Here is a 230,686-nt window from a genome sequence, read left to right as displayed (position 1 = left end):
GAACGGGTCGTCGACTTCGTCGCCCCCGAGGGTCGTCCCGGCAGCTGCATGACGTCCACGATCACCGACGGGCTCGACGAGGAGTCCTTCTCGGTCGACGCGGACTCCCTGTCGGTCCTCGTGGTCGACGGTATGGTGCGCGTCCTCGGCTGCGGCGTGGACTCGCTGCTCTCGTCCGCCGGAGCCCGGCTCCGGGCCCCTGGTGCCGATGACTGGCGTCTGTTCCCCGCCGGGTCGGGCGGGTTCGTCTCGGTCTCCGACACCCCCGAGACCACGCACGCGCTCGACGGCGACGGCGCGGTGCGCTGGGAGACCGGTGGGCACTACCTCTTCCCGCAGGCCGTGGACGGCTCCGAGCAGGACGCGTGGTACCTCGCGAACGCTGGCCGGCTGATCGCGGTCGACGCCCACGACGGCAGCCGTCGGTGGGCCGCGGACATTCCCGCCGAGCAGGTGCTCGTGCAGACCGACGAACGGGTCGTCGTCACAAGCTCCCTGTATCGCCGGGCGCTCGACCCCGATACCGGGCAGACCCTCTGGGAGACCGAGGTGACGGACGGCGACCGCCCCTCGGTCAGCACCTTCACGGACGGTCGGCGATTCTTCGAGGTCAGCATGGTCGGCGACCAGGCCACGGACGCCCGGCTCACCGCCTACGACCTCGCGACGGGCGAGAGGCTGTGGGTCCTGGACGACGTGCCGGTGTCCGAGACGGTCCTCGCGTTCGGCGGGGCGCTGCTGCGAGTCGGCGAGACGTCGCTCTCACGCTGGGGGTGACGGGACGGCGGTGGGGCCTTGTCGCCCCACCGCCGCGGGTCTCGCTCGTCGGTCAGGCACCGTCCGCCGCAGCGAGCGCCGGGTCGTGGCGCGCCGCGGCCGTCGCGCGGGGCCGGCTCGCTGCCGCCCGGAGCACAGCGCGCACGCTCGCCCCCAGCACCGACTCGTCCCGCCCCACCGCCCACGCGACCGAGCCGTCTGCGGCACGGTGCTCCAGGTAGGTCACGGCCCCCGCGTCGGCGCCCGAGGTGACCGACTGCTGCGTGAGCCCCAGCACCTCGACCGGCACGCCCAGCCCGGCGAGGACCCGGGTGAGCGCGTCGACCGGCCCGGCCCCGGTGGCGGACCGCTCGACCCGCTCACCGTCCAGGGACAGCACGACGTCGAGGCGCTCGCCGCCGTCGTCCGTCTCGCCCGGCCGCGCGACCGACCAGGCGAGCGGCAGGACCTGGCGTGCTCCGTCGTCGGGCAGGACGTACGCCGCCTCGAAGAGGCGCCACAGCCCCTCGGCCGTGACCTCTCCCCCGCTGCGGTCCGCGTGCGCCTGGACCCGGCGGGCGAAGTCGATCTGGAGCCGCCGCGGCAGCTCCAGGCCGTACGCGGACTCGAGCAGGTACGCGATGCCACCCTTGCCGGACTGGCTGTTGACGCGCACCACCGCGTCGTACGAGCGCCCGACGTCGGCGGGGTCCACGGGCAGGTACGGCACCGTCCAGGGAGCGTCCGCAGGATCGAGGCCCGCTGCTCGCGCGTCCGCGCGGTGACGCGCGAACCCCTTGCGGATCGCGTCCTGGTGCGTCCCGGAGTAGGCCGTGTGCACGAGGTCGCCCGCGTACGGGTGGCGCTCGTGCACACCGATGCCGTTGCAGTCCACGACCGTGCGGCGGATCTCGTCGATGTCGGAGAAGTCGATCATGGGGTCCACGCCCTGCGCGTGCAGGTTGAGGCCCAGGGTCACCAGGTCGACGTTGCCCGTGCGCTCGCCGTTGCCGAACAGGCAGCCCTCGACGCGCTGCGCGCCCGCGAGGACCGCGAGCTCGGCGCACGCCACGCCCGTGCCGCGGTCGTTGTGCGGGTGGACGGACAGGATCACGGCCTCGCGCCGGTCGAGGTTCTGGTGCATGTACTCGATCTGGTCGGCGTAGACGTTGGGCGTCGCGACCTCGACCGTCGCCGGGAGGTTGAGGATCACGGGCCGCTCTGCGGTGGCGTCCCACAGGGTCGTCATGCGCGCGCAGACCTCGAGCATGTAGTCGGGCTCGGTGAGGTTGAAGACCTCGGGCGAGAACTCGAAGCGGACGCGAGGGTCGTCCCCCGCGTGCCGCAGGACCTCGTTGCCCGCGGCGGCGATCAGGTCCGAGAGCTCGGCACGTCTCTTGCCCAGCACGACGTCGCGCCAGGTCGGCGCGGTCGCGGTGTACAGGTGCACGACGACGGGGTTGCGCAGGCCACGGACCGACTCGAACGTCCGGGCGATCAGGTCCGCCCGGGCGGCGGTGAAGACCACGATCGTGACGTGCTCGGGGGCCAGGTCCGTCTCGGCGAGCAGGCGGACGAAGTCGAAGTCGGTCTGCGAGGCGGACGGGTAGCCGACCTCGATCTCGGTGTATCCCATCGCGACGAGCAGCTCGAAGAACCGCCGCTTGCGGGCGGGGTCCATGGGCTCGGTCAGTGCCTGGTTGCCGTCGCGCAGGTCGACGGGCACCCACAGCGGTGCCGCGGTGAGGCGGTTGCCGGGCCACCGGCGGTCCGTGAGCGGGACGTCGACGCGCGAGAACACGTCCTGGTAGCGGTGCGAGGGCATGCGCGAAGCGCGCTGGCGGTTCCACGCGGGCTGGCCTGGCGCCTGCGCACCGTCAGGGGTACGCAGCGTGGGGAAGGGGCTGATGGTCATGGTCGTCTGGCTCCGGGGGGCGGGCCGCGCGGTGCACGGCAGGCGGGTCCGACCGGCGCACGGCAGACCCCCACGGCGGGGAGCCGGTCGGCTCAGGCCCCGCCGCGGCGACCAAGAAGGAGTGCGCTCCACGACATGAGGGGTACGCTAGCCGCGATCAAGTCCTCAGACAACCTGAGAGGTTGGCCCCCATGCCCACGCTCCGCCGGCTCCCCCTCGCCGACCAGGCGGCCGAGCTCATGCTCGACCGCGTCCGCACCGGCACCTGGCCGCTCGACCACCGGCTCCCCGGTGAGCAGGCGCTCGCGGCCGAGCTCGGCGTCGGGCGCTCGACCGTGCGCGAGGCCATCCGCCAGCTCGCGGGCAAGGGCGTGCTCGAGAGCCGCCAGGGCTCGGGCGTCTACGTCGTCCGCGCCGAGGCGAGCGAGGACTGGGAGGAAGTCCTGCGGCGCGGTGAGGTCGTCGACGTGCTCGAGGTCCGCGGTGCCCTGGAGACCGAGGCCGCCCGGCTCGCCGCGACCCGCCGCACCCCGGCCGACCTCCGCGCCCTCGCCACGGCGCTCGCGGGTCGCGGCGAGGTACCGGCGACCGCGAGCGCCCAGGAGTACGTCGACGCCGACCTGGTCTTCCACCGCGCGGTCGTCGACGCCGCGCACAACGCGGTCCTGACCGACCTGTTCGCCACGTTCGTCCCCCGCCTGCGTCGGGCGATGGTCGACATGATCGAGCTCGACGGCGCGGGCGAGCGCCACCGGCACGACCAGGACGCCCACGAGGCGATCCTCGACGCCGTCCGGGACCGTGACGCCGACCGAGCCGCCGCGTCGAGCCGCCGGCACCTCGACGCCGTCCACGCGAAAGCCACCCATGAGCCCCTCGATGCGCGGGGTCGTCGAGCGTGAGAGCCGGGAGTACCCCTGGGGCGCCCAGGACCACCCCCGCCACCTAGGCTGACCCCATGCGCGCGATCCAGGCACTCCAGGCAGGTGGCCCCGACGTCCTCGAGCTCGTCGAGCTCCCGACCCCAGCACCCGGACCCGGCGAGCTCCTCGTCGACGTCGCGGCGGCCGGCGTCAACTTCATCGACACCTACCGTCGGGCGGGGGTGTACGCGATGGAGTACCCGCACGTGGTCGGCACCGAGGGCGCGGGAGTCGTCGCGGCGGTCGGCCCGGGCGTCACGGACTTCGAGCCCGGCGACCACGTCGCGTGGACCAACGCGTTCGGCTCGTACGCCGAGCAGGTGGTCGTCCCCGCGGACGTCGCGATCCCGGTACCCGCGTCGGTCGACCTGCACGTCGCGGCGGCCGTCGGCCTGCAGGGGCTCACGGCCCACTACCTCGTGACCTCGACGTACCCGGTCCAGCCCGGCGACGACGTGCTGCTGCACGCGGGGGCCGGGGGCGTCGGCCTGCTCGCGACCCAGCTCGCGGTGCGCCGCGGTGCGCGCGTCATCACGACCGTCTCGACCGAGGCCAAGGCCGAGCTGTCGCGCGCGGCCGGTGCGTCCGACGTCGTGAACTACGCCGAGCTCGACGACCTGACGACCGAGCTGCCCGCGATCGTGCGCGACCTCACGGGCGGGCGCGGCGTCGCCGTCGTCTACGACTCGGTCGGCAAGGACACGTTCGAGGCGTCCCTCGCCTCGCTGCGCCGCCGCGGCATGCTCGTGCTGTTCGGCGGGTCCTCGGGCCAGGTGCCGCCGTTCGACCTGCAGCGTCTCAACAAGGGCGGTTCGCTGTTCACGACGCGCCCCAAGCTCGACGACTACACCGCGACGCGCGCCGAGCTCCTCGATCGGGCGAGCGAGGTCTTCGCGCTCGTCGCCTCGGGTGACCTCGACGTCCGCGTGGGGGCGACGTTCCCGCTGGCACGCGCGGCCGACGCGCACCGCGCCCTGGAGGGGCGCGCGACGACCGGCAAGGTGCTGCTCGTCCCCGGCCTCGACGCCGGCACCGGCACGACGCCCGGGCCGGCCACGGACCCCGCCTCGTGAGCTGGGACTGGGTCCCGCCACGACCCGGCGAGGACGAACCCACCCGCCGCTCCGACCGGCGCCTGCGCCTGGCGCTGACGGTCCTCCTGGTCGTCTTCACGGGCGTGCTCGCGGTGTACTACCTGACCGTCGGGCTCGACCAGATGCGCACGCAGTGCCTGGCCGACCGCCCCGCGGGCGTCTCGACCAGCGAGGTCACCACGACGTGGCGCTGGTGGCCGCCGGGGTACGACTGCGGGTACCCGGCGGACGGCGCGCAGAGCGCGTAGCGATTACCGCGCCGAGAAGTGAGCAGATGCCCCGGTTCGAGCCCGATCCGGGGCATCTGCTCACTTCTCGGCGGGAGCTCAGTGCGCAGCGAGGGGCGGCGCCGGCCAGGTCGGTCGCGTCAGCCCCTGCTCGAAGAACAGGTACTCGTGCATCGAGGACAGCTCGAACGCGCGCAGCATCCGCTCGCGCTCGGCGGGCGAGGCCCAGCGCGCGGCCTCGTCGGCGAACGAGCACGCGGCGCGCGTCGCCTCGGCGAAGGCCGGGTCGCCGTAGAGCGCGATCCACCGTGCGTAAGGATGCCCGTCGAGGTCCCCCGCCCGGCGCACCAGGACGTCGCCGATGTGCGAGTACAGCCAGTAGCACGGCAGCAGGGCCGCGACCGTCTCCGCGTAGGACCCGTTCGAGGCCGCGTGGAGGTGGTTCGTGTAGGCGGCCGTCACGGGAGACGGGTCGACGCTCTCGACCGCCCCACGGTCCATCCCGGCGTGCTCGCCCAACCAGTCGCGGTGCAGCGCCTGCTCGACCTCGAGCGACTCGACCGCGGCCCCCGCGAAGAACTGCCGCGCCTCGGGCGTGGGCGCGAGCCGGCTCGCCCGCGACAGCACGCGCGAGTACTCGGCGAGGTACGCGGCATCCTGCGCGAGGTAGAACCCGAAGTCCCCCGCTGAGAGGCTCCCGTCCGCGAGCGCCCGCACGAAGCCCATGCGCTCGACGGCCTCGCGCCACCCCGAGATGCGCTCCCAGGCCTCCTCGGAGAACGTCCGCTGCCCGAGCGTGGGCAGGTGCGCCAGGTGGTCGACGGGTCCGCGCCCCGTGCCCACGGCCAGCGCTCCCCCGGCTCGCAGCGCGCCGCTCAGCCAGGCCTTGGCGTCGCGCGTCGCGCTCTCCCAGCCGTCGCGCCGGGGACGCAGCGCGGCGACCGCCGCCGACAGCGAGCACCCCGTCCCGTGGGTGTGCACGGTGTCGACGCGGGGCGCCGAGAAGGTCGTGACGTCGTCGGGCCCGCGAGCGCCCACCAGGGCGTCGGGCGACTCCTCCCCGGTGAGATGACCACCCTTCAGGAGCACGACGGCGCCGCTCGCCACGTGCAGCCGCCTCGCCTGGGCGAGGGCGTCGGGCCAGGTGGTCGCAACCTGCTCGCCCACGAGGACGGCGAGCTCGGGGAGGTTGGGGGTCACGAGGTCCGCGAGAGCGACCAGCTCGCACACGGCCTGCTCGGCCCCCTCGTCGAGGAGCCGGTGGCCGCTCGTGGCGACCATGACGGGGTCGAGCACCACGAACGGCGGCTGCACGCGCCCGAGCCACGCGGCGATGGCGCGCGCGTTGGGCTCGTCGGCGACCATGCCGATCTTCACGGCGTCGATCACCACGTCGTCCGAGACCGCGTCGAGCTGTTCGGCGAGGAACTCCGCGCCAGGGACGTGGACCGTGCGGACGCCGTGCGTGTTCTGGGCGACCAGGGCCGTCGTGACGGCCATGCCGTACGCGCCGTGGGCCGCGAACGCCTTGAGGTCGGCCTGGATCCCGGCGCCCCCCGTCGGGTCGGTGCCCGCGATCGACAGGACGCGGGGGCGGGAAGGCTCGGGCCCCCGCGACGCGCCGTGCTCGTCCGCGACCACGGCGTCCGCCGCAGGCGTGCGGGCAGGTGCGGGCAGGACAGGTGTAGTGGCAGCAAGCGACATTGCCGACATCCCTTCGCTAGTGCTAGCTAGATCAGGTTCGACGGGTGTGATCTCAGCCCGGCTCGTGGGAGCGGGCACCCCGTGTCTTCGCAGGGAACTCTAGCGGGCGGACGGCCCGCCCGCGGGCAGGAGCTCGCCAGGTGGCACCAGCACGGTCGGCTCGTCCGTCGCCCCGGTCAGGGGGACGTCGGGGTACCGGTCGCGACGACAGTGATCCGCGACGTCGACACGTACTTCTCGAGGCACGACACGACACGCTCCAGGTCGGCGCGGGTGGCGTCGGGGACCAGTCCGAACGACGTCCCGACCGGCGGCATGATCGCCGGGGTCAGGGCGTAGTCGACGGCCGGATCCGCCGCGCACTCCCCGTCGCCCTCCGACGGACCCTCGACCTGGACGACCCACGGCCCCTCGGCGGGTGCGGCCACAGGGCCGGCCGCGCCGAGCGCGGCCCCGAGCGCGAGCGAGCCGCACGACACGGCCAGGACTCCGACGAGCAGTGCCGTACGGCGGGACATGGCGGTCACCTCGGTGGTCGTCGTCGACAGAGGGGGCAGGTGGGTCAGGTCAGGCAGGTGGGGCCACCACCGTAGCGGACCTGCCGAGAAGAGGCCGCGCGGCGAGCACCCCTATGCTCGCCGCATGGTCCGCTGCTCCCACTCCCCCGCGCGTCGGTCGCTCGGCTCGGCCGCGCGATGACCGCCGACCTGGTCCCCCGGCTTCTCGACCCGGACCCCGAGGTCCACGAGGACGCGGTCGACGACGCCGCCGCGCTGGCCATGGACGACGACCAGGGCGCCGTCGACGCCCTGCGTGACGTCGTGCTGCACTTCGAGCAGTTCCCGATCGGCACGTTCGAGCGGACTCTCAACCGCCTCTACGCCTTCGCCGACGCCTCGCTCGAACCGTCGATGATGCGGGCCGTCGATGCAGGCGTGTCAGCCACCTGGTACCTCGTGGCGGCCTGCGGGCGCGCCGGGTTCCGGGGAGCCGTACCCAGCGCCGTCGCGCTCCTGGGCTCGCCTGTCACCTCCGAGCGGGTCGTCGCGTGCGAGACGCTCGGCGCGCTCGACGCTCACGAGGCAGTACCGCACCTCATCGCCCGGCTCGGCGACCCGGAGCACGTCGTGCGGGAGGCCGCGGCCCGCGCACTGGCCGGCATCGGAGGCCCGGACGCCGTCGACGCGTTGCGGCGCGAGCTCGTCGAGCACCGGTTCCCGCTCCTCGGGTACGTCGCGAGCGCCCTGGGGACGATCGAGCCCGACCAGACGGTCTGGCTCCTCGCCCACGCGTCCGTACCGGACGTCGACGCCCGGTACTGGGCGGTCCGTGCCCTCGGGAGCACCGGGAGCGACCTCGCCCACGAGCGGCTGCTCCTGGTGGCCGCAGACCCCACGGAGGAGACGGCGGCCATCGCGAACCGCAGCACGGTCGCGAGCGCGGCCCGCAAGGCCCTCAAGACCTGGCAGCGCGTGCGCCGCGTCCGCGCAGGCACACCGAGCGCACACGACGACCCCCTGTGATGCTGAGGGCACGATCAGCACCCGTGGGAGGCAGCATGCGCGTCACGACGGCCGACATCCAGCGGATGACCACGGCGTTGTTCATCTCCGAGGGGCCGACGGCGAGGTCCCGGCAGGCCACCTTCTGGACCCTGCTGATCCTCGCGGCCGTCATCGCGTCGGCGGGTGTCGCGGCCGACAGCACGGCCACCGTGATCGGCGCCATGATCGTCGCTCCCCTCATGACGCCCATCGTCGGGACGGCGCTCGCGATCGTCCTCAACGACCACCGGAACCTGACCTCGTCGGCGCTCCTGGTCGTCGCGGGCGCCGCCGGGGTGGTCGCGACCGGCTACCTCGTCGGCCTGTTCGTCCCGATCGAGATCGTCGCGGCGACCAACAGCCAGGTCGCGGGCCGCGTGACGCCCCAGCTCATCGACCTGCTCGCGGCGCTCGCGACCGGAGCCGTCGGGGCCTTCGCCCTGGTGCGGGCCGACGTGTCGGACGCGCTGCCCGGCGTCGCGATCGCGATCTCGCTCGTCCCGCCACTCGCGGTCGTCGGCCTCACGCTCGAGTCGGGCGCCCCGGACCAGGCCCTGGGGGCTCTCCTGCTGTTCGCGACCAACGTCGCCGCGATCATCGCGACCGGCACGCTCGTCTTCCTGCTGTTCCAGGTCCGCACGGCCGCGGGCGAGGCCGAGAGGTTCGTGGGGCCGCTGCGCGGCGCGAGCCTCGTCACGGTCGCGGCGGCGCTGCTCGTCGTGGCGGTGCCCCTCAGTGCGATCAGCCAGCACGTCCTGCGGCAGAACGCCGACAAGATCGCCGCCGCCCCCGTCGCCGCGGCGTGGGCCGAGCAGGAGCAGTGGACGGTCACCGGGATCTCCTTCAGCGGGTCCGTCCTGAGGATCGAGGCGATCGGCCCGGCCCCCGAGGCCGACCCCGCCACCCTGCGCACGGCCCTCGACGAGGCCGGGCTCGCGGACGTCGACGTCGACGTCACGCTCGTCATCGGCGGGACCCGGCGGCTGCCCGCGTCCGAGTGACCGAGCGCTCGACGCGAGCCTCCGGTTGAGCCGGAGCGCGCGGCGGCGGATGCTGGGGGCGACCGTCCGGTCCAGCCACGAGGAGGTCGGCCATGCACCCGACGCACAACGTCTCGCCCCACGAGAGCGCACGTACCGCTCGCACCACGCTCACGTCACCACGAGCCCGGCGCATCGCCCTCGCCGCCGCGCTGGTCGTCGGGGCGCTCGCGCTCGCGGCCTGCGCTCCCGGTCCCAACCCCGACGTCGGCACGCCCACCGCGGACGGCAGCCCGGCCGGGTTCTGGCTCGGCCTGTGGCAGGGCGTCATCGTCCCCGTCACGTTCGTGGTCTCGCTGTTCACCGACACGGTGAACATCTACGAGGTCCACAACAACGGCAACTGGTACGACTTCGGCTTCGTGCTCGGGCTGGGGCTGTTCGTGGGCGGGCCGTTCGGCGCCTCGCGGGGTCGCCGCCACCACTGACGATGAGTTCCGGCCCGGTCCCGAGTCTGCCCTCGTGACCGCAGGAGCGCGCCGTGCGTCCCTGCCCGAGCCCGCACGGAGGACACCATGACGACCCCGCCCGACGACTCGACCACACCGAGGTCCGCCCGACCGCCCGTCGTCGACCTGGCTACCTGGGAGGCCGCTCGGGACGAGCTCCTGGACCGCGAGAAGGCCCACACGCACGAGGGAGACGCCATCGCGGCTGCCCGACGGCGACTGCCCATGGCGAGGATCGACGGCACCGTGAAGGTCGTCGGCCCCGACGGGCCGGTCCCGTTCGTGGACCTGTTCCAGGGGCGCGACGAGCTCGTGATCTACCAGCACATGTGGCACGACGGCGCACCGCACCAGGGCCAGTGCGAGGGCTGCACCTGGACGGCCTGGAACCTGAAGGACGCCGTCTACCTCAACGCGCGCGGCGTCTCGTTCGCCATCGTCACGACCGGGGCGTGGGACGAGGTCGCCCCGTTCGTCGAGTTCATGGGCTACACCCAGCCCTGGTTCTCGGTGCGCGACCTGGACGCGCCCGTGGGCGGCGAGATGGGGTACCTCTCGTGCTTCCTGCGCGACGGCGACGACGTGTTCCTCACCTACCGGACGACGGGTCGCGGCACCGAGCCGACCAACCCGGCGTTCGCCCTGCTCGACATGACGCCCCACGGCCGTAGCGAGGCCTGGGAGGCGCAGCCGGACGGGTGGCCCGAGGGGCGCGACCCGGGCTGGTTCTGGCGCTCGGACGCGGACGGCGTCGCCGGCTGGAGCGAGACCACGCGTCCCGTGCCGCAGTGGACCCGGCCGGGGGCCACCGCCGTGGAGACCCTCGGCCGGCACGGTCACCACCACTGACCGTCGGACGGCGCGAGATCAGCGCGCGGGAAGCGCTCCCGGCATGGGGTCGTCGTCGCCGAAGCGCGTCACGCGCAACCGACGCGCCTCGGGTCCGGGCACGGCCTCCACGTCGCGGGAGCCGGCAGCGGCAGCCGCTCGCAGCGACGCGGGCGAGTCGTGCGTGACCCGCACGAAGGTCCCCGACCACGCGTCGAGCTCGCCGGCCGCGATCGCGACGATCATCTCGACCGTGCGCTCCACGGGCGTCCACTCGGTGCGCCCCACGTGCATGTCCATCGACGCGGTCAGGTCGGTCTGCACCACGCCTGGCGAGACCTCGAACGTCCGCAGCCCGCGGGCATGGCCCGACAGGTGCAGGTTCGACCCGATGCGCAGCAGCGCCGTCTTGCTCGCGTTGTAGGCGGTCGCGCCGTCCATGTCGTGCGAGCCGGCACCAGAGCTGAGGTCGACGACGCGTCCCCCACCCCGCGCGAGCATCCCGGGGACGAGCGCCCGTGCGAGCAGGAAGGGCCCGCGCACGTTGGTCTCCATGACGGACCACCACTCGTCCGGGTCGGCCTCCCACAGCGGCACCTCGGCGTCGATGCGCCCGGCGTTGTTGACCAGGAGGTCGATCCCGCCCAGCTCCGCCTCGGCCCGCGCGACGGCCGCGTCCACGGCGGTGGGGTCGCCCACGTCCGCGACCAGACCCACGGAGCGGCGACCCAGGGCGCGGACCTGGGCGGCGACGTCGTCCACGCGGGACGCGTCCCGGCCCAGGACCGCGACGTCGAGGCCCGCACGGGCGAGACCCAGCACGACCGCGCGGCCGATCCCGCGCGCACCACCCGTGACGAGGGCGGTGCGCGCGGGGGCCACGGTGGTGACGTCAGCCACGGAGCTCGGCCCCGACCTTCTCGTGCGCCGCAGCGACCGCCGCGGCACGCACGGCCGCGGAGTCCTCCGCGGTGAGCGTGCGGTCGGTGCCGCGCAGGCGCAGCGAGAACGCGAGCGACTTCTTGCCCTCGCCCACCTGGGGGCCGGTGTAGACGTCGAACAGGGCGAGGTCCTCGAGCAGGTCCCCCGCCCCCTCCTCGATCGCGGCGCGCACGGCTGCGGCCGGCACGGAGGCGTCGACGACGAGCGCCAGGTCCTCCTTCGCGAGCGGGAACGACGAGACGGGCTCGGCCTGGACGGGCTGCTGGGGTGCGGCGGCGATCAGCGCGTCGAGGTCGACCTCGAACGCGACGGTCCGCGCGGGCAGACCGAGCGTCTCGAGCACCTTGGGGTGCAGCTCGCCCGCGTGCCCGACGACGGCCCCGTCCGACAGCTCGAGCCTCGCGGTCCGGCCCGGGTGCCAGGGCGCGTGGTCGTGGTCGGCGACCACGCTCACGCGGGCCCCGACGCGCTCGGCCACGAGCCGGGCGGCGGCCAGCGCGTCGGTCCAGTCGGCCGCACGACCCGCGCCCCACCAGCCCGAGGCCACACGCTGGCCGGTCAGGACGCCCGCGACACGGCGCGGCTGCGGCGGCACAGCGGCCTGCAGCGTCTCGAGGTCCTGCTCGCTCGGGCGGACGCCGCCCGGGAGCTGCGGGGCTGCCGGTGCACCGGGCACGGGGCGCGTCACGAGGCCGATCTCGAAGATCGCGAGGTCCGTGTTGCCGCGTCCCACGTTGCGCTTGAGCGTGCCGAGCAGCGTCGTCAGCAGGTTCGTGCGCATCTCGGGGTGGTCGTCCGCGAGCGGGTTGACGAGCCGCAGCGCTCGGCGACGGTCGTCGTCCGCGGGCAGGCGCAGGTCGTCGTGCGACTGCGGGTTCACGAACGGGTAGCTGAGCGTCTCGACGAACCCGGCCTCCGCGAGGGCGCGCGCGACCGAACGACGCAGCTGCTGCGAGGTCGTGAGCCCGCGACCCGCCGGGGCGGGCGGCAGGGTCGACGGGATCTTGTCGTAGCCGACGAGTCGGGCGATCTCCTCGACGAGCTCTGCGGCACCGGTCAGGTCGGGACGCCACGTCGGCGGCGTGACCTCGAGGGTGGTGCCGCCGTCGAGGTCACGGACCGTGCAGCCGATCTCCGCGAGCACGCCACGCACCTGCTCCGAGGTGTAGGGAACGCCCACGAGACGCTCGGCCTCGTGGATCGGGAACACGATCGGGGCGACGGGCGGGACCGTGTTGAGGTCGCTCACGGCGTCGTCCACCGTGCCGCCGCCGAGCTCGACGAGCAGGTCGACGACGCGCTGGGCGGCGACGGGCGGCAGTGCCGGGTCCGCACCGCGCTCGAAGCGCTTGGCCGCCTCGGAGGGCAGCTTGTGACGGCGTGCGGAGCGGGCCACGGTGATCGGGTCGAAGTGTGCTGCCTCGACCAGGACGTCGGTCGTGGTCTCGCCGACCTCGCTCGACGCCCCGCCCATGACGCCCGCGATCCCGAGCACGCGCGAGCCGCGCACCCCCTCGGGCGAGTCGGTGATGAGCAGGTCCTCGACGTCGAGGCGGCGTTCGACGGCGTCGAGCGTCGTGAGCCGCTCCCCCGGCGCCGCGCGGCGCACGACGATCGGCCCTGCGACCTTGGCGAGGTCGTAGGCGTGCAGGGGCTGACCGAGGTCGAGCATGACGTAGTTCGTGATGTCGACCGCGAGTGAGATGGGGCGCATGCCCGCCTGGGTCAGACGGCGCTGCATCCATGCCGGGGTCGGCGCCTGCGGGTCGATGCCACGCACGATCCGCGTGACGAAGCGGTCACAACCGGTCACGCCGTGTATCGGGGCGTCGTCCGCGACCTCGACGGGGAAGCCGTCGGGCGTCACGCGGGGCAGGTCGCCCGTCGGGAGCCCGCGGTCCGTGAAGGCCGCGCCCGTCGAGTGCGAGAACTCGCGGGCCACGCCGCGGTAGGAGAAGCAGTACCCGCGGTCCGGGGTCACGTTGATCTCGAGGACCTCGTCGCCCAGGCCCAGGAGCTCGAGCGCGTCCGTGCCGGGCGTCGTGTCGTAGCCCGTCTCCGGGGAGTACCCGTAGCGGTCCAGCACGATGATGCCGTCGTGGTCCTGCCCCAGCCCCAGCTCCTTGGCCGAGCAGATCATGCCGTCCGAGACGTGGCCGTACGTCTTGCGGCTCGCGATGGGGAACGGTCCGGGCAGCACGGCGCCGGGCAGCGCGACGACGACCCGGTCGCCCGGGCCGAAGTTGTGCGCGCCGCAGATGATGCCGCGCGGGGTCCCGCCCTCGGCGACGGGGACGCCGTCGACGTTGTGCGCCCCGACGTCGACCTGGCACCAGTTAATGACCTTGCCGTTCTTCTGCTCCTCGGGCTGGACCGAGACGACCTGGCCCACGACGAGCGGACCGGTGACGGACGACCCGTGGATCGCCTCCTCCTCCAGGCCGACCTTCACGAGCGCGGCGGCCAGCGTCTCGGCCGTCAGGTCGGTCGGCAGCTCGACGTGCTCGCCGAGCCAGTCGATGACGATGTTCGGCATCAGATCCCCATTCCGAACTGGGTCGAGAAGCGGACGTCGCCCTCCACCATGTCGTGCATGTCAGCAATTGCGTGGCGCAGCATGAGCGTGCGCTCGATGCCCATGCCGAACGCGAAGCCCGAGTACACCTCGGGGTCGATCCCCGCGGAGCGCAGGACGTTCGGGTTGACCATGCCGCAGCCTCCCCACTCGATCCAGCCTGCTCCGCCCTTCTTCTGGGGGAACCACAGGTCCATCTCGGCGCTGGGCTCGGTGAAGGGGAAGAACGACGGGCGCAGGCGCGTGCGAGCCTCGGGACCGAACATCGCCTTGGCGAAGTGGTCGAGCGTGCCGAGCAGGTGCGCCATGGTCAGGCCCTTGTCGACCGCGAGACCCTCGACCTGGTGGAAGACGGGAGTGTGCGTCGCGTCGAGCTCGTCGGTGCGGAACACCTTGCCGGGGCACGCGATGTACACGGGCAGCTCGCGCTCGAGGAGCGTGCGGGCCTGCACGGGCGACGTGTGCGTGCGCAGCACGAGGTTCGACGGCTCGCCGGGCTCGCCGTCGGGTCCCGTGGGGGCCTGGAGGAAGAACGTGTCCTGCATCTGACGGGCCGGGTGGTCCGGTCCGAAGTTGAGGGCGTCGAAGTTGAACCACTCGGCCTCGATCTCCGGGCCCTCCGCGATCTCCCAGCCCATGGCCGTGAAGAAGTCGGCGGCGCGCTCCTGGAGCGTCTCGAGCGGGTGGCGGGCACCGGCGGGAGCCCGGTCGACGGGGAGCGTCACGTCGGCGGACTCCTCGACCAGGACACGCTCGTCGCGCTCGGCCTCGAGGACCTGGGCACGTGCGGCGAGCGCCTGGTTGAGGCGGCCGCGGATCGGGCCGAGGAGCTTGCCCGCGGCAGCCTTGTCGGCGGGCGCGAGCTGGCCGATCTGGCGGTTCGCGAGCGCGAGGGCGCTGCGGTCGCCGGTGTGCTCGAGGCGCACCGTCTTGAGCTCGTCGAGGTCGCGGGCGGCCTCGACGGCGGCGAGGGCCTCGAAGAGGACGGCCTCGAGCGCGGGGCCGTCGAGCGGCGACGGCGCGGCGGGCTGGACCGGATCAGGGGTGGACATGCGTGCCTTCCTGGCGGGATCGGGATCGGACGCGCAGAGGTCACCTCGCGCGTCCAACTGAAGATTCTAGAGCGCCCGCCGGGGCACGACCGGCCGATCCGAGGCCACCGCACGGTGTCCTGTGGTCGGCGTGCGCAGCGTCAGCCGCGCGGCCCTCGAGCGGGCCACGTAAATCGGCGATCATCGCGCTGCATGCCCTCATGGTCCCACATCGCTGCCTCGCGGGCGTGGGAGGTGCCGGGGCGGACCGCCCGGTCCGGCGGCGGGACGCGCGGTCGCACCGAGGGTCGAGCCGTCGGTCAGCGACGCTCGCCGAGACCGAACGACCGCACGACCTCGTAGAGCGGGCCCCCGCTGCGCCCCGCCCCCGGGGTCGACTCGACGAGGCAGAGCTCGGCCGCGGTGAACTGCGGCCCCTCGTAGACGGCCAGGGCGTGCGCGAGCTCGGCCGGCCCGGGTCCCGTGGGCCGGGGGTCCGTCTTCCGGCGGGACGTCCTGCGGGGCCCGGAGGCCCGCGCCACCGTCAGGTGTGCGCGCTGGCGTGGCCTGCGATCGAGCCGCAGCCCGACGTCGGATGCCGCCTCCGCGGACGCGGCGCTCAGCCGTCGCAGGGCCTGCGCGTCGCCGCCCACTCCCGCGAACAGGATGCGGTCCTCGAAGGTGCCGCCACCGCGCAGGTGCAACGACAAGGGTTCCGTGTCGCGTGCGACCTCGTCGAGGGCTCCGGCCAGGTCGTCCGCGGCACCCTCGGCGACCTCGCCGAAGAACGCGACCGTGAGGTGCATGAGGTCGCGCGGGGTCCAGCGCAGCGAGGGACGTCCGTCGTCGAGAGCGACCGCACCGAGAGCGGCGAGCGCGAGCCCCAGGTGGTCGAGGGCCTCGTCCGAGGGATACAGGGCAGCGAACAGTCGCGCCGACCTTCCCCTCACACGGCTCCGTCCGCGCCGTCGGCAGGGGCGGTGGCCGGGGCCGACACGCCTGCGCGACGGGGGCGGTGCGCCCGGCTCGACGCGTACAGGCACACCGTGGCGGCCGTCGCGAGGTTGAGCGACTCGGCCTGCCCGCGGATCGGGACGCTCACGACGGCGTCGGCGAGCTCACGATCCTCGGGTGGCAGGCCCCAGGCCTCGTTGCCGAAGACCCACGCGGTCGGCCGCGAGAGGTCGGGAGTCTCGCCAGGGGCGCTACCGGCGACGTCGAGCAGGTCGTCGAGGTCGTGGTCCCCGGCGCCGTCGGCGGCGAGGACCACCAGCCCGGCGGAGCGCAGCGCGTCGACCGTCTCGGCGAGGCTCACGCCCGTCACGACGGGGACGTGGAACAGCGAGCCCGCCGTGGAGCGCACGACCTTGGGGTTGTGCACGTCGACGCTCTCGCCCGCGAGGACGACCAGGTCGGCGCCGGCAGCATCAGCGGCACGGATCACCGTGCCCGCGTTGCCGGGGTCGCGGACGGTCGCGAGGACCGCGACGAGCCGCGGCGAGGCGGAGACCGCGTCGTCGAGCGTGAGGTCCTGGGTCCGGACGATCGCGAGGATGCCCTGGGCGTCGGAGCTCATGGCCTCGAACGCGTCGGGCGTCGTGAGGTGCACGTGCAGGCTCTCGGCGAGCGCGTCGTCGACGATCTCCGCGTAGCGGTCTGCGGCCGACGACGTCACGTACACGTCGCGGACGAGGCGCGCGCCGTGCCGGACGGCCTCACGCACCCCCTGCGGTCCCTCGACGAGGAACTGCTGGTGGCGCGAACGCGCCGAACGCCCGGACAGTGCCCGGACCGCCTTGACCCGGTCGCTCCGAGGGTTCGAGACCTCGGGAACGCGACGGAAGAACGGTACGGGGCGACCTGAGGACAGATCGTTCACTGTGCGGGCGTCCGGTGAGAAGAGTCGCTGCTCGATGATCAGGCAGCAGCCTTCGGGGCGTTCACGTCGGCAGGCAGAGCGTCCTTCGCAGCCTGGACGAGCGCGTTGAAGACCGTGACGTCGTTGACCGCGAGGTCAGCGAGGACGCGACGGTCGACCTCGATGCCAGCGGCCTTGAGGCCCTGGATGAGGCGGTTGTACGTCAGGCCCTGCGCGCGGGACGCAGCGTTGATGCGCTGGATCCACAGGCGACGGAAGTCGCCCTTGCGCGCCTTGCGGTCGCGGTAGGAGTAGACGAGGGAGTGGGTGACCTGCTCCTTCGCCTTCCGGTAGAGACGCGAACGCTGGCCGCGGTAACCCGCAGCGCGCTCGAGAGTTGTACGGCGCTTCTTCTGGGCGTTGACCGCCCGCTTCACGCGTGCCACGTGATGCTCCTTGCAGTTCGGGGCTCAGGTAGGGACTCAGCGGTGGTCAGCACCAGGGGCGCGACCACCAGGCAGATCACTTACCGAGCAGCTTCTTGATCTTCTTGACGTCAGCGGGGGCGACGACCTGGTCAGCAGACAGGCGACGCGTGCGGGTGCTCGACTTGTGCTCGAGCAGGTGGCGCTTGTTGGCCTGCTCGCGCATGACCTTGCCGCTGCCGGTGATGCGGAACCGCTTCTTGGCGCCGGAGTGCGTCTTGTTCTTCGGCATGGCTGCCGTTTCTCCTTTGTCTGGTCGAGATCCCGGGAGGGACCCGACGTGTTCGGGCCGTGGCCGGTGGGCCTGGCTCGGTGTCAGTTGGTCAGCTGGGCTTGCCGCCGGGCTTCGGCTTGGAGGCCGAGCTCGGCTTGGGCGCCGGGCGCGGGGCCGGAGGCTTCGGCATGGCAGCCGGCTTCGGCACCGCGACGGGCTTGGGCGCCGTCGCAGGCTTGGGCGTGGCGGCCGGGGCAGCGGCCTTGGGCGCTGCGGCCTTGGGCGCTGCTGCACGGGGGGCAGCCTTGGGTGCGGCCACCGGCGCGGCGGCAGGTGCGGGAGCCGGCTCAGGAGCGGCAGCAGCCTTGGCCGCGGCAGCGGCCTCGGCCGACGCGACGAGCTCGGCGGCCTCGGCGACCTGCACCTCGAAGGGTACGTCGTCGCCGTCCGCGGGCTCCTCGGAGACCTCGACCGGAGCGGGCTTGGCGGCCGACTTCGTCGGGCGGGGCTCGGCCTCCTGAGCACGCTTGCGCTGCTCGCTCTTGGCCTCGGCCTTCTTCTTGACCGGGCCGAGCACCATGACCATGTTGCGCCCGTCCTGCTTGGGCATGCTCTCGATGAAACCGAGCTCGGCGACGTCGTCGGCGAGGCGCTGCAGGAGGCGGACACCCATCTCCGGGCGCGACTGCTCACGGCCGCGGAACATGATCATGACCTTGACCTTGTCGCCCGCAGCGAGGAAGCGCTCGACGTGGCCCTTCTTGGTGCCGTAGTCGTGCGGGTCGATCTTCAGACGGAAACGGATCTCCTTGAGGACCGTGTTCGCCTGGTTCCGGCGAGCCTCACGGGCCTTCATGTCCGACTCGTACTTGAACTTGCCGTAGTCCATGAGCTTGCACACCGGCGGGCGTGCGTCGGGGGCGACCTCCACCAGGTCGAGGTCAGCGTCCTGGGCAAGGCTCAGGGCGACCTCAATGCGGACGACGCCGACCTGCTCCCCACCTGGGCCGACGAGTCGGACCTCGGGGACACGGATCCGATCGTTGATGCGAGGCTCGCTGATGTGATGCTCCTAGGAAGTCGTCGGTAGACCACCAGGAACGGGAAAGGCCCCCGTCCCAGAGCGCAGGAGGAGGCCATCGATCGGGTCGTCGCGGGTGCGACGAACACACCGTCGCGCCACCGTGAAGAACGGCGACGCTCCGGACCGAGACCCGGCCTCTGTCGTGACGATCGTCAGCAGTTGAAGCTCAGGTGGGATGGAATCCACTTTGCGCACCCGTACTCGACTCTTCGAAGCACCAGCTGGAGCCTCGACGAGAACGTACGGGTCGGTCAGCCACCAAGACTAGCACGCATGTCCGGGGACTCCACGCCGCCCCGCTCGACCCCGCGCCGCCCACCGGCGGACGTGGCGAAGCACCCCGCCGGGCCGCCTCGTCCACCGACACGCCACGCACTGGACATCCTCCATCAATGGAACTCTTCCAGAAAATGGGGGTAGAGTGGCGGCGTGCCCACCGACAAGACGATCCGCCCCGCGGACCACGAGACCGAGCTCCGCGACAGCGGGCTCCGGGTGACCGCTGCCCGTCTCGCGGTCCTCGACGTGGTCACCCGGCAGCAGCACGCCGACGCGGACGACGTCCTGCGGGCGACGCGCGAGGTGCTCGGGTCGGTGTCCGTCCAGGCCGTCTACGACGTCCTGAACGCGCTCACCGAGCACGGCCTCCTGCGGCGCATCGAACCTGCGGGCCACCCGGCCCGCTACGAGCGGCGCCTGGGCGACAACCACCACCACGTGGTGTGCCGCTCGTGCGGGGCCGTCGCGGACATCGACTGCGCCGTCGGTCATGCACCGTGCCTCACCCCGAGCGGGAAGAACGGCTTCACGATCGACACCGCCGAGGTCACGTACTGGGGCCTGTGTCCGGACTGCGCCGACTGACCACCCGCCGGCACCGCCACGCGGCCCCCTGACCGGCCCCGTACCTGCGGGGCACAGCCACGACCCCTCACCGCTCCCCCGGAGCACCTGTCCCTACCGCCCCCTACCCACGCACAGGTCCTGGGCCCATGACGGCCTCACCTGAAGGAGAAGACGATGACGAACACCCCCTTCACCACGACCCAGACGGGCACCCCCGTCCCGAGCGACGCCCACTCGCTGACCGCGGGCGCTGACGGCGCGACGGCGCTGCACGACCGCTACCTGGTCGAGAAGCTCGCGCAGTTCAACCGCGAGCGCATCCCGGAGCGCATCGTGCACGCCAAGGGCGGTGGCGCGTTCGGCGAGTTCGTCGTCACGGAGGACGTCTCGGCGTACACCCGCGCGGCAGTCTTCCAGCCGGGCGCGCGCACCGAGACGCTGCAGCGCTTCTCGAGCGTCGCGGGCGAGCAGGGCTCCCCCGACACCTGGCGCGACGTGCGCGGGTTCTCGGTGAAGTTCTACACGACCGAGGGCAACTACGACATCGTCGGCAACAACACCCCGGTCTTCTTCATCCGCGACGGCATCAAGTTCCCCGACTTCATCCACTCGCAGAAGCGCCTGCCGGGCTCGGGCCTGCGCGACGCCGACATGCAGTGGGACTTCTGGACCCTGTCCCCCGAGTCGGCGCACCAGGTCACGTACCTCATGGGCGACCGCGGCCTGCCGCGCTCGTGGCGCGAGATGCCGGGCTTCGGCTCGCACACCTACCAGTGGATCAACGCCGCCGGCGAGCGCTTCTGGGTCAAGTACCACTTCACCTCGAACCAGGGCAACGTCGAGATGGAGGGCTCGGAGGCCGAGCTCATCGCAGGCGCCGACGCGGACTACTACCGCCGCGACCTGTACGAGGCGATCGAGGCCGGCAACTTCCCCTCCTGGGACGTGCACGTCCAGGTCATGCCGTACGAGGACGCCAAGACGTACCGCTTCAACCCGTTCGACCTGACGAAGGTCTGGCCGCACGCGGACTACCCGCTCATCAAGGTCGGGACGCACACGCTCAACCGCAACCCGCAGAACTTCTTCGCGGAGATCGAGCAGGCGGCGTTCTCCCCCGCGAACACGGTCCCGGGCATCGACATCAGCCCCGACAAGATGCTCATGGCCCGCGTGTTCTCCTACCCGGACGCGCAGCGCTACCGCGTGGGCACCAACTACAACCAGATCCCGGTCAACGCGCCGCACGCCGCGCCGGTGCACAACTACTCGCAGGACGGTGCCCAGCGTCACGGGTTCAACGCGCCCACGACGCCGGTCTACGCCCCCAACAGCCTGGGCGGCCCCGTGGCCGACGAGGCGCGTGCGGGCGTCGGGTCCTGGGAGTCGGACGGTGAGCTGACGCGTTCCGCGGCGACGCTGCACGCGCAGGACGACGACTTCGGCCAGGCCGGCACGCTCTACCGCGAGGTCTTCGACGACGCGGCCAAGGCGCGCTTCCTCGAGACCATCACGAACGCCGTCGGCGGGGTGCAGAGCATCGCGATCCGCGAGCGCGCGATCCAGTACTGGACCAACGTGGACGCAGCCCTGGGCGCTGCTCTGCGCAGCGCTCTCGAGGTCGCCCCGCTCGCGGCGGACGAGCCCGGCGTCACGTCGGAGCCCGCGCACTCCTGACGCCGCGCCGCTGCCCGGCGCTCCGTCGTCGGGCAGGGCGCGCGTCACGCCCGGAGGCCGGGTCCGCTCCCCGCGGGCCCGGCCTCCGGGCTCTTCGCCGCCTCCGCGCGGCTGCCGGGCGAGGCGGAGCCGGACTCGGTCGCTTGGCACACTATTTGGACTGAGCGAGGTGCCCGACGGCGCCGCGCACCTCTGCCGTCCACCGCGCCCCGCGGTCGGGCCCGCTCGGGCACCCCGGACGGGTCCCGAGCGCTCGTTCCCTCTGGAAGGATGAGCACATGACTACCGAGAACGACCCCATCGCCCAGGACGCCACCCGGGACATCGCCGACGTCGCAGCCGTCGAGGTCATCACCTCCGCCGCCGTCCACCTCATGAGCGCCGCCGCCGTCAAGTGCGGCCTCGCCGAGGACGCCGCCGAGAAGGAGCACCTGGACCTCGACGAGGCGCGCAAGCTCATCAACGCCCTCGCCGCGCTCGTGACGGCCGCGGCCCCCGACATCGGCAACCAGCACGCCCGGTCGCTCCGCGACGGCCTGCGCTCGCTCCAGCTCGCGTTCCGCGAGGCCTCGGTCTACCCCGACGCCCTGGGCGAGGGCCCCGGCGAGAAGTACACGGGCGCGGTCAGTTGAGCACCCCGCCGGGCGGGCAGCCGACGCCTCCCCCGCCGTCCAGCGCGCACGGGGGCGACGGCGTCGTGCCCCCGCCCGGTGGGACCCCTGGTCCGCCGCCCGCTCCCCCGGCGTTCGTCCCGGGCAGCTCGACCCCGCTCCCGGGGGCCGCCCCGCAGACCCAGGCCTACCTGTCCGCCGCGGACCGGACGGGACCGGAGACCGGACCCGCGCGTGGCCGGTCGGGGCGCGGGAAGACCGTCGCGATCCTCGTGCTCTCCGCAGCGCTCGTCGTCGCGCTGGGGCTCGCGGCGTACCTCCTGGTCACGACGCTGAGCTGGCAGGACCGCAGCGCGCAGTGGGAGAAGGAGTCCCGCGAGCTCGGTCGCCAGGTCGCCCAGCTCGACGCCGACCTCGACGGCGCGAACGCCGAGCTCGAGTCCGCGCGCTCCCAGCTCACGACGGCCCAGGAGCGCATCACCGCGCTCGCGAACGAGAAGGCCCAGCTCGGCGACGAGAACGTGGCCTCGCAGCAGTACCTCGACTACCAGGCCCGCATCTCCGAGGCCGCCGGCACCGTCGCCGCGGCCCTCGGCCAGTGCACCACCGCCCAGGACGAGCTCATCGGCTACCTCAACAACCGCGACGCCTACAACCCCGACGACCTCGCGCGCTTCGCGACCCAGGTCGACGACCTGTGCAACGCCGCGACGGCCGCCAACACCGAGCTCCAGAAGGAGCTCGAGAAGTGAGTCGGGCACGGCGCTCCGGTCCCCGGTCGCCCGCCCGCCCGGTGACCGCCGCCGTCACCGCGACGCTCCTCGCGGCCCTGGCCGCGGGGTGCGGGGTCCTGCCCGGGCTCCCCGAGCCCATGCCCACCTCGGTCGTGCCCAGCGTGGCGCCCCAGGCCGATCCCGTCGGCTCGGAGAACCTCTCCCCGGACGGCTTCGACGCGGTCAAGCGCATGGCGGTCCGCATCCGCAACGTCGGGTGCTCGTCGCTCTCGACGGGCTCGGGCTTCGCGCTCGACGACCGCACGCTCATCACCAACAAGCACGTGGTCGAGGGGTCGAAGTCCCTCCAGGTCCTGACCTACGACGGCCGCGACATCCAGGTCGAGACAGCGAGCGCGGCGGGGCTCGCGGACCTCGCGATCGTGCGCACGAGCGACGACCTCCCCTCGGCCCCGACGCTCGCGGCCGCCGACCCGGCCCAGGGCGACACCGTGACGGTCGTCGGCTACCCCGAGGGCGGCCAGCTCACGGTCACGCAGGGCAAGGTCGTGGGCACCGCCACGGACCCCCTGCACGAGAACCTGGGCCAGGTGCTCGTGACCGACGCGCAGGTCGAACCCGGCAGCTCGGGGTCGGCCGCGCTCAACGAGGCCGGCGAGGTGATCGGCGTGGTCTACGCGAAGTCGACCGACGCGTCGCTCCTCGTGCCCGTCTCGACGCTGCGCGCGATGCTCGACGACTCGTCAGCCTTCGCGACCCTGCCGCCCTGCTCGTAGGCTGCCAAGCATGAGCAGCGACAGCAGCAAGGACGCGACGGGCCGACCGGACCCCTCCTTCATCACACGCGCCGCGAGCGACGCCTTCTCGGTGCGCAAGGTCTTCGGCGAGGCCTACGAGCGCGACGGGACCCTGGTGATTCCCGTCGCCAAGGTGTGGGGCGGCAGCGGGACGGGCTACGGGTACGGCGTCGGCGCGCTCGACGGGTCGACGGCCTCCTCGGCGGACGACACCGGGCAGGGCGAGGGTCCGGGCGAGGGAGCCGGGGGCGGCGGGGGTTTCGGCGTGCACGTGCGTCCCGTCGGCGTCTACGCCGTGGGCCCCGACGGCACCCGGTGGCACCCCGCTCTCGACCTCAACCGGGTCATCCTGGGAGGCCAGGTCGTGGCCATGGTGGTCGCGCTCGTGGGCGGCTGGGTCCTGGGGCGCCGTCGCCGCTGAACCCCTGCGTTCGCCTACCGCGCAGCGCGAGCCGGGTGGCGTCGTCGGGCATCCTCCGGGCACCGCACGGTCCCCGCCAGGCGCCCGACGACGTCGCGTCCGCAGGTCAGTCGGCGCGCCCGATGCGCAGCTCGAGCGAGTCGACCCGCTCCGAGACCACGTCGCTGCCCGCGAGGGCCGCGTTGACCTGCGCCAGCACCGCGTCCAGGCCGCGCCGGTCGAGCCCCGAGTCGATCGAGAGCACGACCGCGACCTCGGCGCTCCGACCGGTCTCGGCGCGGACCGCCGCGACGTGCTCGATCCCCGAGACCGCGCCCGCGATCTCCGCAGAGACGTCTGCCGCGACCACGCCGTCCGCGACCGCGGGCGCCCACTGCTTGCCCTGCGCGAGCGCCCACACCGCAGGGCGCGGGACCAGGACCGTGACCGGTCCTGAGGGGTCGAGGACCAGGAGCGACCAGTCCTCGCTCACGGCGGACAGGGCGGCGCGCGGGGCGTCGACCGGGACCGGGCGCGCGTCGGGACGCCAGGCGGCCATGCTCGCGACGCTCGAGAACACCGGGAGCGCACGGCGTCCGTCGGGCGCCTCGAGCGCGACGACGCCCGCCGAGGCCTCCTTGTCGACCTTCTGCCCGTGCTCCCCGACGCCCGACTTCTCGAGCTCGGCCAGGATGGGGATCAGCAGTCGCGTGCGGCCGAGCTGCGCGACGACCTCCGTGAGGCTCGCCGTCCCCGCCGAGAAGTCCGCGAGGACGCTCGTGAGCGCCGGGTCGGCCGAGCCGTCGTCGTCCGCGAAGCCCGAGGACGGAGGCAGCGCCTTGCCCGTCCCCTCGCCCGCCGGGCCCTTCGAGAACGGCGACGCGCCGTGCGCGTGCCCCGCGTGCGGATCACCGATGACCGGAGGAGCCGAGGCGGCCGAAGGGTCGGAACCGGCGGAGCGGTCGGAGAAGGGCGAGGTCACGGACGGCCTGCCACGTCGAGGGCCTGGGGCAGCGTGAAGGCGCCCGCGTACAGGGCCTTGCCGACGATGGCCCCCTCGACGCCCTCGCCCACGAGCGCGCGCAGCGCCTCGAGGTCCGCGAGGCTCGAGATGCCGCCCGACGCGACGACCGGGGCGTCGGTGCGCGAGGCGACCTCGCGCAGCAGGTCGATGTTGGGGCCGCGCAGCGTCCCGTCCTTGGTCACGTCGGTCACGACGTAGCGCGAGCAGCCTGCCGCGTCGAGGCGCTCGAGGACCTCCCACAGGTCCCCGCCCTCCTGCGTCCAGCCGCGGGCCGCGAGGGTCGTGCCACGCACGTCGAGCCCGACCGCGATCGCGTCGCCGTGCTCGGCGATGACCTTGGCCGTCCACTCGGGGTTCTCGAGGGCCGCGGTGCCGAGGTTGACCCGCGAGCAGCCCGTCGCGAGCGCACGGGCCAGGGACTCGTCGTCCCGGATGCCACCGGAGAGCTCGACCTTGACGTCGAGGCGCGCGACGACGTCGGCCAGGAGCTCGGCGTTGGAGCCGCGACCGAAGGCCGCGTCGAGGTCGACGAGGTGCACCCACTCGGCGCCGCCGGCCTGCCAGTCGAGGGCCGCCGACAGCGGGTCGCCGTACGAGGTCTCCGAGCCCGCCTCCCCCTGGACGAGGCGCACCGCCTGCCCGGCGGCGACGTCGACGGCGGGCAGCAGGACGAGACGATCGGTCATGAGGTGGTCCTTCCGAGGATTCACGAGGGGGTGGGCGCGAGCGCGGGGCGCAGGCGCCGGGTGACACGATGAACGGTCGAGCGAGGGGCGGGGCCTGAGCCCCTCCCGGACGGGTATCAGAGCGAACGGACCCAGTTCTCCAGGAGCCGGGCACCGGCGTCGCCGGACTTCTCCGGGTGGAACTGCGTCGCGGAGAGCGGACCGTTCTCGACGGCCGCGACGAACCGGCCGCCGTGGTCGGACCACGTGACGAGCGGGGCGCGGAACGCCGCACCCACGGGCTCGTCGACGCCCAGCGAGAAGTGGCGCGCCGCGTAGGAGTGCACGAAGTAGAACCGCTCGTCGGCGATCCCGTCGAACAGCACCGAGCCCTCGGGCACCTCGACGGTGTCCCAGCCCATGTGCGGGACGACGGGCGCCTCGAGGCGGTCGACGATGCCGGGCCACTCGCCGAGCCCCTCGGTGAGGGTGCCGTGCTCGTCGCCCTCGTCGAACATGACCTGCATGCCGACGCAGATCCCGAGCACGGGACGACCGCCCGCGAGGCGGCGCTCGACGATCTGGTCGCCGCGCACGGCCTTGAGCCCCGCCATGACCGCGGCGAACGCGCCGACGCCGGGCACGACCAGGCCCTCTGCCTCCGACGCGCGCGCCCGGTCCGCGGTCAGCTCGACGCGCGCGCCGACCCGCTCGAGCGCGCGGACCGCGGAGCGGACGTTGCCGAAGCCGTAGTCGAGGACGACGACCGAGGGGCCCTCGCTCACTTCTTGCGCGCCTTGCGGGCGGAGGCGGTGAGCAGACGCATGGCCTTCCAGCGTGAGATGCCCGAGCTGGGGACGACGCCCGGGAGGTCCGTGACGGTCGCGTGCCCCGTCACGAGGTCCTCGAGCTCCTCGGGGGCGCCGCCGAGCACGAGGCCGGGGGCGAGGGTGTCGCCCTCGACCCCGTCCTCCCAGCGGGTCGCCGTGAGCTGCTCGCCACGACGCGTGAGGAGGATCAGGGGCACGCCCTTGACGAGCGTCGAGATCGCGGCCGCCGCCCGCTGCGGGGCGTCGCCCGACAGGTCGCGCAGGACGGCGAGCGCACCGATGCCGGTGGGCACGGCGTCGACCTCGATCTGCGCGATGGAGCACGCCGCCGCGAGCGGCTCGGCGCCCGCGATCTGCGTCACGAGGACAGCGACGTCGGGGTCGGCGGACGGGGTGAGCAGGCTCGAGATGTCGTCCGGGATCTCCAGGTCCAGCTCGGGCTCGTCGGCGGGGTTCTGCGGGGTGGTCATGTCGTCCGTCTCGGTCGTCCGCGGGTCGCGGGGGTGATCGCCGTGCTCAGGCCCGTCGGGCTGAGCGGGGGTGGTCGGCTCGGAGGTCACAGGGCGCCCTTGGTCGACGGGATGCCGTCGACCCGGGCGTCGGGCGCCACGGCGAACCGCAGCGCGCGGGCGAGCGCCTTGAACTGCGCCTCCACGATGTGGTGGGGGTCGCGGCCCGAGAGCACGCGCACGTGGATGCAGATGGCCGCGTGGTGCGCGATCGACTCGAGCACGTGGCGGGTGAGCGACCCCGTGAAGTGGCCACCGATCAGGTGGTACTCCTGCCCCGCGGGCTCACCCTCGTGCACGAGGTACGGGCGACCCGACACGTCCACGACCGCGAGCGCGAGCGCCTCGTCGAGCGGGACCATGGCGTCGCCGAACCGTGAGATCCCGGCCTTGTCGCCCAGCGCGATCCGCAGCGCCTCGCCGATCGTGATCGCGACGTCCTCGACCGTGTGGTGCGCGTCGATGTGCGTGTCACCCGTGGCCTTGACCGTGAGGTCGATGAGCGAGTGCTTGCCGAGGGCCGTCAGCATGTGGTCGTAGAACGGGACGGTCGTCGAGATGTCCGTCTTCCCGGTCCCGTCGAGGTCCAGCTCGACGAGCACGCTCGACTCCGACGTCGCCCGCTCGATGCGCGCGGTGCGCTTCACAGTCCTGCCACCTCCACCAGGGCGTCCTTGAACGCCGTCATCTCCTGCGGCGTGCCGATCGACACCCGCAGCCATCCGTCCGGTCCAGTCTCCCGGATGAGGACGCCTCGATCCAACAGGCCCTGCCAGATCGCGTGGCGGTCCGGGAACGTGCCGAACAGGACGAAGTTCGCGTCGGAGTCGGCGACCTGCAAGGGCTCGCCGTCCAGGACGGCCGGACGCTGCGCGCGCAGCCAGGCGACGGTGGCGTCGCGCTCGGCCCGCAGGTCGTCGACCTGGGCCAGGAGGGACGCCGAGTGCTTGAGCGCCGCGCGGGCGACGGCCTGCGTCACGGCCGACAGGTGGTACGGCAGGCGGACCACGCGCAGCGCGTCCACGAGCGGGCGCGCCGCAGCGAGGTAGCCCACACGGGCCCCGGCCAGCGCGAACGCCTTGGACATGGTGCGGGTGACCGCGAGGTTCGGGTAGCGCTCGAGGAGCTCGAGGGCCGAGGGGACCCCGGCGCGACGGAACTCGCCGTACGCCTCGTCGACCACGACGACCGCGGACGTGCCCGGCTCGGCGCCGCGCGGCGTGACCGCGAGCGCCGCCTCGCACACGGCCTCGACGACCTCGCGCGACAGGGCCGTGCCCGTCGGGTTGTTGGGGCTCGCCAGGAGGATCACGGACGGCGCGTGCTCGGCGATCGCCGCACGAGCGGCGTCGGCGTCGAGCGTGAAGTCCTCCTCGCGGCGGCCGGTGACCCAGGCCGTGGAGGTGTCGCGCGCGTACTCGGGGTACATCGAGTAGGTGGGCGCGAAGGACAGCGCGGTGCGCCCCGGGCCGCCGAAGGCCTGGAGCAGGTGCAGCATGATCTCGTTCGACCCGTTGGCCGCCCACACCTGCTCGGGGGCCACGCGCACGCCCGACTCCCCCGCGAGGTAGTCCGCGAGGTCCTGGCGCAGTCCCAGGAAGTCGCGGTCCGGGTAGCGGTTGAGGGTCGCGGCGGCAGCGGCGACGTCGGCGGCGATGGTCGCGACGACCTCGGCCGAGGGCGCGTAGGGGTTCTCGTTGACGTTGAGCAGGACGGGGACGTCGAGCTGCGGCGCCCCGTACGGCTCGATCCCCGCGTGCTCGGTCCGCACCGGCAGGTGCACCTCGGACGCGGCGTGCGCGCGGGGCTGCGAGAGGGAGGCACCCGCCTGGGGTGCGCCGTCCGGGGACTCGAGGAGTGGAGTGGTCACCAGGACAGTCTACGAAGCCGTTCGTGCGGGAGCGGTGGACGTCCGGCAGGCGGTCGGTGAGCCTGCGTGCGACGCGCGTCCCGCTGGCCGTCCGTCGCCCGTCGCCCGTGCGTCAGGTCGTGACGACGTCCGTCCCGCTGACCGTGACGGCGAGCCGTGGGAGCGGCGAGGGCGCCGGGCCGGCGAGCACGTCGCCCGTGCTCAGGTCGAAGCGGGACCCGTGGCACGGGCAGTCGAGCTCGCCGTCGCCCGGCGCGACCGTGCAGCCCTGGTGCGTGCAGATCGCACTGAAGGCCTCGAACGTCCCCTCCTCGGGCTGGGTCACGAGGTAGGGCGCGCCGTCGACCTGGACGGACACCGCGCCGCCCACGGGCACGTCGCCCGTGGCGGTGACCACGGTGCCCGACGGCGCCGCGGCAGTCCCGCTCGTCCCCCCGCCCTCGCCCGTGGTCCCGGTGGCACTGCTCCCGCCACCGCCGCCCGAGCAGGCAGCGAGGACCAACGCCCCCGCGCCCGTACCTGCGGACACGAGGAGCGAGCGTCGGGTGAGGAGGTCGTGCGAGTGCGCAGGCTCCTGCACGGGCGCCACCGCCTGTCCGTGGGGCATCGGCTGCGCCGAGGTCACCTGCGTGGTCGAGGTCCTCATGGTCACCCTCCGCCGTGCGTCGCGGGTCGATCGGTCCTTCAATTGAAGCATCGGGTCCCGTGCCGCGCGCGAGCGCGGAGCGGCCCGCCCGGGGCGCGCATCCTGCGCGCGCCGGAGCGCTCAGCGCACCTGCACCAGAGCACTCGGAGCACCCCATGGACGCGTCCGGCCCACCTCCCACCGACGGCTCGACGCCCGGGCGCTCACCGGCGTCGGGCACGCCTCCCACGCCCCCGCCGCTCCCGCGCGGCGCGTGGCTGCTGCGCGGCGTGACGGCCGCGGGGCTGCTGCTGTCGGCCGACGTCCACCTGTTCCTGTACGTCCAGGGCTACCAGGACATCGAGGTCGTCGGGCCGCTGTTCCTGCTCAACGCGGTCGCCGGGTTCGCGCTCGGGCTCGCGGTCCTGGTGTGGCGCCACTGGTTGCCGCTGCTGGGGGCGATCGGGTTCTCCGTCGCGACGCTGGGCGCGTTCTACCTGTCGACGACCGTCGGCTTCTTCAGCGTGAACGAGACGGTCGGCGGGGTCCAGCAGGTCACGGCCGCGGTGGCCGAGTGGGTCGCGCTCGTCGGTGCGCTGCTGGCGCTCGTGGTCGAACGTCGCCGGGCGTCGGGGCGGTCGCGGAGGGGCCCCTGAACTGCACGAACATCGCTTGTGATGATCTTCACAAGCCTCCGGTCCGTGCTCACCGGCACTCACCGCGCACCCGCCGACCCGCTCGGATACGGTCGAGGAGCCGGACATCATGGGACGCGCAGCGCGTCCCGTCGCGCCTGACGCGCCAGTCGACGGCTCGACCCCCCGGTGTCCGCTCCTGGAGGAGAGCCATGAGCACCATGAAGGCAGCCGTCGTCCACACGTTCGCCGCACCCCTGACGATCGACGACGTCGAGGTCCCCACCCCCGGACCCCTCGAAGCGCTCGTCAAGGTCGACTACACCGGCGTGTGTCACACCGACCTGCACGCCGCCCACGGCGACTGGCCGGTCAAGCCGTCCCCGCCGTTCGTCCCCGGCCACGAGGGCGTCGGCACGGTCGTGGCCGTCGGCGACCAGGTCACACGTGTGAAGGTCGGCGACAAGGTCGGCAACGCCTGGCTCTGGAGCGCGTGCGGCGAGTGCGAGTACTGCGAGACCGGCTGGGAGACCCTCTGCCCGAACCAGAAGAACGGCGGCTACTCGGTCGACGGCTCGTTCGGTCAGTACATGCTCGTGGACTCCCGCTACGCCCCGATCATCCCCGACGGCGTCGACGACTCCGCAGTGGGCCCCATCCTGTGCGCGGGCGTCACGGTCTACAAGGGCCTCAAGCAGACCGACACCCAGCCCGGCGAGTGGGTCCTGGTCTCCGGCATCGGCGGCCTGGGCCACATCGCCGTCCAGTACGCGGTCGCGATGGGCCGCCGCGTCGCCGCGGTCGACGTCGACGACGACAAGCTCGCCCTGGCCCGCAAGCACGGCGCCGAGGTCACGGTCAACGCCGCCACGTCGGCCGACGCCGCGGCCGAGATCCAGGAGAAGACCGGGGGCGGCGTGCACGGGGCGCTCGTGACGGCTGTCAACGCGCACGCGTTCCCCCAGGCCGTCGGAGCGCTGCGCCGCGGCGGCACCGTGTCCCTCGTGGGGCTGCCCCCGGAGAAGTTCCCGCTCGACATCTTCACGACCGTGCTGTTCGGTCTCACGGTCCGCGGCTCGATCGTCGGGACCCGCAAGGACATGGCCGAGGCCCTGGACTTCTTCGCCCGCGGCAAGGTCACCCCGACCTACACCGTCCGGCCGCTGAGCGACGTCAACGACATCTTCAGCGAGATGGAGCAGGGCAAGATCGACGGGCGCGTCGTCATGGACATGCGCTCCTGAGCACCCGGTGAGCGGCTCGTGCCCGCCCCTGGGCGGGCGACGGCGCCGACCACACGGGCCCGGTGCGTCCGACGGACTCCCGTCGGACGCACCGGGCCCGACCTGTGCACGACCGCGCGCTGTCCCACCCAGCGCCTACGATCGCTGGGTGACCTCGTTCCCCCGTGACCCGCACGACCCGTACGCCGACCTCCCGCCCGACTTCGCGTCGGAGCCACCCGCCGACCTCTACGACGAGCCCCCGGTCCCCGACGACGCGGGACCCGCGGTGCGTCGCGCCGCCGCCCCCGGCGGGGCACCGGCCCCGGCGCCTGCCCAGGCCGACACGGCGACCGACACCCCGGCCGACGCTGCCTCGGCCGCCGACGCCGCGCGGCTCGCCAAGGTCGCCATGCTGCGCGGGCTCCTCGAGGGCAAGGACCTGCGCGAGGAGGCCGAGGCCGCGCTCCGCAAGCTCGTGGGCCGCGACGACGCCGCGCTGCGCGACGACCAGTGGCTCGCGATCGAGGCCCTGGTCGCGTTCCGCCGTCGGGCGCTCGTGGTCCAGCGCACCGGCTGGGGAAAGTCCGCGGTCTACTTCGTCGCGACCTCGCTGCTGCGCTCGCGCGGCGCGGGTCCCACGGTCATCGTCTCGCCGCTGCTCGCCCTGATGCGCGACCAGATCTCGGCCGCGGCCCGCGCCGGGATCCGTGCCGTGACCATCAACTCCTCGAACATGACCGAGTGGGACGAGGTGCACGCCGCGATCGCCGCGGGCGAGGTCGACGTGCTGCTCTGCTCGCCCGAGCGGCTCAACAACCCCGGCTTCCGCGACGAGGTGCTCCCCCGGCTCGCGGCCGACGCGGGCCTCGTCGTGATCGACGAGGCGCACTGCATCTCCGACTGGGGCCACGACTTCCGGCCCGACTACCGCCGCATCCGCACCCTGCTCGCGGACCTGCCCCCGGGCATCCCCGTGCTGGCGACGACCGCGACCGCGAACGAGCGCGTGACCGCCGACGTCGCGGAGCAGCTCGGGGTCACGGGGGCGTCGGTCGGGGCGGGAGCCCCGGGCGCCGTCGCCGGTGCGCCCGGAGCCCCGCGCGAGGACGTGCTCGTGCTGCGCGGCGGCCTCGACCGCGAGTCGCTGCACCTGGCCGTGCTGAACCTGCCCGACCAGCCGAGCCGCATCGCGTGGCTCGCCGAGACGCTCCAGGACGTCGACGGCTCGGGGATCGTCTACTGCCTGACGGTCTCGGCCGCCGAGCAGGTCGCGAGCCAGCTCCGCGCGACGGGGCTGGCCGTGGCCGCGTACACGGGCCAGACGGACACGACCGAGCGCGAGCAGCTCGAGGCCGACCTCAAGGAGAACCGGGTCAAGGCGCTCATCGCGACCTCGGCGCTCGGCATGGGCTTCGACAAGCCGGACCTCGCGTTCGTCGTGCACCTCGGGGCACCCTCGTCGCCCATCGCGTACTACCAGCAGGTCGGTCGTGCGGGGCGTGGCGTCGACAGCGCGGTCGTCGTGCTCCTGCCCGGCGAGGAGGACCGGCGCATCTGGGAGTACTTCGGCTCGCTCGCCTTCCCCGCCGAGCGACAGGTCCGCGAGACGCTCGCGGCCCTCGAGGCCGGGGGCGGCACGCAGTCGGTCGCGGCCCTCGAGACGCAGGTCGACCTCAAGCGCTCACGCCTCGAGACCATGCTCAAGGTGCTCGACGTCGACGGCGCGGTGCGCCGGGTCAAGGGCGGCTGGGTCTCGACCGGGCAGCCGTGGGTCTACGACGCCGACCGGTACGCGCGCGTCGAGCAGACCCGGCTCGCCGAGCAGCGGTCCATGATCGACTACGAGGCCACGACCGGCTGCCGCATGGCCTTCCTGCGCGCGACGCTCGACGACCCCGAGCTCGAGCCCGGCTGGCGGTGCGGACGGTGCGACCGGTGCGGCGGCGTCGACCTGCCCGCGGCCCCCGACGCCGAGGCCGTGTCCGCCGCGCGTGCAGACATGGACCGCCCGGGAGTCGAGGTCGTCGCGCGCCGCCAGTGGCCCACAGGCCTCGACCGGCTGGGGCTCGACCTCAAGGGCCGGCTGTCGCCCGAGGAGCTCGCGTCCCCGGGACGCGCCATCGCGCGCCTCGACGGGCTGGGCTGGTCGGGTCCGCTGCGTGAGCTCTTCGCGCCCGGCGTACCCGACGGCGAGACCCCCGTCGCGCTGCGCCGTGCGGCCGCGCGCGTGCTCGACGAGTGGGACGCGCTCTACGCCGCACCCAGCGGCGACGGCCTCGATGCCGCCGGGGCGGCCGACGCCGCGTCGGCGGCGGACGGGGCGAGCGACGAGCCGGCTCCCGCGCGCCGGCTCCTGCTCGACGGCGTCGTGTCGGTCCGGTCGGCCACGCGACCTCACCTCGTCCAGCACCTCGCGGGCGGGCTCGCGCGCTACCTCGACCGCCCGCTCGTCGGGTCTGTCGGTCCCGTGCCGGGCCGCGAGCAGCCCGGGCGCCACGACGTGAACTCGGCCATGCGCCTGGCGGGGGTCGTCGAACGCCTCCGGCTCGAGCTGTCCGGGCCCGCGCTGGCCGGTCTCGCGGGACGCCGGATCCTCCTGGTCGACGACTACACCGACTCGGGCTGGACCCTCACGGTCGCCGCCCGCCTGCTGCGCCAGGCAGGCGCTGCGGCGGTCTACCCGTTCGTGCTCGGGGTGCGATAGGCCCTGACAGCTCGGACGACGCTGACGACGCTGGCCATGACGCACGAGAGCGGGGCGGGGACCGGAGAGCAGCTCTCCGGTCCCCGCCCCGCTCTTTCGGGACGTGCCGCGCCTACTGGAAGCGCGCCCTGATCGCCTCGCCGTGCGCGGGCAGGTCCTCGTCGTTGGCCACGGCCACGATGCGGTCCGCCAGCTCCTGGAGCGCGTCGGCCGAGTACTCGACGACCTGGACCGCGCGCAGGAAGCTGTGCACCCCGAGCCCGCTGGAGTAGTGCGCGCAGCCACCGGTCGGCAGGACGTGGTTGGAGCCCGCCATGTAGTCGCCCAGCGGGACGGGCGAGTACGGGCCGACGAAGATCGCGCCCGCGCTCTGCACCCGCTCGGCCACGGCGGCGGCGTCGGCCGTCTGGACCTCGAGGTGCTCGGCGCCGTACGAGTCGACGACGTCGAGACCCTGCTCCAGGTCGTCGACCACGATGATCGCGGACTGCGGCCCGGACAGCGCCTGCGCCACGCGCGCCGCGTGCTTGGTCTCGGGGACGAGGTCCACGAGGCGGGCATCGACGGCCGCTGCCAGCTCGACCGACGGTGTCACGAGCACGGCCGCGGCGTCAGGCGTGTGCTCGCCCTGGCTGATGAGGTCGAGCGCGACGTGCGTGGGGTCCGCGCCGCCGTCCGCGAGGATCGCGATCTCGGTGGGACCTGCCTCGGAGTCGATCCCGACGACACCGCGCACGAGCCGCTTGGCGGCCGCGACGTAGATGTTCCCCGGACCCGTGATGACGTCGACGGGCTCGCACAGGTAGTCGCCGTCCTGCGGCTCGCTGCCCGCGGCGCCGTACGCGAACATCCCGATCGCCTGGGCCCCGCCGACGGCGTACACCTCCTCGACGCCCAGCAGCGCGCACGCCGCGAGGATCGTGGGGTGCGGCAGGCCGTCGTTCTCGCGCTGCGGCGGAGAGGCCACCGCGAGCTCGCGCACGCCGGCCTCCTGCGCCGCGACGACGCTCATGATGACCGACGACGGGTAGACGGCGATCCCACCGGGCACGTAGAGCCCGACGCGACGCACCGGGATCCAGCGCTGGCGGACCTGGGCTCCCGGCGCCAGGTCGACCGAGAACGGCTGGGGGCGCTGGGCGGCGTGCACCGTGCGGACGCGGCGGATCGCCTCCTCGAGACCGTCGCGCACGAGCGGGTCGAGCGTCTCGAGGGCCTGGGCCATGCGCTCCGCCGGGACCCGCAGGTGGACCGGTCGCACGCCGTCGAACCGCTCCGAGAGGTCCCGCAGCGCCGAGGCACCGTGCAGGCGGACGTCATGCAGGATCGGGGCGACCTTCTCCGCGGCGTCCTCGACGCCGATCTCCGGACGAGGCAGGATCTCCGTGAGCTCACGGGGAGACAGGGAACGACCACGCAGGTCGATGCGATTGATCACCGACCCATCGTAGGCCGGGCCGCGAGCCGACCTCCAGGCCATTCAGCAGGTGGGCAGGTCCCCGGCACGTCCCGGACGCGAGAGAATGGTCCTCATGACCACGACACCCACGGTGGAGATCACCGACGACGTCATCCGCCTCGGCCAGTTCCTCAAGCTCGCGAGCCTCGTCGACTCCGGCGCCCACGCCCGCGACCTCATCTCGGAGGGAGAGGTCCAGGTCAACGGCGAGGTCGACACGCGCCGCGGCCGCCAGCTACGCAAGGGCGACGTCGTCACGGTCGACGTACCGACCGGCCAGATCGGCGCGATCGTCGGCTAGCCGCCGGGGGGTACCGGGCGCCCCGGCTGCCCAGCAGCCGCCCCCGTACCCCTCAGAAGGCCATGTAGCTCGAGCTCATGACCTTGTCCGCGACGATCCGCAGGACCACGCGGCGCGGGTTGACGCGCGGCTCCTTGTAGCGCCGCGTGTACCGGCGCACGGCCTCGGCGACCTCGTCGGGGTCGCGCGAGACCGAGATGGTGCCCTCGAGGGTGATCCACCGCCCGCCCTCGACCTGGCAGACGGCCGCCCGGGGGTGAGCCCCCTCGGGCGTGAGGCGCTCGGCGTTGAGCGCCTTGACCGACGTGTCGTTCGTGGTGATCCGCACGACCCCGGTCTCGGGGTCCCAGGTGAAGCCCACGGGCACGACGTGCGGGCTGCCGTCCTCCCGCAGGGTGGTCAGGGTCGCCAGGTGGCGCTCGGTCACGAAGACGCGCTGCTCGGGGGTCAGGTGGATCACGACCGCGAGTCTACGTGTCCTGGCCGGGCCCGAAGCCGTAGGTCGTGACGGGCGGGACGGTGCCCTGTGCGAGCGCGGTGAGCACCGCGGCCTCGTGCGGCACGACGGGGGTGGGCAGGGCGGAGAGCGCGAACCAGCGCAGGTCGGCGGCCTTGTCCCGCTCGACGACGACCGGCTCGCCGGCCCATGTGCGGCTCGCGAAGAAGAAGTCGACCCGTTGCTCGATCGGCCCACCGCCGGGACGCGTGCGGTGCATCACGGTGAGCGGTTCGAGGTCCGCCGTCGCGACGTCGATCCCCAGCTCCTCGCGCGCCTCCCGCCGCGCGGCGGCCAGCACGCTCTCGCCCTCCTCGACGTGACCGGCCGCGGCCGCGGCCCAGTGGCCGTCCATGTACCCGGTGTTCCGCCGGAGCTGGAGCAGGACCTCGTCGCCGCGACGCAGCAGCACGTAGGCAGCCGGGATCACCTGGAAGCGCCCCGGGGAGCCGTCCGGCGCCGGGAGGTACCCGCCCCCGGGCCCTGGGCCCTCGGTTCCGGTCACACCGTGAGGCACGTCGGCCCGAGCAGCGCCTTGAGGTCCCCGTACAGCGCAGGGCTCTTCTCGACGCGCAGGGTGTCCTCGAGCCGCATGACCTTGGTCCGGCCAGGGCTCGTGAGCTTGAGGTGGACCTCGGTCACCCCCGGGTGCGTCGAGAGGATCTCGCGCAGCCGCTCGACCACGGGCTGGGTGCAGCGCGACTCGGGCAGGCTCACCAGCACCGGCGTCTCGGCGACCGTCGAGATGTCCGGGAGCGAGACCTCCATGGCCTGGAGCTGCATGGTCTCGTCACGGCGTCGCACGCGACCCCTCAGGACCACGACCTGGTCCTCGGCGAGGATCGTCGAGTACGCGAGGTACGTCTCGCCGAAGAACATGACCTCGACCCCGCCCTCGAGGTCCTCGATCGTGACCGCGGCCCAGGGGTTGCCGTTCTTGCTCATCTTGCGCTGGAGCGAGGTGATGAGGCCGGCGATGACGACCGTCGAGCCGTCGGGGCGTGCCTCGTCCGCCATGAGCGCGGCGATCGACGTGTCGGCCGCGCGTGTCAGGACGTGCTCGAGCCCCGACAGCGGGTGGTCGGACACGTACAGGCCGAGCATCTCGCGCTCGAACGCGAGGCGCTGCTTCTTGTCCCAGTCGGGGATGTCGGGCACGTCGACACTGAACGACATGGCGGGATCCTCGGCGCCCAGGTCGGCGAAGAGGTCGAACTGCCCCTTGGCCTCCTCGCGCTTGACGCTGATGACCGAGTCCACCGCCTGCTCGTGCACCACGAGCAGCGCGCGCCGCGCGTGGTCGAGCGAGTCGAACGCCCCCGCCTTGATGAGCGACTCGATGGTCCGCTTGTTGCACACCACGGCGGGGACCTTGTCGAGGAAGTCGGTGAAGGACCCGAAGGTCCCCTTCTCCTCGCGGGTCGCGACGATCGCGTCCACCACGTTGGCGCCGACGTTGCGGACCGCGGTCAGGCCGAAGCGGATGTCCTTCCCGACGGCGGTGAAGTTGGCCGACGACGAGTTCACGTCCGGCGGCAGGACCGTGATCCCCATGCGGCGGCACTCGTTGAGGTAGAGGGCCGACTTGTCCTTGTCGTCGCGCACGCTCGTGAGCAGCGCGGCCATGTACTCGGTCGGGTAGTTGGCCTTGAGGTAGGCGGTCCAGTAGGAGACGACACCGTACGCCGCGGAGTGCGCCTTGTTGAACGCGTAGTCCGAGAACGGCAGCAGGATGTCCCACAGCGTCTTGACCGCGGCCATGGAGAAGCCGCGCTCCTTCATGCCGTTCGAGAAGCCCTCGAACTGCTTGTCCAGCTCGGACTTCTTCTTCTTGCCCATGGCACGGCGCAGGATGTCGGCCTGGCCGAGCGAGTACCCGGCGACCTTCTGCGCGATGGCCATGACCTGCTCCTGGTACACGATCAGGCCGTAGGTGGTCCCCAGGATGTCCTCGAGGGCTTCCTCGAGCTCGGGGTGGATCGGAGTGACCTCCTGCATCCCGTTCTTGCGCAGCGCGTAGTTGGTGTGGGAGTTGGCTCCCATGGGGCCCGGGCGGTAGAGAGCGCCCACGGCCGAGATGTCCTCGAAGTTGTCGGGGCGCATGAGCTTGAGCAGCGTCCGCATGCCGCCGCCGTCGAGCTGGAACACGCCCAGGGTGTCGCCGCGCCCCAGGAGCTCGTACGTCTTGGGGTCGTCGAGCGTGAGCGCCTCGAGCTCGACCGGGTCCTTGCCGTTCATCACGATGTTCTCGAGCGCGTCGTCGAGGATCGTGAGGTTGCGCAACCCCAGGAAGTCCATCTTGATCAGGCCGAGGCCCTCACAGGTGGGGTAGTCGAACTGCGTGATGACCGCGCCGTCCTGCAGGCGGCGCATGATCGGGATGATGTCGATGAGCGGCTCGCTCGACATGATGACGCCGGCCGCGTGCACGCCCCACTGGCGCTTCAGTCCCTCGATGCCCTTGGCGAGCTCGACGACGCGCTGCGCGTCGGGGTCCGCCGAGTGGATCTGGCGGAACTCGTCGGCCTCGTTGTACCGCTTGTCGTCGGGGTTGAAGATCCCCGTGAGCGAGATGTCCTTGCCCATGATCGCGGGCGGCATGGCCTTGGTGAGCTTCTCCCCCATCGCGAAGGGGAAGCCCAGGAGACGCGAGGAGTCCTTGAGGGCCTGCTTGGCCTTGATGGTGCCGTACGTGACGATCTGGGCGACGCGGTCCTCGCCGTACTTCTCCGTCACGTAGCGGATGACCTCACCACGACGACGCTCGTCGAAGTCGACGTCGAAGTCGGGCATGGACACACGGTCGGGGTTGAGGAACCGCTCGAAGATCAGGCCGTGCTGGAGCGGGTCGAGGTCCGTGATGCGCATCGCGTACGCGGCCATGGAGCCCGCACCCGAGCCACGCCCCGGCCCCACGCGGATGCCGTTGTCCTTGGCCCAGTTGATGAAGTCGGCGACGACGAGGAAGTAGCCCGGGAAGCCCATCTGCACGATGACCTGGGTCTCGTACTCGGCCTGCTTGCGCACGGCGTCCGAGATGCCGTCCGGGTAGCGGTAGTGCAGGCCCTTCTCGACCTCCTTGATGAACCAGGAGGTCTCGTCCTCGCCCGGGGGGCAGGGGTAGTTGGGCATGTAGTTCGCGGACGTGTCGAAGCTGACCTCGCACTGCTCGGCGATGAGCAGGGTGTTGTCGCAGGCCTCGGGCAGCTCCTTCCAGATGTGCCGCATCTCGGCTGCCGACTTCACGTAGTACCCGTCGCCGTCGAACTTGAAGCGGTCCGGGTCGGCGAGCGTGGAGCCGGAGTTGATGCACAGCAGCGCCTCCTGGGAGTGGCTGTCCTCCTTCTTCACGTAGTGCAGGTCGTTGGTCGCGACGAGCGGTGCCCCGATCGTCTCGGAGAGCCGCAGCAGGTCCTTGATGACACGTCGTTCGATGTCGAGCCCGTGGTCCATGAGCTCGACGTAGAAGTTCTCCTTGCCGAACACGTCCTGGAGCTCGCCGGCGGCCTGCACGGCCGCGTCCCACTGGCCGAGCCGCAGCTTGGTCTGGATCTCGCCCGAGGGGCAGCCCGAGGACGCGATCATGCCCTTGCCGTAGCGCTCGAGCAGGTCGCGGTCCATGCGGGGCCACTTGCCCATCTGGCCGTCGAGCGAGGCGAGCGAGCTCGCGCGGAAGAGGTTGTGCAAGCCCTCGTTGTTGCGGGCCCACATCGTCAGGTGCGTGTACGCGCCACGGGCCGAGACGTCGTCGGACTCCTGGCCCTTCTCGCCGAAGCGCACGCGCGTCTGGTCGAAGCGGCTCGTGCCGGGCGTGACGTACGCCTCGACGCCGATGATGGGCTTGATGCCCGCCTGGGTCGCCTTGGACCAGAAGTCGAACGCCCCGAAGATGTAGCCGTGGTCCGTGGTCGCGATGGCCTTCTGCCCCAGGCGCGCGGTCTCCTCGAAGAGGTCTCCGAGCCGCGCGGCGCCGTCCAGCATCGAGTACTCGGTGTGGACGTGCAGGTGGACGAAGTCGTCGGACTTCTGGGTGCTTCCGGGGGCGACGGCAGACGGCATGCGACGAGTCTAGATCGACCCACCGACGCCTCCCGGCGTGTCGCCCGACGACACCGGCGTGTGCCTTCTCTCATGCCCGCCCGACGGCGCCACGAGCCTCACGGGCTCGGCACCCCGGGGCACGGGTCGCCCCACGAGGGACGGCGGCTGGAACCGTTCGCGGCCCGTGACAGCCCGCGTCTGCGCGTCAGCCGCGCAGGCGCAAGGTCTTCGCGGCGTCCCGGTGGTCGATCCCCGCGTCGAGGTACACCGGCCCGTACACCTCGTACCCGAGGCGTTCGTAGAAGCCTGTGGCCTGCGTCTGCGCGCTGAGCTCGATCCGGACCCTGCCGTCCGCCACGTGCTCGGCGAGCGCGATCTCCTCGAGCGCGCGCATGACCGTCGCGCCCGCGCCCGTGCCTCGGGCGGCGCGGGCGACCGCGACCCGTCCGACGTGCACCTCGCCCGGGTGGGCAGGGTCGGAGAGCAGGCGGCCGGTCCCCACGACGAGCCCCGTCGCGTCCCGGACCACGACATGGGTGGTGGTCGGCGCGAAGTCGGCGTCGTCGATCTCCTCGGCGAGCGGGACCTGCTGCTCGTCCACGAAGACCGCCAGCCGCAGCGCGTGCGCCTCGGTGAGCTGTTCGGGCGTCCGGACCCGTTCGGTCGTCAGCATCGTCGTCCTTCCGTCGGCGGACCCGCGAGCCCGCCGAGCCGGGTCAGGAGTACGCCCCGCGCACGACCTCGAGCGCACGCGCCAGGTCGTCGGGGTACTCGCTCGTGACCTGCGTCCACCGCCCGGTCGCCGGGTGCTCGAAACCGAGCTGCACCGCGTGCAGCCACTGCCGCGTGAGCCCGACCTTCTTGGCCAGCACCGGGTCGGCCCCGTACGTCAGGTCACCCACGCAGGGGTGGCGCAGCGCCGAGAAGTGCACGCGGATCTGGTGCGTGCGACCGGTCTCGAGGTGCACCTCGACGAGCGAGGCCGCCGGGAGCATCTCGAGGACCTCGTAGTGCGTGACCGAGGGCTTGCCCTCGGCCGTCACCGCGAACTTGTAGTCGGCCGACGGGTGGCGCCCGATGGGCGCGTCGATCGTGCCCGTCGTCGGCTCGGGGTGTCCCTGGACGAGCGCGTGGTAGACCTTCTCGACCGTGCGCTCCTTGAACGCCCGCTTGAGCACCGAGTACGCGAGCTCGCTCTTGGCGACCACCATGAGACCCGAGGTGCCGACGTCGAGCCGGTGCACGATGCCCTGGCGCTCCGCGGCCCCCGACGTCGAGATGCGGTACCCCGCGGCGACCAGGGCACCGACGACCGTCGGCCCCGTCCAGCCGGGCGAGGGGTGCGCCGCGACGCCGACGGGCTTGTCGATGACCACCACGTCGTCGTCGTCGTACACGATCTTCATCCCCGGCACGGGCTCGGCGACGACCTGCGGCGTGGACGCCTCCGGCTCGTCGGGGATCTCGACCTCGAGCCAGGCCCCGGCGACCAGGCGGTCGGACTTGCCGAGCTCCCGACCGTCGACGCGCACCCCGCCCGCGGCGGCGACCTCGGCCGCACGCGTGCGCGACAGGCCCAGCAGGCGTGCGAGGGCCGCGTCGACCCTCTCGCCGGCCAGCCCGTCGGGCACAGGGAGCGAGCGCACCTGGCCCATCAGGACTCCGTCCCGGTCGTCGACCCGGTCGTGCCGGAGGCCTGGGGACCTGCGCCCGGCGCGGTCCTCGTCCCGGCACCCGGCGCGGGGGCGTCTGGTCCGTGCTCCACGACGGGGGACGCGTCGTCCCCGGCCTCTGCGGTCGCCGCCGTCTCCTCCACGTGCCGCTGGCCGTCGATGCCGATGCCCTGGACCGAGAGGATCGCGATCATCACCGCGGCCGCCACGACCGCGATGTCCGCGACGTTCCCGATGAACAGGTCCCCGTACCCGATGAAGTCCACCACGTGCCCCTGCGCGAAGCCCGGCTCGCGGAAGATCCGGTCGATGAGGTTGCCCAGGGCTCCACCGAGCAGCAGCCCGAGGGCGACCGCCCAGCCGCGCGACCCGATCTTGCGCATGCTGCGCACGATGAACACGATCACGACCGTGACGACGATCGTCAGGATCCAGGTGTAGCCCGATCCGATCCCGAGCGCCGCCCCCTCGTTGCGGATGAACGTCAGGTGGAGCCACTCGCCGAGGAGCTCGATGGTCTCGTGACCCTCGAGCTCGGCGACGGCCCAGATCTTGGTGACCTGGTCGACCAGGATCACGAGGGCCGCGAGCACCACGACCCACAGGACGAGGCGCCGCGGGGCGACGGTCACGCGCGGGGGGACGTCCGTGGCGGGGGCCGCGGACACGGCCCCGGTGCCACCCTCGGACGGGTCGGCGGGCGCGGGCTGCTGGGGAGAGGGAGTCGATGGCATCGGCGGCAAGTCTGCCATGTCCGGCCGCTGGTCCACGATCCGGGACGGCGAAGGCCGCCGTCCCCGTGGGGACGGCGGCCTTCTCGCGTACGCAGGGCGGTCGCGTCAGCGACGTTCCTCGCGCTGCTTCGCCTCGACGGACAGGTTCGCCCGCGGGTAGGCCTGCAGACGCGCCTTGCCGATCGGGAGCCCGGTCGCCTCGCACGTCGCGTAGGTCCCGGCCGCGATGCGGTCGAGCGCGTGCTTGGTCTGCTCGAGCAGGTCCCTCATGTTGTTGACGAGGGTGAGCTCCTGCTCACGTTCGAGCGCGCTGGACCCGGAGTCCGCCTGGTCGTCACCCGCACCGTCCCCCGAGTTGCGCAGGAGCTCCGAGAGCTCCTGGTCGGCCTCGGTGAGCTCTCGCTCGAGGCGCTCGCGCTCCTCCAGCAGGGTCGCTGCCTGCTCCTCCGCCTCCTTCACCGTCCACGGCTCCTCGCCGTCACGCACGGGGAAGGACTTGACGTCGCGAGCTAGGTTCGGGAACTGCTGTCGTACGACCGCGCGCGTCGCGGTGCTGAGCTTGGTCATGTCGCCCCTCCGGTTCGAGTTGCGGTGAGAGTAGACGCCGCCTGCCGGTACGCACAACGCACCACGCCGGATGGACCGGTGTGGTGCGTCGTCACGGACCGACCGACGGCGAACCCTGTGGTCCGCACGCCTGGTGTGATCGTCTGCCAGGTGGCAGGTGGACTAGATGCCCGCGCTGAGGTCGCTCGAGCGACCCGCGCCGGAACCGCTGCGGGGCGGGAGAGCGCTGCCGCGGTTGTCGAGGTCCCCCATGAGGTTCTGCAGGTAGCTCTTGAGACGCGTGCGGTAGTCCCGCTCGAAGAGGCGGAGCTCGTCGATCTTGCGCTCCAGGAGCGAGCGCTCCTGCTCGAGCTGCGAGAGCGTGCGGTGCGAGGTCTCCTCGGCCTCCTGCACGATCCGGGTGCCCTCCTCCTTCGCTTCTGCGATGAGGCGGTCCCCCTCCTGCTGGCCCGAGCGCACGTAGTCGTCGTGCAGCTTCTGGGCGAGCTGGAGCATGCCGGTGGCCGACTCGGGCTCCGCGGCCGGCTTGCCCAGGACGGGAGCCGAGCTCGCGACGACGGGTGCGGGCTCCGGAGCGGACGGGGTCTCGACCACGGCCGGCTTGGACGGCGCCGAGGCGTCGGCGCGGCTGAGCTCGGCGACGCGTCGCTCCGCTGCGGCCAGCTTGGTCTTGAGGTCGTCGTTCTCCTCCTGCACGGAGTTGAGCGTCCTCACCACCTCGTCCAGGAAGTCATCGACCTCTTCGACGTCGTAGCCCTCGCGGAACTTCGTCGCGGAGAACTTCTTGTTCAGGATGTCCTCTGCTGTCAGCAGTGCCATCGTCTCACCTCAATGCGTTTGCGCCGTCAGTCCGGGCGATCTCGAGATCGCCACAGTCCAAAGTAGCGGAGATTGTCAGCGGAGGCGGACTCCGACCGAGGCCCCGTCGGGACCACCGGTCGCAAGAACGCCGTGATGTCAGATTTCTACGTGTTTACAGAGACCTCAGGATCTGTGCAGCGAACGACACTGCGAGAAAGAGCACGATGAACCCGAGGTCGATCCGCACCTGACCGAGGGTCAGGGGCGGGATGACCTTGCGCAGTGCGCGCAGCGGCGGGTCGGTCAGGGAGTAGATGGCCTCCGCCAGGACGAGCATGACACCGCGGGGGCGCCAGTCGCGCGCGAAGACCTGCACCCAGTCGAACACCACACGTCCGATGAGCACCACGAGGTAGAGGCCGAGGACGAATGCCAGCAGATCGAAGACGAAATTCACAGGGTCAACTGTGCCAGAGTCCGCGGTCAGCTCTGGTTGAAGAAGCCGGCGCGGCTCACCGGAGGCTCGGGCGCCTGCTCCTCGCCCGTGATCTCGACGTGCTCGGGCGAGAGCAGGAAGACCTTGTTGGTCACGCGCTCGATGGCCCCGTGCAGACCGAAGATGAGCCCCGCGGAGAAGTCGACGAGACGCTTGGCGTCCGCGTCGTCCATGTCGGAGAGGTTCATGATGACCGGTGTGCCACCACGGAACGCCTCCCCGATGACGCGGGCGTCGTTGTAGGAACGCGGGTGCACGGTGGTGATCCGGCGGAGCTCTGCTGCTGACATGCTCGTCTGGGGTACCTCTCGTGGGGCGACCGTCCTGTGCAGGGGGGTCACCTGAGCCTGGTAGTCGGTCGGCACGTCGGCCCCCAAGTCGTCGTACTCGTCGATGAACTCTTCCTGGTCGCCCTCGCCTCGATCATCAGCGAGGCCCAGGTAAAGCATGGTCTTGCGAAGTGCTCCGGCCATCGCCCTCTCTCCGTCCTCATGTCGACTGCTGGTTCCGTGCTTTGCACGCTAACCCAGCCCCGGACACGCGCGTGATGCGACACGCCCAGGAAGCGACAACGGGCCGTGGGGTGAGAATCACGCACGGCGCGAGGCGGGCACCGGCTCATCCCAGGGCGACGACTCCCGCGAACCGCCCCGTGGTGGCGCCGCGGCGCGTCGCGAGACGGTGCGAGTAGAAGCGCTCGTCCTCGAGGGTGCAGATCCCGGTCTCGACGATCTCCGCCACCCCGGCGGCACGCAGCTCGGCGACGACTCCCGCCGGCAGGTCGAGCGCGGGCGTGCCCCAGCTCGTGGTCGACTCGGTGCCCGGACGGAGGGCGGCCACCTCGTCGCGCATCTCCTCGGGGACCTCATAGCACCGCCCGCACGCGGCGGGCCCGACGACGGCACGCACCCGGCCCGCTCGCGCCCCCTGCGCGAGCAGCGCGTCGAGGGCCGTACCGACGACCCCTGCGAGCAGGCCCTGCCGACCCGTGTGGGCCACGCCGACGACCCGGGCCTCGGGGTCGGCGAGCAGGACCGGGACGCAGTCGGCGACGAGGACGCCGAGCCCGAGGCCGGGCTGGGCCGTGACGAGGGCGTCGTGCTCGCCGCACGTCGCAGCCCCCGCGTCACGCTCGACCCGCGCTGCCCGGTCGTCCGCCGTGAGCACACGGACCCCGGCACCGTGCACCTGGGTGCCGAAGACGAGGGGCGCACCGAGGAGTCGGCCGACCGCGGCCCGGTGGCCGAGGACGCGCTGGGCGTCGTCCCCGACGCCCAGCCCGAGGTTGAGCCCCGACCAGGGCGCGGGCGACGTGCCTCCCGCACGACCGGTGAACGCAGCACGCACCCCCGGCCCGAGGTCGACCTCGAGAACCGGGGGTGCGGGGAGTGCAGGATCGAGCACGGGCTACTTCAGGAAGTCGGGGACGTCGAGGTCCTCGACCTTGCGCCGGACGGGCTCCTCGTCGTACAGGCGGGGCACCTCGACCTGGGCGGAACGGTCGGCCGCGGCCTGCTCGGCGTTCACGTTCTCGTCGGTGGGGACGACGCTGAACGTCGGGATCGGCGCGTAGCCGGCCGAGACCGTGGCCGCCCCTCCCCCGAAGGTCACGGGGACGTCGTCGGGCTCCGAGGTGATCGGGACCACCGGGCGCGGCAGCGTGTGGCTGCCCGTGGCCGTGGGCACCGCCGCCGGGACCGGCGCCGGAGCGGGCGGCGTCGCGGGCGTGCCGGCGACCTGACCCAGCGCACGGGCGTCCTTGCGGATCTGGGGCGTGCCACCGTCGAACCCGGCCGCGATGACCGTCACGCGGACCTCGTCACCCAGGGCGTCGTCGATCACGGCACCGAAGATGATGTTCGCCTCGGTGTGCGCGGCCTCGTGGACCAGTCGCGCGGCCTCGTTGATCTCGAAGAGACCGAGGTCCGAGCCGCCCTGGATCGAGAGCAGCACGCCGTGCGCACCGTCGATGCTCGCCTCGAGCAGGGGCGAGGAGATGGCGAGCTCGGCCGCCTGGACCGCGCGGTCCTCGCCTCGTGCCGAGCCGATCCCCATGAGGGCGCTGCCCGCACCCTGCATGACGGACTTCACGTCGGCGAAGTCGAGGTTGATCAGGCCCGGGGTCGTGATGAGGTCCGTGATCCCCTGGACGCCCGAGAGCAGGACCTGGTCGGCCGAGTGGAACGCGTCGAGCGCCGAGACGTTGCGGTCCGACATCGACAGGAGCCGGTCGTTGGGGATGACGATGAGGGTGTCGACCTCGTTGCGCAGGGCCTCGATCCCCTGGTCGGCCTGGACCGAACGACGGCGCCCCTCGAACGTGAAGGGTCGCGTGACGACACCGACGGTCAGGGCGCCCAGCGAACGCGCGATGCGCGCGACCACCGGGGCGCCACCGGTCCCGGTGCCACCGCCCTCGCCCGCCGTGACGAAGACCATGTCGGCGCCCCGCAGGACGTCCTCGATCTCCTCGGCGTGGTCCTCGGCCGCCTTCTTGCCCACCTCGGGGTCGGCACCCGCTCCGAGGCCACGCGTGAGCTCGCGCCCGACGTCGAGCTTGACGTCCGCGTCGGACATCAGCAACGCCTGCGCGTCGGTGTTGATGGCGATGAACTCGACGCCCTTGAGACCGACCTCGATCATCCGGTTGACGGCGTTCACGCCACCACCGCCGATGCCGACCACCTTGATCACTGCTAGGTAGTTCTGCGGAGTTGCCACGTCAATGCCTCTCGATCCTGTAGCCCTCAACCTTCACCCTCAACTAGAGGGTTATAGTTATGTCAGGTTGTGCTGTGTCGACGGTAGGTGCCCGCCCCTGCCGTATCAACGACCCGCCCGCGCGTGTCGGCGAAAACCTCTGCGATGGTTCACGTCACACCTCTCCCCGGCCCTCACCGGGTGATCGGCATCGTCGGGGCCGAGACGTCGTAGAGCTTGGCTCCCTGGTTCTCCGGCAGCCCGCGGAGTGCCTGGAGCACCCTGACCTTGAGCGCCGCGTCCTCGTCGTTCCCCCACTCGACGACCGCGCCGTCACGCAGCGTCATGGTGACCGCGTCCTGCGTCGGTGCCGTGACCTCGGCGACCTCGGCCTGCAGCTCGGGCGGCAGCGCGTTGAGCACGATGCGCGCGGCCCGCAGCGAGCGCGCACCCCCCTCGTCGAGCGTCACGCCGATGGCCGGCAGCCCCTCCGGCACCGCCTCGACCGTCGCGACCTGGACCCCGTCACGATCCAGCAGCGCGAAGGCCCCTTCGTGCGGCACCGCGGCCACCGGCTCCCTCGACTCCAGGGTCACGCTCAGCCCGTCGGGCCACTCCCGCAGGATCCGCACGTCGCGCACACCGTTGAGCTCGAGGATCTCGTCGCGCAGGCCGATGGTGTCGACCCGGGGCAACGGGACCCCCGCCACGCCCCCGATCACCTGCTGGACCTCGGCGATGTCGATCACGGTCCCCTCCCCCGAGATCTCGACCTTGGCGGGATCGGCCCCGAGCAGCGGCGAGAAGAGCGCGACCCAGACCGCGGTCACGAGCACGAGCACCCCACCGGCCCAGCCGAGGACCCGGTTCCGGAGACGGTGCCGACGCATCGCGGACTTCTCGGCGAGCCGGTCCGCCATCCCGGTCGAGACCACGCGGTCGACGGGGCGACCCCCACCACCCACCGGCCCCCGGACGAAGGGGACCGGTCCGGTCGCGGGCCGCTCGCGCGTCGAGGTCCCCGCCGCGGGCGCCGAGCCGGTCCGAGCGAGCTCGCTCCCCCGCAGCACGAGCGGCTGCGTCGCGATGTCGTCGTCCGGGTGCCCCGGGGTCCCGACGTCGTCCCGCGTCCCCGCGGGACGGGCCCGCCCGGGCGTCGCCGGACGAGAGCGGGCCGGCTGCTCCTCGCGAGGCGGCGCCGGGGTCGGGCGAGGAGCAGCGGGACGCGGACGGGACGGCGGACGCATCAGTCCTCGACCTCCCCCGCAGGGGCGGCGGGCTCGGACCCGGAGAGCGCGTCGAGGACGACGGCACCGAGCTCCGTGACGTCCCCGGCCCCCACCGTGAGCAGGAGGTCTCCGGGCCGCGCCGACGCGGCCAGCGCACGAGCCGCCTCGACGCGGTCCTCGACGCCTCGTGCCGAACCGCCCGGCATCAGGTCGGTGATGGTCCACGAGCCCGTGGCCGGGTCGGGGTCCTCGCGCGCCGCGTAGACGCCCGTGACGACGACCTCGTCGGCGAGGGACAGGGCGTCGGCGAACTCGCGCGCGAACGTGCGCGTACGGGAGAACAGGTGCGGCTGGAAGAGCACGAGCACCCGCCCACCCGCGGCCACGGGGCGAGCCGCGGTCAGGAGCGCCGCGACCTCGGTCGGGTGGTGCGCGTAGTCGTCGACCACCCGGACCCCGCCCGCCTCGCCCCGCGCCTCGAAGCGTCGGCCCGTGCCCAGGAACTCGCCGACCCCCGCCACGGCCCGCTCGGCGCTCACGCCCAGCAGGACGGCGGTCGCGACCGCTGCCGCTGCGTTGAGAGCGTTGTGCGCGCCGGGCACCTGCAGGCGCAGGTCGAGGCCCACGTCGAGGCCCAGGCTCTCGCCCGCACCGAGCGCACCGAGCGCACCGGCGAGAGGTCGGGCCTCTCCACCCTCCGCACCACCGACGACGGTGAGCCGAGCGGCCACCCCCGCGGCGCCGTCGGGCCGGACGTCCGCCAGCAGCACGTCGCTGCCCGGCGACGTGCCGTACGTGACGACCCGGCCGCCCGCCGCGCGGTGCGCGTCCGCCAGGGCGCGCGCCCCAGGGTCGTCGGCGCACGCGACGAGGAACCCGCCGGGCACGACCCGCTGCGCGAAGTCGACGAACGCCTGCTCGAACGCCTCGCGCGACCCGTAGTGGTCCAGGTGGTCGGGCTCGACGTTCAGCACGACCGCGATCGTCGGTGCGTAGTTGAGGAACGAGCCGTCCGACTCGTCGGCCTCGGCGACCACGACGTCACCGGAACCCAGGTGACCCCCCGGGATCGCACCGTCGCTCGTGATGACCGAGCCTCCGATCGCGAACGACGGGTCGAGGCCCGCGGCGCGCAGGGTCGTCGCGACCATGGCGGACGTCGTCGTCTTGCCGTGCGCCCCCGCGACGGCGACCGACCGCCCCTGGGCCATGAGGACGGCGAGCGCCTCCGAGCGGTGCAGCACGCGCAGGCCTGCTGCCCGCGCGGCGACCAGCTCCGGGTTGTCGGGGCGCACCGCGCTCGAGAGCACGAGCGTGTCGGCCCCCTCGACGTTGCTCGCCGCATGACCCACGAGCACCCGGATCCCGTCCGCACGCAGGGCCCCGACCACGGCGCCGTCCTTCGCGTCCGAGCCCTGGACGCGCACCCCGCGCGCGGCGAGCAGACGCGCCACCACGGACATGCCCGCGCCGCCGATGCCGACGAGGTGGACCGTGCCGAGGTCCGCGAGCGCCGGGGCCGTCGCCGCCGCCCCGCCGTCGTCCCGGCCCGTCGTCCCCGTCACCGCGAGCCCCCGGCCGCCTGCGCGACCAGGTCGGCGACCCGAGCCGCCGCGTCCTGGATGCCCGCGCGCGAGGCGAGCGAGGCCATCGTGCGCAACCGGTCGCCGTCGGCCACGAGCGCCGGCACGTTCTGCGCGACCCACGCGGCCGTGAACGCGTCGTCGTCGACGAGGATGCCGCCGCCGGCCCGCACGACCGGCGCGGCGTTGAGCCGCTGCTCGCCGTTCCCGATGGGCAGCGGCACGTAGACCGCCGGGATGCCCAGCGCCGCGAGCTCGCTCACCGTGCCCGCGCCCGACCGGCACACCACGAGGTCGGCGACCGCGTATGCGAGGTGCATCTCCGACAGGTACTCCCGCACGTCGTAGCCCGGCAGGCCCGCCACGACGGCGCGCACCGCGTCGGCCTTGCCCCGGCCGGTCAGGTGCAGGACCTGCGCCCCGGTCGCGAGGACCTCGCGCGCCGCACCCGACACGGCCTCGTTGAGGCTCTGCGCGCCGAGCGACCCGCCCGTGACGACCACCGTGGGGCGCGCCGGGTCCAGGCCCAGCGACGCCGCCGCGTTGGCCCGGACCGTCGGGGCGTCGACCCCGCGGTCGCGGATCAGGTCCGCGATCTCCCAGCGCAGGGGCAGCCCCGTGACCACGCCGCCCTTGAGCGGCGTCCCCTCGAACGTGAGCGCGACCGACGTCGCCCACCGGGCCCCTGCCCGGTTCGCGAGGCCCGGTCGCGCGTTCTGCTCGTGGATCACGATCGGCACCCCGCGACGGTGCGCCGCGATGTAGGCCGGGGTCGAGACGTAGCCGCCGAAGCCCACCACGACCTCGGCCCGCGTCTCGTCGATCACGGCCCCGGCAGCCTCGACCGCGGCCTTGAGCCGGCCCGGCAGCGCTACCCACTCGCCGCTCGGGCGGCGAGGCATCGGCACCTTGGGCACGAGACGCAACGGGTAGCCCCGCGCGGGCACCAGGTCCGCCTCCAGACCGCTCTCCGTCCCGAGCACCGTGACGACCGCCTCGGGGTTGCGCGCACGCAGCTCGTCCGCGACCGCGAGCAGCGGGTTGACGTGCCCCGCCGTCCCGCCGCCTGCGAGCACCACCGAGCCGACTGAAGAGCTCACCACGTACCTGTCACCTGTCCTTGCTGTCGCTGGTTGTCCGTCCCGGAACGGTCCGGGACCCTGAGAGTAGCCGTGCGCGTCGTCCGGGAGGCCCGGGTCGGCATCGCCGCCCCGTGCACCCGTCCGGCGTCATCGCTTCTGGGGACGTCTGCGCGGGACGGCCCGCCGCCCGGCGTGCCCGACGACGGCGAGCGACCTGCGCACCACGCTCCCCCGGGCGCTGAGCGCCTCGCGCGCCCCCGGCTCGTCGCGCGCGAACGAGATGACGACGCCGAGCGCGGCCATGGTCGTGATGAGCGCCGACCCGCCCGAGGAGACGAGGGGCAGGGGCACGCCGATCACGGGGACGATGCCGATCACCACCCCGATGTTGATGAACGCCTGCCCGACGATCCAGCAGGCGATGCCCGCGGTCGTGATCTTGACGAACGGGTCCGGGTGCCGACGGATGACGCGGCTCATCGCCAGGCCGAGCACCGCGAAGAGCGCGAGGACGAGGAGCGTGCCGAGCAGGCCCAGCTCCTCGCCGATCACGCCGAAGATGAAGTCGTTGTGCGCCTCGGGCAGGTAGCTCCACTTCTCACGGCTCGCCCCCAGGCCCACGCCGCCGAGCCCGCCCGTCCCGAGGGCCCACAGGCCGTGGACGGACTGGTAGCACCCCGTGCCCACGTTCGCGTCGGTCGTGTCGCAGACGCCGGCGTAGGTCGCGAGGAACCGGCTCATGCGGTTCGAGCTCTCCTGCATGGCCACGAACCCGACGCCGACCACGACCGCGGAGATGCCGCCCGCCGTCGCGAGGAGCTTCCAGTCGACACCGGCGACGAAGAAGGCCCCCGCCACGAGCAGGAGGATCACGAGCATGGTGCCCAGGTCGTGGCCCGCCAGGACGAGCCCCATGACCAGGAGCGCGCCGGGGACCGCCGGGACGATCGCGTGCTTCCACGACCCCAGCAACCGCTGCTTGCGGCCGAGGACCACCCCGAGCCAGACCGCGAGCGCGAGCTTGGCCGGCTCCGAGGGCTGGACGTAGAACGAGCCGAAGTTCAGCCAGTTGAGGTTGCCGTTGACCTCCTTGCCGAGCGGGCTGAAGATCAGGAGCTGGAGCAGCAGGCTGACGCCGAGGAGCGGCCACGCCGCGTGCCGGTAGAAGCTCGTGGGCAGCCGCGTCGCGACGAGCAGCACGGGCAGGCCCATGAGGGCGAACCGGGCCTGGGTGAAGAACGCCTCGTACGGCGAGCGGCCTGCGGCGATCTCCGTGACCGCCGAGCTCGACAGCACCATGACCAGACCGATGATCGCGAGCAGGGTCGTCGCACCGACCAGCAGGTAGTAGCTCGTCACCGCGCTGTCCCACTGACCCAGCCAGGCGCGCTCGTCGACGGCCGGGCGCCTGGTCGCGCGCGGTCGCCTGCGGGGGGTGCCCGCCTTCGCCGTCGCGCCGTCCTTGCGCCGACCGAGCAGTCCCGAGGCGGCCGTGCTGGTCGCGCGCGCCGCAGGCCTTGCCCTGCCGGGGGCCTTGGTGGCGCCCGTCTGCTTCCCGGTGCCGGTGGCCCGAGGAGCACGGGGGCCGTCGGCGCCCGCCTGCGTGCGGGGTCGAGCGGCTCCCCCGGCCTCGCTCCCCTTCGTCCGGACGGGGTTCGACGGCGCCGCCCTCCCGGCCTGGCGAGCGGTCGTGGGCCGGGCGTCGCCCGGGGCCGGAGGCTTCGGCGTGGTGCGGCCCGCGGCCGAGCGGGACGCAGGCCCGCGCCCACTCGTCGTCTGGGCCACTGGGCTACCCCTCCAGCTCGGTCTCGGAACCCGGCAGGTCGTGGACCGCGCGCACGAACGCGTCGCCGCGGGTCGCGTAGGACGCGAACTGGTCCATCGACGCGCACGCGGGGGCGAGCAGCACCGTGTCCCCGGGGACCGCCAGTCCACGGGCGCTCGAGACCGCGCGCTGCATCACCGTCCCAGTGTCGCCGGGATCGACTCGGACCACGGGGACATCGGGTGCGTGTCGGGCCAGTGCGCCCTCGAGAGGCTCGGGGTCCACGCCGATCAGCACCACGGCGCGCAGCCTCGACACGCGGGAGCGCACCAGGTCGTCGAACGTCGCTCCCTTGGCCAGTCCGCCCGCGACCCACACGACCGACCTGGGCGCGAAGGCGCCGAGCGACGCGGCCGCGGCGTGCGCGTTCGTCGCCTTCGAGTCGTCGACGTACGCGACGCCGTCGACCGTCGCCACGTGCGCGATCCGGTGAGCGCCGGGGCTGAAGGAACGCAGCCCCTCCCGGACGGCGCGCGCGTCCACCCCGTGCGCCCGGGCGAGCGCCGCGGCCGCGAGGGCGTTGGCGACCACGTGGACGGGCACCACGCCGTCGGGACCCGCGAGGTGCGCGAGGTCCGCGAACGTCGCGAGCTCCTGGGCGCTGCGGTGCCGCGCGGGGTCGTCGGGGGCCGTGTGGAACGCACGGTCCACCAGGACGTCCTCGATCACGCCGAGCTGCGCCCGCGCGGGTGCCCCGACGGTGAAGCCGATCGCCCGAGCCCCCTCCTCGACGTCGGCCTCCCGGACGAGGTGCTCCGTCCGGGCGTCCGCCACGTTGTACACGCAGGCCACCTGGGCACGCTCGTAGACGCGTCCCTTGTCGCCCGCGTAGGCGTCGAGCGAGCCGTGCCAGTCGAGGTGGTCGGGCGCGACGTTGAGCACCGCCGCGGCCTGGGCCGACATGCTGTGCGTGAAGTGGAGCTGAAAGCTCGAGAGCTCGACCGCGAGCACGTCGAGGGAGGGGTCGAGCGCAGCGGTCACGACGGGCGTGCCCACGTTGCCCACGGCCGCGGTGCGCAGCCCGGCGGCGGTCAGGATCGAGGTGAGCATCTCGACCGTGGTCGTCTTGCCGTTCGTCCCCGTGACCGCGAGCCACGGGGCGTAGGACCCGTCGGCACGCGCCGTGCGCAGCTGCCAGGCGAGCTCGACCTCGCTCCAGACGGGGACGCCCGCCTCCCGGGCGGCCACCAGCAGGTCCGACGACGGCGCCCACCCGGGCGAGGCGACCACGAGGTCGACCGTGGACAGGTCGACCTGCGCGGCGTCTGCCGTGTCGGCGTCGGGGGCCGCACGGTCCACCGTGACGACCGAGGCCACCCGGGTCGTCAGCGCGGAGACCGCGGCGCGACCGGAGACCCCGAGCCCGGCGACCAGGACGCGTGCCCGGTCCCACGGGACACGCAGCGCATGGTCGGTCGCGTCGGACACTAGCTGACCACCCACTCCGCGTAGAAGATCCCCAGCCCGAGACCCGCGAACAGGCCGGCGATCAACCAGAACCGGATGACGATCGTCACCTCTCCCCACCCGGACAGCTCGAAGTGGTGGTGCAAGGGCGCCATCTTGAAGACCCGCTTGCCCGTCATCTTGAAGTACCCGATCTGGATGACGTCCGAGAGCACGATGATGACGAACAGGCCGCCGATGATCACCGCGAGGACCTCGGTGCGCGACAGGATCGTGAGGCCGGCCAGCGCGCCGCCCAGGGCGAGCGAACCCGTGTCACCCATGAAGATCTTCGCGGGGCTCGCGTTCCACCACAGGAAGCCGACGCACGCGCCCATGATGGCCGCGGCGACGATCGCCAGGTCCTGCGGGTCGCGGACCTCGTAGCAGCGCGGCCCGGCGGCGTCGAGGATCTGGCAGCTCTGGTTGAGCTGCCAGATGCTCACGAGGATGTAGCTGCCGAAGACGATCACGGACACGCCCGTGGCCAGCCCGTCGAGGCCGTCCGTCAGGTTCACCGCGTTCGACCACGCCGTGATGAGGAAGTTCGCCCACAGGACGAAGAGGATCAGGCCGACCGTCGCCCCCGCGAACGCGAGATCGAGGTTCGTGTCCCGCAGGAACGAGATGTGCGTCGAGGCCGGTGTGCGGAAGTTCTCGTTGGGGAACTGGAGCGCGAGGACCGCGAACGTGACGCCCACGACCCCCTGGCCGACGATCTTGGCCCGCGGGGACAGGCCCAGGCTGCGCTGCTTGCGGATCTTCGTGAAGTCGTCGAAGAAGCCGACCAGGCCGAGGCCCGTCATGAGGAACAGCACGAGGAGCGAGGACACGCTCGGCGTCCTCGGCGTGTCCGAGACGATCGACGCCACGACGTAGGACATCGCCCAGCCGATCAGGGTCGCCCCGATGATGACGACCCCACCCATGGTGGGGGTGCCGCGCTTGGTGAAGTGCGCCGTCGGGCCGTCCTGGCGGACGAACTGGCCGTAGTTGCGGTGGACCAGGAACTTGATGAACAGCGGGGTCCCCAGCAGGGCCACGAGCAGCGCGACGCACGCGGAGACGAGGATCGCGATCACGGGCGCACCTCACCCGCGAGCTCGTCGCCCAGGCGCCACAGGCCCGAGCCGTTCGACGACTTCACCAGGACCACGTCGCCCGGCAGGAGCTCGTCGCGCAGCAGCGCGGAGGCCGCCTCGACGTCAGGCACGAAACGAGTCTCATCGCCCCAGGACCCCTCTTGGGTGGCGCCGTCGTGGATGCCGCCGGCACCGTCACCGACCACCACGAGCAGCTTGATGTTCAATCGCACCACGAGACGGCCGATCTCGTCGTGAGCGGCGCGCGAGTCGGGCCCGAGTTCTCGCATCTCGCCCAGGACCGCGACCGACCTGCGCTCACGCCCTGCCATGACCGCGAGGGCCTTGAGCGCGGCGCGCATCGAGTCGGGGTTCGCGTTGTAGGAGTCGTCGATCACCGTGATGCCGTCGGGACGCTCCGTGACCGCCATGCGGTGCGGGCTGATCGCGGTCGCCTCGTTCAGACCGGCCGCGACGGAGCGCGGGTCGAGCCCCAGCCGGATCGCCGCCGCCGCCGCCGCGAGCGCGTTGGTGACGTGGTGCTCGCCCACGAGCCGGAGCTGGACCGGGAGGTTCTCGACCTCGGACCCGCGCACGCGCAGGTCGAACGACGCGCACCCGCTGCGGTCCATCCCGATGTTCTCGGCGCGCACGTCGGCAGCCGGGATGGTGCCGAACGTCCGCACGGGTCCCGGCGCGACGGCGGCCATCGCGACCACCCGCAGGTCGTCCGCGTTGAGGACGGCCGTGCCCCCCGGCGCGAGGCCCGTGACGATCTCGGACTTGGCCGCGGCGACTGCCTCGATCCCGCCGAACTCCCCCAGGTGGGCGCTGCCCACGGCCAGGACGACGGAGACGTCGGGGGGCGCGATCTGCGTCAGGTAGGTCAGGTGGCCGATCCCGCTGGCCCCCATCTCGAGGACGAGGAAGCGGGTCGAGGCGTCGGCCTCGAGCACGGTCAGGGGCAGGCCGATCTCGTTGTTGAACGAGCCCCGCGGCACGACGGTCCGGCCGTGGGGAGCGAGCAGCTGCCCCAGGAGGTCCTTCGTGGTGGTCTTGCCGACCGACCCGGTGATCCCGACGACCTGGAGGTCGCCCGTCGCGCGCAGGCGACGCAGGACCTCGCGGGCCAGGTCGCCGAGCGCGGCCTGAACGTCCGCCACGACGACCGCCGGCGCGTCGACGTCGCGCGCCGCCAGGACGAGTGTCGCGCCGTTGCCGACCGCGACCGGCACGAAGTCGTGCCCGTCGACGTGCTCCCCGGGGAGCGCCACGAAGAGCGAGCCCTCCTGCACCCGTCGGGAGTCGATGACGACCGAGCCGGTCACCCTCACGTCCGGGTCGGCGGCCAGCCGCCCACCGGTCGCTGCGGCGACCTCCGCCGCAGTCAGCTCGATCATTCTCCGTGCTCCTTCGTCGTCTCGTGGCGCGCGGCCAGTGCGGCGCGCGCCTCCACCCTGTCGTCCAGGGCATGGTCCACCCCGGCGATCTCCTGCCAGACCTCGTGGCCACGGCCCGCGATCAGGACGGTGTCCTGCGCGTCGGCCTCCCGGATCGTGTCATGGATCGCGGTGGCTCGCGGTGCGACCTCGACCACGGTTCGCGCGTGCGCCGCTCCCCCGTGCCCGACGTCGTCGCGCACGTCTTCGCCCTCGCCCGCCTCTGCGGCCTGCTGTGCCGCCCTCGCCCCGGCGAGCACCTCCGCGCGGATCGCGGCCGGGTCCTCCCCGTGCGGGTCGTCGTCCGTGACGACGACCACGTCGGCGCCCTCGACCGCGACCGCCCCCATGCTGGGTCGCTTGCCCTTGTCCCGGTCCCCGGTCGCGCCGAACACCACCACGAGGCGCCCCGTCGTCGTCGGGCGCAGGGCGGCCAGGGCGAGCGAGAGCGCGTCCGTGTTGTGCGCGAAGTCGACCACGACGCGTGGAGCGGTGCCCACGACCTCCATGCGCCCGGGAACCTGGGCGCTCACGCCGCCGGCCGCCTCGAGCGCCGTGGCGACGTCGCGCGGGTCGGCGCCCGCCTCCAGGACCATCGCCAGCGCGAGCGCCGCGTTGGCCACGTTGAACCCACCGGGGAGAGCGGTCGAGGTCCGCAGCTCGCGGCCGTCGCGGTGACGCAGGACGAACGAGCTTCCCGTGCCGGTGGCCGGGTCGACGGCGCGCACGTCGGTCACGGTCCAGTCCGCGTCCGTGGCGTCGGTCCTGTCGCCGCCGGCGACGGCGAGCGTCGCCACCGGGATCGTGGCGACCTCGGCCAGCCGTCGGCCCCAGGGGTCGTCCACCACGACCACACCCCGGCGCGCGTGCTGCGGCGTGAAGAGCGCAGCCTTGGCCTCGAAGTACTCCTGGAGGTCCCCGTGGAAGTCGAGGTGGTCCTGGCTCAGGTTGGTGAACCCCGCCACGTCGAACACGATGCCGTCCACGCGGTGCAGCGACAGCGCGTGCGAGGACACCTCCATCGCGAGCGTCCCGACTCCGTCCTCGCGCATCGTGGCCAGCAGGGCCTGCAGGTCCGCGGCCTCGGGAGTCGTCAGACGGCTCGGCAGGACCCGGTCGCCCGAGCGCATCTCGACCGTGCCGATCAGGCCGCCCTTCCACCCGAGGGTGCGCAGTACGTGGTCCAGCAGGTACGTCGTGGTCGTCTTGCCGTTGGTGCCCGTCACGGCGAACGTGGTCAGCTGCGCTGCGGGCTGTCCGTAGACCCAGGCCGCGACGTGCCCCAGGACGGTGCGCGGGTCCTGCGTCACGAGCACCGGCACGCGGGTCTCCTGGGCGTCGGCGAGCAGCCGCGCGCCCTGCGGGTCCGTCAGCACGGCACGCGCGCCGCGCGAGATCGCGTCGCTCGCGAACCGTGCTCCATGCGTGCCCGCGCCGGGCAGGGCGACGAAGAGGTCGCCGTCGGCGACGACGCGGTTGTCCGAGGCCACGGACCAGATCTCGGTCGCTCCGAGGGCGTCGTCCCCCTGGCCCGACGCCGTCCCCCCGGCGTCGGTGACGAGGTCGAAGGCGGTCGCGAGCTCCCGGGCTGTGCGGTGCACGGACGTGGCGGGACGAAGGCGGTCGATCGGGGATGTCACGAGTAGAACCTACCGTGCGTCAGGGTCTCGCCCCGTCGGCGCGGACGCCCCGACCGGGTACTTCACGGGACCTTCACGCACGTCCGTCGTGCTCGGCGCACGCCGCGTCGGCCCGTGTGGGAACCCCCACAGGGCCGTCCGCAGGGCGCCGTCGCCACGGGCACCCGGAGCGGCACCTCGGCACGCGCCCCGCGCCCCGCGCCCGCCCGGGAGGCTGCCCGACGGGCGCACCCCCGGCCACGCGCCGACGCGGTCACCACTCGGTCGCGTAGGGCTCCTCGACCTTCGAGCTCGGCGGCACGTTCATGTGCTGCAGCGTGAAGCCCATCACGTCCTTGAACACAGGTGCTGCGACGAGCCCGCCGAAGATGTTCGTCCGAGGGTTCTTGAGGAACACCGACACGGTGTACCGCGGGTCGTCGGCGGGGGCCACCCCGATGAACGAGGCCATGATGTCCGTCAGCCGCCCGTCCGCACCGACCTCCTCCGCCGTGCCCGTCTTGCCGGCCACGCGGTAGCCGTCGATCGCCGCCGCTGCGCCGGACCCCTCCTCGACCACGGCCTCCATCATGTGCAGGACCTGGTCGGCCGTCGACTCCGACACCACCTGGGTCGTCTCGCGCGCCGGGGCGGGGGTGAAGACGCCGTCGGGGCCCGTCGTGCCCTTGAGGAGCGTCGGGGCGACGCGCTTGCCACCGTTGGCGATCGTCGAGAAGACGCTCGTGGCCTGGACCGCGTTGACCGCCAGCCCCTGGCCGAACAGGACCGCGTACTCGGTCCGCCCGTCCCACTTGTCGGCCGGGGCGAGGAGGCCCGCGGACTCGCCGGGCAGCCCGAGCCCGGTCTTCGCCCCGAACCCGAAGGCCCGCAGGTAGTCCTCACGGGTCTGCTTGGGCAGGTCCTGGCCGACCATGACCGTGCCGGTGTTGGAGGACTCCGCGAGGATGCCCGCGAGGGTCAGCTTCTCCAGCCCGTGGACGTGCGAGTCCCTGAAGGTCTCACCGTTCGCGGTCGTGTACGTGTAGTCGACCTCGTACTGGCTCGCGGGCGTCGCGAGCCCCTCCTCGATCACGGCGGCCATCGTCACGACCTTGCCCGTCGAGCCCGGCGCGAAGACGTCCTTGACGGCTCGGCTGCCGTCCGCGACCCGCGCGTCGCTGCGGTCGTTCGGGTCGATCGCGCCCGAGTCGGCGAGCGCCAGGACCTCCTGGGTCCTGACGTCCTGGACCACCGCGATCCCGTAGTCCGCCCCCGTCTCCGCCACCGCCTTGTCGATCGAGTCCTGGGCCTTCCAGCCGATGTCGCGCACGAGGCTCAGCGCCACCGAGCTGCCGGGCACGGCCTCGACGTTCTCGCGCGTGCTCCCGGGGATCCGCACCCCGCCCGCACCTCCGGCACGCTGGAAGCTCTCGCTCCCCGGGGTCCCGGTGAGGAGGTCGTCGTAGGTCGCCTCGATCCCTCCGAGACCCACGACCTGCTCGGTCGCGCCGTCCTCGGACGACTGAGCGCCGACGTAGCCGACGATGTTCCCGGCCGTGGTGCCCGCCGGGTAGGTGCGCTCGGTGGTCAGCTTCGTGCTGATGTACGCCGAGACACCGAGCTCGACGATCTGGCGCTGCACCTCCGGGACGACGTCCTTCTTGAGGATCACGTTGCGGTTGACCCGCCCGTTCGTCCCGCTGAGCTGGGCCGCGAGCTCGGGCGCCGAGCGGTCGAGGATGGGGGCGAGCAGGCGTGCGAGCGCGACCGCCCCCGTGCCCTCGACCTTCTTCCCGTCGACCGTGTGCCGGGCCGACGGCACGAAGTCCGGGATCGTCTTCTGGTCCGCCGAGACCGTGTAGCGGTCGATCGACGTGGCCAGCACCACGCCGTCGGCGTCCGTGATGTCCCCACGGTGCGCCATCGTCACGTGCGACTGCGTGCGCTGGTTCTCGGCCGCCTGAGCGAGGCTCGGGCCGATCACGACCTGGACGTAGACGAGCCGGACCGCGAAGACCAGCAGGACCGCCAGGGCGATCCCCATGATCCAGCGCTGACGACGTTCCGGACGCCCGGGGGCGGGCAGGGCGGCCGCAGCGGGTCGGCCGAGCCCCGTGCCCCGCCCCGCTCCACCACTGCGGGCCACGGTCGAACCCTGCGCGGGCGACCGCTGAGCGCTGCTCGCGCCGCGCACGGCCGACGCCTCGCTCGCAGAGCGGTCGCCGGCCTTGCGGGGCGCCGAGGCGCTCCCACGGGACGCCCCGGCACGGCGTGGCTGAGCGCCACGACCCTGCCGGTCCGCCCCACGGGTCACGGGACGCTCCCGGCCTCCGGCGCTCCCACGATCGCACCGTCCGACAGGCGCAGCATCGTCGGCGCGTCGGACTCGACCATGCCCAGCGCGGTCGCCCGGCTGTGGAGCGACGTCGCCGCGGCCTGCAGCTGCGAGTGCAGGGACTGCGTGTCCTGCTCGAGCACCCCCGCCTTGGTCCGCAGGTCCGAGATCTGGTACGACCCCTTGGCCATGGTCGTGTTCAGCAGGAGCGCACCCAGCAGCGCGGCCCCGAGGATCGACATGCACAGGACCAGGAAGGGCACGCGGGACCGCACCTGCAGCGGGGCTCGCACCGCCTCGAGCCGCGGGCGCTGCGACCTCCCCGCTGCGCCTCCCGGCAGGGCGGTGAGCGACGGCCTGCGGGCGGGCGCCGGGCTGGTCGACGTCAGAGGCCGGGCAGCGGCCTGTCGTGCGCTCATGGCTTGTTCTCCCCTCGTGGGCGGTGGCGTAGGTGGTCAGGTGTGGGTCGCAGCCTCTCGGCGGCCCGCAGCCGGACCGAGGCCGAGCGCGGGTTGCGCTCGAGCTCGTCGGCAGGAGCCTCCTCGGCCCCGCGGACGAGCAGCTTGAGATAGGGCTTGTGGGTCTCGGGCTCGACGGGCAGCCCGGCAGGCGCGCTCGACGTCGCGCCGCGGGCGAGCTCGCGCTTGACGATGCGGTCCTCGAGCGACTGGTAGGACTCGACGACGATCCGGCCTCCCACGGCAAGGACGTCGACAGCGGCCGGTACAGCGCGCTCGAGCACCTCGAGCTCGCCGTTGACCTCGATCCGCAGCGCCTGGAAGGTGCGCTTGGCCGGGTTGCCACCGGTCTTGCGCGTGGCAGCCGGGATGTTCGACCGCACGAGGTCCACCAGAGCGGCGCTGCGGGTCCAGGGCTCGACCTCACGGCGACGGACGACCGCTCGCGCGATCCGCTGCGCGAAGCGCTCCTCGCCGTACTCCCGCAGGATCCTCGTCAGCTCTCGCTCGTCGTAGGTGTTGAGGACGTCGGCCGCCGTCAGGCCCGCCGTCGTGTCCATGCGCATGTCGAGCGGTGCGTCCTGGGCGTACGAGAAGCCGCGCTCCGACTCGTCGATCTGCAGCGACGAGACGCCGAGGTCCATGAGGACGCCCTGGACGGCGGACAGCCCCAGGTCCGCGACGACCTCGCCGATCTCGTCGTAGACCGCGTGCACGGCCTGGAACCGCTCACCGAAGCGGGCGAGCCGCTCCGAGGCGAGCGCGATGGCCTGCGGGTCGCGGTCGATCCCCACGACACGTGCGGTGGGGACCTGCTCGAGCACCGCCTCCGTGTGGCCACCCATCCCGAGCGTGCAGTCGACCAGCACGGAACCGGGTTCGGCGAGGGCAGGGGCGAGGAGGTCCACGCACCGTTGCAGGAGGACCGGCACGTGACGGTCCTCCGCTCCTGATCCTGACGTGCTGCGAGGTGTGGTCATGACGCCTCCTTCCTGGTCGGTCCTCGTCGGGCTGAAGAGGGGTGGTGCATTCTGTGCGGGGCTGTTCGTCGTTCGTCCTGCGGGCCGCCCCGCCCGATCAGGTCTCCCTCCGCGTCCTTTCTGGCGCCGGGGAAGTGCGCCAGACCGGGCGGGAGGAGGCCTCATCGTGCGGAGCCTGCCACCTGCTTCTCGTGCTGCTCGTGCTGGTCTCTCGTGCGGGTCGGACCCGGAGGTCCGTGCGATCAGAAGCGCAACGCCGGGAGCACCTCCTCGGCCGTGGCGGCGTACTCGGCCTCCTGGTCGGCGAGGTACGTCTCCCACGCGGCGGCGTCCCAGATCTCGACACGGGTGCCGGCACCGATCACGGCGACGTCCCGGTCGAGCCCCGCGTACGTCCGCAGCGGGGCCGGGATCGAGATCCTGCCCTGCTTGTCCGGGATCTCGTCGCTGGCTCCCGAGAGGAAGACGCGGAGGTAGTCCCTCGCCTGCTTGCTCGTGACGGGGGCCTGGCGGATCTGGTCGTACATCCGGCGGAACTCGTCCATCGGCAGGAGGAACAAGCACCTCTCCTGCCCCCTGGTCATGACCAGCCCCGAGGCGAGCTGTCCACGGAACTTCGCAGGCAGGATGAGCCGTCCCTTGTCGTCGAGCCGAGGGGTGTACGTCCCGAGGAGCAGGCTCGGAGAACCGCTGAACGACTCGTTCATCAGCCTGCACCTCCCCTCCCGCTCCCTCGTCCTCCACAGTACTCCACATGCCTCCACCGGGCCTGGGATATCGGATTCATTTCACCCCTCTTCGCAGAATCTCCGCAGGTCAGGAGGCATGGGCAGCAGTGGAGCGCGCCGCGCGCGTTGCGTCGCCGCTGCGGGGCCTTCGCGGAGTACGCCCGACTCGTCCCCGGTCCGCGCGCTCGGCGGACGATCCCGTGATCCGGACGTGGAGGGAAGTGGGGAGGATGGTCAACTAGGCTCGACCTTCCAGATGCAAGGCGTGACCAACGGAGGTTCTCGTGCTCACCGACTACTCCACCGCGCCACGGCGCGACGGGATCGATCCTCTCGGCGAGCTCGTCGAGGCGACCGGACGGATCCGGACCCGGATCGAGTCGGTGATCTCCGGACGGCCGGAGCTCGTCCACCTGACGGTCGCCGTCCTCCTCGCAGAGGGACACCTCCTCCTCGAGGACGTCCCCGGCGTCGGCAAGACGACGCTCGCCAAGGCGCTCGCCCGGACGATCGACTGCCACGTCGGGCGCATCCAGTTCACACCGGACCTGCTGCCCAGCGACCTCACCGGGGTCAACATCTTCCGCACGGAGACCCACGACTTCGAGTTCCGTCCGGGACCCGTGTTCTCCAACATCGTCATCGGCGACGAGATCAACCGAGCGTCGCCCAAGACCCAGTCCGCCCTGCTCGAGTGCATGGAGGAAGGGCAGACGACGGTCGACGGGACCACGCACCGGCTCCCTCGCCCGTTCCTCGTCGTCGCCACCCAGAACCCCGTCGAGATGGAGGGCACGTACCCCCTCCCCGAGGCGCAGCGGGACCGCTTCATGGCCCGGCTCACGGTCGGCTACCCGGACCTCGACGCCGAGCTCGAGATGCTCGAGCGCCAGGAGTCGGACACCCCGCTCGAGCACATCGAACCGGTCGTCGACGGCCCGACGATCCTGAGGTTCGCCCAGGTCGCCCGGTCCGTCTACGCCTCGCCCGCCGTCAAGCGCTACGTGCTCGCGCTCGTCACCCAGACCAGGGAGCACCCCGGCCTGAAGCTCGGCGCCTCCCCCCGTACCTCGCTCCAGCTGCTGCGCGCCGCCAAGGCGGTCGCCGCGATGGCGGGTCGTGACCACGTCCTGCCGGACGACGTCCAGCTCCTGGCGCAGCCCGTCCTGGCGCACCGGCTGATCCTCTCGACCGAGTCCCGGCTCGCGGGCCGCACGACCGAGCAGGTCGTGCGCTCCCTCGTCGAGGCGACCCCGATCCCGGCCCACACGGCGACGGAACGTCACTGAGGTGCCTGGTCCGCGTCGCGCACCGCGGAGCCCGAGCAGGCTCGCGCGAGTCCGTCCCACCACCCGGGGTACCGCAGTCCTCGCAGCGAGCGTCGCCCTCGTCGCCGCCGGCACCGCCCTCGGCCTCGCGGACCTCGTCGCGCTCGGCGCAGCAGGGCTGCTCGTCGTCGGCGGTGCCTGGGCCTGGATGGTGCTGCGCAGGATCGACCGGGGCCGGGGCGCCCTGCGCGTCTCGCGCCGTGTCGAGCCGGATCCCGCGGTCCGCGGTCATCAGGTCACCACCCGGCTCCTCGTCTCCCCCGTCTCCCCGACCGCGACGGCGCTCGCACGACTCGCTCGGCTGCAGATCAGCGAGCAGGCAGCGGCCGAGCTGTGCGAGCACGACGCGCTGCGCGCGCAGGTCGTCTCGCACCCCGACCGGATCGCCGTCCGCTACCGGCTGCGCCCCGAGCACCGCGGTCGCTGGCCGCTCGGCCCCGTCCTCACCAGCAGGGTGGACGTCTTCGGCCTCGTCCGGGCCGCGCAGCCGCTCGGGGAACGGAGCATGGTCTCCGTCCGCCCGCGCACGACCGAGCTGGCGACACGCGGGTCGCGCGCCTTCGGCGACCTCGCCCGGTCCGCCAACGGTGCGCGCACCTCGTCGAGCGACGACAGCATCCTGAGAGAGTACGTCTCGGGCGACGACCCCCGCCGCGTGCACTGGGCCACGGCCGCCCGCCGAGGACAGCTCATGGTGCGCACCGACGAGAACGCCGGCGTGCCGCCCGTCACCGTGCTCCTCGACCGAGGAGTCCTCCCCCCTCCGGACACCGACAGGTCGTCGCGGGCGGCGCAGGACGGGGAATGGGCGGTCGAGGCGGCGGCCTCGGTCGCCGTCACGCTCCTGGGTGCCGGACACCCGGCCCGGCTCGTCGCGTCGACCGCGGCGCCTGCCCTCGAGGCGTACCCCTACTCGACCGGGCGCGGGAGCGACGGTGCCGCTCAGATCCTCGACGACACGATCGACCTCGAGGGCCACGCCAGCCCGCGTGACGCGGAGCGCGCTCTCGCGGCGACCGCGGACGCGCTGCGAGCCTCTCGACGTCCCGGCGAGCTGACGTTCGCGGTGATCGGCCCTCTCGGCCCCCTCTCCGGGCCGTCGCTCGTCCCGCTGGCGGGAGACGGCAACCACTGGGCCTTCGTCGTCGCCCCCGCGCACGACGACCGGGACGCCGCCGTCCAGGACACCTTGACCAGGCTCCGCACGATCGGGTGGCACGCCGTCGCCGTCGACCCGCGCTCCACCACGATCACCGACGCATGGAACCGACTCATGGAGGAGCACCGGTGACGAGCACGTCCCCCCAGCCAACCCGCCGCGCCTCGCGCGCGACCGTCCTGCGGGTCGTCGCCACCACCGCCCTCGTCGTCGTCGCGACCCTCGCGTCGTTCCGAGCCCTCACGGTGCTCATCGGACCAGGGCAGTGGACCAGCACCGGGACGGCGCTCGTCCTGGTGCTCGCACTCGTGACCGGGGGCACCCGACTCCTGCTCGAGCGCGGTCCTGATGCTCGCTCGCGACGCCACGACGTCGGGCTCAGGGGGATCGTCCCCACGCTGTCGGGACTGGTGGTCGGGGCCTGGGGACTCCTGGCCCTGTTCGGCGGGCCGACCTCACGCGGCATCGACCTCGCGATCAGCGGCGCGAGCATCGATCGCCTCCTGGCCCGCCTCGCGGCGGGGCGGGCACTGATCGCCGCCGAGGTCGCCCCGATCGACCCCTCGTTCCCCCTCGCCCTCATCGCGGTGGCCGGTGCCGGCCTCGTCTTCCTCGCCACCGACCTCGTCGTGGGCGGCCTGCGGTTCCCCGCGGCAGCCGCGCTCCCGCTCCTCGCCCTGTGGATCCCGCCCCTGGTCATCGAAGGCGCCATCCCGCCGCCCGTGTTCGTCGTCACGGTCGTCGCGCTCCTTCTTCTCGTGGCGGTCGACAACCCGCACCTCGCGAGCCGTCGCCGGGGCGCAGCGGCCGCCCCCGTCGGCCCCGCCGCACGGGTCCTGCGTGCCGGAGGAATCCTGGGAGCCACCGCGGCGATCGCCGTGGTGGCGCTCGTCGCGGGCAGCGCCGCCGGCGCGATCCCCCAGATCCTGAGCTCGCCGTGGTCGGCGTTCTTCACGACCGCCGGCCCGACCGAACGCCTGGCCAGCGACCTGGACATGGAGGACGACCTCGGCGCCCGCTCCCAGGAGGTCGCGCTGACCTACGAGTTTCCGCAGGAGGCGGCGCAGGGAGGAACCAGCACCAGCATCGGCCCCCTGCGCATGTTCACGCTGACCGGCTTCGACGGGAAGAGCTGGCGCCGCGGCGACTCGAGGCAAGGCCCCCCGGTCGACGCCGGGCAGGTGCTGTGGCCCACCGGCGCCGAGATCGGGTCGGGCGACCCCCGGACGGTCGACGTCACGCTCCGGACGCTGCGCGACGAGAAGCTGGTCCTGCCGACCGAGCCCAGGTCGATCGACGTCGAGGGCGAGTGGTTCTACGACGACTCCCGGGACGAGGTGTCGGGGAGCTCTGCGACGACGCCAGGCATGACCTACTCGTTCGAGGTCTTCGCGCGCCAGCTGACCGCCGACGCGCTGCGGACCAGCTCGGGCGACGACGTGGACGACCCCAACGTGGTCGAGGTCCCCGACAGCGCGCACCGGGACGAGATCCGCACCCTTGCCGAAGAGATCGTCGCGGGCACCACGACGCGCTACGACGCCGCGGTCGCCCTGCAGTCCTACTTCCGCGACGGAGCCAACTTCACCTACTCCACGCAGGTCCCCGACGGCGCGACCGACGACACGGTGTGGAACTTCCTCCAGGACCGCGAAGGATACTGCGTCCAGTTCGCGACCTCGATGACGATGATGGCCCGCTCGGTCGGGATCCCGGCGCGCCTGGCCGTGGGCTTCCTGCCGGGCGAGCGCACGAGCGACAACGTCTACCAGGTCACCGGCAAGGACTCGCACGCCTGGCCGGAGCTGTACTTCCCGGGTCAGGGATGGGTCAGGTTCGAGCCGACCCCCGCGGTGCAGGCCGGCCCTGTCCCCTCCTGGGCCGACCCGTTGCTCGGCCCCTCGGGTGACGACTCGACGTCCGTGCCCGACGACGTGCCGACGAGCCAGGTCGGCCCGGACGCCACGGCCGGAACCGGTCAGACCACGGCTCCGGCGCCAGGGGCAGGTGCCGGGCAGGAAGACGGCCAGGCGACCTCAGGGGGCGGCTGGGGCGCGGGCATCATCACCCTGGTGGTCGTCCTCGTCCTGTCGGTCGTGGGGTGGGTGGCGGTGCGACGCCGAGGGGGCTCGACCCCCGAGCTCGACGTCGAGTCGACGTGGGCGGATCTCGTCCGGCAGCTCGACGACCTGGGCGTTCGCTGGCAGGCGTCCGTCACGCTCCGCCAGGTCCCGGCCGTCGTGGCGAGCCAGGTCGCGCAGAGGACGGGCCGCCACCTCCCGGACACGACGGTCGACGCCCTCGTCGCACTGGCCGCAGAGGTGGAGTCGGAGCGCTACGCGCGCACCTGGTCTCCTCCGCCGCCGAACGACCTGGCCGCGTTGCGTGACCAGGTGGTGGCGGGGGTTCGTGAAGAGCTCAACGACCGCCCTGCTCGCGTCGACGGTCCCAACGCTCTTCCAGTCGGGTGAGGAAGCCCTGACGGGACGCGCCTCCCTTGGCCGAGGCCTTCGGGGGCGTGACCTTGCCGTGCTCGTCCACGACCCCGACCGGACCGGTCGTCGACTTGCGGGGCGCGGAGAACGCGAACGCGACGCCCGCGAACATCACGACGAACCCGGCGACTCCCAGCACCGGCGAGGCCGACGCCGCACCGAACACGAGGAGAAGCAGTCCTCCGACGACGCCGACGCCTGCGGCGACGTAGCGCAGACCCGACTTCCGGGGGCTCGACTGAAGCGTCGTCGCCAACCGCGGATCATCCGAGGTCAGCGCTCTTTCCATCTGTTCCAGTACGCGCTGCTCGTACTCTGACAGAGGCATGGGCACCCCCGGTTCTCAGCGGTTGATATGTGTCCCCCTCAGGATAGTTCTACATCTGCCCGGGTGGTAGTCGAGCGCCGTCGCGTGGACGCCGGGCCGATCGAATTCACCCCAAAACGGTCGCGGATCAGGTCGAGCGCCCGCTCGGCCTCGCGTTGCGCGCCGGACGCCTCCTGCACCGACTCCTCGAGCGTCGGCTGTTCGACCGAGGCGCCCCGACGTTCCAGGTTCTCCGCACGCACACCCACGAGGCGCACGGGCAGGCCACGTCGGTCCACGCCCCGTGCGAGCTCGAGCGCCACGGCGTGGATCTCCTGCGCCACGTCGGTGGGCGAAGCGAGCGTTCGGGAACGCGTGAGCGTGCGGAAGTCCGCCGTCCGGACCTTCACCGACACCGTCCGCGCCACGAACCCCTGACTGCGCAGGCGGGACGCACACCGGTCCGCGAGGCCCAGCAAGGCCGATCCGATGACCGCGAAGTCGTAGAGGTCCTGCGCGAACGTCGTCTCGGCACCGATGCTCTGCTCGGCACGCCCGGGTTCGACGGGACGGGGGTCCCGACCCCAGGCGAGGTCGTGCAGGTGGGCACCGGCCGCCTTCCCGACCGCGGCCTGCAACGTCGCGACGTCGGTGTCGGCGAGCTCCGCGACGGTCGTGATGCCCCATCCCGCGAGCGTCTTCTCGGTCCGCTCCCCGACCCCCCACAGAGCCCCTGCGGGCAGCGTGCGCAGGAAGGGCACGGTCGAGGATGCCGGGACCAGCATCAGGCCGTCCGGCTTGGCGTGCGTGGACGCGAGCTTGGCGACGAACTTGGTCGTGGCTATCCCGACGGAGCAGGTGATGCCGACCTCCTGCCGGACCCGCTCCCGCAGACCCTGGGCGATGAACGTCGGCGCGCCCAGCCTGCGACGGGCGCCGCTCACGTCGAGGAACGCCTCGTCGATGCTGATCTGCTCGACGAGCGCCGTGATCTCGTGGACGATCTCCATGACCGCGCGCGAAGCGTCCTGGTACGCCCGGTGGTCAGGAGGCACGATGACGGCGTGCGGGCACAGCCGACGGGCGAGCGCCATGGGCATGGCCGAGTGGACGCCGAACTCGCGCGCCTCGTACGTGGCCGCCAGGACGACGCTGCGCTCGGCCCCGCCGACGATCACGGGCCTCCCCACCAGCTCCGGGCGGCGCGTCAGCTCGACCGAGGCGAAGAAGGCGTCCATGTCGACGTGCAGGATGGAGCAGCCCGTCTCGTCGTCCCCCCAGTCGCGTCGAGCCTGCGTGGCTCGTGGGCCGCGGCTCATCGCACGCCCGCCACGAGGGGCCTCACGAGGCCACGACCCGCAGGGAGGGATGGCGGACGAACCCGACGTCGGGGTCGACGAGCATGGCGACCTCGTCGCGGAAGTCCTCGGCGCAGGCCATGATCTCGTCGGCCTGGTGCGCCTCGACCGCGTCGAAGCGCCCCGCGTCGACTGCGGCCCTGATCCGCGCCCCGCCCGCGAAGTAGACCGACCAGCCTGACAGGCCCGGCTCGACGAGCGCGAGCATGTCCCAGACGGACCGCGCGCGAGACCGCGAGGACGGCCTGCCACGGAGCGCGACCACGGCGGCCGCGGACCGCAGCGCCCCGAGGTGCGAGTGGACGAAGCGCTCCGCAGGGTCGGCCGTGAGCCCGGCAGCGACCAGCTCGGCGTCGGCACGGGCCAGGAGGCGCGCGACCTCGGGAGCGACGGCCCCCGCTCCCGGGAGCGCCCTGTGCTGTGTGGTCATCGGAACACCTCCATGCCAACTATCGAACACCTGTTCGAATCTGTCAATCCGCTCGGTCAGGTCGGTCGACCCGGCGGTCCGGCGACGAGGGCGCACCCGCGGTCCCGCACCCCCTACGGTTGACCTCATGGGCCGCAAGACCACCGGGCGCTCGTCCCGTCGTTCCTCAGCATCCACCTCCCCACCCACAGAGACCGTCCCGCCGTCGCGCCGCGGCCGCGCAGGCGCGCGGCCGCAGGGCGCCGAGACCACTCGCGACCTGCCCACCGAGGAGCTCCGCACCTCGACGGGCACCGCCCGGCTGGTGCCGGACCCGGACGGCAGCACGGGCGTCACCCTCCTCGTCAACGGGGTGCCGAGCTCGCACCTGGACCTCGCCGACCCGGGCCTTCTCACGTTCGAGTACATGCAGCAGATGGCGGCGGTCCTCGCCGCGCTCCCGCCCGGCCCCCTGCGGGTCGTCCACCTGGGCGCCGCCGGGTGCACGTTCGCCCGGTACGTCGAGCACGAGCGCCCCGACTCCCGCCAGGTCGCGGTCGACCTGGACGCCGACCTCGTCACGCGCGTGCGCGAGTGGTTCGCGCTCCCCCGTGCCCCCCGCCTGCGGTTGCGCGCCGGCGACGCTCGCGCGGAGCTCGCGACGCTGGCGGACGCGAGCGCGGACGTCGTCGTGCGCGACGTCTTCGCGGGGGACACCACCCCCGAGCACGTCACGACGACGGCCTTCGTGCGCGACGTCCTGCGCGTGCTGCGCCCCGGCGGCCTCTACCTCGCGAACTGCGCCGACCGCCCGCCGCTCGCCCTCGCGCGGGCCGAGCTCGCCACGGCCGTCTCCGCCCTCGCCGCGAGCGGCTCGACCGACCGGGACGTCTGGGACGAGGTGGGTCTGATCGCCGAACCGGGACAGCTCAAGGGGCGCCGCTACGGGAACCTCGTCCTGGTCGCCGTCCGCGGCGCGGCCCCCACCGTGGCCGGCTCGTCCGACACCTCGGCCCCGGCAGGGCTCGACCTGCGCGACGCTGGGCTCGCACGCACGCTGCGCAGCCTGCCCGTCCCGGCCACGCTGCTCACGGGCGAGGAAGCACGCCGGTTCGCCGGCACGGCGGCACCGCTCGAGGACCCACCGGTGCCCGGCCCGCCCACGGACCCGGAGCCGTCGCTCCCGCCCGCCGACGCCACGTCCGCGGGTGCGGCGGACGCGGACGGACGCGACGTCGTCGGGCACGGGAAGGGCTGACGCAGCACGGAGGCCGCACCCCCTGGCGGGGGTACGGCCTCCGACACCGACCCGCGAGAGTCGGCACACGATCAGGGAGATCAGAGCGGGCGGACGTTCTCCGCCTGCGGGCCCTTGGGACCCTGGGTGATCTCGAACTCGACCCGCTGAGCCTCTTCGAGCGACCGGTAGCCCTGGGCCTCGATCGCGGAGTAGTGGACGAAGACGTCGGCGCCGCCGCCGTCCTGGGCGATGAACCCGTAGCCCTTCTCAGCGTTGAACCACTTCACAGAACCCTGCGCCATGCTGTTCCTCGTACCTTCTGTCCATGCGGGGACATCCGCGAACGAACCCTTCGTCCGTTCATCGAGCCGCAGCCACGCGGACCCGCGACGCGCTCCGCGAGGTCCGGTCGTGGCGACCGCCGGTTGGACTGGCACGACCTCGGCGGACCGGGATCCTGCTGCGCCGATACCGGTTCACGCGAAGGCATGTCTCGAGCACGTCACTGCAACGAGACTTAGTTTTGCACGGTGAAGGTGAAGTTCGCCACGTCAAGCGCCGACGAAATACCGTGATTCGTCCGCACAACCTCCGCAGAACCTCCGCGAGCGGACGTCACTCCCCCGTCTGCTGGGCAAGGAAACGTTCGAACTCGGCCCCGAGCTCGTCAGCAGTCGGAATGGGAGCCGACTCTGCGAGCAGGCTCGTGCGGCCCACCGAGCGCGCGAACGCGTCGTACTGCTCCTCGAGCGCGCGCACGACCGCCGTGACCTCCTCCGACTCGGCCATCTGCCGCTCGACCTCGGCCACCGCCTCCTGGGCGCCCGCCGTGAGAGCCGCGACCCGCAGGTCCAGGCCGGTCGACCGCTGGACGTTCTCGAGCGCCACCACGGCCGCGGGCGGGAACGGCGACTGGGCGAGATAGTGCGGCACGTGCACCGTGAAACCCATCGCGTCGTGCCCCGACTCGCCCAGGCGCAGCTCGAGCAGCGAAGCCAGCGAGCCCGGGACCTTGACCGTGCCGAACCACGACGTGTGGTCCTCGATGAGCTCGCGGCGCGTCGCGTGCGCCGTCACCGACAGCGGACGCGTGTGCGGGATGCCCATGGGGATGCCGTGGAAGCCCACGACGAGCGACACGTCGAAGCGGTTCACCAGCTCGCGCAGCGCGGCGACCACGCGCTCCCACTGCAGGTCCGGCTCCATGCCGTGCAGGAGCAGGAAGCCCGTGCCCTCGGCGTCCCGCAGGTGGTCGATCGCGAGGAACGGCTCGTCGTACGACGCCCACCGGTCAGCGTCGAACACCATCGTCACGCGCTTCGAGCGGTAGTCCAGGAGCTGGTCCACGTCGAACGTGACCAACCGCGTGACCTCGAACTCCTCGAGCAGGTGCTCGACCGCGAGCTCGCCGGCCGTCCCCGCGTCCACGAACCCGCGGACCGAGTGCAGCATGACCGGGCCCGTCGCACGGACGGCAGCCTCTCCCTGCGCCCCCGTCGCCGCAGGCAGGACGCGCGCCACAGCGGCCTCGTCCACCTCGTAGATCTCTCGTGGGTCCAACACCAGATGCTCCTCCGTCGTCGTCCTCGCCCGCCCAGGTCGTCGGCCGGGCGGTGCCGGCACGGTTCTCGGGCGGTTCGATCACGACAACACCGGGGGCCGCCCGATGCTTCCCGGCACGCTGGCCTGGGCGCTCTCTCGTACGGGCCGGGCACCCCGGCGCGCGACCGCGGGGCGCGCTCAGCGAGCGGGCAGCCGGACGACCGTGACGAAGAAGTCGTCGATCTGACGCACGACGTCGATGAACCGGTCGAAGTCGACCGGCTTGGTCACGTAGGCGTTGGCGTGCAGCGAGTACGACCGCACGACGTCCTCCTCGGCCTCCGACGTCGTCAGCACGACCACCGGGATCTGCCGCAGCGCAGGGTCGGACTTGAGCTCGCCGAGCACCTCGCGACCGTCCATGCGCGGCAGGTTCAGGTCGGGCGTCGGGGCGTCGGCGTACTCCCCCTCCTTGCGCAGGAACGCCATCGCGCTCACGCCGTCGCTGACGACCGAGAGACGGTTGGTGACCTTGTGGTCCTCGAAGGCCTCACGCGTCATGAGCACGTCACCGGGGTCGTCCTCGACCAGCAGGACGTCGATCACCTTGTGCCCGTTGCTCATGTCGTCCACCGCGCCGTTCCTCGTCGTCGGGCCCCGGTCCTCCGGAGCCACGCCGTGAGCCTAGTCGACGCGAGACGTCCGGGCGCGGCTGCGCGCGCCGACGGGCGAGCGACGCGGTCGGTCCTCACCCCGCCGACGGCGCGGACGGGGCGGCCCCGACCGGGTCGTACTGGTGCGCGATCGTGAACCGGACCGTCGTGCCGCCTCCCGGGGTCTGCTCGATCCAGATCCTGCCCCCGTGGTACTCGACGATCCGCTTGCACAGTGCCAGACCGATCCCGGTCCCCTCGTAGACGTCCTTGGGGTGCAGGCGCTGGAAGATCACGAAGACCCGTTCCGCGTACTGCGCGTCGATGCCGATGCCGTTGTCGGACACCGCGAACTCCCAGGCGGTGTCGAGCGAGCGGACCGCGACGTGCACCACGGGGGGACGCTCGGGGTCCCGGAACTTGATCGCGTTGCCGACGAGGTTGACGAAGAGCTGTTCGAGCAGCGCCCGCTCCCCGCGCACCGTGGGCAGGGGGTCGTGGGTCACGCTCGTGCCGGTCGTCGCGATCTTCTCCTCGAGGTCGGAGAGCACCACGGCGAAGGACTTCTCGAGGTCCACGGGCCCCCTCTCGGTCCCCGTGCGCCCGACGCGCGAGAAACCCAGCAGGTCCTGGATGAGGCGCTGCATGCGCTTCGCGCCGTCGACCGCGAACTCGATGTACTGGTCGGCGCGGTCGTCGAGCTGCCCCCCGTACCGCTTCTGCAGCAGCTGGGTGAACGACGCGACCTTGCGCAACGGCTCCTGCAGGTCGTGCGAGGCCACGTACGCGAACTGCTCCAGGTCGCGGTTGGAGCGCGCCAGCTCCTGCGCCTGCGCCGCGAGCATCTCGTGCGAGTGCTCGACCTCCTCGTGCGACGAGCGGATCTCCGCGACCTGGCTCACGAGCTCTCGGCGCATGTGCTCGACGTCGACCGCGAGCGCCCCGATCTCTCCCGGTGCCTGGACGGCGACGGGTTGGCGCAGGTTCCCGTCGCTCACGACGCGGACCTGGTGGGCGAGCGTCGTGACGGGGTCGGTGATCCAGCGCTTGAGCACGCTCCAGAGGAACCCCCCGACGAGGATCGCGGCGACGACGAGCACGACGACCGAGCCGAACAGCACCTGCGTCCAGATCTCGAGGGATCGGACCTTCTCCTCCCGGACCTCGCGCAGCACCGAGATGTACTCCCGCGTCGCGGTGCGGGCCTGCTCGAAGAGTCGGGCACCCTCGAGCCGTTCGTCGGTCGTGACCGCGTCCGGGCCGTCCTGCCGCACCTTCTCGACCATCGGTACCGCGTACCCGGACGACCAGTCCTGGACGGCTCGGGTCGCGTGGTCGAGCGCCGTCGCGACCTGCGGCGACCTCGTGACGCGCTCGGCCGTGAGGTCGTCGTGGATCGCGCCGGCTCCTTCGTTCTCGAGCGAGCGTTCGAAGGCCTCGAGGCTCAGGGCGGTACGCGTGGCCAGGTAGCCCCGGACCGAGGACTCGGCGTCGATCAGGGTCACGTACGCGCTGTCGGCCTGCGTGACGGCGGTGAAGTACGGGTTCGTGACCTCGTCCTGGTAGCGCACGACGTTGACCAGGGCGACGACCGAGAGGCAGACCACCGCGAGGAGGATCGCGGCGGCGAGCGCGAGGAGCCGGCCGAGCCGGCGCCGCAGCGACGGACCCGAGGGAGGTTCGGTGGTGGTCGCCTCGTCCCGCGCCTCGGGCGCGGGCCCCTCGGGCGCGGGCCCGTCGGGCGCGGGCCCCTCGGGCGCGGGCCCGTCGGGCGCGGGCCTCTCCGGTGCCGGAGCGTCGAGGGGCGCGGTCCCGGGCGCGTCGACCGGTCCGGTCGAGGTCGGTCCGCTCACTGCGACCACTCGTCGGAGTCGGCGAGCGTCGCGGTCCGCTCGCCCCGCGTGTCCTGGTCCGGGCCGCCCCATCCGATCACGAGCACCGCGGCATCGTCCGCGAGGGGCCCGCCGTGCAGGGTTCGCACCCGTCGGAAGAGCCTCTCGACGAGTCCCTCCCCGCCGTGCGCGAGCTCGGTGTCGACGGCCGCGACGAGACCGTGGACGCCGAGGCGTTCCCGACGCCCGGGCGTGCCCCCGACGGGGGGCGCGTCGGTCCCCGCGCCCGTGGTGGCCTGTGCGTCCTCGGCGAGGGTCGCCTCGATCAGGCCGTCGGTGTAGAGCATGAGCGCCCAGGGAGCCTCGAGCGGGACGCGCTCGGCGCGCCACCCGCCCGTGACGGGGATGCCGAGCGCCCGGCCGCGCGAGGTCGTCGGAAGCTCCGTGCAGGAGTCCTGCAGGAGCAGCGGGGACATGTGTCCCGCGAGGAAGAGGTCCACGCCGGTGCGGTCCGGCGAGATGACGACCTGGCAGAGGGTCACGAAGACCTCGGGCCTGGCTCGCTCGGGGATCAGGACCCGTTCGACGAGGGGAAGGATCTCGGCAGGGTCGACGTCCGACAGGACGAGGGTGCGCCACGCGGTGCGCAGGGTCGCGCCGAGCGCCGCCTCGTCCGGGCCGTGCCCCGCGACGTCCCCGATCAGGCACAGGACCCGTCCGTCGGGGCGCTCCACGGCGTCGTAGAAGTCTCCGCCCAGCAGGCCGTTGCCGCCGGGGATGTAGCCCACCATCACGGCGATCGACTCGTCGGTCACGAGCGGCTTGGGCAGCAGGGCGTGCTCGAGCCGGGCGGTCTCGGCCGCGCGCACCTCGCTGCGGTAGAGCGCGCGCTGCTGCTCCTTGGAGCGACGGCGCTGGACGGCGTAGCGGACCGAGCGCCCCAGGAGGTCGCCGTCCACCTCTCCCTTGACCAGGTAGTCGTCCGCGCCCGCCGCGACGGCCTGGACCCCGAGGTCGATCCCGGTGTGCCCGGTGAGCACGACCAGCGCGGGCGGGTCCTGACGGGACTGGAGCCGCTCGACGGCGGAGAGCCCGACGGCGTCCGGGAGACCGAGGTCGAGCAGGACGCAGTGCACGTCGTGCAGGCGCAGCATCTCGAGGGCCACGTCGAGGCTCCGTGCGCGGTGCAGCTCGACCTTGACCCGGGCGTCGTCGAGGAGCTCTTCGACGAGGATCGCGTCCCCGTCGTCGTCCTCGACCAGCAGGACGCGCAGGAGGTCCTCCGGGGACAGGACACCCGGAGCCCCTCCCTCCGGACGGGGCGACAAGGGCTCAGTCACCACGACGCGCGCCTCCGACAGTCGCCATGGTTCCCGATCGTAGAGGACGCGGGCGTCTCGTGCTGGGAGGCGGGGTCCCCGCCGCACGGTCCCGGGCGTCGCGGGAGAGCGTGTCCACGCACGACGTCGATGGCGACCGGGGCGCCCTGGATCGGCAATAATGGACGGCTGCGTCGCGGGGTGCGCGAGCGGACCGCGAGGGACGAGACGACAGGACGGAACAGCGTGCGCGAGACGAGCGACCGGACGAGCGGGGCGCCGACCACCGACGAGCAGGTCCGGCCGGAGCGGGACGCCCCGACGCCGGACCGTCGGCACGAGATCAGCAGGGAGCAGGTCGTCGTCGACACGCTCTACGCCCGTCTCGACGAGCTGCGTGCCTCGACCCGCTCACGGCTCGCCGGCGTGCGCCGGTCGGGCCCCTCGGGTTCTCCGCAGAACCGCAGCGAGCGCGACGCCTTCGCGACCCTCTACGAGGACCGGCTCGCCCAGCTCGAGGCGGTCGAGGACCGGCTCGCGTTCGGTCGTCTCGACCTGGACGACGGCGCGACCCGGTACGTCGGGCGCATCGGCCTGTCCGACGAGGACCACGCGTCGATCCTCACGGACTGGCGCGCACCTGCCGCGCAGTCGTTCTACCGCGCGACGGCGGCCCACCCGGACGGCGTTCGTCGCCGTCGCCACCTCGTGACCAAGGGGCGCTCGGTCACGGGCGTCGAGGACGAGGTCCTCGACCTCTCCTCGGGCGCCGCGGCCGACTCGAACCTCTCGGGCGAGGGCGCGCTGCTCGCGGCCATGGCGGCCGGGCGCACGAGCCGCATGGGCGACATCGTCGCCACGATCCAGGCCGAGCAGGACGCGATCATCCGCTCGGAGCTCGCCGGGGCGCTCGTGGTCCAGGGCGGCCCCGGGACGGGCAAGACGGCCGTGGCGCTGCACCGGGCGGCCTACCTGCTGTACGCCCACCGCCGCCTGCTCGAACGCTCGGGCGTGCTCCTCGTCGGGCCGAGCCTGTCCTTCCTGCACTACATCGACCAGGTCCTGCCCTCGCTCGGTGAGACGGGCGTCGTGAGCACGACCATCTCCGAGCTCCTGCCGGGGCTCGTCGCGGACGGGGAGGAGTCGCCCGAGGTCGCCCGGATCAAGGGGCGCGCGTCGTGGGCCAAGGTCGTGCAGCGCGCGGTCCGCGCACGCCAGCGCGTGCCCGCCGCGGACCAGCACCTGCGTATCGACGGCCACGATCTCGTGATCCGCCGCTCCGACGTGCGCGACGCGATCGCGAAGGCCCACCGCACGCACAAGCCGCACAACCTCGCGCGCGTCCCGTTCGTGCGCGAGATGCTGGGTCGGCTCGCGGACCAGTACCTCGCGGAGCTCGGCGGGCCGGTCGCGCCCGAGGAGCGGGCCGAGGTGATCGACGACCTGCGGCGCCAGCGAGAGATCCGGATCGCGCTCAACCTCGCCTGGATGCCCCTGACGCCCGAACGCCTGATCGAGGACCTGTTCGTCAAGCCGCACCGCCTCGCCGAGGCCGCGCCCGACATGTCGCGCGCGGACCGTGCGGCGCTGGTGCGCCCCAAGGGCTCCCCGTGGACCCCGGCGGACGTGCCGCTCCTCGACGAGGCCGCGGAGCTCCTGGGCGAGGACGACCAGGCCGCGCGCGCCCAGGCCAAGGCCGAGGCGGCCGAACGGGCGGCCAGCCTCGACTACGCACGGCAGGTCCTCGAGTCGTCCGGTGCCGGCGGCGGGATCGTCGGTGCGGAGATCCTCGCCGACCGGTTCGCCGGGGGCGGTTCTCGCCTGACCACGGCCGAGCGCGCGGCCCAGGACCGCACGTGGACCTACGCGCACGTCGTGGTCGACGAGGCGCAGGAGCTGTCCGCGATGGCGTGGCGGGCCCTGGTGCGGCGCTGCCCCACCCGGTCGATGACCATCGTCGGCGACGTCGCCCAGACGTCCTCGCTCGCGGGAGCACGGTCGTGGGCGAGCATGCTCGACCCGTTGCTGCGCAGCTCGTGGCGCCTCGCGACCCTCACGGTCAACTACCGCACACCCACGCAGATCGCCGACACCGCACAGCGGTTCGCCGCGGCCCACCGTCTCCCGACGTCCTCGCTCACCTCGGCACGCGACGTCCCGGGGGCGCTCGTCCTGTCCCCCGTAGCGGGCGGGGAGGACCCGCTGGCCGAGGTGGCCGCCCGGGTCCGGTCGGCCCTGGCGGAGTTCGTCGGGCCCGACGGCGCAGGCCGGGTCGCGGTCGTCGCGCCGGCGCACCGGCTGACGGACGTGCGCGAGCACCTGACCCGCGTCCACCTGACCGACCCGTTGCTCACCGGCTCCGCGGCCGAGGTCGAGGGCGCCCTGGGAGCCGCGCTCACGGTCCTGAGCCCGACCCAGGCCAAGGGGCTCGAGTTCGATGCGGTCGTCCTGCTGGAGCCCGCCGACGTCCTCGCGGCGACCTCCGGGGCGTCCGAGCTCTACGTCGCGATGACCCGCCCGACGCAGCGGCTCGTGGTGGTGCACTCACGCCCCCTCCCCCAGGGCTTCGCCGACTGACCGGAGGAGATCGCGTCGTCCGAGGGACAAGACTCGTTTGGTGCTCGCACCAACTCGGCGCACCATAGACACGTGCTACGCGCCCTCCTCCTTGAAAACCTGCACCCCCTCGCCACCTCGATCCTCGAGTCCGCCGGTATCGACGTGACCGTGCGCACCGGGGCCATGGACGAGTCCGAGCTGATCGAGGCCCTCGAGGGTGTGAACATCCTCGGTATCCGGTCCAAGACCAACGTCACGGCCCGCGTGATCGAGTCCTCCCCGGACCTGATCGCGATCGGCGCGTTCTGCATCGGGACCAACCAGATCGACCTCAAGGCCGCGGCGTCGCACGGCGTCGCGACCTTCAACGCGCCGTTCTCGAACACGCGCTCGGTCGTCGAGATCGCGCTCGCCGAGATCATCGCGCTGACCCGCCGCCTGACCGAGCGCGACCGCGCGCTGCACGAGGGCATCTGGGACAAGTCCGCCGAGGGCGCCCACGAGGTCCGCGGCCGCACCCTGGGCATCATCGGGTACGGCAACATCGGCACGCAGCTCTCGGTGGTCGCCGAGGCGCTGGGCATGTCGGTCGTCTTCTACGACACGGCCGAGAAGCTCGCCCTGGGCAACGCGCGCCGCATGGACAGCCTCGACGAGCTCCTCGAGACGGCCGACGTCGTCACGCTCCACGTCGACGGGCGCGGTGGCAACGCCGGCCTGTTCGGCGAGAAGCAGCTCTCGCGCATGCGCCAGGGCTCGATCCTGCTCAATCTCTCGCGCGGCTTCGTCGTCGACACCGTCGCGCTGCGCGAGGCGATCCTCTCCGGGCACCTGTCGGGCGCAGCCATCGACGTGTTCCCCGAGGAGCCCAAGAAGCGCGGCGACCACTTCGACTCGGAGCTGCGCGGCCTGCCGAACGTCATCCTCACCCCGCACATCGGCGGCTCGACCGAGGAGGCGCAGGAGTCCATCGGCCAGTTCGTCGCCGGGAAGCTCCGCGACTACCTCGCGACCGGGTCGACGACCCTCAGCGTCAACATGCCGAACCTCGCGCTCGAGCAGAGCACGGGCGTCAGCCGGATCGCCCACCTGCACCGCAACACCCCGGGCGTGCTCGCGGCCGTGAACGCGGTCCTCGCCGAGCACGGCACGAACATCGAGGGCCAGATGCTCGCGACGCGTGGCGAGCTCGGCTACGTGGTGACCGACGTCGGCGCAGAGCTCCTGCCCGCGGCCATCGACGAGCTGCAGGCCATGGACGCGACCGTCAAGCTGCGCGTGCTGTCCTGACCGCATCCCGCACGACATGAGGAAGGGGACCAGCCCGCCGGGCTGGTCCCCTTCCTCATGTCGTGCAGGTGCGGGGGAACCTCGCAGGTTCCCGGCCGCCACTCAGCCGGACTTGCGGCGGAACGTGCGCTGCACAGGTCCGACGGTCTCCGACCCGTGGACGGAGCCCGTGTTCGAGCCGCCGTCCGCAGTGCGGTGGCTCGCGGCGTTCTTACGGTCGAGCGCCTCGCGGAACTTCGCCTTGGCGTCCTCGCTGGGCGTGGTCGCGGGTGTCTCGTCCTTGGACGTCGTCATCGGCGGGCCTCCTTCTCTCGGTGGATCAGGCGCGCCGTCGGGCGCTCCCGTGCCCCAGCCTGTCGCACCCGGCGAGGTAACGCCAGCGAATACCACCGGGTACGGTCGAGACATGTCGCACAAAGCGCCGGAGCCGGGCTCCGGGATGCCCTTCGCCCGTGCCGGACGCTCCGGCCTCGTCCTGCCCCGCCTCTCCCTCGGCCTCTGGCAGAACTTCGGGGAGCCGACGCCCTTCTCCGCGCAGCGCGAGCTGGTCCTGCACGCCCACGAGCGGGGGGTCGTGCACTTCGACCTCGCGAACAACTACGGGCCGCCGCCCGGGTCCGCAGAGGCTGCCTTCGGGCGCCTGCTGGCCTCGGATCTCCGAGGGCATCGCGACGAGCTCCTGATCTCGACCAAGGCGGGCTACCGCATGGGGCCAGGGCCCTACGGCGAGGGCGGTTCGCGCAAGTACCTGCTGTCGTCGCTCGACGCGTCGCTGCGCCGACTCGGCACCGACCACGTGGACGTCTTCTACTCCCACCGGTTCGATCCCACCACGCCGCTCGAGGAGACGATCGGTGCACTCGCCACGGCGGTGTCCTCGGGCCGGGCCACGTACGCGGCCGTCTCCTCGTACTCGGCGAGGCGTACGACCGAGGCCCTCGCGGTCGCCGACGACCTCGGCCTGCCCCTGGTGCTGCACCAGCCGTCGTACTCGATGCTGAACCGGTGGATCGAGGTGCCCGACGCGAGCGGACGCAGCCTGCTCGACGTCGCCGGCGACTCGGGCACCGGACTGATCGTCTTCTCGCCGCTGGCCCAGGGCATGCTCTCGGACCGGTACCTCGACGGCGTACCGTCCGACTCGCGCGCGGCTCGCTCGGCGTCGCTGCGGCCCGAGCACCTCGCCCCGGAGAACCTGGCCCGGATCCGCGCGCTGCGCGACGTCGCGGCCGGCCGCGGTGAGCCGCTCGCCCGGACGGCGGTCGCCTGGACGCTGCGCGACCCGCGTGTCACGTCGGTCCTCGTCGGGGCCCGGACCACGGCGCAGGTCGACGACAACCTCTCGGCCCTCGACGCGCCGCCCTTCACGACCGACGAGCTCACGGCGATCGACGCCGTGACGACCGAGCTCACGCCCGACGGGAGCCGTCGACCTCTGGACACCGGCATCAACATCTGGGCGGCGCGCTCGAGCGACCTCTAGCAGGGCCCTCGCGACCGCTTGCTGGTCCCGAGCGAGGGATCAGGCGCGATCCGGGACCACGTCGGCCGCAGGCTCGTCGTCCGACGCGCCGGCCTCGGACCCGGCACCGCCGAACGCCGCCTCGCGCTCCTCACGCTCGGCCCGGAGGGAGTTGATCGCCGACTCGAAGTCCTCGAGCGAGTCGAACGCCTGGTAGACGCTCGCGAACCGCAGGTAGGCGACCTCGTCGAGCTCCCGCAGGGGACCGAGGATGGCCAGCCCGATCTCGTACGCGTCCAGCTCCGCGCTACCACCGGCCCGGAGCGACTCCTCGACCTTCTGCGCGAGGACCGCCAGGTCGTCCTCGTTGACCGGACGCCCTTGGCAGGCCTTGCGCACGCCGGTCACGATCTTCTCCCGGCTGAACGGCTCGGTCACTCCAGAGCGCTTGACGACCGACAGGCTCGCCGTCTCGATCGTCGTGAAGCGGCGGTTGCAGGCAGGGCACTGTCTGCGACGACGGATCGAGGCACCGTCGTCGGAGGTCCGCGAGTCGACGACCCGGGAGTCCGCGTGCCGACAGAACGGACAGTGCATGAGGCGGTACTCCTGTGGGTCTGCGCGAGTGCTCCGTGGCGGTCGCCACGGACGGTGCGTCCCGAACCTATGTCTCGACCCTGACGAGGCGCAAGACGCCCCGCCACGACGAGACAGCGCGACGCGTTCCACACGCCGGTCAGCACACATGAGAACGGAGGTGGCCGATGATCGGCCACCTCCGTCGGGACGCCCCCGTCCCCATCTCACGTTCGCGACTCGCCTCGCGAACGTCGACGCAACTGCGGAGACGCGCTGGCGCGCCTCCTCCTCACCGACCGACCCCCCAGCCGGGTTGGTGAGGCAGCACTAACTTAGGGGAACCTAATGCGATTGCGCAAGCCCTCCGGGCACGGGTCCTCACAGCGAGGGCAGAATCACCCCGGGCCGAAGGGCTGCCGACGCCTGAGCGGCACGGAACCCTCGACCGGTCAGCGCGCGAAGTTGGGGTCGACCGGCAGCAGGAGCTGCTGCCCGACCTGGAGCCCGGTCGACGAGAGGTTGTTGAGCTCGGCGAGCTCCGCCATCACGTCTCGCACGTCCCGGCCGCCCGATGCCAGGGCGGACGCGTGCTGCCACAAGGTCTCCCCCGCCTCGACGACGTGGATCCGGACCTCGACCGGCTCGCCGGGGCCGGACGCCACCGCACGGGCGCCCCACAGGGCCCCGAGGGCGAGGACCGTCGCGACGAGCAGTACCAGGACGACACGGCCTCGCGTGGTCAGCCGCAGCGGAGCCTCGGCCTGCCCCTGAGGACGACGCTCGACACGCCACCCGTCCGTCGCGCCCATCGCGGTGATCGCACTCATAGCCACTCCTTCGTCCGTGGCGCCCGAACCGCCTTCCCCGGTCGGTTCGAACACCTGTTCGTCGAACATCTGTACGATTTCTATCACCGTCGGGCGCCGATGTCGAGACATGCTCGAACATGTGTTTGATTCGTGTCGCCGCGTGACCTACGCTGTTCGAGTACTGGTCGTCCGATATGTCGGACGCCTGGGGGTGGGACGTCCCGCCCCCGGGCTGACGAGATCGCCGCGGCCACGCTCAGGAGCCGGTGCCGCTCGCGGCGCCCCTCCGCAGGACAGGGACCGAGACGGCCGAGCAGGGCGGAGACGACGATGGCGGGACGGGTGGCCGACACCACGGGCAGGCTCGCGAAGGTGCACGAGCTGCCCGACGGCACGACGGGCGGGGACGGTCTCACACCGCGCCAGCGGCTCGTGCTCGAGACGATCCGCGCGTCGGTCGACCAGCGGGGCTACCCGCCGAGCATGCGCGAGATCGGCGAGGCCGTCGGCCTGACGAGCCCGTCGAGCGTCAAGCACCAGCTCACGACGCTCGAGCGCAAGGGCTACCTGCGTCGCGACCCCAACCGCCCCCGCGCGATCGAGGTCGTCCAGCACGACGACGCGCGGTCCATCGCAGCGCTTCCCGGCAGCGCGTTCCCGCGCGTCGAGGGCATCGACACGACCGAGGACTCACCCGAGCGCCCCACGCCGTCGTACGTCCCCGTCGTGGGACGCATCGCCGCCGGTGGTCCCATCCTGGCCGAGCAGGTCGTCGAGGACGTGTTCCCCCTCCCCCGCCAGCTCGTCGGCGACGGCGAGCTCTTCCTGCTGCGCGTGGCCGGTGACTCGATGATCGACGCCGCGATCTGCGACGGCGACTGGGTCGTGGTCCGTCGCCAGCCCGTCGCCGAGAACGGCGAGATCGTCGCCGCGATGATCGACGGCGAGGCGACCGTCAAGACGTTCAAGCGCATCGACAAGCACGTGTGGCTCATGCCGCACAACGCGGCGTACCGGCCCATCTCGGGGGACGACGCCCAGATCCTCGGCCGGGTCGTCTCGGTCCTGCGGAGCCTCTGAGCACAGCGTCCCGCCGGCCCCCAGGGACCGGCGCTCAGCACGACGAAGGGGACGGCCCGGTGGGCCGTCCCCTTCGTCGTGCCCGGCGCCCGTCACGGGCACCGAGGGGACGACTACAGTCCGAAGCTCTTGGCGACGGCGCGCACCGAGTCCGCGGACGCCCGGAGGCCCGCGAGCTCGTGGTCCGACAGCGGGACCTCGATCCGCTCACCGCAGCCACGCCGCTCGAGCAGCGAGGGGACGGAGAGGCAGACGTCGCTGATCCCGTGGAAGTCCTCGAGGAGCGAGGACACCGGCAGGACCCGGTGCTCGTCGTCGAGGACGGCCTCGATGATGCGGGTCGCGGCGAGCGCGACGGCGTAGTTCGTGGCGCCCTTGCCCTCGATGATGCGGTAGGCCGACTGCACGACCTCGTGCGCGATGTCCTCGCGCACCTCGGCCGTGAGCGGTCCCCGGCCCTTGAGCCCCTGCCACTCGAGCAGCGGCACCCCGCTGATCGTCGCCGAGCTCCAGAGCGGGATCTCGCTGTCCCCGTGCTCTCCGGCGATGTACGCGTGCACGTTCTGGACCGCGACGCCGCAGTGCTGCGCGACGAGGAACCGCAGCCTCGAGGAGTCCAGGACCGTGCCGCTCCCGAAGAGCTGGTTCGGCGGCAGTCCCGAGTACTTGAGGGCCGCGTACGTGACCACGTCGACCGGGTTGGTCACCATGATGTAGACGGCGTTGGGCGCCACCTCGACGAGGCCGGGCAGGATCTTGCGCACGAGGGAGATCGTCGCCTCGGCGAGGTCCAGCCGTGTCTGCCCGGGCTTCTGCTTGGCCCCGGCGGTGAAGACCACGACGTCCGCGTCGGAGCACACCGCCACGTCGTCGGAGCCCTCGACCTTGGCCATGGGCATGAACTGGATGCCGTGCTGGAGGTCGAGGACCTCGGCCTCGACCTTGGTCCGGTTGATGTCGAGCAGGCTCACGGTGTGAGCGGCTCCACGCATGAGCGCCGCGTAGGCGAGGGTCGATCCGACGGAACCTGCGCCGACGATCGCGAGCTTGGTGGTACGGGCGGGCACTGTGCCTCCTGGACGTTGAGCACCGGACGTCGGTCGCTGCACGAGCGTCACGACGTCCGTCGCGTGGACTACCAGGTCTCAGCCTAGGGCGGACAGGCGCTCGAGCGCAGAGAGGACGACACGTCGGTCCGTCGTGGTCCAGAAGTCCGGCATCGACTTCGTGAGGTAGGAGCCGTAGCGAGCGGTCGCCAGACGCGGGTCGAGGACCGCGACGACGCCTCGATCGGCCGTCGACCGGATGAGCCGTCCGGCGCCCTGCGCGAGCAGCAGCGCGGCGTGGTTGGCCGAGACCTGCATGAAGCCGTTGCCGCCCGCGGCCTCGACCGCTCTCGCGCGGGCCGACTTCACCGGGTCGTCGGGCCGCGGGAAGGGGATCCGGTCGATCAGGACGAGCTGGCAGCTCGGCCCGGGGACGTCCACGCCCTGCCACAACGAGAGCGTGCCGAACAGGCACGTCGCGGGGTCTGCGGCGAACTCCTTGACGAGCGTCGGGAGCTGGTCGTCGCCCTGGCACAGGATCGGGACGTCGAGGCGCTCGCGCATGGCCTCCGCGACCGCGAGCGCCGCTCGCCGCGACGAGAAGAGCCCGAGGGTGCGGCCGCCTGCGGCGGTGATGAGGTCGGCGATCTCGTCGAGCTGTCCGTCCGTGGCGGCCTCCCGGCCGGGCTGCGGCAGGTGCTTGGCGATGTAGAGGATGCCCTGCTGGGGGTAGTCGAACGGGCTGCCGACGTCCACGCCGGTCCAGGTGGCGCCGTCGTCGTCGAGGCCCAGCGAGCGGGCCACGGGGTCGAACGTGCCGCCGAGCGCGAGCGTCGCCGACGTGAAGACGCCCGTGCGCTCGGTCAGGAGGTGCGTGCGGATGAGGCCTGCGACCGCGAGGGGCGCGGCGTGCAGCTTGCTCACGCCGTCCCCGCTCCACCGTCCGTCGTCGCCCGCGCGCGAGCACCACAGGACGTCGTGCCCCGTGGGGTCCTGGGCCATGCGCTCGGCGATCTCGAAGACCTGGAGCATGGTCGCCTGGGCCATCTTCATCCCGGTGTCCGGCTGGGCCCCCGGGCCCCCCGAGGTGTCGGGCTTGAGCGCGCTCAGCACGGTGCGGGCCGCGTCACGGACGGCCGCGACGGCCGAGCGCGCGTCGTCGGGCAGGCCGTCGGGGAAGCGCTCCGCGGGGAGCGAGGTCACGACGGTCCCGAACGCCCCGGTCGCGAGGTCGAGGTCGGTCGTCTGGACTCCTCCGTGGCGGCGGGCGAGGCGAGCGGCGTGCTCGATGATGGGCACCGACAGGTCCGCGGTCGCGGCGGCCGTGACGCGGTCGCTGAGCTCGTGGGCCTCGTCGACGACGACGACGCCGTGCTCGGGCAGCACACCGGGCGATCCCGACGCGGCGATGCCCAGCATCGCGTGGTTGGTCACGACGACGTCGGCCTCACGCGCGCTCGTGCGCGCTTGGTCGGGGAAGCAGTCGTCGATGAGGGGGCACTTGGCGCCCAGGCACTCGAGCGCCGTGACCGAGACCTGCCGCCAGGCCTTGTCGGAAACGCCCGGGACGAGGTCGTCCCGGTCCCCGGTCGTGGTCTCCTGCGCCCACTCGCGCAGCCGCACGACCTGCTCGCCCAGTGCCGCGGCCCCCGACGCCGCTCCAGGTGCAGGGTGCTCGGCGACGCCCGCCCGCTCGCCGCCCGTGGGCAGGTCGAACAACGTGGGCTCGTCGGCCGGGTAGCCGCCCTCGATCTTGTGCTGGCACAGGTAGTTGTGCCAGCCCTTGAGGAGCGCGATGCGTGGTGGACGCGGCAACCGGTCCGCGACCGCCTGGGCCACGAGCGGCAGGTCGCGCGTGATGATCTGACGCTGGAGGGCGAGGGTCGCGGTCGAGACGATGACGCGCTCGTCCTCGCACACTGCGTGGCGGACGGCGGGCACGAGGTAACCGAGCGACTTGCCGGTGCCCGTCCCGGCCTGGACCAGCAGGTGGTCGGGGCCGCCCGAGCCGTCGATCGTCCGCGCGACGTTCACGGCCATCTGGTGCTGCCCTGCGCGGCGGCCGCCGCCCAGCGCGCCGACGGCGAGGTCGAGCAGCTCCTCGACGTCAGGGGTCGCGGGGCCCGTGGTCAGGGTGGTGGTGGTCTCCTCGGGCACCCCGGAAGTCTACGTGGGGCCACCGACACGGCCGGGCGCGCCCCCGTGGTTCCGCCGGGCCGGGCGCGTGCCCGGTCCGGCGGACGCGACCTCAGGCCCGGACCGCGACCGCGTTGAGCTCGAGCGCGAGCCCTTCGTCGACCCGGCCCAGCAGGCGCGTCCCGGTCTCGACGTGCTCCTCGAGGTCGATCTCGCCCGTGAGGTGCACGCGGTTGACCAGGTCGCCGCGGTGGTAGGGCACCACGACGTCGATCGAGACGTCGGGGCGCGGCAGCTCGTCGGAGATGAGCTGGAGCAGGTCCTCGATCCCCTGCCCGGTGTGCGCCGAGACGAGGATCGTGCGGCGCTCGCGCCCCCGGATGCGTGCGACGACGTCGGGGTCCGCGACGTCGACCTTGTTCAGCACGACGACCTCGAGCACCTGGTCGATGCCCGGGATGTCGGCCAGCACGTGGCGGACGGCCGCGATCTGCCCCTCGGGGTCGGGGTGCGACGCGTCGACGACGTGGAGCAGCAGGTCGGCCTGGCCGACCTCCTCGAGCGTCGAGCGGAACGCCTCGACGAGCTGGTGCGGCAGGGACCGCACGAACCCGACCGTGTCGGCGAGCGTGTACACGCGCCCGTCCTCGGTCTGCGCGCGGCGGACCGTGGGGTCGAGGGTCGCGAACAGGGCGTTCTCGACGAGCACGCCCGCGCCCGTGAGGGCGTTGAGGAGGCTCGACTTGCCGGCGTTGGTGTAGCCCGCGATCGCGACCGACGGGATGGCGTGGCGCTTGCGCGAGGACCGCTTGGTCTCGCGGCCCGGCGCCATCGCGGCGATCTCGCGGCGCAGCTTGGTCATGCGGTCGCGGATGCGGCGCCGGTCGAGCTCGATCTTGGTCTCACCGGGGCCACGCGAGCCCATGCCTGCGCCCGCCCCGCCCACCTGGCCACCGGCCTGCCGGGACATCGACTCACCCCACCCACGCAGACGCGGGAGGAGGTACTCGAGCTGCGCGAGCTCGACCTGCGCCTTGCCCTCCCGGGACTTCGCGTGCTGGGCGAAGATGTCCAGGATCAGCGCGGTCCGGTCGACGACCTTGACCTTGACGATGTCCTCGAGCGCGCGGCGCTGCGAGGGGGCGAGCTCGCCGTCGATCACGACGGTGTCCGCGCCGCTCACCGCCACGACGGACGCGAGCTCCTCGGCCTTGCCCGAGCCGAGGTAGGTGCCGGGGTCCGGCTTCTGCCGGCGCTGGAGCACGCCGTCGAGGACCTGGGAGCCCGCCGTCTCCGCGAGGGCCGCGAGCTCGCGCAGCGAGACCTCGGCCTCGGTCGCCGCGGCCTCGCCGCTGCCGCTGTACAGGCCCACGAGCACGACCTTCTCGAGCCGCAGCTGCCGGTACTCGACCTCGGTGACGTCCTCGAGCTCGGTCGACAGGTTGGCGACCCGTCGCAGCGCGGTGCGCTCGGCGAGCTCGAGCTGCTCCCCGTCGTAGACGGAGTGCTGGGTGCCTCCCTCGGCGCGCGCGGTACCCGCCCGTGCGAGCACCCGTGCCACGACGTCCCCGGCGATGTCGCGCTCGGGGCGCGCGGTCTCCGGTTCGGTCTCAGGGGTGGGGTTCGCGGGGGTCTGGGTCATGGGCCGCCTTTCAGCTGAGGGTCCGGGCACCGGGTCCGTGCGACCTGGGCCGGTCGGTCCGGCCGGAGTCGCTCCGGTCGGCATGTCGTACAACAAGCGTGGCACGCCGGATCGTCCCGACGCGAACCAATTCGCCCTGCGCGGCCGCGTTTCGTCTCACGGCGCAGCGCCGACCGGCCGCCCGGGAGGACCGGCCACCACGGCGGCCGGGGACCGGCCGATAGGATCTGTCCTCGTGACGCCACCCGATCTGCCTGCCGACGCGACGCCCGGCACGACGCCCGAGCCCTCCCCCGACCACTACTTCACGGCGCAGCCCGCGTCCGCCGAGGAGCGCCGCGAGCTCACGGTCCGGCTCGCGGGTCGCGAGGTCACGGTCGAGGTCGCGTCCGGCATCTTCTCGCCCGGGCGGCTCGACCTCGGCACGCAGGTCCTCCTGCGCTCGGTCCCGGCCCTGCCGCCCGTGACGCCCGGGCCCGACGGCGCCGCTCACCTCCTGGACCTCGGCTGCGGCTGGGGCCCGGTCGCACTGACCATGGCGCTCGAGGCGCCCGGCGCGACCGTCTGGGCCGTCGACGTCAACGAGCGCGCGCTCGACCTGGTGCGACGCAACGCCGCCCGCCTCGGCCTGGAGAACGTCCGAGCGGTCCGCCCCGAGAACGTCCCCGAGGAGGTCCGGTTTGCCGCGATCTGGTCCAACCCGCCCATCCGGGTCGGCAAGGACGTGCTGCACGACATGCTGCTGCACTGGCTGCCGCGCCTCGAGCCCGGCGCCGAGGCCTACCTCGTGGTGCAGCGCAACCTCGGCGCGGACTCGCTCATGGCCTGGCTCGACGAGCACCTCGAGGACGAGCTGTCGGTGAGCAAGCTCGCGAGCGCCAAGGGGTTCCGCGTCCTCGAGGTCGCGCGCGCCGGCTGAGCGCCGAGCGCACCGGTGCGCGACGCCGTCGGGCCCCGTCATGATGCTCGGCCGTGCCGTGGCCAGCGCCGTGCCGTGGCCAGCGCCGTGCCGTGGCCAGCGCCGTGCCGTGGCCAGCGCAGCGCCGTGGCCAGCGCAGCGCCGCGGTCAGCGGGAGAAGGCCGCCAGGTCGATCTCCGCCCCGAACACGATCTCGGCCGGGCCCGCGAGCTCGACGCGGCCACCCTCGAGCGCGGTCACGCGCACCGTGCCGCCCGGCACGTCCACGAGCCACACGTCGGGCGAGGACGGCCCACCCCACGCGCGGACCGCGAGCGCCGCGGCGCACGCACCCGTCCCGCAGGACTCGGTCTCGCCCACGCCGCGCTCGTGCACGCGCATGCGCAGCCGTCCGACGACCGTCCCGTCGACCGAGACCTCCTCGCCGAGCGGGACGACGAGCTCGACGTTGGTGCCGTGCGGAGGCTCGGGCGAGACGGTCGGTGCCTGCGTGAGGTCGGCGGCCTCGAGCTCGTCCTCCTGCGGCAGCGCGAGGACCGTGTGCGGGTTGCCCAGGTCGACGCTCAGCGCGGGGCGCGGGACCTCCCAGCCCGAGATCGCGACCGCGGCGTCGAAGCCCTCGTCGAGCGCCGTGCGTCCGCCCGGCAGGAACCACGGACCCATGTCCACGGCGTACCAGCCGTTCGCCTCCTTGCGCACGTACTTGACGCCCGCACGGGTGCCGACCGCGAGGACGCGGGAAGCGGCGAGCGCCTCCTGCGCGTCGTCGGCCCCGGGCCGGACCTCGGCGGCGGCGAGGTCCACGAGCCCGAGCCGCTCGGCGAAGGCCGCGAAGACCCGCACCCCGTTGCCGCACATCTCGGCGATCGAGCCGTCGGCGTTGCGGTAGTCCATGAACCAGATCGCGTCGGGGTCCTCCGCGAGGACCTGCGCGGACTCGGGCACGTAGGCCGTGGGGACGAGGCGGATCACTCCGTCGCCGCCGATCCCGGACCGGCGGTCCGCGAGCGCCCGGACCTGGTCGGCGTCGAGGTCGCGGCTGCCCTCGAGGTCGGCGATCAGGACGAAGTCGTTGCGGGTCCCGTGGCCCTTGGCGAAACGGGTCTTGTCACGGGGCGGCGTGGGGCTCATGAGCCCAGACTACGGCGCGTCGGCCGCTCGTCCGTGCGCGCGTCCAGGGTGCCGTCGTCGGCGGCCCGGACGATCTCGAGCGCGTCGGCGAGCAGCGTGGGCGACTGCGCGTCGAGCCAGTGCACGCGCGGGTCGCGGCCGAACCACCCCATCTGCTTGCGCGCCAGCCGGCGCGTGTTCGCGGTGATCTGCTCGCGCGCCTCGTCGGCCGAGATCTCCCCGCGCAGGTGCGCGAGCACCTCCGCGTAACCGACCGCGCGGGCCGCGGTGCGGCCCAGGTGCGGCGCGAGCGTGCGGACCTCGTCGAGCAGGCCGCCGGCCCACATGCGCTCGACGCGCCCCGCGACGCGTGCGTCGAGCGTCTCGCGGTCGCAGTCGAGCCCGATCTGCACGGCCGGGCGGACGTACTCCTGGCGCGGCAGGTTCGCCGTGAAGGGCTCGCCCGTGATCGTGATGACCTCGAGCGCCCGCACGATGCGCCGGGTGTTCGACGGGCCGATCGACGTCGCGGCCGCGGGGTCCAGCCGGGCGAGCTCGGCGTGCAGGGCCCTGGTCCCCTCCCGCTCGGCGCGCTCCTCGAGCCGGACGCGGACGTCCGGGTCCGTGCCGGGGAAGTTCATCTCGTCGAGGAGCGCGCGCACGTACAGCCCCGACCCGCCCACCACGACCGGGCGGGCGTCGCGCGCGACGATCGCGTCGAGGTCGGCGCGGGCCGCGGCCTGGTAGTCGGCGACCGACGCGTCCTTCGTGGGGTCGAGCACGTCGAGCTGGTGGTGGACGATCCCCCGCCGCTCGTCGACGGGCACCTTCGCGGTCCCGACGTCTAAGCCGCGGTAGAGCTGGTAGGCGTCGGCGTTGACGATCTCGGCAGGGGCCAGGGCCTGCGCGAGGTCGAGGGCGAGGTCCGACTTCCCGGTCGCGGTGGGGCCGACGACGGCGACGATGAGCATCCGAGAACCGTACCCGGCGATCCTGCCCGCCCCCCGACCGGCCGGGGTGCTCGGCCCGGTCGGACAAATCCACCCTGTCCCGGTGTGGGTGGACGTGCGTAGGCTCCTCAGGGTGGGCGGACAGGGGCATGCAGCCCGCCCGCACGGCCTTCGCCGCCGCACCGCAGCGGCAACCGACGACGAGGAACGAGACATGAGCTACTTCACCAAGCCCGGCGACACGACCCAGACTCCCAACGCTCCGCTGTCGCGCGACCGGGTCGAGGCCTTCCTGGCGGGCAAGGGCTGGAACTACGGGGTCGACGACGACGGCGACCTCGGCGGAGGCTGGGACGGGAACGTCTTCTACTTCTTCGTGATGGGGAGCAAGGACGAGATCCTGCAGGTCCGCGGACGGTGGAACCGCACGCTCCCGGTCGCCGACGAGGCCCGGGTGACCTCGGTCGCCAACGAGTTCAACCAGAGCAGGATCTGGCCCAAGGTGTACACGCGCGTCGAGGGCGAGCACGTGGCGGTCTACACCGAGGTGTCGACCGACCTGGAGCACGGCGCGGCGGACGACCAGCTCGGCCAGCTCGTCGAGTGCGGGCTGTACTCGGGGCTGCAGTTCTTCGAGCAGCTCGACGAGCGCTTCCCCGACCCGGACGCGGACGCGGACGACGCGAACGTCTTCGTCGAGGACCTGCCGCTGTGACGAGCACGTTCCAGGTCGACCTGCACGGGGTCGTCGACCTGCTGGCACGCCACCTGTACTCGAGCCCGCGCGTGTACCTGCGCGAGCTCCTGCAGAACGGGGTGGACGCGATCACCGCGCGACGCGGGCTCGCCGGCGAGGACGCCCCGGCGACGATCCGGCTGCGGCCGCTGCCCGACGGCGGGCTCGAGGTCGCGGACTCCGGGGTGGGACTGACGCTCGCCGAGGCCGGCGAGCTGCTGGCCACGATCGGTCGCAGCTCCAAGCGCGACGTCGAGCTCGGCACGGGCCGCGAGGAGTTCCTGGGCCAGTTCGGCATCGGACTGCTGTCCGCGTTCATGGTCGCCGACGAGATCGAGCTCACGTCCCGCTCGGCGCGCCCCCTGCCCGACGGCGCAGCCCCCGCTCCGGTGCGCTGGCGCGGGTTCGCCGACGGCAGCTACGAGCTGGCCGAGGTGCTGGGCGAGGACTCAGCGGTCCCGGAAGGGCCGGGCAGCATCGTCCGCCTGCGTCCGCGCCGCGACATGGAGCACTGGCTCGCCCCGGAGACCGTCACGGCGCTCGCGCAGGACTTCGGGTCGCTGCTCCCTGTCGACCTCCAGGTCGAGGTCCGTCTCGACCTGGACCCGACCGACGGTACGGACGGGTCCCCCGGGTCCGGGGTCGACCCGGTCGCCGCGGAGGCCACCCCTGCGACGGGTGTCGACTCCCCCACGGTCTGGCGCCGGCTCAGCGGCAAGGACCTCCCGTGGAAGGAACAGCACGCGTCGTCCGCCGAGCGCGAGGCGGCCCTGACCCGGTACGCCGAGCAGACGCTCGGCTTCACGCCGCTCGCGCGCATCGACCTCGACCTGCCCCTCGCAGGCCTGACCGGCGTCGCGTACGTCCTGCCCGCCGCGGTCTCGCCCACGACCCCGTCGAGCCACCGCGTGTACCTCAAGCGCATGCTCCTGGGGACGCGGGTCGACGACCTCCTGCCCCCGTGGGCCTTCTTCGTCCGCTGTGTCCTGGACGCCTCCGCGCTGCGCCCCACCGCGTCGCGCGAGGGGCTCTACGAGGACGAGGTGCTGCTCGCGACGCGCGAGGCCCTCGGCGCCCAGGTCCGGGCGTGGGCGCTCGCCACGCTGGCCGAGCACTCCCCCACGAGCCGTGCGTTCCTGCGTGTGCACCACCTCGCCGTCCGGGCGCTCGCCCTCCAGGACGACGACATGCTCGACCTCGCGGCCCGGGTCCTTCCCTTCGAGACCACCGAAGGGACGGGCACGCTCACGGACCTGGCCGCCACCCTGCCCGAGGGGGCCCGCCTCCTGTGGACCCCGAGCGTCGAGGAGTTCCGGCGCGTCGCGCCGGTCGCGGCGGCCCAGGGGCTCGGGCTCGTCAACGGCGGGTACGTCTACGACGCGGACCTGCTCGAACGCGTCTCGCGGCGCTTCCCGCAGTGGCGCCTCGCCCCCGTGACCTCGACCGACGTCTCCCAGGCGCTCCTGGAGGTCGACCCGCTGCGCGAGCTCGAGGTCGCCGACGCCGTCCGGGCCGTCGACGGTGCGCTCGCACCGCACGACTGCGAGGCGATCGTGCGCGCGTTCGAGCCCTCGGCCCTGCCCGCGATGCTCCTGCACGACCGGGACGGCGACCACGAGCGCGAGGCGCAGGCCACCGCGGACGCGGCGGACGACGTCTGGGGCCAGGTCCTCGCCGGGCTCACGGGTCCGGCCCGTTCCCGGCGGCTCGTGCTCAACGACACCAACGAGACCGTCAGGTCGCTGCTCGCGACGACGGACCCGCAGGTCCTCGAGGCCGGCGCCCAGTCCCTGTACGTCACCGCCCTGCTGCTGTCCGGCAGGCCCCTGCGGGCCTCCGAGGCCACCCTCATGAACGGCTCGCTCGGCGTCCTGCTCGACCGTGCGCTGCGCCCCGGCACGACCCACCTGGAGGAGAACCGATGACCCGCTCGGTCCACGAGGCCAACGAAGCGCTGTTCCACGTCCGCGAGATGCCCTACGGCATCGCCCGGAGCACCACCGCCGCCGCAGAGCTCGAACGGATCACGGCCGAGGGCCCCGCCGAGGCCCGCGCGTACGCACTGTTCGTGCTGGTCGAGTCCTACGTGTGGGGCAACGAGGTCACCAAGGCGTACCTGCCCTTCACCCAGCTCCTGCGGTGGTGGGACGAGCACCCCGAGCACTTCGACGAGCAGGACACGCACTCGCTGTTCTGGTCGTTCAAGTGGATGGTCGGCAACCTCATGGACTTCCCCGCCGTCCCGGCCGCGCAGATCGAGCGGACGCTCGACGACATGGAGCGCCGGTACGCGGTGGCGGGCAACGGCATGAACGCCGTGACGATGTCTCGCTTCCAGTGGGCTCGTGCCCGCGGGACGCAGGACACCGCGACGGCGTACGAGGCGTGGGTCGCGACCCCCCGGGACGACTTCTCGCAGTGCGAGGCGTGCGAACCGGGCGACCGCGCCGCCTACCTGTTCGACGCCGGGCGCCTGGACGAGGGCATCCGTCTCCTGGAGCACGTCCTCGCGGGCTCGCCCGAGTGCGCGACCGAGCCGGGCGACATGCTCTCCCGGCTCCAGCTCGCCTACCTCGAGACGGGTGACGTCGACAAGGCGGCCGCGACCCACCGCAGGGGCCTGCGGCACCTCGACAACGGGGTCTCGATGGAGGGGCCGCAGGGCCGTCACATCGAGTTCCTCGCACGGACGGGCAACGTCGAGCGCGCCCTGACCCGGATCGTGGAGCAGCAGGAGCACCTCGTGACGGCGGACTCCCCGCGGGGCCGCTGGTCGTTCCTCCTCAGCGTCGGGACCGCGACGTCGATCCTCGTGGCGGAGCACGGCGAGCGCCGGGTGGCCCTGCGCGAGGTCCCGGTGACCACGGTCGCCGGGCTCGACGCCTGGGTGCGCACCGAGGCCCGCGAGATCGCCGCCGCGTTCGACGCCCGCAACGGCACCGACGCGACGACGCGACGCACCGAGGAGGTGTGGGCGAGCGCCCCCACGCTCCTGCCTGTGAGCCTGAGCGTGCTCGGCACCACGCAGGCCGAAGCGCCCGTCCCGGCGACGAGCCGGACCTCCGCGGCCCCGGTGAGGAGCACCGAGCCCGCCCCCGCGACGGGCGGACCCGCCGACATCTCGGCCTTCACCGCGAGCACCGCGATCACCTCCGAGGACGACGACGCGCGGGCCGGTGACGCGCAGGCGCTCGTGGCCCAGGCCGAGGACGTCAGGTCCGAGGACCCAGCGGGGGCCGCCGGCCTGTACCAGGAGGCCGCCGCACTGCTCGAGGCCGAGGGCGCGCTCGACGAGGCGGGCTTCGCGCTGGCCGAGGCCGCGCAGCTCGCGGCGGACGAGCAGGACGTCGAGGGCGCCCTCGCGGCCTTCCCTCGCGCCGTGGCGCTCCTGCGTGCGGGTGGCGTCGGGCCCACGTACCGGGGGCCGGTCGTACGGGCCTACGCCCGGCTCACCGCGCGGGCGGGTGCCGCGGCCGCAGGCCTCGCGGCCGTCGAGAGGGCTCTTGCGGAGGCCGGTGACGCGGTCGTCGACGGGACCTCGGGGGGCTCAGCAGGCGTCGCAGGCGTCGCGGGCACTGCGGGCACTGCGGGCACCGCGGTCGCCGGCGTCGGGACCGGCCCTGCGGACGGAGCGGTCGCCGCGGCGGAGGAGGAGCGGGCCGCCCGCGAGCGCCGCGAGCTCCTCGACACGCGAGCCCGGCTCCTGGCCACGCTCGGCGAGCACGACCGTGCGTCCTCGGCCGCCGAGGCCGTCGCCGAGGAGTACGCCCGCGCGGGCGACCTGGGCGGCGCGGCGCACGCGTTCTGGCTGGCCGGGACCACGCGTGCCGACGCGGGCGACGTCGAGAGCGCGGTCCTCGCGCTCGAGTCGGCTCTCGACGGCTTCCGGCTCGCGCACGACCAGGCCTCTCGCGCGCTCGTGGGCAACGAGCTCGTCGGTGCCCTGCGCCGCCTGGGTCGTGACGACGAGGCAGGCCAGGTGGCGGACGCGGTCAGCCGCCGCTGACCCCGGTGTGCCGACCGGTCCGGTCGTCCCGGACGGGTCGGCACACCTGTGCGTCGCACGGGTGCGCCTCCGGGGACGCGTTCACGTCGGCCGGACGCCTGCGCGGCGTGCCGCTGCGCCCTGGACGACGCGCAGCGGAGTGGTCACCGGGGCACGGTAGCGACCTGCTCGTCCGCGGGGACCCGGAATCTCACGACCTCGTAGAGGCGTCCCTCGTACTCCCCCGTCGCGTGCCGGGCCTCGCGGTCCCAGGCCTCGCCGAGCGCGCGGAGCACCGCGTCCTCTGCCGTGCTGCCCGCCACGCTCGCGCCCCCGGCGGAACCGCCTGCCGCACCCGCGCTCGCAGGGTACGCGGCGCCGTCGGGCAGCGGGGACCGCGCACCGGTGACGACGACCAGTCCGGTGCCCGGCTCCGCCAGGACGTCGCGCACGAGCCCGACGGCGGCCGCGGCGGGCGCGGCGCCGAGCTCGACGACCTCGACCGGGCCCTCCCAGCCCGCCGCGGCGAGGGCCAGGAGAGCGACCGAGGCAGGGACTCCCGCGACGGGCAGCGCGGCGGCCGATGCTCGCGGGGCCCAGCCCCACCAGCGCGGGTCGACCCCGGCCGCCTCCAGACCTGGACGCATCTCGCCTCGCCGGTCCCCCGCCCGGCGAGCCCCGCAGTCCAGGACGACGACGCGCCGCGCGCCCTGCACGAGCTCGCGGAGCGCGTCGAGCGCCTGGGCGCGGGACTCGGCGAGGACCTCGGCGGCGCCCGCGACGCCCGGGACGAGCAACGGGGTACCGGGCAGGGCGACGGCGCGAACGATCACGCGCGCCACGCTACCCCGCGAGCAGGACGATCCCCAGCGGGCGCGGGTAGGGTGGGCCCATGAGGTTCTTCGGCGGCAGACGGGGACACCAGGCAGGACGAGACGACTCGGGCGACCAGGGCAGGAAGGACGCTCCCGACGAGCACGCCTGGGACGAGGCCGGCGGGACGTCCGGCACCCCGCTCGACGACGCCGCGCTGCACGCCTCGGTCGAGAGCCTCCTGCTCCGCGAGCTCGGCGGCACCATGATCGCCGACATCGAGCACGACAAGATCCCCACCCCCCTGCACCGCGCCCGCGTCCTCGAGTGGATCGCCGACGCCGGGTACAGCTACTTCATCGACGCCGAGGGCGACGTGGGCGGGCTGTGGCACGGGCGGCTGTTCTACTTCCTGCTGTTCGGCTCCCACCACGAGATCCTCCAGGTCCGCGGCCAGTGGAACCGGGACATCACGATCGAGCGCCTCGAGGAGATCCTCGAGTTCTGCAACGAGTGGAACGCGGACCGCATCTGGCCCAAGGCGTACACGCGCGTGCGCGACAACGGCATGGTCCACGTGTTCACCGAGGTCACGGTCGACCTCGAGCACGGTGTGAACGACGACCAGCTCGACCAGCTCCTGCAGTGCGGCCTGTCGACGGGGTCGATGTTCTTCGACGCCCTCGACGAGTTCTACCCCGACCCCGCGAGGTCGGCACCGTGAGCCCCGCCCCCCGGACGAGCTGGCTCGCGCGCCTGTTCGGCAACCACCGGCCCAAGCCCGTCGAGGACGTGCCCGTCGACGCCGAGGTGCCCTCACCGCTGTCCACCCGCCGCATCGGCGACTACCTGTCGCGGCGCGGCTACCACTTCCGCATCGACGACGACGGCGACGTCACGGGCACGTGGGACGGGAACCGGTTCTGGTTCCTGCTCCTGGGCGACCACCAGGAGATCCTCCAGGTCCGCGGACGCTGGTCGACGACGGTGCCCGTGACGGCCCGGCTCGCTCTCCTGCAGTCCGTCAACGACTGGAACCGCGAGCGCATCTGGCCCAAGGTCTACGTCCGTGAGGAGAGCCAGGGGCTCGCGGTCTACGCCGAGGTGTCGGTCGACCTCGAGCAGGGCGCGACCGACGACCAGCTCGGCCAGATCGTGTCGTGCGGGCTGGGCACCGCGGTACAGCTCTTCGGGACGATCGGCGGCCAGCTCCCGCCGACCTGAGCCCGGGTGCGCCGCTGCCGGGTCCCCGCGAGCTCTGGGGGGCGGCTCAGGGGCGGCGCAGGCTCGGCAGGCCGAGGCTCACGGGCCCGCCCGCCGCAGGCGCTCCGTGCGAGTGACCGTGGTCGTCGCCGCCACCGAGGCGCGTCTTCTCGCGCGCGACCCAGGCGTCGCCCGAGCGCGTGCGGCGCACCGCGTAGACGCCGCCGTCGAGCACCGAGTCCGCGACGAGGTGGTACGGCGCGGAGCGTGTGACCTCGACCGTGACCATGTCGCCGGGGCGGGGCAGCCGAGGGTCCAGGTCGTCGGCGAGGCGCGGGTCGTCGGCCGTGACGTCGGCGTCGGAGCGTCCGGCCATGAGCGCGACGACCTCGTCCGGGACGGCGAGATGGACCAGACGGTTGTCCGCGGCACGACCCGTCAGACGGTGCGTCGCACCGTCCTTGCGCCCCGAGCCCTCGGCCACGAGGACCTCGACCGTGCGACCGACCTGCCGGGCCGACTCCTCGGCGCTGACCCGGTCCTGGAGCGCCTGGAGACGCTCGTAGCGCTCCTGCACGACCTCCTTGGGCAGCTGGTCCGGGAGCGTGGCCGCGGGGGTCCCCGGGCGCTGCGAGTACTGGAACGTGAAGGCCGAGGAGAAGCGTGAGGCCTCGACGACCCGCAGGGTCTCGGCGAAGTCCTCCTCGGTCTCCCCGGGGAAGCCCACGATGAGGTCCGTGGTGATCGACGCGTCGGGCATGGCAGCCCGCACCCGGTCGAGGATCCCGAGGAACTTCTCCGACCGGTAGGAGCGGCGCATGGCCCGCAGGACGCGGTCGGACCCGGCCTGGAGCGGCATGTGGAGCTGGGGCATGACGTTGGGGGTCTCGGCCATGGCCGCGATGACGTCGTCCGTGAAGGCGGCCGGGTGCGGGGACGTGAAGCGCACGCGCTCGAGCCCCTCGATCTCGCCGCACGCACGCAGGAGCTTGGCGAACGCGCCGCGGTCGCCGAACTCGACGCCGTAGCTGTTGACGTTCTGCCCGAGCAGGGTCACCTCGATCGCGCCCTGGTCGACGAGCGCCTGGACCTCGGCCAGGACCTGGCCCGGTCGCCGGTCGCGCTCCTTGCCGCGCAGGTGCGGCACGATGCAGAACGTGCACGTGTTGTTGCAGCCGACGCTGATCGACACCCAGCCCGCGTACACGGACTCGCGCTTGGTCGGCAGGGTCGAGGGGAAGACCTGGAGCGACTCGGCGATCTCGACCTGCGCGGCCTCGTTGTGCCGGGCGCGCTCCAGGAGCACGGGCAGCGCGTCGAGGTTGTGCGTGCCGAACACGACGTCGACCCACGGCGCCTTCTCGACGATCCCCGACCGGTCCTTCTGCGCGAGGCAGCCACCGACCGCGATCTGCATGCCCGGCCGCTTGGCCTTGATCGACGCGAGCTGCCCCAGGTTGCCGTACAGGCGCGTGGCCGCGTTCTCCCGGACCGCGCACGTGTTGATGACGACGACGTCGGCGCGGTGCGCGGCCTCGTCGGCAGCCTCGGCCCGCGTGTACCCGGCCTGCTCGAGCATGCCCGCCATGTGCTCGGAGTCGTGGACGTTCATCTGGCAGCCGAGCGTGCGGACCATGTAGGTCCGCTGCGCCGCAGCGGGCACCTCTCCGCCGGGATCCGCGGCTGCGGGCTCGGCGGCCCCCGGCGGGTCGACCGCGAGCACGTCGGCGGGACCCGCTGCGGGGCTGTCTTCGGGGCGGAGGGCGGTGGAGAACATCACCGTCAAGGGTACGGCGCGCCGGGCACCGGACCGAAACTCTCTTTCGCCGCCAGCCGGGCATCTGTTGCCCGTCCGTTGCCGAACTGTTGCCGGAAACAGTGGCGTGCGCAACAAAAGCCCCCTAGGTTCATGAAATGGACGCGCAACCGACCACCCCGAGCGACGCTCCCGACGCGTCGCCCACCGCACCTTCGCCACCACCCGACGCGCCCTCGCGTGACGACGAGCTCGGAGCTCCGCTCGTCGAGCTCCACGGGGTCAACAAGCACTTCGGGGACCTCCACGTCCTGCAGGACATCGACCTCACGGTCCGGCGCGGCGAGGTGCTCGTCGTGATCGGCCCCTCGGGCTCGGGAAAGTCCACGCTGTGCCGCGCCATCAACCGGCTCGAGACCATCGACACCGGCACGATCGCGATCGACGGACAGCCGCTGCCGGAGGAGGGCAAGGACCTCGCCAGGCTCCGAGCCGACGTCGGCATGGTGTTCCAGTCGTTCAACCTCTTCGCCCACAAGACCATCCTCGACAACGTGACGCTCGGGCCGGTGAAGGTCCGTCGGACCAAGCCCGCGGAGGCCAAGAAGGAGGCCCTGGCGCTGCTCGACCGCGTCGGGATCGGCAACCAGGCCGACAAGATGCCGGCCCAGCTCTCGGGTGGGCAGCAGCAGCGCGTGGCCATCGCGCGGGCCCTGGCCATGCACCCTAAGGTCATGCTCTTCGACGAGCCGACCTCGGCGCTGGACCCCGAGATGATCAACGAGGTCCTGGACGTCATGGTCGCCCTCGCCAAGGAGGGCATGACCATGATCGTCGTGACCCACGAGATGGGCTTCGCCCGCAAGGCCGCCCACCGCGTGGTGTTCATGGCGGACGGCCAGATCGTCGAGGAGGCACCGCCCGAGGAGTTCTTCACGAACCCGAAGAGCCACCGCGCCCAGGACTTCCTGTCCAAGATCCTGACCCACTGACACCCTCGCACCGCGGACGCACCGACGCGTCCGCCCGACCAGCCCCACTACCCGGTCTCTCGACCAGCAGTCCCCAGCAGCACGCACGCCCCACGGTCCCCGGGCTCACCGACGAGCCCGGCCCACCTGCAGCAACCGAACAGCTCGACCGGCACCGACCGCCGGCCGCAGCGGGTGACCACCAGGACTCCCGTGACGGCCCGGCACCGACGAAGGGGAAGACACCATGCGCACACGCACCCGTACCGGAGGACTCGTCGCACTCGCCGCGACCGCCGCACTCGCCCTGAGCGCGTGCGGGGGCAGCGACGACGGCGGCGGCTCGACCGAGGGCTCGTCCGCCAGCGCCGGCGGAGAGAAGATCACGATCGGCATCAAGTTCGACCAGCCCGGCCTCGGCTTCAAGGAGGGCGACACCTACACGGGGTTCGACACCGACGTCGCTCGCTACGTCGCCGAGAAGCTCGGCTACTCCGAGGACCAGATCGAGTGGAAGGAAGCGCCGTCTGCCCAGCGCGAGACGCTGCTGAGCACCGACCAGGTCGACATGATCTTCGCGACCTACTCGATCACCGACAAGCGCAAGGAGACGGTTGCGTTCGCCGGCCCGTACTTCGTCGCCGGGCAGGACCTGCTCGTCGCCGAGGACAACACCGACATCAAGGGACCCGAGGACCTCGAGGGCAAGAACCTCTGCTCGGTCACGGGCTCGACGTCGGCCCAGCGGATCAAGGACGAGTACGCCGCGGGAGTCCAGCTCCTCGAGCAGCCGGGCTACGCCGAGTGCGTCACGGCTCTGCTCTCGGGCCAGGTCGACGCGGTCACCACGGACGACATCATCCTGGCCGGTCTCGCGGCGCAGCCCGCGAACAAGGGCAAGGTCAAGGTCGTCGGGGCGCCGTTCTCGACCGAGCTCTACGGCGTCGGGATCCCGCAGAGCAGCGACAAGTGCGAGGACATCAACGCCGCGATCACCGAGATGATCGAGGACGGGTCGTGGGAGGAGGCCATCACGGCCAACACCGAGGGCACCGGGTACACCCCGAACGCCTCGGAGAACCCGCCGACGCCGGACGCCTGCGCCTGACAGGTCCGCTGCCGGGCCGGGTCCGCGCCACTGGCGCGGGCCCGGCCCGGCACCCGTCCCTGTCCGGTCCCGTGCGGCGCACGCGCCGCACCTCGCGAAGGGTGACCCGTAGTGGGTGACTACCTCTCTCAGTTCCTGCGACTCTTCGAGTCCTACGACGTGCTGGGCGCGTTCTGGGTCAACATCCAGCTCACGTTCTGGGCGGCGATCCTCGCGCTCGTCATCGGCACGGTGCTCGCGCTCATGCGGATCTCCCCGATCCCGAGCCTGCAGTGGGCAGGCGCCACGTACGTCACGCTGTTCCGCAACACCCCGCTGACGATCATCATGGTCTTCCTGACCCTCGGGGTCTGGGGTCAGCTCAAGATCCAGCTCGCCGACGACTTCCCGTCGAACTTCTTCCGCTTCGCCGTGCTCGGCCTGGCGGTTTACCACGCGGCGTTCGTGTGCGAGGCGATCCGCTCGGGCGTGAACACCGTGCCGATCGGTCAGGCCGAGGCGGCGCGCGCGATCGGCCTGTCGTTCCTGCCCGCCGCGCGGATCGTCATCCTGCCGCAGGCGTTCCGCGGGTCGGTCGCCCCGCTCGGCAACGTGCTCATCGCCCTCATCAAGAACTCGACCGTGGCCGCCGCGGCCGGTGTCGCGACGGAGACCTCCAGCCTCATGAAGACCATGATCGAGTTCGACTCCGACGTCATCATCGCGATCTTCCTGACGTTCGCGATCGGCTACGTGATCCTCGTGATCCCGGTGGGCCTCGCGACGACGGCACTGTCCCGCCGCCTGGCGGTGAAGCGATGAGCGCGCAGCAGCAGACGGTCCTGTTCGACGCCCCGGGCCCCCGGGGGCGCCGGACCATCGTGGTCGGCAACGTGGTCGGCGCGGTCGTGGTCGCGGGGATCGCGGCCTACGCCCTGGTCCTGCTGGGTCGTGAGGGACAGCTGACCGCCGAGAAGTGGCAGCCGATCTTCACGGCCGACGCGTGGGAGAACTTCTATCTCCCGGGCCTCGTCGACACCCTGCGCGCCGCGGGCGTGGCGATCGTGGGGGCGATCGTCTTCGGCCTGCTGTTCGGCATCGGGCGGCTCTCGTCGGTCCGGCTCGTCCGATGGCTCGCGGGGCTGGTCGTCGAGTTCTTCCGCGCCGTCCCGGTGCTGCTCATGATGATCTTCTTCTGGCTCTTCCTGGCCCAGCTCACGGTGCCCGACGCCCCCTTCTGGGCTGTCGTGATCGCCCTGATCCTCTACAACGGCTCGGTGGTCGCGGAGCTGGTCCGCTCGGGCGTGTACGGGCTGCCCACGGGCCAGCGCGAGGCGGCTCTCGCGGTCGGCCTCACGCGGGGCCAGTCGCTCCGGTCGGTCGAGGTGCCGCAGGCGCTGATCGCGATGCTCCCGGCGCTCGTCTCCCAGCTCGTCGTGGTCCTCAAGGACACCGCGCTGGGCTACATCATCACGTACACCGAGCTGCTCCAGGAGTCGCGCCGGCTGGGATCGGCCTACGGCAACATCCTCCAGTCGCTGCTCGTCGCGGCGATCCTGTTCATCACGATCAACTACGTCCTGTCGAAGGTCGCCGAGATCCTCGCGCGTCGCCTCAAGGGGCGTACCGCAGGGCCCGTCCGGGCGGCGACCCCTGGCCTCGCGGTCGGGGCGCGCGGTGCGGCCCCGGTGGGCACGGCTCCCGTCGTCCCGTCTGCACCGAAGTAGGCGCCCGCCCCGGCGCGAACGCGAGCCAGCCGTCGCGGCCCACCACGGGCCGGGACGGCTGGCTCGCGTCAGGGCGTGTGCTCGGTCCCAGCGCTCAGGGAAGCGGCCCGACGACGGCGCTCACCCTCAGAGGTCGTCGAACCCGCCGAAGGGCTCGTCCTCGTCCGACGACTCTCCCTCGCGGGCCAGCTCCTCACGGATCAGACCGAGCGCGAGCGAAGGGCTGTACCCCTTCCGGGCGAGCATCCCGACGATACGTCGGGTGCGGACGTCGCGGTCGAGCCCGGTCGTGCGAGCGAGACGCCGGCGCACCAGGTCGCGGGCGGCGTCGGCCTCGTCGTCCTCGTCGACCTGGTCGAGGGCGCCGGTCGCGGTGTCGTCGTCGATGCCCTTGCGCCGCAGCTCCTGGGCGATGGCGCGGCGTGAGAGCCCACGCTCGTTGTGCCGGGTACGGACGATCATCCCGGCGTACTCGGCGTCGTCGACGAGGCCGACCTCCTCGAAGCGTTCGAGGATCGGTTCGAGGACCTCGGGCGGGTAGCCCTTGCGGGTCATGGCGTCCATGAGCTGGCGCCTGCTCTTGGGGGCTGCGGTCAGCGTCCGCAGGATCGCCTCGCGCGCGTGCTCGGTGAGCTCGGCCCCGGCGAGCGCCCCCGACTCGATGCGGTCTCCGACCGTGGGCCGTGGCTTGCGCTCCTTGCGCTCCCCCGAGTAGTCCTTGCGGCGCCCCCCGCCCGTGCTCCGTTGCGAGGACGTCGAGCCGAACCCGCCGCTCAGCCCGCTGCTGCCGAAGCCGGACGAGCTGCGCTGCCCGAACCCACCACGCCCCGACGACCCGCCGTTCCCGTCCCGCGACCGCGAGGAGCCGCCCGCGCCGAGCCGGCTCGCCCCGGACCCGGACGCAGCCGACGCGCCCTCGTCGCCGACGGGACGGCCGCCGTCCGTTCGGCGCGATCGTGCACTGCGCGCAGGCGACGGGCTCCCCTCCGCACCACGTCCCCCAGCCCCTGCGCCGGAAGCACCGACGGGCGCGTCCCCCTCCTCACCGGGAAGGGGACGCGCCCACTCGGGCATGCGGTCCAGCGGGTCGTCGACGATCAGAGGACGGCCTTCTTGCCCTTACCGGCCGGAGCCGCCGCCGGGGCTGCGGGCACTGCCGGTGCGTCGGCGGCTGCGGGGTCCGCAGGCGCGTCGACCTTGGCCCCCACGCCGAGCTTCTCCTTGATGCGCTTCTCGAGCTCGTTGGCGAGGTCCGGGTTGTCGCGCAGGAACGAGCGCGCGTTCTCCTTGCCCTGGCCGAGCTGGTCCCCACCGTAGGTGAACCAGGACCCGGACTTGCGCACGAAGCCGTGCTCGACGCCCATGTCGATCAGGCCACCCTCGCGGGAGATGCCGACGCCGTACAGGATGTCGAACTCGGCCTGCTTGAAGGGCGGGGCCATCTTGTTCTTGACGACCTTGACGCGCGTGCGGTTACCGACGGCGTCGGTACCTTCCTTGAGCGTCTCGATGCGGCGGATGTCGAGGCGGATCGACGCGTAGAACTTGAGCGCCTTGCCACCGGTCGTGGTCTCGGGCGTGCCGAAGAACACGCCGATCTTCTCGCGGAGCTGGTTGATGAAGATCGCGGTGGTGCCGGACTGGCTCAGGGCTCCGGTGAGCTTGCGCAGCGCCTGCGACATGAGGCGCGCCTGGAGCCCGACGTGGCTGTCACCCATCTCCCCCTCGATCTCGGCCTTGGGCACCAGGGCCGCGACCGAGTCGATGACGATGATGTCGATGGCGCCCGAGCGGATCAGCATGTCCGTGATCTCGAGGGCCTGCTCACCCGTGTCCGGCTGCGAGACGAGCAGCGCGTCGGTGTCGACGCCCAGCTTCTTCGCGTACTCGGGGTCCAGCGCGTGCTCGGCGTCGATGAACGCCGCGATACCACCGGCTCGCTGCGCGCTCGCGACGGCGTGCAGGGCGACGGTCGTCTTGCCGCTGGACTCGGGGCCGTAGATCTCCACGACGCGACCGCGCGGGAGTCCGCCGATGCCGAGCGCGATGTCCAGGGCGATCGACCCGGTGGGGATCACCTCGACGGGCGCACGCCCCTCCTCGCCGAGGCGCATCACCGAGCCCTTGCCGAAGTTGCGGTCGATCTGGGCGAGGGCGGCTTCGAGCGCCTTCTCGCGGTCTGCGGGTGCGGGCATGTCGCTCACCTTTGCGTGCGGGGCACGGAACCGTGCCGAGAGTGTGTTCAGGAAGCCTGTGTCGTGTCCCGACGGTACGTGCCGCCACTGACACCCACCGTCCCCCTGGTCCTGCCTGTGGACGACGGACGGTCAGCTCGTGCTGTGCACAACTCTACCCGAACACCTGTTCGAGAGAACCCTCGCGGTGCGGCGTGTCGCCGACGCCCGTGCCGCGCTCTCGCTGCCCTCGCTGCCCTCGCCCTCCTCGCCGTCCCGACGACCAGGCCCGGGCGCCCACCCCGCGACCCGCGCCTATCCCTCCCACGATCCCTCCCACGACTCCCCCGGCCGCAGCACGACCGCCCGCGTCCCGGGAGCCCACCGGTGCACCGCCGCGGCGAACGCCGCCCCCGCGTGGTCCATCCAGCCGCGCGGCAGGTTCTGCCCACCCGGCGTGTGCAGGGTGCCCCAGTGCACGGGGATCGCGACACGTACCCCGACGGCCGCGCACACGCGCGCGGCCTCGGCCGGCCCCAGGTGCCCGCCCGACAGCCGCGGCCCCCAGCCCGCCACGGGCACGAGCGCGACGTCGACCTGCCCGCCCGCGAGCGCCGGCAGGTGCGCCATGCCCGGGTAGGCCTCGGTGTCGCCCACGGCCCACAGGGTCCAGCGGTCCGTCTGCACCAGGTGCCCCACCGCGGCGTTGGGCCGGTGCGGCATGGGCCGGTGCCCGTGCACAGCAGGCGTGAGGTGGACGCGGACGTGCGCCCCGACGTCGTGCCACGTGCCGTGCTCCCCGCCCGCGGCGACCGGCAGGGGGCCTCGGGGGCGGCCCGGCACGGGACCCACGAGGGGCCGCTCGTCGTGCTCTGGACCCGCGCCGAGGCCCACGCCGGGGAGCCCCTTCGCACGCAGCCAGCGCGCGTTCGCGGGCGCCGTCAAGATCGGGGCGTCGCCCAGGAGGCGCAGCGAGCCGAGCTCCGCGTGGTCGTGGTGCAGGTGCGAGAGGAGCACCGCGTCGGCGCCGCGCCACACCTCGGCGGGTCGTACGCCGCGCCGGCGCAGCAGCCCGGCGTGGCGCCGGAGCAGGGGGTCGGTCACGATGCGCACGTCCCCGTCGGGCGTCGCGACGTCGAGCACGACGCTCGAGTGCCCGAGCCACGTGACCCGCAGCCCGGGCGCGACCCCCGTCACGTCCTGACCCCCAGCTCCCGCAGCCACCCGACGAGCGCGCCGTGCACGGCCTCGGCACCCACGAGCATGCGGATCCCGCCCACGTCCTCCCGCGCGCGATCCGCGACGCGCAGGCTGGCGGGGTACAGCAGCATGGCCTCGTTCTGGGCACCACCCAGGCCGCCGTGCGACCCGACGAGGCCCTCGAACGCATGGACCAGCCCTGCGTCGTCGACGCTCGAGACCAGCAGCAGGTCCCCCGCGTGCTCGAGCGAGGCCGCCCGCAGCAGGTCGGGCGCGGCCCGCGGCCCGTACCGGGCGAGCGGGTCCTGCCCGAGGACCTCACCCGTGACCAGGTGGTGGCTGCCCGCCGGGCCGTACGCGACGACGTCGGGCACCTCGCCCTGCACGGGACCGCTCTCCTGCACGACGACGACCCCCACGGCCGGGTTCGCGACCAGACCCGGCACGAGCGCGGGCCAGCGCGCCCGGATCTCGTCGCCCACGAGCCGCGCCGGCGAACGCGGGAACCACACGAGGCCGAGGTTCCCCGAGCCGACGACCGCGACCTCGGGCAGGTCGCCCTGCCCCGCAGGCTCGGGCTCGCGGTCGGGGCCGACCATGACGCGACCGCCCCTCGCATCCTCGGCGCCACCCCGCCCGAGCGCGTTGAGCGCGGTGTTGACCGCTCCCCAGGCCTCGGAGTCCGCCGAGGCGGGCGACCGCACCCCGGCCGCCCGACGGCGCCGCCCGCCCGGAGCGGGGACGACCGCCATGAGGCGGCGCACCTCGTCGAGGAACGAACGCCCCACGACCTGCTCGAACGTCGCGCCGAGCGACTGGCCGTGGTCGGACAGCACGACGATCTCGTAGCGGCGCGGAGCGACCTGCGCGACCTGCTCCCACAGGCCCACGACCCGGTCGAGCCCCTCGAGCGCCCGCATCGCCTCGGGGCGAAGCGGCCCCGCGTGATGCGCGATCTCGTCGTAGTCGACGAGGTCGACGAACACCACGGGCGCCCCGCGCACGAGCTGCTCGGCGACGAGCGAGGTGTTGAGGTCACGCAGGACGACGTTCGAGACCGCACGCAGGACCGGGTAGGCCCCCAGGCGCGAGACGCGCGGCACGACGTCGCGCACGGCCTGCTGCCACCCCTGGTAGAGCTCCTTGAAGAACTCCCCCACCGTCGCCACGAGGGCCCGGACCAGGACGAACGGGCTCGAGAAGAAGTGCACGAAGAGCTGCCCCGGCCCCAGGCCCGCACCCGCCCGGCTCATGACGAGCAGGTTCGTCGAGGCGTCGCCCGAGAACATGGTCGAGACCGCGACCCCGCCGTCCGCGAGCAGCCCCCGCCCGTCGCTCATGAGCGCCTCGACCTGGGCCGCGTCCGCCGGCCGGTTCGTCACGACCAGACGCCCCTGCGCGCGGTCCCACCAGCGGAACGCCGGCACGTGCTCGCTCGTCCCGTGCAGCAGGCCTGCCTGGCTCGCCGGCGTCGTCGACGGGACGCGCGCCCACCACGACTCGAGCACGTGGGAGCCGGAACCGAGCCAGCGTGCGAGGTTCGGCGCCAGCCCCGCCTGGACCGCGTGGTCGAACGTCTCGCGCGCGACGCCGTCGAGCTGGACGACCAGGAGTCCCGCGCGCGGTGCACCCGGCCCGCCCGCCAGGCCGTCGGTGGGCCCGGACGCGCGCCCGTCGGTCGTCGCGCCGGCACTAGGACGTGCTCGACGCGCCGCGGCACGCTGTGCACGGCGCGCGCGCCGGAGCAGGTGGTCGATCACGTACTCGTTGTCGCTCGCACCGATCGCCCACCGGCCGACAGCCATGAAGAACGCCGCCAGGACCAGCACCGCCACCACAGCGCCCCAGTCGTCGGTCTCGAAGCCAGGAAGATACGTCAGGGCGAGCCACGCCACGAGCACCTGACCGGCCAGCCCCGACACCAGCGCCCCCAGCACGCCGGCACGACCCGCGACGACACGCCACAGCGGTCGCAGGAGCACGTCGCCGACACCGACCACGAACGCCGCGAGGAACACCGACCACCACGAGGTGATCCGCACCCCGGGGACGATCCAGATCGCGAGCGCCAGGCCCGCCGTCGTCGACACGAGCGACCAGAGAGCCCCCGTCAGGTCGTGCACGGAGAACGGGAGACGGTGCCTCATGCGGCCATGATGCCGCGCGGACGCACCTACCGCGCGGGCGGCGCCTGCCGGTTCCTGGCAGCACACCTCCCGACCACGGCCCGACGCACCTACCGCGCGGGCGGCGCCTGCCGGTTCCTGGCAGCACACCTCCCGACCACGGCCCGACGCACCTACCGCGCGGGCGGCGCCTGCCGGTTCTTGTCGGTACCCCACCGCTGCGAGTCCGGCACCTCCAACGCGTCGCACAGCGCGTGCCACACGTAGCGCGGCTCGACGCCGTCCTCGAGGGCCTGGACCGCCGTCCGGTCGTCCAGGGCGTTGAGCACCTGGTCCCGGGTCAGGGCGCGACCGTAGGCCGATCCGAAGACCTCGTCCACCAGCTGCCAGAACTCTCGATACCGCACGGGGACAGCCTGCCACGTCCCGGGACCTCGCCCGTCATCACGGTGCCTCGCCCACCGCCGTCGACCCCGAGGTCGACCGGTCGACGAGACCTCCGTGCCCGGCCGACCCGGGGTCGGCGCCGCGTGCGTGCCGGGCAGGGAGCGGTTGTGGGTGGCAGCGCCCACAATGGCGGGGTGACGACCCCCGACCCTCTCGCCGGTTTCAGCGCTCCGACCCGCGCCTGGTTCGAGGGCGCGTTCGAGCGTCCGACAGCCGCGCAGGCCGGCGCGTGGGAGGCGATCGGGAGCGACCGGCACGCGCTCGTCGTGGCCCCGACGGGATCGGGCAAGACCCTCGCGGCCTTCCTGTGGTCGCTCGACAGGCTGCTCTCCCCTCCCGCGGACGAGGCGCCTGCGGACCCCGCGCACCGCTGCAAGATCCTCTACGTCTCGCCCCTCAAGGCGCTGGCCGCGGACGTCGAGCGCAACCTGCGCTCGCCGCTCGCAGGCATCCGGCAGGCCGCCGTGCGGCTCGGCACCACGGTCCCGGACGTCGTGGTCGGCACCCGCACGGGCGACACGCCGGCGAGCGAGCGGCGCCGCTTCGGGGTCGCTCCCCCGGACATCCTCATCACGACGCCCGAGTCGCTGTTCCTGGTCCTGACGTCCCAGGCGCGCGCGGGCCTGGCGGGCGTGCAGACCGTCATCGTCGACGAGATCCACGCCGTGGCCGGGACCAAGCGCGGGGCGCACCTGGCGGTCTCCCTCGAACGCCTCGACGCCCTGCTCCCCGTGCCCGCGCAGCGCGTGGGCCTGTCCGCGACGGTCCGGCCGGTCGAGGCCGTCGCGACGTTCCTCGCGGGGCACCGCCGCCCGGAGGACCAGGGGCGGGAGGTCGTCGTCGTGCAGCCGCCCTCGGAGAAGAGGATCGAGGTCGACATCGTCGTGCCCGTCCCGGACCTGGCCGACCTGCGCAGCGCCCCGGTGCCGGCCAGGGCAGCGGGCCCCGAGGACCTCGCGCCCCTGCCCGACGGCGAGCCCGACCTCTCGGGTCCGGCCACGGCCCGTCCGCCGCGCCCCTCGGTGTGGCCGCACGTCGAGGAGCGCGTGGTCGACCTCGTGGCCGAGCACCGCTCGACCCTCGTCTTCACCAACTCCCGGCGCGGGGCCGAGCGCCTCACGGCCCGCATGAACGAGGTCTGGGCCGAGCGGCAGGGCGAGGACGTGCCCGACGTCGGGACGCTCCAGCCCGCGCAGGTCCTGGCCCAGTCGGGCGCGAGCGCGGGCACGGACCCCGTGATCGCCCGGGCCCACCACGGCTCCATGAGCCGGGCGGAGCGCACCCGCACCGAGACCGAGCTCAAGGACGGGCGTCTGCCCGCGGTGGTCGCGACGTCGTCCCTCGAGCTGGGCATCGACATGGGCGCGGTGGACCTCGTGGTCCAGGTCGGCGCCCCGCCGTCGGTCGCGAGCGGGCTCCAGCGCATCGGGCGAGCGGGGCACCAGGTGGGCGCGGTGTCGCACGGCGTGGTGTTCCCGACCTTCCGGGGCGACCTGGTGCCCTCGGCCGTCATCGCGGACCGCATGCGGACCGGGCAGATCGAGCACCTGCACGTGCTGTCCAACCCGCTCGACGTGCTGGCGCAGCAGGTCGTCGCGATGGTCGCGCTCGACGACTGGACCGTCGCGGACCTTGCGGCGCTCGTGCGGCGCAGCGCACCGTACGGTGCGCTGGGCGACGCGACGCTGCACGCCGTGCTGGACATGCTCGCGGGCCGCTACCCGAGCGAGGACTTCGGCGAGCTGCGCGCACGGATCGTGTGGGACCGGACGTCGGGCGTCCTCAGCGGACGGCCTGGGGCCTTGCGACTGGCGGTCACGAGCGGCGGGACGATCCCGGACCGGGGCCTGTACGGGGTCTTCCTCGCGACGGACCCGTCCACGACCGCGGGGCCCGAGGACGCGGCCGGCGTGGTCGGCGACCCGCCCGGGGGCGCCGCGACGGGCTCCCGGGCGCGGGGTGGGCGGCGCGTGGGCGAGCTCGACGAGGAGATGGTCTACGAGTCGCGCGTGGGCGACACGTTCACGCTCGGGTCGAGCACGTGGCGCATCGAGGACATCACCCCGGACCGTGTGCTCGTGACCCCCGCCCCGGGCGCCCCCGGACGCCTGCCCTTCTGGAAGGGCGACTCACCCGGCCGCCCGGCCGAGCTCGGCCGGGCGGTCGGTGCCTGGGTGCGCGAGCTCGAGACGTTGGCCGCGACCGACGGGCCCCTCGCGGAGCGCCTGCGCGACGCAGGACTCGACGCCTGGGCCACCGACAACCTCATGGCCTACCTCGCCGGCCAGCGCGAGGCCACGGGGCGCGTGCCCGACGACCGGACGGTCGTCGTCGAGCGCTTCCGCGACGAGCTGGGCGACTGGCGCGTCGTCATCCACTCGCCCTACGGCGCCAAGGTCCATGCGCCGTGGGCGCTGGTCCTGGGCGCGCGGCTGCGCGACCGCTACGGCCTGGACGCCGCTGCGATGCACTCCGACGACGGGATCGTGCTCCGGCTGCCGGACGTGGGCGACGGCGGCTGGGGCGACGACCCCGGCGGCGCTGCCGGGCCGGGTGGCGCCGGGTCGCCCGTCGTCACGGCGGAGGACCTGCTGCTCGCCCCGGAGGAGGTCCTCGACGAGGTCCGCGCGGAGCTCGGGGGGTCGATCATGTTCGCGGCGCGCTTCCGCGAGGCCGCGGCACGAGCTCTGCTGCTCCCCCGGCGTCGCCCCGACAAGCGTCAGCCGCTGTGGCAGCAGCGGCAGCGCTCGGCGCAGCTGCTCTCGGTCGCGAGCGAGTACCCCGAGTTCCCGATCGTCCTGGAAGCCGCGCGCGAGTGCCTCCAGGACGACTTCGACGTCGCCGCGCTGACCGACCTCATGCGGGACCTGGCCGCGGGCCGGGTCCGGCTGGTCGACGTCACGACCCCCACCCCGTCCCCCTTCGCGCAGTCCCTGCTGTTCGGGTACACGGCCCAGTTCCTGTACGACGGCGACGCTCCCCTCGCCGAGCGCCGCGCGGCCGCGCTGTCCCTCGACCCGACCCTGCTCGCCGAGCTGCTCGGCACCGAGGGCGGGGCCTCGCAGCTCGCGGACCTGCTGGACCCGGAGTCGGTCGAGCGGACCGAGGCCGAGCTCGGCGCCCTGGTGCCGGGCCGCCAGGCGCGGCACGCGGAGGACGTCTGGGACCTGCTGCGCCGCCTGGGTCCGCTGCCCGCCGCAGAGGTGGGCCGCCGCACGCGCGAGGAGGTGCGCGAGGAGGTGCCCGGATGGCTCGCGGCCCTGGAAAGGGCGCGCAGGGTGATCGGGGTGCGTCTGGCCGGCGTGCCCGACGACGCCGCGCAGCAGTGGGCCGTGGTCGAGGATGCCGGGCGGCTCCGGGACGCGCTGGGCGTCGCCCTGCCCACGGGGATCCCCGAGGTGTTCACCGAGCCCGTCCCCGACCCGCTGGGCGACCTGGTGCGACGCCACGCCCGCACGCACGGCCCGTTCTCGGCGCACGAGGTCGCAGCCCGGTTCGGGATCGGGGTGGCCGTGGCCACCGGCGTGCTGCGCCGCCTCGAGGCCGCGCGCGTGCTCGTGTGCGGTCGGCTGCGCCCCGAGTCGCTGGGCGGCACGGGAGAGGAGTGGTGCGACGCCGAGGTGCTGCGGACCCTGCGGCGTCGGTCGCTCGCAGCGCTGCGGGCCGAGGTCGAGCCCGTCGCTCCCGAGGCGCTGGGCGTCTTCCTGCCGCGCTGGCACGGGATCGGCACGTTGCGGGGCACCGACGGGCTGCTGCGTGTCGTCGAGCAGCTCTCCGGGGCGGCGGTCCCCGCCTCGGCCCTCGAGACGCTCGTCCTGCCCTCGCGCGTCACGGACTACTCGCCCGCGCTGCTCGACGAGCTGACCACCACGGGCGAGGTCCTGTGGTGCGGGCACTCGTCGCTGCCCGGCGGCAAGGACGGGCTCGTGAGCCTGCACCTCGCGGACGCCGCGCCCCTCACCCTCCCCGACGCGTCACCGCTCGAGGAGGACGGCCCGCTCGACAGCGACCTGCACCGGGCCGTCGTCGACCTGCTGACCGGCTCGGGAGGGTTCTTCCTGCCGCGCATCGCCGAGCTGGCAGGGGCATCTCAGGCGGCGACGCTCGAGGCCCTGTGGGACCTCGTGTGGGCGGGGTGGGTCACCAACGACGGTCTCGGTGCCCTGCGCAGCCGCCTCGGCCCCGGGGGTGGCGCGCACCGCGCACCCCGTGCGCCCGTCCGCGCCCGCCCGTTGGCCAGGGGACGGTTCGCCTCGCTCGGGGCGGGGACGAACGGGGCGGCCCGTGGCGAGAGCGACCTGCGCGGTGGCTCCGGGCGCTGGTCTGCCCTGCCGGCCCGCGAGCCGGACCCCACGCGCCGCACGCACGCCCTGACCCGGGTGCTGCTCGACCGCCACGGCGTCCTGACCCGGGGCGCGGCCCCCTCAGAGGGCGTCACCAACTACTTCCGCGGCGTCTACCGCGTGCTCTCGGAGCTCGAGGCCACGGGCACGGTCCGGCGCGGGTACTTCGTCGAGCACCTCGGCGGGTCGCAGTTCGCGCTGCCGGGTGCGGTCGACCAGCTCCGCACCGACGCACAGGACCGCGAGCACGCCGAGGAGTCGCCCGGGCGCCGCGAGCTCGCCGCGCTGCTGCTCGCTGCGACCGACCCCGCCAACCCGTACGGCGCAGCCCTGCCGTGGCCCGAGCCCCGCGTACCGCACGAACCCGGGGGCGGGCCCCCGATCGGTGTCGGGGTGCCGGGCTCGCCCGGCGCCGCGAGCAGGGCGCCTGCGCTGACCACCGCCGCGCCGGCGAGCGCGACGACCGCGACGGCCGTCGTGTCCGCCCCCGCCGCGGGCACGGCCCGAGCCGCCCCGCGGGCGACGCACCGCCCGGGACGCAAGGTGGGCTCCGTCGTCGTGCTCGTGGGCGGGGACCTGGTGCTGTACGTCGAGCGCGGCGGACGGTCGCTCATCTCGTTCGGCGACGACTCGGAGTCCTCGGCCCGTCGGCTCACGCTGGCGTGCGCCGAGCTCGCCCGCGCCTCGCGGGCCGGGTTGCTCGGGAAGATGGTGATCGGGCGGATCGACGGGATCGACGCCCTGGCGGGAGCAGGCAGCACCGCGTCGCGAGCGTTCGGGGTCACCGCCGCGCTCCTGGAGGCGGGGTTCCGGCCCACGCCGCGGGGGCTGCGCGCATGAGGTCCGTGGCTGGCGCGCGCACGCGCGGGACGGGAGGTCTCCGTGCCTGAGGGCGACGTCGTCCGGGTCACGGCTCAGCGCCTCGACGCGGCGCTGAGCGGGCGGGTGCTGGACCGCGCCGAGCTGCGCTGGGCCGAGGCGGGCGGGACCGACCTGACGGGCAGGACGGTGACCGAGGTGCTGGCCTATGCCAAGCACCTCCTCACGCGCCTCGACGACGGCACGACCCTGCACACGCACCTGCGGATGGAAGGGCAGTGGCGGATCGCCCGCACCGGGTCGGCCGCTGCGGCCGCTCGGGGAAGCGACGTGCGGGCCGTCCTCGGGAACGAGATCTGGACGTGCGTGGGCGAGCGCCTCGGGATGCTCGACGTCGTGCGCACGCGCGACGAGCACCTGCTCCTGGGACACCTGGGCCCCGACATCCTCGCGGAGGACTTCCTCACGGCCCCCTCGACGGGCGTGCGGCTCGCACTGGACCGCCTCCGTGCGGCGGCGGCCGAGGGCGGGTTCCCCGCGCAGGTCACGGTGGGCGGCGGCAGGCCGCGGGTCGCCGCTGCCCGGCCGCTGCCGATCGCCGACGCCCTGCTCGACCAGAGGGGGGTCTCGGGCCTCGGCACCATCTACACGGCCGAGGGGCTGTTCGCGCAGGGGATGTGGCCCTGGACCCCGGTGGACGACGTCTCCGACCACGACCTGGAGGCCCTGCTGCGCACGACCCGAGGGCTCATGCTCCGCAGCGTCGCGGAGGGCGTGGGCACCGTGCGGCGCCACGTCCACGGCAGAGCACGACGGGCGTGCCACCGATGTGGCACGCCCGTCGCTGTCGCTCGGGCGAACGAGGCGCCGTTCGAGCGACCGATCTTCTGGTGTCCGACCTGTCAGAAGCCCTGAGGCCCCCCGGTCAGCCGACCGGCTGGAGGTCCTCCCGCATGCGTCGCGCGCTCTCTGCCGCAGCACCGCGGCCCATGAGGCTCGTGGCGAAGTCCGCGGGGATCGTGTCCGGGATCATGAGACCCTCGGCCACGGCGACCCGGTCGCTGACCTCACGGAGCACGATCGACATGGGGATGTCGAGCGCCTCGCAGATCGAGCCCAGGAGCTCGGACGACGCTTCCTTCTGGCCGCGCTCGACCTCGCTGAGGTATCCCAGGGAGACGCGTGCAGCCGAGGACACCTCTCGCAGGGTGCGGCCCTGTCGCTGGCGAGCGTCTCGCAGCACGTCCCCGATCTCTCGTCGAAGAACAATCATCTGGCGGCCCCCTTCCGTGTCCCGTGCGACCGTCGGAGCCTGCCTGGCTCCGGTGGTGGTTCGCTGACCTGTCGTTCCCCGCGCCCCTCGCGTGGGGATCGTCCTACCGTACCCCGCACCCGGGGTTGTCTCATGCGCTGATCTGTTGAATGGCCTCTTGGCGATCACGTGCTGTTCAACGCGCTTCCTCCCAGCGTTGTTCCCGCACCGGCGAGACGTCCACGGCCTTGCCGGGAGTTCACGAACTCTCCACGTACTCACCAGCGCTTGCCCTCGTCCGGACCAGCCCGGGGCAAGTCCGGACGGCCGCAGCACCTCGCAGAGATCACCCGGCGACGACGCGTCGCGCGAGCTCGATCACCTGCGCGACCGCGGCCTCGCGGACCGCGGACCTGTCCCCCGCGAGGTGCAGCCCTCTCACCTCGGTCTGCTCGGGCGACGACACGGCCACGTAGACGAGCCCGGGGGCCTTGCCGTCCTGCGGGTCCGGTCCGGCCACCCCGGTCGTCGCGACCCCGACGTCCGCACCCAGGAGATGCCGCGCCCCCTGCGCCATCTGCCGAGCGACCTCCGGGTCGACGGCGCCCCGTTCGGCGAGCAGGTCCGCGTCCACCCCCAGGACGCTCCTCTTGAGGTCGGTCGCGTACGCCGTGACGCCGCCCCGCAGCACGGCGGAAGCCCCCGGGACGGCCACCAGGCAGGCCGTGACGAGCCCGCCGGTCAGCGACTCGGCGACCGCGAGCGTCCAGCCCCGCGACGCGAGCGAGTCCAGGAGGTCCGCAGCGTCGGCCGCAGGCGTCAGGTCCACGCTCGCCACGGATACCGGCTCAGTCCTGGCCGGCCGTCTTCGCCGCACGCAGCGCGTCGCGACGCAGGCGCCACCCCTGGTACGCGTACTCGACGCCCGTCACCACCGTGACGACCAGCGCCGCGCTGAGCACGACCCAGCCGACCACCGTGATCCAGCCGGGCATCTGGTCGAGCGGGAGCAGGAAGATCGAGATCGCGACGGACTGCAGGACGGTCTTGAGCTTGCCGCCCCGCGAGGCCGGCATCACGGTGTACTTCAGGACCGCGAACCGCATGAGCGTGATCCCCAGCTCGCGAGCGAGGATGACGATCGTGACCCACCAGGGCAGGTCGCCGAGCGCCGAGAGCAGCACCAGCGCTGCCCCGATCAGCAGCTTGTCGGCGATCGGGTCGAGGAGCTTGCCCAGGTCCGTGACCAGGTCGTACTTCCTGGCCAGGTAACCGTCGACCCGGTCGGTCGCAGCGGCGAGGACGAACAGCGCCGTCGCGACCAGGCGCCAGGTGACCGTGTGCCCGCCGTCGGCGAGCAGCGCCCACGCGAAGAAGGGGACCACGGCGATCCGGGCGAGAGTGACCGCGTTCGCGGAGTTCCAGGGAGACGGGACGGCTGTGACCACACGACAAGCGTAGGCGCTGTGCACCCACCCGTCCGACCAGGACCAGATTCCGACTGATCGGGCGCAACCGGACAGACCTCCCGTCCGGAGGTTCGAGGATGCCGCTCGGCGCTCGCCGGGGCGCTACTCTCGGCGCCGTGAAACGTCACGCGCGCGCCCGCGGAAAGAGCCGCCCCCTCGTCGCGCTCCTCGCCGTGGGGCTCGCGACGGCGGCCGTCGTGGTCGCGGGCGGGCTGGCCCTCGGCGCCGGCGGCGCAGGCCCGGTCGAGGCACTCCCCTCGCCCTTCGTCGTCACGGCCGAGCAGGTCCCGCCGGCACCGCTCGTGGAGCCCGACGCCGTCTTCACGGTCGTCGCCGGGGGTGACGTCCTGCCGCACCTGCCCGTCCACACGTCGGCGCGCGCGGCCGCGGGGTACGACTTCAGCACCGTCCTCGCCGGTACCGACGCCTGGGTCGGTGGCGCCGACCTCGCACTGTGCCACCTCGAGGTCCCCCTGACGCCCCCCGGCGTCCGACCGACCGGCTACCCCCTGTTCGCGGCGGACGCGCACCTCGCGACCGACCTGCGCGAGCAGGGCTGGGACGGGTGCTCCACGGCCTCGAACCACTCCGTGGACCAGGGCGAGAGCGGCGTGGTCACGACGCTGGACGCCCTCGACGCCGCGGGACTCGGGCACGTCGGCACCGCACGCAGCGCCGCGGAGGCCGCCGCTCCAGCCCTGTACACGCTCGAGAGGGCGGGCCGGTCGATCGTCGTGGCGCACCTCGCCGGCACGTACGGGACCAACGGCATGCCTGTCCCTGCCTCGGCCCCGTGGTCCGTCACGCTCCTCGACGAGGACGACCTCGTCGCTCGCGCTCGGGCCGCCCGCGAGGCGGGAGCCGACCTGGTGATCGTGAGCATGCACTCGGGCGTCGAGTACTCGACCCCGCCGACCGACCAGCAGGTCGGGCTCGCGACGTTCCTGGCCGCCTCGGGAGAGGTGGACCTGGTGCTCGGGCACCACGCCCACGTCCCGCAGCCGACCGCGCTGCTGCCCGGTGGCCCCGACGGTCAGGGCATGTGGGTCGCGTACGGGCTCGGCAACTACGTGTCGAACCAGGACGGCGACTGCTGCGACGCGCGGACCGACTCGGGCCTGCTCGTCACCGCGACCATCACCCAGCCCGCGGGAGCCGCGGCCCGCGTGACCGGCTTCGAGTGGACGGCGATCACGGTCGACCGGCTCGGCAGGCACGCGGTGCTGGCGCTGGCCGACGTCGCGAGCGACGGCACGCGTACCCTGAGCCCCGCCAACCTCACCGCTCGCTACGACCGGGTCCGGGCTGCGGTGGGTGACGCCGCCCCCGAGCGCGTCGCTCCTCCGGTCGCGTCGGGGCCGCCACCGACCGTCACGTCCCGGGCTGCGGGGGGCGTCGACGGGACGCCGGTGGCAGGGACCTGACCTCGGGTCGCGGTACGCAGCCGCTGGCCCCGGGACGGGCGCGGGCGAGGTCCGCGCTCACGGCTCAGCGCTCGCGCCAGTCCGCCTCGTCGCCGGCGTCGTCGTGGTACTCCTGGGCCACGGGAGGCATGTGCCCGTCCGCGCCGTCGGAGTAGTCCCGGCCGTTCCCCGCCGACTGCTCCCCGCCCCCGGCCTCGCCGTCGAACACCTCGGCACCGGGCTCGCCACGCAGCATCGCGAGCGTCGCGGGCAGGTCCTCGGCCGTGAGCATGACCTCGCGAGCCTTGGAACCCTCGGAGGGGCCGACGATCTCGCGCGACTCGAGCAGGTCCATGAGACGCCCAGCCTTGGCGAAGCCGACGCGCAGCTTGCGCTGCAGCATCGAGGTCGAGCCGAACTGCGTGGTGATGACGAGCTCGGCGGCCTGCAGGAGCAGGTCGAGGTCGTCGCCGATGTCCTCGTCGACCTGCTTCTTGGTCGCGGCCGATGCCGCGACGTCGGTCCGGTAGGACGGCTTGAGCTGTGACTTGACGTGCTCGACGACCGCATGGACCTCGCTCTCGGCGACCCACGCCCCCTGCACACGCATGGGCTTGGCGGCGCCCATGGGCAGGAAGAGCGCGTCTCCCTGACCGATGAGCTTCTCGGCCCCCGGCTGGTCGAGGACGACGCGCGAGTCCGCGAGCGACGACGTCGCGAACGCGAGTCGCGACGGCACGTTGGCCTTGATGAGTCCGGTCACGACGTCGACCGAAGGGCGCTGGGTCGCGAGCACCAGGTGGATACCCGCGGCGCGCGCGAGCTGCGTGATGCGCTGGATCGAGGCCTCGACGTCTCGCGGGGCGACCATCATGAGGTCCGCGAGCTCGTCGACGACCACGAGCAGGTACGGGTACGTCGCGATCTTGCGCTCCGAACCCGGCAGCGGCTTGACCTTCCCGGCCCGGACCGCGGTGTTGAAGTCGTCGATGTGCTTGTACCCGAACATCGCGAGGTCGTCGTAGCGTGCGTCCATCTCGCGCACGACCCACTCGAGGGCCTCTGCGGCCTTCTTGGGGCTCGTGATGATGGGCGTGATGAGGTGCGGGATGCCCTCGTAGATCGTGAGCTCGACGCGCTTGGGGTCCACGAGGACCATGCGCACCTCCTCGGGCGTGGCCCGCATGAGGATCGAGACGATCATCGAGTTGATGAAGCTCGACTTGCCGGCGCCCGTGGCTCCCGCGACGAGGATGTGCGGCATCTTGGCGAGGTTCGCGACGACGTAGCCGCCCTCGACGTCCTTGCCGACGCCCATGACCATCGGGTGCTCGGTGCGCCGCGCCACGGAGGACCGCAGCACGTCACCCAGGACCACGGTCTCGCGGTCCGTGTTGGGGATCTCGATGCCGATCGCGGACTTGCCGGGGATGGGCGAGAGGATGCGCACGTCGGCCGAGGCCACCGCATAGGCGATGTTCTTGGACAGGTTCGTGATGCGCTCGACCTTGACGGCCGGGCCGACCTCGACCTCGTAGCGGGTCACGGTCGGTCCGCGCGTGAAGCCCGTGACCTTGGCGTCGATCTCGAACTGCTCGAAGACGCGCGTGAGCGACTCGACCACGCGGTCGTTCGCCGCGGAGCGCACCTTGTGCGGGGCGCCCTTGACCAGGTCGTCCTCGGAGGGCAGCACGTAGACGGTGTCGCCCTCGAGCATGGGCTGGACGCCGCGGGGCACCGGGTTGTTGGGCGGCGGCGGGGGCGCGCTGGGCGAGGGGGCCGTCCGACCGACGGACGGGATGACCTGCGTCGGCAGGTCGGCCGCGTCCTCGTGCGTGTCGGGCGGCGGCGGGGGGCCGACCGGTCCCCCGCGGCGACCGCGGGCGCTCTTGCGAGCAGCCTCCTCCTCGGCCTCGAGCATCGCGGCGCGCTCGAAGGCCTCGTCGCCGACGTAGCCGCCGTCGAGCCGCTCGCGCTCGGCCGCCTCGGCCTCGCGCTCGGCCTTGGTCTTGCGGGCTCGTCCGGCGCGGCGCTTGCGCGGCGCCTCGTCGGTGCCGTCGTGGCGCGAGACGCCGTCGGCGAGCTGCAGGCCGTCGTCGTCCTGGGGACCGCGGCCGTCCTCGCCCTCGCGGTGGTTGCCCGTGAGGCGGTCGTAGATGCCGCGCAGGCGGCTCGGGATCGCGTGCACGGGCGTCGCGGTGACCACGAGGATCCCGAAGAAGCCCAGCAGCAGGAAGAGGGGCACGGCGAACCACTCGGTGAGCCCCGTGTGGACCGGGGTCGCGAACAGGTACCCGATCACCCCGCCCGCGTCCTGGACGGCCTCGAAGCCGTCCCGCGGGGCCGGCAGGTCCTCGGCGATGTGCACCAGGGAGCAGACCGAGACGACGATGAACGAGAGCCCGATCGTGACGCGCGAGTTCGCCTGGGTGCGCTCGGGGTGCCGCATGATCCGGACCGCGAGCCAGATGAGCAGGACGGGCAGGGCGACCGCGGCGACGCCGAAGACGCCCGCCGAGACCGCATGGACGGCGGTGCCGAACGCGCCCGCGATCCCCCACCACTCGCGCGCCGCGACGATGACGGCGAGCGCCAGGAGGAGGAACGCGACGCCGTCGCGCCGATGTGAGGGGTCCAGCTCTCTTGCTCCCTTGCCGATGCTGCGGGTGACCGCGCCGATCGCGTGCGCGCACCCCAGCCACAGACCGCGCACCGCGCGGACGGGCCACGGCGCAGGCCGAGCGACCGGTCTGCGTGCCGACGAGCCCCGCGGAGCGCGGGACGCGCTCGAAGATCCCCCCGATCTGCCCGTCGTACCACGCGAGGTGGTCTTGCGGGAGGTCGCGGGCCGTTTCGTCGAGGTGGACGTCCGGGTCGCCATAGTACGCACCACCGTACCTGTGCACGCCAGGCCGGACCCGCACCTCGAGGGTGCGTGTCCTGTGACGAATCCGGCATCCGTCCGCCCCGCCCGCGGGGCGCGTTCCCGCGGGAGCGGTCGCGACGGGCGGCGGAACGGGGGCAGGATCGGGACATGAGCACCCCTCCCCCGCTACGAGAGCTGCACGAGATCGCCGCCGGCGTCCACGTCGCGACGGCCGAGATCTGGACGAGCCTCACGACCGTGGTCGTCAGCCCGGACGGGCGAGCCCTGGTCGTGGACCCGGGCATCACGGTCGCCGAGGTCGAGTCCCTCGCGGCCGCGATCGTCCGCCGCGGCTGGCGTGTCACCGCGGGGTTCTCGACCCACCCGCACTGGGACCACGTCCTGTGGTCCCGCTCGCTGGGCGACGTCCCGCGGTGGGCCTGCCCGACGGCGGTGCGCGCCCAGGAGCGGAGCCTCGCCGAGGACCTCGTGAAGGTCGAGCGCGAGGCGCCGGGGCACGACCTCACGCTGTTCGGTCGCCTCACGCCGATTCCCCCGAGCGGGACAGGTGACTCCCTGGAGGCCGGCCCGCGGGACGCGCTGCACCTGCCGTGGCCGGACGGGCGGGGCCGCGCGTCGGCGTCGGGCACCGCGGCGCTACCCGGCGCGACACCGGCGGCCGGCGACGGACCGGCCGTGCTCGTGGTCGAGCACCAGGCGCACGCGCCCGGCCACGGTGCGCTCGTCCTGCCGGGCGCCGGGGTGATCGTGGTGGGAGACATGCTCTCGGACGTCGAGGTGCCCCTGCTGGACCTCGAGTCCCCCGACCCCGTGGTCGAGTACCGTGCGGGCCTCGACGCGCTCGAGCACGCGGTCTCCGAGCACGGCGTGCACACCCTCGTCCCCGGCCACGGGCACGTGGCCACGGGCAGCGACGCGATCTGGGAGCGCTTCGGCGCCGACCGGGCCTACCTGGACGCCCTGGAGGCGGCTGCCGACGGCGACCCGGACGGCCCTGACGGCTCGGACGACCCCCGCGTCACGGGTGAGTGGGTCGTGGGCGAGCACCGCAGGCAGCTCGACCACCTGCGCGGTGCACGCTAGGCGGTACGGGCGGGCGTCAGGCACTCGAGGTCGGCGACCGCTCGCTCCGCGAACGGTGTGCTCGACCCGCGCAACCCGGGCAGCGCCTCCGTCAGCGACCGACCGAGGTACGTCAGGGCATCGAGGCCCGTGCTGGACCAGACTGCGAGCTCGCCGTCACCGGTCCGTGACGCGGTGTCCCAGAGCAGCGCGTCGCCGTTCTCGCTGAACGCGAAGACGACGAGCCGCCGGGCGATCGACCAGTCCCCGTCGGGCTCGACCATCCACTCGAACCCCTCGGCCTCGCCGTCCTGGTAGACCGCACGGAAGCGGTCGGTGAGGTGCGCGGCGCGGTGCTGCCAGCCGTCGGCGAACCCGTCGCAGGCCGGCGGGTACACGAGCCAGAGACCGAACAGGCGGCAGAACCCCGCCCGCAGAACGAGCCGCCGGTACGAGGGCGGGAAGCCCTGCCCGTCGGGGAACCGGAAACCGTCCAGCAGATCCGTCGCGACGGCACGGGTGGCGGGCGTCCCGGTGAGCGTGAGCGCGTCGGTCACGTGGACCGTCAGTCGTCGAGGCCGAGCGCGACGGACCGCGCGAGGGCGGCGTCCAGGGCGGCGCCGTCGGCGATGATCCGCGACAGGTGCCGGGCCGCGACCAGGAGCGCGTCGAGATCCGTGCCGTAGACGCTCAGCATCCCGCCCTCGGGGTCGAACCCGACGGCGTCGAGAGTCGCGGGCGACTCGTCGGTGAGCACCGCCTGGAGGGCTCCCGCGAAGTCGTAGCCCGAGCCCTCGACGCCGTGACGCTCGAGCGCGTCCTTGTGCTGGAGGTACTCGGGCCCGCCGGGCGAGTAGATGATGCTCGAGCTCGCGTCGTGGGTCACGAGCAGGACCGGGGCGAGGTCGGCGAAGTCTGCTGAGGTTGCCATGCCCGCGATGCTAGCGACCCGCACCCACACGAGCACGGAACCGAGGACCTACGCGACCAGCAGACCCACCCCGAGCGTCACGACCCCTGCGGCGACGAACCCGGCACCGACCGGCAGCAGCACGACCCACCGGTTGGGCGCCTCACGCCCCGCGCCTGTCGCGGACAGGAAGAAGCCGCCGGGCAGCAGGATCGCCCCGACGAGGACGCCTACCCCTGCGAGCCAGCTCAAGAAGCCCGTGAGCCCGGTCGCCTGGCTCAGCACGAGGCACAGCAGGCCCAGGATCACGAGCACCCCGGCGTGCGCGTGCCCGGCCCGGAAGAAGGACGTCTGGAACGACGTGGCCGGGACCTTGCCGGTCACGACCCTGACGAGGAAGAACCCGCCGGACTCGATCCCGACGATCGTCAGGAGCACGATCCCGGCGGTGATGCGGACGGCGTCGGTGAGCTCGAGCACGAGGGCCTCCCCTGGTCGGCCGAGCGGTCTCGGCAGATTCGACAACACTTTACGAACACTGTTATAGAACACCGTTCGCAAACCTGCGTCAAGAGATCTAGACTCCTTCCCGTGGCCAGACCTCGACTGCACGACGACTCCCTGCGCGCGTCCTTGCTCGACGTCGCCTCCCAGCAGATCTCCGAGCACGGCGAGTCGGCGGTCACGGTCCGTGGGGTCGCGCAGGCTGCGGGGACCAGCGCGTCCGCGGTCTACGCGCTCTTCGGCAGCCGCGAGGAGCTGGTCGCCGCGGTGAGCATCGAGGGCTTCCGGCGCTTCGCGGTGCACCTGGGTTCCGCACCGACGACCGGCTCGCCCACCGAGGACCTCCTGAACCTGGGCATCGCCTACCGGACCAGCGCGCTGGCAGACCCCCACTTCTACCGCGTGATGTTCGAGGGCCCCGCAACCGCCGGCAGCGCGATCCCGGCCGTCGCCGAGCCGACGTTCGACGTCCTGCGGCAGGCGGTGGCGCGGGTGCTCGAGGCCGCCTCACGAGAGGGCAGCAGCACCCCGCTGCCCCGGCGTGCCCTGCAGGCTGCCGCCGAGGAGGCCTCGTTGGTCCTGTGGGGCCTCGTCCACGGACTCGTGAGCCTCGAGCTCGGTGGGCTGCTGCCCGGCGGTCCCGAGACTTCGGCGAGACGCTACGAGCAGGCGATCCTCGCCGTCGGGCCCCCGCTGCTGCGGGCGGCTCCCTCTCTCGCCGGTCCCTGACGCCGAAGGGCCCTTCCTCCCGCAGAGCGGGAGGAAGGGCCCTTCGGACGATCCGTCGGCTACGCCTCGACGACGACCGGGACGATCATCGGGCGGCGACGCAGACGGTTGGAGACCCAGCGCCCGACCACGCGGCGCATGACCTGCTGGAGCTGGTGCACGTCCGTGGCACCTCCCGCGATCGAGTCCTCGAGAGCCTGGACGACCTGCGGGCGGACGTCCTCGAACACGGCGTCGTCCTCTGCGAAACCGCGCGCGAGGATGTGCGGGCCGGCGATGACCTTGCCCGTCGCGGAGTCGACCACGGCGAACAGCGAGATGAAGCCCTCCTCGCCGAGGATCTGACGGTCCTTGAGCTCGGCGTCCGTGAGCTCTCCGACGCTCGAGCCGTCCACGTACACGTAGCCGCACGGCACCGCACCCACGACCGAGGCCTTGCCGTCGACGAGGTCCACGACCACGCCGTCCTCGGCGAGGACGACACGGTCCGCGGGCACGCCCGTCTTGACCGCGAGCGCACCGTTCGCGACGAGGTGACGGACCTCGCCGTGCACAGGCATGACGTTCTTGGGCCGCAGGATGTTGTAGCAGTAGATGAGCTCGCCCGCGCTCGCGTGGCCCGACACGTGCACCTTGGCGTTGCCGCCGTGCACGACGCGCGCGCCGAGGCGCGTGAGGCCGTTGATGATGCGGAAGACCGCGTTCTCGTTGCCCGGGATGAGCGACGACGCGAGGATCACGGTGTCGCCGTGGCTGACGGAGACCTTGTGGTCGCCGTTGGCCATGCGCGACAGGGCGGCCATGGGCTCGCCCTGCGAGCCCGTGCACATGAGCACGATCTCGTCGTCGCGCAGCGAGTCGACCTTCTTGAGGTCGATGAGGACGCCGTCGGGCACCTTGAGGTAGCCGAGCTCGGCCGCGATGCCCATGTTCCGGACCATCGAGCGCCCGACGAGCGCGACGCGGCGCCCGTGGTTGTGCGCGGCGTTGAGGACCTGCTGGACGCGGTGCACGTGCGAGGAGAAGGACGCGACGATGATCCGCTTGTCCGAGGCTCCGAAGACGGAGTCCAGGACGGGGCCGATCTCGACCTCGGGGGTCACGAAGCCCGGGACCTCGGCGTTGGTCGAGTCGACCATGAACAGGTCGACGCCCTTCTCGCCCAGGCGCGCGAAGGCGCGCAGGTCCGTGACGCGGCCGTCGAGCGGCAGCTGGTCCATCTTGAAGTCGCCCGTGTGCAGGACCGTGCCGGCCCCCGTGGTGACCGCGACCGCGAGCGCGTCGGGGATGGAGTGGTTGACCGCGACGAACTCACAGCTGAAGGGGCCGAAGGCGACCGTCTCGTCCTCCTTGACCACGCGGGTCACGGGGGCGATGCGGTGCTCCTTGAGCTTGGCCGAGATGAACGCGAGCGTGAGCTGCGAGCCCACCAGGGGGATGTCGCGGCGCAGGCGCAGCAGGTACGGCACGGCACCGATGTGGTCCTCGTGCCCGTGCGTCAGGATGATCGCCTCGATGTCGTCGAGACGGTCCTTGATGTAGTCGAAGTCCGGCAGGATCAGGTCCACGCCGGGCTGGTTGTCCTCGGGGAAGAGGACGCCGCAGTCGATGACGAGCAGACGCCCGTCGTACTCGAGGACGGCCATGTTGCGTCCGACCTCGCCGAGCCCGCCGAGGGCGACGATGCGCAGGGCACCTGCCTGGAGCGCGGGGGGAAGGGACAGTTCGGGGTGAGGGTGGCTCACGGGGCCTCCTGGCCTGTAGTTCAGCTGTTCTGCATGTTCAGCGTGGCCGCGGGGGTCGCCGGGTCCAGCAGGCCGGAGGCCTCCAGACCGGCGCGGACGACGGCGACCTCGTCGTCCGTGGCTGCGACGTACGGCAGCCTGAGGTATCGGTTCTCGGTGACTCCGAGGAGCTGGAGCGCGGCCTTGGCCATGACGGCCTGGAAGCCCGCTCCGTTGATGGCGTCGATCGTGGGGATCGCGGTGCGGAAGGCTGCGAGCGCGCCCGCGTGGTCACCGGCGTCGAACGCCGCGACGACCTGGGCGAAGCGCGAGCCGACCGCGTGGGCGGACACGGAGACGATGCCGACCGCGCCGTGCGCGAGGAACGACAGCAGCATGCTGTCGTCGCCGCTGTACCAGGCGAGCCCGGTCGACTCGATGAGCCTGGCAGCGGTGTAGACGTCGCCCGAGGCGTCCTTGTTCGCCACGATCCGCTCGTGCGCGGCGAGGCGCTCGATCGTCGAGGGGGCGATGCGGACGCCCGCACGGCCGGGCACGTCGTAGACCATGACGGGCAGCGGCGTGGCGTCGGCGACCGCCGTGATGTGGCGGTACAGCCCCTCCTGGGAGGGACGCGAGTAGTAGGGGCTCACGACGAGGAGCCCGTGGGCGCCCGCCTCCGCGGCCTGCTCGGCCATGCGGACGGCGTGCTGGGTGTCGTTCGAGCCGGCGCCCGCGATCACGTGCGCGCGGTCCCCGACGGCGTCGACCACCGCGCGGACCAGCTCCGCCTTCTCCGGTGCGTGCGTCGTGGGCGACTCCCCCGTGGTCCCGCTCAGGACGATCCCGTCGTTCCCGTTGTCCACGAGGTGCTTCGCGACCTTGACCGCCGCGTCGAGGTCGATCTCGCCGGCGAGGGTCATCGGGGTGACCATCGCGGTCAGGACGGCGCCGAACGGTCGGGCCTGCGTGGGGGGAAGTGCCATGTGCACAAACTACCGCGCGCGCGACCGAAACGGCGTGTCGGTCCACGGCCGCGGCGGCCTCGGGCGGCAGCCCTGCGGGTTCCCCGGGGCCGGGAGGCGCCCGGCGTGTCGGGGGCGGACGTGGACCCGTCGATGCGAACCTGCTCGCCGCGCGTGATACTCGAACCATGTCGCCCGCCACGAGTTCCCTGTCCCCCGCCCTGGTCTCGCACCTGCCGACCGGGCTGCTGATCGGTGGCCAGTGGGGCCCCGCCGAGGGCGGCCGCACGTTCGAGGTCGCCGACCCGGCCTCCGAGGAGGTCCTGTTCGACGTCTCGGACGCGAGCCCCGCGGACGGGCTCCGCGCCCTGGCGGCCGCGCACGACGCGGCCCCGGCCTGGCGTGCTGTCGCCCCGCGCGAGCGCTCCGAGCTGCTGCGCGCGGTCTTCGCGACGCTGACCGCCCGCGCCGACGACATCGCCGCGCTCATCACGGCCGAGTGCGGCAAGCCGCTCGCCGAGGCGCGTGCCGAGGTCGTGTACGGCGCCGAGTTCCTGCGCTGGTACGCCGAGCAGGCGGTACGCACGGACGGCCTGGTCCGCACGGCCCCGGGCGGGGCCAACCGGCAGCTCGTCTCGCGCCGCCCGGTGGGTCCTGCGCTGCTCATCACGCCGTGGAACTTCCCGATCGCGATGGCCACGCGCAAGATCGGCCCGGCGCTCGCGGCGGGCTGCACGGTCGTGATCAAGCCCGCGCACCTGACGCCGCTCACGACCTCTCTGGTCGCCGAGATCATCCGCGGGCACCTGGAGGACCGCGGCCTGCCGACGGGCGTGGTCAACGTCGTGCCGACGTCGTCGGCGGCCGACGTGACCACTCCCCTGCTCGCGGACCCGCGCCTGCGCAAGCTCTCCTTCACGGGGTCCACGGGCGTGGGCCGCACTCTCCTCAAAGGGGCTGCGGACCAGGTCCTGCGGACCTCGATGGAGCTCGGAGGCAACGCGCCGTTCCTCGTCTTCGCGGACGCCGACCTCAACGCCGCGGTCGAGGGCGCGGTCGTCGCCAAGCTCCGCAACACGGGTCAGAGCTGCGTCGCGGCCAACCGCTTCCTGGTGCACGACGCCGTCGCCCGCGACTTCGGCCAGCGTCTCGCCCGGGCGTTCGGGGAGCTGCGCGTCGGGCCGGGCAGCGAGGAGGGCGTGCAGGTGGGCCCGCTCATCGAGGCCAAGGCCGTCGACAAGGTCGACGAGCTCGTCTCGGTCGCGTCCGACGAGGGCGCGCAGGTCCTCACGGGCGGTGACCGACCGCGCTCGACCGGGTACTTCTACACCCCCACGGTCCTGACCGGTGTCGACGCCGGCTCGCGCGTGGTGACGGAGGAGATCTTCGGCCCCGTCGCCCCCATCGTCGCGTTCGCCGACGACGACGAGGGCATCGCCCTGGCCAACGACACCGAGTACGGCCTGGCGGCCTACGCCTACACGCGGGACCTGGCGCGCGCGGTGCGCGTGGGTGAAGAGGTCGACGCCGGGATGATCGGGATCAACCGCGGCCTGGTCTCGGACGCGAGCGCACCCTTCGGCGGCATGAAGCAGTCCGGGCTCGGGCGCGAGGGCGGCGAGGCGGGGCTCGAGGAGTACCTCGAGACCGTGTACGTCGCGCTCTGACCCCACCGTGACGACCTCTTCCGGGGCCGACGCCGACGTGCCGTCGGTGCCCGCAGCGCCCGACGAGCGCACCGAGGTGCGCGCCGCCGTGCGGCAGGCCGTGTCCGTCTCGATCGCCACGGGCCTCTACGGCATCTCGTTCGGGGCGCTGTCCGTGGTCGCAGGGCTGGACCTGCCGCAGACCATGGTCCTGAGCCTGCTCATGTTCTCGGGCGGGTCGCAGTTCGCGCTCCTCGGCGTGGTGGCGTCGGGCGGGACGTCCGCCGCCGCGGTCACGACCGCTGGCCTGCTCGGCCTGCGCAACACCCTCTACGGCGCACAGCTCTCACCGCTGCTCGCGCTCCACGGCTGGCGGCGCGTCCTCGCGGCCCACGTCACGATCGACGAGTCGACGGCTGTCGCGACCGCGCAGCGCAGCAAGGCAGCCTTCCGGGCCGGGTTCTGGTGGACCGGGATCGGGATCTTCGTCGTGTGGAACCTGCTCACGCTCGTCGGCGCGCTCGCCGGGGACGCCATGGGCGACCCCAAGGCGTGGGGCCTCGACGCCGCCGCGGGTGCGGCGTTCCTCGCGCTCCTGTGGCCCCGCCTCGCGAGCCGCGTCATGCAGCTCACCGCGGCGCTCGCGGTCGTCGTGGCGGTCGCGCTGCTCCCGTTCGTGCCGCCCGGGGTCCCCGTGCTCGCGGCGGCGGCCGTGGCCATCGTGGTCGGGCAGGTCGCCCGGCAGCCGCGGCAGCCCGTCACGGTCACGGAGTACGTGCCCGACGGCGCCGCGCCCCCTTCGCCCGCTCGCTCGCCCGAGGCTCCGCCCGCCACGGCGCGCCCGGCCGGCCCCACTGACCCGACCGGCCCTGCTGATCCGGCGGGCCCCGCTGATCCGGCCACCCCGTCCGACCCGCCCACCACGACCGACCGCACCGAGGAGCCCTGATGTCCGACGCCGCCCTGTGGGCCACCGTGATCGCGGCCTCGCTCGTGTGCCTCGGGCTCAAGCTCGCGGGGCACCTGATCCCCGAGCACTGGCTCGCGTCCGACCGCGTCGCGCGCACCGCGGCCCTCGTCACGGCCTCGCTGCTGGCCGCGCTCGTGGCCGTCCAGACGGTCGGGGACGGTCAGGGGATCACGCTCGACGCGCGCCTGCCCGCGCTCGGCGTCGCGGCGGTCGCGCTGGCTCTGCGGGCGCCGTTCCTCGTCGTCGTGATCCTCGCGGCCGCGACGGCCGCGGGCCTGCGCGCGCTCGGTCTCGCATGACGGGCAGCCGGGGCCACGGCCTCGGGTAGGGTCTGGCGAATGGCCCTCTTCAGCGAGTCGGCGGACGTCTCCGTCCGTCCGGCAGTCCCCGGCGACGAGGTCGCGATGACCGCGATCCAGATCGAGTCCTGGCGCACCGCGCACGCCGACGTGCTGGGCGCGGCCGTGCTCGACGCGCTCGACGTCCCCCGGATGCAGGAGCAGTGGGCCGGGGCCGTGTCCTCCCCGCCGGGGCCCGGCTTCGCGGTGCTCGTGGCGCTCGCCGCGGACCGCGTCGTGGGCTTCGCGGCCGTCGCGCCCGGGCAGCTCGTCGCGCTCGAGGTCCTGCCCGCCCACCAGCGCGGGGGCCACGGTTCACGGCTGCTGTCCGCGGCCGTCGACCGGCTGCGCCAGGACGGCTCCGAGGAGGTCGTGGCCTGGATCCTGGACGGCGACACCGCGCGCGAGCAGTTCCTGGGCGGTGCCGGGCTGGGCCCCGACCAGCGGACCCGGACGCTCGCGACCGGGGTGCGCGACGTCGTCGAGCACCGGTGGAGCGCCTCGATCTGAGGCTCGCGCGTCCCGTCCTAGCGGGACGCCTTGCGCTCTGCCCGGTACATGCCCGCGGCCTTGCGCAGCATGGCGCGCGCCCGCTTGCGGTCCCCCGACGCGTCGTACGCGAACGCCACGTGGTACCAGGACCGCCAGTCGTCGGGGCGTTCCTCGGCGTGGGCCCGGTGCTCCTCGAACGCCGCGTCGGCCGCGGCGCGGTCGATGCGTCCGCCCGGCGAGCGCGGCAGGTCGTCGACGGGCAGCTCGCCCGCGGCGGCGAGGGTGTCGGCCATCTTCTGGACCGTGACCGCGAGCCAGAACTCCCACGCGATGAGCCCGATCACGAGGAGCGGGATGAGCAGGACGCCGATCCCGATCGCGATCCCCACGGGCTCGCCCGTCCCCACGAGCGCCTGCGCGCGGCCCAGGATCGCCCACACGTAGATCGCGAGCAGGGCCGTGACGACGACGGCCCCGACCAGGCCCTTGCGTGACCTCACGAGAGGTCCATGACGTTCTCGAGCCCGACGGTGAGGCCCGGGCGCGAGACGACCTCGCGGATGCCGAGCAGCACGCCGGGCATGAACGACACCCGGTCGAACGAGTCCTGGCGGATGATCAGCTGCTCGCCCTCGTTCCCGAAGAGGATCTCCTCGTGCGCGACCAGGCCGCGCAGGCGCACCGCGTGCACCCGGACCCCGTCGACGTCGGCGCCGCGCGCCTCCCAGCCGGACTCGGTCGCGTCGGGGCTCGCGCCCAGCCCCGCCTCCGCGCGGGCCTTGGCGATGGCCCCTGCCGTGTGCGTCGCGGTGCCGCTGGGTGCGTCGACCTTGTTCGGGTGGTGCAGCTCGATGACCTCGGCCGACTCGAAGTAGCGTGCCGCCTTGGCCGCGAACGTCATGGCGAGCACCGCGGACAGGCCGAAGTTCGGGGCGATCAGCACGCCGACGCTCGTGCCCTCGGCCGCCTTGCGCCCCAGGTGCGCGACGAGGCGCCCACGGCTCACGTCCGTCCAGCCCGTGGTGCCCACGACCGCGTGCACGCCCAGGTCGATGAGCGCGTGCACGTTGTCCTCGGTGACTGCGGGGACCGTGAAGTCGACCGCGACCTGGGCGCCCGCGGCGGCGACCTGCGCGAGGTCGTCCCCCGCGTCGATCCGGGCGACCAGCTCCATGTCACCGGCGGCCTCGACCGCCGCGCACACCGTGGCGCCCATGCGCCCGGCCGCGCCGAGGACGGCGACCTTGATCGGCGTCGGGGCGGCGGGCTCGCGGGACGGCTGGTGGGCGCTCTGGCCGGGGTTCACGTCGTTCGAGGTCACCCGACAACCCTAGCCGCAACGCGAGGAGGGCCGGTGCGCGTGACGCGCACCGGCCCTCCTCGTTCACGCTGTGAGACTCAGTCCCCGAAAGGACCCACACGCACGGTCGAGCGCGGGCGGGAGGCGAGCTCCTCCGCGAGCTTGCGCACGTCGTCGGACGTCACCGAACGGATCCGTTCGAGCGACTCGGCGACGCTCAGCAGCTCGCCGAACACGAGCTCCGACTTGCCCAGGCGGCTCATGCGCGAGCCCGAGTCCTCGAGGCCCAGCACCAGCCCGCCCGAGAGCTGACCGATGCTCCGGTCCAGCTCGGCCTGCGTGATGCCCGACTCGGCGAGCTTCTCGAGCTCGCTCGTCATGAGCTCGGTGACCTGGTCGACCTTCGAGGGCGCGCAGCCCGCGTACAGGCCGAACGTCCCGATGCCGCCGTGGCCCGACGCGAACGAGTACGTCGAGTACGCCAGGCCCCGCTTCTCGCGAATCTCCTGGAAGAGCCGCGAGCTCATGCCGCCACCGAGGACGGCGCTGAGCACCGAGAGCACGAAGCGGCGGTCGTCCGTCGCGGACAGGCCCGTCCCACCGATGATGACGTTGGCCTGCTCGACGGTACGGCGGATCGTGAGCTCGACGCCCTCGATCCCCACGCCCTGCACGTCCGCGTTGTCGCGGCGGGCGCGAGGCGTGCCCGCAGGGTCGAGTTCCCAGCCACCGGTCGTGAGCGCGGACGCGACCTGCTCGCACAGCGTGTCGTGATCGACCCCACCGGCCGCGGCGACGACGAGCGTCTCCGGACGGTAGTGCCACTGGTAGTGCTCCCAGACGGCGCTGCGCGGCACGGCGTTGATGGTGTCCGGCGTACCGCCGATCGGGCGCCCCAGCGGGTGCCCGGCCAGGACGGCCTGCGCGAACTCCTCGTGCACGACGTCCGACGGGTCGTCGTCGTTCATCGCGAGCTCTTCGAGGATCACGCCGCGCTCGGTCTCGAGCTCGTCCTCGTCGAGACGGGCCGAGGTGACCATGTCGGTGATGACGTCGACCGCCATGGGCAGGTCGGAGTCGAGCACGCGAGCGTAGTAACAGGTGTGCTCCTTGCCGGTCGCGGCGTTGGCCTCACCGCCGACGGCGTCGAACGCCTCGGCGATGTCCATCGCGGACCGGCGGGCAGTTCCCTTGAAGAGCAGGTGCTCCAGGAAGTGCGTGGAGCCGAAGTGACCGTCGGTCTCGTCGCGCGAGCCGACGCCGACCCATGCTCCGACGGTCGCCGAGCGCAGGCCCGGCATCGACTCGGTGAGGACCCGAACCCCGCCGGGCAGGACCGAGCGACGAATCGTCGCCCCGTCCTGCCCGGCGGTCAGCTCACCCTCGGGCGAACCCGAGGGGACGAGCGGAAGGTTCCAGGGCACGTCAGGCGTCGTCCCCGGCAGGTGCCTCGGCGTCGGCCGGAGCGTCGTCCGAGCCCTCGACGACCGCGTGCAGCGAGAGCTTGCCGCGCGGGTCGATCTCGCCGATCTCGACCTGGACCTTCTGGCCGATCGACAGGACGTCCTCGACGTTCTCGACGCGCTTGCCACCGACGAGCTTGCGGATCTGGCTGATGTGCAGCAGACCGTCCTTGCCCGGGGACAGCGAGACGAAGGCGCCGAACGACGTGGTCTTGACGACCGTGCCGACGAAGCGCTCGCCGATCTCGGGGACGTGCGGGTTGGCGATCGCGTTGATCGCCGCGCGGGCGGCCTCTGCGGAGGGGCCGTCGGTGGCACCGATGTACACGGTGCCGTCGTCCTCGATGGAGATGTCCGCGCCCGTCTCCTCCTGGATCTGGTTGATCATCTTGCCCTTCGGGCCGATGACCTCGCCGATCTTGTCCACGGGGACCTTGACCGCGATGACGCGAGGAGCGTTGGGGCTCATCTCGTCCGGCACGTCGATGGCCTCGTTGAGGACGTCCAGGATGGTCAGGCGCGCGTCGCGGGCCTGGGTCAGCGCGCCGGCCAGGACCGAGGCGGGGATGCCGTCGAGCTTGGTGTCGAGCTGGATGGCCGTGATGAACTCGCGCGTACCGGCGACCTTGAAGTCCATGTCGCCGAAGGCGTCCTCGGCACCGAGGATGTCGGTCAGCGCCGCGTAGCGCGTCTCGCCGTCGACGGTGTCGGAGACGAGACCCATCGCGATGCCCGCGACCGCTGCGCGCAGCGGCACACCGGCGTTGAGGAGCGAGAGGGTCGAGGCGCACACGGAGCCCATCGAGGTCGAGCCGTTGGACCCGAGGGCCTCGGAGACCTGACGGATCGCGTAGGGGAACTCCTCGCGGCTCGGCAGCACCGGCACGATCGCGCGCTCGGCGAGGGCGCCGTGCCCGATCTCGCGACGCTTCGGGCTGCCCACGCGGCCGGTCTCGCCGGTCGAGTAGGGCGGGAAGTTGTAGTTGTGCATGTAGCGCTTGCGCGTCTCCGGGGAGAGCGTGTCGAGCTGCTGCTCCATGCGGAGCATGTTGAGCGTGGTGACACCCAGGATCTGGGTCTCACCGCGCTCGAAGATCGCCGAGCCGTGCACGCGGGGCAGGACCTCGACCTCGGCCGACAGGGTGCGGATGTCCGCGAGCCCACGACCGTCGATGCGGAAGCCGTCCGTGAGGATGCGCGCGCGGATGAGCTTCTTCTGCACCGAGCGGTACGCGGCGGAGATCTCCTTCTCGCGGCCCGCGAAGTCGCTGGCGAGCTCGGCCTGGATCTCGGCCTTGATCTCGTCGAGACGGTTCTCGCGGTCCTGCTTGTCGGCGATGCTCAGGGCCTCGCCCAGGCGGGCCGTCGCAGCGGCCTCGACCGCGGCGTAGACGTCGTCCTGGTAGTCCGGGAACGTCGGGAAGTCCTGCACGGGCTTGGCGGCCTTGGCCGCGAGCTCCTGCTGCGCCTCGACGAGCGTGCGGATGAAGGGCTTGGCGGCCTCGAGGCCGCCTGCGACGACCTCTTCGGTCGGGGCGCCGACGCCCTCGTTCTTGATGAGGTTCCAGGAACCCTCGGTGGCCTCGGCCTCGACCATGGTGATCGCGACGTCGTCACCCACGACACGCCCCGCCACGACCATGTCGAAGACGGCGCGCTCCTTGTCGGAGTACTTGGGGAACGCGACCCACTGGCCGTCGATCAGGGCGACGCGGACGGCGCCGATCGGGCCGGAGAACGGCAGGCCGGAGAGCTGCGTCGAGATCGACGCGGCGTTGATGGCCAGGGTGTCGTACGCGTCGTCCGGGTGGATCGCGAGCACGGTGATGACGACCTGGACCTCGTTGCGCAGGCCCTTGACGAACAGGGGGCGCAGCGGGCGGTCGATCAGGCGGCAGGCCAGGATCGCCTCGGTCGAGGGGCGACCCTCACGACGGAAGAACGAACCGGGGATCTTGCCGGCGGCGTACTGCCGCTCCTCGACGTCCACCGTCAGGGGGAAGAAGTCGAACTGGTCCTTGGGGTGCTTGCCGGCCGTCGTGGTCGACAGCAGCATGGTCTCGCCGTCCAGGTAGGCGGCGGCGGAGCCACCGGCCTGGCGCGCGAGGCGTCCGGTCTCGAACCGGACGGTACGGGTTCCGAAGCGACCGTTGTCGATCGTTGCTTCGGTGAATTCGATCTCGGGACCCTCCACGGGTGCCCTCCTCACTCTCGAAGTGCCGCCTTCGGTGCCTGTCGAGGGTGCATCCACTCGACGCTCGGCGGTCTTCGATCGAGGCCCACGGTCTTCCCGCTCGAGGCGGGTTCCGGGAGCCACTACCGAGGACCGAACGAAAGGCTGGCGGCGTGGGTTTTCTTACGGGTGCTTCACACCGGACCAGCCCGGCCCCGTACGGGGCCGGGCTGAGTCAGGGGGTGTCAGCGACGCAGGCCGAGGCGCTCGATGAGGCTGCGGTAGCGGTTGATGTCGACCTTCTGCAGGTAGCCGAGGAGACGGCGACGCTGGCCGACGAGGAGCAGCAGGCCACGACGGCTGTGGTGGTCGTGCTTGTGCTCCTTGAGGTGCTCGGTCAGGTCCTTGATGCGCTGCGTCAGCATCGCGATCTGGACCTCGGGCGAACCGGTGTCGCCCTCGCTCGTGGCGTACTCGGTCATGATGCGCTGCTTGGTGGCAGTGTCGAGGGGCACGGCTCTCCTTGTGGTGTTCGTTGCGCGGCGCGCCAGGGCTTGATCCCTGGGCTCTTCGGCAGGCTTGCCAGCCTCCGCGGCCGTTCTGACGGCGCCCATAGTCTAGCAGGGTTGCCCGGGGCACGGCCCTGGCCTCGCGGGACGGCGAGCCCGGTACCTGGACGAGCGTACCGGGATGCTGCCCGGGCCGTCGGGGCTCAGTCCCCCAGCAGTCCCCGCCTGCGTGCCTCGGCCACCGCAGCCGTGCGCGAGTCGACCCCGAGCTTCTCGTACACGTGGACCAGGTGGGACTTCACGGTCGCTTTCGACAGGAACAGCCGGCGCGCGACCTCGTCGTTCGAGCACCCCTGCGCCACAAGCCCGAGCACCTCGAGCTCGCGCAGCGACAGCGAGACGCCCGGCGCCCGCATGCGACCGAGGAGCCGCCGCTGCACGCTCGGTCCGAGCGCGACCTGCCCACCCGCCGCCGCGCGGATCGCGGCGGTCAGCTCGTCGGTCGGCGCGTCCTTGAGCAGGTAGCCCGTGGCGCCGGCCTCGATCGCGGCGAGGATCTCCTGGTCGGAGTCGTAGGTCGTGAGGATCAGGACAGGCGGCCCGCCCAGGCGCGTGACCTCGCGCGCGGCCTGCGCTCCGCCCATGCGGCCTTCTCCGAAGCGCAGGTCGAGCAGCACGACGTCGGCCTCGAGCCCCGCCCCGACCCGTCGGACGAGCTCCTCGGCCGTGGCCAGCTCGTCGACGACCTCCATGTCGCCCTCGGCGTCGACGACGGCGCGCAGGCCCGCGCGGACCACGGGGTGGTCGTCGGTCAGCACGACGCGGATGGTCGCCGGTCCTTGTGTCACCGAGTCTCCTGGGGGTCGAGCGGCAGGTGGACCGCGAGCGCCGTCCCGGCGCCCGGCTCGGTCTCGAGCGAGAACGTGCCGCCGAGCTCGGCGACGCGCGAGCGCATCGCCGTCAGGCCGAACCCTGAGCGGGGTGGAGGCGTCGCCCCTCCCGTCACGCCGTCGTCACGGCCCTCGTGCCCGACGGCGGAGCCCCCGCCCGCTCCCGGGTGCGGCGCAGGGGGCGCGAGCGGGTCGAACCCGCGACCGTCGTCGACCACGTCGAGCGCGACGGCGTCCCCGAGGAAGCTGAGCGTGACCGCGGCCCGCGAGGCTCCCGCGTGCTGGACGACGTTGGCGAGCGCCGACTGCGCGATCCGCAGCAGCGCGGTCTCGACGGGCACGGGCAGGGGGCGCGGGCGGCCCGACACGTCGACGGTCACGCGCAGGTCGTCGCCCGAGGCCAGCGCCGTGCGCTCGGCGACGCGTTGGAGCGCACCGACCAGGGTCGCCGACTCGAGGTCCGCGGGTGCGAGGTCGCGCACGAAGCGCCGGGCCTCGGCGAGGTTCTGCTGCGCGGCGAGCCGCGACCGGGTGACGTAGCCGCGCGCGGTGCGTGCCGCCGTCGGGCCCGGGGCTCCCGGGGCGAACGCTCCCGGCGCCTCGACCTCCTCGAGCGCCGCGTCCGCCGCCCGCAGCAGCAGCTCGATCGACGAGAAGCCCTGCGCGAGCGTGTCGTGGATCTCGCGCGCGAGGCGCTCGCGCTCGGTCGCGACCGCCGCCTCGCGCTCGGAGACCGCGAGGTCCGCGCGCGTGCGGACCAGGTCGTCGATGAGCTCCTGACGTCCCTGCGACTCGCGCACGATCGTCTCGAAGCCGAGCACGACGGCGATCGCGACGAGGCCGCCGAACGTCGGGCCCAGGATCGAGCCCACGAGCTGCTGGCCGCCCAGGATGGCGCCACCGATCGCGCACGCGGTCGTCGCCGCCACGGCCACGATCCCGCGGCGGGGTCCGAGCACGTGCATCTCGAGGAACATGAGGGGGAACGCGATCCACAGCGCGACCGGGGTCAGGAGCAGCAGCAGCGCCCACCCCACGATCAGCGCCGCGACCCACGCTCCCGTGGGCCACCAGGCGCCGCGCGGGGCGTCGACCGCGGTGTCGCGCACGTTGATCCGCGAGCGCCCCACGCCGTAGACGAGCAGGAGCCCCAGGCCGCACGCGAGCGCGGCCCACGCCCCGGCGTCCAGTCCCCCGGCGCTCAGGGCCTCCGCCCAGCGGGAGCCGACCGCGAGCCCCACGAGGGCCACTAGGAGCACGTCGAGCGCGATCTGGAGCCCGAGGGCGGCGGAGATCACGGCGCGAGGCTTCACATCGCCACCCTAGCGAGGCGGCGGGTGCGACGTGCCGCGCGCGATCCATCGAAAGGTTGATCCTCGGACCCACCTCGCGGCCACCGGAGAGCATCCACGGGCCCGATCCGCGCGAGGCCCCTCGGCGGGAGGCTGGACGCAGATCGATTCCACGCCAACCACCGGAGGCTCTTGATGTTCGTCGCGCTGCGCGACCTGCGCTTCGCCCGGGGACGCTTCGTCCTCATGTCCACCGTCATCGTCCTCATCACGTTCCTCGTGGGCTTCCTGGCCTCGCTGACCGCGGGCCTGGCCCGCGCGAGCACGTCAGGTGTCACCGACCTCCCGGTCGACCAGCTCGCGTTCACCGTCACCGGGGACGCCAAGCCCTCGTTCACCGAGTCCCAGGTCGACGCCACGCAGTGGGAGGCGTTCGCCGCCGTGGACGGCGTCGACTCCGCCGAACCCCTGGGCATCGCGACGACGCGCGCCTCGGTCACCGCGGGCGCGGACGGCGAGGCAGGCACCACCGCGGCCGTCACCGCGTTCGGCTCGCGCCCCGGCTCGGGCCTCGTGCCCGACGGCGCCGAGGCAGCGCCTGGGACCGTGCTCCTGTCGAGCGGCGCCGCCGACGACCTGGGCGCCCAGAAGGGCGACGAGGTCGCCCTGGGTTCGCTAACCCTGACCGTCGCGGGCGTGCTCGACGCCCGGGCCGACTTCTCGCACACGCCCGTCGTCTGGATGGACCTGACCGACTGGCAGACCGTCGGAGCCCGCGGCGGCGGAGCGTCCGGTGACGAGGTCGCGACCGTCGTCGCGCTCACCGGCGACCCGAGCGACTCCGCGCTCGCCGCGGCAGCGGACGACACCGGGACCGCGACCCTGACCCCGATGGGTGCCCGCGCCGCGGTCAGCTCGTTCTCGGCCGAGAACATGTCGCTCACCATGATGCAGGGATTCCTGCTCGCGATCTCCGCCCTCGTGGTGGGCGCGTTCTTCACCGTGTGGACCATCAATCGGGCCGGCGACGTCGCGGTGCTCAAGGCCCTCGGCGCCTCGACCTCCTACCTGCTGCGCGACGCGATCGGCCAGGCGCTCGTCCTGCTCGTGCTCGGCGTCGGCATCGGGACCGCGCTCGCAGCCGGGGCCGGGGCGCTTGCAGCCCAGGTCATGCCCGTCGTCGTCTCCCCCGCCACGACCCTCCTGCCCGCGCTCATCCTCGTGGTCCTCGGCACGGTCGGCGCCGTCGCGGCGATCCTGCGGATCACGCGCATCGACCCGCACGCGGCGCTCGCGGCCCGCTGAGGCGCCCGCCCGCTCCTCGCTCCTGAAAGCTGCTCCCGAAAGGCACACCATGGACCTCTCCCTCGACCACGTCACCCTCGTCTACCCCGACGGCGAGTCGACCGTCACCGCGGTCGACGACGTCTCCCTGACCGTCCCCGCCGGGACCACGACCGCGGTGCTCGGCCCGTCGGGCTCGGGCAAGTCCTCGCTCCTCGCGGTGGCGGCGACCCTCACGACCCCGACGTCCGGCGAGGTGCGCATCGGCGACGACGTCGTCAACGCGCCGGCGTCGTCAGCTGGTTCGGCCGTGTCCTCGGACGCGGCGCGGCTGCGGCGCGACCGGATCGGGATCGTCTTCCAGCAGCCGCAGCTCATCGCGTCGCTCACGGCGCTCGAGAACCTCGAGCTCATGAGCCACCTGCGCGGCGAGCGCCCCTCGGCCCACCGTGACCGGGCGCTCGAGCTGCTCGACGCCGTCGGGCTCCGGGACGTGGCTGCCAAGCGACCCGGCCAGCTCTCCGGCGGTCAACGCCAGCGCGTCGCGATCGCCCGGGCCCTCATGAACCACCCCGAGGTCCTGCTGGTCGACGAGCCCACCTCGGCGCTCGACCACACGCGCGGCGTCCAGATCATCGAGCTCGTCACCCGGCTCACCCGCGAGACCGGTGCAGCGACCATCGTGGTCACCCACGACGAGGCGACCCTCGACACGGTCGACGCCCGCGTGCACCTGGCGGACGGGCGGCTCGTGGGGGCAGGAGAGGTGGTGGGATTTCGCCAGTGAGTGCGCGTCTGGGGCCATGGCACCCGACGATTGTGACGAACCCGCCACCTTGTGCAATCCCCGTCCGTTGACGTTGCCGCCAACTACTGCCGTCAAAACGGGAAGAAGCCACCGCCAGGACCCCCACGGTCCTGACGGGGCTTCCTACCGCTCACATCACGGAACTACAATCCCCTGATCTCACCTAATGCCGGGCATAGCTTTTTCTCGCACGGGCGAGGACGTCGACAGCCTGCGCAGATCCAACGCGCACTCGGACGGCGGGAGAAGACGTTTCGATAAGCGAATCCCCGAGTCCGACAGCCAGGGCCCGCAATGCGGCCTCTCGAACAAGACCGAACTCGCTATCGTCGTCGGCGATACTCATCAGCATTCTTGCCAAGTCGGCCGGTCCACCCACCTCTCGAAGATGCCGGCCGGTGATGGAAATGGCAACATCTCGGACATCGCCTTCAACATCCCAATCGACTCCAGTCAGGAACCTGCGAAGCTCGGGAAGAAGGTCAGACGACAGCCCCCAGTAGTCGCCAAGAATCTGCAAAGCGAGGCGCGACAGCATTGGGTCAGCGGGCATGCGGAGATACTTCCTGACGACCTCCGCTTGGGCAGGGGAGCCCGCCAGCCCAACCACGTGCAACGCCGTATACAGGTCCCCGTGACTTGTCCGACACTCAGAAATTGCCTGCACGGCAACATCGAGTTCTCGAGCGCTCAGCGTCCCGGATTTAGCCCTACCTAGCATTTCTCCAAATTCTGTCATCAGTGCCTCGGGACATATTGCTCTGAGAGGTCCAGCAATTTGCTGGCCTGGCTTAGTTCGTCCTGGAGCGACGGGAAACTCGGATCATCAACCCCCGCCTTTGACATCTGCACCTTGACCTGATGCAAACGCTTCAGGAGACCCTGCTGAGCATCTCGGACCTCGCCGACATGATCCCACGGAGTTCCATCAGCCTTTCGCGCAACTACCTCACCTCCGAGTTCGCGCTTAGCGGCATCCAGATCCCTGGAAGTGAGATGCTCGGCAATCCTGTCCGTCTTTGTCGGGCCGCAATTGTGCACAAGCACTGGCGTAGTAGCAACCAGTACATAGTACGTGTGTAAGTCGTCAACCGTCAGGTTGTAGGCCGAGTCTACGATGCTCGATCCGGCCTGGATGCCGGCCGTGGGGATCTGGAACCCGTCAGCGGTGAGGATGTTGTCGCCGAAGTCGAAGTACTGGGCATCCTGCCACTGCTTGTCGGTGGCGTTCCAGAAGGGGTGGTCCTCGGTCGTGGTCAGCGCCTTGCCGCCTACCGTGAACGTGACGAGGGTGTCCTGATGGACCCACGTCCTGGTGACGATCTTGACCTCTTGACGACCCGTCTTGGGGTCTGCGGCCAGGACCTTGTCGCCGGGCTTGACGTTCTTGATCGGCTTGATCGACCTGTCGCCCATGAGCACGTTTGTGCCACCTGAGAAGCTCCGCGCTCCTGCGACAGGGCAGGACGTAGGCTCAGGGCTGTCCTTCGGTGAGGCCTTGGCCGTGCCCGCAGGTTTCGCCGCACTGGACGCGCTACTTGGCCTCGGTGCCGGCTTCTTGGCGGCGAACGTCCGTGAGACGGCGGCGCGGATGCTGGTCGAGGCCTTGCCCAGCGCCGGCGCGAGCAGCCTTCCGCCAGCGCCTCCGAGGTAGCCCAAGGCTCCGCCCATGACGGTGTCGCGGGCCAGCCCCATCAGGGAGAACTTCTGGGTCTTCTGGACCTTGCTCTTCCAGAGGTTGGTGGCGGCACCACCCGCGGCACCGCCAAGGGCCATGCAGCCCAGGCTTCCAGCACCTGCCGTGACGGCCAGGCAGCCGGAGGTGACGACGACGCCCACGACGGCACCGACGATCTCACCCTGGTACTTCTTGATGAACTTGCTGCCGGACTTGACGGTGTTCTTGAGCCACTTCCCGGCCCCCTTCCAGGACAGCAGCCCTGTGGGGTCCGAGTACGTCACCGGGTTGTTGTCGGCGTAGGCGTACGCCGACCACTGCTGCGGATCGGTGAGGTCCATGATCGGATCGACCGAGATGAACCTGCCCAGCTGCGAGTCGTAGTATCTCGCCCCGACGCTGGTCAGACCGGTCGAGTCGACCGGCTTCCCGAGGAAGCCCTTGTCGTCGACCCAGCTCGTCGGCGAGGCGCCGCGCGCGTTCCCGTACGGGTCGTGGTAGCGACGCGTGACCTGCTGGGTCGCGTTGTTGACCGTCATCTCAGCGGTCCCGTGGTGGTCCGCGACGAGCGTGTCGACACCCGCAGCCCCCACACCGGTGCGCACGGCGACCGTCTGCCCCGCCAAGGAGTAGTAGCGGATCGCCTTGAGGTCACCGCCCTGGGTCAGGGTGAGCTCCTGCCCGCCCGGCAAGTAGATGGTGGTCGCCCCGTCCTGACGGCGCAGGAGCCGGTCCCCCTCGGGCGTATAGAGGTAGTCGTCAGTGACGACGCCGGCCTCCGTGACCGTGTCGAGCTTGCCCTCGGCGTCCCACGCGAGCTCCTGCACCGGCTGTCCGGCGATGGCGCGCGTCGTGGTGTTCCCCGACTGGTCGTAACCGTAGGTGTTCGTGGAGGTTGTCGTCCCCGTCGTCGTCACCTGCGTGACGGCGTGCGGTCGCGCAGCACCTGCCGCGGGATAGGTGTACGCGGAGGTCCGGTCACCGGCCGTGGTGTGCTGGGTCGTGCTCGTCCGGTTCCCGACCGGGTCGAAGGTGTAGCTCGTCCAGTACGGTGCCGCACCGCCGAGAGCCGCAGCCGTGCGAGGGGTCGCACAGTCGTCGCTCGCCGGGGTCCAGGCCTCGGTCAGGCGTCGCAGCCCGTCGTAGGTGAAGCACTGCGTGTCGCTGGTCGAGCCCACCGGCTTGTTCGAGATCGAGGTGATGTTCCCGGCCGCGTCATAGCCATAGCTCACGTCGAGGTCCAGGTTCGCGATCCCCTCGCGCTCGACCTTGGCGGTCGTCGGCCTCCGGGTGCCGTGCTCGTACGTGTTGTGCTGGATCGTCGAGTACACGTCGCCCAGGTCCTGGACCAGGACCTCGCCGTACGGCGAGTACTTCGTGCTCGCCGCGTACACGCCCCCGTTGCCCGAGACCACACGGCTCGGAAGGGACTGACCGTCGAAGATGGTTCCCACCGTCTCCTCCGGAAGGTTCCCCACCGCGGGCAACGAGACGGTCTTGACCTGGCCGTCGGCCGTATAGGTCAGGCTGCTCGTGTAGGTCCCCGCGAGGGCACCTTCGGAGGTCGGCAGCTTCAGGGACTGGCCCAACGGGCGGTTGAGCGCGTCGTAGGCCGTGACCGCCATGACGTAGGCGTTGCCCTTGTCGAATCGGGTCGTCGAGGTGAGCTGCCCCTTGGCGAGGGTGTCGTAGGACCACGAGGAGCGCAGGGTGCCCGTCAGCGAGCCCTCGCGCGTCTCCGTGGGACGACCCAGGAAGTCGTACTTGCTCGCCAGGACGACGCCACGCGCGTCGGTCGTGGTGACCACCTGGCCCGCGTCGTCGTACGTCGTGCTCGTCGTGCCCTTGTCAGGGTCCGAGGCGGAGATGACCCTGCCGAGCAGGTCGTACGTGTTGGACCACGTGTTGCCCGCGGCGTCCTTGGTCGTCGCGAGCTGACCGCTCTTGTCGTACGTGTAGGTCGTCGTCTGGAAGGGTCCGGTGACGGAGCCCGACGTGTACTGACGCAGCTCCACGAGGTTGCCGCGCGCATCGCTGATGGTCGTCTGAGGCGTGCCGCCCGCGGGCGGCACGACCGTGACCCGATCGCCGCCGTACGTCGTGGTCGTACGCCACTTCTCCTGCTCGGCCACCTGGACGATCTGCGCCGTCGCACGGCCAGCGCCGTCGTACTCCATGACCGTGCGCGCTGGGACGGCCGTCGTCGGGACGACCCTCGTCGTGCCCGGACTCCCCTCCGTGAACCACGGGTTGTTGGACCTGATGACCAACCCGCGGGTGTCGTAGACCTGGTCGGTCACGATGCGACCGGGGCTGTCCTTGTCCGCCGACGGTGCCTGCGTCTGGCTCGCGCGCAGCAGGCCGTCGTAGAGAGCTACCGACGTCAGGTAGGTCTCGGCAGAGGTGAGGGTCTTCGTGGTCACGGTGTTCGGCCCGTCGGACCGCACCTGGTACTCGTACGTGATGCTCGGGGACTTCGTGGCCTGCGGCCGGTCCGGCATCCACACGTTCGTCAGTCGCCCGAACGCGTCGTACGTGGCCGTCGTGACCTTGCCGTTTGGGTCGACCGACTTCACCGGCACTCCCCACGCAGGGTCGAGATCCATGCTCGTGACCAGCGGGGTGAGAGCCCCGGCACCGTCAGGGTCCGGGGTGGTCGTGACGACCTTGGTCACCGGACCGGCTCCGGCCGGGGTGTACGCCATCGAGGTCGTCCGACCCAGCGCGTCGGTCTGCGTGATCGCGCGCCCCAAGGCGTCGAACGTGCTCGTCATGGTCGTCAGGTACTCGGGCGTCGCGCCCGAGAACGACTTGACCTGCTGGGTCGCGGTCACGCGCCCCTTGGTCGGCGCGACACCGTACGCGGCGCCGTCGTACAGCATGCGCTCGTCGTTGACCACGTCGCCCGGACGGGACGGCGTGACACCGCACGCAACGGCGACCGACTCCGACCGCTTGACCGTGGACAGGATGTTCGCCGTCGTGTTGCGGGCGTACTCCAGGCGGGTGCACTTGTCGTCGGCAGCGGTCGAGACGTCACCCAGGTCCTCGACCTGGACCGGCGACCCGTAGGTGTCGTCGTACGTCGTGACCGTCCGGGTGGTCTGCACGCCCCCCGGGACGTTCGGCGCGGTGGTCCGCGTCTCGCTGACCGACTCGCCGGTGAAGTAGGACTTGGTCCCGTCGGCACCGGTCGCTGTCGCCGGGGAGCGCCACGGCGTCGAGAGCGACGTCGAGACGACCTCGGCCCCGTTGTACGTGGTCTCCTCGCGTGTCATCCCGCTGAACCGGTCGTGGTCGGTGATGCCGTCGACCGCGACGCTGCGGACCCCGCCTGCGGGAGCCGCGCGGTCACCGTCCATACCCCGGAAGTACCGGTAGCGGGTCTTGAGCTGGGTCGTGGTGGACGCGCCGGTGATGACGTCGACCGTGCCGTAGCCCCGGAACTGCGCCCAGGTGCGCTGCTTGGGCGGGGTCAGCTCGCTGTCGTCGTAGTGCCAGGCGGGCGCGCCCACGTAGCTGTAGCGCGTCTCGGTCGCCTGCGACTGCGAGTCGCGGCCGTCGGAGACCACCGACGTGACGAGGTACTTGTGGAAGTACTCCATGATCGGGTCCGGCAGCCCCTCGGGCGTCCAGAACACCGGGAAGCACCTGCGGGTGTTGGTCTCCGGAGAAGCCGGAAGGTTCGAGCTCGTGCAGTCGATCGGCGAATAGTTGACCGAGATCGTCCCGCCCGACTCGCTGTTGACCGCGATGACTCGCAGGCGGTTCATGGGCGGCCCGTGGTCGCCGAGCGTGTCCACCCGGTTGGCCATCTGCTGGCCGATGAACGTGACCTTGGGCAGCGTGATCGTGCCGCCGGCCAGCCCCTTGTGCTCGATCGACGACAACCACAGGACCGGGTCGCTGCCGTCGCCCGGGTCAGGAAGCTGGTGCCCCAGGGTCCAGGAGTCGACCTCGCGGTACGACGCGCCGTTCAGCACCTTCGTCGTGACCGACGTCAGGCGCTTGCGCGTGAAGAACGACGGCGAGCTCTGCGTGGGGCACGTCGTGGTCGACGAGCAGATGAGGTCGAAGGGTACGTCCGGCCACTTCGACGCGTTGGCCGCGGTCAGCTCGGACTCTGCACAGGTGACGCCGCCCGTGGGCAGGCAGCGCTCGGCGACCGTGAAGTCGACGCGCATCGGTGCCTGTGCACCGGTCTCGGCACCCGCACGCGTCCCGTACTCGACCGACTTCAGGTAGCCGCCGCGGTCGTACGACGACACCGCGGTATTGAGGTTGCGCCCGTAGCTGTTGGTCTCCTTGCCGTACGTGTACGTCAGGGAGTTGCCGAAGGGGTCGACGACATAGTCGAGGTTCCACTTCCACCCCTGTGTGCACGACGACGCCTCGAAGGTCGCCTGGTAGCACGGCTCGCCAGGGTGGTTGCCGTACACCGGCACGGTCCACGCGGAGCCGAGCGCGAGGGGGTCCGTCGCGGACCGCTTGTCGCGGCCGAAGAAGTACTGGGTCCCGTCGGGGGTCGTGACCTTCCAGTACTCGGTGTCGTTGTCACCGTTCCATGCACCGGTCAGACGCTCGACGCGCGAGCCGTCGTCCGACTCCGGCTTCCAGGTGCCGGTCGCGACGTCCTTGACGAGCTCTGTGGACATGCCGTTGAACACGAGAGTCGCGTTGTCCGACTTCCAGCACAGGTCGCCGGTCTTGCGGGAGAGGTTGTTCGCATTCCCCTGCGCGTCCTCGCTGCAGGAGGTGTACTTGCGCTCGACGTAGCCGGACCACAGGTCCCACCCGTCGCCGACCCAGGAGGACTGGTTGTTCGTCGAGACGACACGCCCGTCCAGGCCCCCGGACGAGTAGGACAGCGCAAGCTCGGGAGCCAGGCCGCCGGGCGAGGGCACCACCCGCATCGGGTAAGACCACGAGAAGTTCCCGCTCGGGCCACCCGCCTGCCAGCTTGCCGACGCGGACAACGGGGTCGCCGACCAGTTGCCGGCACCTCCCGCGGCACCCGCCGTCAGCGCCATGGCGCCGAACGCGGCAGGCTCGACGCGCGCCGTCACGGTCGAGGACTCGACGTCGTTCGTCGAGGTCAGCGGCACGCTCTCCTGACACTCCGGCTGGTCCGGGGTGGACAGTGCACAGTCCGGCAAACCGACCAGGCGGAGACGGGATGCCCAGTCACCACCGTACTTTCCGGCGAAGCCGGAGTAGTCGACCGTCAGCTCCACCGGACTCGTCGGCTCTGCGGCCGCGGTCGCGACCTCGAGAACCACGCCGTCGACCCCGGTCGCCGCGGCGACCCTCTGGTCGAAGACCTCGACGCTCACCTCGCTGTCGACGACGGCGCCGTCCTCCACCAGAGGAACGACGCTCACCGGAAGACCACCGGCCGAACCGGACGCCTCCCCACCCTCGGGCGGGAGCGACAGGTCGACCGCCCCGCCCTGGGGCCAGGTGGTACCTGCCGCCGCGCTCGCCGCGATCGACTGCGCGGTCGCGGCCGGTCGAGACGTCCCCTCCGTCACGCTGACGGGCTTCTCCGGATCGATCTCCGGGTACAAGGACAGGCCGTGAGCGATGCGCTCCTCCTGCGTCCAGCCTTCACGCTCGAGCAGGTCGTCCTGCGCAGAGGCAGAAGGCGCGACGACCAGCAGCCCGGCAAGGAGAGTCGTACCGACGGCCGCACCGACGCTCGCACGGAAGCGGGCGTTGGAGAACGCCCGGGACATGGATACTGCAGGCGTCATCGAGCTGCCCCTTAGGAGACGTGAACCGGAGAACGGGACACGGGTGGTCATGAGGCTTCGGTGTAGCAGTCGTTGGAGGTCATGGTCGAGCTCGGCACGACCGTGTGCGCCCGCACCGCGGACACCACCCCACGCCACTGCAGAGCCCCAGCACCAGCCACCTGCCCCCGACCGACCTGCAGAGCTCCCGGCGCGAACCACTGCGGGACGAACGACACATCAGGCCCAGCAACCGGATCCTCGAACTCCGCAGGACGACACACCAGCACCCTCATCACGTCGCTCCCCGCGTCATACACCCCGGTCAACGACACCCACTGCCCCTCCACGACCGGCACCGTCGAGGCCGAGACCACAGCCCCCGGGGCCGTCGAGTCAGCACCGTTCATCCAGAACGCCCAGCACGACAACTGCCCCCCAGGACACGACGCCCCCGACGCCAACCCCAACCCGAACCCGCTCGCGACCCGACCGTCCTGACTGACCGCCACCCGCGTCGAACCGTCCACCACATCAGCACGCACCATCGCGTTCACCGCGAACGTCCCATCCGTACGCACCACCGGAACCGCCGACGCGACCACATCATCGACCGAGTCGAACAACAACCCCTTGTCCGCCCCACCCAACCGGCCCCCCGTCCACACACCCGACCCCGCAACACCCAGATGATTCAACGCACGACTCGCCTCACCACCCACCAAACGATCCTGCGCAACCGACCCCGACCCCTCGTTCAACAACCACGAACCCGCCGACGCCGGGAACCCCACCCGGAAGAAGTACTGCCGCACCGGACTCGTGTTCCCCGCACGATCCACCGCCTGCACGAACAACGTCACCCCACCCGCCACCGTCGGCATGAACGAGATATCGGCGGCGTACCAGTTGCCGATGCCGACGTAGTTGTCGAGCGCGTCGGAGTTGAAGGAGTACTTGTAGCCGACGATGGTGAGGTCGCCGTCCGAGCCGAGGGTGAAGCGTCCGAGCTGGCCGATCCCGCCTGCGATCTGGTTCTCGAGGTAGGCGGCGGTCCCGCCGTTGGCGATAGTGATCAGCGGGGGCGGCGGCGGGGTGGTGTCGATGGTGAACTCGCACGCGGACATGGGTCCGTAGCGGCTGGTCACGGGGTCGAGGCCGCCAGCGCGCCACTGGTAGGTGTGGCCGTCGAGAAGCTTGCCTCGCGGCACGGTGCGCGAGTGGGTGCTCCCGGAGGCCATCGCCGTGTCCTCGGGCGCGTCCCAGGCGAAACCCGGTGCGGCGAGGTCGACGATGTCGAGGTTCCCGATCACGTTGGTCCCGTCGGGGTCCCCGACCGTCCAGTGCATGGTCGGAGTGGTCGAGCGGATGTAGGGGCGCCCGGCACCGACGACGCATCCGGGGGTGTCAGGGTTCGAGATCCACACGTTCGTCGGTGCGCTCGGGGGCCGGTCGTAGGTGACGGACAGGTGCGAGTCGAACCGGTACCGCTTCCACCCACCGGCCATCGAGCCTTCGTCGGCGGCCTTGAGACCCATCGTCAGGGTTCCGCCACCGAAGGCGGCCAGTGCGCGTGCACCGGCGGTCGCGTCGAACTCGATCCACCGGTCGCTCTGGCCTGCGCACGAGGGCTTGTGCGCGACGGTCGCAGAACCTGTCTGCGCGCCCCATCCGAGGTTGTTCCAGGTCGTGCCGGCGGACATCATGCCCGTGTACCAGAGCTGGGTGTTGGTCGCCGAGCAGCTCCACGAGTGCGTCCCGTAGACGCTGAACGTCGCCGAGATCACGTCACTGCCGTTCGCCGCCCCGAACGAGCCATACCCGCCGAAGCCCCATACGAGACGGTGGACGTCGTTGTACTTGGAGCATGCCGAGGTCGCGTTCGGGTCGCACAGTCCGAGCCCTGCGTCCCCGCCGAAACGGTACCCGGCAACGGTGTTCGGGACGGCGGAGCGAATCAGCGTCCATTCGTTGCGGCTGCCCGAGACGCTGGGGTCGATGTAGATCGGCCACACGGTCTCGGGGTCGGCGATCATCTCGACGTCCGGGGTGATCGTCACCGCATCAGCCGCGACATCAGCGGGCATCGCCGCGATCTCATCACCCTCACGCGGCGCCTGGACAGGGTCCCCCGACCCCACACCCGACTCCGGCTCAACACCAGCACCGGCGTCGGTGTGCGGGAGCGAGAACAGGCTCGCCCCGAGCGACGCGGTCCCGCCGGTCCGCAACGACTGCGGCGACAACGGCGACAGAACACCCGGCGCACCGACCCCGCCAGTGACCTCGTCGGCCGAGGAGTCCCACATCAGCGGCGTCGGGGACGTGAAGACCTCCTGGCCCGCACCGTCACGAGCGACGAACCCGCCCTCGTCCGAGACCACGCTCAGCCCCTCGGTGGTCTGCACCGGGAACGACAACGACGCCAACGCCGGATTCGCCGCCGCCTGCGGGGAGGCGACCCGCAGCACTTCCGAGAAGCCCGTCCCGTCCCCATGCACGCTCACGACCAGGTCCACACCCTCGAACACCTCGGGGTAGGTCACCTGGGAGCCCTCCACCACCGGCGACGTCAACGCGAACGGCGCATCAAAGACCAGCTCATGCCCGTCCCGGGTAATCCGCGCCAACGGCTCCCCCACCGAACCGTCAGAGAACGACATCTCCACCGCAGGCGCCGCAACCCCCAGACGCCCAGCGTCCTCGACCACGCTCGTGTCGATGTCCTGCCACCCACCATTGACATCCGTACGCACCGCCACCGCAGAGGTCTCCACCCGCGTATGCCCCTCCGGCGTCGCGAACACCGTGTCCCACGCCGTGCGCTCCGCCACCACCTCCACCTCACGCCCACACGAGGCAGCCAACACCGTCGCCTCACCCGCAGACACCGCACCAGCCACACCATCAGCACACGCGCTCGACGACACCGACGAACCAGCAGAAACAGAAGACGGCGCCGCAACCGCAACACTCGCGGGCACCACACCCACCGCGAGCACCACCGACAACCCCCACGCCACCCCACCACGCACACGCACACGCACACGCAACACAGAAGACGCAGAAGAGCCGGGAGACCCAGGAGACACCGACGAGGCAGACCGCGCAGAACGCGCGAAAAGGACACCCAAGAAGGACGACGAGACCACTGGCCACCGCTCCGTAAGCCACGCACCCATCACCAGCGACAGGCACAAAACCGAAACCCTCACCCCCTGCGGGCGGGCCCCAGGCCGGCACTCAGCAAACTCTCAGCCAGCGGTGGTAGCAGGACCATAGAGCTAAATAGGACTCCTGTGCAAGTCCCGGCGAGGCCTAGGTTCGCCCGCGCAGCGGCTCAGCCGCAAGGCGCCTCAGGAAGAGCTGCGCCGAGCGAGCAGCGCCGTCCGGCCGAGCTCACGCCCCCACTCGCGTGCCCGCTCGACCTCGCCCGGGCACAGCGGCCCTTCCATGCCCTCGACGTAGAAGGAGTGCGGCGTGTCGGCGGCCGACAGGCCACGTCGACGCGCCACCCGGTCGGCGGCGCGGGCGGCACTGCCCGGGAGGTGCTTGACGGCCTTCACGCGGGTGTCGAACGTCGCGCCGAACCGCCCGGAAGCGTCGTCGGCGAGCGCGTCGAGCCACTCGCGGATTCCCCGTTCGACGGTCGGGCTCCCCGGACGCCGACCGGCCGCCTCCTCGCGTGAAGCGAGTCGCGACATGCCGAACGCGTGCGTGGGCCCGCCGACCACGATGAGGTCGGCCCCCAGGACGTCGTCGGCCGGTGCCGTCGCCGAGACCTCGACCGTGCGCACGTCCACCTGCTCGGAAAGCCCCTCGGCGACCGCCCGCGCGATCTCGGCGGTGTTGCCGAACATCGACTCGTAGATCACGACTGCTTCCATGGCTCCCGCTCCCGTCGTCAGTCCCAGGCTGCTCGCGGAGCACCCCCACCGCCAGGACCTTTGGTCCGGACGACACGGGTCCTTGGACCGTACCGACACGGTTCGCGATCCGGCCGGGTCCGACCCGGTCAGCCCAGCAGCGGCTTGGCCCCCGTGGCCCGGACGTGCGAGGCCACGGCCAGTGCGATCCACACCGCGATCCCCTGGAACACGACGAGGGTCAGGGTGGGCGCGCCCACGAGGAGGCAGATGCCGAGCGGGATCGCGCTCAGCACGGCGACGTCGGGCCCCTGGGCGATCATCGACGTCGCGCCGGTCGGCAGCGCACCCGCGGGGGTCGCCACGAGCGGGCCGGACCAGTTCGGCGGCTTGCGGTAGGCGCCGCGGATCGCTGCCGCACCCATGCCGACCGCGACGACGACCACCAGGGCGAACCACAGCCACTCCCCCGTACCCAGGACGAGCGGCACGACCCCCACCACGAGCGCGAGGAGCGCGGTCAGGGCCGGCACGACGGTCCGGGCCAGTCGCGCGTCGCGCGCGGACAGGGGCATCATCGCGTCGAGGGAGGGCACCATCTCCGCGGTGCGTGCCCCCTCGGCGCCGAGCTGGGCCCCGCGGAACCCCGCGACGACGAGCAGGACGAACAGCCCGAACCCGCCCTCGAACGCGGGGACCTGCTGGGCGACGATCACGAGTGCCGTGAGGCCCACGAGCTGGGCGAGGGCCGACGGGCTGCGCCGCAGAAGGGTGAGGTCGGCCGCGACGAGAGCCGAGACCGGCCCACGCACGACCGAGAAGCGCGAGGGCCTGCGGGCCCTGCCGCCACGGGTCGAGCCCGCTCGGCTCAGCGCACGACCGAGCTCGCGCGTGTCGAGCGACAGGATCGCTCCGCCCGCCTGGTCGGCGACCGCGCTCTGGGTGCGCAGGACCTGGGCCCCGAGCGCCTCGAGCCGACGCCACCACACGACCGCGAGGGCCAGCGCGCCGGCTCCGACGACCACGATCGCCCACGGGGGGACCGAGAGCTCGCGCAGGTCGGACCAGCCCGCCACCACGAGCACGACCCCCGCGACCGGGACCGCGGCGATCAGCACGTCGCTCACCCGCGCGACCGTCGCGGCCACCCGGGTCCGCGGCTGGATGAGTCCGGCGAGCCCCACGAGCAGCAGGCCCGCCGCGGCGCCGAGGGCCGCGCTGCGCCCGGCCACACCGGGATCGGCACCGGAGGCGAGCGCGATCGCCGCGAGCCCTCCTGCCCCGACGACGACCGCGACCGCGACCCCGCGCCAGTACGACGGCGTGAGCAGGCCGCGCCGGTCGACGGGCATGGGGACCCACCACCGCACGCCCGCGCTGCCCGTCCCGAGCGGCCCCAGCCGCACGGCCATGCCCGTCAGGAGGGCCAGGAGCGCGACCGAGGCCAGTGCCTGGATCGTGGCGGGTGTCAGGACCGGGGCCCGGCCGTCGACGGGCTCGACGAAGATCGTCTCGCGCAGCACGTTCGCGGCACCGATCACGAAGAGCACGGAGATCGCGACCGAGACGACGACGTACGCGACGTCCCCGAAGAGCTGTCCAGGACCCGCGTCTGCTCGCGACGCGGTGACCCGGGCCGTGAGCCGCCGGATCTCCCGGCCGGAGAACTCCTCGTTCGGGTCCGCGACGAGCAGCGGCAAGGGGGCGCGCTCGACCACGGGCTCAGGCGTCACGGGCTCGGGTGCCACGGGTCCGCCCTGTGCTGCCTGCGCCGCGTCACCCGCCGGCCCGCGGGCTCCCTGCCTCGCGCCGTGCGGACGCTTCCTGCCCTTGCCGTGCGCCTGGTTCATCGCCCGGGCCTCAACGGACCTGGGCGAGCGCGGCGAGCGCGGCCTGGTGCCCGAGGCGCACGCACTCGTCGTCGCCGACGAGAAGACCACGAGCCCCGGTGCGCTCGACGAGTTCGGGGTCGTGCGTCGCGAACACCACGGCGGCCCCGCGCCCGGCCTCCTCGACGAGGATCCGCGCGAGGTCGGCACGCATCCCGGGGTCGAGCCGCTGCTCGGGCTCGTCGAGCACGAGGACCTCGCGGGGTCGGGCGAACCCGGCCGCGAGCAGGAGGCGCCGTCGCTGCCCCGAGGACAGCTCGGTCGGCATGGCCCCCGACTGGTCGGCGAGGCCGAAGCGGTCGAGGAGCTGGCCGACGACCTCGCCGGCCCCGGCCACGCCGTGGCCGCGCGCGGTCAGGACGAGGTGTTCACGGGCCGTGAGCCCCGGGAAGTAGGCGTCGTCGTCGAGGATCCCGACGACCTTGGCGCGGAAGTCGCGCTCGCGCTCGTCGACGTCCCGGCCGAACGCCAGCACCTTGCCCGAGAGCGGAGCCAGCACCCCCAGGAGCGCGCGCAGGAGCGTCGACTTGCCGCTGCCGTTGGGACCGATGATGGCCCACAGCTCACCGGGGCGGACGGCCAGGTCGACGGGCGCGCACACGGGCGCTTCGGCGTACCCGACGCGCAGGGCTCGGGTCTCCAGGACGGGTTGCTGCTTGACCGACACGGCTACTCCCCCACCTCGGTCTGCGCCACGTCCGGGTCGGGCCCGGCGGAGCCCGCACCGGAGGCGAGGATCGCGCGGGCGCGCGCGACGTCGTCGTGCATGGTCTCCACGAGCGCGTCGATGCCGTCGAAGCGCAACGTGGGGCGCAGGTGCTCGACGAACTCCAGGACGACCTCCTCGTCGTACAGGTCGAGGTCCGTGCGGTCCAGGACGTAGGCCTCGACGCGGCGCTCGACGCCGTCGAACGTCGGGTTGGTGCCGATCGAGATGGCCGCGGGCAGCACGCCGTCGCAGTTCCCCGGGTCTGCCGCGAGGAGCTGGGGACGACGCAGCCAGCCCGCGTACACGCCGTCGGCCGGGACCATGCCGCTGATCGCGCCCAGGTTCGCCGTGGGGAACCCGAGCTCGCGGCCGCGCGCGTCGCCGTGGATCACGACGCCGCGCAGGCGGTGGTGACGTCCGAGCAGTGCCGCGGCCTCGCGGACCTTGCCGTCCGTGAGCAGGCCACGGATCTCGGTCGAGGACCAACGTCCGCTGGGCACGCCGGCGTCCACGGCGACCGACGCGACCGTCCCGACGTCGTCGATCGCGCGAACCTCGAAGCCGTACGTCCGGCCGAGCTCGATCATGGTCGCCAGGTTGCCCGCGTTGTCGCGCCCGAAGCGCACGTCGTGCCCCACGACGACGGTCCGTGCACCCAACCCTTCGACGAGGTAGGTCCGGACGAACTCCTCGGGGCTCTGCCGCGCGAAGTCGAGCGTGTACTCGACGAGCAGCACCGCGTCGAGGCCCGTGGCCTCCAGCAGCTCCATGCGGTCCGCGATCCCGGTCAGCAGCTCGGGCGCCTGCTCGGGCCGGTGGACCGTCGCGGGGTGCGGGTGGAACGTCACGGCCACGGCCTGGGAGCCGGACTCGCGGGCGAGGGACTCGATGCGGCCGAGCACCTCGGCATGGCCGCGGTGGACGCCGTCGAAGTTGCCGATCGTCACGACCGACGGTCCGAATCCCGGCGGAACCTGGTCCAGGTCCGTCCACAGGTGCACGCGTACTCCTCGAGAAGTGTGTGAGGCGGGCCCGCTCAGGAGGCCCGACGACGGCGCGCACCCACGGCGCGCCTGGTCAAGATTGCCACGAGTCGGCCTCGGGGTCCCCATCGAACCGGCCTGCGGTCACCCGCGGTCCGCGCCCGTGCTCACGCCGGGGCGAAGACGATCACGGGCTTGGCCTTGTGCTTGCCCTCGCGCACCACGTTCTCGAGCAGCGCGACGAGCGCCCCGTCCTCGCCGATCGCCGCCGTCGTGACGTCCTGCGCGGACGGGTCCACCCACTTGCCGTAGGACAGCGCGGTGCGCTCCTCGGGCGTGAGGTCGCGGGCAGGGAACGTCGCGCGGGCCGCGTCGGCGAGCGGGAGCGTCGCGAGGACGCCGTCACGCTCCACCTGCGCCTCGAGCTCGTCGAGCGTCGAGGCACCCTCGATCGTGTAGCCGCCCACGCGCGTGCGGCGCAGGGCCGTGAGGTGCCCGCCGACGCCGAGGCCCGCGCCCAGGTCACGGGCGAGCGCGCGGATGTACGTCCCCGAGGAGCACACGACCGTGACGTCGACGTCGAGCGCAGGGAGGTCGCCCGGCTCCACGGCCGGGACCGGCCGCACCTCGTGGACGTCGAAGCGCGAGATCGTTACCGGGCGGGCGGTGAGCTCGACCTGCTCGCCCGAGCGCACGAGCGCGTACGCGCGCTGCCCGTCGACCTTGATCGCGGACACCGAGCTCGGCACCTGCTCGATGGGACCGGTCAGGAGCGCGACGCCCGCGTCGATCGCCCCGCGCGTCACAGCCGAGGCGTCCGCGCGCGAGGTGGTCTCGCCCTCGGCGTCGTCCGTCGTCGTGGCGGCGCCCAGCCGGATCGTCGCGGTGTACTCCTTGTCCGCGCCCACGACGTACGTCAGGAGCTTGGTCGCGCGCCCGATCCCCAGGACGAGCACCCCCGTCGCCATGGGGTCGAGCGTGCCCGCGTGGCCCACCTTGCGGGTGCCCGCGAGCCGGCGCAGGCGAGCCACCACGTCGTGGCTCGTGAGCCCCTGGGGCTTGTCGACGATCACGAGGCCGTCGGGGGCGGTGGGGCGGCGCTCGCGCACCGGCTTCTGGTCGTGCGTCATCGTGGTCCTCGTGCTCGGGGGGCGGGAGAAGAGCGTGTGCAGGTGGAGCGGTCGCGTCAGCGCCGGGAGGACTCGGGCCACGGGGCGGCCCGACCCCTGTCCGGTGCGACCTGGGCAGCCGGGTCGACCGCGGGCAGCGCGTCGCCGAAGGCACAGAGCATGAGCGCGGCCAGGCGCGGGTCGTCGCCGAAGTGCTCGGGGGCGCCGATCGCGAGGAGAGTGTTCAGCAGCATGCCCTGGGCGAGGAAGTCTCGCGCCTGCTCGAGCGTGCCGCCCGTGCGGTCCTGGTAGATCTCGAAGATCTGGACGAAGATCTCGCGCGAGCGCGTTCCGAAGACCGGGTCCGCCCCGGCTGCGAAGCCGTGCATCAGGACGAGCAGCAGGTTGCGGTCGGCGAGGAGGCGGACGTAGGCCGAGCCGAGCTCGGCCGCGGCCTCAGGGCCTCGGGGCACCGCGGAGAAGGCCCCGACGATGCGCCGACCGATGCGGTCGAACACCTCGGCGAAGAGCTCGTGCTTGGTGCCGAACATGCGCACGACGTAGGGCTGGGAGACTCCTGCGGCGCGGGCGACCTGGTCGGTGCTGGTCCCCGCGTAGCCGCCCGCGGCGAACACCGCGGTCGCCGCGTCGAGGATCTGCTCGCGGCGCTCGTCCCGGGACATGCGGCGCGTCGGCTCCCCCGCCTCGACGGACGGGGCCCGCTCGGAACTCGGTGCGCTCTCCATGTTGACAAGGTTATCAGTCGATAACTAGCGTCGGAATCGTAGTAATCATCCGATGCTTACCTGATTCGAGGAGTGACCATGTCCACGACCGCCCCACCCGACCGGCCGCCCACCGTCGAGACCGTCGACGTCCGCTCCCCCGGTGCGCGCCGCCGTCGGCCCCTCGCACTCGTCCTGGTGGCCGCCTCGCTGCCCATGTTCATGGCCACGCTCGACAACCTCGTCGTGACCGGCGCCCTGCCCGTCATCGCCCGCGCGCTGCGGCCGAGCGTCGAGCAGCTCCAGTGGTTCGTCAACGCCTACACGCTCGCGTTCGCGACCCTCATGCTCGTCGCCGCCTCGCTCGGCGACCGGTTCGGACGTCGCCGCGTCTTCGTCGTCGGGATCGCCGTGTTCACGCTCGCGTCGGTCGCGTGCGCGCTCGCCGACACCCCCTCCGCACTCATCGCGGCGCGAGCCGTCCAGGGCGCCGGCGCCGCCGCGATCATGCCGCTGTCCCTCGCCCTCATCGCCGACGCCGTGCCCCGCGCCCGGCGCGCGCTCGCGATCGGGATCTGGGGCGGCGTCTCGGGGCTCGGCGTCGCGCTCGGCCCGCTCGTGGGCGGGGCGGTCGTCGAGGGCATGAGCTGGGAGGCGATCTTCTGGATCAACGTGCCCGTCGCGCTCGTCGCGGTCCCGCTCGTGTTCGTCGCGCTGCGCGAGTCGTTCGGCCGCCGCGGACCGATCGACCTCGTGGGCCTCGCTCTCGCCGGGTCCGGGGTCTTCGCAGGGGTCTGGGGCATCATCCGCGGCAACGAGGACGGGTGGACCTCCGCCGTCGTGCTCTCGCTGCTGGCCGGGTCCGTGCTGCTGCTCGCGGCCTTCGTCGGGTGGGAGCAGCGCGTCGCACGCGTCGGCGGCTCCCCCCTCGTCCCGATGCGCCTGTTCCGCTCGCGCAGCTTCGCGGTAGCGAACGTGTCCGGCTTCGCGTTCTCGCTCGGCATGTTCGGCGCGGTGTTCCTGCTCATCCAGTACTTCCAGATCGCCGAGGGGCTCTCACCGCTCGAGGCAGGAGTCCGCACGCTCCCGTGGACAGCGGCCCCCATGCTCGTGGCACCGCTCGCGGGCGTGCTCGCGCCGCGCCTGGGCATCCGCACGCTGCTCGTGACGGGTCTGACCCTCCAGACCCTCGCGCTCGCCTGGCTCGCCCTCGTGTCCTCTGGCGCGACGTACGCCGAGCTCGTCCCGGCCTTCGTGCTCGCGGGTGTCGGCATGGGCCTGACGTTCGCGCCGAGCGCGACGGCCGTCCTGGTCGACATGGACGAGTCCGACAACGCGACCGCCAGCTCGACCAACTCGACCCTGCGCGAGGTGGGCGTGGCGCTCGGCGTCGCGGTCCTGGTCGCGGTCTTCCAGGCCGCCGGCGGGGCGCTCACCCCGGAGCTGTTCACGCAGGGCCTGCCGGCGGCACTCTGGGTCGGCGCGGCGAGCGTGGCCGTGGGAGCGGTCGCGGCGACGTTCCTCCCCCGCCGCTCCACCCGCCCGACGGCGTAGCGCGGCCCCGGACAGCGGAACGGCCGGCCCCTCGAAGGGGACCGGCCGTTCCGCTGTGCTCGTCGTGCCGCACCCTCCCGATCGCTCGGCAGGATGCGAGTGCTCGCCGTCAGGCGGGTGCGACCTCGTCGGAGCCCGCGGACCCGTCGGCCTCGGCCGCGTCGTCGGCAGGCTTCTTGTACGGGTCGGCGTCGCCGGCGTACGTGGCCTTCTCGCGCAGCGCGGCCAGCTCTGCGTCACGACGTGCCGCCTCGTGGAGGGCGACGTCGAGGTGGGCCGCGGTGTCCGGCACCGAGTCGAGGTGGAACTCGAGCGTCGGCGTGAGCCGGATACCGGTCTGCTTGCCGACCTCGGAGCGGATGATCCCCTTGGCGCTCTCGAGCGCCGCGGCGGTCCCTGCCCGCTCCTCGTCGTTGCCGTAGACCGTGTAGAACACCGAGGCGTTCTGCAGGTCACCGGTCACGCGCACGTCGGTGATGGTCACGAACCCGAGACGGGGGTCCTTGATCCGGGTGTCGAGCATCTGCGCCACGATGACCTTGATGCGGTCAGCGAGCTTCCGAGCCCTGGGCTTGTCGACCATGGTCCAGTCCTTTCATCAGGGTGAGCCCCCGGGGTTTCAGCCCGCGGTGGGCCCCTTCGGGCGACGTGCGTGAACGAACAGCTCCGCCGACGCCGGCCGTGAGGTGCGGCGGGTCGTGGTGGGTCTGGCACGGGCCGCCAGGCCCGCGGTAGACCCACCACACCTCACGGGTAGGCGTCAGCGGAGAGGTACGTCAGCTGCGCGGCTTCTCCCGCATCTCGAACGTCTCGATCGTGTCGCCGATCTGCAGGTCGTTGAACGACCCGAGGCCGATACCGCACTCGAAGCCCTCACGGACCTCCGTGGCGTCGTCCTTGAACCGCTTGAGCGACTCGACCGTGAGGTTGTCGCCGACGACGGCACCCCCACGCAGGACGCGCGCCTTGGAGTTCCGTCGGATCTCGCCGGAGCGGACGATCGAACCCGCGATGTTCCCGAACTTGGAGGAACGGAAGACCTCGCGGATCTCGGCGGTGCCGAGCTGCGCCTCTTCGTACTCGGGCTTGAGCATGCCCTTGAGCGCTGCTTCGACGTCGTCGATCGCCTGGTAGATGATCGAGTAGAACCGGACGTCGACGCCTTCGCGCTCCGCCAGTGCCTCGACGCGCTCGCCGTACTTGACGTTGAACCCGATGATGATCGCGTTGTCCACGGTCGCCAGGTTGACGTCGTTCTGGGTGATCGCACCGACGCCGCGGTGGATGATGCGCAGCTGGACCTCGTCGCCGACATCGATCTGCAGCAGCGCGTCCTCGAGTGCCTCGACGGCACCCGACACGTCGCCCTTGAGGACCAGGTTGAGGGTCTCGACCTTGCCCTGCTCGAGCGCCTGGGCGAAGTCCTCGAGGCTGACGCGCTTGCGACGCTTGGCCAGGAGGGCTGCGCGCTCGGCGGCCTCCCGCTTCTCGGCGATCTGACGGGCGGTGCGCTCGTCGGGTGCCACGAGGAACGTGTCACCGGCGCTGGGCACGGACGCGAGCCCGAGCACCATGACGGGGCGGGCGGGGCCCGCCTCGGTGACGTTGTTGCCGTGCTCGTCGAACATGGCACGGACACGGCCGTGGGCGGTGCCCGCGACGATCGCGTCCCCGACGTGGAGCGTGCCGGACTGGACCAGGACGGTCGCGACGGCGCCGCGGCCCTTGTCGAGGTTCGCCTCGATGGCGACGCCTCGTGCGTCCTTGTCCGGGTTGGCGCGCAGGTCGAGCGAGGCGTCCGCCGTGAGGAGGACGGCCTCGAGCAGCGCGTCGATGCCCATGTTCTGCTTCGCGGACACGTCGACGAACATGGTGTCGCCGCCGTACTCCTCGGCCACCAGGTTGTACTCGGTGAGCTGCTGGCGGATCTTGGCCGGGTTCGCCGACTCCTTGTCCACCTTGTTCACCGCGACGACGATCGGCACGCCGGCCGACTGCGCGTGGTTGAGCGCCTCGACCGTCTGCGGCATGACGCCGTCGTCGGCCGCGACCACGAGGATCGCGATGTCGGTGACCTGGGCACCACGAGCACGCATGGCGGTGAACGCCTCGTGACCCGGGGTGTCGATGAACGTGATGGGACGCTCGACGCCCTCGTGCTCGTGACGGACCTGGTAGGCACCGATGTGCTGCGTGATGCCGCCGGCCTCGCCAGAGATGACGTCGGTCTGACGGATCGCGTCGAGCAGTCGCGTCTTACCGTGGTCGACGTGACCCATGACGGTGACGACGGGCGGACGAGCCTGGAGCTCGTCGTCGCCCTCGCCCTCGAGCTCGGCATCGAGGTCGATGTCGAAGGCACCGAGGAGCTCGCGGTCCTCTTCCTCCGCCGAGACCATCTCGATGACGTAGCCGAGCTCTGCCGCGAGCGAGCCGAACGTGTCCTCGTCGAGGGACTGCGTGGCGGTCGCCATCTCACCGAGGTGGAACAGCACCGTCACGAGGCTCGCGGGGTTCGCGTCGATCTTGTCGGCGAAGTCGTTGAGCGAGGAGCCGTGACGCAGGCGCACCACGGTCGAGCCGTTCCCACGGGGAACCTGCACGCCACCCAGCGAGGGGGCCTGCATCTGCTCGAACTCCTGGCGCTTCGCCCGCTTCGACTTGCGCCCACGGACGGGGCGCCCTCCGGCACGACCGAACGCACCCTGCGTGCTGCCGCGACCGGCACCACCACGACCGCCACCACCGGGGCGACCGGCGAAGCCGCCGCCACCACCGGGAGCGCCACCGCCGCCGGGGCCGCCACCGGCGCCGCCGGGACGACCGGCGAAGCCGCCGCGACCGCCACCTGCACCGCCGCCACCGCCCGGACGACCGCCGGGAGCAGGACGGTCACCGGGGCGACCGATCGAGGTGCGACCCGGCATCATGCCCGGGTTGGGGCGAGGTGCACCAGGACGCGGCGCGGGACGGGGACCACCGGGACGGGGTCCACCGGAACGCTCGGCGCTGCCTGCTGCGGGGTTCGCGTTGGCCGCGGGGTCCGCGGCACGCTCCGGACGCGCGCCGGGCCGGGGCATGCCCTGGCTCGAGGCGAACGGGTTGTTGCCCGGGCGCGGGGAGCCGGAACGCGGCATGCCCTGGCTCGAGGCGAACGGGTTGTTGCCCGGGCGCGGGGCGCCAGGACGCGCGCCACCGCCGGAGCCGCCGGGGCGGGCTGCTGCGGGGCGAGGGCCGGGCGCGGGGGCGTTGCCGCCACCGGCCGGCTTGGGCGACGCCGACGGCTTGCGCTCCGCGGCAGGCGCGGGCGCCGGCGCTGCGGGCTTCTTGGCCTCGGCAGCGGGCTCGACGAACGCAGGGCTCGCGGGGGCCTCCTTGGCGGGGGCCGGTGCGGGAGCCTTGGGTGCGGCGGGCGCCGGGGCCGCGGGGGCAGCCGGTGCCGGAGCAGCAGGCGCCGGGGCGGCCTCTGCTGCGGGCGCAGGCTTGGGTGCTGCCGGGCGAGCCGGCGCGGGCTTGGCGGGAGCGCTTGCGCTCTCCGTGCCACCGGCCGGGAAGGTGTCTCGCAGCTTGCGGACGACCGGCGGTTCGATGGTCGAGGATGCCGAGCGGACGAACTCACCGAGTTCCGTCAGCTTGGTCATGATGGTCTTGCTCTCCACCCCGAGCTCCTTAGCGAGCTCGTAGACGCGGACCTTTGCCACAACTCTCCTGTCTCGGCCCACCCGAAACAGGGAGGACCGTCTTTAGTGCTGGGTGCTCATCGCTGGGTACTCATCGGGTGCCCATCGGCTTCTAACCCGCTTCCTTGTCGACGATTCGTGCGGTGTTCGTGCGGTACTGGCGCGGTTCGGCCGTCGCGGCACGTGGTGCGCCGCAGGCCGGGACCGCCGACTGACGATGACTGGCGATGACTGACGACGGGTCAGTCTTCCCTGTCGAGATGGGCTCGGGCTCCGGCGAGGTCCACGGGACCTGCGAGACGCAGGGCCCGGGGGAAGGCTCGTCGACGCTCGGCCAGCTCGAGGCAACGCCGAGCATCGTGGAGCCAGGCGCCGCGCCCCGGGAGCGACCGGCCGACGTCGACGACGAGCCGAGGCTCCGGGACGTCGGCCTGGTCCACCACGAGGCGGAGAAGAACAGACCGCAGGTCACGCTCCCGGCAACCGACGCACGTTCGAACGGGCGCATGAGCGCCTGAAGGGTCGTGTGACGGTGTCCGGACTCGTGGCCCAGTCAAGGACAGTCTAGCGCGCCCGCTCACCTGGTGTTACCCGTTTCCGCCACCGGTGCCCGGCTCCTCCCCCTCGTCGGAGGTCTCGACGGCGCGGGCGCTCGTCGCTCCGGCGTGGTCTCCCTCGTCCGAGCGGATGTCGATGCGCCACCCCGTGAGCTTCGCGGCGAGCCGGGCATTCTGCCCTTCCTTGCCGATCGCGAGGGAGAGCTGGAAGTCCGGCACGACCACGCGGGCGGCACGAGCCTCGGCGTCCACGACGGTGACGGACGTCACACGGGCCGGGGACAGGGCGCTGGCCACGAACGCGGCCGGGTCGTCGCTGAAGTCGACGATGTCGATCTTCTCGCCGTGGAGCTCGGCCATGACGGCGCGGACGCGTGCGCCCATGGGGCCGATGCAGGCGCCCTTGGCGTTGAGCCCCGCGACGCGCGAGCGCACCGCGACCTTGGACCGGTGGCCGGCCTCGCGGGCGATCGCCATGATCTCGACCGAACCGTCCGCGACCTCGGGCACCTCGAGCTCGAACAGCTTGCGCACGAGGTTCGGGTGGGTCCGGCTCAGCGTGATCTGGGGGCCCTTCATGCCGCGCGCCACGTCCAGGACGTAGGCGCGCAGGCGCTCGCCGTGGACGTAGTCCTCGGTCGGCACCTGCTCGTGCGGCGGCAGGAGCGCCTCGGTGCCGCCCACGTCCACGAGGACCATGCGCGGGTCGTTGCCCTGCTGGATGACGCCCGCCAGGACCTCACCCTCCTTGCCGCGGAACGTGCCGAGGATCTGGTCGTCCTCGGCGTCGCGCAGCCGCTGCACGATCACCTGGCGCGCGGTCGCGGTCGCGATGCGGCCGAAGTCCTTGGGCGTGTGGTCGAACTCGGGCCCGAACACCGGAGCCCGGTAGCGCCGGACCGGCTGGCCGTCCTCGTCGAGCTCGGGCTCGTCGTCCTCCTCGGCCGGGAGCTCCTCGCGGGCCCAGACCGTGACGTGGCCCGTGCGGCGCTCGAGCTCGACCCGTGCCCGCGCGTAGGCGTCGGGCGTCCGGTGGTAGGCGGAGAGCAGCGCCTGCTCGATCGCCGCCACCAGGATGTCGAGGCTGATGTCCTTCTCGCGCTCCAGCAGGCGCAGCGCGCTCATGTCGATGTCCATCGATCAGACCTCCTCGTCGTTCGGGGCGTCGGCCCCGGGGTTCGCGTCAACAGCCATCTCCGGGCCGAGGTCCACCTCGAGGGCGCGCTTGAGCTCGACCTGGATCGCCCCACGGACCACGTCGGCGAGCGCGACGGACTCCACGGTGGCGTCGGTGAGCAGCAGGTTCCCGTCCTCGACGTCCCGCAGACGGCCTTCGACGGTCCCGCCGTCCTGCAGCGCGAGGCGCACGACGCGCCCGCGGGCGCGCTTGAAGTGGCGCAGCTCGGTCAGCGGGCGGGAGGTGCCGGGGGTCGAGATCTCGAGCGTGTAGGCGCCCGGGAAGGCGTTCGACGCGTCGAGCGCGGTGTTGATGTCGCGCGAGACCTCGGCGACGCGGTCCAGGTCGAGGTTGCCCAGGGCGTCCTCGGGGAGGTCCAGCGTGATGCGGACTACCGAGCGGCTTCCGGCCAGGGTGACGGTCACGTCCTCCAGGTACAGGTCTGCGGCCTGTACGACCGGTTCCACGACCCGGCGGACCCTGTCCGCCCCGGCGTGCTTCGCCTTGTTCATCTCTCGGTCTCCCGTCGGCTCCCACTGCCCACCGGGCAAGGATTCGACCGGTGTGTTGTTGTACGGGATCAGCCTAACGACTCACCCGGCTGGAACGTGACATCATCACCCTCGATGACTGCCGAACCTGCTCCGCGCCCGCGCCGCTCGAGCCCCCCGGACACCGCCCCAGCGTCCTCTTCGTCACGTTTTCCGCGGCGGAGCGCCGCGGGGCGCCCGTCCGTGCGCCGCGGTGTGGTGGCGATCGTCACGTCGCTCGCGCTGCTCGTGGTCGCCGGATGCGGCCTGCGGCTCGAGACCCCGCCCCCGACCGAGCCGGTCCCGGACGCCCAGGAGACACTGCGCCGGGTCGCCGTCGAGGGCGCGCTGCTCGTGGGCGACCTCGCCGACGCGGCGGCCGCGACGTCGTCGGGCCTCGACCAGGCGGCGCTCGACGCCCTGACGAGCACGAGCACCTCCGCCGACGAGCACGTGACCCAGCTGGGCGGCGTCTACGACTCGGGGCTCCCCGAGCCCGACCAGGACGGCGACGCGCCGACGTCGGGGGCGACGGACGCACCGACGGGCCCCACGACCGCGACCCCCGCGGAGGTCGTCGACGCCCTCGCGACCTCGGCGACCGCGCTGCGCGGGACGGCCGACCAGTCCGAGGACGGTGCGTTCGCGCGTCTGGTCGCCTCGGTCGCGGCGTCGCAGGACGCCTCGGCGCGACAGGTGGCCGCGACGACGGGCACCGCCCTGCCCGACCCGCTCGTCACCCCGGCGGGCCTGCTCGTCCCGGAGGCCGCGCCGTCGGGCCTGAGCGCGACCGACCTGTCCACGATCATCGAGGCCGAGGACGCGGCAGGGTACGCGTTCGAGCTCCGGGCGGCCCTCGCCGACGGCGAGCTGCGCGACGCCGCGCTCGGGCGCGCGGTGCTGCACCGCGCCAGGGCCGAGGCATGGGCCCAGGCCGCGGGCACGGCGGGCGGGCCGCAGGACCCCCGCCGGGTCGCCTACACGGTCCCGCCCGACGTCCCGACGCCGGAGCTCGCCGCGCAGCTTGAGACCTCGCTCGCACAGTCGTACGCCGCGCTCACGGGCGAGGCGGGCACCGGGACGCGTCTTCCGCTCGTCGACCTGCTGGTCGAGGCGAACCTCGCCGCGATCGGGTGGGGCGCCCCCGTGAGCGCGTTCCCCGGCCTGCCCGAGCAGGAGAGCCGGACGCCCGCGGCCGGCTGACGGTCGGCACCACCAGCGCCGGGGCACGCGCGGCACAGCACGAGGCGGGCCGGGCCCGGGAGCGACGAACGCTCCCGGGCCCGGCCCGCCTCGTCTGCCGCGCGCTTACGCGAGCAGCTCGGCGACCTGGTCGGTCACGAGGTCGACCACGTCGGCGACCGGCACCTGCACGGCCTCGCCGCCCTGGCGCGGGCGCACCTCGACGACGCCGTCCGCGAGCCCACGGCCCACGACCACGACGAGCGGGGCGCCCAGGAGCTCGGCGTCCTTGAACTTCACGCCGGGCGAGACCTTGGGGCGGTCGTCGTACAGGACCTCCACGCCGCGTGCCGAGAGCTCGGTCGTGAGCGACACGGCGGCCTCGAAGACCGCCTGGTCCTTGCCCGTGGCGACCACCTGGACGTGCATGGGGGCGACGTGCGCGGGCCACGCGAGGCCTGCCTCGTCGTGGTTCGCCTCGGCCAGAGCGGCGAGCGCGCGCGTCACGCCGATCCCGTACGAGCCCATGGTCACGACGACCTGCTTGCCGTTCTCGTCGAGGACCGTCAGGCCCAGGGCCTGCGCGTACTTGCGTCCCAGCGCGAAGATGTGGCCGATCTCGATGCCGCGCGCGAGCTCGAGCGGGCCCGAGCCGTCGGGCGCGGGGTCGCCCGCACGGACCTCGGCGGCCTCGATCGTGCCGTCGGCCGTGAAGTCACGCCCGGCGACCAGGTCGAACACGTGCCTGCCGTGCTGGTTCGCGCCCGTGATCCAGCGCGTGCCCTCGACGACACGCGGGTCCAGGAGGTAGCGCACGGCCGAATGCGACGTCTCGGGCTTCTTGCCCTCGGCCGGCACGGTCACCTGGGGGCCCTGCGGGCCGAGCACCTCGGGCCCGATGTACCCCTTGACGAGCTCGGGGTGCGCGGCGAAGTCGGCCTCGCCCGCGGGCTCGACCTCGGCGGGCTCGACCGACGCCTCGAGGCGCTTGAGGTCGACCTCGCGGTCACCGGGCAGGCCCACGACGAGCACCTCGCGGCGCCCGTCCGGGTGCGTGAGCGCGAGCACGACGTTCTTGAGCGTGTCGGCCGCCGTCCACTCGCGGTCGGGGCGCGGGAAGCGCGCGTTGGCGAGCGCGACGAGCGAGTCGATCGTCGGGGTGTCCGGCGTGTCCTCGACGTGCGCCGCGGGCGCGTCGTCGAAGGGTAGGGCCTCGGGCACGGGCGTGACGACGGCCTCGACGTTGGCCGCGTAGCCGCCGGGCGAGCGCACGAACGTGTCCTCGCCGATCGCGGTCGGGTTGAGGAACTCCTCGCTGCGCGAGCCGCCCATGGCCCCGGACGTCGCGGCCACGATCACGTACTCGAGGCCCAGGCGCGTGAAGATCCGCTGGTAGGCGGCACGCTGGTTCTGGTACGAGGCCTCGAGCCCCTCCTCGGTCACGTCGAACGAGTACGCGTCCTTCATGATGAACTCGCGGCCACGGATGAGGCCCGCGCGCGGGCGTGCCTCGTCGCGGTACTTCGTCTGGATCTGGAACAGCGTGAGCGGCAGCTCCTTGTAGGACGAGTACATGTCCTTGACGAGGAGCGTGAACATCTCCTCGTGCGTGGGCGCGAGCAGGTAGTCGCCGTCCTTGCGGTCCGTGAGGCGGAACAGGTTCGCCCCGTACTCGTCCCAGCGGCCCGTGGCCTCGTAGGGCTCGCGCGGCAGCAGCGCCGGGAAGTGGACCTCCTGGCCGCCCGCGTCCTCCATCTCCTCGCGGACGATCGCCTCGACCTTGGCGAGCACGCGCAGACCCAGCGGGAGCCAGGTGTAGATGCCGGGGGCGGCACGACGGATGTAGCCGGCGCGCACGAGGAGCTTGTGGCTCGCGACCTCGGCGTCGACCGGGTCCTCGCGCAGCGTCCGCAGGAACAGGGAGGTCATCTTGAGGGGCTTGACGGGGGGACCGACCACCCGGCTGGAGGCTGAAGACATGGGCCCGATCCTACCGTCGCGGGCACCGCTCCCCCGCAGGGTCTGCGCCCTGCCCGCTCGCGGGACCCCGTCGCCCACGGGACGCCGCCGGTGCGTACCGGCGCCCGAACGGGCACCATGGAACCGTGCCCGAGCTGCCCGAGGTCGAGGCGCTCGTCCGATTCCTCGACGAGCGCGCGACGGGTCGCGTCGTCGTGGCGGCGGACCTGGCCTCGATCGTGGCCCTCAAGACGTTCTCTCCCCCGCTGTCCGCCCTGGTGGGCGGCACGGTCACGGGGGCAGCGCGCCACGGCAAGTGGCTCGACCTCGCGGTCACGGTGCCCGACGACGAGCTCCACCTGGTCTTCCACCTCGCCCGGGCGGGGTGGTTGCGCTGGTCCGAGGACGCGCCGACGACGCCCGTGCGCCCCACGTCGAGCCGCGGTGGCGTGCGAGCCGTGCTCGCGCTGCGGATCCGTTTCGACGACGGGTCGGGGTTCGACCTCACCGAGGCCGGCACCCGCAAGCGGCTCGCGGTCCACCTGGTCCACGACCCGGCCGAGGTGCCCGCGATCGCCACCCTGGGCGTCGAGCCCCTGGGACCCGACTTCACGCGCGAGCGGCTGGCCGAGCTGCTGGGCGCCCGCAACCAGCAGATCAAGGGACTGCTGCGCGACCAGCGCCTGATCGCCGGGATCGGGAACGCCTACTCCGACGAGATCCTGCACGCCGCCCGGACCAGTCCGTTCCGCCTGACCCGCAGCCTCGACGCCGACGACGTGGCCCACCTGCACGACGCGGTCCGGGACGTGCTCACCGAGGCCGTCGCGACGTCGTCGGGCAGGCCGGCGGCCGAGCTCAAGGACGCCAAGCGGCGCGGCATGCGCGTGCACGGGCGCACGGGCGAGGCCTGCCCGGTGTGCGGGGACGTCGTGCGCGAGGTCTCGTTCGCCGACCGGAGCCTGCAGTACTGCGCTACCTGCCAGACCGGTGGCCAGGTCCTCGCGGACCGGCGCATGTCAAAGCTCCTGAAGTAGGCCTCAGAACAGGACGGTCGCGAACGTCCCGACCTGCTCGAACCCGACGCGCCGGTACGTCGCGAGCGCACGCTCGTTGTACGCGTTGACGTAGAGCGAGACGATCGGCGCGATCTCGCGGCGCGTGATCTCCACGACCGCGGCCATGCCCGACTCGGACAGGCGGCGACCCCGGAACCGGGGGTCGACCCAGACGCCCTGCACCTGCGCGACCTCGGGCGTGACCGCCCCGAGCTCGGCCTTGAACACCACGACGCGCTCGGGCGCGAGACCGGCCAGCGGGTCGTGCGCGAGCGGAGCCCCCGACCCGGGGGGCGGCGGGGAGGCCGCCGCACCACCGTCGACCCGCACGAACGAGCGCCCCGACGTGATCAGGCCCCGCACACGGTCCGCGTACGCGTTGCCGCCCGCGGCGACCGGCGAGTACCCGACCTCCTCGACGAACATGCGCACGCACGCCGGCAGGACCAGCGGCAGCTCGGCCGGCACCGACCGGCGGACCGACGGGTCCGGCTCGACGTCGGGCGCCCGGTCGATCATGAGGGACGGCTGGTCGTCCCGGACGTCCCGGGCCGCCGGCCAGTGCTCCGCCAGGCGGTCCCACAGGCCCAGGGCCGCCGACCGCTCGCCCACGATCGACGACGCACGACGCCCGAACCGGCGCGCGAGCGCGGCGAAGGCGTCGAGCGCCTCCGCCCGGTCCCCCTCCGACGGGACGACCGGCACCAGGTTGGCCCCCGCCCAGCAGATCGCCACGAGAGGCCCCTGGACAGGAAAGCCCCAGACCTGACCCCCGCTCTGCGAGAGCCGGGCTGCCTCGACGATGCGAGAGGCCGCGAGCACCGACCCCACAGGGTCCAGGGCGCACACCCGCAGCGCCTCCGCGACGTCCGCATCGCCCAGGACCCGGGCAGCCTGCGGCCGGGACCACGGCCCCGGAGGGTGCCAGCGCGCCATGGCCGTCGACTCAGCCGACGGTGACGACGGGCGGACCGGCCTGTGCGTCGTTCTCCGGCGTCATGGTCTCGGCGATCCGCATCGCCTCTTCGATGAGCGTCTCGACGATCATCGACTCGGGCACGGTCTTGACGACCTCGCCCTTGACGAAGATCTGCCCCTTGCCGTTGCCCGACGCGACGCCGAGGTCCGCCTCACGAGCCTCACCCGGGCCGTTCACGACACAGCCCATGACCGCGACACGCAGCGGGACCTCCATGCCCTCGAGTCCCGCGGTGACCTTCTCGGCGAGCGTGTAGACGTCCACCTGGGCACGGCCGCACGACGGGCACGAGACGATCTCCAGCTTGCGCGGTCGCAGGTTGAGCGACTGCAGGATCTGGATGCCGACCTTGACCTCCTCGACCGGCGGGGCCGAGAGCGAGACACGGATCGTGTCGCCGATGCCCTTGCTCAGCAGCGCGCCGAAGGCCGTGGCCGACTTGATGGTGCCCTGGAACGCGGGGCCCGCCTCGGTCACGCCGAGGTGCAGGGGCCAGTCGCCGCGCTCGGAGAGCAGCTCGTAGGCCCGCACCATGACCACGGGATCGTTGTGCTTGACCGAGATCTTGAAGTCGTGGAAGCCGTGCTCCTCGAACAGCGACGCCTCCCAGACCGCCGACTCGACGAGCGCCTCCGGCGTGGCCTTGCCGTACTTCGCGAGCAGGCGGGGGTCGAGCGAACCCGCGTTCACGCCGATGCGGATCGAGGTGCCCGCGTCCGCGGCAGCGCGGGCGATCTCCTTGACCTGGTCGTCGAACTTGCGGATGTTGCCCGGGTTCACGCGCACCGCGGCGCAGCCCGCGTCGATCGCCGCGAACACGTACTTCGGCTGGAAGTGGATGTCGGCGATGACGGGGATCTGGGACTTCCTCGCGATCGCCGGCAGCGCGAGCGCGTCGTCCTGGCTCGGCACCGCGACCCGCACGATGTCGCAGCCGGACGCGGTCAGCTCGGCGATCTGCTGGAGGGTCGCGTTGATGTCCGTGGTCGGGGTCGTGGTCATCGACTGGACGCTCACGGGGGCGTCGCCGCCGACGTCGACCTTGCCGACCTTGATCTTGCGCGTCTTGCGGCGCGGCGCGAGGACCGGCGGAGGTGCTGCTGGCATGCCGAGGCTGATGGGTACGCTCACGCACCTAGTATCCCCCGTCCGACCCCCCGGCCGCGCCCGACGCCGTTCCCCGCCCCGCTCCGCACACGACTCTTCGCGAGATCTTCACGGGACCGCAGGCGCAGGTCAGGTGATGCGGATCGGGTTGACGATGTCCGCGTAGATCAGCAGCACCCCCATGCCGAGCAGGACGACCCACATCGCCAGCCCCAGGGGGACCAGCTTCGCGACGTCCGCGTGCGCGGGGCGCGGACGGCCGCGGACCGTGGCGACCTGCCGCTTGGCCCCCTCGTACAGCGCGCCCGCGATGTGCCCGCCGTCGAGAGGCGGCAGCGGGATGAGGTTGAACGCGAAGAGGGCGATGTTGAGCGCAGCCAGGAGGCTCAGCATGGTCGCCACCCGGTCGACCACGTCGACCTGGTCCGCGCCCACCACGTCGACCGCGATCCGCCCCACGCCCACCGGCCCCATGACGGAGGCAGGGTCACGCTCCTCGCCGCCGAACGTGGACTGCACCACGTCGACCAGCTTGGCCGGCAGCTCGACGATGACCGCTGCCGTCCCCGAGACCTGCGCCCAGATGGCCTCCGGCACCGCGCTGAGCGGCTCCGAGACCCGTTCCTGGGTCGGGGCGATCCCGACGTAGCCCGCGGGCTTGAGCACGGGCTCGCCGTCGTCGTCCGTCACGTACTGCCCGTCGTCCCCGACGACCGGACGGTCGACCTCGGTCGGCGTGATCTCGAGCGTGACACGCTCCCCCGCGCGCTCGACCACGACCGGGACCGTCTGTCCCGCCGCGCCCGTGATCTTGCCGACCAGCGAGTCCCAGGACGTGACCGGTTCGCCGTCGAACGACACGACCGTGTCTCCCGGCTCGATCCCCGCCTCCGCGGCGGGGGTCGCAGGGTCGGTCGTCGTGCACTCGTAGTCCGCCGGTGCCGCGGCGGGCGTCACGCACGCAGGCACCGTCGCGACCGTCGTGGTCGCCTGCGGCGAACCGATCCCGACCAGGACGACGGTCATGAGCACGAACGCGATCACGAGGTTCATGAACGGTCCACCGAACATCACGACGACCTTCTTGGGCACCGAGAGGTTGTAGAACGCGCGCGGCTCCTGCCCGGGAAGGATCTCCTCGGCGCTCATCTCGCGGGCGTCCTGCACCATGCGGCCGAAGAAGCCGTCCGACTGCTTCGCGCCGGGAGGCGCGGGCGGGTACATGCCCACGAGGCGCACGTAACCACCGAGCGGGATCGCCTTGAGCCCGTACTCGGTCTCGCCCCTGGTCCGCGACCAGAGGGTGGGCCCGAAGCCGACGAAGTAGTGGCTCACCCGGACCCCGAACTTCTTCGCCGGGACCATGTGCCCGACCTCGTGCAGGGCGATCGACACGAGGATGCCGACCAGCACGACGAGGATGCCGATCACCGCGGCCATGAGGAGCTCCGTTCAGGGGTGCTGCGAGAAGAAGACCAGTGCTGAGTGCCCGAACCTACCGCCGCTTCCTGCGGGCGGCCTGAGGACCGTCAGGGGTGGGAGGCCCCGAGGGACGCCACCAGGGCCCCGGGCTCAGCGGCGGGCGAGGATCTCGTGGGCCCGCGCCCGGGCCCACGTCTCCGCCGCCGTCACGTCGTCCAACGTGACCGCCGCCCGCGAGGTTCCCCGGTGCTCTCCGAGGACACGCTCGACCGTCGCGACGATGTCCAGGAAGCCGATCCGGCCCTCCAGGAACGCCGCGACGCACTCCTCGTTGGCCGCGTTGTACACCGCAGGGTGCGTCGCGGAGGCCGACGCCGCCTCCCGGGCAAGCCCGACGGCCGGGAAGAGCGCCTCGTCGAGCGGCTCGAACGTCCACGCCGTGGCGCTCGACCAGTCGCAGCCCGCGGCGACCTCCCCCAGGCGGTCCGGCCAGCTCAGGCCGAGCGCGATCGGCAGGCGCATGTCCGGCGGGGACGCCTGCGCGATGGTCGAGCCGTCCACGAACTCGACCATCGAGTGCACGACGGACTGCGGATGCACCACGACGGCGATCTCGTCGGTCGGCACGTCGAACAGCAGGTGCGCCTCGATGAGCTCCAGGCCCTTGTTCATGAGCGTCGCCGAGTTGATCGTGACGACCGGCCCCATGGCCCACGTCGGGTGCGCGAGCGCCTGCTGCGGGGAGACGGCCTTGACGTCGTCACGTGCCCAGCCGCGGAACGGGCCGCCCGACGCCGTCAGCACGAGCCGGCGTACCTCCTCGCGGCGCCCTGAGCGCAGGGCCTGCGCGATCGCCGAGTGCTCCGAGTCGACCGGGACGATCTGGTCCGGACGCTGCCTCGCGTCCTGGACGAGCACGCCCCCCACGACGAGCGACTCCTTGTTGGCCAGCGCGAGCGTCGAGCCCGCGCCGAGCGCGGCGAGCGTGGGGCCGAGGCCCACCGACCCCGTGATGCCGTTGAGCACGACGTCGGAACCAGCCCCCGCGAGCTCGGTCGCCGCGTCCGGGCCGACCAGCACCTCGACCGCCGGAGCGCCGGCGCGCGAGGCCCTCGCGGCCAGCGCGGCCTCGACCTCCACGGCCCGAGCAGGGTCCGCGACCCCGACACGTCGCACACCGAGCGCGACCGCCTGCTGGGCGAGGAGCTCGGCGTTCGCGCCACCGGCCGAGATCGCGTCCACCCGGAACCGGTCGGGGTGACGTGCGATCACGTCGATCGCCTGGGTGCCGATGGATCCGGTCGACCCGAGGAGGGTCACGCTGCGCAGACTCATGGGGACATCCTCCCAGGTGCGCAGAGCGCCCGAGGCGCGCTGCGTCGTCGGGCAGGCCGCACCGAGGGCGTCACTCGACGCCGAGCAGCACCTCGATGGCCCGGGCGAAGAACGCGTCCACGGGCCCCTCGGCGTAGCCGTCCTTGCCGCGACGGCGAGCGAACGTCGAGTTGCGGATCTCGGCGGCCGTGATGGGCTCCTGGCGGTCGAAGTACGCCACGAGACGGTCGCACAGGTCGTCGACGTCGTCCATGTCGTAGCCCCACTCGCCGCGAGCCGCAGGCGCGAAGCGCTCGCCGTCAGGACGCCCCAGACGGCCGTACAGGCTGCGCGCCCGCTCGGCCAGAGCGTTCATCCAGGCCTGCTGGCCGTTGACCGCGACGTACTCGGCACGCTGACGGGCGATGAAAGCCCCCTCCAGGCGATCGAGGGCCGCGTCGACCTCGTGGGTGTCGTACCCGCCGCGGACCAGGTCGAACATCGAGACCTGGATGTCCGTGCTCGTCAGGCGCTCCGGCTTCTTGCCCTCGTAGACCTGACGTGCGTGGTCGAAGAACTCGTCAACCTCTTCCGGGTCGTACCCGTTGCGCACCTTCGAGACGGTGCTGAACAACGCACTCACTCTTCCTCCTCAGCTGCCAGCTGCCCGCACGCACCATCGATGTCACTGCCGCGTGTGTCACGAATAGTGGTCGGAATCCCGTGCCCGCGCAAGCGAGCCACGAACTCGTCCTCCACCTCGCGCTCGCTCGCCGTCCAGATCGAGCCCGGCGTCGGGTTCAGCGGGATGGGGTTCACGTGCACCCAGCCCGAGCCACGAGCCGTGAGCTTCTCGCCCAGCAGGTCCGCACGCCACGCGTGGTCGTTCATGTCCTTGATGAGCGCGTACTCGATGCTGACGCGCCGGCCCGTGACCTCGAAGTAGTTGCGAGCGGCGTCCAGGGTCTCGTCGACCGACCACCGGGTGTTGATCGGGACCAGCTCGCTGCGCAGGTCGTCGTCGGGGGCGTGGAGCGAGAGCGCGAGCGTGACCGGGATGCCCTCGGCCGACAGCTTGTTCATCGCCGGGACCAGCCCCACGGTCGAGACCGTGATGTTGCGCGCCGACATGCCCAGGCCCTCGGGGGCGGGCGCGACGAGCTGCCGGATCGTGCCCATGACGGCCTTGTAGTTGGCCATCGGCTCGCCCATGCCCATGAAGACCAGGTTGTTGAGCCGGGCCGGGCCGCCGGGGATGTCGCCGTCGGCGAGCGACTTCGCGGCCGAGCGCACCTGCTCGACGATCTCCGCGGTCGACAGGTTGCGCGTCAGGCCGAGCTGTCCCGTCGCACAGAAGGGGCAGGCCATGCCGCACCCGGCCTGGCTCGAGACGCACAGCGTCGACCGGTTCGGGTAGCGCATCAGGACCGACTCGACCTTGGCCGCGTCGAAGAGCTTCCAGAGCGTCTTGACGGTCGTCCCGCCGTCGGCCTGCATGACGCGCGCCGGGGTGAGGAGCGGCGGCATGAGGTTCTCCACGAGCAGCTTCCGCGTCGCCTGGGGGAGGTCGGTCATGTCCTCGGCGTCGTTCGTGTAGTGCGTGTAGTAGTGCGTCGCGAGCTGCTTGGCGCGGAAGGGCTTCTCCCCCAGCTCGACGACTGCGGCCGTGCGCTCCTCCGGGGAGAGGTCGGCGAAGTGGCGCGGGGGCTTCCCGCGACGAGGTGCCGACATGACGAGCGGCAGCGGCTTCGATTCGACGGACGGGCGAACAGACATGAGAAGGATCCAGAGGTTGGAGCGGGTGGAGCAGGTCAGCGCACCGCGCCGGGTCGACGCGTCAGGTGCGCTCGTGCGAGCGTGCCGGTGCGTTCTCACGCGGTCCGGCACGCGCGCGTGCGCCCGCGCCCTGCCCTGGCCCTCGCGGGCCGCGCCTCAGAGCGAGACGGAGAGCAGCAGGTACACGAACGGAGCGGTCAGGAGCATGGAGTCCAGGCGGTCGAGGACGCCGCCGTGCCCCGGCAGGAGGGACCCCATGTCCTTCAATTCTAGGTCGCGCTTGATCATCGACTCGGCCAGGTCCCCCACGGTCGCCGTGAGCGGCACCATGATGCCGAGCGCGACACCGATCACGGGGCTCGCGCCGAGCCCGTAGACCGCGCCCACGACACCGATCGCCGTCGCCAGGACGAACGAGCCCGCCAGGCCCTCCCAGCTCTTCTTGGGACTGATCGAGGGAGCCAGCGGATGACGGCCGAACAGGACCCCGGCGACGTACCCGCCGACGTCGTTCGACACCGCCAGCAGGATGAACAGCAGGACCTGGATCCGGCCGTTGTCCGGGTTCGCGAGCATCATCATGACGAACCCCGCCATGAACGGCAGGTAGGCCGTCGCGAAGGTCCCCGCGGCCGCGTCGCGCACCGCGGCCGTGCCCGAGCCGTCGATGACCCGCCAGACCACGACGCCCGCCACGGTCAGCACGAACGAGACCATGAGGGCCTCGGGGCCCGAGTAGTACGACGAGATCAGGATTCCCGCAGCCCCCACCAGGAGCGGCAGGAGCGGCAGGTGGATGTCGCGGCGCAGGAACGCCTGCTTCAGCTCCCACAGCGCAGCCCCGACCGCGGCGGTCGCCAGCAGCACGAACGGCTCCGGGCGGAAGGCCAGCGAGGCCCCCACCAGGACGAGGAGCCCGACCCCGACGGAGATCGCCTTGGGCAGGTCGCGTCCGGCCTTCGGCGTGCGCCGGGGCCGGGACGCGACCGCATCACTTGTCATCGGTGCGTTCGGACTTCTGCATCAGACCTCGAGGAGCTCGCTCTCCTTGCCGGCGAGGAGCGCGTCGATCGTGTCGACGTGGCTCTTCGTGAGTGCCTCGAGCTCCTTCTCGGCGCGCGTACCCTCGTCCTCGCCCGCCTCGCCGTCCTTGACGATGCGGTCGAGCTGCTCCTTGGCACGGCGGCGCACGTTGCGCACCGAGACGCGCGCGTCCTCGGCCTTGCCCTTGGCGAGCTTCACGTAGTCGCGGCGACGCTCCTCCGTGAGCACGGGGAGCACCACCCGGATGATGTTGCCGTCGTTGCTGGGGTTCACCCCGAGGTCCGAGTCCCGGATGGCCTTCTCGATCGCGCTGAGCGCGGTCTTGTCGAAGGGCGAGATCACGATCGTGCGGGCCTCGGGCGTGTTGAACGAGGCGAGCTGCTGGAGCGGCGTCGGAGCGCCGTAGTACTCGACCGTGATCTTGTTGAACATCGCGCCGCTCGCACGTCCCGTGCGAATGTTCGCGAAGTCCTCCTTGGCGACCTCGATCGCCTTGTCCATCTTCTCTTCGGCCTCGAGGAGGGTCTCGTCGATCACCAGTGCTCCTTCGTCGTGCGTTGCTGGGCTAGCCGTCCTGCGCCGCACGGGGCGGCGCACCCGGGTTCGCGGCGCGGTCCGGGTCGTTCGTCGGTCGTCCGGTCAGTTCGTCGTGACCAGTGTCCCGATATTGTCCCCCAGCAGCGCGCGGGTCACGTTGCCCGGCTCGCTCATCCCGAAGACCCGCATCGTCACGTCGTTGTCGCGGCACAGGCTCAGGGCGGTGGCATCCATGACCGCCAGGTCCTTGACGAGCGCGTCGGTGTACGTCAGGTGGTCGAGCTTCACGGCGTCCGGGTTGGTGCGCGGGTCCGCGGTGTAGACACCGTCGACACCGTTCTTGCCCATGAGGACCTCCTGGCAGTGCGTCTCGAGGGCGCGCTGGGCGGAGACGGTGTCGGTCGAGAAGTACGGCATGCCCGCTCCCGCGCCGAAGATCACGACACGGCCCTTCTCCAGGTGGCGGATCGCGCGCAGCGGGATGTACGGCTCGGCGACCTGCCCCATGGTGATCGCGGTCTGCACGCGGGTGTCGACCCCGGCCTGCTCGAGGAAGTCCTGGAGCGCGAGGCAGTTCATGACCGTGCCCAGCATGCCCATGTAGTCGGCGCGGGCGCGGTCGAGGCCGCGCTGGGAGAGCTCGGCGCCGCGGAAGAAGTTGCCGCCACCGACGACGATGGCGACCTCGACGCCCTGACGGACGGCATCGGCGATCTCGCCGGCCACCCGCTGCACGACGTCCGGCGCGAGGCCGATCTGTCCGCCCCCGAAGGTCTCCCCGGAGAGCTTGAGCAGCACCCGACGTGCGGGGGTCTTGGTCTCGATCTTGTCGCCCATGTGCCGAGCCACCTGTCCTTCGTCGTTCCGATCTCCCGGGGTCTGCCCCAGGACGTACCGGGGACGGTCGTGCTCGTCGTCCCCGGGTGGTGCGTGTGCACCGGGACCCACCGGGTCCCGGTGCGCGGTGGCCCGGTCCGCGCGAGCGCGGACCGGGCCACCGGAGGAGTGCGTCAGGCGCCGACGCGGTACCGCACGAACTCGGTGACCGTGCCACCGACCTCGGCGAGAACCTGGCCGACGGTCTTCTTCGGGTCCTTCGCGAGCGGCTGGTCGAGCAGGACGACGTCCTTGAAGAAGCCGTTCAGGCGGCCCTCGATGATCTTCGGGAGCGCGGCCTCGGGCTTGCCCTCGTTGCGCGAGGTCTCCTCGGCGATACGACGCTCGCTCGCGACGACGTCCTCGGGGACGTCCTCGCGGGTCAGGTACGTCGGGGACATCGCGGCGATGTGCTGCGCGATCTCCTTGGCGACGGCCGCACCGGCGACGTCGGTCGCGACGACGACACCGATCGACGGCGGCAGGTCCTTGGCGGTGCGGTGCAGGTACGCGGTGACGCGCTCACCCGCGACGCGCGTGGTGCGACGCAGGACGACCTTCTCGCCGAGCGACGCGGCGGTGTTGTCGATGACGAGCTGGACGGACTCACCGTCGGCGTCGGCAGCGAGCGCGGCGTCGACGTCGGCAGCACCCGAGGCGGCGACGGCGGTCAGGACGCGGGCCGCGAGGTTGAGGAAGTTCTCGTTCTTCGCGACGAAGTCCGTCTCGGAGTTGAGCTCGATGAGCGTGGCGACCTGGCCACCCTCGGTCTCGGAGACGTCGACGGCCACGAGGCCCTCGGAGGTCGAGCGGCCCTCGCGCTTGGCGACGCCCTTCAGACCCTTGACGCGGATGATCTCGAGCGCCTTCTCGGAGTCGCCGTCGGCCTCGTCGAGCGCCTTCTTGACGTCGAGCATGCCGGCGCCGGTGCGCTCGCGCAGCGCCTTGATGTCGGCTGCGGTGTAGTTCGCCATGGTGGTGTCCTTACCTGTCTGGGGTCCCGGGGCTCCCCGGGGAGAACGTGGAGCGGGCGGTGCGGCGGGTGCGCGCCCCTCCGGAGAGGGGCGCGCACCACGTCGTCACTTGGACTCGTCGGCCTCTTCGGCGGGGGCCTCGGCCTCAGCGGCTGCCTCGACGGCCGCCTCTGCCTCGACCTCGGCCTCGACGGCGACCTCGGCTGCTGCCTCGGCGACGACCTCGGCCTCGACGGCGGTCTCGGCTGCGGCCTCGGCGACGACCTCAGCGGCGGCTGCGGTCTCCACGGCGGTCTCCGCCTCGGCACCGGCGAGGAGCTCGCGCTCCCACTCGGCGAGCGGCTCTGCCTCGGTGGCCGAGCCGGCCTCGGCGCCCGTGCGGTTGCCCGAGTGGCGCTGGAGCAGGCCCTCGGCCGCGGCGTCGGCGATCACGCGGGTCAGCAGCGTGACGGCGCGGATCGCGTCGTCGTTGCCCGGGATCTTGTAGTCAACGACGTCGGGGTCGCAGTTGGTGTCCAGGATCGCGACGATCGGGATGCGCAGCTTGCGCGCCTCGTCGACGGCCAGGTGCTCCTTGTTGGTGTCGACGATCCACACGGCGGAGGGGACCTTCGCCATGTCGCGGATGCCGCCCAGGGTGCGGGTCAGCTTGTCCTTCTCGCGACGGAGGACGAGCAGCTCCTTCTTGGTGAGCCCGGAGCCTGCGACGTCGTCGAAGTCGATCTCCTCGAGCTCCTTCATGCGCTGCAGACGCTTGTGCACCGTGGTGAAGTTGGTGAGCATGCCACCGAGCCAGCGGTGGTTCACGTAGGGCATGCCGACGCGAGCGGCCTGCTCGGCGACGGGCTCCTGCGCCTGCTTCTTCGTGCCGACGAAGAGGATCGTGCCACCGTGGGCGACGGTCTCCTTGACGAACTCGTACGCGCGGTCGATGTAGGACAGCGACTGCTGCAGGTCGACGATGTAGATGCCGTTGCGCTCCGTGAAGATGAAGCGCTTCATCTTCGGGTTCCAGCGGCGGGTCTGGTGTCCGAAGTGGACTCCGCTGTCGAGGAGCTGGCGCATGGTCACGACGGCCATGGCACTTCCTTTCAGGCGTGACGCGGGATCCTCCCGCTGCTCACGCTCATTCGTCCGACCGGTCGCAGTGCGTCCGGTCGGTGCATTCCGGTTGTCGGTGCCGGCCGGGATTGGCCCTGCACCCCTGGCGCCACACCATGGTCCGACGCCGGGCCCTGGCGAACGAGGGTCCGGACCGTTGTCGGGATGGCCCCTGACGGCGGCCTGCGAAGGCCGCGAGTCGGGGACGTGACGCGCGAAGTCGACGGCGCGCAGCGGGGGGTTCCAGGTCCCCTGCCGGTGACCTCTGGGGTGACCGTCGGGAGCGCTGGGAGCCCGTCCGAGTGAACGTGCCGATCGCGGCGTTAAGTCTACCTGATCGCGGGCCGCAGCCGGACCCGTGCACAGGCCGCGCGCACGGGACCCCGTCCACAGCGCGGGTCGACAGGGCTCCGTACGGTCCTGCGGTACGCGACGCTGCTGCGGTGCCTTCCTCCGCACGGCCCACCGGGCCGCTCCAAGACCTCGCCCCGCCAGTCCGACGACGTCGCTCGCGTCACGCTCCCGGCCCCCCGTCCGAGAGGCTCGGCCAGACGGCAGACCAACGCCGCCTGTCGCGCGCGAGGGCGAGCGACCGGTTGCTCGTGGGCCCGCTCCCGGTCGTGCCCGTGCTCACCCTGGTGGTCCTCGTCGCGTCCCTCCTGCCCGTCCTGCCCGCCCGAGGGTCCGAGGGCCCGGACCCCACGACCACGGGCTGGACGTCCCCGGTCGCCGGCGATCCCGTGGTGCTCCGTGGGTTCCTGCCCCCCGACAAGGAATGGCTCGCGGGACACCGCGGGGTCGACCTCGAGGCACCTCCTGGGAGCGCCGTCGTGGCACCCGAGGCCGGGGTCGTGACGTTCGCCGGGACCGTCGTGGACCGGGGGGTCGTGGTCGTGCTGCACGACGGCGGGCTGCGCAGCTCGCTGGAACCGGTCGACGGCTCCGCTGCCGTGGGGACGCGGGTCGGGCGCGGGCAGGTCGTGGGGACGGTCCAGGGCGCGGGCGACGGGGCCGGCGGTTCCGGAGGGACCGGCACCACGGGCGCCGGACACTGTCTGCCGGTGTCGTGCCTGCACTGGGGCGTTCGTCGCGGCGACACGTACGTCGACCCCCTCGCGCTGCTCGGGCCGCGCGAACCGATCGTGCTGCTCCCGCTGCGCTAGCGGCGTCCTGGGACCTTCTACTCGCCGCGAGACGCGGCCATCAGGGGTTCGTGCGCCGTCCCGACCCCGCTTGGCCGCATCTCGACGGCCCGAGGTCCCAGGGCACGAGCGGTCCCTCTCGGCGACCGGAGGTTCCCGCGCCCGGCAGCACCCCCCTCACGCCCGCGGGAAGGCCTGCTCGAACGAGGCACGCAGGCGGTCGGCGCTGACGTGCGTGTACCGCTGGGTCGTGGAGAGCGTGGCGTGGCCGAGCACCTCCTGGACGCTGCGCAGGTCGGAGCCGCCCTGGAGCAGGTGGGTCGCGGCGCTGTGCCGCAGGTCGTGGGGCGCGACGTCGTCGACGCCTGCGAGCGCAGCGAGCCGGTGCACCGTCTCGCGCGCCTGTCGCTGTCCCCACCGGTGTCCGCGGTCCCCGAGCAGGAGCGCGGGGCCGGAGTCCGCCACCACCAGCGCGGGCCGCCCCACGTCGAGCCAGCGGCGCAGCGCCCGGCCCGCAGGGACGCCGAACGGCACGACCCGCTCCTTGTCGCCCTTGCCGATCACGCGCAGCGTCCGCTCCCCCAGGTCCACGTCGTCGACGTCGGCACCGACGAGCTCGGCGACGCGAAGGCCCGAGGCGTAGAGCACCTCGACCGCGACCCACTCACGCAGGCGCGCCGGGTCGCCGTCCGCGGCCGCGTCACGGGCGGTCTCCATGAGGTGGGTGGCGGCGTCGACGGCGAGGACGGTCGGCAGGTGACGAGCGACCTTGGGGCTCGCGAGCCGCAGGGCGGGGTTGTGCGCCGTACGGCCCGTGCTCGTCGTCCAGGCGAAGAAGGCGCGGGCCGCCGCTCCTCGTCGGGCCATCGTGGTCCGGGCGAGGTCACGCGCCCCGAGATCGGCGAGCCAGTCGCGCAGGACCGCGATGTCGACGTCGTCGAGCCCCCGCACGCCCGTCGCCACGGCGCGCGCCAGCAGCGACCGGACGTCGCCCGCGTAGGCGCGCACCGTGTGGGCCGAGAGCCCTCGTTGGACGTCGAGGTGCAGCTCGAACTCGGCGACGGCCGCGGCAAGAGCAGGAGGAAGGTGCGTCTCGCCGTGCCGCTCGCTGTCGCTCATCGTCCCAGTGTCGCCGCTCACCGCCTCCGCGTCGTGGAGCCCACGCCCTGGGGCGCACGGGGCGCCCGTCGCCACCGGCCTCCGGACTGCTCGGCGAGCCCGACGAGCTCCAGGTGGCCGAGGCTGCCGAGGGTCTCGTCGACACCGAGGCCGGCGGTCCGCGCCACGGAGTCCACGGCGGCGTACACGCGCAACGGCAGGGCGTCCCACAGCCTGGTGCCCAGCTCGTCGAGGTCGTCCTGGGGTGCGGAGCGCCCGGTGCGCGGGGTCGACGCGTCCGCCCCGACGTGCCCGGCCAGCTCGGCGGCCTCGTCGGCGTCGGTCACGCACACGGCCTGGGCGTCCCGCAGGAGCTGGTGGCACCCACCGGAGGCCATCGAGGTCACGGGCCCGGGGACCGCCCCCACGGGCCGCAGCAGCGCGCTCGCGTGTGTCGCGGTGCTCAGCGCGCCGGACCGCCAGGCCGCCTCGACGACGACGGTCGCCCGGGAGAAGGCCGCGATGAGACGGTTGCGCTGCAGGAAGCGGACCCTGCTCGGGACGGACCCCGGGGGGGTCTCGCTGACGATGCTCCCCTCGTCCAGGACCGCCCGCAGGAGGTCGGTGTTGCCCGCCGGGTAGAGGCGGTCGACCCCTCCCGCGAGGAAGGCGACGGTCCGGCCCCGTGCGGCGATCGCGCCGCGGTGCGCGGCGGCGTCGATCCCGTACGCACCGCCGGAGACGACCGTGAAGCGCCGGTCCACCAGACCCGAGGCGAGGTCCGCCGCGACGTGGCGTCCGTACTCGGTGCACGCGCGAGCGCCCACGAGCGCGAGCGAGCGTCGCGACAGACCTGCGAGGTCGCTCTCGCCACGGACCCACAGCGCGAGGGGCGCGGCCTCGCCCAGGTCGTCGACCGCCGTCGGCCATCGCGGGTCGCCGGGGACCAGGAGCGCCCCGCCCAGCCGGTCGAGAGCTCGGAGCTCGCGAGACGGGTCGAGGGTCGCCAGCCTGCCGCGCCACCGCTCCACGGCGCGCAGCAGGCGGTCGACCGACGGCCGCTCGCCCTGCGACGCGAGGACCTCCGGCACGAGCGGACCCGCACCGGACGCCACCTCGTGGAGCCATGCGAGCGCGTCCCCGGCGCCCAGGTGCGCGACGATCGCACCGGCGACCTGGTCCCCCGGTTCCGCGATCCGGCTCCAGGCGGCGCGGGCGAGCAGCGGGTCGTCGACGTCGAAGGTCGGCCGGGCCTCAGCCATGGTGACCTCGCGTCCGGAGCGCGAGCCCCTGCCCCACGTCCCCGGCGTTCGGCGCGGTGCGACCGGCCAGGTCGGCCACGGTCCAGGCGAGCCGCAGCACCCGGTCGGCTCCCCGCAGCGAGAGGGTTCCCCGGTCGAGGGCCGTGTCGATCCCCGCGAGCAGCCGCGGGTCCGGCCCCAGCCGTTCGCGCAGCCAGGTCCCCGGCACCTCGGCGTTCGTGCTCCACGGCGTCCCCGCGAGCCGGGCCCTGGCCGCGGAACGGGCCGCGGCGACCCGTTCCGCGACCGTTGCGCTCGACTCGACGTCGGCCCCGCCCGCCCGGTCGACCCGCGACACGGGACGCACCTCGACCTGGACGTCGACGCGGTCGAGCAGCGGCCCCGACAGGCGGGCGAAGTACCGGCGCCGGACCAGCGGGCTGCACGAGCACTCGAGCCCCTTGCCGATCCCGAGCCCGCACGGGCACGGGTTGGCGGCGAGCACGAGCTGGAAGCGGGCCGGGTAGCGCGCGCTCCCGGCGGCGCGGTGGATGACGAGCTCGCCGTGCTCGAGCGGCTGGCGCAGGGTCTGCAGGACCCGCGAGCCGAACTCCGGCGCCTCGTCGAGGAACAGCACGCCGCGGTGCGCCCGGGACGCCGCCCCGGGCCGTGGCAGCCCGCTGCCCCCGCCGACGATCGACGCCGGGGTAGCGGTGTGGTGCGGGTCCTCGTAGGGCGGGCGGCGGATCAGGCCCTGTCCCGGGTCGAAGACCCCCGCGACCGAGTGGACGGCCGTGACCTCGACCGCCTCCGCCTCGTCGAGGTCCGGCAGGATGCCGGTGATCCGGGAGGCGAGCATGGTCTTGCCAGCCCCTGGTGGCCCGACCAGGAGCAGGTGGTGACCGCCTGCCGCCGAGACCTCGAGCGCGCGCCGCGCCTGCTCCTGGCCCAGGACGTCGCGCAGGTCCCCCTCGGCCCGTCGCGGTCCGGCCGTGCGGCCCGGGCGGGCGGCGGCGCTCGGGGTCACGATCCCGGGCAGCTCGGCGCCGTACAGGGCGGCGATCTCCGCCAGGCTCGCGACGCCGACGACGCGTGCCCCCGGGACGAGCCGGGCCTCGTCCGCGTCCTGCACGGGCACGACGACGTCACGCAGCCCGGCCGCGACGGCGGCGGCCACCGCAGGGAGCACGCCCCGCACCGACTGGAGCCGACCGTCGAGCCCGAGCTCGCCGAGGTGCACGACGCGCGCGGGGTCCGCGACGGAGATCTTGCGCGCTCCGGCGAGCATCGCGACGGCGATGGCGAGGTCGAAGCCCGACCCTGCCTTGGGCAGCGAGGCCGGTGACAGGTTGACGGTGATCTTGCGCTGGGGCCACTCGATGCCCGACGAGGCGATCGCGGCGCGCACGCGGTCCCTCGACTCGGACAGGGCCGCGTCGGGCAGCCCGACGAGCGTGAACCCCGGGACCGAGGCGGCGAGGTGGGCCTGCACCTCCACGAGGTGTCCCGAGAGACCGACGAGCGAGACCGCGAACGTGGTCCCGAGCGACATCAGCTGACCCCCACGAGATGCTCGACGTGCGCGGCCCCGGCGGCGGGCAGGATCACGGCGACGACGTCGATGCGTATCGACGCGGGGCGGACCGGGTGCGTCGCGACCCACTCCCCGGTCAGGCGGCGAAGTCGGGCCAGCTTGTCAGGGGTCACGGCCTCCGCAGGGTGCCCGTAGGCGGTCCCGCGCCGGGTCTTGACCTCGACGGCCACCAGCACGTCCCCGTCGCGCGCGACGAGGTCCAGCTCGCCCCGGGTGCCCCGCCAGTTGCGGTCGAGGACCACCCACCCGGCCTCGACCAGGTACCTTGCGGCGACCTTCTCCCCGTACCGACCGACAGCGTCCTTCGCTCTCATGTCCCACCTCCGGCACACACCGTGGCCGATCGGCGGCTGCGGCGGGGCTGCGGCGGCCCCGGCTGTGGAGGAAGGCTCGAGACGGTGACCTGTGCACGGTTCGCCTGCGCAGGAGCACGACAGTCCTGCGGCCACCCGGTCTGGGGGGCCGCAGGACTGCTGCTGGAGCGAGCTAGAGCTGGAGCTCGGCCTTGGCCAGCTCCTCGACGTTGACGTCCTTGAACGTGACCACGCGCACCGACTTCACGAAGCGCGCGGAACGGTACACGTCCCACACCCAGGCGTCGGCGAGCCGCAGCTCGAAGTACACCTCGCCTGCGGCCGACCTGACCTGGAGGTCCACCTGGTTCGCCAGGTAGAAACGTCGCTCTGTCTCGACCACGTAGGAGAACAGGCCCACCACATCGCGATACTCGCGGTAGAGGGCCAGTTCCATCTCGGTCTCATAGTTCTCGAGGTCTTCGGCGCTCACTGCACCATCATGGACCATCGCGTGCCACAAGCCGGGATCGGGCGTCGAGCGCGGCGCGCCCCGACCCTCAGGCCTCGTCGCGCTCGGGGAGCCGCCAGCTCCGCCGGTGCTGCGGCGTCGGGCCGTGGGCCTTGAGTGCCTCGACGTGCACGGCTGCCCCGTACCCCTTGTTGCCGTCCCAACCGTAGGCCGGGTACTGACGCGCCAGACCCGTCATGAGGCCGTCGCGCTCGCACTTCGCCAGGACGCTCGCCGCCGCGACCGACGCGCACTGGAGGTCGGCCTTGACGAGTGTGCGCACGGCCGGGTCCGGCAGGGCGAGGTCGTCCTCGGGGTCGAGGTCGAACGCCTCGAAGAGGTCCGCGCTCGGGCGGGTCAGCCAGTCGTGCTTGCCGTCGAGCAGGACCGCGTCGACCGGGCCGAGCGAGCGCCGCACCTGGGCCAGCGCGCGGCGGCCTGCGAGCCGCAGCGCCACGACGATGCCGTGCGCGTCGATCTCCGCCGGTCCGGCGTGCCCCACGGCCCACGCGAGCCCCCAGTCCCGGACCGCGGGCAGCATGGCCTCGCGGGCCGCGGGGGTCAGCATCTTGGAGTCGGTCAGGCCCTTCGGGAACGCGCCCGTGCTCAGGTCCACCACGACGACACCCACGCTCACCGGCCCCGCCAGGGCCCCGCGCCCCACCTCGTCCATGCCCGCGACGAGCCGCGCGCCCGAGTCGAGGATCGCGCGCTCGTGGCGCAGCGTCGGCGGCTTGGGCCCGGTCGACCGCTTCGCGGGGGCCTTGCGGGGCGCGCGCCGGGTCGGCGCGACGTCCGGCTCTCCCGCGACGAGCGGCGCACCGAGGTCGGTCGTCATGGTTCCGGCACCTCCGCGAACACGTCGCCCGGGTTGCGCATCAGCGTGAAGTCGCTCAGCGGCCACACCTTGACGAACGCGGTCCCGACGACGTTGCTGACCGGCACGAACCCGCCGCCCGGCTTGCCGGTGTTGTACCGCGAGTCGGCCGAGTGCTGCCGGTTGTCACCCATGACGAACAGCATGCCCTCCGGGACGACCACGTCGAAAGGGTCCTGGCTCGGGACGGACCCCGGCTTGATGTAGGTCTCGTCGACCGGCTGGCCGTTGACGCTCACGCGTCCCTGCGCGTCGCAGCACACGACCCGGTCGCCCGGGGTTCCGATGACGCGCTTGATGAGGTGCTCCCCCGTGTCCTGCGGGAGCAGCCCCACGAACGTCATGGCCGACGTCACGGCGTTGCCGACGGTCCCGCGGTCCGGGGCCACGTACGGCGGGAGCCAGCCCCCCGGGTCCTTGAAGACCACGACGTCGCCACGGTGCACGTCGAACGCGTCGGGGACGAGGCGCGAGACCATGACCCGGTCCCCCTCGACCAGGGTGTCCTCCATCGAGGCGCTCGGGATGAAGAACGCCTGCACGAGGAACGTCTTGATCAACCACGACAGCACCAGCGCGCTGAGGAGGATGATGACGGTCTCGCGCAGGAGCGAGCCGCGACCGGGCGCGGGCCGCGCCGGGGCAGACCCTGCTTCCATCTGGCTCCTGGCGTCCGTCCGCGCCGGCGGCGTCGCGCCGGGGACGGGTTCGGGTCGGGCTGCTGCCGGTGCGGCGCTGTCTGTCACGCGCTCACTGTGCCACTGCGCGGGCCGTCGGGCGAAACCGGCGGCTGCTGCCGTGGGCCGGTCGGCAGGCGCCGGAACGCCGACGGGCGGCCACCGTGAGGTGGCCGCCCGTGGGCGTGCGACGAGGCTGACGTGAGGTCAGGCTCGGGTCACTTCGAGGGGAGCGCGTCGCGCTTCTCCTTGATCTTCGCCTTCTTGCCGCGCAGCTTGCGCAGGTAGTACAGCTTGGCGCGACGGACGTCACCGCGCGTGACGAGCTCGATCGACTCGAGGGTCGGGGAGTGCACCGGGAAGGTACGCTCCACGCCGACGCTGAAGCTGATCTTGCGGACCGTGAAGGTCTCGCGGACGCCGCCACCCTGGCGGCCGATGACGACGCCCTGGAACGCCTGGACACGAGAGCGGTTGCCCTCGACGACCTTGACGTTGACCTTGACGGTGTCTCCGGCCCGGAACTCCGGGATGTCGCTACGCAGCGATGCTGCGTCGACGCTGTCCAGCGTGTGCATTGATCTCTCCCCGCCCTGCCACAGGTCAGACGCGTTCTCGTGGCCCACCGCGAGGCGGGTCCGGTTCAGTACGTGGGTGGTGCTCGCATGTGATCGGTCGCGCACGCGGACGTGCGGTGGGCTTCCCCTGTGGCAGAGGCCCGACCGGCGCACACCAAGGGTCTATTCTGCCACACCGCCGGCGGTGGCACCGGAGGCGGGTCCGGCGCTGCTCGGGGCCCGGTGCAGGGCTCCCCCGCGCACCTCCCAGCCCAGCGAGGCGAGGAACGCCCGGTCGTGCTTGTCCAGGGTGCTCGTGTCGAGGGCCGCGATCAGGTCGGGTCGGCGGGCGGAGGTCTTCTCGAGCGCCCGGTCGCGTCGCCAGCGGCGGATCTTGGCGTGGTGCCCCGAGAGCAGCACGTCGGGCACCTCGAGGCCCGACCAGACGGGCGGCTTGGTGTAGACGGGGTACTCCAGCAGCCCGGCAGCGCCGTGGGACTCCTCGACGAGCGACTCCGGGTTGCCGATCACCCCGGGCAGCAGGCGGGCGACGGCCTCGACCATGACGAGCGAGGCGACCTCTCCCCCGTTGAGCACGTAGTCGCCGATCGAGAGCTCGCTCACGCGGTGCCCGGCCGCACGGTAGTGCTCGGCCACGCGGGCGTCGATGCCCTCGTAGCGCCCGCACGCGAAGACGAGCTGGTCCTCGGTCGCCAGGGCTTCCGCGGTGCGCTGGGTGAACGTCGTGCCCGACGGCGTCGGCACCACCAGGTGCGCGGGTCCGGTCGCGGTCAGCTCGTCGACGGCCTGCCCCCAGACGTCGGGGCGCATGACCATGCCCGCTCCCCCGCCGAAGGGCGTGTCGTCGACGGTCCGGTGGCGGTCGGTGGTCCAGTCGCGCAGGTCGTGCACGCGCAGGTCGAGCAGGCCCGCGACGCGCGCCTTCCCGACGAGCGAGAGGTCGAGGGCCGCGAGGTACTCGGGGAAGATCGAGACGATGTCGATGCGCACGTCAGTCGTTGGTCCCGTCGGTCGTGCGGTCGTCCGCGCCGTCGTCGTCGGACGTGTCGGCCCCCTCCTCGGCAGCCGAGCCGGGCGTCGGCTCGGCGACCTCGAGCAGGTCGGCGTCGCGTGCGAGGAGGCCGCCCGGAGGGTCGAGCACGACCCGCCCGCCCGGCACGTCGACCACGGGGACGATCGCGTGCACGAACGGCACGAGCGTGCGCGTGCCGTCGGTCTCCTTGAGCACGAGCAGGTCGTGCGCCGGCAGGTGCTCGAGCCCCTGGACCTCGCCCACGACGGTTCCGTCCTCGAGCTCGGCGCGCAGCCCCACGAGCTCGTGCGGGTACCAGGCGTCCTCCTCGTCGGAGACGTCGGCCTCGACGACGAGCGTGATGCCGCGCATGCGTTCGGCCGCCGAGCGGTCGGTCACGCCCGCGAACGTCACGAGCCACTTGCCCTGGTGCAGGCGCGCGCGCTCGATCGTCAGCGGTCCCGCCTCGGCGGGCTCGGTGTCGATCGTGGACCCGACGACGAGACGCGCCTCGGGGTTGTCGGTGCGCATGTCCAGCGCGACCTCGCCGCGCAGTCCGTGGGCGCGGCCGATACGGGCCACCGTGAGCTGCATCGTGTGCTCCTTCTCGTCGTGTTACGTGCTCGTCGTGCGTGGGAACTGCCCGGCGGCCGGGCGCTCCCACCGTGTCACCCGTGCGGTGCGCGCGCACGTCCTGACCACACCACGCGGGCGGGCGTCGGACGGGCGGCGACGGGGGCGGGAGGTGATGGGCAGACGACGAGGCCCGGTCCACCCTGAGGGGGACCGGGCCTCGTCAGCGTGCGGTCGAAACCGTCACGTCGTGCTGTGTATCGGCTTGCGCTCAGCCGTCGTCAGCGGCGGTCGACGTCGACGACGTCGACACGGACCGGACCGTCGACCGACAGGGCACCGATCACCGTGCGCAAGGCACGGGCCGTGCGCCCACCGCGGCCGATGACGCGACCGAGGTCCTCGGGGTGTACCCGGACCTCGAGCAGCTCGCCCCGGCGCAGCGGCTTCGCGTTGACCCGGACGGCGTCCGGGTTGTCCACGATCCCGCGCACCAGGTGCTCGAGCGCCTCGCCGAGCATCAGGCCTGCTCTTCGGCTGCCTCAGCCGCGTCAGCGGACTCGGTCTCGACCGGCGCAGCAGCCTTCTTCTCGGCAGCCTTCGCCTTGACCTTCTCGGCGTCCTTGGCGGCAGCCTCGATGGCAGCGGCCGGGTCGACCTTCTCGCCCTTGACGCGCAGGGTGCCCTCGGCGCCCGGCAGTCCCTTGAACTTCTGCCAGTCACCCGTGATCTTGAGGAGCACGAGAACCTGCTCGGTCGGCTGCGCGCCGACGCTCAGCCAGTACTGCGCACGCTCGGAGGAGATGTCGATGAGCGACGGCTCCTCGGTCGGGTGGTACTTGCCGATCTCCTCGATGACGCGACCGTCACGCTTGGTGCGCGAGTCCGCGACGACGACACGGTAGTACGGCGCACGGATCTTGCCGAGACGCTTCAAACGAATCTTGGTGGCCACTGTGGTGGTCTCTCCTGGTTCTGGGTGAGGTGACCCGTGCGTCCTCCCGGTGGGGACCAGGTGAGCACGGTGTCGGGACACGGCGGTGCGCGGAGAGAGGGGCCGGGCACGCCGAGTACCCGGCTATTGTGCCAGATGCAGCACCCGGCGACCAACATCGCGTCGCAGCCGAGCCGACGCACCGCTCAGAGCGGCGCCACGACTCTCACGCGACCACGCCCAGCGCACGTCGACGCAGGCGACACACCGCTCAGAGCGGCGCCACGATCTCCCCGCGCAAGATCACCGCCGTCGGGTGCCGCAGCACCTCGATGTTCTCGCGCGGGTCTGCCGGGTACACGATCAGGTCCGCGCTCGATCCCTCGACGAGCCCGCCGTAGCCCAGGAACTCGCGTCCCTGCCAGCTCGCGGCCGCGACCACGTCGGCGACCGGGACGCCTGCGGCCACCATCTCGGCGCACTCGTCGGCGATCCGGCCGTGACCGATGGTCCCGCCCGCGTCCGTCCCGACGAGGAGCTGGATGCCCGCCTCGTGGAGCTGACGGACCTGCTCGTAGCGGCGCTCGTGCAGGTCGCGCAGGCGCGCCGCGAAGAGCGGGTACTTCGCGCCGGCCTGGCGGGCGATGTTCTCGAACTCGCTGATCTGCAGGAGCGTGGGCGTCACGGCGATACCGCGCTCGGACAGGGTGTACATGTCGTCGGGGTGGATCCCGGTGCCGTGCTCGATGCAGTCGACCCCGGCCGCGAGCAGCGACGGGACGACCTCGCTCGAGAAGGCGTGCACCGTGACGCGCGCGGCCTCGGCGTGCGCGACGGCGACGGCCTCGGTCAGCACGTCCTGGGGCCACAGGGGGCGCAGGTCGCCGTCGGTGCCCAGGTCCCGGTCGATCCAGTCGCCCACGAGCTTGACCCAGCCGTCCCCGGCGCGCGCCTCCTGGCGCACGGCCTCGGGGAGCTGTGCGACGTCGTCGAGCTCGAGGCCGTAGCCGCGCAGGTAGCGCTTGGGGCGGGCGATGTGGCGCCCTGCACGCACCAGGCGCGGCAGGTCGCGCCGCGACCTGACCCACCGGGTGTCCAGGGGGGAACCGGCGTCGCGCAGGAGGAGCGCCCCGCTGTCGCGGTCGGCGATCGCCTGCGCCTGGGCCGTGGCGTTGTCGACCGCACCGTCCTTGCCGAGGCCCACGTGGCAGTGGACGTCCACGAGGCCGGGCAGGACCCAGCCCTCGAGCGCCACCATGTTGGTGCCCTGCGCCGAGGGACGCGTCAGCGTGACGTGACCGTCCTTGACCCAGAGGTCGGACACCTCACGGTCGTCTCCCAGGAGGATGTGCCCCCGCAGGTGCAGCGAGGGGCCTTCGAGCGCGGACATCGGACTCCCAGTTCTCGGGCGGTCGGGCTCGCCCGACCTGTCGAGGACCGGGGCCGGGCGGGACGGACGGGGGTCACGGTGAGGGCCACCGTGACCTGCAGGACATAACCTAGCGCGCTAGCGCCCCAGGAACTTCTCCAGGTCGGGCGGGAGCTGGAGGTCGACCGGGTCCGGCGACTTCTGCGCGCTCTTGGCACCGCCCAGGGCGCCGAATGCCGCGCCCGGCGCCGCGGGGGGCGTGGCGGGTCCGCCGAGGGCGCGAGCCTGGCGGGCCGCCTCCTCCGCGGCGCGCTTGGCCGGGTTGCCCGACTTCGCCTTGCGCCCCTTGGGCGGCGGCGCGACGCGCCCGCGAGCCTTCTTGCCGCCCATGCCGGGCAGGTTCCCCATGCCGGGCATACCGGGCATGCCGCCGCCACGGCTCATCTGGCGCATCATCTTCTGCGCGCCCGCGAACCGGTCGAGGAGCTGGTTGACGTCGCTCGTCGTGACGCCCGACCCTCGCGCGATGCGCGCACGTCGCGACCCGTTGATGATCTTGGGGTTGTCGCGCTCGCCCGGCGTCATCGAGCGGATGATCGCCTCGATGCGGTCGACCTCTCGCTCGTCGAAGTTGTCGAGCGCCTCACGCATCTGCCCCATGCCCGGCAGCATGCCGAGCATCTTCTTCATGGAGCCCATGTTCTTCATCTGCTGCATCTGGACGAGGAAGTCCGCGAGCGTGAAGTCCTGACCGCTCGCGACCTTCTCGGCCATCTTCGCGGCCTCGTCGGCGTCGAACGCCTTCTCGGCCTGCTCGATGAGCGTGAGCACGTCACCCATGTCGAGGATGCGCGACGCCATGCGGTCCGGGTGGAACGGCTCGAAGTCCGTGAGCTTCTCACCGGTCGAGGCGAACAGGATGGGCCGACCCGTGACGCGTGCGACCGACAGCGCCGCGCCACCGCGCGCGTCGCCGTCGAGCTTCGACAGGACGACGCCCGTGAAGTCGACGCCCTCCTCGAAGGCCTTGGCCGTCGCGACCGCGTCCTGACCGATCATCGCGTCGATGACGAACAGGATCTCGTCCGGGTTCACGGCGTCGCGGATGTCCGCGGCCTGGCGCATGAGCTCGGCGTCGACGCCGAGGCGGCCCGCGGTGTCGACGATCACGACGTCGTGCTGGCGCTGGCGCGCGGTCTCGACACCGTCGCGGGCGACCTGGACCGGGTCGCCGACGCTCGTGCCCGACTCCCCCTCGGAACCCTGGTTGCCGGGCAGCGGAGCGTAGACCGGCACGCCGGCACGCTCGCCCACCACGGAGAGCTGGTTGACCGCGTTGGGGCGCTGCAGGTCCGCAGCCACGAGCAGCGGCGTGTGCCCCTGCTCGCGCAGGTGCAGCGCGAGCTTGCCGGCCAGGGTCGTCTTGCCGGCGCCCTGGAGGCCCGCGAGCATGATGACGGTCGGCGGGTTCTTCGCCAGGCGCAGCCCACGGCTCTCGCCGCCGAGGATCGCGACGAGCTCCTCGTTGACGATCTTGACGACCTGCTGGGCAGGGTTGAGCGCGCCGGAGACCTCGGCCGACAAGGCCCTGGACCGGATGGCACCGGTGAAGTCCTTGACGACGGGCACGGCGACGTCCGCGTCGAGGAGCGCGCGCCGGATCTCACGGATCGTGGCGTCGATGTCCGCCTCGGAGAGACGGCCCTTGCTCCGCAGGTTCTTGAAGGTCGACGACAATCGATCTGACAGCGTGGCGAACACCGCGTCATCCTTACCGCTCGTGAATCAGGGAAGTCCCCAGCCTACCGGTCGGGGACGGTCACTCGGGCAGGGTCGCGCGGGTCGCGGCCGTGAGGTCGTCCACGAGGCGCGCGCGCCAGGCGGTCCAGCCCGCCGGACCGAGCGACGAGGAGTCGGCCTCGGTCAGCGCGCGCAGCACGTCCAGGAGGTCTCGTCGCTGCCCGACGGCGTCGGCGAGCTCGGCGACGGTCGCCGGGTCGTCCGGGTCCGCCGAGAGCGCGAGCCGCGACAGGGTGAGGTGGTGGCGCACGAGGCGCGCGACGTCGTCGGGCACCCAGTCCCCGAAGCCCATGCGGCGCAGGATGCCCGGGACGAGGCGCGCACCCTCCTCGGAGTGGTCCTGCGCACCGGAGCGCTTGCCGATGTCGTGGAACAGCGCCGAGAGCAGCAGCAGGTCGCCCCGCTCGACCGCCCTGCGGTCACGCGCCGCACGCGCGACCGTCTCGACCAGGTGACGGTCGACCGTGTGTCGGTGGACCGCCGCCCGCTGAGGCCGGTTGCGCACCCCCGCCCACTCGGGGATCCACGTCGTCACGACCCCCACGAGGTCGAGCGCCTCCCACACCGCGACCTGCGCGGGCCCGCTCCCCAGGAGCGAGAGGAAGGCCGACCGCGCCAGCGCAGGCCACGGCTCGGGCAGGGGCGGGCAGTGCGCGAGGCTGCTCACGGACACCGGCGACAGGGTCAGCCCCGTGCGGGCCGCGGTCGCCGCGGCGCGCAGCGCGAGCAGAGGGTCGGTCTCGGGGTGGGCGTCGATCGCGAGGACCAGCTCGCCGTCGTGCTCGACGAGTCCGTCCCCGACCGACCGCAGCCGCGGTGCGGCCCGCCGACCCCGCACGAGGACCGGACGCCGGGCCACGCTCGGACGCTGGAGCGCCTGGCGTGCACGCCGGACCGTGGTGTCGAGCGCGTAGGAGATCTCCCGGCCCGCCTCGGCGAGGCTCGCCAGGAGCTCGTCGGGGTCGTCGTAGCCGCTCAGGGCCGCGACCTCGTCGAGGTCCGCGAGCAGGAGCCTGTTCGTGTGGCGACCCGTGACGACCTGGACCGCGTCGCGCACGTCGAGCAGGTGCGCGTACGCGCGGTCGACGGTCCCGTGGGGACGGTCCGTGAGCCACGTCGCGGCCAACGCCGACAGGACCACGGCGTCCCGGATACCGCCGCGCGCGTCCTTGAGGTCGGGCTCGATCAGGTAGGCGAGCTCACCCGACCGCTCGGCCCGGTCCTTGATCGACGACAACAGCTCAGGCAGTCGGCGGCGCGACGCCGAGCGCCAGTCCGTGAGGACCGCCGACGCGGCCCGGTGGACCACGAGCGGGTCCCCTGCGACCGCGCGCACGTCGAGCCAGCCCACGGCCGCGGGCACGTCCTTGGACGCGACCTGGCGGCACTGCGACAACGAGCGCACCGCGTGGTCGAGGTCCACCCCGGCGTCCCACAGGGGGTACCAGAGCCGCTCGGCGACCGCCGCGACCTGCTCGGGCGAGTGGCCGCGACCGTCGTGCACGAGCACGAGGTCCAGGTCGCTCACCGGCCCCATGTCGGCCCGGCCGAGGCTCCCCACCGCGGCGAGCGCGATCCCCTCGGTGCTCTCCCCCGCCGTCGCCTCGTCCCACAGCGCCGTGAGCCGGTCGGTCACGAGCGTGCAGACCGCAGAGCGACGCGCGACCCCCGAGCTCCCCGGCCCGCTCAGGTTCCGAGCCACCGCGAGCATCTCGGCCCGCAGGCCCCGCACCCCGGGGGGGTGCGGGGCCTGCGTCGGCTCCTCGGCGTCGCGCGGGGTTCCTGCCTTCGTCGTCCCGGTCATCTCGACCCTTCCGTCGCCCCCGCCGTACCCCGTCGTCGCTGTTCGTGCCGCCCGGCCCGACCGGTCGCCCTACAGGGCACCCGGTCCGTGCTCGCCGGTGCGGACACGTGCGACGTCATCGACCGTCACGGTCCAGACCTTCCCGTCACCGATGCGACCGGTCTGAGCCGCCTTGACGACGACCTCCGTGACCGTCGAGGCGTCCTCGTCGTCCACGAGGATCTCGACGCGGACCTTCGGGACCAGGTCCACGGTGTACTCGGCACCGCGGTAGACCTCGGTGTGCCCCTTCTGCCGGCCGTAGCCGCTGGCCTCGCTGACCGTCATGCCGCGGACCCCTGCTGCCTCGAGCGCCGACTTCACGTCGTCGAGACGGTGCGGCTGGATGATTCCTGTGACGAGCTTCATGCCCTGACCTCCTGGATGACACGACCCTGTGCGATGGTCTCGTATGCGGTCTCTCCGTGCTCAGCCAGGTCGATGCCGCCGACCTCGGCCTCCTCGCTGATCCGCCAGCCCATCGTCACCTTGATGACGAATCCGATGACGAACGTGAGCGCGCCGGAGAAGATCACGGCGGCCAGCGCGATGACGACCTGGATCACCAGCTGGTCGATCCCGCCGCCGTAGAGCAGGCCCGTGTCCGTGCCCAGCAGGCCGATCAGGACGGTACCGACCAGGCCGCCGACCAGGTGGACCCCGACGACGTCGAGCGAGTCGTCGTAGCCGAAGCGGTACTTGAGGCCGACCGCGAGGGCGCACAGGACACCGGCGACGGCACCCAGGGCGATCGCACCGATCGGGTTGACCGCGGCGGCGGCCGGCGTGATGGCGACCAGGCCCGCGACGACGCCCGACGCGGCACCCAGGCTCGTGGCGTGCCCGTCACGCAGGCGCTCGGTGACGAGCCAGGCCCCCATCGCCGCGCACGTCGCGACCGTCGTGTTGACCCAGGCCAGGCCGGCGACCTCGTTGGCGGCACCTGCGGAGCCGGCGTTGAACCCGAACCAGCCGAACCACAGGAGCGCTGCGCCCAGCATCACGAACGGGAGGTTGTGCGGACGCATGGGCTCCTTGCCGAAGCCCTTGCGCTTGCCGATGATCAGCGCGAGCACCAGGCCCGCGACACCGGCGTTGATGTGGACGACCGTGCCGCCGGCGAAGTCGATGGGGGCCACGTTGGCGATCCCGTCGGTCACGCCGTAGATCGCGGCCGCGATGCCGTTCTCGCCGGCACCGAGGAGGCCGCCGCCCCACACCATGTGGGCCAGCGGGAAGTAGACCAGGGTGACCCAGACGCCCGCGAAGACGAGCCAGGCGCCGAAGCGGGCGCGGTCGGCGATCGCACCGCTGATCAGAGCGACCGTGATGATCGCGAAGGTGGCCTGGAACCCCGCCGCCACGAGGGCCGGGACGCCGCTGCCCGCCAGGAGGCTGTTCGCGTCGTCGGTCAGGGGGGCCAGTCCGAAGAACTCCGTCGGGTTGCCGAAGACCCCCGCCACGTCGGACCCGAAGGTCATCGAGTAGCCCCACAGCACCCAGATGATCCCGACGACGGCGATCGCGCCGAAGCTCATCATCATCATGTTCAGGACGCTCTTGCCGCGGACCATGCCGCCGTAGAAGAACGCCAGGGCCGGGGTCATCAGCAGCACCAGGGCGGCCGACGTCAGGAGCCAGGCCGTGTTTCCAGTGTCAAGTTCGAAGGGCATGCGCTGTCGCCTCTCACCTCGCCAGCCGGGCGGCCGGACAGGTCAAGACTCGGACAGCGGGGTTTCCCCGCGACGCGCGCGGGGTGACGGAGGTGTAACGGGGAGCACTCGTGTGTAAACGTTGCGTTTCCCGGCGGGTCCGGGGCCGTCCCGGGGGCAGCCCGCCCCCGGGACGTGGTGGCCACGGGCGACGTCAGTCGCCCAGCAGCCCGTCGACGAACTCCTGCGGGTCGAACGGCGCCAGGTCGTCCGGGCCCTCCCCCAGGCCCACGAGCTTGACCGGCACGCCCAGCTCACGCTGGACCGCGACGACGATGCCGCCCTTGGCCGTGCCGTCGAGCTTGGTCAGCACGATGCCCGTGACGCCCGCGATCTCGCCGAAGACCCGTGCCTGGTTGAGGCCGTTCTGGCCCGTCGTGGCGTCCAGGACCAGCAGGACCTCGGAGAGCGGCGCCTCCTTGGTGATCACGCGCCGGATCTTGCCGAGCTCGTCCATGAGACCCGCCTTGTTCTGGAGGCGGCCGGCCGTGTCGACGAGCACGACGTCGACTCCCTCGGACCGGCCCGTGCGGACCGCGTCGAACGCGACCGCGGCCGGGTCCGCCCCGTCGCGGTCGGAGCGCACCGTGCGCACGCCGACGCGGGCGCCCCACGTCTCGAGCTGGTCGGCGGCCGCAGCGCGGAACGTGTCGGCCGCGCCGAGCACGACCGTGCGGTCCTCCGCCACCAGGACGCGGGCGAGCTTGCCCACGGTCGTCGTCTTGCCCGTGCCGTTGACCCCGACGACGAGCACGACGGCGGGGAGCCGGGAACCGTCGTCGGCCGTCTGCGGGTCCGTGGCGAGCGAGCGGTCCAGGCTCGGGTCGACGAGGGCGACGAGCTCCTCGCGCAGCAGCGCGCGGACGCTCGCCGGGTCACGGACGCCCAGGACCCGCACGCGGGTACGCAGCGACTCGATGAGCTCTCCCGCCGGGCCGGCCCCGACGTCGGCGAGCAGCAGCGTCTCCTCGAGCTCGTCCCAGTCGTCCTCGGTCAGGTGGTCGCGCGAGAGCACCGCGAGCAGCTTGGAGCCGAGCGGCGAACCCGACCGGGCCAGGCGGCCGCGCAGCCGGGCGAGCCGGCCCCCGACTGCCTCGGGGACCTCGACCGCGGGCGGGGCCTCCAGGTCGGCCGGTGCCTCGACCGTGGCCACGGCCCCTGGCAGGGGCTCTCCCTCGGTCGCAGGGAGCTCGTCGGGGCTGCTGCCCGGCGTGGGGGGCGGAAGGGTGGCGCGCGCACCAGGGCGACGGCGGAAGCCGACGAAGCCGACCGAGGCGACGACGAGGACGGCGAGGGTGATCCAGAGCCAGAGGAGATCGTTCACCGTCGCAGTCTCTCAAATCCGAGCGCGACGTGCGGGCCGCGGGTCAGCGGGGCCGGACGGCGGGCCGAGCGTTCACCGCGCCCCGGGTGGCACCCTCAGTCCTGGGGAGCGGCCGGACCCGGAGGGGGCGTCGCAGGGACCGAACGCACGGCGCCGGTGTGCGGACGCCGGACGGTGGCCACGTGGAGCGTGTGCGTGGCCCGCTCACGAGCCCGGTGCAGTGCGTCGGTGATCTCGTCGGCGTCCATGTAGGCCGGGTCGACGACCTCGGTCGCGGCGAAGAACTCTTCCATGCCGGTGTCGACGGGTGTCGCCGAGGCTGCCTCGCGGTCCTCGTCCGACCGTCGGCGCCAGCTCGACAGCCCCGAGCGGAAGTCGCGCCAGAACCCCTTGATGCCGACCGGAGGTCCCTGGCGCTCGTTGCGGTCGTCGATGCGCGTGACGACGCTCGCGAACAGGAAGACCACGACGGCCGCCACGAGCGCGATCCCGAGGAACACGAACATCCAGAGCATCCGTCAAGTATCACCGGGACGACCGGGTGAGCACCGACCGAGACCGGCGAGTCCGATGATCGATACAGCATCTTCACACCGCAGGACCCGCGAGATCGTGCGGTTCACGAATCATGGGCCACGAGCGGTCGGCACGGGGGCCGAGCGCCGGGCCACCCGAGACGTCGGTCACACGCCGACCTCGTCGCGCAGCCGTTGGCTGATGACGGTCGTGACGCCGTCGCCTCGCATCATGACGCCGTACAGCGCGTCCGCGATCTCCATGGTCCGCTTCTGGTGCGTGATGACGATGAGCTGCGAGTCCTCCTGGAGCTCACGGAAGATCTCGAGCAGACGCCCCAGGTTGACGTCGTCGAGCGCGGCCTCGACCTCGTCCATGACGTAGAACGGGCTCGGGCGGGCCTTGAAGATCGCGACGAGGAGCGCGACCGCGGTCAACGAGCGCTCGCCGCCGGACAGCAGCGACAGCCGCTTGACCTTCTTTCCCGCCGGGCGGGCCTCGACCTCGATGCCGGTCGTGAGCATGTTCGCGGGGTCGGTCAGCACCAGGCGCCCCTCGCCCCCGGGGAACATCCGCCCGAAGACGTGCACGAACTGCTCCGCGGTGTCGTGGTAGGCCTCGGTGAAGACCTGCTCGACGCGCTCGTCGATCTCGCGGACGATCTCGAGCAGGTCGGCCCGGGACTTCTTGAGGTCCGCGAGCTGGGTCGTGAGGAACGTGTGACGCTCCTCGAGCGCGGCGAACTCCTCGAGCGCGAGGGGGTTGACCTTCCCGAGCTGCCCGAGGGCACGCTCGGCCGAGCGCAGGCGCTTCTCCTGCGCCGCCCGGACGTAGGGCTCGCTCACGGGCTCGCCGTCCTCGTCCTCGCGCACGGTGCCGTCCTCCGCGAGGACGGGGACGGGCCGGTCGGGACCGAACTCGTCGAGCAGGACCTCCGGGTCCAGGCCGAGCTCGGCGACGCTGCGCTCCTGGAGCTGCTCGATCCGCAGCTGCTGCTGCGTCCGGGCCACCTCGTCGCGGTGCGCGACGTCGGTCAGCTCCCGTAGCTGTGCCGCGAGCACGTCGACCTCGGAGCGACGGGCGGTCACGGCCGCGTCGAGCTCTCCCCGGGCGACCTCGGCAGCGTCCCGCTCGTCACGAGCGCGTGCGAGCGACCGCTCGATCGCCGCCAGCGCCGTCTCGGCTCCGTCGCGCACGGCCTCCGCACGGGCCGCCTGACGCACCCGGGCGGCCTCGCGCGCCGCGGCCCGCTCGCGCGCTGCCCGCTCGGTCGCCGCCGCCCGGGCCAGGGACTGAGCCCGCCCGGTCAGTGCACGGGCCCGCTCCTCGCTCGTACGCAGCGCGAGGCGTGCCTCGGTCTCGGCCGCGCGTGCGGTGGTCGCCAGGCCGTTGGCCTCGTCCCGGGCGGCGGTCGCCGCCGCGACCGACTCCTCGGTCTGCTCCGGTGCCGCCTCGGCCTCGTCGTGCCGAGCGACCAGGGTCTCGAGCTCGGCCTGCTCGGCCACGAGCGTGACCTGCGCCTTCTCGAGGTTCGCCCGGACCCGGGCCGACTCGGCGGCGGCCGCACGGGCCGTGGCTCCCAGGTGCCCGAGCTGCTCGGCGACCGCGGCGAGCGCGGCATCGGACTCGTTGAGCCGCTCCAGGGTCGCGTCGTAGCGCTGCTGCGCCTCCTCGGCCTCCTCGAGCGCCCCCACGAGCGCGAACCGTGTCCGCTCACCGCGAGCGATCGCGTCGTCGCGGGCCGCCTGGGCCTCGTCCAGGGCCGACTGCAGGTGCAGCACGCTCGGCGCGGTCGCCGAGCCGCCCCACGCGCCGTGCGCGCCGAGCAGGTCCCCGCTCTTCGTGACCGCCGTGACCTCGGGCGACGCCGCCACGAGAGCACGTGCCTGGGCCAGGTCCTCGACGACGACCACCCCGTCGAGCAGGAGCTCGACCGCGACGGCGACCGAGCGCGCGGGCGTCACCACCTGCGCGGCCCACGCGGCGCCGTCGGGCAGGCTCGTCGCGGCCACGCCGCTCCTCGCCGCCGACGCAGGGCCCGCTCCCCCGCCGACCACGAGGCTCGCCCGCCCCGCGTCCTCCTGCCGCAGGTGACGCAGCGCGTCGACCGCCGCCTCGAGGCTCTCGACCGCGACCGCGTCCGCGGCCGGGCCGAGCGCCGCCGCGATCGCGTCCTCGTACCCCGCGTCGATGCTCAGCAGCGCCGCCAACGACCCGAGCGCGGCCACCCCGTCAGCCGCCAGCAGCGCGCCCGCCCCGTCCTTGCGGACCAGGCTCATCTCGAGCGCCTCGACGCGTGCGCTCCACGTCGCCCGGTCACGGTCCGCGGTCTGCTCCTCGGCACGCAGCCCCGTGACCACGGCCGCGGTCCGCTCGACGGCGTCGGCCGCCTCCTCGTGCTCGGCGTCCAGGCCCTCCTCGCCCTCCTCGACGCCCACGACCTGCGTCTCGAGGGACGCGAACTCGAGGTTCGCCTGGTTCCCGCGTCGCTCGGTCTCCGCGAGGCTCTCCCGCAGACGCCCGATCTCGGCCTCGGTCGCCTCGACGCGGGACCGGCGCGCCGCGACCTGGCCGGCCAGCCGGGCCAGTCCCTCGCGACGGTCCGCCGCACCGCGCAGCAGCGTCGCGAGCGCCCGCTCCGCCGTCTGCGCCTGCGCCTCGACCGCGGTCCGCTCGGCCACGGCCGACTCGAGGGTCGCCCGTGCGACGGCGACCTCCGACTCGAGCTCCTGCTCCGCGGCCCGCGCTCGCGCCGCCTGGGCGTCGAGGTCGTTCGGGTCCTGGCCTCGCTGGACGGTCTCCGGCCGCCCCAGCAGGCGCAGCCGCTCCGCCGCGAGCGTCCGGGTCCCACCCAGGCGCTCCTGGAGCGACGACAACCGGTACCAGACGTCGCTCGCCCGGGCCAGGGCCGGGGCCGCCGCCGCGGCCTGCGCCTCGAGCGTTCCCAGCGCCTCGCGTGCCGTGGCGAGCGATCGCTCGACCTCGGCCTGCCGCGCCCGCAGCGCCGACTCGTCCGCGATCTCCTGCTCGAGGGTCGCCGTGAGCTGCGCGAGGTCGTCCGCGAGCAGCCGCGCCCGCGCGTCGCGCAGGTCCCGCTGCACGACCTGCGCCTTGCGCGCGATCTGCGCCTGGCGTCCGAGCGGCCCGAGCTGACGCCGGATCTCCGCCGTCAGGTCCCCGAGCCGCGTGAGGTTCGCCTGCATCGCGTCGAGCTTGCGCAGCGCCTTCTCCTTGCGCTTGCGGTGCTTGAGGACCCCGGCGGCCTCCTCGATGAAGCCGCGTCGCTCCTCGGGCGTCGCCCGCAGCACCGCGTCGAGCTGCCCCTGCCCCACGATCACGTGCATCTCTCGCCCGATGCCAGAGTCCGAGAGCAGCTCCTGGATGTCCAGCAGCCGGCACGACGAGCCGTTGATCGCGTACTCCGACCCGCCGTTGCGGAACAGCGTCCGAGAGATCGTCACCTCGGAGTAGTCGATCGGCAGCGCGCCGTCCGTGTTGTCGATCGTCAGCGACACCTCGGCGCGGCCGAGCGGCGGGCGCCCCGCCGTGCCCGCGAAGATGACGTCCTCCATCTTGCCGCCACGCAGGGACTTGGCGCCCTGCTCCCCCATGACCCAGGACAGGGCGTCGACCACGTTCGACTTGCCCGAACCGTTCGGCCCGACGACGCACGTCACCCCGGGCTCGAAGCGCAGGGTCGTCGCCGACGCGAACGACTTGAACCCGCGGAGGGTCAGGGTCTTGAGGTGCACGGGTCAGAGCCTAGTGCGGATCTGCGGGTGAGACGGGGAGGCGGTGGTGCTGAGGGCGAGGACGGGGGTGGGGCCGCGGTTCTTCCATCCGACCGCTCGTCCCTCGCGACCTCCCGCCAGGCCCGCCACGACCCGCGCCCCCACCCTCGTCCCTCCCCGCGCTCCACGCCGACGAGGACAGGCGCCCCCGTCCGTCGACGGGGGCGCCTGCGAGCGGTGCGAGGGGGCTCAGAGACCGGGGAACCAGAGCGCGATCTCGCGGGCCGCGGACTCCGGGGAGTCCGAGCCGTGGACCAGGTTCTGCTGGACCTTCAGGCCCCAGTCGCGACCCAGGTCACCACGGATGGTGCCGGGGGCGGCCGCGGTGGGGTCGGTCGTGCCGGCGAGCGAGCGGAAGCCCGGGATGACGCCCTGCCCCTCGGCCACGACCGCGAGGATCGGGCCGGAGAGCATGAAGTCGACGAGCGGGGCGAAGAACGGCTTGCCCTCGTGCTCGGCGTAGTGCGCCGCGAGGAGCTCGGGGGTGGCGTCCAGGAGCTGGACGGCGGCCAGGGTGTACCCCTTGGCCTCGACGCGGCGGAGGATCTCTCCCGACAGGCCGCGACGGACGCCGTCGGGCTTGACGAGGACGAGGGTGCGCTCGATGGTCTCGGAGAGCGCGTCGGCGACGACGGGGGCTGCAACATCAGTCATGCGCACGACCCTACCGGGCGTCCTCACATGTTCGGTGCGGTCTCCGGGTGTTCGGCGTCGTAGGCCGCCCGCTCGCGGTCGATCCGTCCGCCGAGCCGCAGCGACACGATCCACAGGACCACGAAGATGCCCCCGACAAGGAACATCAGCGGCACCGCGAAGCCGCACGCGATCACGGGGAGCTGCACGACCGAGCCCGCGACGTACCCGCCCGGCCCGCCGACCATGCGGCTGAGGAGGATCAGCACGACCATGAGCGTCCCGCCCACGATCCAGATCGCCGGGCCCGAGGGCACCTGCATCCGGTCCGGCCACGCGTAGGGCACGGTCCGCAGGCCGTACGCGACGAGGGTCGCGAACAGCACGAGGAAGGCCTCCAGCAGCAGCGTCGTCGACGTGAACTGGACCTTCGCGGACTTCTTGGCCTTGATGCGGGGCGGGGCCGCCGCGTCCTCGCCCGAGGGGGCGGAGGACGCGGCGGGCCGGGCCTGCTCTGCCGGCTTGTCGGCCGGTTCGATGCTGGAGCTCACGCGCTTCAGTTTACCGGGGCGCCCTGCCGGTCGGGGGCGCCCGTCGGGTCGTCTCCCGGCGGGATGCTCGCCCCGTCCGGCCCGACGGCGTCACGCACCGGGGCGTCCTGCGCCTCGTCGGCGGGCCCGCCCTTCGGGTCCGCGATCGCCTCGCCACGAGCGACCATGCCGGCCTCGCCCGAGAGCTTGACCTCCTTGAGGAACAGCGCGAGCACGAAGCCCACGACGACGAGCGGGACCAGGTACCAGAACGCCGGGGCGAGAGCGTTCGTGAACGCGTCGATGACGCCCGTCTTGACCGGCTCCGGGAGCGCCTGGACGGCGGCGGGGGTCAGGCTCGAGGCCTCTCCCCCGCCGGTGGCCGCACCACCGGGGATGACGTCGGCGAGGTTCGCCGACAGCCGGGTCGTGAAGATCGTGCTGAACAGGGCCGTACCGACGGCCGCGCCGATCTCGCGGAAGAAGTTGTTCGCGCTCGTCGCGGTCCCGATCTCGTGGGGGTCCACGGAGTTCTGGACGGCCAGCACGATCGTCTGCATGACCAGCCCCATGCCGGCACCCATGACGAAGATCATGGCGCCGAACAGCACCATGGACATGTCACCCGTGATGGTGGTGAGCCAGATGATGCCCGCGGTCGTGATGGCGAGCCCGGCGACGGGGTAGATCTTGTAGCGCCCGGTCTTGGTGATCGCGAAACCTGAACCGATCGCGGTGATCATGACACCGACCATCATGGGCAGCATGAGGAAGCCGGACTCGGTCACTCCGGCGCCGGTCGACATCTGCAGGAACGTCGGCAGGAACGCGAGCGCGGAGAACATGCCCATCCCGAGCACGAGGCCGATGAGGGTCGCGATCGTGAACGTGCGGTTCTTGAACAGGTGCAGCGGGAGCAGCGGCTCCTGCGCGCGGTTCTCGACCACGACGAACAGCGCGATCGACGCGAGCGTCGCGGCGACCATGCCCAGGAGCTTGGGGTCGGACCAGTCGTAGCCCGTGCTCGTGGTGAGCGACTCCCAGCTCGTGAGCAGGACGATCCCGGACGTACCGACGACGAGGAAGAAGATGCCGGCGACGTCGATCTTGCGCCCCGAACGGTGGCTCGGGAGCTTGAGCGTGAACCATGCGACGAGGAACGCCGCGATGCCGATCGGGACGTTGATCCAGAAGGCCCAGCGCCAGCCGGGTCCCTCGGTGAACCATCCACCCAGGAGCGGGCCGATGACGGCCGCGATGCCGAACAGGGCTCCCATGGGGCCCATGTACTTCCCGCGGTCCTTGGCGGGGACGATGTCGGCGATGATCGCCTGCGACAGGATCATGAGGCCACCGCCGCCCAGGCCCTGGACGGCGCGCCACGCGACGAGCTCCGGGAAGGTCTGCGCGAAGCCCGCGCCCGCGGACGCGACGGTGAACAGGCCGATCGCGACGAGGAACGGCCAACGACGACCCCACAGGTCACCGAACTTGCCGTAGAGCGGCATGACGATCGCGATGGCCAGGATGTAGGCCGTGATGACCCAGCCCTGGTGCTCGACCCCGTGCAGCTCACCGACGATGGTCGGCATCGCGGTGCCGACGATCGACTGGTCGAGCGAGGACAAGAACATCGAGGCCATGAGCGCACCGAAGATCAGCCAGACGGTGCGCTGCGTCAGCACGATGAGCGGCTTGCCGCTCTCCGCGGGAGACGCGCCGGCCCCGGCCGGCGGGGCCGGCGTCGTGGAGCGGGAGGAGGACATGAGGTATCCGTTCAGGTCGGTGGACAGTCACCCGGCGGACGCGGACCGCGGGTGCGAAGGAGAGCGAGAGGGGTCGTGCGAGGTGCGCGCGCGTCAGCCCGGAGCGGACCCCGGGCAGACGAGCGCGCGGAGCTGGGCGACGACCGAGCCGAGCTGGTCGACCGGTTCGCCCGTGCGCCCGAGGCGCTCCCACTCGAGGGTCGTGGTGCGCAGGAGGCTCATCACGACCATGGCGAGAAGCTCGGGCTCGGGGACGAACGGGTGGTCGGCACGGCGGCGGTCGAACACGTCGATGAGGCCCGTGCGCAGGTTCTCGATCCACCACATGTGGCGGGCGAGGAGCCGGGGCTCGCGCTCGACGAGCGTGATCGCCCGGTGCACCCGGTCGAGGGACATGACCTGGTGGGCGAGCAGGTCGGTGACGAGCGCCTGGAGGTCGTCCAGCAGGTCCCCCGTGGGGCCGCCCGCGACGAAGGCGGCGACGGCGTCGGGGGACGGGGAGAAGTCCTCGACCCCGAGCACCGCGTCGTCCTTCGACGCGAAGTAGTTGAAGAAGGTCCGTGTCGAGACGCCGATCGAGGTGCAGACGTCCTCGACCGTGACCTCGTCCAGGCCCCGCTCGAGCACGAGGGTCTGGGCGGCGTCGATGAGCGCCTCGCGGCGCTCGCGCTTCTTGCGCTCACGCAGCCCGGTGGGGACCGCGGAGGGCTCGACAAGGTTCTGCACAGCCGAAACTTTACACGTCGTGCAACTTTGCAGGCAATGCAGTATTCGCGTGACGCCGGTCACGGACGGGGCGCTCCTGACCCAGGACGGGCGAGGGACGAACCGGGGCGTCAGACCTCGCCGAAGCCCCCCTCGACCGCGGCGAGGGCCGCGTCCCGGGCCTCGTTCGCCTGCGGACCCTCGGCCGCGATCACGAGCTCCCGTCCGCCGGTCGCACCCAGCTTCATCATCTCGAGCACGCTCGCGGCGTTGACACCGTTGATGATGACCTTCGCGTCGTAGCCCGCGACGAGCCGAGCGAGGATCGCCGCCGGACGGGCGTGCAGGCCGAGCGGGTTGCGCAGGGTGACCGCCCGCGGGGCGCCCGGCGAGTCGTCCTCGATTCCCGCAGCGCCCGCGAGCTGGTCGGCCGGCCCGGCGGCCGGGACGAACTCTCCCCCGGCTCCGGGCGCGCTCTGTGCGAACGTGCTCCCAGCGGCCTCGGCCGAGGCGAGCACCTCGGCGAGACTGCCTCCGCCGTGCGCCGTCACGGCCGCGGCGACGGCCCCCTCGACGAACGGGGCGTCCGCGAGGACGACCCGACCGTCGAGAGTGTCGTCGAGCTCGATGACCGACTCGATCGTCATGACCGCCGACCCCAGGTCGGCGAGCACCACGACCCCCTCGGTCCCCACGAGGCCTTCACCGACCGCGGTCGACACCACGTCGTAGCTCGTGCCCAGGCTGCCGTCGTCCGTTCCGCCTGCGGGCAGGAGCAGCACGCCGGGAGCCATCTGGGCCGCGAGCTCGGCGGCTCCCTGTGCGAGACGGGCCGAGTGGGACACGAGCACCAGGGCGATCCGTGCGCGATCGCCGACCTGTGGGGTAGTCATCGGGCAATCATTCACCGGGAGCGGTGGCCGCCGCGACCGCAGCCCGCAGGATCACGACGGTCGACGTCGCACCCGGGTCCTGGTGCCCGATGCTGCGTTCGCCCAGGTAGCTCGCGCGCCCCTTGGTCGCGAGCAGGGGGACCGTCGCGAGAGCCCCCGCCTCGGCTGCGGCGAGCGCCGCCTCGAGGACGCCGACGGGATCCGCTCCCGAGTCCGCGGCGGCGACCGCGGCGTCGACCGCGGGCTGCCAGGCGTCGACCATGGTCTTCTCCCCGGGCGCGGCCTTGCCGCGCGCCGTGATGCCTTCGAGCGCCCCCTCGAGCAGGGCGACGACGGCCGAGGAGTCGAGCTCCGCCAGCCCCGTGACCTTGGCCGCGCGCAGGAAGGCGGTGCCGTAGAGCGGCCCCGACGCGCCGCCGACCGAGGACATGAGCGTCGTCGCCACGAGCTTGAGCACGTCACCGATCTGCGCCGGCTCGGCCTCCAGCCCGTCGAGCTTGGCGACGACCGCCTGGAACCCCCGGTTCAGGTTCTCGCCGTGGTCGCCGTCGCCGATCTGACGGTCCAGCTCGGTGAGCTCGTCCCGCGCCGACACGATCATCGCCGCAGCGTCCCTCATCCAGCGCACAGCCCACGCAACGTCCAGCGTCATCAATCGCCCTTTCCCTACTGGCCCGGGGCGGTTCGCGAGAATCGCCCCGGGGCGCCGTCCCCCGGCTCTCGGGGGTCGGCCGGAGTCACCACCGCAGAGCGGCGGTGTGCACGGGCGCGTCCCAGAGCGCGGTCAGCTCGTCGTCCAGCCGGAGCACGGTGACCGAGGCCCCCTGCATCTCCAGCGAGGTGACGTAGTTGCCCACGAGCGAGCGGGTGACCGCCACGCCGCGCGCCTCGAGCAGCCTCCTCGCCTGACGATAGACGACGTAGAGCTCGGACTGGGGCGTACCACCCATACCGTTAACGAACAGCAACACTCTCTCGCCGCCCTCGAGCCGCAGGTCCTCCGCCACGGCGTCGACGAGCATGCCCGTGATCTCGTCCGCGGAGGCCAGAGGGATGCGGTGCCTGCCCGGTTCACCGTGGATCCCGATCCCGATCTCGATCTCGTCGTCACCGAGGTCGAAGCTGGGCTTGCCCACGTGCGGCACGGTGCAGGCGCTCAGCGCGACCCCCATGGACCGGACGTTCGCGACGACCCGGCCGGCGATCTCGGTGACCTTGCCCAGGTCGTCACCGCGGTCCGCGGCGGCCCCGGCGATCTTCTCGACCGCGACGGTGCCGGCCACCCCGCGCCGCCCGGCCGTGTAGAGCGAGTCCTCGACGGCGACGTCGTCGTTGACGAGGATGCTCGCTGCCTGCGTTCCCTCGGCCTCGACGAGCTCGAGCGCGGTCTCGAAGTTGAGCACGTCGCCCGTGTAGTTCTTGACGATCGCGAGCACGCCCGCCCCCGAGTCCGCCCCCAGGATCGCGGGCACGATCTGGTCCGGCGTGGGCGAGGTGAACACCGCGCCGGGCACGGCGGCGTCGAGCATCCCGGCGCCCACGAAGCCCGCGTGCAGGGGTTCGTGCCCTGCGCCGCCCCCGCTGACGAGGCCGACCTTGCCGGGCACCGCACCACCCGCGCGCGAGACGTACAGCGGCGCGCGGTGGACCTCGACCAGGTCGGCGTGAGCCAGCTCGAACCCGTCGAGCGACTCCGTGACCGCGTCCTGCGGGTCGTTGAGCAGCTTCTTCATGGCGCATCCCTTCGTCGGACTGCTGCGGCACCGGGCGGCCGCGTGCACTGCTCGCGCACCGGTGACGCGTGCCCCCGGTGCCCGTCACCCCATCAAACACCTCCGCGCGGCGCCCGGCACGCAGGGCGGGACGTCCCGTGGTCCCGGGCGCCTCCAGTCTCCCGACGACGCAGGGCGCCCCTCGCTCGAGGAGCGCCCTGCGCGGTGGTCGTGCAGCAGACCTCAGCCCCGCCCGAGCAGGATCCGCACGTCGGCCGCGGTGATCACGGACCCGGTCACGAGCACCCCTGTCCCGACGCCCACGCCGACCGAGTCGTCGCGCTCGGCCAGGTCGACCGCGATCGCGAGCGCCTCGTCGAGGCGCTCCGCGGTGTGGACGCGGTCCTCGCCGAAGACGTCGATCGCGATCTCGGCGAGGTCGGTCGGGTCGGCCGACCGTTCGGCCGAGTTGCGCGTGACGACGATCTCGGCGAGGACGGGCTCGAGCACCGAGAGGATCTGCTCGGAGTCCTTGTCCCCCATGATCGCGACGACCCCGATGAGGCGCTCGAACTCGAACGCCTCGTCGACGGCCGCGACGAGCGCCTCGGCCCCTGCAGGGTTGTGGGCCGCGTCGACGATCACGGTCGGGCTCGACCGCAGGACCTCGAGCCGACCGGGCGACGACACGTCGCCGAACGCGGCCTCGACGACCCCTCCGTCGAGCGCGCGGCCGCCCGAGAGCAGCGCCTCGGTCGCGGACAGCGCGAGCAGGGCGTTGTGCGCCTGGTGCTCGCCGATCATGGGCAGGAAGATCTGTGTGTACAGACCCGCCGGGGTGCGCAGGTCGACGACCTGTCCCCCGACCGCCGGTGTCCGTCCCGCAACCGCTATGTCCTGCCCCTCGCGCAGGACGCGGGCGTCCTTGGCGGCGGCCCTCTCGATCACGATGGCCTCGGCCACGTCGCTCTGCTCGGCGAGCACGACGACCGCGCCCTCCTTGACGATCCCGGCCTTCTCGGTCGCGATCTCCTCGATCGTGTGGCCGAGCCAGCGCGTGTGGTCGATCGAGATGGGGGTCACGATCGCGACGTCGCCGTCCACGACGTTGGTCGAGTCCCAGCTGCCGCCCATGCCCACCTCGACGATCGCGACGTCCACGGGGGCGTCGGCGAACGCGGCGAAGGCCATGACCGTGAGCACCTCGAAGAAGCTCAGCCGCGGCCCGCCGGCCTCCTGCGACTCCCGGTCGACCACGCCGACGTAGGGCGCGACGTCCTCCCAGATCTCGACGAAGCGCGCGGGGCTCACGGGCTCGCCGTCGATCGCGATGCGCTCGGTGACCGACGTCAGGTGCGGGCTCGTGAAGCGCCCGGTCCGCAGGCCGTGCTCGCGCACGAGCCGCTCGACCATGCGCGAGGTCGAGGTCTTGCCGTTGGTCCCCGTGATGTGGACGGTCCGGTACGCCTTCTGGGGGTCGCCCAGGAGCTCGAGGACCCTCTGCACGCGGTCGAGCGTCGGGTCGATGTCGTGCTCGGGGGCCCGGTCCATGATGTGCGCGTACACCGTGGCCAGGTCCTCGAGCGCGGCGGTCTCCTCGGCGGTGCGCTGGTGTGCGGCGCCGCCCGGGCGCCGGGCGTCCTTGTCGCCGGGGCGCTCGCCGGCACCCCGGCCCACGCGGAGGCCGCTCATGCCTGCGCCCCGTCGGTCTGGTCGGACGAAGCGGTGGGCGACGCCTTGGCGACGAGCACGCTGCGCTCGTCGGTCGGCGACAGGTCGATCGTGACGCTCACGGCGAGGGTCTCGCCCGCGATGAGCTCGCGGTGGTCCTCGACCGCGCCCCGCCAGGGGCCCGGCACCGAGAGCGACAGGTCGATCCGGTCGGAGACCTCGAGGCCGGCGGCCTTGCGGGCGTCCTGGACCTCGCGCACGATGTCGCGTGCGTACCCCTCGGCCAGGAGCGCGTCGTTCAGCTCGAGGTCGAGGACCACGAACCCGCCCGAGGGCAACACGGCCGCCGCGATCGACGGCGCCGCCGGGTCGACCTCGTCGTGGCCCTGCTCGGCGAGCACGACGGTCGTCAGCTCGTACTCCGAGCCGAGCAGCGGCACGTCGCCGTCGGGCGTCTCGACGACGACGAAGCCGTCGTCGCCCACGCGCCACGAACCCGCCTTGGCGGCCTTGATGACCGCCTGGACACCGCGGCCCAGGCGCGGTCCGGCGGCCCGCGCGTTGACCGTGAGCTTCTGCGAGACGCCGAACTCGTCGGCCGCGCCCGACTCCAGGTCGAGGAAGCGCACCGTCTTGACGTTGAGCTCGCGAGCCAGGAGGTCGGCGTAGGGCGTGAGCGCGGCAGGGTCCTCGGTCACGACGGTCACCGTGCTCAGCGGCTGACGCACGCGCAGCGAGTGCGCCTTGCGCAGCCCGAGCGAGAGGGACGCCACCGAACGGACCAGGTCCATCGAGGCGACGAGCTCGTCGTCGGCGACCAGGACGCCCGCGAGCGAGTCGGCGGGGGTCTCGGCCGTCTCCTGCGCCGTGACGCTCGGCCAGTCGGTCAGGTGCACGCTGCGCCCGCCCGTGAGCCCGCGCCAGACCTCCTCGGAGAGCAGGGGCGCGAGCGGCGCCATGACGCGCGTGAGGACCTCGAGGGCCGTCCACAGCGTGTCGAACGCGTCCGCGTCCTCGTCCCAGAAGCGGTCGCGCTGCGTGCGGACGTACCAGTTCGTCAGCACGTCGAGGTGCTCACGGACGCTCTCGCACGCGCCCGCGATGTCGTAGGCGTCGAGCTGGGTCGTCACGGCGTCGACCAGGTCGTGCGTGCGGGCCAGCAGGTAGCGGTCGAGGGCCGGGAGGTCCGCGACGCGCTCCGGTGCCACGCGCTGCGCGGTGTATCCCGCGCCGCCGTTCGCGTTGTTCGAGTAGAGCGTGAAGAAGTAGTACGTGCTCCACAGCGGCAGCAGCACCTGGCGCACCGAGTCGCGGATGCCCTCCTCGGTGACGATGAGGTTCCCGCCGCGCAGGATGGGCGAGCTCATGAGGAACCAGCGCATCGCGTCGGAGCCGTCCCGGTCCAGGACCTCGGAGACGTCCGGGTAGTTGCGCAGCGACTTGCTCATCTTGCGCCCGTCCGAGCCGAGCACGATCCCGTGCGAGACGGCCGAACGGAACGCCGGGCGGTCGAACAGGGCCGTGGCCAGGACGTGCAGCGTGTAGAACCAGCCGCGGGTCTGGCCGATGTACTCGACGATGAAGTCGCCCGGGTAGTGGTGCTCGAACCAGTCCGCGTTCTCGAACGGGTAGTGCACCTGCGCGAACGGCATGGAGCCCGAGTCGAACCAGACGTCCAGGACGTCGGGGATGCGGCGCATGACGGACTTCCCGGTCGGGTCGTCCGGGTTGGGGCGCGTCAGGTCGTCGATGAACGGGCGGTGCAGGTCCGTGACGGGCACGCCGAAGTCGGCCTCGAGCTCGGCGATCGAGCCGTAGACGTCGATGCGCGGGTAGTTCGCGTCGTCCGAGACCCACACGGGGATGGGCGTGCCCCAGTAGCGGTTGCGCGAGATGGACCAGTCGCGAGCACCCGCGAGCCACTTGCCGAACTGGCCGTCACGGATGTGCTCGGGCGTCCAGGTGATGTCCTGGTTGAGCTCGACCATGCGGTCGCGGAACTCGGTCACGCGCACGAACCAGCTCGAGACCGCCTTGTAGATCAGGGGGTTCCGGCAGCGCCAGCAGTGCGGGTAGGAGTGCTGGTAGGTCTCGTGGCGCAGCACGACGGCACGCGAGGCGACCGCGACGCGTGCGAGCGGGCCCGTGCCCTCCTTGAGGTCCTTGATGACCTTGGGGTTGGCGTCGAAGACCTGCTCGCCCGCGTAGTCCGGGACCGCGTTGGTGAAGCGCCCCCGCGCGTCGACGGGCACGACGGGCACGATGCCCGCGGCGTCGCACACGGCCATGTCGTCCTCACCGAAGGCCGGAGCCAGGTGGACCACACCGGTGCCGTCCTCGGTCGTCACGAAGTCGGCCACGAGCACCTGGTGCGCGTTCGGCCAGCCCTCGGCCGAACGGTCCGTGAAGTAGTCGAAGGCCGGCGTGTAGCGCAGCCCGGCGAGGTCGGCGCCCTTGACGGTCGCCAGGACCTCGGCGTCCTCCCCGAGCTCCTTGGTGTAGGCGCCCAGCCGGGCGGCCGCGAGCACGACCGTGTCACCGGCCACGGCCGAGCCGGCACCGGCGCGCACCACGACGTAGTCGACGTCCGGCCCGACGGCGACCGCCAGGTTCGAGGGCAGCGTCCAGGGGGTCGTGGTCCACACGAGGACGAGGGCACCGGCTGCGGCTGCGGCGACGCCGTCCGTGACGTCGGCGGAGAGCCGGAACCCGACCGTGAGCGCCGGGTCCTGGCGCGACTGGTACACGTCGTCGTCCATGCGCAGCTCGTGGTTCGACAGCGGCGTCTCGTCGCGCCAGCAGTACGGCAGCACACGGTAGCCCTCGTACGCGAGCCCCTTGTCGTACAGGCGCTTGAACGCCCAGATCACCGACTCCATGAAGGTGATGTCGAGCGTCTTGTAGTCGTTCGCGAAGTCGACCCAGCGCGCCTGGCGCGTCACGTACTCCTTCCACTCGTCCGTGTACTTGAGCACGGACTCGCGGCAGGCCTCGTTGAACGCGGCGATCCCCATGGCCTCGATCTGGGACTTGTCGGTGATGCCCAGCACGCGCTCGGCCTCGAGCTCGGCCGGCAGGCCGTGCGTGTCCCAGCCGAACCTGCGCTCGACGCGCTTGCCGCGCATCGTCATGTAGCGCGGCACGACGTCCTTGGCGTACCCGGTCAGGAGGTGGCCGTAGTGCGGCAGGCCGTTCGCGAACGGCGGGCCGTCGTAGAAGACGAACTCGTTGTCGCCGTCCTGGCCCGCCTCACGGTGCTCGATCGACGCTCGGAACGTGTCGTCCTTGGACCAGTACGACAGCACGCCACGCTCGAGCGCGGGCAGGTGAGGGCTGGCGGGGATCTGGTGGCCCTGACCGTCAGGGGCGGTGTCGTCGGTGCGGTGCAGAGGGTAGGCCATGGCTCAGTGGCTCCATCGTGAGTGGCAGGCGGTGGTCCGGGACGTGCTCGTGCGAGGACGACCACCCCTCCCTGGTTCCCGAGGGAGAAGGCGAGCCGCGGTACCACCCCGCTTGCCGTCGTCGGGCGCTGTGGGCACCCGAGCGGCGACCGCTCGACACGGCTGTGACGGGCCTACCCGTCCGGTTCTACTGGGGTCCCGCGCCGCGGGACCTGTTCTTCCGGAGGCTCACCGGTGATGGCCGGGTCGACGCCTGTGGCCCCATGATAACGCGCCGCCCCCCGCGAGCGCGCCGAGGCCGACGGCCACGCAGGGGCGAGGGCCCGGCGCCGCGAGGCGCCGGGCCCCACCCCCGGTCAGGCGAGGCTCAGGCGCTCGCTCCGTTCGCCGTCGCCAGGAGCTGGTCGACCTGCTCGGGGCCGAAGGAGTCCCCCGCGATCATGCCGATGCGCCCGATCGGGAACGACCCCATCATCTTGGCCATGTCGACGCCCTCCGGCATGATCGACGCCGCGCCCTCCATGGCCGAGGCCATCTGCGCCATGGCCTGCTGCACGACCGGCCCCGCGACCGGGTGCGCGAACACCTCGGCGAGCGAGGACTCGCGCGTGAGCGGCATGACGAGCTGGTCCCCCGCGACCTCGACGGTCGTGGACGAGCGCACGTCGCGCGACGACGCGGCCACGTCCACCGTGTACTCGCCGCCCTCGACGACCCAGCGGTCGGCGCGGACGTGCCAGTATGCGAGGTCCGCCCGACGGACCGTGAGGACGACCTCGCGGCTCTCGCCCGGCTCGAGCGCGACGAGCGCGAACGCCTTGAGCTCTCGCTCGGGGCGCTGCACGGCCGTCGAGACGAGCCCGGTGTAGACCTGCACGACCTCGCGGCCGGCCCGGTCCCCCGTGTTCGTGACCACGACCCGCACCTCGACGTCGCCGTCGCCGGTCACGGCAGCCGTGGCCTCCCCGTACCCGAACGTCGTGTAGGACAGGCCGTGCCCGAACGGGAAGGTCACCTCGATCCGGCGCGCGTCGTACCAGCGGTAGCCCACGAACAGCCCCTCGCCGTAGCGGACGTGCCCGTCCTCCCCGGGGAAGTTGAGGAACGCCGGGGTGTCCTCGAGGCGCACCGGGATGGTCTCGGTGAGCTTGCCCGACGGGTTGACGTCGCCGTACAGCACGTCGGCGATCGCGCCGCCGCCGGCCTGTCCGAGCAGCCAGCCCTCGAGGATCGCCGAGACGTCGTCCGCGAACGGGAGCGCGACGACGCTGCCGTTGGACAGGACGACCACGGTGTCGGGGTTGACCTCGAGCACCGCGTCGAGGAGCTCGAGCTGCTCGACCGGCAGGTCGATGTGCTCGCGGTCGTAGCCCTCGGACTCGGCCGCGGGCGGCAGACCGAGGAAGACCACGGCGACGTCGTGCTCTGCCGCGAGGGCGACGGCCTCGGCCCGCAGCGCGGCCGCGTCCCCCGAGCCGTCGAGCGTGAAGCCCTGCGCCCGGGAGACGAGGTCCTCCCCGACCTTGACCGCGACCTCGCGGGCCACCGAGTCGATCCGGGTCGGGTTGATCATCGAGGACCCGGCCCCCTGGTACCGGGGCTGGTCGACGAAGGCCCCGATGAGGGCCACCGAGCGCTCGGCCCGGAGCGGGAGCAGGCCGCCGTCGTTCTTCAGCAGCACGATCGACCGGCCGGCCACCTCGCGCGCGAGCGCGTGGTGCGCGTCGACGTCGAGGGGGCCCTCCACGCGCGGCGTGCCCTGCCAGCGCGTCGCGAGGTGCGCGACCCGCGCGGCCGAGGCGTCCACGACGCTCTCGTCGAGCGAGCCGTCGCGCACCGCGGCCACGATCTGCGCGTCGGTCACGCCGCCCGACGACGGCATCTCCAGGTCCAGGCCGGCCGCGAGCGCCGAGACCCGGTCGTTGACGGCGCCCCAGTCCGAGACCACGAGCCCCGCGAAGCCCCACTCGTCGCGCAGCACGCGCGTGAGCAGGAACGGGTCCTCGGACGCGAAGACGCCGTTGACCCGGTTGTAGGAGCACATCACGGTGTACGGCTGGGCGTCCTCGACGACCCGCTGGAAGCCGCGCAGGTAGATCTCGCGCAGGGGGCGCGGGTCGACGTCGCTCGAAGCCCGCATCCGGTCGTGCTCCTGGTTGTTGGCCGCGAAGTGCTTGAGCGACGTGCCGACGCCCGTCGACTGCGTGCCACGCACCAGCGCGGCCGCCATGATCCCGGACACGATCGGGTCCTCCGAGAAGTACTCGAAGTTGCGGCCGCACAGCGGCGAGCGCTTGATGTTCACGCCCGGGCCGAGGATGACGGCGACGTCCTCGATCGAGGACTCGACGCCCAGCGCCTCACCCACGCGGTGCGCAAGGTCGGTGTCCCACGACGAGCCGAGTCCCACGGCAGGGGGGAAGCACGTCGCAGGGACGCTGTCGCCGATGCCGAGGTGGTCGGCACTGCCACGCTGCTTGCGCAGACCGTGCGGGCCGTCGGTGAGCATCACGGCGGGGATGCCGGCGCGCTCGACGCCCTTGGTCCACCAGAAGCTCGCGCCGCTGGTCAGCGACGCCTTCTCCTCGAGCGTCAGGCCGGCGACGGCGGTCGTGCCGTCCTCGATGGTGTCGGTCATGTCCTGTCCTTCTCTCTCGTTCGTCGTTCAGGCTGGGGAGGGCTGGTGGCGGGCGCCGAGGTGGCAGAACCACACGGGGCGCCCGTGGTCGCGCTGGAGCAGAGGCCAGAACGCCCACCACACGAGGAGCGCCCCGGCGACGCCCGCGACGAGCCCGAAGACGGTGTCGGAGAGCCAGTGCGCGTTGATGAGGGTCCGCTGCCACACCATTCCCAGCATGACCAGCCCACCGACGCACCACCAGAGCGTGCGGGCGGTGCGGCGTGCTGCCGGGATCAGGGCCGCGATGCCGACGACGAGCGCGCCCGCCATGACGGCGTGCCCCGAGGGGAACGAGCCGTGGTCCACCCGGAACAACGGTCCGAACAGGCCGAGCGTCTCGTCCACCGCGGGCCGCGGACGGTCGACAAGGTTCTTCATGCCCTGCGAGAGCAGCCCCGGTCCGACCAGGGTCACCGTGAGGAAGAAGAGCGCCGAGCGCCAGCGGCCGACGAACGCGAGGGCACCAGGGATCAGGACCATGCCCACGAGCGCCCCCGGGCCTTCGCCGAGGTGCTGGAAGAACATGGGGAGCGCTGACGGGTACAGGTCGCTGTCGGGCCCGACGCCGACGAGTCCGCGCCACCAGTCGTCGAGCGGCTGCGTGAGGGGCGTGGCGGAGTCCTGTGCGACGAGCATCCCCATGAGCGCGAAGGCCGTGACGAGCCCCAGGGACCACCACAGCATCGCCCTCGGGCGGTCGGGGTGGGGCACCCGGACGTCCTCCCGCTGCGGCTGGACGACCTCGGCCGTCATCACCGCACCGCCTTGATGGGCCAGACCGCGCAGGCACCGAGGATGCTCAGGACGATCCCCACCGGGAACAGCGCGACGTAGCCCCCGAAGCTGAGGATGATCAGGCCCGCGAACGCGGGGGCGAGTGTCTGCGGCAGCGTGGCGGCGATGTTGACGACGCCGAGGTCCTTCGCGAACGACTTCGCCGACGGCAGCACCTCGCTCATGAGCGCCGTGTCGACGGCTTGGAACATCCCGAAGCCGAGGCCCGAGACGAACGTGAAGATGGCCCAGCCCACGAAGCTCGGCACGAACACGGGGATGAGGAGCGCCAGGCCGACGAGGGCCGAGGACAGGAAGACGAAGACCTTGCGGCGCTGGAACCGGTCGGACAGGGGTCCGGAGACGAGCGTCGCGACGAGCACACCGGCGAGGCTGACGAGGCTGAACAACGGCACGGCGGCGACTGCCCCGGCCTGCCCGAGCCCGATGTAGTCCTGCAGGATGAACAGCTGGTACCCGGTCACGGCGAAGTAGCCCGTGTACAGGAGCAGGCGACCGGTGAAGGCCCAGAAGAAGTCGGGGTGCTTGCGGGGGCTGACCCAGAAGGTGCGCAGGAACTCTCCGACGTCGAACGGCTCCTTGGCCAGGTCCTTGCTGGAGTGGTCGGGGTTGAAGACGACGAACAGGGTCAGCACGATGAGCGTGAAGCCTGCGAAGACGAGGTAGCCGAGCTGGATCGAGTCCGCGAACTGCGCACCGAGGATCGATCCGCCGAGGGCTCCGAGCATGAGCCCGAGCCCCGACAGCGCGGCGAACGTGCCGCGCAGGGCGCGCGGGACACGGTCCGGCATGATCGCGCTGAGCGGTCCCTGCGCGAAGTTGTAGGCGACCTGGACGATCACCCAGCCGACGACGATGCCCACGAGGCTGTTCGCGAAGCCCATGGCCAGCAGGCCCAGGCCGCCGACGAGGGCGCCCAGCACGAGCCACGGTGCGCGACGGCCGAACCGGCTGCGCGTGCGGTCCGAGATCTGGCCGGCGATCGGCTGGGCGAGCAGGGCGGCCAGCGCCCCGAACGTGCCGACGACCGCCAGGTTGCCGACCTTGTCGGCCTCACCGAGCGTCTGCACCTGGAGGGGCATCAGCAGTCCGCCCACGGCGCCCCAGATCATGAAGACCGAGAAGTTGGCGGGGACGATCCAGCCGAGCAGACGCTTGGGCGTGCCGGTGACGAGGGGCGGCGGATCGTCCTGGCCGGACGCCTCCTCGATGAACTCCTCGGCGGCGGCGAACGTGTCGACGGCGAGCGCCGGCGCGGGGGTGGGCGTCGGAGCCGAGGCCGGAGCGGTGGATGGGGAATCGGACGGCTGTGTCATGGCGGATCCTTCGTCGGACAGGCGCTCATCCTTGAGCGTCGCCAAAACAGTATGGCACTCGGTATTGAAGTGCAAGGGTCTCCGGTCTAGGGTCGACGCATGGCACAGCGAGGTTCATACGCGAAGGGCATCGCCAAGCGGGAGGAGATCCTCTCGACGGCGCTCGAGGTCATCGCCCGGGAGGGATACCGCGGGGCATCGGTCAAGGAGCTCGCGGACGCGGCCGGCCTCAGCCAGGCGGGCCTGCTGCACTACTTCGACAGCAAGGACGAGCTGTTCACCGCGATCCTGCGCAAGCGCGACGAGCTCGATCTGGAGACCTACCGCACGGAGTCCACGCTCGACCCGTTCCGGGTGTTCCTGCAGGTCGTGAGGCACAACGCCGAGGTCCCCGGGCTCGTCGAGCTGTACACGCGCCTCAACGCCGAGGCGAGCGACCACGAGCACCCGGCCCATGCCTTCTTCGCCGAGCGCCGGGCGGGGATGCAGGCGATGTTCGCGGGGCTCGTCGAGGAGGGCAAGCTCGCCGGGCGGTATCCCACCGACGTCGACACCGCCTCGCTGGGTCTCGTCATCACCGCCGTCGCCGACGGCCTGCAGACCCTCTGGCTGCAGGACCCCACCATCGACATGGCCTCCGAGATCGAGCGGCTGCTCGTGTCCCTCGGGGTCTTCCCCTCCGAACGGAGCACCACCGCATGAGCACCCCCGTGACCGACGCCGAGGCGATCGACCCCACCCTGGACGGCCCCGTCGTCACGATCGACGCCGGCCAGGTCCGCGGCGTCTGGCGCGAGTCCTCCGCAGCGTTCCTCGGCATCCCGTTCGCCGAAGCCCCCGTCGGCGCCCTGCGCTTCGAGGCTCCGGTGCCGGTCGCCCCCTGGGACGGCGTGCGGGACGCCACCGAGCTCGGCGCGACCCCGCAGCGCAAGCAGCTCGCCGAGATCACGCTGATCCCGGAACCGTCGATCCCCGGCGACTCGACGCTCAACGTCAACGTGTACACGCCCGCCCCCGGGGCGCCCGACGCCGGCCTGCCGGTGCTCGTCTACATCCACGGCGGCGGGTACACGGCCGGCTCCCCGGCGAGCCCCTGGTACGACGGGCGCGCGTTCAACCGCGACGGCGTCGTGACCGTGTCGGTCTCCTACCGGCTCGGCTTCGACGGGTTCGGGCGCATCGAGGGCGCGCCGTCCAACCGCGGGGTGCGGGACTGGCTGCTGGCGCTCGACTGGGTCCAGCGCAACGTCGCGGCGTTCGGCGGCGACCCCTCGCGCGTCACGCTCGCCGGGCAGTCCGCCGGGGGCGGCGCCGTACTGACGCTGCTGGGCATGCCCTCCGCGCAGCACCTCTTCCGGTCGGCGTGGTGCCTCTCGGGCGCCGTGGGGGACGTGACCGAGGCACGCGCCAAGACCTTCGCCGACACGCTCGCCCGCCTCGCCGGGGTCGAGGCCACGCGCGACGGCTTCGCGTCGCTGCCCGAGACCCGCGTCCTCGAGCTGCAGGACGAGGCCTCCAACCCCGACGGCCTCGACCCGATGGCGGGCGTGGCGGCGATGCTCCGGGACGGTCTGCCGTGGGGACCGATGATCGACGGAGACCTGATCACCCGGCCGACGCTCGAGTCGCTACGCACCGGGGTCGGCGGCGACAAGCCGCTCGTGCTCGGCGCGACCGACGACGAGTTCACGATGGCGACCGACGCCGCGAAGAACAAGCTGCGCTTCCTGCCCGCGTCGATCGTCCTCGGCAAGCTCCTCACCGACCGCTCGCGCCGCAAGGCCTACCTCGCCGCGAACAAGGCCCAGCGACGCAAGGGCACCGCAGCGGTGCTCGGCCGGTTCATGACCGACAGCATGTTCCGGGCGCCGATCGTCCGGATCGCCGAGGCACGCGCCGCCCACCCCACCTGGGTGTACCGCTTCTCGTGGGCATCCCCGAAGCTCGGCTGGGCCGCGCACTGCCTCGACGTCCCGTTCTGGTTCGACTGCCTCGACGCCGAGAAGGTCGACCTCATCGCGGGCGACAACCCGCCCCAGGACCTGGCGGACGAGCTCCACGGCGCGGCCGTCGCGCTCGTCCACGAGGGTGCTCCCGGGTGGCGCGCCTGGTCCGACGCCCCGGGTGCGACGCGCGTGTTCGGCGGGGACATGCCGACCCCCTCCGTCCTGCCCGAGGGCTACGCCGAGGTCCGCGCCCTGGTCTGAGCCCCCGCCCCCGGGTCGGTTGCTGGACCCGGGTACCGGACCGGTCCCGCACGGGCCGGGGGCGGGCCGCCAGGTTTTCGGGGGGACTCCCCCCTGTCGCCGGGATCGTGCGGGACGGGACGCTGGAGCAGGAGGGCGACGGCACGCTCGCCCGTCCTCCTGCCCCGCACCCCGACCCGAGAACGAGGCGACGATGCCCACTCCTTCCGAGGCGGCGGCCTCGCCCGGCGCCGCCACAGCGCCCGGCCGCACGAGCACCTCCCGTCCCGACCGCCCCTCGGGGCCGGCCGGCCACGCTCGACCGGCCGACCCCGAGCGACCGACCGGACGCACCCGTCGCTTCCGGCCGGGCCTCGTCTGGGTCGCGCTCAGCTCGATCGCCATGGCCGCGATCCTGCTCACCTCCTACACGGGCGCGACGCTCGACGAGCTCGCCCAGGACGACACCGGCCTCGCCTCGACGTTCGCGAACCGCTCGCCGGCGATCCAGCTCGCGTTCTACCTGCACATCGCGTTCGCCGGGCTCGCGCTGCTGGTGGGACCGCTGCAGTTCGTCTCCCGCTGGCGCCGCCGTGCCCCGCGCGTGCACCGCGTGCTGGGCAGGGTGTACCTGGTCGGGGTCGGGGTGGGCGCGCTCACGGGCTTCGTCATCTCGACCGCGAGCTCGGTCGCCTTCCTCGGGTTCTTCGGGTTCGGGACGCTCGCGGTCCTGTGGGCGTGGACGGGCTGGAAGGCGTACCGCGCGATCCGTGCGGGGCGCGTCGCCGAGCACCAGGCGTGGATGATCCGCTGCTTCGCCCTGACCTACGCCGCCGTGACGCTGCGCCTGTGGGTCGGGGTCCTCGTGGCCGTCCAGACGCCGTTCGCCGGCCCTGACGCCGACCCGGGAACGCTGTTCGAGACCGCGTACGCCCCCGTCGCGTTCCTGTGCTGGCTGCCGAACGTCGTGATCGCGGAGTGGCTGATCGCCCGGCGGAACCTGCCCGGGCTGCGCATGACCTCACCCGTCGCGGTGCGCGCCGCGACATGAGCCCGCGCCGCGAGGGCCCGGGGCGACGCGAGACACCGCTGCGAGAGGCCGCCGCGTCAGCGCCCGGTCGCCGACCGACCGAGCGGGGCCTCGCCGCGCCGCGCCCGGTAGGTGTCGATGTCGCGTGCGACGAGCCACTCGATGGTGAGCGCGCTGCCCGGGCCGGGCTGCGCCGTCGGGCCGGGGGACGTCGACGGCGCGCCGCCGTGCGAGGCCGCGGCGAACCACGGGTCGTGGGCGACCAGGTGGCCGAGGGGGTCGACGTCTCCGGTCACGGCGAACGGGTGGGAGATCAGAGCGAGGTTCATGGGAGGTCCTGGAGTCGAGGCGGGTGCTCACGAGGGCAGACCGACCAGTACCGGAGAACTGATCGGTGACCATCACGCCCTCTCTTCAGAGGGAGGGGCGTGGCACTGCTCGCTGACACCAGGTCGCGCGCTGCTGGAGCGTCAGCGAGCCCTCAACAACAGCTCGACGCACGGACCGCCCAGGGGCGCACCGGGAGCACGCAGGTGCTCAGGGGGTGCGCGGCGGGGATCACGAGCGTCATCATGCCAGGCCGTGCCCACGCCGACAAGCACGTCCCAGCCTGGGCGGGATCACCTGTCGGTGCGGGTCACGAGCGGGCCGCGAGCCAGCAGCGTCGTGGACGACTGCGCGACGGGACGCAGCACGAGCGTGTCGATCGCGACGTGCTGGGGCCGGGTCACGACGAACGTCACGACGTCGGCCACGTCGTCGGCGGTCAGCGGCGCCTCGACGCCGTCGTAGACCGCGTCGGCCCGGGCCTGGTCGCCGTCGAACCGGGTCAGGGAGAACCCCTCGGTGCGGACCATGCCGGGCGCGACCTCCAGGACCCGGACGGGTTCGCCGTTGAGCTCGAGCCGCAGGGTCTCGGCGACCGCGGCCTGGGCGTGCTTGGTCGCGACGTAGCCGGACCCGCCGCTGTACGCGTCGTGCCCAGCGGTCGACGTCAGCACGAGGACCGTGCCGAAGCCCGCGCGACGGATCGCGGGCAGGAACGCCTTGGTCACGCGCACGGTGCCCAGCACGTTCGTCTCGAACATCGCGCGCCAGCGGTCCAGGTCGCTCGCGTCGATCGGGTCCGTGCCGCTCGCGAAGCCCGCGATGTTGAGCACCGCGTGGACCGGGCCGCGGGCCTCGGCCTCGCGCACGAGGTGCGCGACGTCGTCGTCGCTCGTGACGTCCCCGACCACGGGGTGCGCGCCCGTCTCGACCGCGAGGGCGTCGAGCAGGGCCGCGCGGCGCGCGAACGCGACGACGTCCCACCCCTGCGCACGCAGGCGGCGCACGGTCGCCGCACCGATGCCCGACGAGGCACCGGTGACCACGGCGCGCCGGGTCTGCACGGACGCGTCAGCAGCCGCGGACGAGGTTGTCGAAGGGGTGGGCACGGGCGTGGTCGGCGAGGTCGTCACGCCCCTACCTTGCCACGCCCGACGGCGCGGCCGGCGCCGACCCTGCGGCCTCTCGCATGCTGGACGGCCGCGCTCAGGCCACGGTCACGCCGATCGAGTAGAGGCCGCTCGACCCGTCGGGCGCGGGCGGGGCCTTGACGGACGTCTGGACGGCCCCGTCCGCGTCGGTCGCCCGCACCGCGAGGTCGTGGCGGCCCTTCTCGGGCGCCGCCCACCTCCAGGACCACTGCCGCCACGTGTCGGCCGAGACCGTCTCGGCGAGGTCAGCCTGCTCCCACTCCCCGTCGTCGACCCGCACCTCGACGCCCGCGATCCCCGTGTGCTGCGACCAGGCGACTCCCGCGACGACCACGTCCCCGTCGGCCCCCGGGGAGACCGACGCACCGGAGCGCGGCACGTCGATGCGGGACGACATCTTGATCGGTCCCCGCTGCGACCAGCCGCGCGTCGACCAGTACGCGACGTCGTCGGCGAAGCGTGTGACCTTGAGCTCGACGACCCACTTGGTCGCCGACACGTACCCGTACAGGCCCGGCACGACCATGCGCACGGGGAAGCCGTGCGCGAGCGGCAGCGGCTCGCCGTTCATGCCGACCGCGAGCAGCGACTCCCGGCCCGGGTCCGTCAGCACGTCGAGCGGCGTGCTCGCCGTCCAGCCGTCCGCGCTGCGCGAGAGCACCATGTCGGCGTCGGCGTGCGGCCGGGCGCGAGCGAGCAGGTCGCGCACCGGGTGACCGAGCCACACCGCGTTGCCGACGAGGTCCCCGCCCACCTGGTTGGACACGCACGTCAGGGTCGTGGCGTGCTCCACGAGGGGTAGCGCGAGCAGCTCGTCGAACGAGATCTCGATCTCCTCCTCGACCAGCCCGACGACGCGCAGCCGCCAGTCGTCGGGGTTCACCTCGGGCACGCGCAGGGCCGTGTCGATGCGGTAGAACTCGTCGTTGGGCGTCACGTACGGGGTGAGGCCGGGCACGTCGAGGCTCGCGCCCGCAGGGACGACGACGACCGGGCCGACAGGTGCCGGGAGGCGGATCGCGTCCCGCACCGCGGTCAGGGCGCGCGACCCCGCCGACAGCATGCGAGAGGCCCCGCCGACCACGAGCGCGGTCGCCGTGGTCAGGCCCGCGAAGACCAGGAAGGACCGGCGGTCGAGCGCCTCGCGCCGGCGCGCCGCGCTCAGCGGGGTCTCGGGCGCGGCCGGACCCGTCGGAGCCACGACCGGGCTGAGCGCCGAGCCTCGCCACGCCCGCAGCCGCGCCGCTCCCGTCCGCAGGAGCATGATGCCGACCCCGACCCCCACCACGGTCGGCAGCGCCCACAGGGGTGTCGCGTCGGGTCGCGTGACGGCGGCCAAGACGCCCACGGCGCCGACCACCACGAGCAGGGCCGTCCCCCACGGCGGCCGCCGCGTCTCGAGGATCCCCGCCGCGAGCGCCGCGACCGCGAGCACGAGCACGATCCCGAGGAGCAGCACGGTCTTGTCCGCGGTCCCGAACGTCTCGACCGCGAAGTCCTTGAGCCACGGCGGCACCCGGTCGACCACCCCGGCCCCCACGACGAGCACGGGGCTCGACCCCGAACCCACGACGAGCGCGACGAGCTCGGCCACGGCGAAAGCCCCGAGCGCCGAGACGATCCCCAGCAGCGGCGCCCACAGGCGCGTCGGGTCGGTGCGTCCGCCCCGTCCCCGGGACGCGCGTCCGGACGTGCCGGGAGGGGCGGGCTCCGCCGTCGGGCTCATGTGCCCACTGTAGGACCGCCCGGCGCCTGCGCGTGGAGCACCGAGCGCTTCGCCGACCGCTGAACCGTCGCACCACGCGCCCGCCGACCTACTAGGCTGGGACACGGATCGCGAGCCGCGCTTGGCTCGCCGCAGCGGCCCGTGCTTGGACCGCGGATCCTCGTCGCGGATTGTGGCGCCCTACCCTCTCGCATCTCGCCGCGCCGCCGTGCCCCGCACCGGCCGGCGACCTCCCGACCTGGAGTGCCGTGCCCACGCTGCGCCCTGTCCGACCGTCCGTCCGTCCCGCCCGCCGCGCGCCGAGCGCTGGCCCGACGGCGGCGCTCGTCCTCGCCTCCTCGCTCGCCCTCGCAGGGTGCGCGGGCGGCCAGACCCTCGCGTCCGGCGAGCCGAGCGCGGCGCCCTCCGGGACCGCGGAGGCCTCGGCCACGACCTATCCCCTGACGCTCGACAACTGCGGGTTCGACGTCACGTTCGACGCCGCCCCGCGCAAGGTCGTGACGATCAAGTCGAGCACGACCGAGATGATGCTCGCGCTCGGGCTGGGCGACCGGCTCGTGGGGACCGCGTTCCCCGACGGGCCCGTCGCCGAGCAGTGGGCCGACGCCGCGGCGGACCTCCCGGTCGTCGCGACGCCGCTCACCGACAAGGTCCCGGGCGCAGAGGCCGTGCTGACGCTCGCGCCGGACCTCGTGTACGCAGGATGGGAGTCGAACCTCACCGCCGAGGGCGCGGGCGACCGCACGACCCTCCAGCAGCTCGGCGTCCAGACCTACGTCTCCCCCTCGGCCTGCAAGGCCGAGGCGTACAAGCCCGACCCCCTGACGTTCGACGACGTGTTCGCCGAGATCACCGAGGCGGGAGAGATCTTCGACGTCGCCGGGACGGCGCAGGACCTCGTCGCGGCCCAGCGCGCCGAGCTCGACGCCGTGCGGGCGGACGACCGCGGGCTCACGGCCCTGTGGTACTCCTCGGGCTCGGACATCCCCTACGTCGGGGCCGGGATCGGCGCCCCGCAGATGATCATGGACGCCGTCGGGCTCGAGAACATCGCCGCCTCGGTCCAGGACACCTGGACGCCGTTCTCGTTCGAGGAGATCATCGCGGCCGACCCTGACGTGATCGTGCTCGTCGACTCGGCCTGGAACACGGCGCAGTCGAAGATCGACGCGCTCAAGACCAACCCCGCGACCGCCAACCTCACGGCCGTGCAGGGCGACCGCTTCCTGACCGTGCCGTTCCCCGCGACCGAGGCGGGCGTGCGCAACGTCGACGCCGTCAAGGACCTCGGCGCACAGCTCGCGGCGATCACGGTCCCCTGAGGAGTCCCGAACCGGTGAGAAGCCTCGTGCCCACGACAAGCGCCGACCCGTCGGGAGCGCGCGCCATTGTGCACCGCTCTGCGCGCCGCTCCCCCGGGGCCCGGCGAGCCACCCCGTGGTGGCTCGCCGGGGCGTCGATCGCGCTCGTCGTGAGCATCGTGGTCGCCGTGACGATCGGCCCCGCCGACCTCACGTGGGGCGACGTGTGGCGCTCGGTCGCGACGCACGTCGGGCTCGGCGGGCTGCTCGGTCTCGAACCGCTCCCGCTGCTCCAGGACGGCATGGTGTGGCAGCTGCGCCTGCCGCGCGTCCTGACCGCAGCGGCCGTGGGGGCCGGTCTCGCGATCTGCGGCGGCGTCATGCAGTCCCTCACACGCAACCCGCTCGCCGACCCGTACCTGCTGGGACTCTCGTCGGGCGCGTCGCTCGGCGCGGTCCTCGTCCTGGTCCTCGGCGTGAGCGTCCTGCTGCCCGTCGCGGCGTTCGGCGGCGCGGTCCTGGCCCTGGTCGCTGCCCTCGCGCTCGCGGGCTCGCTCGGGGCCATCACCCCGACCCGCACTGTCCTCGCCGGCCTCGCGGTGAGCCAGCTCGCGGCCGCGGCGACGTCGTTCGTCATCTTCTGGTCCGCGACCGGCGACTCCTACCGCGAGATCCTGTCGTGGCTCATGGGCTCGGTCGCGGGCGCCACGTGGACGTCCGTGGCGATCGCGGGCGGGGCCGTGCTGGTCCTCGGGACGCTGCTCGCCTCGACCGGGTCGGTGCTCGACGCGTTCACGTTCGGCGACACCGCGGCCGCAGGCCTCGGCATCGCCGTGAACCGGACGCGCTGGCTGCTGCTCGTGGGGGTCGCGCTGCTCACGGGAGCCCTCGTGTCGGTGTCCGGGGCGATCGGGTTCGTCGGGCTGATCCTGCCGCACGCCGTCCGGCTGCTCACCGGGGCTCGCCACCGCGTCCTGCTGCCCCTCGCGGCGTTGCTCGGCGGCTCGTTCCTCGTGTGGGCGGACACGCTCGCTCGCACGATCTTCGCCCCGCGCGAGCTGCCCGTGGGCATCCTGACGGCCGCGATCGGCGCGCCCGTCTTCGCGGTCATCCTGTGGCGAGGGAGGCGGGCGCTGTGACCTCTGGGGCTCCGGGCGCGGACGGCGCTCGTGGACTGGACGCCTCGCGCGTCTCCTGGTCGGCCGGGTCGCGGCTCATCCTCGACGGGGTCGACGTGACCGCCCCGCCGGGGGCCGTGAGCGGGCTGCTGGGGCCGAACGGGTCCGGGAAGTCGACGCTGCTGCGCGCGATCGCGGCCACGCAGGTCCCCGCCGCGGGCGAGGTCCGTTTCGACGGCGAGGACCTCCTGGGCATGCCGCGCCGACGCCGGGCTCGCCGGCTCGCGCTCGTCGAGCAGGACGCGTCGACCGACCTGCCGATCTCGGTGCTCGACGCCGTGCTGCTCGGCCGCATCCCCCACCGCTCGCTCCTCGCGGGCGACACCGAGGCCGACCGGGCGGTGGCGCGCGAGGCGCTGGTCCGCGCGGGCGTCGACGACCTCGCCGACCGGTCGCTCGCGACGCTGTCCGGGGGCGAGCGCCAGCGCGTGCACATGGCCCGCGCGCTCGCCCAGGACCCGGCGCTTCTGCTGCTCGACGAACCCACCAACCATCTCGACATCGCGGCGCAGCTCGCGGCCATGACGGTGCTGCGCAAGCTCGCGGCGGACGGCGTCACGGTCCTGGCGGCTCTGCACGACCTCAACCTCGCGGCCGCCACGTGCGACCACGTGGTGGTGCTCGCGGAGGGGCGTGTCGTCGCGGCCGGCGCGGTGCGGGACGTGCTGGTACCTGCGGTGATCGAGCCGGTGTACGGCGTCCGCTGCGACGTCCTGACCCACCCGCGCACGGGCCGCCCGGTCCTGGTCTTCGGCGACTGACCCCGCCCGTTCCACCGGCGGTGCCCCCCGGGGGCCCCCGGGGGGCCGAGAACGGGGTTGAGGTCGTTCGAGTACTCAGAACGACCTCAACCCCGTCCTCGGCACCCTGCTAGCGCCCGGCGGGGCCCAGGCGCGGCCACTCGATCGCGGGGCAGCGGTCCATGACCATGTCCAGGCCGGCCTCGCGCACGCGGTCGAACGCGTCCTCGTCGACCACGCCGAGCTGGAACCAGACGGCCTGGGCGCCGACCTGCACGGCCTGGTCCGCCACGTCGCCCGCGAGGTCGGAGCGCACGAACACGTCCACGACGTCGACCGGGAACGGGATGTCGGCGAGCGAGGCGTACCCCTGCTCACCGTGCACCGTCTCGGCCGCCGGGTGGACGGGCACGATCCGCTTGCCCTGACGCTGGAGCAGCTGCGCCACCCCGTACGCGGCGCGGGCCGAGTTGTTCGACAGGCCCACCACGGCCCAGGTCTCGGTGTCCGCGAGGACCTTGCGGATCGTGGCGTCGTCGCCCCAGCTCTGTTCGCTCATACCGGGGCGAACCTCGGCACGGGAGCGGCTATTCCTGCTCGTCCCCCGGCGCGACTGGAACAGGACCCGGCCCGACGGCGCCGCTCACCCCACGAGGTGCGTCACCAGTCCCAGGGTCAGGAGCAGCGCGGCCGCCGCGCACGCACCCGTCCGCACGTGGTTCCAGGCGACCCAACGCCCGAGGAATTGCGCCCAGACCCGGTCGCGCTCCGCCGTCGGGCTCGCGGGACGCACCGCCACCCGACCCGACCCTCCACCGGAGGGTGAGGCTTCACCCGGCCGTGGACCCGAGGTCGAGGCCGCTGCGTCGGCGGCCTCGAGGCGGTCGTTGAGCGGGACGTTCACGGCAGCGGTCACGCCGATCCCGCCCACGAGGTAGACCACGGCACCCGCGAGGACGAGGGGC

Annotated in this window: 202 protein-coding genes and 1 riboswitch (2 of these 203 only partly in view); of the genes, 57 read left to right on the top strand and 145 right to left on the bottom strand. The window is 72.7% G+C overall.

The features are described 5' to 3' along the window. Nucleotides 1–777, top strand: the 3' portion of a protein-coding gene (locus JOD48_RS08980) for an outer membrane protein assembly factor BamB family protein (RefSeq protein ID WP_204808642.1). 768 nt of this gene lie to the left of the window's left edge; the window shows 777 of its 1,545 coding nt (coding positions 769–1,545); its start codon lies off the left edge, out of view; it ends in the stop codon at nucleotides 775–777. 52 nt (nucleotides 778–829) lie between these two features. Here the strand turns inward: JOD48_RS08980 and JOD48_RS08975 are convergent, their stop codons facing one another. Continuing rightward, nucleotides 830–2,671, bottom strand: coding sequence for a 2-isopropylmalate synthase (locus tag JOD48_RS08975; protein WP_204808640.1), 1,842 nt, complete (start codon nucleotides 2,669–2,671; stop codon nucleotides 830–832). Nucleotides 2,672–2,862: 191 nt separating this feature from the next. On the opposite strand from JOD48_RS08975, the gene JOD48_RS08970 reads away from it, so the two are divergent. The 3 genes from JOD48_RS08970 to JOD48_RS08960 are packed head-to-tail and all read left to right on the top strand — an operon-like array spanning nucleotide 2,863 to nucleotide 4,936. Next, nucleotides 2,863–3,573, top strand: coding sequence for a FadR/GntR family transcriptional regulator (locus JOD48_RS08970; RefSeq protein WP_204808638.1), 711 nt, complete (start codon nucleotides 2,863–2,865; stop codon nucleotides 3,571–3,573). 56 nt (nucleotides 3,574–3,629) lie between these two features. Further along, nucleotides 3,630–4,667, top strand: a complete 1,038-nt coding sequence (locus JOD48_RS08965) for a quinone oxidoreductase family protein (RefSeq protein WP_204808636.1) — start codon at nucleotides 3,630–3,632, stop codon at nucleotides 4,665–4,667. Further along, nucleotides 4,664–4,936: a hypothetical protein gene (locus tag JOD48_RS08960; RefSeq protein WP_191790699.1), complete on the top strand. Its 273-nt coding sequence runs from the start codon at nucleotides 4,664–4,666 to the stop codon at nucleotides 4,934–4,936. Before JOD48_RS08965 ends, JOD48_RS08960 begins: the two co-directional genes overlap by 4 nt. A 78-nt stretch (nucleotides 4,937–5,014) precedes the next feature. Here JOD48_RS08960 and thiD read toward each other — a convergent pair whose 3' ends face one another. Continuing rightward, nucleotides 5,015–6,619, bottom strand: a complete 1,605-nt coding sequence (thiD, locus tag JOD48_RS08955) for a bifunctional hydroxymethylpyrimidine kinase/phosphomethylpyrimidine kinase (RefSeq protein ID WP_204808634.1) — start codon at nucleotides 6,617–6,619, stop codon at nucleotides 5,015–5,017. Next, nucleotides 6,611–6,711: riboswitch (TPP riboswitch) on the bottom strand. Its footprint overlaps the gene before it by 9 nt. A gap of 84 nt (nucleotides 6,712–6,795) precedes the next feature. Further along, complete coding sequence (locus JOD48_RS08950; protein WP_191790697.1) at nucleotides 6,796–7,137, bottom strand: hypothetical protein; 342 nt, start codon at nucleotides 7,135–7,137, stop codon at nucleotides 6,796–6,798. Nucleotides 7,138–7,314: 177 nt separating this feature from the next. On the opposite strand from JOD48_RS08950, the gene JOD48_RS08945 reads away from it, so the two are divergent. The 4 genes from JOD48_RS08945 to JOD48_RS08930 all read left to right on the top strand — a co-directional run bounded on the left by JOD48_RS08945 (nucleotide 7,315) and on the right by JOD48_RS08930 (nucleotide 10,501). After that, nucleotides 7,315–8,142 carry a HEAT repeat domain-containing protein gene (locus tag JOD48_RS08945; RefSeq protein ID WP_204808632.1) on the top strand — a complete coding sequence of 276 codons (828 nt, stop codon included), beginning with the start codon at nucleotides 7,315–7,317 and terminating at the stop codon, nucleotides 8,140–8,142. Nucleotides 8,143–8,177: 35 nt separating this feature from the next. Beyond that, nucleotides 8,178–9,164, top strand: coding sequence for a DUF389 domain-containing protein (locus JOD48_RS08940; protein ID WP_204808629.1), 987 nt, complete (start codon nucleotides 8,178–8,180; stop codon nucleotides 9,162–9,164). A gap of 92 nt (nucleotides 9,165–9,256) precedes the next feature. Continuing rightward, the gene (locus JOD48_RS08935) at nucleotides 9,257–9,631 is read left to right on the top strand and encodes a hypothetical protein (RefSeq protein ID WP_239527369.1); all 375 of its coding nucleotides are present in this window, start codon (nucleotides 9,257–9,259) and stop codon (nucleotides 9,629–9,631) included. An 87-nt stretch (nucleotides 9,632–9,718) separates the two neighbouring features. Then, complete coding sequence (locus JOD48_RS08930) at nucleotides 9,719–10,501, top strand: DUF899 family protein (RefSeq protein WP_204808627.1); 783 nt, start codon at nucleotides 9,719–9,721, stop codon at nucleotides 10,499–10,501. Nucleotides 10,502–10,519: 18 nt separating this feature from the next. Here JOD48_RS08930 and JOD48_RS08925 read toward each other — a convergent pair whose 3' ends face one another. The 8 genes from JOD48_RS08925 to infC form a co-directional block, all read right to left on the bottom strand. Further along, on the bottom strand, nucleotides 10,520–11,380 hold the full coding sequence (locus JOD48_RS08925) for an SDR family NAD(P)-dependent oxidoreductase (RefSeq protein WP_204808625.1): 861 nt from the start codon (nucleotides 11,378–11,380) through the stop codon (nucleotides 10,520–10,522). After that, the gene (gene pheT / locus JOD48_RS08920) at nucleotides 11,373–13,958 is read right to left on the bottom strand and encodes a phenylalanine--tRNA ligase subunit beta (RefSeq protein ID WP_204808623.1); all 2,586 of its coding nucleotides are present in this window, start codon (nucleotides 13,956–13,958) and stop codon (nucleotides 11,373–11,375) included. The genes JOD48_RS08925 and pheT overlap by 8 nt, the downstream gene beginning before the upstream one ends. Further along, complete coding sequence (gene pheS, locus JOD48_RS08915) at nucleotides 13,958–15,049, bottom strand: phenylalanine--tRNA ligase subunit alpha (protein ID WP_204808621.1); 1,092 nt, start codon at nucleotides 15,047–15,049, stop codon at nucleotides 13,958–13,960. The genes pheT and pheS overlap by 1 nt, the downstream gene beginning before the upstream one ends. A 299-nt stretch (nucleotides 15,050–15,348) precedes the next feature. Then, nucleotides 15,349–15,978, bottom strand: coding sequence for an RNA 2',3'-cyclic phosphodiesterase (gene thpR / locus JOD48_RS08910; protein ID WP_204808619.1), 630 nt, complete (start codon nucleotides 15,976–15,978; stop codon nucleotides 15,349–15,351). Continuing rightward, nucleotides 15,975–16,907: a TrmH family RNA methyltransferase gene (locus tag JOD48_RS08905; RefSeq protein WP_307824061.1), complete on the bottom strand. Its 933-nt coding sequence runs from the start codon at nucleotides 16,905–16,907 to the stop codon at nucleotides 15,975–15,977. Before JOD48_RS08905 ends, thpR begins: the two co-directional genes overlap by 4 nt. A 38-nt stretch (nucleotides 16,908–16,945) precedes the next feature. Continuing rightward, the gene (gene rplT / locus JOD48_RS08900) at nucleotides 16,946–17,332 is read right to left on the bottom strand and encodes a 50S ribosomal protein L20 (RefSeq protein ID WP_030150471.1); all 387 of its coding nucleotides are present in this window, start codon (nucleotides 17,330–17,332) and stop codon (nucleotides 16,946–16,948) included. A gap of 76 nt (nucleotides 17,333–17,408) precedes the next feature. Next, entirely contained in the window at nucleotides 17,409–17,603 is a 195-nt protein-coding gene (rpmI, locus tag JOD48_RS08895; protein WP_030150472.1) for a 50S ribosomal protein L35, read from the bottom strand. A gap of 91 nt (nucleotides 17,604–17,694) precedes the next feature. Next, nucleotides 17,695–18,621 (bottom strand): translation initiation factor IF-3, encoded by a 927-nt coding sequence (gene infC / locus JOD48_RS08890; RefSeq protein WP_307824291.1) that lies wholly within the window; start codon nucleotides 18,619–18,621, stop codon nucleotides 17,695–17,697. A 477-nt stretch (nucleotides 18,622–19,098) separates the two neighbouring features. On the opposite strand from infC, the gene JOD48_RS08885 reads away from it, so the two are divergent. The 6 genes from JOD48_RS08885 to JOD48_RS08860 all read left to right on the top strand — a co-directional run bounded on the left by JOD48_RS08885 (nucleotide 19,099) and on the right by JOD48_RS08860 (nucleotide 23,755). Continuing rightward, entirely contained in the window at nucleotides 19,099–19,533 is a 435-nt protein-coding gene (locus JOD48_RS08885) for a Fur family transcriptional regulator (protein ID WP_307824060.1), read from the top strand. A gap of 156 nt (nucleotides 19,534–19,689) precedes the next feature. After that, a complete protein-coding gene (locus tag JOD48_RS08880) occupies nucleotides 19,690–21,192 on the top strand; it encodes a catalase (RefSeq protein ID WP_191790689.1) in 1,503 nt (500 codons plus the stop codon). A 278-nt stretch (nucleotides 21,193–21,470) separates the two neighbouring features. Beyond that, on the top strand, nucleotides 21,471–21,824 hold the full coding sequence (locus JOD48_RS08875; protein WP_204808617.1) for a DUF1844 domain-containing protein: 354 nt from the start codon (nucleotides 21,471–21,473) through the stop codon (nucleotides 21,822–21,824). Then, nucleotides 21,821–22,555 carry an efflux RND transporter periplasmic adaptor subunit gene (locus JOD48_RS08870; RefSeq protein ID WP_239527368.1) on the top strand — a complete coding sequence of 245 codons (735 nt, stop codon included), beginning with the start codon at nucleotides 21,821–21,823 and terminating at the stop codon, nucleotides 22,553–22,555. Before JOD48_RS08875 ends, JOD48_RS08870 begins: the two co-directional genes overlap by 4 nt. Beyond that, a complete protein-coding gene (locus JOD48_RS08865) occupies nucleotides 22,552–23,313 on the top strand; it encodes a S1C family serine protease (protein WP_307824059.1) in 762 nt (253 codons plus the stop codon). The genes JOD48_RS08870 and JOD48_RS08865 overlap by 4 nt, the downstream gene beginning before the upstream one ends. A gap of 10 nt (nucleotides 23,314–23,323) precedes the next feature. Then, on the top strand, nucleotides 23,324–23,755 hold the full coding sequence (locus JOD48_RS08860) for a spore germination protein GerW family protein (RefSeq protein ID WP_191790687.1): 432 nt from the start codon (nucleotides 23,324–23,326) through the stop codon (nucleotides 23,753–23,755). A gap of 106 nt (nucleotides 23,756–23,861) precedes the next feature. Here the strand turns inward: JOD48_RS08860 and JOD48_RS08855 are convergent, their stop codons facing one another. From JOD48_RS08855 to JOD48_RS08825, 7 genes are all read right to left on the bottom strand, one after another. Further along, nucleotides 23,862–24,716 (bottom strand): SseB family protein, encoded by an 855-nt coding sequence (locus tag JOD48_RS08855; RefSeq protein WP_307824058.1) that lies wholly within the window; start codon nucleotides 24,714–24,716, stop codon nucleotides 23,862–23,864. After that, the gene (gene priA, locus JOD48_RS08850) at nucleotides 24,713–25,444 is read right to left on the bottom strand and encodes a bifunctional 1-(5-phosphoribosyl)-5-((5-phosphoribosylamino)methylideneamino)imidazole-4-carboxamide isomerase/phosphoribosylanthranilate isomerase PriA (protein WP_191790686.1); all 732 of its coding nucleotides are present in this window, start codon (nucleotides 25,442–25,444) and stop codon (nucleotides 24,713–24,715) included. Before priA ends, JOD48_RS08855 begins: the two co-directional genes overlap by 4 nt. 116 nt (nucleotides 25,445–25,560) lie before the next feature. Continuing rightward, nucleotides 25,561–26,208, bottom strand: a complete 648-nt coding sequence (gene hisH / locus JOD48_RS08845; RefSeq protein ID WP_191790685.1) for an imidazole glycerol phosphate synthase subunit HisH — start codon at nucleotides 26,206–26,208, stop codon at nucleotides 25,561–25,563. Next, entirely contained in the window at nucleotides 26,205–26,723 is a 519-nt protein-coding gene (locus JOD48_RS08840; RefSeq protein WP_191790684.1) for a hypothetical protein, read from the bottom strand. The genes hisH and JOD48_RS08840 overlap by 4 nt, the downstream gene beginning before the upstream one ends. A gap of 86 nt (nucleotides 26,724–26,809) precedes the next feature. Continuing rightward, nucleotides 26,810–27,409 (bottom strand): imidazoleglycerol-phosphate dehydratase HisB, encoded by a 600-nt coding sequence (hisB, locus tag JOD48_RS08835; protein ID WP_191790683.1) that lies wholly within the window; start codon nucleotides 27,407–27,409, stop codon nucleotides 26,810–26,812. After that, complete coding sequence (locus JOD48_RS08830) at nucleotides 27,406–28,545, bottom strand: histidinol-phosphate transaminase (protein WP_191790744.1); 1,140 nt, start codon at nucleotides 28,543–28,545, stop codon at nucleotides 27,406–27,408. The genes hisB and JOD48_RS08830 overlap by 4 nt, the downstream gene beginning before the upstream one ends. 199 nt (nucleotides 28,546–28,744) lie before the next feature. Then, a complete protein-coding gene (locus JOD48_RS08825; protein WP_225227005.1) occupies nucleotides 28,745–29,278 on the bottom strand; it encodes a Rieske (2Fe-2S) protein in 534 nt (177 codons plus the stop codon). 155 nt (nucleotides 29,279–29,433) lie between these two features. Here JOD48_RS08825 and JOD48_RS08820 point away from each other — a divergent pair, with 155 nt between their 5' ends. From JOD48_RS08820 to JOD48_RS08810, 3 genes are all read left to right on the top strand, one after another. Then, complete coding sequence (locus tag JOD48_RS08820) at nucleotides 29,434–29,913, top strand: hypothetical protein (protein WP_204808615.1); 480 nt, start codon at nucleotides 29,434–29,436, stop codon at nucleotides 29,911–29,913. Nucleotides 29,914–30,104: 191 nt separating this feature from the next. Further along, the gene (gene adhP, locus JOD48_RS08815) at nucleotides 30,105–31,136 is read left to right on the top strand and encodes an alcohol dehydrogenase AdhP (RefSeq protein ID WP_191790682.1); all 1,032 of its coding nucleotides are present in this window, start codon (nucleotides 30,105–30,107) and stop codon (nucleotides 31,134–31,136) included. A 391-nt stretch (nucleotides 31,137–31,527) separates the two neighbouring features. After that, complete coding sequence (locus JOD48_RS08810; RefSeq protein ID WP_204810488.1) at nucleotides 31,528–33,822, top strand: DEAD/DEAH box helicase; 2,295 nt, start codon at nucleotides 31,528–31,530, stop codon at nucleotides 33,820–33,822. Between the two features lie 112 nt (nucleotides 33,823–33,934). Here JOD48_RS08810 and hisD read toward each other — a convergent pair whose 3' ends face one another. Further along, on the bottom strand, nucleotides 33,935–35,260 hold the full coding sequence (gene hisD, locus JOD48_RS08805; RefSeq protein ID WP_191790681.1) for a histidinol dehydrogenase: 1,326 nt from the start codon (nucleotides 35,258–35,260) through the stop codon (nucleotides 33,935–33,937). Between the two features lie 94 nt (nucleotides 35,261–35,354). On the opposite strand from hisD, the gene JOD48_RS08800 reads away from it, so the two are divergent. Further along, the gene (locus JOD48_RS08800) at nucleotides 35,355–35,582 is read left to right on the top strand and encodes an RNA-binding S4 domain-containing protein (RefSeq protein WP_191790680.1); all 228 of its coding nucleotides are present in this window, start codon (nucleotides 35,355–35,357) and stop codon (nucleotides 35,580–35,582) included. 52 nt (nucleotides 35,583–35,634) lie between these two features. On the opposite strand, the gene JOD48_RS08795 is transcribed toward JOD48_RS08800, so the two are convergent. From JOD48_RS08795 to mraZ, 24 genes are all read right to left on the bottom strand, one after another. Then, nucleotides 35,635–36,042: a pyridoxamine 5'-phosphate oxidase family protein gene (locus JOD48_RS08795; protein WP_204808613.1), complete on the bottom strand. Its 408-nt coding sequence runs from the start codon at nucleotides 36,040–36,042 to the stop codon at nucleotides 35,635–35,637. 10 nt (nucleotides 36,043–36,052) lie between these two features. Then, on the bottom strand, nucleotides 36,053–36,583 hold the full coding sequence (locus JOD48_RS08790) for an NUDIX domain-containing protein (protein ID WP_191790678.1): 531 nt from the start codon (nucleotides 36,581–36,583) through the stop codon (nucleotides 36,053–36,055). After that, a complete protein-coding gene (gene dnaE, locus JOD48_RS08785; protein ID WP_191790677.1) occupies nucleotides 36,580–40,137 on the bottom strand; it encodes a DNA polymerase III subunit alpha in 3,558 nt (1,185 codons plus the stop codon). The genes JOD48_RS08790 and dnaE overlap by 4 nt, the downstream gene beginning before the upstream one ends. 187 nt (nucleotides 40,138–40,324) lie before the next feature. Then, complete coding sequence (locus tag JOD48_RS08780; protein ID WP_204808611.1) at nucleotides 40,325–40,792, bottom strand: GNAT family N-acetyltransferase; 468 nt, start codon at nucleotides 40,790–40,792, stop codon at nucleotides 40,325–40,327. 43 nt (nucleotides 40,793–40,835) lie between these two features. Next, a complete protein-coding gene (locus JOD48_RS08775; RefSeq protein ID WP_204808609.1) occupies nucleotides 40,836–41,774 on the bottom strand; it encodes an RluA family pseudouridine synthase in 939 nt (312 codons plus the stop codon). Then, on the bottom strand, nucleotides 41,774–42,526 hold the full coding sequence (locus JOD48_RS08770; RefSeq protein WP_225227003.1) for a signal peptidase II: 753 nt from the start codon (nucleotides 42,524–42,526) through the stop codon (nucleotides 41,774–41,776). The genes JOD48_RS08775 and JOD48_RS08770 overlap by 1 nt, the downstream gene beginning before the upstream one ends. Before the next feature lie 105 nt (nucleotides 42,527–42,631). Then, on the bottom strand, nucleotides 42,632–43,093 hold the full coding sequence (locus JOD48_RS08765) for a TraR/DksA family transcriptional regulator (RefSeq protein WP_191790673.1): 462 nt from the start codon (nucleotides 43,091–43,093) through the stop codon (nucleotides 42,632–42,634). Nucleotides 43,094–43,255: 162 nt separating this feature from the next. Further along, complete coding sequence (locus tag JOD48_RS08760) at nucleotides 43,256–43,912, bottom strand: DivIVA domain-containing protein (protein ID WP_191790672.1); 657 nt, start codon at nucleotides 43,910–43,912, stop codon at nucleotides 43,256–43,258. A gap of 154 nt (nucleotides 43,913–44,066) precedes the next feature. Next, nucleotides 44,067–44,351 (bottom strand): YggT family protein, encoded by a 285-nt coding sequence (locus tag JOD48_RS08755; protein WP_191790671.1) that lies wholly within the window; start codon nucleotides 44,349–44,351, stop codon nucleotides 44,067–44,069. Nucleotides 44,352–44,377: 26 nt separating this feature from the next. Beyond that, nucleotides 44,378–44,863, bottom strand: a complete 486-nt coding sequence (locus JOD48_RS08750) for a cell division protein SepF (RefSeq protein WP_030150500.1) — start codon at nucleotides 44,861–44,863, stop codon at nucleotides 44,378–44,380. Between the two features lie 145 nt (nucleotides 44,864–45,008). Further along, a complete protein-coding gene (locus JOD48_RS08745; RefSeq protein WP_204808607.1) occupies nucleotides 45,009–45,794 on the bottom strand; it encodes a purine nucleoside phosphorylase YfiH/LACC1 family protein in 786 nt (261 codons plus the stop codon). Between the two features lie 3 nt (nucleotides 45,795–45,797). After that, nucleotides 45,798–47,111: a cell division protein FtsZ gene (gene ftsZ / locus JOD48_RS08740; RefSeq protein ID WP_204808605.1), complete on the bottom strand. Its 1,314-nt coding sequence runs from the start codon at nucleotides 47,109–47,111 to the stop codon at nucleotides 45,798–45,800. Nucleotides 47,112–47,284: 173 nt separating this feature from the next. Beyond that, entirely contained in the window at nucleotides 47,285–48,337 is a 1,053-nt protein-coding gene (locus JOD48_RS08735) for a cell division protein FtsQ/DivIB (RefSeq protein WP_204808602.1), read from the bottom strand. After that, on the bottom strand, nucleotides 48,337–49,782 hold the full coding sequence (gene murC, locus JOD48_RS08730; protein WP_239527798.1) for a UDP-N-acetylmuramate--L-alanine ligase: 1,446 nt from the start codon (nucleotides 49,780–49,782) through the stop codon (nucleotides 48,337–48,339). Before murC ends, JOD48_RS08735 begins: the two co-directional genes overlap by 1 nt. A gap of 98 nt (nucleotides 49,783–49,880) precedes the next feature. Next, entirely contained in the window at nucleotides 49,881–51,005 is a 1,125-nt protein-coding gene (murG, locus tag JOD48_RS08725; RefSeq protein ID WP_191790667.1) for an undecaprenyldiphospho-muramoylpentapeptide beta-N-acetylglucosaminyltransferase, read from the bottom strand. A 126-nt stretch (nucleotides 51,006–51,131) separates the two neighbouring features. Next, on the bottom strand, nucleotides 51,132–52,769 hold the full coding sequence (locus tag JOD48_RS08720) for an FtsW/RodA/SpoVE family cell cycle protein (protein WP_307824056.1): 1,638 nt from the start codon (nucleotides 52,767–52,769) through the stop codon (nucleotides 51,132–51,134). Between the two features lie 4 nt (nucleotides 52,770–52,773). After that, nucleotides 52,774–54,237, bottom strand: coding sequence for a UDP-N-acetylmuramoyl-L-alanine--D-glutamate ligase (murD, locus tag JOD48_RS08715; RefSeq protein WP_307824055.1), 1,464 nt, complete (start codon nucleotides 54,235–54,237; stop codon nucleotides 52,774–52,776). After that, the gene (mraY, locus tag JOD48_RS08710) at nucleotides 54,237–55,337 is read right to left on the bottom strand and encodes a phospho-N-acetylmuramoyl-pentapeptide-transferase (RefSeq protein WP_191790666.1); all 1,101 of its coding nucleotides are present in this window, start codon (nucleotides 55,335–55,337) and stop codon (nucleotides 54,237–54,239) included. The genes murD and mraY overlap by 1 nt, the downstream gene beginning before the upstream one ends. After that, entirely contained in the window at nucleotides 55,334–56,737 is a 1,404-nt protein-coding gene (locus tag JOD48_RS08705) for a UDP-N-acetylmuramoyl-tripeptide--D-alanyl-D-alanine ligase (protein WP_204808598.1), read from the bottom strand. Before JOD48_RS08705 ends, mraY begins: the two co-directional genes overlap by 4 nt. Beyond that, nucleotides 56,734–58,416 (bottom strand): UDP-N-acetylmuramoyl-L-alanyl-D-glutamate--2,6-diaminopimelate ligase, encoded by a 1,683-nt coding sequence (locus tag JOD48_RS08700; protein ID WP_204808597.1) that lies wholly within the window; start codon nucleotides 58,414–58,416, stop codon nucleotides 56,734–56,736. Before JOD48_RS08700 ends, JOD48_RS08705 begins: the two co-directional genes overlap by 4 nt. 253 nt (nucleotides 58,417–58,669) lie before the next feature. Further along, nucleotides 58,670–60,541, bottom strand: a complete 1,872-nt coding sequence (locus JOD48_RS08695) for a peptidoglycan D,D-transpeptidase FtsI family protein (RefSeq protein WP_307824054.1) — start codon at nucleotides 60,539–60,541, stop codon at nucleotides 58,670–58,672. A gap of 164 nt (nucleotides 60,542–60,705) precedes the next feature. Continuing rightward, complete coding sequence (gene ftsL / locus JOD48_RS08690; RefSeq protein WP_191790662.1) at nucleotides 60,706–61,149, bottom strand: cell division protein FtsL; 444 nt, start codon at nucleotides 61,147–61,149, stop codon at nucleotides 60,706–60,708. Next, on the bottom strand, nucleotides 61,146–62,168 hold the full coding sequence (rsmH, locus tag JOD48_RS08685) for a 16S rRNA (cytosine(1402)-N(4))-methyltransferase RsmH (protein ID WP_191790661.1): 1,023 nt from the start codon (nucleotides 62,166–62,168) through the stop codon (nucleotides 61,146–61,148). The genes ftsL and rsmH overlap by 4 nt, the downstream gene beginning before the upstream one ends. Before the next feature lie 242 nt (nucleotides 62,169–62,410). Then, nucleotides 62,411–62,845 (bottom strand): division/cell wall cluster transcriptional repressor MraZ, encoded by a 435-nt coding sequence (gene mraZ / locus JOD48_RS08680; RefSeq protein ID WP_204810482.1) that lies wholly within the window; start codon nucleotides 62,843–62,845, stop codon nucleotides 62,411–62,413. 335 nt (nucleotides 62,846–63,180) lie between these two features. Between mraZ and JOD48_RS08675 the strand changes: the two genes are divergently transcribed. Genes JOD48_RS08675 through JOD48_RS08665 form a run of 3 tightly spaced genes read left to right on the top strand, consistent with a single transcriptional unit; the run spans nucleotide 63,181 to nucleotide 67,854 of the window. Beyond that, entirely contained in the window at nucleotides 63,181–64,185 is a 1,005-nt protein-coding gene (locus JOD48_RS08675; RefSeq protein WP_307824053.1) for an AAA family ATPase, read from the top strand. Nucleotide 64,186: 1 nt separating this feature from the next. Then, complete coding sequence (locus JOD48_RS20135) at nucleotides 64,187–65,515, top strand: DUF58 domain-containing protein (RefSeq protein WP_204808595.1); 1,329 nt, start codon at nucleotides 64,187–64,189, stop codon at nucleotides 65,513–65,515. Further along, on the top strand, nucleotides 65,512–67,854 hold the full coding sequence (locus tag JOD48_RS08665) for a transglutaminase TgpA family protein (protein WP_204808593.1): 2,343 nt from the start codon (nucleotides 65,512–65,514) through the stop codon (nucleotides 67,852–67,854). Before JOD48_RS20135 ends, JOD48_RS08665 begins: the two co-directional genes overlap by 4 nt. Here JOD48_RS08665 and JOD48_RS08660 read toward each other — a convergent pair. The 3 genes from JOD48_RS08660 to JOD48_RS08650 all read right to left on the bottom strand — a co-directional run bounded on the left by JOD48_RS08660 (nucleotide 67,802) and on the right by JOD48_RS08650 (nucleotide 69,973). Then, nucleotides 67,802–68,167: a DUF3040 domain-containing protein gene (locus tag JOD48_RS08660; RefSeq protein WP_372440708.1), complete on the bottom strand. Its 366-nt coding sequence runs from the start codon at nucleotides 68,165–68,167 to the stop codon at nucleotides 67,802–67,804. The two genes, JOD48_RS08665 and JOD48_RS08660, sit on opposite strands and share 53 nt — an antisense overlap. A gap of 77 nt (nucleotides 68,168–68,244) precedes the next feature. Then, entirely contained in the window at nucleotides 68,245–69,504 is a 1,260-nt protein-coding gene (dinB, locus tag JOD48_RS08655; protein WP_204808591.1) for a DNA polymerase IV, read from the bottom strand. Between the two features lie 22 nt (nucleotides 69,505–69,526). Beyond that, on the bottom strand, nucleotides 69,527–69,973 hold the full coding sequence (locus tag JOD48_RS08650) for an SAV_6107 family HEPN domain-containing protein (protein WP_204808589.1): 447 nt from the start codon (nucleotides 69,971–69,973) through the stop codon (nucleotides 69,527–69,529). Nucleotides 69,974–70,100: 127 nt separating this feature from the next. On the opposite strand from JOD48_RS08650, the gene JOD48_RS08645 reads away from it, so the two are divergent. Then, on the top strand, nucleotides 70,101–71,210 hold the full coding sequence (locus JOD48_RS08645) for a spermidine synthase (RefSeq protein WP_204808586.1): 1,110 nt from the start codon (nucleotides 70,101–70,103) through the stop codon (nucleotides 71,208–71,210). Between the two features lie 80 nt (nucleotides 71,211–71,290). Here JOD48_RS08645 and JOD48_RS08640 read toward each other — a convergent pair whose 3' ends face one another. From JOD48_RS08640 to JOD48_RS08620, 5 genes are all read right to left on the bottom strand, one after another. Then, nucleotides 71,291–71,494, bottom strand: a complete 204-nt coding sequence (locus tag JOD48_RS08640; protein WP_030150522.1) for a cold-shock protein — start codon at nucleotides 71,492–71,494, stop codon at nucleotides 71,291–71,293. A 313-nt stretch (nucleotides 71,495–71,807) separates the two neighbouring features. Further along, entirely contained in the window at nucleotides 71,808–72,755 is a 948-nt protein-coding gene (locus tag JOD48_RS08635) for a proteasome assembly chaperone family protein (RefSeq protein WP_204808584.1), read from the bottom strand. Nucleotides 72,756–72,932: 177 nt separating this feature from the next. Continuing rightward, nucleotides 72,933–73,358 (bottom strand): response regulator, encoded by a 426-nt coding sequence (locus tag JOD48_RS08630; RefSeq protein WP_204810480.1) that lies wholly within the window; start codon nucleotides 73,356–73,358, stop codon nucleotides 72,933–72,935. Nucleotides 73,359–73,482: 124 nt separating this feature from the next. After that, nucleotides 73,483–75,240 carry a sensor histidine kinase gene (locus JOD48_RS08625; RefSeq protein ID WP_307824052.1) on the bottom strand — a complete coding sequence of 586 codons (1,758 nt, stop codon included), beginning with the start codon at nucleotides 75,238–75,240 and terminating at the stop codon, nucleotides 73,483–73,485. Further along, entirely contained in the window at nucleotides 75,237–76,562 is a 1,326-nt protein-coding gene (locus tag JOD48_RS08620) for a PP2C family protein-serine/threonine phosphatase (protein ID WP_307824051.1), read from the bottom strand. Before JOD48_RS08620 ends, JOD48_RS08625 begins: the two co-directional genes overlap by 4 nt. 318 nt (nucleotides 76,563–76,880) lie before the next feature. Here JOD48_RS08620 and JOD48_RS08615 point away from each other — a divergent pair, with 318 nt between their 5' ends. Beyond that, nucleotides 76,881–79,115: a HelD family protein gene (locus JOD48_RS08615; protein WP_191790734.1), complete on the top strand. Its 2,235-nt coding sequence runs from the start codon at nucleotides 76,881–76,883 to the stop codon at nucleotides 79,113–79,115. A 72-nt stretch (nucleotides 79,116–79,187) separates the two neighbouring features. Then, a complete protein-coding gene (gene serA / locus JOD48_RS08610; RefSeq protein ID WP_191790652.1) occupies nucleotides 79,188–80,387 on the top strand; it encodes a phosphoglycerate dehydrogenase in 1,200 nt (399 codons plus the stop codon). 102 nt (nucleotides 80,388–80,489) lie between these two features. Here the strand turns inward: serA and JOD48_RS08605 are convergent, their stop codons facing one another. Continuing rightward, nucleotides 80,490–80,681, bottom strand: a complete 192-nt coding sequence (locus JOD48_RS08605; protein WP_191790651.1) for a DUF5302 domain-containing protein — start codon at nucleotides 80,679–80,681, stop codon at nucleotides 80,490–80,492. 112 nt (nucleotides 80,682–80,793) lie between these two features. Between JOD48_RS08605 and JOD48_RS08600 the strand changes: the two genes are divergently transcribed. Next, nucleotides 80,794–81,870: an aldo/keto reductase gene (locus JOD48_RS08600; RefSeq protein WP_204808580.1), complete on the top strand. Its 1,077-nt coding sequence runs from the start codon at nucleotides 80,794–80,796 to the stop codon at nucleotides 81,868–81,870. A 39-nt stretch (nucleotides 81,871–81,909) separates the two neighbouring features. On the opposite strand, the gene nrdR is transcribed toward JOD48_RS08600, so the two are convergent. Both nrdR and JOD48_RS08590 read right to left on the bottom strand, forming a co-directional pair. Continuing rightward, complete coding sequence (nrdR, locus tag JOD48_RS08595; protein WP_204808578.1) at nucleotides 81,910–82,446, bottom strand: transcriptional regulator NrdR; 537 nt, start codon at nucleotides 82,444–82,446, stop codon at nucleotides 81,910–81,912. Nucleotides 82,447–82,877: 431 nt separating this feature from the next. Next, complete coding sequence (locus JOD48_RS08590; RefSeq protein WP_204808576.1) at nucleotides 82,878–83,255, bottom strand: LysM peptidoglycan-binding domain-containing protein; 378 nt, start codon at nucleotides 83,253–83,255, stop codon at nucleotides 82,878–82,880. A 312-nt stretch (nucleotides 83,256–83,567) separates the two neighbouring features. Between JOD48_RS08590 and lexA the strand changes: the two genes are divergently transcribed. Further along, nucleotides 83,568–84,317 (top strand): transcriptional repressor LexA, encoded by a 750-nt coding sequence (gene lexA, locus JOD48_RS08585; RefSeq protein WP_191790647.1) that lies wholly within the window; start codon nucleotides 83,568–83,570, stop codon nucleotides 84,315–84,317. A gap of 113 nt (nucleotides 84,318–84,430) precedes the next feature. Here the strand turns inward: lexA and JOD48_RS08580 are convergent, their stop codons facing one another. The 3 genes from JOD48_RS08580 to hflX form a co-directional block, all read right to left on the bottom strand. After that, nucleotides 84,431–85,384 carry an L-lactate dehydrogenase gene (locus JOD48_RS08580; protein WP_307824050.1) on the bottom strand — a complete coding sequence of 318 codons (954 nt, stop codon included), beginning with the start codon at nucleotides 85,382–85,384 and terminating at the stop codon, nucleotides 84,431–84,433. Between the two features lie 78 nt (nucleotides 85,385–85,462). Continuing rightward, nucleotides 85,463–87,520: an ATP-dependent DNA helicase gene (locus JOD48_RS08575; protein WP_307824049.1), complete on the bottom strand. Its 2,058-nt coding sequence runs from the start codon at nucleotides 87,518–87,520 to the stop codon at nucleotides 85,463–85,465. 91 nt (nucleotides 87,521–87,611) lie between these two features. Continuing rightward, complete coding sequence (gene hflX / locus JOD48_RS08570) at nucleotides 87,612–89,141, bottom strand: GTPase HflX (RefSeq protein WP_191790646.1); 1,530 nt, start codon at nucleotides 89,139–89,141, stop codon at nucleotides 87,612–87,614. A 235-nt stretch (nucleotides 89,142–89,376) separates the two neighbouring features. On the opposite strand from hflX, the gene JOD48_RS08565 reads away from it, so the two are divergent. Then, nucleotides 89,377–90,060, top strand: a complete 684-nt coding sequence (locus JOD48_RS08565; RefSeq protein ID WP_307824048.1) for a class I SAM-dependent methyltransferase — start codon at nucleotides 89,377–89,379, stop codon at nucleotides 90,058–90,060. Nucleotides 90,061–90,207: 147 nt separating this feature from the next. On the opposite strand, the gene dapF is transcribed toward JOD48_RS08565, so the two are convergent. Next, nucleotides 90,208–91,191 (bottom strand): diaminopimelate epimerase, encoded by a 984-nt coding sequence (gene dapF / locus JOD48_RS08560; RefSeq protein ID WP_191790644.1) that lies wholly within the window; start codon nucleotides 91,189–91,191, stop codon nucleotides 90,208–90,210. Then, a complete protein-coding gene (miaA, locus tag JOD48_RS08555) occupies nucleotides 91,188–92,141 on the bottom strand; it encodes a tRNA (adenosine(37)-N6)-dimethylallyltransferase MiaA (RefSeq protein WP_191790643.1) in 954 nt (317 codons plus the stop codon). Before miaA ends, dapF begins: the two co-directional genes overlap by 4 nt. 193 nt (nucleotides 92,142–92,334) lie before the next feature. Between miaA and JOD48_RS08550 the strand changes: the two genes are divergently transcribed. The 3 genes from JOD48_RS08550 to JOD48_RS08540 are packed head-to-tail and all read left to right on the top strand — an operon-like array spanning nucleotide 92,335 to nucleotide 96,862. After that, entirely contained in the window at nucleotides 92,335–92,835 is a 501-nt protein-coding gene (locus JOD48_RS08550) for a type III secretion system chaperone family protein (protein WP_204808572.1), read from the top strand. Continuing rightward, nucleotides 92,832–94,781 (top strand): HSP90 family protein, encoded by a 1,950-nt coding sequence (locus tag JOD48_RS08545; protein ID WP_204808570.1) that lies wholly within the window; start codon nucleotides 92,832–92,834, stop codon nucleotides 94,779–94,781. Before JOD48_RS08550 ends, JOD48_RS08545 begins: the two co-directional genes overlap by 4 nt. Further along, on the top strand, nucleotides 94,778–96,862 hold the full coding sequence (locus JOD48_RS08540; RefSeq protein WP_204808568.1) for a hypothetical protein: 2,085 nt from the start codon (nucleotides 94,778–94,780) through the stop codon (nucleotides 96,860–96,862). Before JOD48_RS08545 ends, JOD48_RS08540 begins: the two co-directional genes overlap by 4 nt. Before the next feature lie 143 nt (nucleotides 96,863–97,005). Here the strand turns inward: JOD48_RS08540 and JOD48_RS08535 are convergent, their stop codons facing one another. Beyond that, nucleotides 97,006–97,674 (bottom strand): hypothetical protein, encoded by a 669-nt coding sequence (locus tag JOD48_RS08535; RefSeq protein WP_204808566.1) that lies wholly within the window; start codon nucleotides 97,672–97,674, stop codon nucleotides 97,006–97,008. 59 nt (nucleotides 97,675–97,733) lie between these two features. On the opposite strand from JOD48_RS08535, the gene JOD48_RS08530 reads away from it, so the two are divergent. Both JOD48_RS08530 and JOD48_RS08525 read left to right on the top strand, forming a co-directional pair. Continuing rightward, entirely contained in the window at nucleotides 97,734–98,378 is a 645-nt protein-coding gene (locus JOD48_RS08530) for a type III secretion system chaperone family protein (RefSeq protein WP_225227000.1), read from the top strand. Next, entirely contained in the window at nucleotides 98,375–98,878 is a 504-nt protein-coding gene (locus JOD48_RS08525; RefSeq protein ID WP_191790639.1) for a type III secretion system chaperone family protein, read from the top strand. Before JOD48_RS08530 ends, JOD48_RS08525 begins: the two co-directional genes overlap by 4 nt. A 46-nt stretch (nucleotides 98,879–98,924) precedes the next feature. Here the strand turns inward: JOD48_RS08525 and miaB are convergent, their stop codons facing one another. Continuing rightward, a complete protein-coding gene (gene miaB, locus JOD48_RS08520) occupies nucleotides 98,925–100,493 on the bottom strand; it encodes a tRNA (N6-isopentenyl adenosine(37)-C2)-methylthiotransferase MiaB (protein ID WP_239527792.1) in 1,569 nt (522 codons plus the stop codon). A 278-nt stretch (nucleotides 100,494–100,771) separates the two neighbouring features. Between miaB and JOD48_RS08515 the strand changes: the two genes are divergently transcribed. The 4 genes from JOD48_RS08515 to JOD48_RS08500 all read left to right on the top strand — a co-directional run bounded on the left by JOD48_RS08515 (nucleotide 100,772) and on the right by JOD48_RS08500 (nucleotide 104,398). Continuing rightward, nucleotides 100,772–101,605 (top strand): amino acid ABC transporter ATP-binding protein, encoded by an 834-nt coding sequence (locus tag JOD48_RS08515; RefSeq protein ID WP_191790637.1) that lies wholly within the window; start codon nucleotides 100,772–100,774, stop codon nucleotides 101,603–101,605. A gap of 226 nt (nucleotides 101,606–101,831) precedes the next feature. After that, complete coding sequence (locus JOD48_RS08510; protein WP_204808562.1) at nucleotides 101,832–102,692, top strand: glutamate ABC transporter substrate-binding protein; 861 nt, start codon at nucleotides 101,832–101,834, stop codon at nucleotides 102,690–102,692. Nucleotides 102,693–102,803: 111 nt separating this feature from the next. After that, a complete protein-coding gene (locus JOD48_RS08505) occupies nucleotides 102,804–103,493 on the top strand; it encodes an amino acid ABC transporter permease (protein ID WP_030150550.1) in 690 nt (229 codons plus the stop codon). Beyond that, entirely contained in the window at nucleotides 103,490–104,398 is a 909-nt protein-coding gene (locus JOD48_RS08500) for an amino acid ABC transporter permease (protein ID WP_191790635.1), read from the top strand. Before JOD48_RS08505 ends, JOD48_RS08500 begins: the two co-directional genes overlap by 4 nt. Before the next feature lie 126 nt (nucleotides 104,399–104,524). Here JOD48_RS08500 and JOD48_RS08495 read toward each other — a convergent pair whose 3' ends face one another. The 5 genes from JOD48_RS08495 to JOD48_RS08475 form a co-directional block, all read right to left on the bottom strand. After that, nucleotides 104,525–105,472: a regulatory protein RecX gene (locus JOD48_RS08495; RefSeq protein ID WP_204808560.1), complete on the bottom strand. Its 948-nt coding sequence runs from the start codon at nucleotides 105,470–105,472 to the stop codon at nucleotides 104,525–104,527. A 23-nt stretch (nucleotides 105,473–105,495) separates the two neighbouring features. Beyond that, nucleotides 105,496–106,593, bottom strand: coding sequence for a recombinase RecA (recA, locus tag JOD48_RS08490; RefSeq protein WP_204808558.1), 1,098 nt, complete (start codon nucleotides 106,591–106,593; stop codon nucleotides 105,496–105,498). A 294-nt stretch (nucleotides 106,594–106,887) separates the two neighbouring features. Further along, complete coding sequence (locus JOD48_RS08485; protein ID WP_307824047.1) at nucleotides 106,888–107,769, bottom strand: MBL fold metallo-hydrolase; 882 nt, start codon at nucleotides 107,767–107,769, stop codon at nucleotides 106,888–106,890. After that, nucleotides 107,766–109,919, bottom strand: coding sequence for a phage holin family protein (locus JOD48_RS08480; protein WP_204808556.1), 2,154 nt, complete (start codon nucleotides 109,917–109,919; stop codon nucleotides 107,766–107,768). Before JOD48_RS08480 ends, JOD48_RS08485 begins: the two co-directional genes overlap by 4 nt. 152 nt (nucleotides 109,920–110,071) lie before the next feature. After that, nucleotides 110,072–110,305, bottom strand: coding sequence for a DUF3046 domain-containing protein (locus JOD48_RS08475; RefSeq protein WP_204808554.1), 234 nt, complete (start codon nucleotides 110,303–110,305; stop codon nucleotides 110,072–110,074). Nucleotides 110,306–110,479: 174 nt separating this feature from the next. Here JOD48_RS08475 and JOD48_RS08470 point away from each other — a divergent pair, with 174 nt between their 5' ends. Both JOD48_RS08470 and JOD48_RS08465 read left to right on the top strand, forming a co-directional pair. Continuing rightward, nucleotides 110,480–115,528 carry an Lhr family helicase gene (locus tag JOD48_RS08470; protein WP_204808552.1) on the top strand — a complete coding sequence of 1,683 codons (5,049 nt, stop codon included), beginning with the start codon at nucleotides 110,480–110,482 and terminating at the stop codon, nucleotides 115,526–115,528. Between the two features lie 42 nt (nucleotides 115,529–115,570). Beyond that, nucleotides 115,571–116,422 carry a DNA-formamidopyrimidine glycosylase family protein gene (locus JOD48_RS08465; protein ID WP_204808550.1) on the top strand — a complete coding sequence of 284 codons (852 nt, stop codon included), beginning with the start codon at nucleotides 115,571–115,573 and terminating at the stop codon, nucleotides 116,420–116,422. 10 nt (nucleotides 116,423–116,432) lie between these two features. Here the strand turns inward: JOD48_RS08465 and JOD48_RS08460 are convergent, their stop codons facing one another. From JOD48_RS08460 to pgsA, 3 genes are all read right to left on the bottom strand, one after another. Beyond that, nucleotides 116,433–116,780 (bottom strand): helix-turn-helix domain-containing protein, encoded by a 348-nt coding sequence (locus tag JOD48_RS08460; RefSeq protein ID WP_191790629.1) that lies wholly within the window; start codon nucleotides 116,778–116,780, stop codon nucleotides 116,433–116,435. A gap of 325 nt (nucleotides 116,781–117,105) precedes the next feature. Next, nucleotides 117,106–117,597, bottom strand: coding sequence for a CinA family protein (locus tag JOD48_RS08455; protein WP_372440706.1), 492 nt, complete (start codon nucleotides 117,595–117,597; stop codon nucleotides 117,106–117,108). Between the two features lie 10 nt (nucleotides 117,598–117,607). Continuing rightward, nucleotides 117,608–118,207: a CDP-diacylglycerol--glycerol-3-phosphate 3-phosphatidyltransferase gene (gene pgsA / locus JOD48_RS08450; RefSeq protein ID WP_191790628.1), complete on the bottom strand. Its 600-nt coding sequence runs from the start codon at nucleotides 118,205–118,207 to the stop codon at nucleotides 117,608–117,610. Nucleotides 118,208–118,344: 137 nt separating this feature from the next. Here pgsA and JOD48_RS08445 point away from each other — a divergent pair, with 137 nt between their 5' ends. Further along, complete coding sequence (locus JOD48_RS08445) at nucleotides 118,345–119,652, top strand: CapA family protein (protein WP_307824046.1); 1,308 nt, start codon at nucleotides 118,345–118,347, stop codon at nucleotides 119,650–119,652. A gap of 64 nt (nucleotides 119,653–119,716) precedes the next feature. On the opposite strand, the gene JOD48_RS08440 is transcribed toward JOD48_RS08445, so the two are convergent. Next, nucleotides 119,717–122,512 (bottom strand): FtsK/SpoIIIE family DNA translocase, encoded by a 2,796-nt coding sequence (locus JOD48_RS08440; protein WP_204808546.1) that lies wholly within the window; start codon nucleotides 122,510–122,512, stop codon nucleotides 119,717–119,719. A 153-nt stretch (nucleotides 122,513–122,665) separates the two neighbouring features. On the opposite strand from JOD48_RS08440, the gene JOD48_RS08435 reads away from it, so the two are divergent. Further along, nucleotides 122,666–123,601, top strand: coding sequence for an MBL fold metallo-hydrolase (locus tag JOD48_RS08435; RefSeq protein ID WP_204808543.1), 936 nt, complete (start codon nucleotides 122,666–122,668; stop codon nucleotides 123,599–123,601). Here JOD48_RS08435 and JOD48_RS08430 read toward each other — a convergent pair. From JOD48_RS08430 to JOD48_RS08420, 3 genes are read right to left on the bottom strand one after another with little or no spacing between them, the layout of a single operon-like run. After that, the gene (locus tag JOD48_RS08430) at nucleotides 123,598–124,137 is read right to left on the bottom strand and encodes an SMI1/KNR4 family protein (RefSeq protein WP_204808541.1); all 540 of its coding nucleotides are present in this window, start codon (nucleotides 124,135–124,137) and stop codon (nucleotides 123,598–123,600) included. The two genes, JOD48_RS08435 and JOD48_RS08430, sit on opposite strands and share 4 nt — an antisense overlap. Nucleotides 124,138–124,145: 8 nt before the next feature. Further along, entirely contained in the window at nucleotides 124,146–124,511 is a 366-nt protein-coding gene (locus JOD48_RS08425; protein WP_204808540.1) for an Imm51 family immunity protein, read from the bottom strand. A gap of 48 nt (nucleotides 124,512–124,559) precedes the next feature. Beyond that, nucleotides 124,560–124,970 carry a hypothetical protein gene (locus JOD48_RS08420; protein WP_204808538.1) on the bottom strand — a complete coding sequence of 137 codons (411 nt, stop codon included), beginning with the start codon at nucleotides 124,968–124,970 and terminating at the stop codon, nucleotides 124,560–124,562. 111 nt (nucleotides 124,971–125,081) lie between these two features. On the opposite strand from JOD48_RS08420, the gene JOD48_RS08415 reads away from it, so the two are divergent. Beyond that, on the top strand, nucleotides 125,082–125,723 hold the full coding sequence (locus tag JOD48_RS08415) for a TetR/AcrR family transcriptional regulator (RefSeq protein WP_204808536.1): 642 nt from the start codon (nucleotides 125,082–125,084) through the stop codon (nucleotides 125,721–125,723). A gap of 59 nt (nucleotides 125,724–125,782) precedes the next feature. Here JOD48_RS08415 and JOD48_RS08410 read toward each other — a convergent pair whose 3' ends face one another. Beyond that, nucleotides 125,783–127,468, bottom strand: coding sequence for a ribonuclease J (locus JOD48_RS08410; protein WP_204808534.1), 1,686 nt, complete (start codon nucleotides 127,466–127,468; stop codon nucleotides 125,783–125,785). Between the two features lie 20 nt (nucleotides 127,469–127,488). Beyond that, the gene (gene dapA, locus JOD48_RS08405) at nucleotides 127,489–128,433 is read right to left on the bottom strand and encodes a 4-hydroxy-tetrahydrodipicolinate synthase (RefSeq protein WP_191790621.1); all 945 of its coding nucleotides are present in this window, start codon (nucleotides 128,431–128,433) and stop codon (nucleotides 127,489–127,491) included. Between the two features lie 167 nt (nucleotides 128,434–128,600). On the opposite strand from dapA, the gene JOD48_RS08400 reads away from it, so the two are divergent. The 4 genes from JOD48_RS08400 to JOD48_RS08385 are packed head-to-tail and all read left to right on the top strand — an operon-like array spanning nucleotide 128,601 to nucleotide 131,876. After that, on the top strand, nucleotides 128,601–130,079 hold the full coding sequence (locus JOD48_RS08400) for an NAD-dependent succinate-semialdehyde dehydrogenase (protein ID WP_204808532.1): 1,479 nt from the start codon (nucleotides 128,601–128,603) through the stop codon (nucleotides 130,077–130,079). A gap of 37 nt (nucleotides 130,080–130,116) precedes the next feature. Next, nucleotides 130,117–131,007, top strand: coding sequence for an AzlC family ABC transporter permease (locus JOD48_RS08395; protein ID WP_372440796.1), 891 nt, complete (start codon nucleotides 130,117–130,119; stop codon nucleotides 131,005–131,007). Then, nucleotides 131,007–131,327 (top strand): AzlD domain-containing protein, encoded by a 321-nt coding sequence (locus tag JOD48_RS08390; RefSeq protein WP_138824775.1) that lies wholly within the window; start codon nucleotides 131,007–131,009, stop codon nucleotides 131,325–131,327. The genes JOD48_RS08395 and JOD48_RS08390 overlap by 1 nt, the downstream gene beginning before the upstream one ends. A gap of 39 nt (nucleotides 131,328–131,366) precedes the next feature. Continuing rightward, nucleotides 131,367–131,876, top strand: a complete 510-nt coding sequence (locus tag JOD48_RS08385) for a GNAT family N-acetyltransferase (protein WP_191790618.1) — start codon at nucleotides 131,367–131,369, stop codon at nucleotides 131,874–131,876. 17 nt (nucleotides 131,877–131,893) lie between these two features. Here the strand turns inward: JOD48_RS08385 and JOD48_RS08380 are convergent, their stop codons facing one another. From JOD48_RS08380 to JOD48_RS08350, 7 genes are all read right to left on the bottom strand, one after another. Beyond that, entirely contained in the window at nucleotides 131,894–132,358 is a 465-nt protein-coding gene (locus JOD48_RS08380) for a hypothetical protein (RefSeq protein WP_191790617.1), read from the bottom strand. Further along, complete coding sequence (gene dapB / locus JOD48_RS08375) at nucleotides 132,355–133,107, bottom strand: 4-hydroxy-tetrahydrodipicolinate reductase (protein WP_307824289.1); 753 nt, start codon at nucleotides 133,105–133,107, stop codon at nucleotides 132,355–132,357. The genes JOD48_RS08380 and dapB overlap by 4 nt, the downstream gene beginning before the upstream one ends. Before the next feature lie 149 nt (nucleotides 133,108–133,256). Continuing rightward, a complete protein-coding gene (locus JOD48_RS08370) occupies nucleotides 133,257–134,582 on the bottom strand; it encodes a M16 family metallopeptidase (RefSeq protein ID WP_191790616.1) in 1,326 nt (441 codons plus the stop codon). A gap of 1 nt (nucleotide 134,583) precedes the next feature. Next, nucleotides 134,584–136,815 carry a polyribonucleotide nucleotidyltransferase gene (locus JOD48_RS08365; RefSeq protein WP_204808530.1) on the bottom strand — a complete coding sequence of 744 codons (2,232 nt, stop codon included), beginning with the start codon at nucleotides 136,813–136,815 and terminating at the stop codon, nucleotides 134,584–134,586. Nucleotides 136,816–137,039: 224 nt separating this feature from the next. Further along, nucleotides 137,040–137,309, bottom strand: coding sequence for a 30S ribosomal protein S15 (gene rpsO / locus JOD48_RS08360; RefSeq protein WP_030150575.1), 270 nt, complete (start codon nucleotides 137,307–137,309; stop codon nucleotides 137,040–137,042). A gap of 197 nt (nucleotides 137,310–137,506) precedes the next feature. Further along, nucleotides 137,507–138,151 carry a response regulator transcription factor gene (locus JOD48_RS08355; RefSeq protein WP_307824045.1) on the bottom strand — a complete coding sequence of 215 codons (645 nt, stop codon included), beginning with the start codon at nucleotides 138,149–138,151 and terminating at the stop codon, nucleotides 137,507–137,509. Continuing rightward, a complete protein-coding gene (locus JOD48_RS08350) occupies nucleotides 138,148–139,506 on the bottom strand; it encodes a sensor histidine kinase (RefSeq protein ID WP_307824044.1) in 1,359 nt (452 codons plus the stop codon). Before JOD48_RS08350 ends, JOD48_RS08355 begins: the two co-directional genes overlap by 4 nt. A 174-nt stretch (nucleotides 139,507–139,680) precedes the next feature. Here JOD48_RS08350 and JOD48_RS08345 point away from each other — a divergent pair, with 174 nt between their 5' ends. Beyond that, on the top strand, nucleotides 139,681–140,790 hold the full coding sequence (locus tag JOD48_RS08345; RefSeq protein ID WP_204808528.1) for an ABC transporter permease: 1,110 nt from the start codon (nucleotides 139,681–139,683) through the stop codon (nucleotides 140,788–140,790). A gap of 49 nt (nucleotides 140,791–140,839) precedes the next feature. Then, on the top strand, nucleotides 140,840–141,556 hold the full coding sequence (locus tag JOD48_RS08340; RefSeq protein WP_204808526.1) for an ABC transporter ATP-binding protein: 717 nt from the start codon (nucleotides 140,840–140,842) through the stop codon (nucleotides 141,554–141,556). Nucleotides 141,557–141,740: 184 nt separating this feature from the next. Here the strand turns inward: JOD48_RS08340 and JOD48_RS08335 are convergent, their stop codons facing one another. The 9 genes from JOD48_RS08335 to JOD48_RS08295 form a co-directional block, all read right to left on the bottom strand. After that, the gene (locus JOD48_RS08335) at nucleotides 141,741–142,130 is read right to left on the bottom strand and encodes a hypothetical protein (RefSeq protein WP_204808524.1); all 390 of its coding nucleotides are present in this window, start codon (nucleotides 142,128–142,130) and stop codon (nucleotides 141,741–141,743) included. Nucleotides 142,131–142,315: 185 nt separating this feature from the next. Then, on the bottom strand, nucleotides 142,316–149,008 hold the full coding sequence (locus JOD48_RS08330) for a polymorphic toxin type 28 domain-containing protein (protein WP_204808522.1): 6,693 nt from the start codon (nucleotides 149,006–149,008) through the stop codon (nucleotides 142,316–142,318). 47 nt (nucleotides 149,009–149,055) lie between these two features. Next, nucleotides 149,056–151,992: a LamG-like jellyroll fold domain-containing protein gene (locus tag JOD48_RS08325; RefSeq protein WP_204808520.1), complete on the bottom strand. Its 2,937-nt coding sequence runs from the start codon at nucleotides 151,990–151,992 to the stop codon at nucleotides 149,056–149,058. 351 nt (nucleotides 151,993–152,343) lie between these two features. Continuing rightward, complete coding sequence (locus JOD48_RS08320) at nucleotides 152,344–152,874, bottom strand: flavodoxin family protein (protein ID WP_204808518.1); 531 nt, start codon at nucleotides 152,872–152,874, stop codon at nucleotides 152,344–152,346. A 128-nt stretch (nucleotides 152,875–153,002) separates the two neighbouring features. Then, the gene (locus JOD48_RS08315; RefSeq protein WP_204808516.1) at nucleotides 153,003–154,703 is read right to left on the bottom strand and encodes a DUF6297 family protein; all 1,701 of its coding nucleotides are present in this window, start codon (nucleotides 154,701–154,703) and stop codon (nucleotides 153,003–153,005) included. 10 nt (nucleotides 154,704–154,713) lie between these two features. Beyond that, nucleotides 154,714–155,409 carry an ABC transporter ATP-binding protein gene (locus tag JOD48_RS08310; RefSeq protein WP_204808514.1) on the bottom strand — a complete coding sequence of 232 codons (696 nt, stop codon included), beginning with the start codon at nucleotides 155,407–155,409 and terminating at the stop codon, nucleotides 154,714–154,716. Between the two features lie 2 nt (nucleotides 155,410–155,411). Next, a complete protein-coding gene (locus JOD48_RS08305) occupies nucleotides 155,412–156,452 on the bottom strand; it encodes a bifunctional riboflavin kinase/FAD synthetase (protein ID WP_204808512.1) in 1,041 nt (346 codons plus the stop codon). Nucleotides 156,453–156,601: 149 nt separating this feature from the next. Beyond that, the gene (truB, locus tag JOD48_RS08300) at nucleotides 156,602–157,564 is read right to left on the bottom strand and encodes a tRNA pseudouridine(55) synthase TruB (RefSeq protein ID WP_204808510.1); all 963 of its coding nucleotides are present in this window, start codon (nucleotides 157,562–157,564) and stop codon (nucleotides 156,602–156,604) included. Nucleotides 157,565–157,620: 56 nt separating this feature from the next. Next, nucleotides 157,621–158,289: a TetR/AcrR family transcriptional regulator gene (locus tag JOD48_RS08295; RefSeq protein WP_239527362.1), complete on the bottom strand. Its 669-nt coding sequence runs from the start codon at nucleotides 158,287–158,289 to the stop codon at nucleotides 157,621–157,623. A 78-nt stretch (nucleotides 158,290–158,367) separates the two neighbouring features. Here JOD48_RS08295 and JOD48_RS08290 point away from each other — a divergent pair, with 78 nt between their 5' ends. Further along, nucleotides 158,368–159,822, top strand: coding sequence for an MFS transporter (locus tag JOD48_RS08290; protein ID WP_204808508.1), 1,455 nt, complete (start codon nucleotides 158,368–158,370; stop codon nucleotides 159,820–159,822). Nucleotides 159,823–159,931: 109 nt separating this feature from the next. Here the strand turns inward: JOD48_RS08290 and rbfA are convergent, their stop codons facing one another. The 5 genes from rbfA to rimP form a co-directional block, all read right to left on the bottom strand. Continuing rightward, nucleotides 159,932–160,405 (bottom strand): 30S ribosome-binding factor RbfA, encoded by a 474-nt coding sequence (gene rbfA, locus JOD48_RS08285; RefSeq protein WP_138824789.1) that lies wholly within the window; start codon nucleotides 160,403–160,405, stop codon nucleotides 159,932–159,934. Between the two features lie 193 nt (nucleotides 160,406–160,598). Beyond that, the gene (gene infB, locus JOD48_RS08280; RefSeq protein ID WP_191790605.1) at nucleotides 160,599–163,523 is read right to left on the bottom strand and encodes a translation initiation factor IF-2; all 2,925 of its coding nucleotides are present in this window, start codon (nucleotides 163,521–163,523) and stop codon (nucleotides 160,599–160,601) included. Between the two features lie 221 nt (nucleotides 163,524–163,744). Further along, on the bottom strand, nucleotides 163,745–163,942 hold the full coding sequence (locus JOD48_RS20130; protein ID WP_307824288.1) for a YlxR family protein: 198 nt from the start codon (nucleotides 163,940–163,942) through the stop codon (nucleotides 163,745–163,747). Between the two features lie 147 nt (nucleotides 163,943–164,089). Further along, complete coding sequence (gene nusA / locus JOD48_RS08270; protein WP_204808506.1) at nucleotides 164,090–165,196, bottom strand: transcription termination factor NusA; 1,107 nt, start codon at nucleotides 165,194–165,196, stop codon at nucleotides 164,090–164,092. A 3-nt stretch (nucleotides 165,197–165,199) separates the two neighbouring features. Continuing rightward, entirely contained in the window at nucleotides 165,200–165,748 is a 549-nt protein-coding gene (gene rimP / locus JOD48_RS08265; protein WP_191790602.1) for a ribosome maturation factor RimP, read from the bottom strand. Between the two features lie 222 nt (nucleotides 165,749–165,970). On the opposite strand from rimP, the gene JOD48_RS08260 reads away from it, so the two are divergent. Further along, a complete protein-coding gene (locus tag JOD48_RS08260; protein ID WP_204808504.1) occupies nucleotides 165,971–166,969 on the top strand; it encodes a DUF4439 domain-containing protein in 999 nt (332 codons plus the stop codon). A gap of 105 nt (nucleotides 166,970–167,074) precedes the next feature. Here the strand turns inward: JOD48_RS08260 and JOD48_RS08255 are convergent, their stop codons facing one another. Continuing rightward, entirely contained in the window at nucleotides 167,075–168,928 is a 1,854-nt protein-coding gene (locus tag JOD48_RS08255) for a proline--tRNA ligase (protein ID WP_239527359.1), read from the bottom strand. A gap of 125 nt (nucleotides 168,929–169,053) precedes the next feature. Between JOD48_RS08255 and JOD48_RS08250 the strand changes: the two genes are divergently transcribed. Then, on the top strand, nucleotides 169,054–169,944 hold the full coding sequence (locus JOD48_RS08250) for an Fpg/Nei family DNA glycosylase (RefSeq protein ID WP_204808502.1): 891 nt from the start codon (nucleotides 169,054–169,056) through the stop codon (nucleotides 169,942–169,944). A 3-nt stretch (nucleotides 169,945–169,947) separates the two neighbouring features. Here the strand turns inward: JOD48_RS08250 and JOD48_RS08245 are convergent, their stop codons facing one another. The 11 genes from JOD48_RS08245 to rpsB all read right to left on the bottom strand — a co-directional run bounded on the left by JOD48_RS08245 (nucleotide 169,948) and on the right by rpsB (nucleotide 181,074). Next, the gene (locus JOD48_RS08245) at nucleotides 169,948–170,901 is read right to left on the bottom strand and encodes a GNAT family N-acetyltransferase (protein ID WP_204808500.1); all 954 of its coding nucleotides are present in this window, start codon (nucleotides 170,899–170,901) and stop codon (nucleotides 169,948–169,950) included. 10 nt (nucleotides 170,902–170,911) lie between these two features. Next, the gene (gene ispG, locus JOD48_RS08240) at nucleotides 170,912–172,051 is read right to left on the bottom strand and encodes a flavodoxin-dependent (E)-4-hydroxy-3-methylbut-2-enyl-diphosphate synthase (RefSeq protein ID WP_030150594.1); all 1,140 of its coding nucleotides are present in this window, start codon (nucleotides 172,049–172,051) and stop codon (nucleotides 170,912–170,914) included. Nucleotides 172,052–172,180: 129 nt separating this feature from the next. Beyond that, complete coding sequence (locus tag JOD48_RS08235; protein ID WP_191790598.1) at nucleotides 172,181–173,491, bottom strand: M50 family metallopeptidase; 1,311 nt, start codon at nucleotides 173,489–173,491, stop codon at nucleotides 172,181–172,183. Between the two features lie 132 nt (nucleotides 173,492–173,623). Further along, on the bottom strand, nucleotides 173,624–174,808 hold the full coding sequence (dxr, locus tag JOD48_RS08230; RefSeq protein ID WP_191790597.1) for a 1-deoxy-D-xylulose-5-phosphate reductoisomerase: 1,185 nt from the start codon (nucleotides 174,806–174,808) through the stop codon (nucleotides 173,624–173,626). Nucleotides 174,809–174,878: 70 nt separating this feature from the next. Beyond that, entirely contained in the window at nucleotides 174,879–175,430 is a 552-nt protein-coding gene (locus tag JOD48_RS08225) for a DivIVA domain-containing protein (protein ID WP_191790596.1), read from the bottom strand. Continuing rightward, nucleotides 175,427–176,563, bottom strand: coding sequence for a dual-specificity RNA methyltransferase RlmN (gene rlmN / locus JOD48_RS08220; protein ID WP_204808498.1), 1,137 nt, complete (start codon nucleotides 176,561–176,563; stop codon nucleotides 175,427–175,429). The genes JOD48_RS08225 and rlmN overlap by 4 nt, the downstream gene beginning before the upstream one ends. A 156-nt stretch (nucleotides 176,564–176,719) precedes the next feature. Further along, on the bottom strand, nucleotides 176,720–177,565 hold the full coding sequence (locus JOD48_RS08215) for a phosphatidate cytidylyltransferase (protein ID WP_191790594.1): 846 nt from the start codon (nucleotides 177,563–177,565) through the stop codon (nucleotides 176,720–176,722). Nucleotides 177,566–177,586: 21 nt separating this feature from the next. Beyond that, on the bottom strand, nucleotides 177,587–178,144 hold the full coding sequence (gene frr, locus JOD48_RS08210) for a ribosome recycling factor (RefSeq protein WP_030150600.1): 558 nt from the start codon (nucleotides 178,142–178,144) through the stop codon (nucleotides 177,587–177,589). 102 nt (nucleotides 178,145–178,246) lie between these two features. Beyond that, a complete protein-coding gene (gene pyrH, locus JOD48_RS08205) occupies nucleotides 178,247–178,981 on the bottom strand; it encodes a UMP kinase (RefSeq protein ID WP_191790593.1) in 735 nt (244 codons plus the stop codon). A gap of 173 nt (nucleotides 178,982–179,154) precedes the next feature. Beyond that, on the bottom strand, nucleotides 179,155–179,994 hold the full coding sequence (gene tsf, locus JOD48_RS08200) for a translation elongation factor Ts (protein ID WP_191790592.1): 840 nt from the start codon (nucleotides 179,992–179,994) through the stop codon (nucleotides 179,155–179,157). A gap of 105 nt (nucleotides 179,995–180,099) precedes the next feature. Then, nucleotides 180,100–181,074: a 30S ribosomal protein S2 gene (gene rpsB / locus JOD48_RS08195; protein WP_191790591.1), complete on the bottom strand. Its 975-nt coding sequence runs from the start codon at nucleotides 181,072–181,074 to the stop codon at nucleotides 180,100–180,102. A 641-nt stretch (nucleotides 181,075–181,715) separates the two neighbouring features. Between rpsB and JOD48_RS08190 the strand changes: the two genes are divergently transcribed. Continuing rightward, entirely contained in the window at nucleotides 181,716–182,258 is a 543-nt protein-coding gene (locus tag JOD48_RS08190; protein ID WP_307824043.1) for a M23 family metallopeptidase, read from the top strand. Between the two features lie 156 nt (nucleotides 182,259–182,414). On the opposite strand, the gene JOD48_RS08185 is transcribed toward JOD48_RS08190, so the two are convergent. The 32 genes from JOD48_RS08185 to JOD48_RS08030 form a co-directional block, all read right to left on the bottom strand. Continuing rightward, a complete protein-coding gene (locus JOD48_RS08185) occupies nucleotides 182,415–183,356 on the bottom strand; it encodes a tyrosine-type recombinase/integrase (protein WP_204808496.1) in 942 nt (313 codons plus the stop codon). 17 nt (nucleotides 183,357–183,373) lie between these two features. After that, on the bottom strand, nucleotides 183,374–184,597 hold the full coding sequence (gene dprA, locus JOD48_RS08180) for a DNA-processing protein DprA (RefSeq protein WP_204808494.1): 1,224 nt from the start codon (nucleotides 184,595–184,597) through the stop codon (nucleotides 183,374–183,376). Further along, nucleotides 184,590–186,128 carry a YifB family Mg chelatase-like AAA ATPase gene (locus JOD48_RS08175; RefSeq protein ID WP_191790588.1) on the bottom strand — a complete coding sequence of 513 codons (1,539 nt, stop codon included), beginning with the start codon at nucleotides 186,126–186,128 and terminating at the stop codon, nucleotides 184,590–184,592. Before JOD48_RS08175 ends, dprA begins: the two co-directional genes overlap by 8 nt. Further along, on the bottom strand, nucleotides 186,128–186,484 hold the full coding sequence (locus JOD48_RS08170; protein WP_204808491.1) for a YraN family protein: 357 nt from the start codon (nucleotides 186,482–186,484) through the stop codon (nucleotides 186,128–186,130). The genes JOD48_RS08175 and JOD48_RS08170 overlap by 1 nt, the downstream gene beginning before the upstream one ends. Before the next feature lie 172 nt (nucleotides 186,485–186,656). Next, nucleotides 186,657–186,956, bottom strand: coding sequence for a DUF2469 domain-containing protein (locus tag JOD48_RS08165; RefSeq protein ID WP_024840525.1), 300 nt, complete (start codon nucleotides 186,954–186,956; stop codon nucleotides 186,657–186,659). 67 nt (nucleotides 186,957–187,023) lie between these two features. Next, nucleotides 187,024–187,812 (bottom strand): ribonuclease HII, encoded by a 789-nt coding sequence (gene rnhB, locus JOD48_RS08160; RefSeq protein ID WP_204808490.1) that lies wholly within the window; start codon nucleotides 187,810–187,812, stop codon nucleotides 187,024–187,026. Further along, nucleotides 187,809–188,510, bottom strand: a complete 702-nt coding sequence (gene lepB, locus JOD48_RS08155) for a signal peptidase I (RefSeq protein ID WP_204808488.1) — start codon at nucleotides 188,508–188,510, stop codon at nucleotides 187,809–187,811. The genes rnhB and lepB overlap by 4 nt, the downstream gene beginning before the upstream one ends. A gap of 236 nt (nucleotides 188,511–188,746) precedes the next feature. After that, nucleotides 188,747–189,106: a 50S ribosomal protein L19 gene (rplS, locus tag JOD48_RS08150; protein WP_191790584.1), complete on the bottom strand. Its 360-nt coding sequence runs from the start codon at nucleotides 189,104–189,106 to the stop codon at nucleotides 188,747–188,749. Nucleotides 189,107–189,268: 162 nt separating this feature from the next. Beyond that, nucleotides 189,269–190,096 (bottom strand): tRNA (guanosine(37)-N1)-methyltransferase TrmD, encoded by an 828-nt coding sequence (trmD, locus tag JOD48_RS08145; protein ID WP_204808486.1) that lies wholly within the window; start codon nucleotides 190,094–190,096, stop codon nucleotides 189,269–189,271. 1 nt (nucleotide 190,097) lies between these two features. Continuing rightward, nucleotides 190,098–190,712 (bottom strand): ribosome maturation factor RimM, encoded by a 615-nt coding sequence (gene rimM, locus JOD48_RS08140; protein WP_204808484.1) that lies wholly within the window; start codon nucleotides 190,710–190,712, stop codon nucleotides 190,098–190,100. 260 nt (nucleotides 190,713–190,972) lie between these two features. Then, nucleotides 190,973–191,212: an RNA-binding protein gene (locus JOD48_RS08135; RefSeq protein ID WP_030150613.1), complete on the bottom strand. Its 240-nt coding sequence runs from the start codon at nucleotides 191,210–191,212 to the stop codon at nucleotides 190,973–190,975. Next, entirely contained in the window at nucleotides 191,212–191,646 is a 435-nt protein-coding gene (gene rpsP, locus JOD48_RS08130; protein WP_030150614.1) for a 30S ribosomal protein S16, read from the bottom strand. The genes JOD48_RS08135 and rpsP overlap by 1 nt, the downstream gene beginning before the upstream one ends. 250 nt (nucleotides 191,647–191,896) lie before the next feature. Then, nucleotides 191,897–193,015 (bottom strand): amidohydrolase family protein, encoded by a 1,119-nt coding sequence (locus tag JOD48_RS08125; protein ID WP_204808483.1) that lies wholly within the window; start codon nucleotides 193,013–193,015, stop codon nucleotides 191,897–191,899. Nucleotides 193,016–193,132: 117 nt separating this feature from the next. Further along, the gene (ffh, locus tag JOD48_RS08120; RefSeq protein WP_204808481.1) at nucleotides 193,133–194,755 is read right to left on the bottom strand and encodes a signal recognition particle protein; all 1,623 of its coding nucleotides are present in this window, start codon (nucleotides 194,753–194,755) and stop codon (nucleotides 193,133–193,135) included. Between the two features lie 58 nt (nucleotides 194,756–194,813). Further along, nucleotides 194,814–196,598 (bottom strand): [protein-PII] uridylyltransferase, encoded by a 1,785-nt coding sequence (locus tag JOD48_RS08115; protein WP_204808479.1) that lies wholly within the window; start codon nucleotides 196,596–196,598, stop codon nucleotides 194,814–194,816. Nucleotides 196,599–196,667: 69 nt separating this feature from the next. After that, complete coding sequence (locus JOD48_RS08110) at nucleotides 196,668–197,006, bottom strand: P-II family nitrogen regulator (protein WP_191790578.1); 339 nt, start codon at nucleotides 197,004–197,006, stop codon at nucleotides 196,668–196,670. Next, entirely contained in the window at nucleotides 197,003–198,310 is a 1,308-nt protein-coding gene (locus JOD48_RS08105; RefSeq protein ID WP_191790577.1) for an ammonium transporter, read from the bottom strand. The genes JOD48_RS08110 and JOD48_RS08105 overlap by 4 nt, the downstream gene beginning before the upstream one ends. A 193-nt stretch (nucleotides 198,311–198,503) precedes the next feature. Then, a complete protein-coding gene (gene ftsY, locus JOD48_RS08100) occupies nucleotides 198,504–199,673 on the bottom strand; it encodes a signal recognition particle-docking protein FtsY (protein ID WP_191790576.1) in 1,170 nt (389 codons plus the stop codon). Nucleotides 199,674–199,768: 95 nt separating this feature from the next. Next, nucleotides 199,769–200,188: a hypothetical protein gene (locus JOD48_RS08095; protein ID WP_191790575.1), complete on the bottom strand. Its 420-nt coding sequence runs from the start codon at nucleotides 200,186–200,188 to the stop codon at nucleotides 199,769–199,771. Between the two features lie 168 nt (nucleotides 200,189–200,356). Further along, a complete protein-coding gene (smc, locus tag JOD48_RS08090; RefSeq protein ID WP_204808477.1) occupies nucleotides 200,357–203,941 on the bottom strand; it encodes a chromosome segregation protein SMC in 3,585 nt (1,194 codons plus the stop codon). A 228-nt stretch (nucleotides 203,942–204,169) separates the two neighbouring features. Further along, nucleotides 204,170–204,634, bottom strand: coding sequence for a nucleoside-diphosphate kinase (gene ndk, locus JOD48_RS08085; protein WP_138824817.1), 465 nt, complete (start codon nucleotides 204,632–204,634; stop codon nucleotides 204,170–204,172). 23 nt (nucleotides 204,635–204,657) lie between these two features. Continuing rightward, nucleotides 204,658–205,164, bottom strand: a complete 507-nt coding sequence (locus tag JOD48_RS08080) for a DUF4233 domain-containing protein (protein WP_307824042.1) — start codon at nucleotides 205,162–205,164, stop codon at nucleotides 204,658–204,660. A 5-nt stretch (nucleotides 205,165–205,169) separates the two neighbouring features. Beyond that, nucleotides 205,170–206,909: an MDR family MFS transporter gene (locus tag JOD48_RS08075; RefSeq protein WP_204808475.1), complete on the bottom strand. Its 1,740-nt coding sequence runs from the start codon at nucleotides 206,907–206,909 to the stop codon at nucleotides 205,170–205,172. A 93-nt stretch (nucleotides 206,910–207,002) separates the two neighbouring features. Further along, on the bottom strand, nucleotides 207,003–207,635 hold the full coding sequence (locus JOD48_RS08070; protein ID WP_204808473.1) for a TetR/AcrR family transcriptional regulator: 633 nt from the start codon (nucleotides 207,633–207,635) through the stop codon (nucleotides 207,003–207,005). 110 nt (nucleotides 207,636–207,745) lie between these two features. Continuing rightward, nucleotides 207,746–208,507: a dihydroxyacetone kinase phosphoryl donor subunit DhaM gene (gene dhaM, locus JOD48_RS08065; protein ID WP_204808471.1), complete on the bottom strand. Its 762-nt coding sequence runs from the start codon at nucleotides 208,505–208,507 to the stop codon at nucleotides 207,746–207,748. A gap of 7 nt (nucleotides 208,508–208,514) precedes the next feature. Then, complete coding sequence (gene dhaL, locus JOD48_RS08060) at nucleotides 208,515–209,159, bottom strand: dihydroxyacetone kinase subunit DhaL (RefSeq protein WP_191790570.1); 645 nt, start codon at nucleotides 209,157–209,159, stop codon at nucleotides 208,515–208,517. A gap of 85 nt (nucleotides 209,160–209,244) precedes the next feature. Further along, nucleotides 209,245–210,240: a dihydroxyacetone kinase subunit DhaK gene (dhaK, locus tag JOD48_RS08055; protein WP_191790569.1), complete on the bottom strand. Its 996-nt coding sequence runs from the start codon at nucleotides 210,238–210,240 to the stop codon at nucleotides 209,245–209,247. Nucleotides 210,241–210,462: 222 nt separating this feature from the next. Further along, nucleotides 210,463–211,911, bottom strand: a complete 1,449-nt coding sequence (locus JOD48_RS08050; protein ID WP_191790568.1) for a bifunctional folylpolyglutamate synthase/dihydrofolate synthase — start codon at nucleotides 211,909–211,911, stop codon at nucleotides 210,463–210,465. Next, nucleotides 211,908–215,291, bottom strand: coding sequence for an isoleucine--tRNA ligase (gene ileS, locus JOD48_RS08045; protein WP_204808469.1), 3,384 nt, complete (start codon nucleotides 215,289–215,291; stop codon nucleotides 211,908–211,910). The genes JOD48_RS08050 and ileS overlap by 4 nt, the downstream gene beginning before the upstream one ends. A 367-nt stretch (nucleotides 215,292–215,658) precedes the next feature. Further along, nucleotides 215,659–217,929, bottom strand: coding sequence for a glycoside hydrolase family 3 C-terminal domain-containing protein (locus JOD48_RS08040; RefSeq protein WP_204808467.1), 2,271 nt, complete (start codon nucleotides 217,927–217,929; stop codon nucleotides 215,659–215,661). A 27-nt stretch (nucleotides 217,930–217,956) separates the two neighbouring features. Next, a complete protein-coding gene (locus JOD48_RS08035; protein WP_204808465.1) occupies nucleotides 217,957–218,724 on the bottom strand; it encodes a phosphatase PAP2 family protein in 768 nt (255 codons plus the stop codon). Beyond that, nucleotides 218,724–220,082, bottom strand: a complete 1,359-nt coding sequence (locus JOD48_RS08030; protein WP_204808463.1) for an MFS transporter — start codon at nucleotides 220,080–220,082, stop codon at nucleotides 218,724–218,726. The genes JOD48_RS08035 and JOD48_RS08030 overlap by 1 nt, the downstream gene beginning before the upstream one ends. Before the next feature lie 99 nt (nucleotides 220,083–220,181). Here JOD48_RS08030 and JOD48_RS08025 point away from each other — a divergent pair, with 99 nt between their 5' ends. From JOD48_RS08025 to JOD48_RS08015, 3 genes are all read left to right on the top strand, one after another. Further along, complete coding sequence (locus tag JOD48_RS08025; protein WP_191790563.1) at nucleotides 220,182–220,784, top strand: TetR/AcrR family transcriptional regulator; 603 nt, start codon at nucleotides 220,182–220,184, stop codon at nucleotides 220,782–220,784. Continuing rightward, complete coding sequence (locus JOD48_RS08020; protein ID WP_204808461.1) at nucleotides 220,781–222,289, top strand: carboxylesterase/lipase family protein; 1,509 nt, start codon at nucleotides 220,781–220,783, stop codon at nucleotides 222,287–222,289. The genes JOD48_RS08025 and JOD48_RS08020 overlap by 4 nt, the downstream gene beginning before the upstream one ends. Nucleotides 222,290–222,482: 193 nt before the next feature. Further along, the gene (locus JOD48_RS08015) at nucleotides 222,483–223,319 is read left to right on the top strand and encodes a DUF2306 domain-containing protein (protein WP_204808458.1); all 837 of its coding nucleotides are present in this window, start codon (nucleotides 222,483–222,485) and stop codon (nucleotides 223,317–223,319) included. A gap of 56 nt (nucleotides 223,320–223,375) precedes the next feature. On the opposite strand, the gene JOD48_RS08010 is transcribed toward JOD48_RS08015, so the two are convergent. From JOD48_RS08010 to JOD48_RS08000, 3 genes are all read right to left on the bottom strand, one after another. Then, nucleotides 223,376–223,627, bottom strand: a complete 252-nt coding sequence (locus tag JOD48_RS08010; protein ID WP_191790560.1) for a hypothetical protein — start codon at nucleotides 223,625–223,627, stop codon at nucleotides 223,376–223,378. Nucleotides 223,628–223,918: 291 nt separating this feature from the next. Continuing rightward, complete coding sequence (locus JOD48_RS08005) at nucleotides 223,919–224,689, bottom strand: SDR family oxidoreductase (RefSeq protein ID WP_191790719.1); 771 nt, start codon at nucleotides 224,687–224,689, stop codon at nucleotides 223,919–223,921. Between the two features lie 142 nt (nucleotides 224,690–224,831). Further along, a complete protein-coding gene (locus JOD48_RS08000) occupies nucleotides 224,832–226,502 on the bottom strand; it encodes a molybdopterin-dependent oxidoreductase (protein WP_204808456.1) in 1,671 nt (556 codons plus the stop codon). Between the two features lie 257 nt (nucleotides 226,503–226,759). Between JOD48_RS08000 and JOD48_RS07995 the strand changes: the two genes are divergently transcribed. The 3 genes from JOD48_RS07995 to JOD48_RS07985 are packed head-to-tail and all read left to right on the top strand — an operon-like array spanning nucleotide 226,760 to nucleotide 229,742. Continuing rightward, entirely contained in the window at nucleotides 226,760–227,824 is a 1,065-nt protein-coding gene (locus JOD48_RS07995) for a putative F420-0 ABC transporter substrate-binding protein (RefSeq protein ID WP_204810460.1), read from the top strand. 26 nt (nucleotides 227,825–227,850) lie between these two features. Next, nucleotides 227,851–228,942 carry a putative F420-0 ABC transporter permease subunit gene (locus tag JOD48_RS07990; RefSeq protein ID WP_372440702.1) on the top strand — a complete coding sequence of 364 codons (1,092 nt, stop codon included), beginning with the start codon at nucleotides 227,851–227,853 and terminating at the stop codon, nucleotides 228,940–228,942. After that, nucleotides 228,939–229,742 carry a putative F420-0 ABC transporter ATP-binding protein gene (locus JOD48_RS07985; RefSeq protein WP_204808454.1) on the top strand — a complete coding sequence of 268 codons (804 nt, stop codon included), beginning with the start codon at nucleotides 228,939–228,941 and terminating at the stop codon, nucleotides 229,740–229,742. Before JOD48_RS07990 ends, JOD48_RS07985 begins: the two co-directional genes overlap by 4 nt. Nucleotides 229,743–229,851: 109 nt before the next feature. Here JOD48_RS07985 and JOD48_RS07980 read toward each other — a convergent pair whose 3' ends face one another. Both JOD48_RS07980 and JOD48_RS07975 read right to left on the bottom strand, forming a co-directional pair. After that, nucleotides 229,852–230,280 carry a CoA-binding protein gene (locus tag JOD48_RS07980; RefSeq protein ID WP_204808452.1) on the bottom strand — a complete coding sequence of 143 codons (429 nt, stop codon included), beginning with the start codon at nucleotides 230,278–230,280 and terminating at the stop codon, nucleotides 229,852–229,854. 84 nt (nucleotides 230,281–230,364) lie between these two features. Further along, a protein-coding gene (locus JOD48_RS07975; RefSeq protein ID WP_204808450.1) for an anthrone oxygenase family protein crosses the window boundary here: on the bottom strand, nucleotides 230,365–230,686 show its 3' portion. 260 nt of this gene lie beyond the right edge of the window; the window shows 322 of its 582 coding nt (coding positions 261–582); its start codon lies beyond the right edge, outside the window; its stop codon occupies nucleotides 230,365–230,367.

Source organism: Oerskovia paurometabola (genome assembly GCF_016907365.1).
Classification (GTDB): Bacteria; Actinomycetota; Actinomycetes; order Actinomycetales; family Cellulomonadaceae; genus Oerskovia; species Oerskovia paurometabola.
This window is presented reverse-complemented; position numbering and strand designations above follow the sequence as displayed.

Bases quoted from the DNA above. Each gene is read 5' to 3' on its own strand.
- JOD48_RS08315 (WP_204808516.1), bottom strand. From the start codon at position 154,703: ATGAACCAGGCGCACGGCAAGGGCAGGAAGCGTCCGCACGGCGCGAGG.
- ileS (WP_204808469.1), bottom strand. From the start codon at position 215,291: ATGGCCTACCCTCTGCACCGCACCGACGACACCGCCCCTGACGGTCAG.
- JOD48_RS08105 (WP_191790577.1), bottom strand. From the start codon at position 198,310: ATGCCCTTCGAACTTGACACTGGAAACACGGCCTGGCTCCTGACGTCG.
- nrdR (WP_204808578.1), bottom strand. From the start codon at position 82,446: ATGCACTGTCCGTTCTGTCGGCACGCGGACTCCCGGGTCGTCGACTCG.
- JOD48_RS08950 (WP_191790697.1), bottom strand. From the start codon at position 7,137: ATGTCCCGCCGTACGGCACTGCTCGTCGGAGTCCTGGCCGTGTCGTGC.
- JOD48_RS08735 (WP_204808602.1), bottom strand. From the start codon at position 48,337: ATGCGTCCGCCGTCCCGTCCGCGTCCCGCTGCTCCTCGCCCGACCCCG.
- JOD48_RS08650 (WP_204808589.1), bottom strand. From the start codon at position 69,973: ATGACCACACAGCACAGGGCGCTCCCGGGAGCGGGGGCCGTCGCTCCC.
- JOD48_RS08705 (WP_204808598.1), bottom strand. From the start codon at position 56,737: ATGATCGAGCTGACTGCGGCGGAGGTCGCCGCAGCGACCGGTGGGCGG.
- truB (WP_204808510.1), bottom strand. From the start codon at position 157,564: ATGACGCACGACCAGAAGCCGGTGCGCGAGCGCCGCCCCACCGCCCCC.
- rimP (WP_191790602.1), bottom strand. From the start codon at position 165,748: ATGAACAAGGCGAAGCACGCCGGGGCGGACAGGGTCCGCCGGGTCGTG.
- JOD48_RS08605 (WP_191790651.1), bottom strand. From the start codon at position 80,681: ATGACGACGTCCAAGGACGAGACACCCGCGACCACGCCCAGCGAGGAC.
- dxr (WP_191790597.1), bottom strand. From the start codon at position 174,808: ATGAGTCTGCGCAGCGTGACCCTCCTCGGGTCGACCGGATCCATCGGC.
- JOD48_RS08860 (WP_191790687.1), top strand. From the start codon at position 23,324: ATGAGCAGCGACAGCAGCAAGGACGCGACGGGCCGACCGGACCCCTCC.
- JOD48_RS08020 (WP_204808461.1), top strand. From the start codon at position 220,781: ATGAGCACCCCCGTGACCGACGCCGAGGCGATCGACCCCACCCTGGAC.
- priA (WP_191790686.1), bottom strand. From the start codon at position 25,444: ATGACCGATCGTCTCGTCCTGCTGCCCGCCGTCGACGTCGCCGCCGGG.
- dhaM (WP_204808471.1), bottom strand. From the start codon at position 208,507: ATGACTACCCCACAGGTCGGCGATCGCGCACGGATCGCCCTGGTGCTC.
- dapF (WP_191790644.1), bottom strand. From the start codon at position 91,191: ATGAGCCCCACGCCGCCCCGTGACAAGACCCGTTTCGCCAAGGGCCAC.
- JOD48_RS08435 (WP_204808543.1), top strand. From the start codon at position 122,666: ATGAGCACCCCTCCCCCGCTACGAGAGCTGCACGAGATCGCCGCCGGC.
- JOD48_RS08340 (WP_204808526.1), top strand. From the start codon at position 140,840: ATGGACCTCTCCCTCGACCACGTCACCCTCGTCTACCCCGACGGCGAG.
- JOD48_RS07980 (WP_204808452.1), bottom strand. From the start codon at position 230,280: ATGAGCGAACAGAGCTGGGGCGACGACGCCACGATCCGCAAGGTCCTC.
- JOD48_RS08630 (WP_204810480.1), bottom strand. From the start codon at position 73,358: ATGAGCAACGGGCACAAGGTGATCGACGTCCTGCTGGTCGAGGACGAC.
- JOD48_RS08290 (WP_204808508.1), top strand. From the start codon at position 158,368: ATGTCCACGACCGCCCCACCCGACCGGCCGCCCACCGTCGAGACCGTC.
- ndk (WP_138824817.1), bottom strand. From the start codon at position 204,634: ATGACTGATGTTGCAGCCCCCGTCGTCGCCGACGCGCTCTCCGAGACC.
- dhaK (WP_191790569.1), bottom strand. From the start codon at position 210,240: ATGAAGAAGCTGCTCAACGACCCGCAGGACGCGGTCACGGAGTCGCTC.
- JOD48_RS08550 (WP_204808572.1), top strand. From the start codon at position 92,335: ATGAGCTACTTCACCAAGCCCGGCGACACGACCCAGACTCCCAACGCT.
- rsmH (WP_191790661.1), bottom strand. From the start codon at position 62,168: ATGACCACACCTCGCAGCACGTCAGGATCAGGAGCGGAGGACCGTCAC.
- JOD48_RS08495 (WP_204808560.1), bottom strand. From the start codon at position 105,472: ATGCCCGAGTGGGCGCGTCCCCTTCCCGGTGAGGAGGGGGACGCGCCC.
- adhP (WP_191790682.1), top strand. From the start codon at position 30,105: ATGAGCACCATGAAGGCAGCCGTCGTCCACACGTTCGCCGCACCCCTG.
- rplS (WP_191790584.1), bottom strand. From the start codon at position 189,106: ATGCACACGCTGGACAGCGTCGACGCAGCATCGCTGCGTAGCGACATC.
- JOD48_RS08775 (WP_204808609.1), bottom strand. From the start codon at position 41,774: ATGGGCCAGGTGCGCTCGCTCCCTGTGCCCGACGGGCTGGCCGGCGAG.
- JOD48_RS08345 (WP_204808528.1), top strand. From the start codon at position 139,681: ATGTTCGTCGCGCTGCGCGACCTGCGCTTCGCCCGGGGACGCTTCGTC.
- JOD48_RS08245 (WP_204808500.1), bottom strand. From the start codon at position 170,901: ATGGCGCGCTGGCACCCTCCGGGGCCGTGGTCCCGGCCGCAGGCTGCC.
- JOD48_RS08040 (WP_204808467.1), bottom strand. From the start codon at position 217,929: ATGACCGACACCATCGAGGACGGCACGACCGCCGTCGCCGGCCTGACG.
- JOD48_RS08590 (WP_204808576.1), bottom strand. From the start codon at position 83,255: ATGAGTGCGATCACCGCGATGGGCGCGACGGACGGGTGGCGTGTCGAG.
- JOD48_RS08235 (WP_191790598.1), bottom strand. From the start codon at position 173,491: ATGGCCGCGGTGATCGGCATCCTCGTCGTGCTGGTCGGCATCCTCGTG.
- JOD48_RS08460 (WP_191790629.1), bottom strand. From the start codon at position 116,780: ATGATTGTTCTTCGACGAGAGATCGGGGACGTGCTGCGAGACGCTCGC.
- JOD48_RS08780 (WP_204808611.1), bottom strand. From the start codon at position 40,792: ATGCTGACGACCGAACGGGTCCGGACGCCCGAACAGCTCACCGAGGCG.
- rimM (WP_204808484.1), bottom strand. From the start codon at position 190,712: ATGCAGCTCACGGTGGCCCGTATCGGCCGCGCCCACGGACTGCGCGGC.
- JOD48_RS08825 (WP_225227005.1), bottom strand. From the start codon at position 29,278: ATGAGGACCTCGACCACGCAGGTGACCTCGGCGCAGCCGATGCCCCAC.
- JOD48_RS08135 (WP_030150613.1), bottom strand. From the start codon at position 191,212: ATGCTCGGCGAGGCGCTCGAGCACCTGGTGCGCGGGATCGTGGACAAC.
- JOD48_RS08125 (WP_204808483.1), bottom strand. From the start codon at position 193,015: ATGTCCGCGCTCGAAGGCCCCTCGCTGCACCTGCGGGGGCACATCCTC.
- JOD48_RS08935 (WP_239527369.1), top strand. From the start codon at position 9,257: ATGCACCCGACGCACAACGTCTCGCCCCACGAGAGCGCACGTACCGCT.
- JOD48_RS08530 (WP_225227000.1), top strand. From the start codon at position 97,734: ATGAGGTTCTTCGGCGGCAGACGGGGACACCAGGCAGGACGAGACGAC.
- JOD48_RS08540 (WP_204808568.1), top strand. From the start codon at position 94,778: ATGACCCGCTCGGTCCACGAGGCCAACGAAGCGCTGTTCCACGTCCGC.
- rpmI (WP_030150472.1), bottom strand. From the start codon at position 17,603: ATGCCGAAGAACAAGACGCACTCCGGCGCCAAGAAGCGGTTCCGCATC.
- JOD48_RS08400 (WP_204808532.1), top strand. From the start codon at position 128,601: ATGTCGCCCGCCACGAGTTCCCTGTCCCCCGCCCTGGTCTCGCACCTG.
- tsf (WP_191790592.1), bottom strand. From the start codon at position 179,994: ATGGCGAACTACACCGCAGCCGACATCAAGGCGCTGCGCGAGCGCACC.
- JOD48_RS08760 (WP_191790672.1), bottom strand. From the start codon at position 43,912: ATGGCACTGCTGACAGCAGAGGACATCCTGAACAAGAAGTTCTCCGCG.
- rlmN (WP_204808498.1), bottom strand. From the start codon at position 176,563: ATGTCTGTTCGCCCGTCCGTCGAATCGAAGCCGCTGCCGCTCGTCATG.
- rnhB (WP_204808490.1), bottom strand. From the start codon at position 187,812: ATGACGACCGACCTCGGTGCGCCGCTCGTCGCGGGAGAGCCGGACGTC.
- dhaL (WP_191790570.1), bottom strand. From the start codon at position 209,159: ATGACGCTGGACGTTGCGTGGGCTGTGCGCTGGATGAGGGACGCTGCG.
- JOD48_RS08320 (WP_204808518.1), bottom strand. From the start codon at position 152,874: ATGGAAGCAGTCGTGATCTACGAGTCGATGTTCGGCAACACCGCCGAG.
- JOD48_RS08645 (WP_204808586.1), top strand. From the start codon at position 70,101: ATGGGCCGCAAGACCACCGGGCGCTCGTCCCGTCGTTCCTCAGCATCC.
- pheS (WP_204808621.1), bottom strand. From the start codon at position 15,049: ATGTCCACCCCTGATCCGGTCCAGCCCGCCGCGCCGTCGCCGCTCGAC.
- JOD48_RS08640 (WP_030150522.1), bottom strand. From the start codon at position 71,494: ATGGCGCAGGGTTCTGTGAAGTGGTTCAACGCTGAGAAGGGCTACGGG.
- JOD48_RS08945 (WP_204808632.1), top strand. From the start codon at position 7,315: ATGACCGCCGACCTGGTCCCCCGGCTTCTCGACCCGGACCCCGAGGTC.
- hflX (WP_191790646.1), bottom strand. From the start codon at position 89,141: ATGACCCAGACCCCCGCGAACCCCACCCCTGAGACCGAACCGGAGACC.
- miaA (WP_191790643.1), bottom strand. From the start codon at position 92,141: ATGCTCATCGTCGCCGTCGTCGGCCCCACCGCGACCGGGAAGTCGGAC.
- JOD48_RS08000 (WP_204808456.1), bottom strand. From the start codon at position 226,502: ATGAGCCCGACGGCGGAGCCCGCCCCTCCCGGCACGTCCGGACGCGCG.
- thiD (WP_204808634.1), bottom strand. From the start codon at position 6,619: ATGTCGCTTGCTGCCACTACACCTGTCCTGCCCGCACCTGCCCGCACG.
- JOD48_RS08050 (WP_191790568.1), bottom strand. From the start codon at position 211,911: ATGAGCGGCCTCCGCGTGGGCCGGGGTGCCGGCGAGCGCCCCGGCGAC.
- dapA (WP_191790621.1), bottom strand. From the start codon at position 128,433: ATGGCACTTCCCCCCACGCAGGCCCGACCGTTCGGCGCCGTCCTGACC.
- pheT (WP_204808623.1), bottom strand. From the start codon at position 13,958: ATGCCGAACATCGTCATCGACTGGCTCGGCGAGCACGTCGAGCTGCCG.
- JOD48_RS08750 (WP_030150500.1), bottom strand. From the start codon at position 44,863: ATGGCCGGAGCACTTCGCAAGACCATGCTTTACCTGGGCCTCGCTGAT.
- JOD48_RS08930 (WP_204808627.1), top strand. From the start codon at position 9,719: ATGACGACCCCGCCCGACGACTCGACCACACCGAGGTCCGCCCGACCG.
- JOD48_RS08940 (WP_204808629.1), top strand. From the start codon at position 8,178: ATGCGCGTCACGACGGCCGACATCCAGCGGATGACCACGGCGTTGTTC.
- ftsL (WP_191790662.1), bottom strand. From the start codon at position 61,149: ATGAGCGCACGACAGGCCGCTGCCCGGCCTCTGACGTCGACCAGCCCG.
- JOD48_RS08975 (WP_204808640.1), bottom strand. From the start codon at position 2,671: ATGACCATCAGCCCCTTCCCCACGCTGCGTACCCCTGACGGTGCGCAG.
- JOD48_RS08660 (WP_372440708.1), bottom strand. From the start codon at position 68,167: ATGGAAAGAGCGCTGACCTCGGATGATCCGCGGTTGGCGACGACGCTT.
- JOD48_RS08820 (WP_204808615.1), top strand. From the start codon at position 29,434: ATGGACGCGTCCGGCCCACCTCCCACCGACGGCTCGACGCCCGGGCGC.
- pyrH (WP_191790593.1), bottom strand. From the start codon at position 178,981: ATGGGCGACAAGATCGAGACCAAGACCCCCGCACGTCGGGTGCTGCTC.
- JOD48_RS08115 (WP_204808479.1), bottom strand. From the start codon at position 196,598: ATGACCGGGACGACGAAGGCAGGAACCCCGCGCGACGCCGAGGAGCCG.
- JOD48_RS08510 (WP_204808562.1), top strand. From the start codon at position 101,832: ATGCGCACACGCACCCGTACCGGAGGACTCGTCGCACTCGCCGCGACC.
- JOD48_RS08110 (WP_191790578.1), bottom strand. From the start codon at position 197,006: ATGAAGCTCGTCACAGGAATCATCCAGCCGCACCGTCTCGACGACGTG.
- JOD48_RS08810 (WP_204810488.1), top strand. From the start codon at position 31,528: ATGCTGCGCGGGCTCCTCGAGGGCAAGGACCTGCGCGAGGAGGCCGAG.
- nusA (WP_204808506.1), bottom strand. From the start codon at position 165,196: ATGGACATCGACATGAGCGCGCTGCGCCTGCTGGAGCGCGAGAAGGAC.
- JOD48_RS08425 (WP_204808540.1), bottom strand. From the start codon at position 124,511: ATGGCAACCTCAGCAGACTTCGCCGACCTCGCCCCGGTCCTGCTCGTG.
- JOD48_RS08600 (WP_204808580.1), top strand. From the start codon at position 80,794: ATGTCGCACAAAGCGCCGGAGCCGGGCTCCGGGATGCCCTTCGCCCGT.
- JOD48_RS08840 (WP_191790684.1), bottom strand. From the start codon at position 26,723: ATGACCACCCCGCAGAACCCCGCCGACGAGCCCGAGCTGGACCTGGAG.
- murC (WP_239527798.1), bottom strand. From the start codon at position 49,782: ATGTCCGTGGTGGCGCGTCTGCTCGCCGCGCGCGGGGTGCGCGTCCAG.
- JOD48_RS08390 (WP_138824775.1), top strand. From the start codon at position 131,007: ATGTCCGACGCCGCCCTGTGGGCCACCGTGATCGCGGCCTCGCTCGTG.
- rbfA (WP_138824789.1), bottom strand. From the start codon at position 160,405: ATGGTCGACAAGCCCAGGGCTCGGAAGCTCGCTGACCGCATCAAGGTC.
- JOD48_RS08880 (WP_191790689.1), top strand. From the start codon at position 19,690: ATGACGAACACCCCCTTCACCACGACCCAGACGGGCACCCCCGTCCCG.
- dprA (WP_204808494.1), bottom strand. From the start codon at position 184,597: ATGGCTGAGGCCCGGCCGACCTTCGACGTCGACGACCCGCTGCTCGCC.
- JOD48_RS08515 (WP_191790637.1), top strand. From the start codon at position 100,772: ATGGACGCGCAACCGACCACCCCGAGCGACGCTCCCGACGCGTCGCCC.
- JOD48_RS08010 (WP_191790560.1), bottom strand. From the start codon at position 223,627: ATGAACCTCGCTCTGATCTCCCACCCGTTCGCCGTGACCGGAGACGTC.
- lexA (WP_191790647.1), top strand. From the start codon at position 83,568: ATGGCGGGACGGGTGGCCGACACCACGGGCAGGCTCGCGAAGGTGCAC.
- JOD48_RS08075 (WP_204808475.1), bottom strand. From the start codon at position 206,909: ATGTCCTCCTCCCGCTCCACGACGCCGGCCCCGCCGGCCGGGGCCGGC.
- JOD48_RS08385 (WP_191790618.1), top strand. From the start codon at position 131,367: ATGGCCCTCTTCAGCGAGTCGGCGGACGTCTCCGTCCGTCCGGCAGTC.
- JOD48_RS08970 (WP_204808638.1), top strand. From the start codon at position 2,863: ATGCCCACGCTCCGCCGGCTCCCCCTCGCCGACCAGGCGGCCGAGCTC.
- JOD48_RS08965 (WP_204808636.1), top strand. From the start codon at position 3,630: ATGCGCGCGATCCAGGCACTCCAGGCAGGTGGCCCCGACGTCCTCGAG.
- JOD48_RS08095 (WP_191790575.1), bottom strand. From the start codon at position 200,188: ATGCTCTGGATGTTCGTGTTCCTCGGGATCGCGCTCGTGGCGGCCGTC.
- miaB (WP_239527792.1), bottom strand. From the start codon at position 100,493: ATGGTCCGCACGCTCGGCTGCCAGATGAACGTCCACGACTCCGAGCAC.
- JOD48_RS08255 (WP_239527359.1), bottom strand. From the start codon at position 168,928: ATGTCTTCAGCCTCCAGCCGGGTGGTCGGTCCCCCCGTCAAGCCCCTC.
- JOD48_RS08330 (WP_204808522.1), bottom strand. From the start codon at position 149,008: ATGACGCCTGCAGTATCCATGTCCCGGGCGTTCTCCAACGCCCGCTTC.
- JOD48_RS08480 (WP_204808556.1), bottom strand. From the start codon at position 109,919: ATGAGGCACCGTCTCCCGTTCTCCGTGCACGACCTGACGGGGGCTCTC.
- dinB (WP_204808591.1), bottom strand. From the start codon at position 69,504: ATGAGCCGCGGCCCACGAGCCACGCAGGCTCGACGCGACTGGGGGGAC.
- JOD48_RS08335 (WP_204808524.1), bottom strand. From the start codon at position 142,130: ATGCCCGCTGACCCAATGCTGTCGCGCCTCGCTTTGCAGATTCTTGGC.
- JOD48_RS08015 (WP_204808458.1), top strand. From the start codon at position 222,483: ATGCCCACTCCTTCCGAGGCGGCGGCCTCGCCCGGCGCCGCCACAGCG.
- JOD48_RS08440 (WP_204808546.1), bottom strand. From the start codon at position 122,512: ATGGCGACCCGGACGTCCACCTCGACGAAACGGCCCGCGACCTCCCGC.
- JOD48_RS08875 (WP_204808617.1), top strand. From the start codon at position 21,471: ATGACTACCGAGAACGACCCCATCGCCCAGGACGCCACCCGGGACATC.
- recA (WP_204808558.1), bottom strand. From the start codon at position 106,593: ATGCCCGCACCCGCAGACCGCGAGAAGGCGCTCGAAGCCGCCCTCGCC.
- JOD48_RS08175 (WP_191790588.1), bottom strand. From the start codon at position 186,128: ATGTCGCTCGGGACCACGTTCGCGGTCTCGCTCGTCGGTCTCTCGGGA.
- JOD48_RS08025 (WP_191790563.1), top strand. From the start codon at position 220,182: ATGGCACAGCGAGGTTCATACGCGAAGGGCATCGCCAAGCGGGAGGAG.
- JOD48_RS08800 (WP_191790680.1), top strand. From the start codon at position 35,355: ATGACCACGACACCCACGGTGGAGATCACCGACGACGTCATCCGCCTC.
- dnaE (WP_191790677.1), bottom strand. From the start codon at position 40,137: ATGCCGTCTGCCGTCGCCCCCGGAAGCACCCAGAAGTCCGACGACTTC.
- JOD48_RS08185 (WP_204808496.1), bottom strand. From the start codon at position 183,356: ATGAGCGACAGCGAGCGGCACGGCGAGACGCACCTTCCTCCTGCTCTT.
- JOD48_RS08295 (WP_239527362.1), bottom strand. From the start codon at position 158,289: ATGGAGAGCGCACCGAGTTCCGAGCGGGCCCCGTCCGTCGAGGCGGGG.
- ispG (WP_030150594.1), bottom strand. From the start codon at position 172,051: ATGCCAGCAGCACCTCCGCCGGTCCTCGCGCCGCGCCGCAAGACGCGC.
- JOD48_RS08215 (WP_191790594.1), bottom strand. From the start codon at position 177,565: ATGACAAGTGATGCGGTCGCGTCCCGGCCCCGGCGCACGCCGAAGGCC.
- JOD48_RS08500 (WP_191790635.1), top strand. From the start codon at position 103,490: ATGAGCGCGCAGCAGCAGACGGTCCTGTTCGACGCCCCGGGCCCCCGG.
- JOD48_RS08170 (WP_204808491.1), bottom strand. From the start codon at position 186,484: ATGAGAGCGAAGGACGCTGTCGGTCGGTACGGGGAGAAGGTCGCCGCA.
- rpsB (WP_191790591.1), bottom strand. From the start codon at position 181,074: ATGGCCGTCGTGACCATGCGCCAGCTCCTCGACAGCGGAGTCCACTTC.
- lepB (WP_204808488.1), bottom strand. From the start codon at position 188,510: ATGGAAGCAGGGTCTGCCCCGGCGCGGCCCGCGCCCGGTCGCGGCTCG.
- JOD48_RS08030 (WP_204808463.1), bottom strand. From the start codon at position 220,082: ATGACACAGCCGTCCGATTCCCCATCCACCGCTCCGGCCTCGGCTCCG.
- JOD48_RS08770 (WP_225227003.1), bottom strand. From the start codon at position 42,526: ATGCCATCGACTCCCTCTCCCCAGCAGCCCGCGCCCGCCGACCCGTCC.
- JOD48_RS08035 (WP_204808465.1), bottom strand. From the start codon at position 218,724: ATGACGGCCGAGGTCGTCCAGCCGCAGCGGGAGGACGTCCGGGTGCCC.
- JOD48_RS08765 (WP_191790673.1), bottom strand. From the start codon at position 43,093: ATGACCAAGCTCAGCACCGCGACGCGCGCGGTCGTACGACAGCAGTTC.